The organism is Macrococcus hajekii (assembly GCF_004359505.1).
GTDB classification, from domain to species: domain Bacteria; phylum Bacillota; class Bacilli; order Staphylococcales; family Staphylococcaceae; genus Macrococcus; species Macrococcus hajekii.
The window spans coordinates 114,184-344,869 of record NZ_SCWE01000001.1; the positions used below are offsets into that span (position 1 = coordinate 114,184).

The following is a 230,686-nucleotide window of genomic DNA, read 5'->3' on the forward strand; positions in this document are numbered from 1 at the left end:
GGATATTAAGGATCTGCAGGCGATAGGTATCGGACAATATGAACTGAACCGCAAGCATATTCACTCACCAGGAACACGCAAAGTCTTTTTTGCAGATACAGACGTTATGACTACAAAGCTGTATTCTAAAATTTATCTATCTGATGAAGAATACGCGCATATTGCACCCGTTTTTGATTTTTATATTTCACAGCAGACGTGGGCACTGATCCTTCTGTTGCCGCCAACCACGAACTATGTGGATGACGGCTTCCGGGATATGTCACAGGCTGATATGGATTCACGTAACAAAATGCATCAGATGTTCCTGGATGAATTGGAGCAGCATGGACTTATGGAACAGACGGTTATTCTAAAAGGTGAGAGTTTCCAGGATAAATATGAGGAAGCCCATCGTTTAGTTGACGAACTCCTGGCAGAAGGGAAGGATAACTAATGTTTCTGATTAAAGATTTTAAAGGATTTACAGTCTATGAGAAAGTGATGTTCGCACTATTTCTAATCATTCAAATTGCTGTATTCATTTATTTCTGGAAGAAAGACGGGAGTGCGGACTGGTTAAATATCGTAGCGGGTCTCTCCGGGGTTCTATGTGTCATTATGTCGGCGAAAGGCAGGCTCAGTACGTTCTTCTACGGTCTGATTCAAGTGGCCTCATATGGCTATATCAGTTTTGAACATAAGTATTACGGTGAAGTCGGCTTACAGGTTGTCTTCGGGATATTTCAGTTTGTCGGCCTTTATTTCTGGATTAAAAATATGCATAGCGATCATTTGACGGAAGATCCTAATGTACAGGAGGTCGATTCACGTAGTCTCAACGTTACAGGATGGGGACTGACAGCGGCTATCACTGCAATCATCTATGCGATTGTTGTCTATATCCTGATTTCACGGACAGATGCCAAGCAGCCATGGGTCGACGGAGTAGCGACCAGTCTGAGTCTTGTGGGTCAGACTTTGATGACACTTCGATATAAAGAGCAGTGGCTCTTCTGGATTGTGATTAATATGGTCTCTATCTTTTTATGGGCAAGAGGGATGTTCCAAAACGGTGGTGTAGATGCAGCAGGCATTTCTATGGTTACGATGTGGGTGGCCTTCCTGATTAATAGTGTCTATGGTTACTACTACTGGAAAAAGCTTCAACATGTGCAGGTCAATGAGAAATATTAATTTTTTGTAAAGAGGGCGTGTCATTCTTTAAAAAATCTTAATAATTATTCAGATAGTAGAATGATAGAATAAAACTATATTTATGAATAATTTAAAGAGGTGTATCTATGTTTAAAGATATGGCATTCTATTTGTTCGGTCATGAGATTGATCCATTTTTCCAGCTTTTTATTTTTGAACCCATTATTATTACAATCATTGCAGTGCTTGTGGCTATGGTGACAAAAAAGGCCTGGACAATGGCGCTCGTCATTATTTTACTGAATATTATCGACAACGTTATTGATGTCAACTTTTTGTTCGGAGATCAAGGTATAGGAACGATTATTACACAGAATATTGCTTTTTTCTTCTCTAACTTCTTCTCTATGTTCTATGAGTTTGTCTTTAGTTTCTTACTGGCAGGACTGCCATTCATGCATAAAAAATTCGGTATCGCTTAAGCGATACCGAATTTTTTTATTGATGCTCTTTTTTATAGAGTTGCGCTTTTTCAGCATATTCAGTGACGATACGTGTCATATCCTCATAGTCGGCATCCGTTAATTCACGTACCACTTTGGCAGGACGACCGAATGCGAGTGTGCGAGGTGGAATCTTCGTGCCAGGTGTGACAAGTGAACCTGCGCCGATAAAAGCATATTCACCGATTTCAGCACCGTCAAGTATAGTGGAGTCCATACCGACCAGTGCATGATGGCGGATAACAGCTGAATGAAGGGTGACGCGATGTCCGACTGTCACGTAGTCTTCGATGATGAGAGGTTTATCAGGTGACTGATGAAGGCAGCATAGATCCTGTATATTGCTTTCTTTACCGATTGTAACCGGACTGACGTCACCTCTAATCACGGCGTTGTACCAGACAGAAGCACCTTCAGCGATTTTGACATCACCTGTGATGACTGCATTCGGCGCAATAAAAGCAGTATCATGAATTTCCGGAAATTGATTGTGATAGTTGACAAGCATAATGAATCTCCCTTTCTTTTTTTGTTATAATTAAGCATATCATGAAACATGAAGAGAGGCAGAATTATGTGGAAGTGGGAAACAGATAAAACAGCAAAAGGCGTTGTCGTCATCGTGCATAATATTTTAGAGCATCATGGCCGCTATGCCTGGTTGATTATGCAACTGAGACGACGAGGCTACCATGTCATCATGGGTGATCTACCTGGACAGGGACAGACGTCGCGCGTCAACAGAGGACACATCAATTCTTTCGGGGATTACCGTGAAGCTGTTCTTGACTGGATCGATGTGGCGGAGGAATATTATCTGCCGGTTTTTGTGGTAGGTGTGGGTCTGGGTGGCTTGATTATAACCAATCTGCTCGAGCATGTGACACTTCGAGTAGAAGGTGTTATTTTAATATCTCCTTTATTCGGTTTTCAGCATACAACGACAACTCGCAAAAATTTCTTTGCGTCCAGTTTCGGCGGGACTTCAAAAGATGCCAAGTTTGATCTGGGTATTGATTATGCGACTCTCACTCGCAATGAAGAAGCGGTAGCTGAGATTGAAAATGATTCGCTTGTACTGAAACAAGTGAGTTTCCACTGGTATCGTTCGATCATTGAGACAATGAAGGAGACGATGGAGCATCTGGAACGGATTGAACCTCTTGCGATGCAGCTGCATTATGGCACCGAAGATCAATTAATCGATCTCGACCAGATTAAAATCTTTGAGCGTGAAATGGCGTGTGAAGCGATGGAGTGGGAAGGCTATTATCATGAATTGCATCATGAGCCTGAGAATGATAAGGTGCTGCGGGAGATGGTTCGATTTATGGATAAGAGAATCGAACATATAGGGTTGATAGTTAAATAAAAGGGTAAAGTGAGTCTTATAGACATGACTGACGGGAGGCTGAAAAGATGTCAGGTCAAAAACATGAAATAAGTGATATGGTAGCACTTAACGAACTGCAGAAGGAGATAGATACTATTTTCGATGTTATTTCCGAGCGCTTCGATTTATCTAAGGAAGAGTATCTAGCCATGGTCGCATTATGGGATAATGGCTCCATGTCTCTGAAGGAACTGGATCAGTATGTAGACATTAAGCCTTATAAACGAACGCGTTTCTTTAATAATCTAGTCGCTAAAGGCTGGATCTATAAGGAGCGTCCACAAAATGACGAGCGTACGGTGATCATTCATTACAACAAGGATAAAGCAGCAGATAAGGATGAGATTGTCCGCGTTGCCTGTTCTGCCATTAAGAACAATATGACAGACTTCAAAAAATACTTCCAGCAGGTTCTCGATATATGCAAATAAAAAACGGTAAGCGTCCGCTTACCGTTTTTCTATGGCACAAATGAAGGGGGGATTGTTTTTCTGGTTGATAAATTCATATTTAAGGATATGAGCTTGTTCTTGGTCGTAATGCTGAAGGAAGTTTAACACAGCTTCTTTTTCCAGCTGACCTTCTGCATGACCGTGATAAATAACCAGGATGATGATGCCCCCGGATTTCAACTGCTCAAACAGTACATTGACTGCTTGAATCGTTGTGTCGGGCAGCGTTACGATTGATTTATCTCCTCGTGGTAAATAGCCAAGGTTAAAAATCGCACAGCTGATTGCCTCATTGATATACTGGCCGGCATGCTGATGACCGTCGTTGATAAAAGTAATGTGGTCATAGGCAGCCGTTTTTAACTTCGTATTGCTGATAGCTGTCTCCTGTATATCAAATGCATAGACATGTCCAGCGGCTGTTACACGTTCGGCAAGATATAATGTATCATGACCGTTACCGCATGTAGCATCTACAACGCTATCCCCGGCCGTCACAAATGTATCAATCAGCGATTTTGAGAAAGGAAGAATACCTTTAAGCTTCATAACGCTTTCCCTGCCAGCTGTCACGTCGGATAAGTTCCTGGTCAATTGCGTTCAGGACCTCCCATTTGTTGACGCTCCACATCGGACCGATCATCAGTTCAATAGGACCGTCACCTGTGATTCGATGGATGATCATTTCAGGTGGCAGGATTTCCAGTTGATCGGCCACTAGACTGACATAATCTTCTTTAGTCATAAACTCAAGTTTTCCTTTTTCGTACTGCTTGATCATTGGAGTGCCTTTTAAGAGATGCAGCAGATGGATCTTTATACCCTGCACATCCATATCGGCAACAGCTTGAGCCGTCTCCATCATCATGTCATAGTTTTCACCCGGCAGACCGTTGATAATATGAGAACAGATATTGATGTTATGTTTGCGCAGTTTTGCGATACCTTCGTAGTAGCACTGCATGTCGTGTGCCCGGTTGATTAAGTCTGACGTTTCCTGATGAACTGTCTGCAGACCGAGTTCCACCCAGAGATAGGTACGTTCGTTCAGCTCTGCGAGGTATTCGACGACATCATCCGGCAGACAGTCAGGACGTGTTGCAATGGAGAGACCAACGACGCCTTCCTGAGCCAGTGCCGCTTCATATTTCTCTTTAAGGACGTGAAGTGGGGCATGCGTATTTGTATAGGCCTGAAAATAGGCAATATACTGTCCGTCTTTCCATTTCTCATGTGTGCGGTTCTTGATTTTCTCGAACTGAACAGGAATAGGGTCCACACGCTCACCGGCGAAGTCACCGGATCCCGCAACTGAACAGAATGTGCAGCCACCGTGTGCCACCGTACCATCACGATTCGGACAGTCGAAGCCACCTTCCAGGGCAACTTTGAAAATTTTCTGACCGAATTTCTGACGGAGGTGGTAGTTCCATGTATGATAACGTTTATTATCAAGTGCATATTTAAATTGATTCATGATAGACTCACCTTTCTTATTGTAGGATTTTAACACAAAATATTGTCTTGTGCCGTAAAAAAAGTTAGTCTAGGGAAGAAGAGGTGAAAAAAATGAAAATGCCGCGTTTAGTCTGGCTCCTGATCATTGGAATGGCAGTCAATGTTACAGGTGCTAGTTTTATTTGGCCGCTGAATACAATCTATATCCATAATGAACTTGGGAAGAGCCTGAGTGTGGCCGGAATAGTGCTGATGTTAAATTCAGGTGCTTCTGTTGCAGGGAACCTGATGGGCGGTAAGATGTTTGACCGTTTTGGTGGTTATTTAACCGTCATGACCGGGATTCTTCTGGCAATGATCAGTTTAGTAGGTATGGTACTTATCCATACCTGGCCGTGGTATCCAGTGTGGCTGATTCTGGTCGGCTTTGGTTCCGGTATCGTCTTCCCTGCTATCTATGCGATGGCTGGTGTTGCATGGCCGGAAGGAGGAAGACGAACATTCAACGCTATCTACCTTGCCCAGAATCTAGGTGTAGCCATCGGAGCAGCTGCAGGTGGCTTTATGGCTGATATTAGTTTTAATCTTATATTTATTGCCAACCTTCTGCTGTTCGTTGTGTTCTTCTTCATTGCTATTTTCGGTTACCGTGAAGCCGGGAATCTGCATAAGGCACGCAAGGTTGCTGAAGTAAAGGATATAGTGGATAAGAGTCGTTTTCATGCGCTGCTGCTGATCTGTACAGCATATTGTCTCTGCTGGATTGGTTATGTACAGTGGCAGACTACCATCTCCAGCTATACACAGACAATCGGTATTTCTCTGCAGCAGTATAGTCTGTTATGGGCATTGAATGGAATTCTGATTATTGTCGGTCAACCTTTGATTCGTCCCTTTATACGTTTGATAGAAGACAAAATTAAGACTCAGATTGCGGTAGGTATCGGTATATTTATCATATCTTTCGTTGTGACCAGCTTCGCAGAGAATTTCATGATGTTTGTCGTCGGCATGGTCATACTGACGTTAGGTGAAATGTTTGTCTGGCCGGCCGTACCTACCATTGCGAACATGCTTGCACCAGAAGGACGGGTAGGGACATATCAAGGTATCGTTAATTCAACTGCTACACTAGGCCGTGCGATCGGACCTGTAGCTGGTGGTGTCATCGTTGATCTATTTGATATGCAGATGATGTTTTACGCGATGATTGCACTGTTAATCCTGAGCTTTGTATTTGTAAAAATATATGACCGAAAACTGACATAAATATCGAGAAGGTATGGAAGAAGACTCGCTGGAAGCGGGTCTTTTACTTTACATCTCCTTTATCTATGCTGATAGGTAAATAGATTTACTGAAAACAAGTAGATGTTTTTAAATTTTAGTTATTCAGACAGTCAAATCATCCATAATTTTTTTAACTCATAAAAACTTCTTGCACAAATTCCGCAATCATTTTATAGTAGTTATTAACTGGAGTAGTAACTTCGAATCATTTGTAGAGAGTCAGTGATGGTGAAAACTGATAGTGGTGAAGGGTGAACTTGCCGGTGTGATGAAATCAATAATCAAAGCTGCACTTAACGGTGAATTGCGGGTGGTACCGCGGTTGTCTATAGAAGACAGTCGTCCCTCTTATAGGGATGACTGTCTTTATTTTTATTTACAGGAGGAATGATCATGAATTTTAATCATCAGGAAATTGAAAAGAAATGGCAGCAATACTGGGCCGAAAATAAAACATTTAAAACTGAAGAGCACTCAGATAAACCTAAGTTTTATGCGCTGGATATGTTCCCGTATCCATCAGGTGCCGGTCTTCATGTCGGGCATCCAGAAGGCTATACGGCGACTGACATTATGTCTCGTTTTCGACGTATGCAGGGGTATAATGTACTGCATCCAATGGGCTGGGATGCGTTTGGTTTACCAGCTGAGCAGTATGCGATTGATACAGGGAATGATCCGGCTGAATTCACGCTGACGAACATCCAGACATTTAAACGTCAGATTCAGGAACTGGGTTTCAGCTACGACTGGGACCGTGAAGTGAATACAACAGATCCGAACTACTATAAATGGACGCAGTGGATCTTCATTCAGCTTTATAACAAAGGACTCGCATACGTGGATGAAGTTGCGGTGAACTGGTGTCCGGCGCTGGGTACTGTTCTCTCAAATGAAGAAGTGATCGACGGTAAATCTGAGCGTGGCGGCCATCCGGTTATCCGTAAGCCGATGCGACAATGGGTGCTGAAGATTACTGAATATGCCGACCGTCTGCTTGAAGACCTGGACGATCTCGATTGGTCTGAATCACTTAAAGATATGCAGCGTAACTGGATTGGTCGTTCTGAAGGAGCAGAAGTTACTTTTAAAGTGAAAGAACATGGGGCGTCATTTGATGTTTTCACAACTCGTCCAGATACAATTTTCGGTGCAACATATGCTGTACTGTCGCCTGAACATGCACTCGTTGAAAAAATTACAACTGACGAACAGCTTCAGGCAGTGAAAGATTATCAGGAACAGGCCTCACGTAAGTCTGACCTCGAGCGTACAGACCTTGCGAAAGATAAATCAGGTGTCTTCACAGGTGCGTATGCTATCAATCCCTTTACAAATGCTGAAATGCCGATTTGGATTTCTGACTATGTACTGGCATCATATGGTACAGGTGCGATCATGGCTGTACCTGCACATGATGAACGTGATTATGATTTCGCGAAGCAGTTTGATCTGCCGATTATTCAAGTACTTGAAGGCGGTGATATCTCGTCTGAAGCCTTTACGGGCGACGGAGTGCATATCAATTCCGGCGAACTGAATGGTCTGAATAAAGAAGACGGTATCCAAAAAGCGATCGATATGCTGGAAGCACAAAATATCGGTCAGAAGAAGACGAGCTATAAACTTCGCGACTGGTTGTTCTCACGTCAGCGTTACTGGGGTGAACCGATTCCTGTGATCACATGGGAAGATGGAACGATGACGACGGTACCAGAGGAAGAACTGCCGCTTATGCTGCCTGTAACAGAACATATTAAACCATCAGGCACTGGGGAATCACCGCTTGCGAATATTGATGAATTCGTTAATGTCGTTGATCCGAAGACGGGTATGAAAGGTCGCCGCGAGACGAATACAATGCCGCAATGGGCAGGTAGCTGCTGGTATTACTTACGCTACATCGATCCACATAATGATGAAGCACTTGCTGATCCTGAAAAATTAAAAGAATGGCTGCCAGTCGATCTGTATATCGGGGGAGCAGAGCATGCAGTGCTCCATCTGCTGTACGCACGTTTCTGGCATAAAGTACTGTATGATATCGGTGTTGTGCCGACGAAGGAACCATTCCAGAAACTCGTTAACCAGGGAATGATTCTTGGTGAAGGTAACGAAAAAATGAGTAAATCAAAAGGCAATGTCGTCAATCCGGATGATATCGTTGAATCTCATGGTGCTGACACGTTACGTCTCTATGAAATGTTTATGGGACCTCTGGAAGCTTCAATCGCATGGAGTACAAATGGACTGGACGGAGCCCGTCGTTTCCTCGACCGTATTTATCGCCTGTTTATTACAGAGCACGGTACATTGACAGAGAAAATAACGGAAGAAGCAACACCTGCTATGGAAAAGGTTTATCACCAGACTGTGAAAAAAGTGACGGAAGACTTCGATACACTTGGCTTCAACACAGCGATTTCTCAGATGATGGTCTTCATCAATGAAGGTTATAAACAGGATAAGATCAATAAGTCTTATGTTGAAGCCTTCGTTAAGATGCTGTCACCTATCGCACCGCATATCGCTGAAGAATTATGGCAGAAGCTGGGTCATACTGAAACGATTACTTACGAAGCATGGCCGACATTTGATGCGTCAAAACTGATTGATGATGAAGTGGAAATCGTCATTCAGATCAATGGCAAGCTGAAGAAAAAGGCAAAGATTGCAAAAGATATGCCGAAAGAAGAACTTGAAGCCTTTGCTCTTGCTGAAGAAGAGATCAAGGCAGCTATTGACGGTAAAACAATCCGTAAAGTGATTGCTGTGCCGAATAAACTTGTCAACATTGTGGCGAATTAGGAGGTATTTATGAATTACGACATCACACCTCAAGAATTAACGTCTAAAATGGATCATGGAGAACCCATCCATATTATTGATATACGTGAAGATTATGAAGTGCAGACCGGCATGTTAAAAGGGGCTGAACATATTCCGATGAATACAATTCCTGACCATATGCATACTTTTAAGCAAGGGGAACCTTATTATATTGTATGCGCACACGGCGTCCGCAGTGAGAAAGTGACTGATTATTTACGTGAACATGATTTTGATGCTTATAATGTGACAGGTGGCATGGCTGCATTCTAACAAAAGACGACTTCTCTTAATGAGAAGTCGTCTTTTGTGCATTGAGGCCGGCGACGTAACCTGTCACGAGTGCACTCGTAATATTATAGCCGCCGGTATAGCCATGTATATCCAGTACTTCACCGCAGAAGAAGAGGTTGTCGTGTAGCTTGGATTGCATCGTAGCAGGATGAATCTCTTTGACGCTGACACCACCTCCTGTGACAAAGGCTTTTTCAATGGAGAGTGTACCGTTAACGGTCAGTGAGAATTGCTTCAGTGAAGTAATGAACTCAGTGAGTTGCTCTTTTTTTAGATGGTGACCGCTAGTCGTCTCATCAATACCTGCCTGTTGGAGGAGAAACAGGAGATAGCGTTCATGGACAAGTCCTTTTAAACTGTTCTTGATAGCTTTGTCCGGCTGATCTTTCAGCAGTCGGTTTACACGTGCAGTCAACTCATGCAATGATTCTTCAGGAAAGCAGTCAATCATCATCAGCACGTCCTGTTTTTTCTGACGTTGCTGTTCCTTATAGACGAACTGAGAACATCTTAACGCTGCTGGACCTGATAGTCCGAAGTGAGTGAAGAGCATATCCATCTGATGCGTGATAGCAGGCTTGCCATTCTTACGCAGTACACTAAGTGCCACGTTCTGCAGGCTCAGACCTTGCAGTACCTTTGATTTAATAAAAGGTTCATTTGAAGTGATCGGAACTTCAGTCGGAAAGAGTTCAGTGATTGTATGGCCTGCCTGCATTGCAAAACGATAACCGTCACCCGTCGAGCCTGTCTGCGGGACACTTTTACCGCCGGTCGCAATAATGATGCTTTCAGCCTGGAAAATCCCGCGGTCTGTATCGACGCCTGTAATCTTCTCCTCGGTCAGTAAGAGCTGATTCACAGTCAGATTAGTTTTGATTTCAACTTGGTTATGTTCAAGATGTTTGAGCAATGTAGTGACAACATCTTTGGCATTGTTCGATACAGGGAACATACGTCCATTATCTTCTTCCTTTAACTTAACGCCTTTAGATTCGAAGTACTGGATGATACTTTCATTATCAAAAGTATTGAAGGCACTGTATAGGAATTTACCGTTACCTGGAATGTTCTTGATGATTTCTTCGTAGGGCAGACGGTTGGTGACATTGCATCTGCCACCGCCAGAAATCTGGAGTTTACGACCGAGCTGATCTTTTTTATCGATCAGTAGTACTTTCCCGCCTTGTTCACTAGCACTGATGGCAGCCATCAGCCCGCTTGGACCGCCACCAATGACGATTGTCTGATACATGAGTAGCCTCCTTTTTTTGTTCAATAATAATATCATACTTGATATAAATGTAGTTAACCGCAACTAAAGATGATAATATATGAATAGTTTAAAACTAGATAGTTAGGGATGAAGATATGTCAGAAAGTAATACATTAGTCAGAAGTACCTTTATATTAACCGCCAGTATATTTATCACGAAAATACTGGGGATACTTTATGTAATCCCCTTTTATGCCATTATCGGTGGCGAAAGAAATTTGGCACCTTATACTTATGCATATCAGCCTTATGTCGTTATGCTGACGATAGCAGGTGCGGGTGTGCCACTCGCTGTTGCTAAATACGTCTCTAAATATAACGCGCTGGGTGCTTACAGGGTCAGTGAAAAGTTGTATAAATCCAGCCTGCTCGTAATGAGTTTATCTGGTCTGCTTGGCTTTATTATATTATATCTGCTGTCGCCGATGATAGCAGAAGCAACGCTTGCAGGGGAGGGAAGTAAAGGTTCGTGGAGTGTTGATGATATCACACATATTATGCGTGTCATTTCATTTGCCGTTATATTTATTCCGTTCCTGGCGACATGGCGCGGGATTTTCCAGGGTTATGATTCAATGGGACCTACAGCGGTATCGACTGTAATCGAACAGGTCGCACGTATTCTGTTCTTGCTTGTAGGTGCATATCTTGTTCTTCATGTGTTTGACAAAGGGTTACTGCTTGCAAATGAAGTGGCAACATTTGCAGCCGCAATCGGTGCGATTTTTGCACTTCTGACCTTGTGGTATTATTGGCGGAAACGTAAGCCGTTTATAGATAAGATGATTCGTTCAGATAAAACGAATATCGATGTTGATTATCGTTCGATGTATAAGGAAATTCTTCTATATAGTATTCCGTTTGTTATTGTCAGTCTCTGTGTCCCTCTTTATATTATGATTGACCAATTTACACATAACAAAGGTCTTGCTATGGCAGGGGTACCCTCTTCTATGCATGATTCACTGCTGACCATGCTGAATTTAACGACGAATAAACTAGTGATGATTCCTACTTCACTGGCGGGCGGTTTTGCAATCAGTGTCGTACCATCGATTACGCGTACATTTGCTTCAGGACGCACACGTGAAATGCATCAGCAGATCAGAACAGCGCTCGGTGTACTGATGTATTTAACAGTACCAGCATCACTTGGTATTATGATTCTTGCTGCGCCGCTTTATACTGTTTTCTATAGCTATGATGCAACAGCGACTCAGATGCTGATGTTTTACGCACCCGTCGGTATTCTATTATCACTGATGTCTGTGACAGCAGCTATTCTACAAGGGATTGATAGACAGTCTATGACTGTGTGGATTATTCTGGGCTCTATTGTATTGAAAGCCGTGCTGAATTTACCGCTGATTATTCTATTTAAAACAAATGGAGCAATTCTTGCTACTGCTATTGCATTATTGTTTGCGATTATCTGCAATATGACGGTCATCCGTAAATATGCACATTTTCCGCTTCGCTCTACCGTGAAGGAAATGATTCAGATCTTTACCTTTACAGCAATTATGCTTGTGACAGTCGGTATCTCGTACTGGCTGTTGACTCATTTCCTCAGTGTAGAAGTGAAGGCACAATCTTTACTTATCCTCATTATCTGCGGTGTAATCGGTATGATAGTCTATGCTGTCATTACATTGAAAACGGGTCATGCTGAACGCTACTTAGGACAGCGTGTCGGTAAACTTGCAAGAAAGCTTCATCTGTCATGAGGCTGGATAAGTTTTTAGCTAATCATGGTATCGGTACGCGTACCGAAGTCAAACAACTGATAAAAAAAGGGGCTGTCACTGTCAATGATGACATCGTCAAAAAACCTGAATACAAAGTGAATGAAGCAAGTGATGTTATTAAGTGTAACGGTACTACGATTGAATATGAAAAAGAACTGTATATTATTCTGAACAAACCACAGGGCGTGATCAGTGCAACTGAGGATAATCTTCATACGACTGTGGTTGACCTGATGCCTGAATTCAGCCATTTCAATATACACCCGGTCGGTCGCCTTGATAAAGACACTGAAGGCCTTCTGATATTGACGACGGATGGACAGTTCAGCCATCGAGTACTTAGTCCAAGCAAACATGTTAATAAAACATACAGGGCGAAGCTGGACGGGGAAGTGGATGTTGAGGCGGTGAACCTCTTCAAGATGGGTATTACCCTAGAAGACGGCTATCGGTGCATGCCGGCGCAGCTTAACATTTTGTCACCAGATAACATTGAAGTTACTATTCAGGAAGGTAAATTTCATCAGGTGAAAAGAATGTTTCAAGCTATCGGATTGAATGTCATCTATCTTAAACGTATGAGAATGGGGAACTTAGACTTACCAGCCGATCTTGATACAGGCCAGTATCGAAAAATGACTATAGAAGAAATAAATTTAGTACAACATGTTTAAGCTTAGAAGCAATGGGTATATTTAGAATACAAATCTTACAATAGAGGTGGATGAAGATGAATAACAAACCAAGTTTATTACGTACAGCTTTAGTTCTTGGAGGTACTGCAGTTGCAGCAGTTCTTTCTAAAAAAGAAAACCGTGACCTTCTGATGAACGAATTCAACAAAGCAAAACAAGACCCAAATGCATATAAAGCGAACTTATCAGAAAAAGCAAGCAACTTAACACAAGTTGCTAAAGATGAAGTAGCAAAAGCAAAAGAAGATCCAAATGCATACAAAGCAACTTTAACTGATAAAGTAAAAGAAAAAGCAGCTCCAGTTGTTGATAAAGTGAAGGGTAACGAAGGCGACTTCCCTAAAAACCAAGCCAACGACCAAGAACAAGTAACAACTTTCGATGATGAAGGTGGCACAAGCAATATTCATATCGTGACTGATCACAGCAATGTAACTGCCAACAATCCAACTGCTGTAGATAAAAATAAATTAAAATAATAATTGTATTGAGAAGCTGTCCTATCGGGCGGCTTTTTTTGTTATTTTTAATTTCGGGGGTTTTCATGTAAGATAATAATATTGATAATAGGAGGAATGTAAACATGTGGAGAGAGAAAGTTGCACAATATGAAGAACAGATCATTGAAGACTTGAAGGGGTTACTGGCAATTGAAAGTGTACGTGATGATAGTCTGATGTCCAAAGAGACACCTGTTGGACCAGGACCGCGTGAAGCACTGGAATATATGTATCAGATGGCAGAACGCGATGGTTTTAAATCTGTTGACATCGATCACGTGGCAGGACGTATTGAAATGGGACAGGGAGACGATCTATTCGGTATCCTATGTCACGTGGATGTCGTGCCTGCGGGCAGTGGCTGGGACACGAATCCTTTTGAACCTGTCGTGACTGATGACCGAATCATCGCACGTGGTACACTGGATGATAAAGGTCCTACTATTGCGGCATATTATGCTGTTAAAATTCTGAATGATATGGGCGTAGACTTCAAAAAGCGCATTCATATGATTATTGGTACTGACGAGGAGTCAGGCTGGATGTGTACAGACCGTTATTTCCAGACGGAAGAAATGCCTGACCTGGGTATAGCACCGGATGCAGACTTTCCGCTTATTCACGGTGAGAAAGGCATTACAACATTCGATATCATTCAGACTGGTTCCCCGCAAGGTGAAACGCCTGAAGTAGAACTGAAGGCGCTGAATGCAGGAGAACGTTATAATATGGTGCCGGATTTTGCAGAAGCAAAACTCGAAGTCAGAGAAAAGATGGATTATATCATCCAGTCATTTGAAAACTATTTAAAAGAACACGACCTAACAGGACAATCTTCTGTTGATAACGGCAGCTTACTTCTTCAGGTGGAAGGTAAATCTGTACATGGTATGGATCCATCAATCGGTATTAACGCAGGCCTTTACCTTGTTCACTTCTTAAATACATTGAAGCTGGATGCAAAAGCAGCGCAATTCGTTGAGCTTGGAGATACGTATCTCTTTGACTCTCATTTCGGTGAGAAACTGAATATGGCATATGAGACTGAGGAAATGGGTCGATTGACAACAAATATTGGTGTCATCAGCTATACAGATGTTGACGGGGGCCATTACGGTGTGAACTTACGTTACCCGACAGGCTTTGATTTCAATGCTCAGATTGCTGATTTCACTGAGCGCATCAAAGATAGTTTTGAAATTGATGTCAATACGCATCAAGTACCTCACTATGTAGATAAGAATGATCCATTCGTTCAGAAGCTGCTGACAGCTTATCGTAATCAAACAGGTGATATGACAGAGCCTTATACAATTGGTGGCGGTACTTATGCGCGTAACCTTGAAAAGGGTGTGGCATTCGGTGCGATGTTCAAAGACTCAGTTGACTTGATGCACCAGAAGAATGAGTATATTACGAAGAAACAACTGTTTGATGCAACGGCGATTTATTTAGAAGCGATCCATGCAGTCTGTGTGGAGGACTAATATGAGTGTGAAGTATTTTAACGGTGAATTCGTGAAGGATTCAATTTCAATTGACCCTAATGACCGGGGCTATCAGTTCGGTGATGGAATTTATGAAGTCATCCGTGTGTATGACGGTAAATTATTCACAGGCATTGAACATTTTGAGCGTCTGCTCAGAAGTGCAGCGGAGATTCAGATTAAGCTTGAACAGACTGTCGATGATTATATGGCCATCTGTGAGCGCCTAGTTGCAGAAAATTATATTCAAAATGGCAATATCTATGTTCAAGTCACACGTGGTGCAGCCGTGCGCAATCATCTGTTTCCTGAATCAAGTGAGCCGGTGACGTTCATCTATACTTATGATTCAGAGCGACCTGTGCAGGGTATGAAAGAAGGAGTAAAAGTTATCACAACCGATGATATCCGCTGGTTACGCTGTGATATCAAGAGTCTGAATCTGCTCGGCAATGTGCTGAATAAACAGAAGGCTAAAGAAGCAGGCGGTACAGAAGCTATTCAGCTGCGGGAGGGTATTGTCACTGAAGGGACTTCGAGTAATGCATATATCGTTAAAGAGGGTGCTATTTATACTCACCCTGCAAATAATTTAATATTAAATGGAATTACACGGCAGGTTATTAAGACCTGTGCTGCGGAGATGGGTATTCCTTTTATTGAACAATCTTTCGATAAGGATGCACTTTTTGCTGCTGATGAGATCTTTATATCGAGTACATCTATTGAAGTGACGCCTGTTAATCAAGTGGATGACCAGCCTTTTGCTGTCGGTCCTGTCACACAGAAACTACAGCAGGCATTTGAACAGAAAATCAGTGCATTATAAGGTCAACATTATTTTTCCCTTGAATTAATGGCGCAAAGGATATAAAATTTAAGCAAGTCGCTTTTTTGCACGATTATTACTTAGATAAGGCTCTGGATTCTATCTCGAGCCTTTTCTTTTTTCTGAATGGAGGTGAACACGTTGGAACATTTCTATCAACTGGGCTGGACACTCGACTCTGCGGGTGGTGCATCGGGTGAAGCTTACATGGCTGAACAGGATGGTCATAAGCTGTTCCTGAAAAGAAATTCCAGTCCTTTCCTAGCCGCGCTTTCCGCTGAAGGTATTGTGCCGAAACTGGTCTGGACGAAACGTATTGAAACAGGTGAAGTGGTAACGGCGCAACATTGGAAGAATGGTAGAGCTTTGGAACAGGATGAAATGAAATCCCAGCGTGTTGCACTTCTACTCCGGAAGATACATGGTTCAAAGCAGTTGCTCAATATGCTGAAGAAGCTGGAAATGAAACCTATGTATCCTTCCATGCTGCTGACTAAGATCAATGCATCATTATCAAGGCATATACTGTCCCACAGTGTGATACGTAAAGCGCTGACTTATCTGGAGGAGCATATGCCTGTACTGGACAAATCGTTTTATACGGTCTGTCATGGTGACGTCAACCATAATAACTGGCTGCTGTCAGAGCAGGATGAACTTTTCCTTGTGGACTGGGAAGGTGCAATGATTGCAGATCCTGCCATTGATATCGGTATGATTCTGTATACCTACATTAAGCCGGAAGACTGGCCGCACTGGCTGGGTCAATACGGCATCGATGATTCCCTGGAATTACGTAAACGTATGAAATGGTATACAATCATTCAGGCGATTGCAATGGTCGAATGGTACGAGGAGAAAAATCGTTACCAGGATATGAATCACTGGCTCATCTTTTTAGATGAAGTGCTGAAGAGAAACCGTTTTATATAAGGAGAAACGAACATGAGAATGAGACACAAACCATGGGCTGAAGACTTTCTGCTTGCTCACGCTGAAATTGTCAGTGTTGACGATGCGAGAAAAGGTCAGATGCGTGAATGGTTCAATAATGATCAACCCATTCATATAGAAGTGGGTAGTGGAATGGGCCGATTTATCACAGAGATGGCTAAAGCCCATCCTGATATCAACTATATCGGTATAGAGCGAGATAAGAATGTGATGATTCGTATCGTTGAGAAAGCAGTAGAACAGAATATTCGTAATTTAAGACTGCTGACGCTGGATGCTGAACATCTGGCGGACTTCTTTTCACCCGGTGAAGTGGACCGCGTTTATCTTAATTTTTCAGATCCATGGCCGAAGACCCGTCATGCTAAAAGACGTCTGACACATGAAAATTTTCTGAAACATTATGAGAAGATACTGAAAAAAGATGGAGAGGTACATTTTAAGACAGATAACCAGCATCTCTTCGAATTTTCTATTGAAAGTATGAGCCAATACGGTATGAAGCTGAAGAACATCAATCTTGATTTACATACAGATGAACCGGAAGATAATATCAGAACCGAGTATGAAGGTAAATTCTCAAGCAAAGGATTTCGTATCAATCGACTGGAAGCTGTTTTTTAATGCTGAACAGCAGTCTTTGTCTGTATATCAAGAGCAGATCCTAATAAAAGTCACGATTCTTAACTTGAATCGTGACTTTTTATTTACATTTCTTTTGTATCAAGCAGTTCTCCAGTGTAAGCATTAGCGATAAACTCATAGCTGCCTTCAGGCGTGCTGATGCCGCCTTTATAGATCAATGTTTCTAGTCCGAGCTTTTTATAGTTCTCAGGATGATAATTAATATAAGAGGCTTCTACATCATGATAGAGCTGCTTGATTCCTGTCAGAACCTTATCAGGACTTTTAAGCTGATAGCGTTGTGCAAATAAATATCCAGTCAGTAGTGTGAGGGTGATGCTCGCGATAACGGATTTTATCTTCATATTCAACCTCCTTTAGTCTATTATCATCTTTCGCTGAAAAAATTCAAGTTTATCTATCAAACCAGAATCTTTTAGTTGACTTAAATGTACAATCGACTAAAATGAATTATATTCCGAGTAATTTAATAAGAATAGGAGAGAATAGAATGAAGAAGTTTTTGATAATGTTAGTTGCGGTTCTTGTTTTTCTGGCAGCATGTGGGCAATCTGAGGATACAAAGGATTCAAAAGAAGCGAAGACAGAAGATAAAGTCTTAACGGTAGGTACTGAAGGGACTTATGCACCTTTTACGTTTCATGATAAAGATGGAAAGCTGACTGGTTTTGATGTAGAAATCTCAAAAGCTGTTGCTGACAAAATGGGCTATAAAGTTAAGTTTGTAGAGACTCAGTGGGATTCTATGTTCGCAGGTCTTAACTCAGGTCGTTTTGACACTGTAGCGAATCAGGTCGGTATCAATGAAGAACGTAAAGCAAAATATCAGTTCTCAAAACCTTATACTTACACAAGTGCTGTTCTCGTAACGCGCAGCAATAGTGACATCAAGTCATTTGATGATGTTAAAGGAAGAAAACTGGCTCAGACTTTAACGTCTAACTACGGTAAACTCGCTAAAGATAAAGGTGCCCAGATTACACAGGTTGAAGGATTCAATCAGTCAATGGAACTCGTTCTGTCCAATCGTGTTGAAGGGACTTTCAACGAGAAGTTATCAGTGCTTGATTACATGAAGCAGAAGAAAAATGCAGATGTAAAAGTAATTGAAGGCGATGCTGAAAAAAGTCAATCAGCATTCGTATTCACTAAAAAGGCGGATAAAGCTTTAGTAGATAAAGTCAATAAAGCATTAGATGAACTACAAAAAGAGGGCGAGCTCAAAAAAATAAGCGAAAAATGGTTCGGCGAAGATGTTACTCAACCTTAATGCCGAGCAGCAGCACGCTTTAGACGCCGCTCAGCAAGCGTTTATACCGATGTTGAAGGGATTGATCACTTGGTCAATCCCTATTGCTATCATCACCTTTATTTTAGGTCTGATTATTGCGCTTGCTACAGCACTCAGTCGAATTTCGGATAACCGGTTCTTAAGTACCCTTGCACGTATATATGTCTCGATCATCCGAGGTACACCTATGATTGTGCAACTGTTCATTATTTTCTACGGGATTCCCGAAATCGGCAGACTGTTATCAGGAGATCCCGATAAACAGCTGACACTCGCTCCTGTCACGGCTGCAATTATTGGGCTGAGTCTGAATGTCGGTGCCTATGCATCAGAAGTTATTCGTGGAGGTATCATCTCTATTCCGAAAGGACAGAGAGAAGCGGCTTACTCAATCGGTATGTCAGAATGGATGACCATGAGACGAATCGTGTTGCCCCAGGCACTTCGCGTTTCTATTCCTGCACTAGGTAATACGTTTCTTAGTTTAATTAAGGATACATCGCTCCTAGGTTTCATTCTTGTTGCTGAGATGTTCCGTAAAGCACAGGAAGTTGCAGCGACTAGCTATGAGTTCTTATCCATCTATACACTTGTTGCATTGATGTACTGGGTGATCTGTTTTATTATTTCAGTCGTACAAAGTCAATATGAACGTCGTATTGAAAGGAAGTATAGCGCATGATAGAAATGAGAGATATTCGTAAGAGTTTCGGTGATAAAGAAGTTATTAAAGGAATTGATTTAGATGTTGGTGACGGCGAAGTGGTCGTTCTGATCGGGCGAAGTGGTTCAGGAAAAACAACATTACTGCGTATGATGAATGCACTCGAACTTCCAACAGTGGGTACTGTGACCGTGGATGGCATCAGCTATACGAACAACAGTAAGAAGAGCCAGATCGCCGTGCGCAGAAAATCCGGGATGGTCTTTCAGAACTATCAATTGTTCCCTCATATGACAGCACTTGAGAATGTCATGGAAGGTTTGACAATGGTTAAAAAGATGCCCAAGCAGGAGGCGAGAGCAGTGGCTGAAGAACTGCTCCGTAAAGTAGGACTGGAACAAGCAGCCGACCAATATCCGGCAGGCCTCTCAGGTGGTCAGCAGCAGCGTGTCGGTATTGCACGTGCACTTGCGATGAACCCGAAAGTAATGCTGTTTGATGAACCGACTTCAGCACTTGATCCTGAGCTGGTGAATGATGTACTGAATGTGATGATTGACCTCGCAAAGGAGGGGATGACAATGGTGATAGTCACGCATGAGATGAATTTTGCTAAAAATGTAGCAAGTCGAATCGCATTTATTCATGAAGGACAGATCGCTGAAACGGGTACACCTCAAGAAATATTCAATCATCCACAGACTGAACCGTTAAAACGATTCTTCAATATCATAGAAAAAAATTAAGAGACTCAGGTTGCCTGAGTCTTTTTTTCGCATACACATCTTTCCACTTTTATTATATACTGAACGAGAGGTGAAGGGATGAAACTATATTTGAAGAGATGGTTCATAGATGGGATGAGCTATCTGGCACTGGGTCTATTCAGTTCGTTGATTATTGGTCTTATTATTGAGACGATCGGTACACAGTTAAAACCTTATTTTGATACTTCGTTATTGATTACAATCGGACAGATGGCAAAGACTTATACAGGGGCAGCAGTCGGGGTCAGCGTTGCATACGGACTCGGTGCATCACCTCTGATTATCTTTTCAAGTGTCATTACAGGGATGTACGGTTATGAGTTGGGGGGTGCAGCAGGAACTTATGTTGTTGCACTTGTGACTGCTGAAATAGGTCGACTTTACAGTGGACGCACAAAAATCGATATTTTGCTCACGCCGCTTCTGACGTTACTGATAGGGGCTGTTATTGCGAAATTAATAGGTCCGTTCATTGCTAGACTTATGACAGCGCTTGGTGATTTCATCACTTTTTCGACGGATCAGCAACCGCTCCTGATGGGGATACTGGTATCACTTGTGTTCGGTATGACATTATCCAGTCCAATATCAAGCGCTGCACTTGCCTTGATGCTTGGTATTGAAGGGACTGCCGCTGCCGCTGCAACAATCGGCTGCTGCTGTCATATGATTGGTTTTGCCGTGACCAGTTACGGTGATAATGGTGTTCAGGGAATCATTGCAAATGGAATCGGAACGAGTAAAATCCAGATACCGAATTACTTGCGGAATCCTTTTATTCTGGTGCCGCCAGTTATTGCAAGCATCATCACGGCACCTATTATGACTTTGTTCTGGCCGATGCAGAATGTAGCTGCAGGAGCAGGAATGGGTACAAGTGGATTTGTCGGACAGATTATGACGATTAGAACAATGGGTGCTTCTGTTGAAACATGGCTTCAAATATTAATTTTTCATTTTATATTACCGGCAGTTATCAGTTATATTGTCTATAGACTGATGAAAAATGCACATATCATCAAGCCGGGTGATCAGCAAATTATGATAGGAGAGAAAACATGAAAACAATAACAAGCGTAGATCATTTTAAAGAAGTGATGCAGAAACCGACAATTGCAATGTTTACAGCGGGATGGTGTCCTGACTGTCATTTTATCGCACCAGTTCTTCCTGAGATTGAAGCAGCACATCCGGACTATCAGTTTGTATCGATTGACCGCGATGAACTGATGGATCTTGCTATTGAATACGACGTGATGGGTATTCCGAGTTTCGTAGCTTTCAAAGAAGGAAAAGAAATCGGTCGCTTCGTCTCGAAGGATCGTAAAACGAAAGATGAGATTAATGACTTCATAGCTTCACTTGAATCATAGACCACGATGGCTACCGTTCATCGTGGTTTTATTGTACAATGAGAGGTACATGAATTGAGGAGTGTATAGAGATGAATGTCTTCGAAATACGGGACGATATAATAGAAAAACTGGATCAGTCGGAGATGAAGGTCAGCTTTGACCGTAAAGAAGAGACACTTAGAGTCGAACGTACTGATAATCATAAAGGTCTGACTATTAAACTGGCACCTATTGTCGCAAAGTATAAATCACAAGGTGATAAAATAATCGATGAAGTCCTTTATTATATCAATGAAACAATAAAAGCGATGAAGGATGAAAGTGATAAGTCGGTTGATGATATTAAAATCATGCCAGTCATCCGTTCGACCAGCTTTCCTAAGGAATCAGCGGGTAAAGCATTTGTTGTCACTGAACATACAGCGGAAACGAATATTTACTATGCGCTGGACCTTGGTACAACTTATCGGCTCATTGATGAAGCACTACTGAGCGATATGAAGCTGTCAAAGGAACATGTTAAGGAGCAGGCGCTCTTTAATATCCGGAAGCTAAGCAACCCTTATAAAACTGACGAAGTAGCGGGTAATGTATTTTATTTCTTTAATTCGAATGATGGCTATGATGCAAGTCGTGTTCTGAATGAAACCCTTCTTGCTCAGTTTGACCAGAAGAAGGAAGGCGAACTGCTCGTCGCAACGCCTCATGCTGACGTATTGATCATTGCTGATATACGCAATGAGACAGGCTATGACATTATGGCACAGATGATGATGCAGTTTTTCAGCAATGGTCTGGTACCTGTCACATCGCTTTCATTTCAGTATGACAATGGCAAGCTCACACCGGTCTTTATTCTAGGGAAAAACAATGCAAAACGAGATACAGAAGCAATCAAAAGAATCGAAGCAAACCGAAAAAAATTCGAACAGGAAAAAAAGGAGAAATAACATGAATATTTTTTATAATAAGCATATTGGAGATGTCCTTCTGATTACAGTTAAGCCTGCGGAAGAGCCTTTTACTTACGAACGTTCAGGAGATGTTGTGACTATTAAGAAAGATAATGAAATCGTCGGTTACAATGTCTTTAATGTCAGCGAACTGAATATAACGACTGACGGACAAGTGGAACTGGACGCAGCACGTGTTGAAGAAATCAATCAGTTTCTTCAAACAAAAGGACTTGAACCACTTGAAGTTGATCTGTCACCGAAGTTTGTTGTCGGCCATGTAGACACGATGGAAAAACATCCGGATGCCGATAAGCTGAATATCTGTCAGGTCAATGTGGGTGAGGAAGTGCTTCAGATTGTCTGTGGCGCTAAAAATGTAGCAGCCGGTCAGAATGTAGTTGTCGCAAAAGTAGGAGCGGTTATGCCTAGCGGAATGCTCATTAAGGATGCAGAACTGCGCGGTGTTCCTTCCAGTGGCATGATCTGTTCAGAACGAGAACTAGGTCTCACTGATTCTGAGGAGAAGAAAGGGATTCTTGTACTGGATGCAGCACTTGAACCCGGCACAGATTTCTTTAAACAACTATAAAGGTGTGACTGAAGATGAGCTGGTTCGATAATTTATTTGGACAGGATAATAAGGAAACCGAAACACATACACAGACTGAAATCTCTGAGACACCTGATAATCAGCATAGTGATATTTATAGACGGCCACGCGGTAAATTCCGCTTTCCGATTGATTTAGATGACAGCAGCGTTGAACAGAATACAGAAATCAGAACAGAGCAAGTGACTGAAGAACCGGTGACTGAAAAAGCGGTGATTGAAGAGAGAAAGCTGAGTCAGCAGTTCGTGAATGATGACTATTTTGAGAAGCGACGTGCACGGAAAAATCGCAACAGCCAACCACCATATGAAAAGCAATACCAAAAAGTGAAAGAAGAACCACCTCGTAAAGATTATAAGAGAGATCTACCACGTATACCTGATAAGAAGCGGACATTTACAGCAAGTGAAGTCCCTTCTGCTATATTCGGCAGTCGTAAAAACTTACAACCAAGTGATTCCAAAGTAGTGATCACACCGCTGACAGGTAAAAAAGTCGAGAAGAAAAAACCGGAAATACCGACATATCGTCAGAAAGACAATGTAGTCAATGTGGAAAATATTTATGCCTCTCAGATTGTCGCTGAAATCCGCAAAGAACGCGAGAAAAAAATGAATGCTAAAAAAGCATTTGAAGAAGCGAGACGTCAGCAGAAAGAACAGGAAAAACTGGTTGAGATACTGACATCAGAAACTCAGGAAGAACTCGAAATAGAAACGATTGAACTTCAGCAGGAGCAATATGTCCCTATCGAAGTTGAAGAAATTCAACTCGAGAAGGATACACTTGATCAAGCGTCAGAGGAGCTTGTCATTTCTGCTAAAACAACTGAACATACAGAGGAAAATCATGAAGAAGCGTCAGAAGAAGCGCAGGCTGCATCTGATGTTGTGTATACGACAGAGCGTACTGAGGATATAGAAGCAAGGAACGAAGAACAGCCTGAACAAGTACAAGACATAGTGGATGATAACGATGAACAACGTTTAATAGAAGAGCGCACTGATGAAGTAAGTGATGATAGTGAGACGACAGTAGCTGACATATCAGATTCATCTGTCTCGCAGGGTGAAGAAGATACGACAGCGGAAAATATTGAACACTTATATAATGATCAGCAACAAGCTGTACTTGAAGAAAAACCGGCGACTCAAGCTAAGAAAGTATCACCTTTCAATGTATTGATGACACCATCGGATAAAAAACGTCTGATGAATCGACCGATAGAGCCTGTGAAATCTCAAACGGTCCAGCCGGGAGTTGTTAATTCAGAACCTGCTGAAATTGAAGCGGAAAAGGCAAAACGGAAAGGGCCTAAATATCTCCTTCCGCCTGTCAGTCTGCTGACACCAGAAGAGTCGTCACATGAGAATGTAGAGTGGGTTGAGGAACAAAGGCAGCAACTGGATGAAGCTTTCTATCATTTCAATGTCCCTGCCAAAGTGGAAGAAGTGGTGATTGGACCATCCGTCACACGTTATGAACTGTCAGTTGAAAAAGGGGTTAAAGTCAGTCGAATCACTAACCTTCAGGATGATATTAAAATGGCGCTTGCCGCAAAAGAGATTCGTATTGAAGCACCGATTCCAGGAACTTCGCGAGTAGGTGTAGAAGTACCGAATATCAACACAAGAAAAGTGAACTTAAGTGAAGTGATCTTCAGTAAACGTTTCAAGTTTGCCGAGTCAAATCTTGTCGTTGCATTGGGCGCTAAAATCAATAATGAACCGATGCTGATGGATATTGCGAAGATGCCGCACGCCTTGATTGCAGGGGCGACAGGGTCAGGTAAATCGGTCAGTATCAATGCGATTCTTCTCTCTCTTCTGTATCGCAATAATCCGAATGAGCTCAAACTGCTGCTCATCGATCCTAAAATGGTGGAACTTGCGCCTTATAACGATCTGCCGCATTTGATTGCACCAGTCATTACTGATGTCAAAGCAGCGACTGAGAGTCTTAAATGGGTTGTTGAAGAGATGGAGAGACGTTACAAAGTGTTCTCAGATGTTCATGTACGTAATATCACAGCGTATAACCAGAAGTCTCCTTATGACAAGCGCATGCCTAAAATTGTTATTGTCATAGATGAACTTGCTGACTTGATGATGATGGCACCTCAGGATGTTGAACATTCAATCGCACGTATTGCACAGAAAGCACGTGCAGCAGGGATTCATATGATTCTCGCAACGCAGCGTCCATCTGTCAATGTCATAACCGGCCTGATTAAGGCCAATGTGCCAACTCGTATCGCATTTATGGTATCATCATCGATTGATTCTAGAACGATACTCGATAACGGGGGCGCTGAGAAATTACTGGGTAATGGTGATATGCTTTATCAAGGTAATGGCATGAACAAACCGATTCGTATTCAAGGCTGTTACGTCTCCGATGAAGAAATCGATGAAGTTGTTGCCTATATCAAGGAACAGGCAGAACCTAATTATTTATTCCAGGAAAAAGAACTGCTGGATAAAGTTAATGAAGTACCTCAGGATGAGCTATTCGATGAAGTCGTTCAGTTCATGCTTGAGGAAGGGCATATCTCTACTTCACAGTTGCAACGTAGATTCCAGATCGGCTATAACCGTGCAGCTAGAATAATCGACAGTCTTGAAGCGATGGGGTATATTAGTGGAGCAAATGGCTCCAAGCCGAGAACAGTATTAATCAGTGAAAATCAAATATAGGAGTGGAAATATGACTTTATATCATTTTATCGGTATTAAAGGTTCAGGTATGAGTGCACTGGCCCATATTCTTTTTGATATGGATAATGAAGTGCAGGGCTCAGATATCGACAAACATTTTTTTACGGAAGATGCTTTAAGAGATAAAGGAATTAAAATTCTGCCTTTTGATGCAGATAATATTAAGGAAGGGATGACTGTTATTGCCGGCAATGCGTTCGGAGATGATCATCCTGAAGTTGTTCGTGCCAAGGAACTAGGTGGTGAATATTACCGCTATCATGACTTCTTAGGAGAGTTTATGAGTCAGTATACATCGATTGCTGTCACTGGTGCACATGGTAAGACATCGACAACAGGCTTATTATCTCATGTGATGAATGGGGATAAAAAAACTTCTTATCTAATCGGTGATGGAACAGGTATGGGCCAGCTTCAAAGTGAATATTTCGCTTTTGAGGCATGTGAATATCGACGTCATTTTCTGAGCTATACGCCTGATTATGCTATTATCACGAATATTGATTTCGATCATCCTGATTACTTCAGTGGTCTTGAAGATGTATTCAACGCTTTTCAGGAAATGGCACTTAAAGTTAAGAAGGCAGTCATTGCGTGTGGCGATGATGCCATTCTGCATGATATCAAAGTAGATATCCCCGTCTATTACTATGGATTGAATGAAGATAACAGAGTAAGAGCTGAAAACATCAGAACGACTGCTGACGGGACAGTGTTTGATGTTCAGATTGATAATCAGTTATATGGCACATTTAAAACACCCATGTTCGGTAATCACCAAGTGCTGAATGCACTGGCAGTAATTACAGTGTGCTATCTTGAAAAGTTGGATGTCGATAACATCAAAGAAGCACTTGAACTGTTCGGCGGCGTTAAACGTCGTTTCAGTGAGAAAAAAATCAATGATCAGATTCTGATTGATGACTATGCACATCATCCGGCGGAAATTAAAGCGACGATTGAATCGGCAACTAAGAAATACCCGGATAAAAATGTAATCGCTATTTTCCAGCCGCATACGTTCTCCAGAACTGAAAAGTTCCTGCAGGAATTTGCAGATAGCTTAAAGGAAGCAGATCAAGTTTATTTATGTGAGATCTTCGGCTCTGCTCGTGAGCAGTCGGGTAAATTAACGATTCAGGATTTAGCTGACTTAATACCTGATGCCCAAGTCATTATAGAAGAACAAATTGAAAATCTTAAGTCACATGAGAATGCAGTGCTTCTTTTCATGGGTGCAGGAGATATTCAAAAATTCCAGCAAGCTTATGAAAATTTGTTATAATGGTCATTAATATGTTTTAAGCCCTTTGACAAGGGTATTATGAAAGAGTAAATTAAGGATAACCACATTTAGGAGGGACTCAATATGGAATGGATTTTACCTATCGCCGGTATTATCGCTGCAATCGCATTTTTGATTCTGTGTATCGGTATCGTCATCGTATTACTTTCAGTTAAGAAAAATTTAGACCACGTTGCAAAAACGTTGGACGGTGTAGAAGGACAGATTCAAGGTATCACTCGTGAATCAACTGACTTATTACACAAAACAAACCGTCTTGCTGAAGATGTTCAAGACAAATCAGCTCGTCTGAATACAGTAGTGGATGCTGTTCAAGGTATCGGTGGTACTGTGAACAACTTAAACAGCTCTGTAGACCGTGTAACTACATCTATCACACACAATATTGCTAACAACAAAGATCAGATTGCACAAGTTGTACAATGGTCTAACGTAGCGATGGAAGTTGCTGATAAATGGAAGATGAGAAAAGAACGTCGCAATGCTTATGACTTTTCAAATCAAGTTGCTGTTAACGACACAAACCGTGAAGTATTCAACAAAGATACAGCAAATTACCACAATGTAGATGATGACAGAATTAATGCAGGTTTGAATAATAAATAAGTTTAAATAGTTTAATAATGGGAATATACTAGCTAAATAAGTATATTCCTATTTTTTATATCTTAAGGAGGACAATAAACATGGTTAACACTTACAACAGAGAACTTAGAAATGGTAGAAATGATGAATCAGTGACAGTTTACAGATCAAACGGTGAACATTCTTACAATGATAAGAATCATAATTTATATAACCGTGATTTAGAAACTCATACTGTAAAGGAATACGAAGTACAATGTAAAAATACGATGGCACGTGATTTTACATTTGGCCTTACAGCAGGTTTAGCACTTGGTACACTTGCAGGTCTATTATTAGCGCCTAAACCAGGCCGTGATTTAAAAAATGATATCAATAGTAAAGTTATTTCATTAAAAGACAATGCTGCAAATTCAGCAGATAAAGATTCAAATGAGCCTTCAAAAACAGATGAAATTAAAAACAAAGTGACTGAAAAAGTCAGCGAAGTAAAAGATAAAGCACTTGAAATTAAAGAACAAGTTGTGCAAAGAGCAGGCGAAGTAAAAGAGCAGGCTGCTCAAAAAACAGAAGAAGTGAAACAAAAAGCAGGCGAAGTAAAAGAACAGGCTGCTCAAAAAGCGGGCGAAGTGAAAGAACAAGCTCAAGTGAAAAAAGAAGAAGTGAAACAAAAAGCAGACGAAGCAAAAGAGAAAGCTGCACCTAAAGTAGAAGCAGCGAAAGAACAGGCTGCTCAAAAAGCAGGCGAAGTAAAAGAACAAGCTGCTCAAAAAACAGAAGAAGTGAAACAAAAAGCAGACGAAGCAAAAGAGAAAGCTGCACCTAAAGTAGAAGCAGCGAAAGAACAGGCTGCTCAAAAAGCGGACGAAGTGAAAGAAAAAGCGGCACAAAAGGCAGACGAAACAAAAGAAAAAGCGCAAGCTAAAAAAGAAGAAGTAAAACAAAAAGCAGAAGAGAAAAAAGAAGAAAAGAAAAACGAATCAACACAACCTCATTCAAATATTAAAGTGGTTGAAGTAGATGACAAAGATATTGATAATACTGATGTTAAAACAAATAATCAGTCAAAAAATAAGGCAGCAGATCAAGATGCTTTAGCTGCACAACGCCGCGCTATTAAAGAAGAAGTTAATGATGAGACTTTATCTGAACCTTTAGCAGTAGTAGACAAAGATACTGATAGCAATATCAATGACTACAAAGAAAACAATGTGAGCGGCAATGTTAATAAAAAAGGTCAAAATAACAACAATAAAAATAACAATAGCAATAAAAATGGCAATAACAATAATAACAACCGCAAAGGTAAAAACAAATAATAAGTGATTACAGTAATCCTGTGATAAAATAGTAGGGTGATTCTCACCCTGCTATTTTTTGTTGAAATTTTTAATTAAGAGGTGTACAGATGTCTGAACTCAATAACTTAAGAAATAGAATTGAAGAAATCAATTTTTCTATATTAGAACTTCTGTCAGAACGTGGACAGATTGCTAAGAAAATCGGTCAGGAAAAATTAAAATCAGGAACTGATATTTATGATCCGATGCGTGAAAAAGAAATGCTAAATCGACTGCTTGAAACTAATAAAGGCCCTTATGATGACAATGTAATCAAGCAGTTATTCAAAGAAATATTTAAGGCTTCTACTGAACTACAGCAATCAGAGAATGAGAAACATCTGCTTGTATCTAGAAAACTCAAACCTGAAGACACAGTCGTTTCCTTTGATAATGGTGCGAAGATTGGGGATAAAGAAAAAATCTTTGTATTTGGACCTTGTTCAGTTGAATCTTATGATCAAGTAGATGCTGTAGCACAGGACCTGGCTGCTAAAGGGCAGAAATTTATCCGAGGTGGTGCGTTTAAACCTCGTACATCACCTTATGATTTCCAGGGACTTGGTGAAGAAGGCTTAGAAATACTGAAAGAAATGAATAAGAAGTACGGTCTTAATGTTGTTTCTGAAATTGTAAATCCTGCTCATTTTGAAATGGCTGACCTGTACGTGGATGTCTTCCAGATTGGTGCGCGCAATATGCAGAATTTTGAACTGCTGAAAGAAGCAGGGCGTTCGAATAAGCCTGTATTGTTAAAGAGAGGGTTATCTGCGACCATAGAAGAATTTATTTATGCAGCTGAATATATTCACTCAAATGGCAACAGTCAGATTATTCTCTGTGAACGTGGTATTCGTACGTATGAAAAAGCAACTCGTAATACCCTTGATATTTCTGCGGTTCCTATTCTAAAACAAGGGACTCATTTACCTGTACTGGTAGATGTCACTCATTCAACAGGACGTAAGGATATTATGTTACCTGTTGCTAAAGCAGCTCTTGCCGTTGGTGCAGATGGGGTGATGGCTGAAGTACATCCAGATCCTGCCGTCGCTCTTAGCGATGCAGGTCAGCAGATGGACCTTAATGAATTCGATTATTTCTTCAATGAAATTGACAAGACACGTCAGTTGTATTTATAATATAACATTGACTTAAAGCGTGATATAATGAGAAAGAAAACGATTACAGGAGGTCATCATGACAATTACTATCTATGATGTCGCGCGAGAAGCCAAAGTATCGATGGCTACAGTGTCGAGGGTTGTTAATGGCAATCCTAATGTAAAACCTGCTACAAGAGAACGGGTCAATGAAGTCATTAAGCGTCTCAATTATCGGCCAAATGCAGTGGCCCGTGGTCTTGCGAGTAAGAAAACGACTACAGTCGGTGTCATCATTCCAGATATCTCTAATATTTATTATTCAGAGCTTGCCCGTGGATTGGAAGATATTGCGACGATGTATAAGTATCAGACCATCATCTCAAATTCAGATAATGATCCTGTGAAAGAAAATGAGATTTTTAACAATCTTCTTAGTAAACAAGTGGATGGTATTATCTTTTTAGGCGGGACTTTGTCTGCAGATACACTTGCGATGATCCAGTCAACATCAGTTCCTGTTGTTGTTTCAGGCACTAATGATGGAGATGAATCTCTACCTGCTGTCAATATTGACTATGCGCAGGCAAGCACAGAAATTATCGAGCGTCTTCTTGAGCAAGGTGTTAAACGTTTTGCATTTGTTGGTGGCGGCTATTCAGAGAAAGCCCGACAAGATGTTCAAGCAGGAATAGAGCGAGTGCTGAAGGAACATAATCTCGCGCTTGATCCAGCTGCAGTCTACAAAGGTAATGAACAGTATCTGGACGGAGAAAAGGCATTCAATGCATTAAAAGATACTAAACCTGAGGCTATCCTATGCATTAGTGATGAACAGGCGATTGGTATTGTACATGCTGCTCAAGATGCAGGTATTAAGATTCCGGAAGAATTGCAGATTATCAGTTTCAACAACACGCGCCTTGTACAGATGGTTCGTCCTAAGCTATCAAGTGTCATGCAGCCTTTATATGATATCGGAGCAGTAGGGATGCGGTTATTGACTAAATACATGAATGAGGAAGACATTGAAGATAAAAATGTTATCCTGCCTTATAAAATCGATTATAGAGGAACGACGAAATAAAGAATCAACTCAAGTTGATTCTTTATTTTTTTTAGTCAAATAGGTCGACATTGAAACCGCTTTACTTTATCATTAGAGATGGATTAAAAACATTCAAAGGAGAGACAAAAATCATGGTTGAATATTTATCAGATTTAGAAATTGCAAATCGCTCTGAAATTCGTCCGATTCAGGAAATTGCTGAAAAAGCGGGGATCCCTAAAGAATCTGTGGAACCTTATGGCTTCTACAAAGCAAAAATCAACACACAGTTAATCGATGCACCTGTTAAAGGTAAAGTGGTCTTAGTCACTGCGATGAGCCCGACACCAGCAGGTGAAGGTAAATCTACTGTGACAGTCGGATTAAGCGATGCATTCAAAAAAATCGGTGAAAACGTTATGGTTGCTCTTCGTGAACCATCTCTTGGACCTGTCTTCGGTATGAAAGGTGGCGCAACGGGTGGTGGTTATGCTCAAGTATTACCAATGGAAGAGATCAACTTACACTTCAACGGTGACTTACATGCGATCACAACTGCAAACAATGCATTAGCTGCATTTATTGATAACCATATCTATCAAGGAAACCAATTAAATATCGATCCTCGTCGTGTGACTTGGAAACGCGTTATCGATATGAATGACCGTACTTTACGTCAAGTCGTTGTAGGTCTTGGTGGCCCATTCAAAGGTGTTCCGCGTGAAGATGGATTCGATATCACTGTAGCAAGTGAAATCATGGCAGTATTCTGTTTATCTCGTGATATTAAAGACTTAAAAGAAAACATCTCAAAAATCACAATCGGTTTCACTTATGACCGTAAACCCGTCACTGTTAAAGATTTAGGTGTTGAAGGTGCATTAACTTTAATTCTTAAAGATGCTATCAAGCCTAACTTAGTACAGACGATTGAAGGTACACCTGCATTAATCCATGGTGGCCCATTCGCTAACATTGCACATGGTTGTAACTCAATCATCGCAACTAACACTGCACGTCAGTTAGCTGATGTGGTAGTAACTGAGTCTGGATTCGGTTCAGATTTAGGTGCTGAGAAATTCATGGACATTAAAGCGCGTCGTGCAGGCCTTGAGCCAAGCGCAATCGTTGTCGTTGCGACAATCCGTGCGATGAAAATGCATGGTGGCGTAGCGAAAGACGAGCTTAAAGCTGAGAATGTTGAAGCAGTTAAAAAAGGTATCGTTAACTTAGAGAAACACTTAGAAAACTTAAAACAATTCGGTGTAGAACCGGTTGTAGCATTAAACGCATTCGTTACTGATAGCGAAGAAGAAGTAAACTTCGTTAAACAATGGTGTGCAGAGCGCAACATTAAAATCGCACTTACAGAAGTATGGGAAAAAGGCGGAGAAGGCGGCGTAGAGCTTGCTAAACTCGTTAAGGAAGTAATGGATACTGAACAGAACTTCAAACCATTATACGAACTCGAATTACCAGTAGAAGAAAAAATCCGTAAAATCGTTCAAGATATCTACGGTGGTGATGATGTTGTCTTCACTGACAGTGCGAAGAAACAACTTAAAACAATCAAAGACAACGGCTGGGATAACTATCCAGTATGTATGGCTAAAACTCAGTACTCATTCACAGATGATGCTAAGAAGTTAGGTCGTCCAGCTGGCTTTGAAATTACAATTCGTGAATTAATTCCTAAAACAGGCGCTGGATTCATTGTTGCCTTAACAGGTGATATTATGACAATGCCTGGTTTACCAAAACAACCAGCAGCGCTTAACATGGATATTGATGAAAACGGTAATGCTGTAGGATTATTCTAGTCAGCTAAAAAGTGCATCCTTTATGGATGCACTTTTTTTTGTATCTAAAAGACCACGCTAGCGATTGCTAGCGTGGTCTTTATAAGTTATTGAGCGTTCTGCTTATTGTCGGTCTTTTTATTTTGTTCTTTCAGTTCAATGATATTATCTGCAATGTTTTGTTTAGGATTAATTTTAGAACGTGTGCCGCCATCAATATTAATACCTAATCGACCTAGAACACGTGAATCATCGATTGTTTTACTTGATAAATCAGATTGTTTCCATACGAGACTATCTGCAGAAGATTCCCCGCTGCTGCAAGATCCATTACTATTCGTGATTTGACAGATTTTTGTTTTCTGAACACTTGCCGGTTGACTGAATGTCTGATTGACACCCATCTGCCCAGGATTAATTGCTGTGATGCTATTGTTAATATCCCGCCATAATTTAAGCTGATAATGATTCTCTTCATCGAATGGAATCAATTTATCATATCCCATCCAGATACCGAGTGTCACTTTAGGATTATATGCTATAAACAGGCTGTCTGTACCATTTTCGGCAGTACCTGTTTTACCAGCCCAGTCCTGATTGTACTGGAAGGTACCTTTCAGTTGATAGGCACTACCCGTATCGAGTACACCGCGAAGCATATCAGTCATGATATAAGAAGTAGCATCACTGAAAACAGGTTCTGGTTTTGCCTCATGTTTATAGATGACTTCACCATTACTTTTTTTAATACTTTCAATCATATAACTTTCCTGGTAATCACCATTATTTGCGAAAGTTGAAAAGCCATTGACGTTATCTTCAAGCGTCATATCAGTTGCACCAAGCGGCAGTGATAGGTTAGGCTTCTGATTTTCTGGAATATCAATATGCATTTTATCAAGGAATTCCCAAGGTTTTCTATCCTGAATACCTGAGTAAAGTCTTAAGGTACTTAAGTTCAGAGAGTTCATCAGCGCAAGTCGTGTCGTCACCTGGCCGAATTCAGCACGTGCATAGTTCTCCGGTGAATATCCATTAACACTGAAGCGTTTATCAAGCAGCATCGATTCAGGTGTTGTAACACCGTACTCAATAGCAGGTGCATATGCAACTAATGGTTTCATTGTTGAACCGGGTGAGCGTTTTGTCTGAGTCGCGTGGTTATTCTGTGATTTTTCATAATCACGTCCACCGACAAACGCGATGATTTTACCAGTTGTATTTTCTTTAAGCATAACGCCGACTTCCTGCTGTAGATTAGTCATCTGACCATCTACGTCTGCCTGGCGATCATAAGAGTAATAATATGGGTTAGACTTAATCTCATTCATCTTGTCGAAGATCGGCTTATTGATTGTCGTCTGGATAGTATAACCGCTATTTCTAACTTCATCATCAGCCATTGCAGTATATTTCTCGTTTAAGATCGGTGTTTCATCTAATTCTTGTTTAGATACTTTATCTTTTTTTGCAAATTCGTATTTTAGAATTTGAACAGCACGATTTTCAATTTCTTTTGTCAGGAAAGGATATTCAACATCCGGCACACTGACCTTATCAATAAATGACTTTTTGAGATCAAATTTAATCGCTTCATTATATTCTTTTTCTGAGATTTTATTTTCAGCTTTCATACGTTCAAGCACATATTTTTGTCTTGCAAAACCATATTGAAGATCCTCGTCATTTTTAACTTGCCCAGTTATTTTGAACGGTGTATATGTATAAGGATTTTGAGGCATACCAGCTAAGTATGCACTTTGAGCGATGTTAAGGTCTTTTGCTTTTTTGCCGAATACACCTTGTGCAGCAGCTTCGATCCCCGCTATATTTTTACCGTTTGTATTACGACCGAAACTGACGACATTCAGATAAGCTTCAAGAATCTGTTTTTTTGTCAGTGTCTTTTCAACGCGGAATGATAGCAGCATTTCTTTAGCTTTACGTTCAAAAGAAGTCTCATTGGATAAGAGCTGGTTTTTGACGAGCTGCTGTGTTAACGTACTGCCCCCGGATGTAGAGGCACTACCTAGAAATTCCTGAGCACTCGCTCTAATGAAAGCTTTCGGTACAATACCGTTATGATGATAGAAATTCTCATCTTCAGTAGAGATAAGGGCATCTACAACGTGAGGGGAAACTTGATCGTATTTAATGGTAGTACGCTGCACATCTGCATTCAGACTACCGAGCGACTCGCCTGACGCAAAGTAAACCGTTGAACTCTGGTTCATGGAATGAAGTGAATGGGTCAGCTCTTTTTTGGTTGGCACAGGTTCATCTTTGACAAGTGCTGCAAAATAACCCACCCCAAAGCCACCTAATAGTGAAGCTAACAGAACGCCGGCAACCAGCATAATCATGACGATGTTTGCCAGCACTTTATAGATTGAATTAAACAAGACATAGGGCGTCCACTTAACGGACTTGATATGTTGACGTGACTCATTAAATTGATTCTTCCAGCGCGAAGAATTGAAATTAAATTTTGACATTTCTGACCTCCCGAATTATATTCAGTATAGCATAGGAACGACTTGACTTAGAAGCATTCATTCATTAAACTAGTAACATAATTACATATTGCAGATTGAAGGACAAGTAATAAATAGAAATTTCTTGCAGAGAGCCGGTGGTGGTGCAAATCGGTAGAATTTTATTTGTGAATACACCTTTTAGTATAATCTGGCGGCTTCGGTGACCTTTTCACCGACTAAGTGATGAGCAATCATAAGTATGGTGGTACCGTGTATTCAAGCACCCTTACATTTTGTAGGGGTGTTTTTTTTATTTTTAAAGGAGGGTTTAAAATGACTAATGAATTATTAGATGATTTGAAATGGCGCGGATTGATTTACCAGGAGACACATCCAGAAGAAATAGAGGCATTACTCAATAAGGAGAGCGTCAGTATTTACTGTGGTGCCGACCCAACGGCTGATAGCTTACATATCGGGCACTTACTGCCATTCCTGACGCTGCGTCGCTTTCAGGCTCATGGACACCGTCCTGTTGTACTGATTGGTGGTGCCACAGGCATGATTGGCGATCCTTCTGGACGAACAGATGAACGTGTTCTTCAGACACCAGAGATGGTTCAGCATAATGTGGATGGTATCAAAAAACAGATGGAACAGCTCTTTGATTTTAGTGGAGATAATGGTGCTGTTCGAGTTGATAACAAAGACTGGCTCGGACAGATTGATTTACTTTCATTTTTACGTGACTACGGTAAACATGTCGGTGTGAACTACATGCTGGGTAAAGATAGTATTCAGACACGACTTGAGACTGGAATTTCATTTACAGAGTTTACCTATACTATTCTTCAGGCCATCGATTTCGGTCATCTGAACAAAGAGCTGAATGTTAAAATTCAGCTGGGTGGTTCTGATCAGTGGGGTAACATCACGTCAGGACTTGATTTAATGCGTCGTATGTACGGTGAAGTAGAAGCATTCGGTATTACTGTGCCTCTTGTGACGAAGTCTGACGGCAAAAAGTTCGGTAAATCAGAATCTGGTGCTGTCTGGCTGGATCGTACGAAGACTTCTCCTTACGAGTTCTACCAGTTCTGGATCAACACACCTGATGCAGATGCGATTAAATTCCTGAAATACTTTACATTCCTTTCAAAAGAAGAAATTGAAGCACTTGAGCAATCAGTTGAGACAGAACCGCATTTAAGAAAAGCACAGAAAGCATTGGCGGCAGAAGTGACGAAACTGGTACATGATGAGCAGGCACTGAGTGATGCTATCCGCATTACAGATGCCCTCTTCAAAGGTGATCTTGCTGCATTATCAGCAGATGAAATTCGAGAAGGTTTTAAAGATGTGCCGCAGAGTACGGTTACAGATGCTATTAATTTAGTGGATTATTTAGTTGAAGCAGGCGTCTCTCCAAGTAAACGTCAATCACGTGAAGATATCACGAACGGTGCTATTTCCATCAATGGTGAAAAAGTAACGGACACAGCTTATGAGATCAAGGAATCTGACAAAATTGAAGGTGAGTTCACTATCATCAGAAGAGGTAAGAAAAAGTACTTCATGGTTAACTATAAATAACTGAAAGACTGGTTAATACCAGTCTTTTTTGGGTAGAATTAGAATAACTTATAAAAAGGAGATAGAGTATGAAAAAATTATTAATACCAATTATTGCAATTATTGCAGTACTCGCTATTTTAGGTAGTATGGTTATGGGTCCTTATAACAAATTGGTGTCGCTTGAACAGGATGTTAACAATGCAGAATCTAATATCGATACCAATCTTCAACGACGTCTTGATTTAATTCCTAACTTAGTTGAAACAGTTAAAGGTTACGCAAAACACGAATCAGATGTATTCAAGAATGTTGCAGATGCGCGTTCAAAATTAGCAGGGGCAACTGAAAATGGTTCACCAGCTGAAAAAGCAGAAGCCAATGCTGAGATGACGTCAGCACTGGGCCGTTTAATTGCTATTAGTGAAGCTTATCCAGAATTGAAAGCAGATACACAGTTTACAGGTCTCCGTGATGAACTGGCAGGTACTGAGAACCGTATCGCTATTGCCCGTCGTGATTATAATGACAAAGTCTCAGAATACAACAAAGTCGTTAAAAGTTTTCCGATGAACTTATTTGCAGGTATTATAGGTAAACATGAGAAAGAATATTTCAAAGCAGATAGCGCTGCAAAAGACGCTCCATCAGTTGACTTTAATACTGGAGACGATAAATAATGACAAAAAAAATCGCGTTTCTCATCGCGATTTTTGTCTTACTTTGTCCATTCTATGAGGCAAATGCAGCTGAGCCTCTGCCGAAGCTCAAAGAACCTGTCTACACGCAGGATCACCTGAATGTATTTTCACAGTCACAGGTGGATGAAATCAATGAACTCGGTAATCGACTGGAACAAGGGACGACAGCTGAGATAATGGTGATGACCATGCCTACTATCGGACAGGAACCTAGAACAGACTATGCACTTCGCGCAGGACGTGAGTATGGTGTAGGACAGGCAGACAAAGATAATGGCATCGTCATTTTACTCAATCTTGATAATGGCAATGAATTTAGAAATAGAGGTATCACTTTACAGGTCGGATATGGTCTTGAAGGTGTCCTGAATGATGCAAAAGTAGGAGCCCTGATCGATCAGTATGCAATGCCTGATATCCAAAAGGCAGTCGCTATTGACCCTAAAGGACAGAATGCGGAAGCAAAACAACTTTATGCTTCAGGTATGACCAAGTTATACAAAGCAGTCTGGCAGGAAATAGCTGATTCTTATGGCTATGATGGCAGTAAGTTCACCCGTGATGAACCGATTGCTCAGGAAGAGGGAAGCAGTGGCTTCAGTGTTTTTGATATTATACTGACATTATTCTTCCTTTATCTGATATTCTCCATGTTCTTTGGTGGCGGTGGTCGCGGCGGTGGTCCGGGCGGTAGACGTAGAGGCGTTGGACCTGTTATCTTCTTCCCAACTGGCGGCGGTTTCGGCGGCGGCTTCTCATCAGGTGGGGGTAGTTTCGGCGGCGGTGGCTTCGATGGCGGCGGCTTTGGCGGCGGCAGTTTCGGAGGCGGCGGTGCAGACAGAGGTTTCTAGTTTTCTACAAAATAAAGACGATTCACTTTCAAATGAAAGCGAATCGTCTTTTTAGTTTTAGCTGAATGCGTGCTGTGAGCCGAAGATTTTAGCTTTAATCGCTTCACCTGTAGGTGTACCTGCGATACCGCCAAGACCTGTTTCACGTAGTTCACGTGGTAAGTTACGGCCAACTTTATCCATTGCTTCAATGACTTCATCAGCTGGTATTTTACATTCGATACCTGCAAGAGCTAAATCAGCTGAAATTAAAGCGTTACCCGCACCTACTGTATTACGCATCACACAAGGGATCTCGACAAGTCCTGCAACAGGGTCACAGACTAGTCCTAATAAGTTACCGAGGGCAAAAGCGATGGCGTGTGCAGACTGCTCAGGTTTACCGCCGAAGATAGATACAGCAGCGGCAGCAGCGATAGCTGAAGCACTACCTACTTCAGCCTGACATCCGCCCATAGCGCCAGATACACTAGCATTGTTGGCGATAACAAGACCGCAAAGTGCTGATGCAAATAAGAAGTCAACTTGCTGATCATCAGTCAGGTCGAATTTAGCTTCAAGTGATGTCAGAACCCCTGGAATCGTTCCTGAAGAACCAGCAGTAGGTGTCGCGCAGATAAGACCCATCGCTGCATTCACCTCATTTGTTGCGATGGCACCTTGTACAGCAAGGGCAACAGCATCACCTGATAAAGATTGGTTATTATCACGGTATTGCTGCATACGGATTGCATCCTGACCGGTCAGTCCAGTTACAGATTTAACCCCTTCACCTGTAGAACCGCGTTTTACGGCATCTTTCATTACTTGTAAGTTTTTAAGCATTTTGGCACGTACTTCTTCACGTGTCATGTCAGATGTTTCCATTTCCATCTGAATCATAATTTCTGCTAGTGACTGATTAGTCTCATTAGCATGATTGACTACTTCTGCAATCGATTTAAACATGGATGTATCCTCCTAGATAATATTTGCGAATTCGATGTTAGGATATTCTTTTTTGAGTGCTTCGTATGTTTCGAGTTTAATAGGTTTATAAAGTTGAATGGCGATTAAATGATGGTCGTTATAATTGGATTTAATTTCTTCATTTACTTTAACACCGAGGTCAAACATTCTGGCGATACATGAATTAAATTCAGCAATTGGACTGTCGCCATATAAGACGATAAGAGGTAAAGTGTGATTCATCACAACACAAGCGCCGTTAATATGGATACTGCGTAACTTGATTGTCCCTCCACCAATTGAGTTACCTAATACCTCAACGTGTTTATCTCCAGCATCCAGTTTAACTAGAGCAGTGTTTGGGTGATCCCCGATACTTGTACCTGTTTCTTCAACGAATTCAATATCAATGCCTTTTTCTTTCGCGATTTCAATTGATGTTTTAACGCGTGGATCTTCAGGGTCAAAGTCAAGTAAGCCGGCGATAATTGCCAGATCTGTCCCGTGACCAAGGTGTGTTTCTGCAAAAGATTCATAATAAGAAATATGAATCTTTTCTGGTTCAGTACCAAGTACTGTTCGTGCAGCTGAGCCTATTCTGACAGCACCAGCTGTATGTGAACTTGATGGACCTACCATGATCGGCCCGATAACATCGAACGCACTTCTGTAATCTGCTGTTCTTGCCATAATGATGACCTCCGTTAATGTTAAAATGTTTATTCATGCTTACTTATTATACTAGGTTATATACGATTTATTAAATAGTCTGCTTATAAAGCAGAAAACTAACAGGATATCATTTTTTAGCGCTTAATATAAAAGTATGAAAACGAATTCACAAATTCGATATGAACTAAGCATATTTTAAAATACAGATTAAGTCAAACTGAAAATTGTTAACAAATGATGAATATCGACTTATTATTCAATTTATTTAAAAAGACTCACTCAAGTCAGAGGGAGTCAGGTTATTATTTCATGTTTTCATCATCACGTAATATGAGTGAGACGTCTATTTTCTTGTTATCGCGAACAACGGTTAAATTAAGCGTATCGCCTGCTTTTTTATTGCGATATAAATAACTTTTAAGTTCGCTGTCTGATGTGACTTTCTTACCGTCAACAGCAACAATCACATCACCTTTTTTAACCGATTTACCGGCATATTCATCAGTCTGAATAACCACAACACCTGGCTGGTCAGCATTCAGTTCACTTCTGTACTGAGGGGGGATGGCATCAGAAGAAACGAGTGCAAGACCCATGTAAGGGCGGATGACTTTACCATTTTTAACGATTTCGGCAATGACCGTCTGTGCATCATTGGCTGGAATAGCAAAGCCGATACCTTCAACCTCAGCAGCAGCAATTTTCATGGAATTAATACCGATTAACTGGCCAGCAGTGTTGATGAGAGCGCCGCCCGAGTTACCGGGATTGATTGCAGCGTCAGTCTGAATCGCTTTGACAGATGATTCACCTGCTGAAGTAGAGACAGTCATCGAACGTTCTTTAGCGCTGATAATACCTTTTGTTACACTGTTTGATAAGTCGAGCCCGAGTGGATTACCGATGGCATAAACAGAATCACCTGTCCGTACTTTGTTGGAGTCTGCAAATGCTAAAGGTTTGATGTTGAAGTCACCTTTTATTTTTAGTACAGCGATATCAGTCAGTGCATCTGTTCCGAGCAACTCAGCATTTACTCTCTTACCTGTAGAAAGCTGAACTTTGATATCGCTTGCGCCTTCAACGACATGGTTATTAGTAACGATGTAGGAAGACTGATCATCTGCCTGGTAAATAACGCCTGAGCCTGTACCGGCAGCTTCTTCATCATTGGTAAGGTCTGAAGGGAAAATACCATTCGTCTTCTGCATGTTCACTACACCTACAATAGCAGGTGAGACATTTTCCAGCATATCAGATAGTGAAGCACTATCTTTATCATTGATCGCAGCATTTTGTACGACATCAGGTACGGACTCAGTTTTCTGATTAGAATCAATGAAATAATCAGCGCCTAGTGTCAGAGCCGAACCGAGGACACCCGCTAGTAAAAGTGGAATGAATTTAGGCTGTGTTTTCTTCTCTCGAATTAAAGGTCTTTCATCATATTGTTCTTCATGTGAATTCATAGTAGCCTCCTGTTCTATGTTATTATATATTAATAACAGATGTTAATGAAAATTTCATGAAAAAGGGAGATATTGATGTATAAATTATTATCCACGCTGATCTATTTAGTGGTTGTTGTGTTTAGACGAAAACTTAAAGTGGTAGATAAGCAGTATTTACCTAAGAACCCGGGCTATATGGTTACCTGTACCCATCAGAGTATGGTGGAAATCATTGTACTTGCGATGGCAGTGTATCCAGGTACTATTCATTATATGGCGAAAAAAGAACTGTTTAAAACTAAGTTTCTGAACTGGCTTTTCACGAGTGTCGGTGCTTTTCCGGTAAATAGAGAAAATCCAGGCCCGTCCACACTGAAGATTCCAGTAAAGTTGTTAAAGGATAATAAAACAGTCGGAATGTTCCCATCAGGATCCAGAAATGCAGGTGCACCGATTAAAAAGGGTGCAGCCACTATTGCAGTCATGAGTAAAAAGCCTATTATTCCTGCTGTATACGAAGGTCCGTTAACATTTAAAGACCTTCTCTTCAGTAAAGAAAAGGCCTATATTCAGTTTGGTGAAGCAATAGAACCTACCGCATACAAGATGCCGAAAACCGAGGCTATCGCGCAGATTACTGACGATGTAGATCATTGCATGAAGAGAATGAGTGAGCAGCTTAAAAAGAGAATAAAATAAATAAAACGACGAATGACTAAGCGCATTCGTCGTTTTATTCTGCTTTCATGACGATTGTTTCTGTATATTCATCAGGATAGATAAATTCTAATTTGCATATATGAGGTCGATTGTACTGTTTAGCTGCTTCTTTTGAATGTTTTCTGTAGCGATTAATAAATACTTCTTTTTCTGATTCATTTTGAAGAAGTTGAAACTGAGTATCTTTGCTCAGCAGGGTAGGTAATGAAGCTTTAAGTAGTATGGCTGGCATATAGGGGACCTCCTTTTTCGGTTTTTATGGTATTTTACTATAACCGTTATAAGGTAGCGTTAAACTTTTTTATAATATAACATTAAAAAATTAAGAAAGAGACGAGTGCAATTAAGCACTTGTCTCTTTCTTATCTGTGGATGTTGAGAATAAGTCCTCTTCTAACTCAGAGAGTTTAAGGAAGATTGATTCATCTAAAGACTCAATTGACTGAGAGCCATCCATCAATGCTTCTATAATATGAATATCGTTGCCAGTTGCTGTTGCAATCTGGTAAGCAGTTAACTTTCCATTTAAAAGATTAGGAAGGTGTCGCAAATTATATCACCCTTCATGAATGTAGTAGATTCATTATATAGTATTAAGATGATAAAATATACACTTAATTGTTAAATACGTCAAAAATTTCATATTTTATTTTACATATGTTTCGTAATACTTACGTCCTTTTTCATAATCCAGTCTATTTTCCCATTTCGCAATCACGAGTGTTGAGAGCGCGTTACCGACGACATTCACGACAGTACGTGACATATCAAGAATGCGGTCAATACCGATAATAAGTGCCAGTCCTTCAGGATGTAAGCCCATTGCTGTAAGAGTAGTGATCAGTACAACGATCGAAGTTCCAGGTACAGCAGCCATCCCTTTAGAAGTCAGCATTAAAGTCAGCAATAAGATGAGCTGTTCTGTCAGTGATAATTGAACACCATACATTTGTGCGATGAATAGAGCAGCAATTGACTGGTACAGAGCTGAACCATCTAAGTTGAAAGTATAACCGGTCGGTACAACAAATGAGACGATTTCTTTCGGTGCACCAAATTTCTCCATTTTGTTCATAATGCTAGGAAGAACAGTTTCAGAACTTGAAGTTGAGAAGGCGAGCAGCAGCTCATCTTTCAGAATACGAAGTAAATGGAAGATATTAATCTTACAGATTGCTGCAACACCGCCCAGTACTACAAGTATAAAGAAAATCATTGCACCGACTACAACAAGTGTCAGTTTGAGTAATGGAATAAGTGCGCTGACACCAAACGTCATGACTGTAACAGCCATAAAGGCAAAAACGCCGATAGGTGCATATTTCATAATTTGATTAGTCATCCAGAAGATGACATCAAGAACACCCTCGAGTACAAGTTTGACAGGTTCAGCACGTTTGCCAACAGCTGCAATTCCAAGTCCGAAGAATACGGAGAAGAAAATAACCGGCAGCAATTGTCCTTGTGCCATTGAATCAATGATATTCGTTGGAATAATTCCCACAATAGTATCAATCATATGATTGCCATATGTTGATGAAGAAGCAGCTTCAGCATTCGTTGTGTATTTCGATACATCACCTTTAGGCAGCTTCGTAGGATCGATACCAGAGCCTGGTTTAAATACATTAGCGAATATAATTCCAAGACCGATAGCAACAGTAGTGATGACCTCAAAGTAAAGTAATGTTTTCCAGCCATATCGGCCAACCGTTTTCATATCGCCTGCACCTGCAATTGAGATAGCAAGTGAACAGAAGACAATCGGTACCACAATCATTTTAATTAAGTGAAGGAAGACATCACCGAAGGGCTGAATATAATTTTTTAAATCATCTTGACCATAGAGAAGAATCCCGACAACGACACCCAACACTAACGCAAGTAAAATCTGCGTCGGCAGGCTGATGCCTTTTCTCCGTTTTTTGATTGATTCCAAACGAATTCCTCATTTCTATATTATTTCTAAATATTAGTGCTTTTATCCCTTAAAGTCAATGGAATCCTTGTCCGTTTCTTCCATCTGAATGTCAGAAGATATTTATATGGGAAGAAACAGATTCAAGAAGCCTCTTAAAGAATATATATACCACTAGTAATCGCTGTCTTATCAACTTTATGAAAGCGTATACTTTGATAATGATATCATTAAAAAGATGAAAACTAAATGAGTAAATTGATGACAACGAAAAAAAGATCTGTACCTGAGTGGCAAGATCTTTAGTCATTGATATGAATCTCTTTAACAGACACGGTAACATTACCTTTTAAGGCCCGGGTAATCATACAGTTTTCCTCTGCTTTATGAACGAAACGGGAGATGAGCTTATGTTTTGATACAGGTGTATCCGTCTTGATGTGAACGACATAGTCAATAGCTTCATAGTTGAGAATACCATCTGTCTGAGCCACTGTGGCGGTCGAATCAACTGTTAAATCAGTAAGCGGGATATTATTTCTCTCAAATAGAACAGATAATGAAATGATAAAACAAGTCGTCGCTGCACCGAGCAGCATCTCATCAGGATTTGTACCGATTTCTACACCGTTCATAGAAGCGGGGATAGAAATTTGAGTATCCATATTTTTAGTTTTAAGGGTACCGTAATCGTCGTACCCTCCGGTGAAGGTCGCCTGACCCGTAAAATGATGTTTCATATCATCACTCCTTTAAGATAATCAAAACAGAATCAGCACAAAAAAACAACCTTAAGCATTTGCTTAAGGTTGTCAGTGTTATTAACGTGAGTAGTACTCAACGATTAACTGTTCATTGATTTCAGCAGATAATTCTGAACGTTCTGGTGTACGAATGAATGTACCTTCTAATTTGTCAGCGTCAAATGTTAAGTATTCTGGTACGTGGTTAGATAATTCAACTGATTCAGCGATGATATCTAATTTTTGTGATTTTTCACGTACTGAGATAACTTGACCTGCTTTTAAAGTGTAAGATGGGATATCTACACGTTGGCCATCAACTAAGATGTGACCGTGGTTAACTAATTGACGTGCTTGACGACGTGTACGAGCTAAACCTAATTGGTAGACAACTGCATCTAAACGAGATGCTAAGAGTGCCATGAAGTTAGCACCGTGGATACCTTTGATTTTTGCAGCACGGTCAAAGATTGTACGGAATTGACGTTCGTTGATACCGTACATGTAACGTAATTTTTGTTTCTCTTGTAATTGAAGACCATATTCAGACATTTTTTTACGTTGGTTAGGACCATGTTGTCCTGGTGCGTATGGGCGTCTTTCTAATTCTTTACCAGTGCCGCTTAATGAAATACCTAAACGACGAGATTTTTTCCAAGTTGAACCTGTAAATCGAGCCATAAGTTGACTCCTCCTTATTTGTTTTTTTCGCGAAAAACAAAAATATGATAAATGCTTAAGTCGATATAGCATCTTTCCGTGCCTTCGCCTGTTAGCTTTGGTTACACAACACGCCAACTAAGGGGACACCATAGAGCGCCTTAATATTTATCTGCTACTCTCGTTTATTCACATTCACTTATTATATGATTTTATTATTGTAATGTCAACACTCAATCGCCTATTATACAGTGGCGGCTGTCAGGTGCTTTTCAAGTACTTGAACGAATGCTTCAAGTCCCACCTGATCGTCTGCATTGAATCGATTTGTAATGGGTGCATCAATATCTAGGACACCGTATATTTCACCGTTCACTTTAATCGGAACGACGATTTCGGATTTTGAATTTGCATCACAGGCAATATGTCCCGGGAAAGCATGAACATCTGCAACAAGCATAGTCTTCTGCTCACTGACTGCTGTTCCACATACACCGCGACCGACTGGTATGGTCACACATGCAGGTAAGCCTTGAAAAGGACCGAGCTGCAACTGTCCGTTTTTCATCGTATAGAAACCGACCCAGTTAACATCTGTCAGAAAATAGTTGAGCAGACTTGAAGCATTGGCTAAATGACTGACTGAGTCATCCTCACCAGCAAGCAGGTGGTCGAGTGCTGTATTCAGTGCGTGATAATCTTTGATCTGTCCAGGTTGAAACATAAAAAACACCTCATATCTTATAGTGAAAATCAAGTTATGATTTACATTTTAATCATTCGCTCAATTTTTCACAATAAAATAGTTTTTTGCTACTCTTTTTTACGTTATAATGTTGAAGAACAAGTTGGAGGGAAGAACGTTGATCATTTATCTAATCGTATTAATCATCGTACTGATATTAATTGCTGTTGGTGTGATGTTCTATCTGAGAAATCAGAAAAGGACAGCCGTTGAAAAAATAGAACAGCGCAAAGAAGAAATTAAAGCACTGCCGTTTCAGGATGAACTGGTAAAAGTGAAGAATCTCCAGCTTAAGGGTGAAGCGAAAGCGAAGTTTGAAGACTGGAAGTATACGTGGCAGAAACTGCTCAAAGAGGATATAGAGGCAAGTGAAATCCATATCAATGAAGCAGATGAAGCACTCGATCGATTTAAATTCCGTGAAAGCAGTGAACGGATTGAAGAAAGTCACTCAGTTCTGGATTCAGTCGAAAGTAAGTATCACCAGCTTGCAGGTCAGATTGATGATTATGTCAATCGCGCAAAACAAGACCGCATCAAGTATGAAGAATGCCGTACAATCTATAGGGAGGCAAAGCGTGATGTGCTGGCCAACCGCCACCAATATGGTGAGGCAGCCCGCCCGCTTGAAGAGAATATCGAACACTTCCTACCCGCACTTCAGGAGTATGAACAGTTCACTGGAGAAGGGAATTACGAATCTGCTCATTATAAAATCAATGAGGTCCATGATCAGATGACACGACTGAAGTCAGATATGGATGAAATTCCACTCTTGATCCGTGATGTTCAGAAGGAATTACCGGGACAGTTCCAGGAGATTCGTTATGGCTGTCGTGATCTGAAGGTAGAGGGATATAACCTGGATCACGTCAAAGTGGATAGCAATCTTCAGACATTAAAGGGGAAACTGAATCTCGTCGAACCTCTTATCGCAAGACTGCAGCTTGACTCTGCGGAGGAGATTATCGCTGAAATCACAGATACGCTGGATGAAATGCTGGAGTTAGTAGAGATTGAAGTACTCGCAAAAAATAATGTCGAGAAATCGAAGGAACTGATCACAGATGAACTGTTCTATGCGAAAGATATGAACTATACACTTCGCACAGAAATTGAATATGTAAAAGAAAACTATTATATTAATGAAGAAGACATTCAGAAAGTTCGTCAATATGATAATGAAATCCAGAGTCTGATTTCAGTCTATGATGAGATCTTGAATGAAATGGCTAAATCTGCTGTCCGTTATTCAGAAGTAGAGGATAATCTGACCTATATTAAAGATCATGTCGGTGTCATTAATAACAATCAGGAGAAGATACAGCATCACCTCACTTCACTGCGCGATTATGAACGTGAAGCACAATCTTCTACACTGAAAATTCAGAGTCGTAAGGAAGAGATATTCCGCAAGTTGATGGCTTCGAACTTATCAAGTATTCCTGAAAGATTCATTATTATGAAAAATGAAATTGATATTGAGACACGTGAAGCACATGCACTGTTCAATAAACGTCCGATGTATGTTGAACATGTCAGAGATAAAGTCAGAAAAGTCATGGCAATGATGAATACATTTGAACAGGAAGTATTAACGATGCTGGATGATGCTGAACTTGCTGAAGCATTGATACAATACGGTAACCGATATCGTAAAGACTATCCGGACCTTAACAAAGAATTGAATGAAGCAGAAAGACTGTTCAGCAATAATCGCTATAAGCGTGCAGTTGAAATTGCTGAAGCCGCGATTGAACGGGTCAGCCCGGGTGCTGCCAGCCAGATTGAGAAAAGAATGAACCAGATGAATTAATGCGAAAAAAGACTTGCATAAGTCTTTTTTCTTTTTTATGACATAGAGAGGTGACAAGATGATTTATTTTGATAATAGTGCAACAACAAAGCCGGATAAAGAAGTGCTTGAAACATTTGCCAAGGTGAACGAAAATTTTTATTTTAATCCCGCCAGTCCTCATGCTAAAGGTCTTGAAACAGAGAAATTGCTGACATCAGCCCGTGAACAAATTAAAAATTTACTGAAGCTTGAACAGCAATCCATCATTTTTACAAGTGGTGCCACTGAATCCAATAATCTTCTTCTGACAGGGATGGCACGTGCAAAAAAACAGTTTGGCCATACTATTATTACAACTAAACTGGAACATCCTTCTGTACTCGAAACTGTTCGTGCGCTGGAGGATGAAGGTTTTATCATTAAATATATGCGCTTTAAGGAAGATGGGACACTCGATCTGGAGCATTTCAGCTCTATGCTGACGTCAGATGTCATACTGGTTGCGATGATGCATGTTAATAATGTCATGGGTGCTATACTACCGGTCGCAGAGGTGGCAGAGCTGATTAAAGGTTATCCTAAGATTCATTTTCATGTGGATTGTGTACAATCATTTGGTAAGGTGCCTCTTCACCTGGAAGGGGTTCATAGTTTCTGTCTCAGTGGTCATAAATTTAATGGATTGAAGGGACAAGGGCTGCTGGTCTTCAGTCAGTTGAAGACGATTACGCATACAGTGTTCGGTGGCGGACAGGAATTCGGCTTTAGAAGCGGCACTGTGAATGTGGCCTCTAATGTCGCACTCAGTCGTGCAATCAGACTTACGCTTGAAGATTATGAAATGCAGCGTGCACGTCTCTATCAGATGAAAGAGGAGATTGAACGATACGTGAAGCAGTTTCCGGGTATTCGTCTGAACTCTCAGCACAATGGTGCGCCGCATATTGTTAATCTATCGTTTGTCGGCGTCAAAGGAGAGGTTATTGTCAATGCTTTCTCCCGGCGTGATATCATGGTATCAACGACAAGTGCCTGTTCATCAAAACGTGCAAAACTAAATGAGACATTGACAGCACTGCATGTACCAGATCAGGCGATTACTGGCAGTATTAGAATCTCACTATCAAAAAATAACACAGCAGAAGAAGTACATCGTTTCAACGAAGTGTTCAGAGAGATATATCAGGAAGTAGAGGAGTTACTGGAAAAATGAGATATGACCAATTATTAGTTAGATACGGTGAGTTAACACTGAAGAGTGGCAATCGTAATACATTTATCAATCAGTTAAAAGGAAATGTGAAGCATGCACTTATACCGCTTACAGGTTATGAAGTACATGCTAATCGTGATCGTATGTACATCCATCTTGATGAACAGATTGATGTGGAAGAAGTCATCAGACGTGTATCAAAAGTATTCGGCGTACATTCTGTAAGTCCGGTCATGCGAGTGGACAAAGAACTGGAAACAGTAAAAGAAGCCGCTATTAAAGTAGCCGCTGATATAGATGAAGAAGGCAAGACATTTAAAATAGATGTAAAACGATCAGATAAGAGCTATCCAATGGAAACATTTGAGCTACAGCAGGTTTTAGGTGGTGCGGTGCTCAGTCAGGCTGAACATCTGACCGTTAATGTAAAGCAACCTGACTACAAGCTGCAAGTTGAAATCAGAAGAGATGCTGCCTACCTTTACTCACGCGTTATCAAAGGTGCAGGCGGCTTGCCAGTCGGTACTGGGGGTAAAACACTGCTGATGCTTTCTGGTGGTATTGATTCTCCTGTTGCCGGTATAGAAGTGATGCGCAGAGGCGTGACGATTGAAGCGATTCATTTTCACTCTCCGCCATTTACAAGTGATGAAGCAAAACAAAAAGTAATTGACCTGACACACATCATGGCAGAGACTGCCGGAGAAATTAAACTGCACCTTGTACCGTTCACTGAAATTCAGAAGACGATTCATAAGGTAGTTCCTGAAAATATGACGATGACTTCAACACGCCGATTAATGCTTAGAATCGCAGAGCAGCTGGCTGAGCGTATTGGTGCGCAGGCAATTGTAAACGGTGAAAACCTGGGACAAGTGGCTAGTCAGACACTCGGCAGCATGCATGCGATTAATGCCGTGACATCCATGCCGATCCTTCGTCCGCTTCTCACTCTGGATAAGGATGATATCATTCTGAAAGCAAAAGAAATCGGGACGTTTGAAACGTCTATTAAGCCATTTGAAGATTGCTGTACTATTTTCACACCGAAGAATCCGAAGACGAATCCAAAGCTTGAAAAAGTTGAAAAATTCGAAAGTAAATTTAATTTTGATGCACTGATTGAAGAAGTCATTGAACATACTGAAGTGATGACCATCTCAAAAGTACGTGAGACAGCAGATTTCAGTGATCTATTATAATAAGTGAAGTGGAGCAGCTCCGCTTCACTTTTTTGTTATAGCGCTGAAATGCAATAGACAGTGCCCTGTTCTTTCACTATAGTGGAATAAAGGGGGTCATTTCTTGGATATTCAAATGCTAATAATGATTGTTTTTTTCGGATTTTTAGCTGCATTTATTGATGCAGTAGTAGGAGGGGGTGGTCTGATTTCGACACCTGCATTACTTGCAACAGGTATGCCGCCTGCCATTGCACTAGGGACAAATAAGCTGGCGAGTTCATTCGGTTCACTGACTTCAATGATATCATTCATTCGTTCCGGCAAGGTAGACTTCAATGTAGTCGGTAAACTTTTCCCGCTTTCATTTATCGCTTCTATTCTAGGCGCATTAACAGCGACAGTGTTGCCACCAGCATTGCTTAAACCTATTATCATTATCATGTTATCAGTCGTTCTGATTTATACACTCATAAAAAAGGACTGGGGGACAATTACGACCTACAAAAAATTATCACCTGTCAGAATGTTTTTCTTTTGTCTCATTCTTGTATTGATAGGGTTTTATGATGGATTTATAGGGGGAGGTACAGGCAGCTTTCTATTATTTGCGCTCCTATTCGTCGGCTTTGATTTTTTAAGAGCTGCCGGCAATGCTAAATTTCTTAACTTCGCTTCTAATGTGGGGGCCTTACTGCTCTTTATGTACATGGGAAAAGTGGATTATATGGTCGGCCTTGTGATGGGTGCTGCCATGATATTAGGAAGTTATGCAGGCAGTCAGTTTGCCCTTAAAAAAGGTGTTTCATACGTAAAACTGTTATTTGTCACGGTCACTATATTATTGATCGGTAAAAATGCCTATGATTATATCGTCACTCATTTGATGTAAATCATAGTTATCAGTCTTCATTCATGATTATTTCTGGTATATTATAAGAGAATACTAAATGTTGGAAAGGGAGATATGATGAATAAACGGATTATCGCTTTATTGGTTGCAGCTTCACTGCTTATTTTATCAGTGGCTACTTCATTATTTACGACAGATTTTACTGACAGCTTTACAAAAGAGCTGGAAGGACAGCTTGATACAGGCACACTCGATGAAAAATCAATCGAAGGTACTGATATGTCGAATCGAATTGCACGCGTTGAAGTGGACGGTGTTATTCAGGATACGGGGAGTCCGTCTGTATTTGCACAGGAAACTTATAATCATGAGAGCATGATGCAGCAGCTTGAGCAGATTAAAGAGGACAAATCAATTAAAGGTGTCTTAATGGTTGTTAACTCTCCAGGCGGTGGTGTCTATGAGAGTGCAGAAATCTACGATAAAATTAATGAGATTAAAAAATCCGGTAAAAAAGTCTATGTCACTATGAAAAACATGGCAGCATCAGGTGGTTATTATATTTCAGCGCCTGCAGATAAAATCTTTGCCTCAAGAGAGACATTGACAGGTTCACTCGGTGTCATTATGCAATCAATGAACTACAAAGAGCTTGCTGATAAATATGGTGTTAAATTCAATACAATTAAAAGCGGGGCACATAAAGACATTATGAGTCCGACAAAAGAAATGGATGCTGAGGAAAGAAAAATTCTGCAGTCACTGGTCGATGAAAGTTACGATCAATTTGTCAAAGTTATTTCTGATGGCCGTCATATATCACAGCAAGAAGTCAAAAAACTTGCAGATGGTCGTGTTTATTCAGGCCTGCAGGCTCAGAAAAATGGGCTTGTCGATGAAATCGGATTAGAAGAAGATGCTTTAAAAGCATTGAAAAAAGATATTAAATCAAATGATGCAGAAGTGATTGAATTTGCACCAACTGATTCAATTTTTGGTGAAAATCCTTTTGCAGCACAATCATTCGTTAAGAAGATGATGGGTAATGACGATCTTGCAGCAATCAAGGAACTGATGTCTAAACGTCAAGGTACGACACCCATGTATCTTTACGGAGAGTAGGTGCTATGATGAATGAAAAGGTAATCTACCCCTCTTCGTCAGTTGAAGGTTATGAAAGAGATATCGTCAACAGCACACATGCGGGTTTTGGTGTCCGTCTGGTTGCTTACTTAGTGGACGGTATCGTAATCGGCAGTCTTAAAGGCATTATTCTTAATCCACTGGCTAAGCTATCTGACTGGGATCTTAGTGCCTACTATCTGGCGCCCATTTTCAGTATCGCTAACATTACTACTGCACTGATTTACTTTTTGTACTTCATTATGATGACTTGGTTTTTCCGTGCCACACTCGGTAAAATGCTGATGGGTCTAAAAGTCGTTTCGACAAGTGGCAGACATCTGACATTTTTACAGGTCTTTACACGTGAATGGCCGGGGCGATATATTAGTGGATTTTTAGGAAACCTGTTATACCTTGTTGTTCTCTTTAACCCGGCAAAACAAGGTATACATGATATGCTCAGTGATACAGTGGTCATTCATGAACGTCAGGAACGACTGCGTGACCGTCTGACAGCTCCAGTGATGAAACAAAATAGTTCGTTTTAAAGCTGATTCATGATAAATTAGAGAAGAACTAAACATGAGGAGGAATTTTCAATGACACAAGTTACATTTAAGAATTCACCTGTCACTTTACTTGGTGAACAAGTTAAAGAAGGCACAGTTGCACCAGATTTTTCAGTACTGGCAAATGATTTAAGTGTTCGCACATTAGCTGATTTTGAAGGTAAGAAGAAATTAATCAGTGTAGTACCTTCTGTTGATACTGGCGTTTGCAGCCAGCAGACACGTCGCTTTAATGAACAGGCATCAGATGTTGAAAATGCAGTAGTAATTACAATTTCATGTGACCTGCCGTTCGCACAAGCTAAATGGTGTGCAGCTAATGGACTGGAAAACGTTGTGACATTAAGTGACCATAAAGACTTATCATTCGGTACAAGCTACGGTGTTGTAATGGAAGAATTGAGATTGCTCGCTCGTTCAGTATTCGTTCTGGATGATAGTAATAAAGTAGTCTATACGGAAATCGTGTCTGAAGGGACAGATCATCCGGATTATGATAAAGCTGTAGAAGCTTTAAAATCAATTTAACAAACTGACTGCCCTTTTAAGGGGCAGTTTTTATTTGAAAGGAAACTGTATGGAAACGATGATTGAAACATTATTTAAAACTATAGATGAAAAGGCAAAAATATTGCAGCAGGAGAATGGACACAGTTTTATAGAGAACCTAGGTCTCAGTCTTGAAGACATTTATATGAATCAGCGTGATTTACTTGAGAGAAGCACACTGACAGACAGAAGAAAAGCATTTCAGTTTGCTTATCTCAGTATGCTGAAAGAAGAAATGATTCAGCCGAATCATCAGATTACACCTGATAGTATCGGCTATTTTGTCAGCTATATGCTAAAGGCCTTTACAGCAGAGCAGGAAGAGATAACCATTCTGGATATTGCAAGTGGGACAGGGCATCTCACTGCAACGATTAATGAACAGAATCCTGAGAAGGCATTCCACCATCAGCTGGTAGAAGTGGATCCTGTACTCGCACGTGTCAGCGTACATCTCGCTAATTTTCTGGAAGTTCCTTTTGATATTTTCCCGCAAGATGCTCTTATGCCGCTTGCGATGGAAAAAGTGGATGCTGTTGTGGGCGACTTACCAGTAGGTTATTATCCTGTGGATGAACGCAGCCGTGAAATGAAGCTCGGCTTTAAAGAGGGTCATAGTTTTTCACATCATTTGATGATTGAACAGAGCATTGATATTCTAAAAGCAGGTGGATTCGCATTTCTTGTTGTACCGAGTCAATTGTTTGAACAGGAAGTAGGACAGCTTCAGCAATTCATTGCTACAGAGACGTATATGCAGGCCTTTCTGAATCTGCCGAAAAATCTATTCAAAACAGAATCCGCGCAGAAATCAATTTTAATTCTGCAGAAAAAACCAGAGGAGAAAGTGACGCCAGTAGAAGTACTCCTTGCTAATATACCGGACTTCAAAGACAGTAGCGCAATGAAGAAATTCCTCGATGACTTCAATGAATGGTTTGAAATAAACAGAAAAAATAAATAACTGTTATAATCATTGATTAATTGCTGTAATAATGGTTAAATAACTATGTATAACATACCTAGGAGGATACTTATGAAAAAGATTATGGCGATTAATGCCGGAAGCTCTTCTTTGAAATTTCAGCTGTTTGAAATGCCAGAAGAAAAAGTTTTAACTAAAGGTTTAGTAGAAAGAATCGGAATGAAAGATTCTATCTTCACTATTTCAGTGAACGGCGAAAAAGTGACACAAACTTTAGACATTAAAGATCACGAACAAGCGGTTAACATGATGCTTGATGAAATGAAAAAACATGGCATCATCAACGATATCAATGACCTTGATGGAACAGGTCACCGTGTTGTACAAGGTGGGGACTTATTCCCGACATCAGCACTTGTAACTGATGAAGTTGAAAAACAGATCGAAGAATTAATCGAACTTGCGCCACTTCATAATGGTCCAAACTTAATGGGTATTCAAGCATTCCGTAAAATGTTACCGAATATCCCACACGTTGCTGTATTCGATACTTCTTTCCATTCAACTATGCCTGAATCAGCATTCCTTTACAGCACACCTTATGAATACTATACAGATTACGGTATCCGTAAATACGGTGCGCACGGTACAAGCCATAAGTACGTATCACAACGTGCTGCTGAATTAATGGAACGTCCAGCTGAAGAACTTAAAATCATCACATGCCATATCGGTAACGGTGCTTCAATCACAGCTGTTGACGGTGGAAAATCTGTTGATACATCAATGGGCTTCACACCACTTGCAGGTGTAACAATGGGTACACGTACAGGTGACATTGATGCAGCGGTTATTCCATTCGCAATGGAGAAAACAGGTAAATCTGCTGAAGAAATCGTGATGAACGTCTTCAATAAACAATCAGGTATTTTAGGTATCACTGGTCTTTCAAGTGACCTTCGTGATGTTGAAGAAGCAGCTGAAGCAGGTAACGAACGCGCTCAACTTGCACTTGATATTTATGTGGACCGTATCCAGAAATATATCGGTCAATATACAGCAGTCCTTAAAGGATTAGATGCAATCGTCTTCACTGCAGGTGTAGGTGAGAACTCTGATGTTACACGTGCTCAAGTACTTGATAACTTCAAATACTTAGGTGTTGAATATGATCCATCATTAAACGACGGATTACGTGGTAAAGAAGCATTTATCAACACTGAGGACTCTAAAGTAAAAGTTATCGTTATTCCAACTGAAGAAGAAGTCATGATCGCTCGTGACACAATGGAATTCGGTAATATCGAAGCATAATAACTATATTTATTTCAGACACAACTTTTTGAATTTATTCATAAGGTTGTGTCTTTTTTTATGGAAACTTAACTTGTGTAAATGAAGACAAAATAAAAAGCTGATCCACATGGACCAGCTTACTTTTTATTAGAGTTTTTAAAATAGAGAAGTGTCATCGTAATTGAATAAATGAACAGAAAGAGAGTGATAAGCATTTGCATAGATTAATCTCCTTTAGTTATTTTTTTTAATGGTGCCATTATTTTCTTTAATTAATTTTTCCAGCACTTTATCAGCTCGTCCTACAAAGGCTAATTTTTCAGGGAAATCTAATTCAATCGTGATTCTGTCACCTGCTTTAACTGTTTCATTTGAATCGGAATAATTGAATTCTTTTTCAAACGTCATGAGTTCCCTCCCATTATCTTATTTAACTTAATATTACCATAAATAGAAGCTGAACCCTGTTATGCTGTTTTTTCGTTCCAGACCTTAAACTTTACTATTGAAATAAAGTGAGTAAAGTGGGGATGGTATTATTTTCGATGATGATATATAAACCAAGGCCGATGTAGATGATGGCCATAATCCAGCGGCTATATTTCTCTATTAAACTGCCGATGCCTTTGATATTGGCTATTTTTTGAGCGGTCCATACTAAAATAAAGATCATGATAAGGAAGACGAGAAGTGTCAGAAGTAACTGACTGCTGTTTAGACCTACAAAGTAAGGGACGAATAAACCGATATTGTCAGCACCGCAGCTGGCTATTGTGACGAGTGCAACTGTGCCTACGAGTTTAGAGAGTCCTTTTTTATTTAGTTCTTCTTTTGCTCTTCTTTCTCCAGCACAATCATCATATAAAGCGACTTTAATACCGAAGTATAGAGGAATTAGTCCTAATAAGCCTAGAATCCATTTCTCAGGTACGTAGTTAAGGACGTATGCAAAAAATAGACTGGCAATAATTAAAGTGCCTGATCCTATATATTGTCCGATATAAATATCTCTATATTCTTTTCTTGTCGTTGCTCGTGCAAAGAAAATAAGTAAAATGACTAATAAATCCAGCGCAGTGGCTGTATATAAAATAATAGCTGTAATAATTGTCTGTAACATAATACACCTCATTCAAAAATAGTTTGAATAGAGTGTATAGCAATAGTCTGTTTTTGTAAATGAAAGGGAAAGGATGGAGATAAAAAAGAGAGATCAGCTCGGGCTGATCTCTTGTCTGGTTTTACTGATGCGCCTGTTTAAATTCTTCTGTTGCGATTTCAGGCTGGAAGTTCTCAGGCAATGTTTCTGTACGCACAACGAGGACGTCACATTCTGCATGACGAACAATCGCTTCAGAGACAGAACCAATGATGAAGCGTTCTACTGCATTAAGTCCAGTAGAACCACACATGATCAGATCGACTTCCAGTTTATTTGCTAGTTTTTTCGGGATGATTGTTTTAGGTGAACCATATTCCGTGAAAATCTCAACGTGACCGACACCACGGCTTAACGCAGCTTCTTTATAGCCTTCCAGCAGTTTACTGCTGTAGTGAGCTGCACGTTCAGAGATTGAACGGTCATACGCTTCAACACTTGCATAGCTTCTTGTATCGATGACATTGACAATTGAGAGTGTTGCATCATTACGTTTTGCAACTTCTACTGCCTTATTAAAAGCCCATTCTGCTTCACTTGAACCATCGACAGCAATCAGTATATTTTTATAAAACAACATATGAATCCCTCCTGATAATCTTAATTACACCTTTATTATAGCATGACTTTTAATGATAAACAGAAAATGTTTACGTTTTCATTTTAAAGTGTTAGAATGATATCGACAATTCAAATAGGAGGGTTTAATTATGATTATTGGTGTACCTAAAGAGATTAAAAATAACGAAAACCGGGTTGCTTTAACTCCCGCTGGCGTTTATTCATTAGTAGAGTTCGGTCATGAAGTATTGATTGAAACACAGGCGGGTATGGGTTCATACTTTACAGATGAAGATTATACTGAAGCAGGTGGCCGTATTGTCTCTGTTGAAGAAGCATGGAAAGCTGAAATGGTTATGAAGGTTAAAGAACCTCTTGCTTCTGAGTACCAGTATTTCAGAGAAGGACTGATTCTCTTCACATATCTTCACTTAGCACCAGAACCTGAACTGACAAAAGCATTACTTGATAACAAAGTAGTAGGTATTGCATATGAAACAGTTCAAGCAGAAAATGGTTCACTGCCATTACTTTCTCCAATGAGTGAAGTAGCCGGTCGTATGGCGACTCAAATCGGTGCTCAGTACTTACAACGTACAGGCGGCGGTAAAGGCATCTTACTTGCTGGTGTTCCAGGCGTTGAAAAAGGTAAAGTAACAATTATCGGTGGTGGACAAGCCGGAACAAACGCAGCAAAAATGGCAGTAGGTCTTGGTGCTGACGTGACCATTCTTGACTTAAATCCTGCTCGACTTGCACAGCTTGATGATTTATTCGGCAGCAAAGTTCAAACATTGATGTCTACACCATTCAACATTGCTGAAAGTGTTAAAAACAGCGATTTAGTAATCGGTGCAGTTCTGATTCCTGGTGCAAAAGCGCCTAAACTTGTAACTGAAGAAATGATTAAATCAATGAACCCGGGTTCAGTTGTAATTGATATTGCAATTGACCAAGGTGGTATTTTTGAAACAACTGATCGTATTACAACACATGATGATCCAACTTACATTAAACATGATGTTGTTCATTATGCAGTTGCGAATATGCCAGGTGCCGTTCCACGTACTTCAACAATGGCGCTTAACAATGCAACAATTCCATATGCACTTCAGATTGCAAATAGTGGCTATGCTGAAGCCATCAAGAAAAACAAAGCGCTTTATAAAGGTGTTAATACATTAAATGGTCATGTAACATTCAAAGCAGTAGCTGACGATCAAGGTTTAGAATTTAAAGAAGTCAATGATTTATTAGCTGAACTGTAAGAAAAGAAAACAGAGAATCCAATCGGATTCTCTGTTTTTTTGTCTTTATTTTACGTAATGTGTAAGCACTTCATAGCCATCAGCTGTAACGAGAATATCATCCTCAACGCGGACACCGACTTCACCGTTCACATAAATACCAGGTTCAATCGTGAAGACCATCCCTTCTTTTAGCGTATCTTCATTTGAGGAAGAGATGTCCGGGAATTCGTGGACACTGATACCGAGACCATGTCCGAGGCGGTGTGGAAACTCTTCACCGTATCCTGCTTCAGTAATGTAATCGCGAGCTGCTGCATCAATATCTGATATTTTAGCGCCTGGTTTGACGAGGGCAGTGGCACGGCGATTTGCTTCTGTGACGATTGCATGAACTTGGTCATGACGTTCTTGAGTTTCACCGAATGCTACAGTACGAGTGATGTCAGAGCAGTACCCTTTGAAGACGACTCCCAGATCGAAGAGGACATATTCGCCTTGTTTAAGAGTGCGGTTACCTGGTGTACCGTGAGGATTCGCTGCATTATCCCCGAAGAGCACCATCGTATCGAAACTCATGGCGGTAATACCGTCGATGCTGAGCATTTTATTTTCAATGATACGGATGACTTCTGTTTCACTGATCCCTTCTTTTAAGCTGTCGACGCCGATTTTTACTGCATCATCTGCAAATTTAGCTGCTTGTTTTAAAATAGTAATTTCATCGGCTGTTTTAATATTTCGCATTTCTTTCACCGTCTGATCGATAGCGGTCGTCTTCTGAACATCGAAGTATTCTTCCAGTTGTGTCAGTCGTGCCACTGTCAGATGTTCACTTTCGATACCGATAGACTGCAGGTTGAATGATTTAATTAAATACGGGTTCTCAGTGTCAAGATAACCGATAATTTCACCGCTGAACGCTTGTTCGGCAGCTGCCACTTCCATTTTAGGTACAAAAAGTGTGAGCGCGCCTGGCATTACGAGTAAAGCCAGCAGTCTTTCGTGAGGATCGGATAGAAAGCCTGTGAGATAGTAGATATTCTCCGGATTTGAAATCCAGATACCATCCAGCTGTTCTGCTGTAAGAACTTCTCTTAAAGTCTGTAGTTTTTCATGATTCATTTTTATACTCACTCCTTCATATCTCCAATCATATCAAAAGACTGCCTATTGAGGTATAATAATGATATACGATAAGAAGGAGTGAAGAGAGATGGATGTTAGATTTCACGGGCAATCTTGTATTTCTTTTGAGGCTAATGGTAAGAAGGTCATTGTAGATCCTTTTATTACAGGAAATCCATTATCAGATCTGTCAGTTGAGCAGGTAGAAGCAGATTTTATCGTGCTGACACATGGTCACGGTGATCATTTAGGTGATACAGTCGCTATTGCTAAACGCACAGGTGCAACAGTCATTGCTCTGCCTGAAACACTTGATTATTTGTCAACTAAAGGTGTCGAAACAGGTCATCCGATGAACATCGGCGGGAATCGTCAGTTTGATTTTGGACAGGTCAAATTTGTACAGGCCTTCCATAGTAATTCCTTTACTGAAGAAAGTGGGCGCATCATTTATCTCGGTATGCCTTGTGGCCTGATCTTCACGATTGATGGTAAGGTCATCTATCATACAGGAGATACAGGCTTGTTTTCAGATATGAAGCTGATTGCTGAGCGTCATCCTGTGGACCTTTGCTTCATTCCGATCGGTGACAACTTCACGATGGGTATTGATGATGCGAGCTATGCAGTCAATACATTCATCAAACCGAGCGTCACAGTGCCGGTTCATTATAATACATTCGATCTTATTAAACAGGATCCAGAAGAATTTAAAAGTAAAGTGGATGGACGGGTCGAAATTATTAAGCCGGGAGAGGCCATCACACTATAATTGAGGTGTCAGCATGACGAAACATGAGCAAATTATCAACCATATAGAAAGTCTGAAAGTAGGCAGTAAAATTTCTGTCAGACAGATAGCTAAAGATCTATCTGTTTCAGAAGGAACAGCTTACCGGGCGATTAAGGATGCGGAGAATCGAGGCATCGTTTCGACGATGGAACGTATTGGAACCATCCGTATCGAGAAAAAAACACGAGAAGCAATAGAAAATCTGACCTTTGCTGAAATCGTTAAAATTATTGATGGACAAGTTATTGGAGGACGCACGGGCCTTCATAAATCATTGTCACGATTTGCAATCGGAGCGATGGAGAAAGAAGATGTTATTAAATATCTGGGTGAGAACACACTGCTGATAGTGGGTAACAGAGAAGGCATTCAGCAGCTGGCGCTTGAAAGAGGCAGCGCAGTGCTGGTTACAGGTGGTTTTGTTGTCAGTGACTCCATCAGACAGCTGGCCGATGAAAAAGGGCTGCCGATACTGTCGACGAGTCATGATACATTCGCGGTTGCGAATATTATCAACCGCGCCCTGTATGACCAGCTGATTAAACAGGAAGTGCTGACTGTGGCTGAGATTCTGATTCCATCAGATGATACGAGCGTACTCTATGAAAATGATACAGTGCGTGACTGGAAATCATTATCTCAGAGCTCAGGTCATACGCGTTTCCCTGTCCTGGATGATCAGAAGCGAGTATATGGCATCATGACTAATAAGGACATCATCAATCAGGAAAACAGCACTAAAATCAAGAAAGTCATGACAAAAAATCCGATAACCGTCAATATTACGTCAACCATAGCGACATGTGCCCATGTCATGATATGGGAAGGCATCGAACTGCTGCCGGTCGTCAATAAAAATCATCGTCTGATCGGTATTGTAACGCGTGAAGATGTGCTTCGTGCCATGCAGTCGATTGAAAGACAGCCTCAGATTGGTCACACTTTAAATGATCAAGTACTGAAACAGATGCGCTTTGATGATGAGATTACAATTCGTGTTACACCCCAGATGTCCAATCAGCTCGGCACGATGAGTAAGTCTGTCTTTATCGCCGTCATAGAGGAAGCGACGAAGCATCTTCTGAAGCGGGAGCGTCGGGGTGAAGCATTGATTGAAAGTCTGAATATCTACTTCCTGAAGACAGTCCCAATTGATTCAGTACTGACTATTTCATTTGAAATGCTGGACTTAGGCCGTAAGTTTGCCAAAATGGAAGTAACGATTCGATCGGAACAGGAAATTGTCTCAAAGGCAATGCTGATGTGTCAGCTCATAGAATCATAAAAAAAAGAAAAGAAAGCATTATGCTTTCTTTTCTTTCTCAAGTTCTGCCCATGCACGGTCCTCTTCTTCGAAATATTGTTCGAAATAACGTGTTGCCTGGACACCATAGCTGATGTTTGCGACAGCGAAGACGATGAGTACTGCACAGATAAGATAGGCAACGAGTGTTGTGAAGAGCAGCACCTGGTTGAATGCGAATGCGAGGAGGAAGATGCCGAACATCATTCTGCCGCGTGCCCGGTGCCATGCTTTACGCACTTCACGATTCGTTCTGAAGTAACGTGCAATCTGGTAGAGAGTCAGTACGAGTGAGAAAATCATGACTGCTACGGTCAGAGACACGATATAGGGTAATATAGTATTCCACATAATGAATAACCTCCATCTGCATTATAGCAGAGGAACTGCAAAAAGGAGAAACTATGAATAAAAATAGCATTAAACTATTACAAAACTGGCTTAATAATTATGAAACCATCATCTTACACCGTCATGTCAGGCCGGATCCAGATGCACTTGGTTCTCAGCTCGCCTTTAAGACATTACTTAAGAAAATGTATCCGAACAAGAAAGTACTGGCTGCCGGAGAAATGGTCGACAACCTTGCCTTTATAGGTGCAATGGATGACATTGAAGATGCAGATTATGAAAATGCACTCGTTGTGGTACTGGACACTGCCAATGGACCACGCATTGACGATCAGCGTTATAGTATGGGTGATAAGATAGTTAAAATTGATCACCATCCACCTGTTGATCAGTACGGCGATATTAATATTGTAGAGACGCAGTCATCCTCAACGAGTGAAATGATTGCGGAACTGATTATTGATTTTGGATATGGGCAGGATTACTTGAACAATGATATCGCAAAGTGTCTGTATATCGGCATTGTCGGCGATACAGGGCGTTTTCTCTTCAATAATACAAGTGTTCGGACGATGGAGATTGCAGGTCTTCTGCGCGAATATGATTTTGACCATACCGCGATGATTAATCAGATGCAGCAACGGTCCCTTAAAAGCATCCATTTTCAAGGCTATGTCCTGCAGAACTTCAACTATGAAGATCATGTCGGCTCTATTTTCATTACATTAGAAACGCTTGCTCAGTTCGATATCAGTGCAAATGATGCTTCACTTTTCGTCAATAGTATGAGTGATGTCGAAGGAATACAGGCATGGGTTTTTGCAGTGGACGAAGGCGACCAGATTCGTGCCCGTATTCGCAGTAAACGTGTCTCTATCAATGAGCTCGCAGCTCGTTACAACGGCGGCGGACATCCGATGGCCAGTGGTGCAACGGTCTATTCAGAACAGGAACTGAATCAGCTGATTGCAGAGTTGAAATCGATTGTAAATTAATGAGGTGATGAGATGGTCGTTCAGTTAAATATTCATACTGCCTATGATTTACTGGCATCAACTGTCAGAATTGACGACTTGATTGCGGGTGCGGTTGCAGACGGACAGACAGCGCTTGCTATCACTGATACTCATGTCATGTTCGGGGTGCAGGCTTTCTATTCGAAATGTCTTGAAGCAGGTATTAAACCGATTATTGGTATGACGATACTGCTCACTGATGGTATCGAGCAGACCGAGACGGTATTGCTTGCTGAGAATGTGGACGGCTATCATAATCTCATGCGACTTTCCTCCCGTATACAGCTCAAGGAATTGACGGCTGTCCCTGAATATCTGCTCACTCAATATTCACACGGCTTAATCATTATTTTTAAACAGGCGACAGAGCGTCACCTTGAACTGTTCGATAACAGTTTTGGCTGTCATTTGTCTGACATCGCTGAAGAACGAAAAGTTTACCTGTCCGATGTTAAATATATGAAACCTGATGGTCTGACTGATTTGAATATTCTGCAGGCGATTGATAGCAATCAGAAGAGGGTACTGCGCACCGAGACAGGTCCGGATTACTTCAGAACGTCTGCTGAGCTTGATCACATCGACCCTGTATATCTACAGGCTTCCGAGCATATAGCTGACCGGTGCGAAGTCGAAATTCCACGTCTGAAGCACCTGCCGAAGTTTACTACACCGAACGGAGAATCGAGTGATGATTATTTATGGCAGCTGCTGGAAGAAGTCGTTCAGGACTATGGTATGAATTACAGAGAACGCGCTGAAAAGGAATATACGATTATCAAAAAGATGGGCTTCAGTGACTACTTTCTGATAGTCAGTGATCTAATTAAATTTGCCAAAAGTAAAGGGATACTTGTAGGACCGGGTCGTGGTTCATCTGGTGGTTCTCTGGTCAGTTATCTGCTGGATATCACAATGATTGATCCGCTTGAACATCACTTACTGTTCGAGCGTTTTCTTAATCCTGAACGTGTCACAATGCCTGATATTGATATTGATTTCGAGGATACAAGGCGCCATGAAGTCATCGATTACTGTGTACAGAAATATGGTGCGTTCAATGTCAGTGGCATTGTGACATTCGGTCATCTTATGGCCCGGGCAGTGATGCGTGATGTTGGCCGTATTCTTCAGTTCTCAGATGCTGATCTAAAACTTATTTCTCATCTGATTCCCCGCAAGTTAGGCATCACGCTCGATGATGCCTATCAGAATGACGAATTTAGAAACTTTATCTCTAAGGACGACCGACATCAGCAGTGGTTCAATATTGCGAAGAGACTGGAAGGTCTGCCGAGACATACCTCCACGCATGCAGCAGGTATTATTATCCATGATCAGATTCTGACTGATTATGTGCCGCTTATTAAAGGCGATACGCTTAATCTGACACAATGGACGATGACTGAAGTCGAGCATCTAGGGTTATTGAAGATAGACTTTCTTGGACTGCGCAACTTAACGATTATACAGCGGGTGCTGAATCAGACACGTCAGCACTTCACAACAAAGAGTATTGACTATCATGATAAGGAAGTTTTCAAGGCGCTCGGACAAGCTGATACAACAGGTATTTTCCAGCTTGAATCAGCAGGTATCAGGCAAGTGCTCAGGCAGCTCCAGCCACAGCATTTTGAAGATATTGTAGCCGTGCTCAGTTTGTATCGGCCGGGCCCAATGGAACAGATCCCGGTCTATATCGAGCGCCGACATGGTCAGTCATTCGATTATCTGCATCCTGATCTTGAACCGATTCTGCAGTCTACATATGGTGTCATCATCTACCAGGAGCAGATTATGCAGATTGCCAGTCGATTTGCAGGTTTCTCTCTCGGTGAAGCAGACAACCTCAGACGTGCAATGAGTAAGAAGAAGCGAGATGTTCTGGAAGCAGAACGGGAACATTTTATTACGGGCAGTCAGCAAAAAGGATATGACGCCAAGACTGCTGAAGCCATCTATGAGCTGATTATGAAGTTTGCAGACTACGGTTTTCCGCGTGCGCATGCTGTTGCCTATGCACAGATTGCTTATGTGATGCTATTTTTAAAAGTTCATTACCCGACTTATTTTTATGCAGCTACTATGAGCAATGTGATCGGTAGCGAAGATAAGCTCGCAGAAATCATTGCAGAAGTGAAAGAGAAGCAGATTCCTTTTGTGGCGCCTGCTATCAACAGTTCTCACTGGTTTTTTAAGGCTGATGCCGAACAATTGATTTTATCGCTGGGCATGATTAAAGGGGTCGGCTACCGGACAGTAATGGAAATTGTAGAAGAACGGAAAAAAGGACATTTCCAAGATATCTATGATTTTATGCAGCGTATGCCGAAACGTTCAGTTAACCGGTCCGCTCTTGAAGCGATGATTGTTACCGGTGTCTTTGATGAGTTTGGTCAGAATAGAGCAACTCTGCTCGCTTCCCTGGATAGGATAATGGATATGGAAAAAGATCAGGCAGATGATCATTTTCTTGAAGCGCTTGGACTCAATCTGAAAAAAAGTTATGAAGAACGGCCTGAGATGTCAGCTGAAAAACTTACTAACTATGAAGCAGAGTATCTCGGGTTTTACTTATCGCCTCATCCAGTTGAACAGCTGTTTACGAGACATCTCTATTTGCCGCTATTTAAAGTGAAGGACATGATACCGGGTAGCTGGCTTCTCGTGAGTTTGAAGTCAGTTAAAAGGATAAGAACTAAAAAAGGACAGGCCATGGCATTTGCTGAAGCGACAGATGGGCTGACATCTCTTGAACTCGTTATTTTTCCGGATGTATACAGTCGGATAGAGTCACTGTTAAAAGAAGATTATGTGGTTATCCGAGGCAAGATTGATCAACCAGGTAAACTGATTGTAGAAGAGATGAAGCTGTTTGGGACTTTCAAGTCTGATTATATGGCCGGCGTCAAATCGATTTATGTGTTGAAGGAGCCGGAAGATGAACTAGAGGAAGGGTCTATTGATCTCTATCTCTTTAATTACGTAACGAGAGATTCAGTTAAAAGGGGAAGCGTCAACCGTGAAACGATGTATAGACTGATCGAGCAATATCCGCCTGAAATGATCCGTCTTATTTAGACTTTATAATGCTAAATGATTATGATATATTAAACCGTAGTGGTCAGACCACTGCGGTTTTTATTATATTGTAGGAGTATATAAATGGACAGTGTAAAGCAAAAAGGTTTTATTTCTGTTGTTAAAGAGCTGGAGACATATATGATTGAACACGATCTGTCAGCAGGTGATAAATTACCTTCAGAGCGTGATTTAAGTGAAAAAATGAATTTGAGTCGTTCAAGTATCCGTGAGGCACTGCGAGCGATGGAACTGATCGGCATCATCACAACTAAGCGAGGGGAAGGGACCTTTCTCTCTAACGTAGATGATCATCAGCTGTTTGAGGTCATCGGGCGTTTTCTGATTCATTCAGAAAAGCAGAAACGTGAAATTACAGAGTTTAAGGAACTGCTGGAACAGTTTATTGATCAGAATGGTAAGAACAACCGCATTATCTTTAGAGTATATAAGCTGATCACACGTTACGATAAAGTATTCAGTGGGAAGGGGACAAAAAATGTTTAAGGATATTTTTAAACGAAATAATAACAATAAGAAATATGTGGCGGTACCTAAAATCAAGGCAACAGATGTACCAGAGGGCATCATGGTGAAATGTCCAAAATGCGGTAAAATTATGTACACAAAAGAACTGAATAAAAATTTGAATGTCTGTATGGAATGTAACTTCCACCTGACGATGACAGCACCCGACCGCATCAATCATCTTGCTGATAAAAATAGTTTTGTTGAGTTCGACCGCGACATGATTTCTGAGAATATCCTGGACTTCCCTGACTATCTGCCGAAGCTTGAGAAGGACAGACAGAAGACCGAACTGAATGAAGCAGTAGTGACAGGGACTATTCGTATCGACGGCATGCCACTCGGTATCTGTGTAATGGATTCCAGATTTCGTATGGGATCGATGGGCGCAGTAGTAGGTGAGAAAATCTGTCGTGTCATTGATCATTGTACTGAGGAGAAGCTGCCGTTTGTCATTTTCACAGCAAGTGGCGGTGCCCGTATGCAGGAAGGGATCATCTCACTGATGCAGATGGCGAAGACAAGTGTCGCAATAAAACGTCACAGTGATGCAGGACAGCTGTATATCGCCTATTTGACCCATCCGACAACAGGTGGCGTAAGTGCGAGTTTTGCATCGGTCGGGGATATTAATCTGGCAGAGCCCGAAAGTCTGATTGGTTTTGCGGGCAGAAGAATTATCGAGCAGACCATTAACGAGAAGCTGCCGGATGATTTCCAGACGGCTGAATTCCTGTTAGATCATGGCCAACTGGATAAAGTAGTGCACCGAAAAGATATGCGGGCGACACTCAGCAATATATTAATGATGCACGGAGGACAATCAGATGAGACTGGAATTTGAGCAACCCCTGGTGGAAATAGATGAACGTATTAAGGAACTCGAAAAAAAACAGAAGGCTAATGAATTAGCAGTCGTAAAAGAGGAACGTCAGCAATTATACGAACAGATTTACAGCAACCTGGAACCGTGGGACCGGGTTCAGATTGCACGTCTTGGACAACGTCCGACAACACTTGATTATATTTACGCCATTTTTGATGATTTTATTGAGCTGCATGGCGACCGCACTTATGGGGATGATGCGGCTATGGTTGGCGGTCTCGCGATGTTCAATGGCAAGCCGGTCACAGTGATTGGTCATCAGCGCGGAAAAGATACGAAAGACAATATTCATCGTAATTTTGGTATGGCGCATCCAGAAGGATACCGTAAGGCGCTGAGACTGATGAAGCAGGCGGATAAGTTCAGACGACCTGTCATTTGTTTCATCGATACAAAAGGCGCATATCCAGGTAAAGCAGCTGAAGAGCGAGGGCAGAGTGAGTCCATTGCCCGCAATCTAGTAGAGATGGCTGGTTTATCTGTACCTGTTATTTCCATTGTTATTGGTGAAGGTGGAAGTGGTGGTGCACTTGGCATCGGTATTTGTAATCATTTGCTGATGCTTGAGAACTCAACTTATTCCGTGATTTCACCAGAAGGTGCAGCAGCGCTTCTCTGGAAGGATAGTACGCAGGCGAAGCGCGCAGCTGAATCCATGAAAATTACGGCACCTGACTTGCTGGAACTCGGTGTAGCAGATGAAGTCATAAAAGAAGTGATGGGCGGTGCACATCAGGATGTACAAAAACAGAGTGAATGGATTGCAGAAGCAGTTAATCGGTCACTGGAACAGTTGTCAGCCTTAAGTCCGGTAGAAATTGTCAACCAGCGCTATGAGAAGTATCGTCATATTGGTTCCGGACAGTAGAAATTCTACTTTTTTTAAGTGAAACGTTTACATTTGGATATCCATTTGTAATTGATGGCATCCCACTTTTTTTTATGTTACGTTATAGTTAAATAACGATAATGAAGCGAGGAAGCTATTATGAAAAAGATTGCAGTATTGACGAGTGGTGGAGATTCACCAGGAATGAACGCTGCGGTACGTGCAGTGGTCAGAAAAGCGATTTATCATGATATTGAAGTCTATGGTGTCTACCAGGGCTATCAAGGCTTGATCAATAATAATATTAAGGAAATGGACCGAGGATCTGTTGGGGATAAAATACAACGCGGCGGTACATTTCTTCAGTCTGCCCGCTGTCCTGAGTTCAAGGATCCTGAAGTCCGTAAAAAAGGCATCCAGAACCTGCAGCAGATGGGAATTGAAGGATTAGTTGTAGTAGGCGGGGACGGTAGTTACCGCGGTGCACAGCGTCTGAATGAAGAAGGTATTAAAACAATTGGTATCCCGGGTACTATCGATAATGATATCAACGGGACAGATTTTACCATCGGCTTTGATACGGCCCTCAATACAATTATAGAAGTTGTCGATAAAATCAGAGATACAGCATCCAGTCATGAACGGACGTTCATTATTGAAGTAATGGGTCGCGATGCGGGTGATCTGGCATTATGGTCAGCGTTAGCAGGCGGTGCAGAGACTGTTCTGATTCCTGAACATAAAAAAGATGTTCAGGAGATTGCTGATAAGATTCAGCAGGGCATTGAGCGAGGGAAAAAGCACTCCATCATCATTGTCGCTGAAGGGGTCATGTCAGGTGATCACTGCAGTGAAGAACTGAAAAAATATATCAATGTAGATACACGTGTTTCAGTACTAGGACACATGCAGCGGGGCGGTTCTCCTTCTGGAATGGACAGAGTTCTGGCATCTCGATTTGGTGCATACGCAGTCAATCTGCTTATGGCAGGAGAGTCAGGTTATGCAGTCGGAATTCAGAACAATAAGTTGACTAAAACTAAATTCGAGGATATCTTCTCAAGTCATCACGAAATTGATGAAGATATGTATCGTCTGACGAACGAACTATCGATTTAATCATACTTGGAGGGCATATATAATGAGAAAAACTAAAATTGTTTGTACGATCGGACCTGCTTCAGAATCACCAGAGATACTGGAACAGTTAATGAATGCAGGAATGAATGTGGCACGTTTAAACTTCTCTCACGGAAGTCATGAAGAGCATGGTGAGCGAATTGCAAGAATCCGTTCAGTCGCAAAAAAATTAAATAAAACAGTTGCCATTCTGCTTGATACGAAAGGTCCTGAAATTCGTACGCATAATATGGAAAATGACAAAATTGAATTGATCAAAGGCTCGACAGTTGTCATCAATATGCAGGAAGTCACAGGCACAGCGAATGAATTTTCAGTGACTTATCCTGAGCTGATCAATGATATACATGTCGGTTCAACGATTCTACTTGATGATGGTCTGATTGAACTGACAGTTAAAGACTTAAAGCACGATGAAGGCAAAATTGTCTGTGACGTCGTCAACGCCGGTGAACTGAAAAATAAAAAGGGCGTTAACCTGCCGGGCGTTAAAGTAAATCTGCCAGGAATCACTGAAAAAGATGCTGAAGATATTAAGTTCGGTATCGAACAAGATGTAGATTTTATTGCTGCATCATTTGTCAGACGAGCGAGTGACGTGCTTGAAATTCGTAAAATTCTGGAAGATCGTAAATGCACAACAATCCGCATTATTCCTAAAATTGAAAATGAAGAAGGAATCAATAACATCGATCAGATTCTTCAAGTCTCAGATGGATTAATGGTTGCACGTGGAGACATGGGTGTAGAGATTCCGGCAGAACGTGTACCACTTGTTCAGAAAGAACTGATTCGTAAGTGTAATGTGCTCGGTAAACCGGTTATTACAGCAACACAGATGCTGGACTCTATGCAGCGTAATCCTCGTCCAACGCGTGCTGAGGCAAGTGACGTAGCGAATGCAATCTATGATGGAACTGACGCTGTAATGTTATCAGGTGAAACAGCAGCAGGTCAATATCCTGTCGAATCAGTCAAAGTGATGGCGAACATCGCTTATGCAGCTGAAGAAGCACAAGACTATAAACAGCTCCTCAGCAGCCGTACAAAATTGAATGAGACGAACATGGTGAATGCAATTGGTGTATCAGTTGCCCACACTGCGCTGAATCTTGATGTGCAGACGATTGTCGCTGCAACGGAGAGTGGACATACTGCTCAGATCATCTCTAAATATCGTCCGCATGCCCATATTATTGCTATGACACCTTATGAACAGACAGCGCGTCATATGGCACTTGTCTGGGGCGCAGTACCTGTCGTTAAGGAAGGTAAGAAAACTACAGACCAGTTACTTGATCAAGCATCTGAAGCGGCTATTGAGGCAGGTAGCGTCAACAACGGTGATCTGATTATTATTACTGCCGGTATTCCGACTGGAGAAGCAGGTACGACAAACTTCATGAAGATCCAGCTTGTAGGCGATGAACTTGCATCAGGACAAGGAATCGGACGTACATCAGCTGTAGGACGTGTTATCAAAGTGAAAAATGCACAGGAACTTGCTGATAAAGACCTTACAGAAGCGGTTATTGTCACTCAGTCAACTGATGCTGATATGGTACCCTACCTTGAACAGGCAGTAGCGATTGCTACTGAAGAAGGTGGACTGACAAGCCATGCAGCTGTAGTCGGCCTGACACTTGGTAAACCGACTATCGTTGGTATTGATAATATCTATGATAAGTTTGAGCAAGGGACAGTTGTTACAGTAGACGCACAGCATAATAAAGTATATGCTGGTCATGCGAAAGTATAGAAAATCAAAAAAGCTCAGACAAGTTGTCTGAGCTTTTTGTTATGAAGCTTTTCTTGTGTCAAAGCGATACATCAGGAATAAGAGAAAGAACCAGAGCGGTGTCAGCATGACACCGATTCTCGTATCTTCTGCCATGAAAAGCAGACAGAATACAAAGATAAAGAATGCAAGAATAACAACTGCTGTGGTCATGCCACCGGGTGCTTTATAAGTTGATGCACGATGCAAGTCAGGACGTTTTTTCAGATAGACCATATATGAGATGACGATTAATGACCAGACGACTACGAAAAAGACTGTAGCGAGCGTTGTGACAAGTGTAAAGACAGTTGCTGCATTAGGAATGAAGTAGTTCAGAAGAACGGCTACCAGTAATAGAGCACTTGAAAAGATAACTGCATTGGCAGGGACTCCTTCTTTATTTGTCTTCTGGAAGAAACCTGACCCTCTTGAGTAATGCTTACTTAAACCGTATAACATTCGGCTGTTTGAAAAAATACCACTATTACAAGATGATGAAGCTGAAGTGATAACGACAAAGTTGATTAAACTAGCTGCAAAAACGATACCGATTAATTTGAAGAGTTCAACAAACGGGCTCAGTTCAGGATTGATCTGATCCCATGGTGTAATACTCATAATAACGACGAGTGCACCGATATAGAAGAGCAGAATACGGACAGGTACATTGTTGATGGCACGTGGCAATGTCTTCTCAGGATCTTGTGCCTCACCTGCTGTTACACCAATTAACTCAATACCGACGAAACTGAAGACAGCCATCTGGAAGCTGAGTAGGAAACCATTGACGCCGTTTGGAAACCAGCCGCCATGACTCCATAGATGAGAAAGTGATGCGTGACCGAATGGTGTCTCAAATTGAATAATGATCAGGAAGATACCGACAACAATCAGTGCAATAATAGTCACTACTTTAATAATAGAAAACCAGAATTCCAGTTCGCCGAATAATTTGGCAGTCAGTAAATTAAGTGCCATTAACGATAGAATAGTGATCAGTGCTGTCAGCCATGTTGGAAAATCCGGCCACCAGAAGTTAACAAACTGGGCAACAGCCGTCACTTCAGCCATACCTGTTACAATCCAGCAGAACCAGTAGGTCCAGCCGGTGACATAACCGGCGAATTCACCAAGATAATCCTTCGTAATATCGGTAAATGAATGATAGTTCGTATTGGATAAGAGTAATTCACCGAGCGTCCGCATGAAAAGAAACAGCACGATACCGATAATAGCATAGGTAAGTAGAATGGAAGGTCCCGTGAGATGAATAGATTTACCTGACCCCAGGAATAGTCCGGTCCCGATTGCCCCCCCGATCGCAATCAGCTGAATATGCCGGTTGGTTAATGTTCTTTGAAGATTATTGTCATCAAAGTGTTTGTTTGTCATAAATTTTCCCCTTGTCTTGTTTAAAGAATGAAAACGTTTTAAATAAATAAAATCATATAACAGAAAATTCTAAATAGCAATATAATTCAGAAAATATATAATAAGCAAAACTTATCACTTATAATAAAGAATAGCTAAGTAATGAAAACGTTCACAATTTTGTACAAAGTCTGTATAATAAACGATGTAATGTCATTAAAAAAGTAATTATTAATGAGCAAAGGAGATAGTATTATGGCAGAAGTAATCAGAGGTTTAGAAGGCGTCCTCGCTACTGAAACGAAAGTAAGCTCAATTGTAGGTCAGCAGTTAACATATGCCGGTTATGATATCGATGATTTAACAGAGAACGCTCAATTTGAAGAAGTTATTTTCTTATTATGGAATTTTAGACTTCCGACTGAATCAGAGCTTGCAGACTTAAAAGAACAGCTCCTTGAGAATATGGTGCTTAATCCTCGAATCTATGAGCACTTTGAAGATTATGCAGCTGACCGTGTTCATCCGATGACAGGTCTGCGTACATCGCTCAGTTATTTAGCGCACTTTGATCCACGTGCAGAAGAATTTGATGAAGCGGCACATCATAATAAAGCCGTTCGTATACAGGCAAAAGTGGCGTCGCTTGTCGCAGCATTTGCGCGTGTCAGACAAGGAAAAGAACCGCTTAAACCTAAGAAAGAATATAGTTATGCAGCGAACTTCCTGTACATGCTGTTCGGTGAGGAACCGACTGACGTTGAAGTCGATGCCTTCAATAAAGCATTAATTCTTCATGCAGACCATGAACTTAATGCATCCACATTTACTGCTCGTGTATGTGCATCCACATTGACTGATATGTATTCAGGCATCACTGCAGCAGCTGGTGCCCTTAAAGGACCTCTGCATGGCGGCGCGAATGAACAGGTTATGAAGATGCTGAGTGAGATCGGTTCTATGGAAAATGTAGAAGCGTATATTCAGAAGAAAATAGATAATAAAGAAAAAATCATGGGCTTCGGACATCGTGTATATAAAGAAGGAGATCCTAGAGCTAAATATTTAAAAGAGATGTCTCGTCGTATTACAGATGAAACAGGCCAAAAAGAACTGTATGACATGTCTGTGCGTATTGCAGAGATTTTAGAGGAGAAAAAGGGCTTATTACCAAATGTTGATTTCTATTCAGCAACAGTCTATCATTCTATGGGTATTGAGCATGACCTATTCACACCGATTTTTGCTGTATCTCGTGTGTCAGGCTGGCTAGCTCATATTCTGGAGCAATATGAAAATAATCGCATCATCCGTCCACGTGCACAATATGTAGGCGAAGTGGGTCGTCAATATGTCCCTGTTTCAGAGCGATAATCTAATAATTTGATGGAGGTATATCATGGCAGAAAAAATCACTAACTCAAACGGTACACTTAATGTGCCAAATCAACCGGTTGTTCCTTATATTATTGGAGATGGTACAGGTCCTGATATCTGGAATGCTGCAGTCCGAGTTTTAGATGCAGCAGTTGAAAAAGCTTATAAGGGTGAAAAAAAGATTGAGTGGAAAGAAGTGCTGGCAGGACAAAAGGCATTCGATACTACTGGAGAATGGTTACCACAAGAAACGCTTGATACGATTGATGAGTATCTGATTGCAATTAAAGGCCCTCTGACTACACCTATCGGCGGTGGTATTCGTTCATTGAACGTTGCATTACGACAAGAGCTTGATCTCTTTGTGTGCTTACGACCTGTGCGTTATTTTGACGGTGTGCCATCACCTGTAAAACGTCCGGAAGATACAGATATGGTCATCTTCCGTGAGAATACAGAAGATATCTATGCTGGAATCGAGTATAAGGAAGGAACTGATGACGTGAAGAAGGTCATTAACTTCCTGCAGGATGAAATGGGTGCGAAAAATATTCGTTTCCCTGAGACTTCTGGTATTGGTATTAAGCCGGTATCAAAAGAGGGTACTGAACGATTAGTGCGAGCAGCTATCAACTATGCGCTTGAGCAAGATCGTAAATCGCTGACCCTGGTCCATAAAGGAAATATTATGAAGTTCACTGAAGGCGCTTTTAAACAGTGGGGTTACGATCTTGCTGAACGTGAATTCGGCGATAAAGTATTCACATGGGCTCAGTACGACAAGTTAGTAGAAACAGACGGTAAGGAAGCAGCAGAAAAAGCACAGGAGGAAGCAGTGAACAGCGGCAAACTGCTGGTTAAAGATTCGATTGCAGATATCTTCCTACAGCAGATTCTGACGCGTCCAGCTGAGTTTGATGTTGTTGCGACAATGAACTTGAATGGTGATTATATTTCTGATGCACTTGCTGCTCAAGTCGGCGGTATCGGTATTGCACCGGGTGCCAATATCAACTATGAGACAGGACATGCTATTTTTGAGGCCACTCATGGTACAGCACCTAAATATGCAGGTCTCGATAAGGTCAATCCATCGTCTGTTATTTTAAGTGGTGTATTACTGCTTGACCATTTAGGATGGAAAGAAGCAGGAGAATTGATTACGAAGTCAATGGAGAAAACGATTGCTTCTAAAGTAGTAACTTATGACTTTGCCCGTTTAATGGAAGGTGCGACTGAAGTTAAATGTTCTGAGTTCGCCGATGAATTGATTGAAAATATGTAAAATATGGAACTGCAGAGTAATTCTGCAGTTTTTTTATGTTAATTTTCTGTAAATTATGTTACCGGCGTTTGAAGATTATTGATAATTAATAGCCTTAACAAAACATCTTCATATATAATGAAAGAGACATATCATCTGGAGGTAACGAATGGCACAGAAAATTCTTGTGGTTGATGATGAACAATCAATCGTAACGCTGTTGAAATACAATTTACAGCAGGTAGGCTATGAAGTGGAGACTGCTTATGATGGAGAAGAAGGACTTGAAAAGGTATTTACGGAACGTCCTGATCTGATGCTCCTTGACCTCATGCTCCCTAAAATGGACGGTGTTGAGGTCTGTAAAGCTATCCGGAGTGAAAAGAATCAGATTCCGATTCTTATGCTGACTGCAAAGGATGATGAGTTTGATAAAGTGCTGGGCCTTGAACTTGGGGCGGATGACTATATGACGAAACCATTTTCTCCAAGAGAAGTAGTAGCTCGCGTCAAAGCCATTTTGAGACGTACGACCGTAAATGAGCAGCAAATGGATATGAGACAAAGTAAAGAAATTAACTTAGGACGACTTAAAATTTTACCTGAACATTTTGAAGCTTATCGTAACGATGAGCTCCTTGATCTGACACCGAAAGAATTTGAATTACTGATCTATCTCATTGAAAGACAAGGTCGTGTCATTACGCGCGAACACATGCTGAATTCAGTCTGGAACTATGAGTTTGCGGGTGATTCAAGAATTGTCGATGTGCATATCAGTCACTTGCGTGAGAAAATTGAGGAAAATCCGAAGCAACCCCAGTATATTAAAACAGTAAGAGGACTAGGCTATAAACTGGAGAATCCAAGGTCTATATGAGAGGCTTCACGAACAGACTCTTCACTTTTTTAGTGGTACTCATGGTATTAAGTTTTATCCTGATCGGTTTTTTTCTGTCTAATATCGTCACCGAACAGATCACTAAGACGAAGCAGACTGAAATGAAGAAACAGGCTGAGCGTCTGATTGAGATTGCTCAGACACAGCCGCAGTCTAACAATGAAATCAATGATTATGATAAGGTCTCACTGAAACAGATGTGGATTAAGAAAGGTGAACAGACTTTCTATAAAAGTCCTGCTATAAATGAAGAAGGGATCAATAAAGTGATGGAACCTTGGCTTACGACTGGTAAGACGGGTTTCTATAGGTTTACTGAGGAGGAATCACAGGCCGTTCTTGTCTATAGAAAGGAAGGTTATACGGTTTATCTCGTAGACCGGCTGACAGATCTAAAGGGTCTGACGAGGTCAATCTGGGAGTATCTGCTGCTGACGATGATGACAGCTATACCGATTGTCTTCTTTATAGTCCGCTATATTTACCGGAGTTATATCGCGCCTATTAAGGAAGTGACCTATGCGTCCAAGCTGCTGACAGAAGGTAATTATAAAGTGCGTATTCCTGAGAGTACAGTCACGAAACTAAGGAGCTTTATATCAGCACAAATAGACTTGCACGCACGCTCCAGACATTGAATAATGAACAGAAGCTGCAGCGTAACCGTCTTGAGACAACACTTGAGAATATTCCTTCTGCCATTTTAATGGTGGATAAGCAGGGTCGGGTTGTTATTGTCAACGATACGTATAATTCGACCTTTAACCAGGGACAGCAGGTGTTAGAAGGGCACTATGATGAAGTAATCACTTATCCTGCTATAAAGAGAATGATCAAAGATGCGATTTATACGGAAAAAACAATCAATGAAACCATTGATATCATGGTGAATGTACATAAAAAGTATTTTGATGCAGTAGTTGTCCCTGTTCTGTCGAGAAGGCGACGTAAGCTGGAAGGTGTCGTCGTCGTGCTGCATGATATCACCAAGTTGAAGTCACTCGAACAGATGCGTAAAGATTTTGTCGCAAATGTCTCACATGAACTGAAGACACCGATTACGTCTATCAAAGGTTTTTCAGAAACATTGCTCGATGGGGCTAAGAACGATCCAGATACGCTTGAAATGTTTCTGGATATTATACTGAAGGAATCCAATCGTATTCAGGGATTGGTGAGCGAGTTACTCGAACTGTCAAAAATTGAGCAGAGCAGCCATATTGTTCTTGATGAAGTCAATCTCAGCCTGAAGACAGAGAACTCACTTGAAGTGGTACAGCAGCTGGCAGGCAGAAAAAATATTAAAATAGAAACATTAATCGAAGAAGACGTGCTGGTGATGGCAGAAGCAAGTAAACTGAAGCAGGTCATCATCAATCTATTATCGAATGCCATCAACTATTCTCCGGAAGGTGCCGTTATCAGAGTCAATGTCAAGAATGAAGGAGACGGAATTCTTGAAGTGATTGATGAGGGGATCGGTATTGCGAAAGAAGAACAGACACGTATTTTCGAGCGGTTCTATCGTATTGATAAGGCAAGAAGCAGAGAAAGCGGCGGAACTGGGCTTGGACTTGCGATTGTCAAGCATATTGTTGAAGTCTTTGGTGGTACAATCGTCGTTGAAAGTGAAGTAGGAAAAGGCTCGACGTTCAGAGTCTGTCTGAAGAAAGCATAAGCCATGCACAACAGTGCATGGCTTTTTCTGTGCTATGGTAAAATAGAGATATCAACTTAACGGAGGCAAATTATGAGTGAAAAACTAATTTTAATAGATGGTAACAGCCTGGCATTCCGAGCATTTTATGCACTGCCGCTGCTCAATAATCGTTCGGGGATTCATACGAATGCAGTCTATGGTTTTACATTGCTGCTCGACAAAATTATTAAGGACGAGTCGCCGACCCATTTCCTTGTGGCATTCGATGCAGGAAAGACGACGTTCCGTCACTCGACCTTCAGTGAGTATAAGGGTGGCAGACAGAAGACACCGCCGGAATTAAGTGAGCAGTTTCCGCTCATTCGTAAACTAGTTGAAGCTTATCATATTAAACATTATGAGCTTGAGAACTATGAAGCTGATGATATTATCGGGACGCTGGCAAAAGAAGCAGCTGACAAGAAGATGGAGACCATTATCATTACAGGTGACCGGGATTTAACCCAGCTTGTCAATGACTATGTCTCTGTTTATTACACAAAAAAAGGTGTCACAGATATCGATCATTATACACCGGAATTCGTGCAGGACAAGTATGGCTTCGGGCCGGATAAAATAATTGATTTAAAAGGCTTGATGGGCGATAAGTCAGACAACATTCCGGGTGTACCGGGTGTCGGTGAAAAAACGGCTATTAAACTACTTCTCGAATACGGAACAGTTGAGGAAGTCATCAGTCACCTGTCAGATATTAAGGCGAAGAAGCTGAACGAAAACTTAATGAACCATCAGGCTGATGCATTGATGAGTAAACAGCTTGCAACCATTGAAGTAAATGCACCGATTGAAATGAGTCTGGAAGATATAAAGCTCGAGTCCGGTTCAGACGAAGACAAGATAAAACTATTCAAAGAGCTGGAATTCAAGCAGATGCTTGAACAGATGAATACAGCTCCTGTCGTTGAGCAGCAGGATATGAAAATTGTGGATATTAAAAACATCAATCTTGAGGGCACGACTGCTATCTTCATAGATTGCTTTAAGGACAACTATCTTGTTAACGAAGTACTGCCGCTTGCGATTACTGACGGAAGTCAGACAGCAGTAATCAGCAGTGAAGAGTTGACTAAAAATCAAGACCTGAAAAATTATCTTGAAGACGCTACTAAAAATAAGTATGTATTTGATGCGAAGAAAACCGTTATTCTGGCGCGTCGCTCAAGTATTGAAATCAGAGGCATCGATTTTGATGTTATGCTGGCCAGTTATTTACTGGATCCATCAAAAACGATTGTGGATGTTGCTGAAACAGCGAAGCTTCATAGTATCACGATACCGAATAACGAACAGATTTTCGGTAAAGGTGCAAAGATGGCTATTCCTGAGGCAGCAGAACTTAATGAATATTTTGCACGTCAGGCGATGACCATCTATCAGCTTACTGCACAGATGAAATCAGCACTGGAGAACAACGAACAGATGAAGCTGCATGATGAACTTGAGCTGCCGCTTTCTCTTGTACTTGCTGATATGGAATATAGAGGGATAAAGGTCGATAAGCAAGCACTTATCGATATGCAGGAAGAACTGAAAACTCGCATCGATGAACTCGTTGCCACTATTTATCAGCTGGCGGGTCATGAATTTAATATTAACTCACCTAAACAGTTAGGCGTCATCTTATTTGAGGAACTGGGATTACCAGCAGCAAAGAAAACAAAAACAGGTTATTCGACAGCAGTGGATGTGCTTGAAGGTCTAAGAGACCAGCATGAAATTATTGCAGCCATCCTCGATTATCGCCAGCTTGCGAAGTTGCAGTCTACATATGTAGAAGGTCTCCAGAAGATGATTGCAGAAGATGACAAAATCCATACTCGCTTCAATCAGGTGCTTGCCCAGACAGGACGCCTGTCATCAGTAGAACCGAATTTACAGAACATCCCTATTCGTCTGGAAGAAGGACGTAAAATCAGAAAAGCATTTACAGCGTCTAAGCCAGGCTGGGTCATTTTTGCAGCCGATTACTCACAGATTGAGCTGCGTGTGCTGGCACATATCACAGAAGATAAGAGTATGATGGATGCCTTTAATCATGGTATCGATATTCATACAAAGACTGCGATGGAAGTATTTGATGTTGAGAAGGATGAAGTCAATGCAGATATGAGACGTCAGGCAAAAGCAGTTAACTTCGGTATTGTCTATGGCATCAGCGATTACGGTCTCAGTCAGTCACTCGGTATCTCCCGTCCTGCAGCCGCTAAATTTATTGAGGATTATTTGGAGAGTTTCCCGAATGTGAAGCAATATATGGATGATATCATCCAGCAGGCTAAGCAGGACGGCTACGTCTCAACACTGCTCAATAGACGACGCTACATCCCGGATATCACAGCGCGTAATTATAACGTGCGCGGATTTGCTGAACGTACAGCGATGAATACACCGATACAGGGGAGTGCAGCGGATATTATCAAGCTTGCGATGGTCAACTATGCGCAAGAAGTGAAGGGAACAGACTTTAATGCAGAACTACTGCTGCAAGTACACGATGAACTGATATTTGAAGTGCCGGAAGATGAGATTGAGGCATTCAGTCTTTTCGTCAAGAATGTGATGGAGAATGCCCTGGAACTCAGTGTGCCACTTCTCGTTGAATCGAGTTATGGTGCATCATGGTATGAAGCAAAATAGGAGGAGAATATGCCAGAACTACCTGAAGTAGAACATGTCAGACGAGGTCTTGAACCTAAGGTGATAGGTGAAATCATTACAGGGGTCACTTTTTCTGACAAAGTGCATAGCGGTAAACAGAATGGTAAAGAAACGATTATTAAAGGAATCGATCTTCAGACATTTAAAGATCATGTGATGGGCAGTACCATCAGTCAGATTGATAGACGAAGCAAATATCTGATATTTACGATTGAGAACGAAGGGCGCACACAGTTTATCATCAGTCATCTCGGTATGTCAGGTGCTTATTTTGTCGTTGATCATATCGATGACATCGGGATCCCGAACTATATGAACCACTGGCATGTCGAACTGGCACTCCAGTCCGGGAAAAAACTCATTTATAGCGATATCAGACGCTTCGGCGAAATGCGGCTGATCGACCGGCTTGAGGATGCCAGACAAATAATGGCGATTGCGCCCGAACCCTTTAACATAGAGGCTGAAGCGCACTTTCTTGAACAGCTGGACTTAAAGAAATGGCAGAAAAAGCCGATTAAAGAAGCGGTGATGAATCATAGTGTGATCAGTGGCTGCGGTAATATCTATGCCTGTGAGGGTCTGCATGCAGCAGGAATAGACCCGCATCGCCCAGTGTCATCGCTGGATGAGGCATCCAGGAAGCATCTCTTTCAAGCGCTGGTTCATGCTTTGGAAGAAGGAATACTGTACGGTGGGTCCTCCATCTCAAGCTATAGAAATGTAGAAGGTGAAAGTGGACAGATGCAGACCCGCTTCAAAATATACGGCAGAAAAACATGTGGCACGTGTGGATCAGACGTTCAGACTGCAGTCATAGCAGGACGGAATACACACTACTGTACAATATGCCAGAAATAGGTGATATAAATGACAGTTATCGGATTAACGGGCGGTATCGCCAGTGGTAAATCAACAGTTGCCCAGTTACTTCAAGGGCAGGGCTTCGTTATAGTGGATGCAGATATTGCAGCGCGTCAGGCGGTTGCACCCGGTTCAGAAGGGCTCAGACAGGTGGCAGCAGCATTTGGTCCGGATGCCGTACTGAATGGTGAAATGAATCGCGCATATATTGGTCAGCAAATTTTTCATGATGAGGACAAGCGGCATAAATTAAACAGTATTATTCATCCTATTGTGAGGACCATTATGGAAGAGGAGAAAGAGGCTGCTCTCAGTGAAGGCCAAGATGTCATTATGGATATTCCGCTTCTCTATGAAAACAAGCTGGAAGAAACAGTGGACACCGTCTGGGTCGTCTACATACCGGAAAAACTGCAGCTTGAGCGATTGATGAAGCGTAATCAGTTATCAGAAGAAAGTGCACGTGCTCGAATAACATCACAAATCTCAATAGAAGAGAAACGAAAACGTGCCGATATTGTCATTGATAACAGTGGAACATTAGAAGACCTTAAAATAAATGTCGACACAGTCGTGAAAGAATATTACAAATCTCACTAAAAAAATGGAAGCAACCGCTTCCATCTTCTTTTCATTATGTTATACTAATGACATAAAAGTATAGCACAATAAGGAGATATGACATGACGACAAGAGTGGCAATTAATGGTTTAGGCAGAATTGGTAGAATGGTATTCCGTGCAGCAGCACTTAATGATGAGCTGGAGATTGTCGCAATCAATGCGAGCTATCCACCTGAAACATTGGCACATCTAATCAAGTACGATACCACACATGGTAAGTATGAACTTGATGTTGAACCGATTGATAATGGTCTTAAAGTAGGCGGCAAAGAAATCAAACTGGTCGCTGAACGTAATCCTGAATTACTACCTTGGAAAGAACTGAATATCGATATTGTCATCGAAGCAACGGGTAAATTCAATGACGCTGAGAAAGCATCTGCACACTTAAAAGCAGGCGCTAAGAAAGTTCTTCTGACAGCGCCGGGTAAAGGTAATGTACAGACGATTGTGCGCGGTGTAAACTGTGAAGGTCTTGATATTGAGACTTATGAGGTGATTTCTAATGCTTCATGTACAACGAACTGTCTGGCTCCAGTAGCAAAAGTACTGAATGAAAAATTCGGTATCGAGAATGGTCTGATGACGACTGTGCATGCTTATACAAACGATCAGAAAAACTTGGATAACCCACATAAAGACTTACGTCGTGCACGTGCATGTGCGCAGAGTATCATTCCTACTTCAACAGGTGCGGCTAAAGCGTTAGCGCTTGTATTGCCTGAATTAGAAGGTAAACTTCACGGTATGGCATTACGTGTACCGACAACGAATGTTTCACTTGTCGATTTAGTAGTTGACCTGAAGACTGATGTAACAGTTGAAGATGTCAACAACGCCTTCAAAGAAGCATCTGAGGGTGCACTGAAAGGTATTCTTGATATCACCTTTGAACCATTAGTCAGCGTTGACTTTAATACTAATCCAATGTCATCAATCGTCGATGGTCTGTCAACGATTGTGATGGATGGCAATAAAGTGAAAGTCCTTGCCTGGTATGATAATGAGTGGGGCTACTCAACTCGTGTTGTTGAACTTGCTGTATTAATGGGAGAAAAATTAGCTGACTAAGAGATTAATGGAAATGAGCTGCTCAAAAAGAGCAGCTCATTTTTGTTATTTTGTCGTCAATACCTCAATCTGTCTACTGAGGACTGCGGCCATGACATCATAGCCTTTAACGTGTGGATGCAGACCATCCTTCGTCAGCTCAGCATTTAATCGGTTATTGATGGTCATCTCTTTATAGTAGTTGATGAAGGGAATAGCCATATCATCTGCCAGTCGCTCAATCTGACTATTGATTTCGGTGATAGCAGCAGCTCTGACACCTGACTGATCCAGATGAGGACGATTAAGGGAGGTGACCGATGTGACTGCTATCGGAATATGGTGTTCTCTGCTCAGCACTATCATCGCTTTTATATCATTAACCGCCTGATCGATGATAGGACGGGCATCAGTGTCATCTGTCGCTTCACTTAAAGTTTTCGTATTATTGACACCGATTGATAATATGATTAAATCTGGCTTCAGCTGTAAGGCATCTGCCTCGAACCGACGCCTACAGTACATCGTATAGTCATCACTGACACCACGGTTGATGAGTCGTTTATTGTCTTTATGCCGGAAATAACTATCGATATCCCAGTAGGCGGTGATGGAGTCACCGATAAAGACGATGCCGACATCATCATTGTGATAGAGAATCGCTTCATTTCTTCTGTTAAATTTCTCACGCTCTTTATTGACGGGATTACCGTCTTCAAACTCTTCAAGTTCAATCATGCTGTGTCGCCTCCTCAAGTTATCTATCTATACCCCATTCTCTAAAGTCATTAACGGTTTTGATGATTGCTTTAATCATGTATAATGAAGTGATACTAATTAAAGGAAGGCGATAGCATGAAATGTCTGAAATGTGGTTATAATCAGTCAAAAGTTGTCGATTCAAGACATGCAGATGATTTGAATGCCATCAGAAGACGTCGTGAATGTGAACAATGTGGCACGCGTTTTACGACGTTCGAACGCATCGAGTTATCACCGCTCATCGTCGTCAAGAAAGATGGGACACGCGAGGCATTTAATCGGGACAAGGTTCTTCACGGCCTCGTACGTGCGTGTGAGAAAAGACCGGTGGCCTATGACGATCTTGAAAGAATTGCGAATGAAGTGGAATATCAGTTGCGTGAAAGTAGTCAGACAGAAGTATCATCTGTAGATATTGGTGAGCTGGTCATGGAACAGTTAATGGGACTTGATCAAGTATCATATGTCCGATTTGCTTCAGTCTATAAAGAATTTAAGGATATTGATCAGCTGCTGTCTACCATGCAGGGTATGCTGAGTGATAAGAATAAAAAGTAGGTGTGTACATGCATTATTTTTCCGGAATAAGACCTGCTGACCGTTTTGTTGTAACGACCAATTATGTGGCGACCGGCTTAACAGAAGAGGTGCTGAAAAGACTCTATATTCCTTTGATAGGACTGGAAAGCATTGCGGTCTATCAATATATGACACAATTTCTGGACGATACACAAGTATCAGATGAAGTGACGCATTATATTATTATGAATGAACTCAAGATGAATCTCAGTCACTTTGAGAAGCTGCGCTTTCGACTGGAGGGCATCGGTCTGATGAAGACATTTATGAAAATAAATGATGAGTCTCAGCATTTTGTCTATAAACTGATCAGTCCGGTGATGCCAGAACAGTTTTTCAATGATCCCATGCTTTCTGTCTATCTCTATCAGACTGTTGGTAAAGAGCGGTTCAATCAGCTGAAACGTCACTTCAGTACAGCGGGAATTGATCTGACAGATTATAAGGAAGTCTCTAAAAATTATATCGATGTCTATGGTGCGCCGAAATCACCACCAAAAGAAATCTATGACAATAATGATGGTCTGATTAAAACAAGTACATCACTCGGTATACCGGTTCATCAGCAGACATTTGACTTTGATATGCTGGAGATGCTCTTGAAGCAGAATCTGATTACGAGGGAACAGCTGACAAAAGAGGTACGTGAACTGATCGCACAGTTGTCAGTGTTATATGATATTGCACCGACTGATATGCGCCGCATCGTCTTAAAATCCATGACATCTGATCAAGCGATATCACTTGAGGATCTAAGACGTAATGCGCGTGACTTCTATCAGTTTGAGCACGAAGGTAACTTGCCGACATTAACAGTGGCATCCGAACAGACGTCAGTACAGAAAGAAAAAACGCAGCTCAGCTGGTTTGAAATGATGGATACGACGAGTCCAATTGAGATGCTTGCCGCGTTCAGCAAGTCTGAACCGACGATGAAACAGAAACGGATGATAGAAACTATTATTGAACGAGAAAAACTACCTTTTGGTGTGATGAACGTGCTTCTGCAGTACGTCATGCTCTCCAACGGAATGAAGCTGCCGCAGACCTATATAGAAGAAATTGCCTCTAACTGGAAAAAACTGAAGCTGGATACGAGTGAGAAGGCATATCATCATGTCAAGAAAATGCAGCGTGAACAGAAAGAACGTCAGCAGAGACCGGCTAAACAACGTGTAATGAAGTCATATGAGAAGACACCGGAGTGGCTTGAAAAAATGGAGCAGCCCGAGCAGCAGAAAGAACAGAACATGGATCTTGAGGAAGAGAAACGTAAACTGGAAGCAGAACTTCAAAATTTTTGGAAGGAGGGTGAATAATGAAACCATTCAGTGCATTTGTCAAAAATAATCCGGGTATTATGGCCAAGATAGAACAGGTTAAACGTGAGACGATCAATCATCCGGATATCAAACCGTTTATTGAAGAACATAATATAACAGAAGAGATGATTGATAAGGACTTGACGATTCTCCAGGAATATAAGGATCAGTCGAAACTGTGCGAACGATGCGCGAGTTACGGCAAGTGTATCAACTTTGTCAAAGGACATACACCCCGCCTCTATATAGAAGATGAGCGTATTAAAATCACCTATTCTCCTTGTCCGAATAAGAAAATACATGATGAAGAACAGCTGATGAAAGAATATGTCACGGCGATGCATGTGCCTTATGAGACACTGAATGCGAAGATTAAGTCAATTGACCTGGACGGTACGGAACGCATCAATATTGTTAAGCGTGCCGTTGAAATCTGTAACGATATCGCAGCAGGGAAGCAGACGCGAGGCATGTATATTCACGGGAGCTTCGGTACCGGGAAATCTTATATACTGGGTGCGATTGCCAATCAGCTGAAAGAACGTCATATTTATACGACCATATTCTATGTGCCTGAGTTTCTTCGTGAACTGAAATCAGGTTTTAACGACGGTACTTATGAACAAAAACTGGACCGTGTTAAAAATAGTCCGGTTCTGATGCTCGATGATATCGGTTCAGAGGAGATGACGCCCTGGGTTCGGGATGAGGTGCTAGGTCCACTGTTCCATTATCGCATGATGAACCAGCTGCCGACATTCTTCTCGTCCAACTTCAATAAGGATGAACTGAGATTTCATTTTCAGCAGACGAAGAACGGTGAAGAGAAGACGAAAGCCTATCGGATGATGGAACGTATTGAAGCACTGACAGATGCTTATCCGCTGAACGGAAAGAATTATCGTCGCTCTTGATTAATCTGTTGAAGGGTGTATAATATAATCATAATCAAACGATTCAAATAATGATAAAGGATATGAGTCACAGTCTTTGTTACTTAGCGAGTCAGGGTAGGTGTGAGCCTGATTAATAAAATGTGGACTTACTCCCTTTTTAAATTGACATCTAATCCATGTCCGGCTCAAGACCGTTATCTTATGCAGAGTTGCCGTAAGGCGATTAGGGTGGTACCGCGGAATGACTCCGTCCCTTTTGGGATGGGGTCTTTTTGTATTTAAAAATAGAAGGAGTGTTTAATGTGAGTGAGATTAAAATCAAGTTTCCAGATGGTAATGAAAAGAATTTTGATAGGGGTGTAACAACTGAAGAGATTGCTGCTTCAATCAGTCCAGGTCTTAAGAAAAAAGCATTAGCAGGAAAATTCAACGGTCAGATGGTGGATCTGTCAACAGCACTTGAAACAGACGGAGGTATCGAGATCATTACACCTGAATCACCTGAAGGAATCGAGGTGCTGCGTCACTCGACAGCTCACTTAATGGCGCAGGCGCTTAAACGGATATATGGTGATGTTCATTTCGGTGTAGGTCCTGTTATTGAGGAAGGTTTCTATTACGATTTTGATATGGAGGAGAAAGTCTCAGCAGAGGATTTCGAGAATATCGAAAAAGTAATGCGTCAGATTATTGCAGAGAATGATAAGATCGAACGTCGTGTTGTCTCACGTGATGAAGCAAAGGCAGTTTTTAAAGATGATCCATATAAACAGGAACTGATCGATGCCATTCCGGAAGATGAGAATGTAACACTTTATTCTCAAGGTGAATTCACTGACTTATGTCGTGGTGTCCACGTACCGTCGACTGGTAAAATCAAGGAGTTCAAACTGTTATCAGTAGCGGGTGCGTACTGGCGCGGTGACTCAGATAATAAAATGCTGCAACGTATTTACGGTACAGCTTTCTTCGATAAGAAAGAACTTAAAAAACACCTTCAGTTGCTTGAAGAGCGTAAAGAACGCGATCACCGTAAAATCGGTAAAGAGATGGAACTCTTCACTACTAATCCGTTAATTGGGGCAGGACTTCCATTATGGCTGCCAAACGGTGCGACAATCCGTCGTGAACTTGAGCGCTATATCGTCGATAAAGAAGTGGCACTTGGTTATGATCACGTCTATACACCAGTAATGGGTTCATCTGAACTGTATAAGACGTCAGGTCACTGGGATCATTACCAGGATGATATGTTCCCTGTGATGGAGCTTGATAACGAGACATTCGTACTGCGTCCTATGAACTGTCCTCACCATATGATGATCTATAAAAACAGACCACACAGCTACCGTGAATTACCTATTCGTATTGCTGAACTAGGTACAATGCACCGTTACGAAGCAAGTGGTGCTGTATCAGGCTTACAGCGTGTCCGCGGTATGACTTTAAACGATGCGCATATCTTCGTTCGTCCTGATCAAATCAAGGATGAGTTCAAACGAGTCGTTGAGCTTGTCATCGATGTCTACGAAGATTTCAATTTCAAAGACTACAAATTCCGTCTGTCTTACCGTGATCCGGAAGATACTGAGAAATACTTCCAGGATGATGAGATGTGGGAAAAAGCACAGAGCATGCTGAAAGAAGCCGTTGATGAAATGGGTCTTAATTATGAAGAAGCACCAGGCGAAGCGGCATTCTATGGTCCCAAGCTTGATGTTCAGGTTAAAACAGCACTCGGCAAGGAAGAGACATTATCGACTGTTCAGCTCGACTTCCTGTTACCCCAGAAATTTGACTTAACATATATCGGCAGTGATGGTCAGGATCACCGTCCAGTTGTTATTCACCGTGGTGTCATCTCAACGATGGAACGTTTCGTTGCCTTCTTAACTGAAGAATACAAAGGGGCTTATCCAACATGGCTTGCACCAAATCAGCTTGAAATCATTCCGGTTTCAAATGAAGTACATTATGACTATGCACGTGCTTTATATGATGAACTGAAGTCTCAAGGCGTTCGCTGCCATATTGATGACCGTGAAGAGAAGATGGGCTATAAGATCCGTGAAGCACAGATGCATAAAGTCCCTTATCAGGTCGTTGTAGGTGATAAAGAAGTCGAAAATAATGAAGTGAATGTCCGTCGTTACGGTCAGAAAAATTCAGAGACTATGGAGCGCGACGAGTTCATCTGGCAGCTCGTTGACGAAATTCGTCTCAAAAAATAAGGTTGCCTCACAGACTTTAATGCGTTATAGTATAAACAAATAAATATTCCTCAAGAAGAGGTAGAGGTCGCGACAACGATCAGTAGTGCTGCAGATACGGTATCACGTAAGGGAAGCAGTGTGAAAGGCAATGTCGCCGAAGTATCCGGTAAGTGATAACAGCAGGGTACTGGGCTGATATAGAAGATATATCAGACTGTCACATTTGTGATGCGCTACTTAACTGATTTATCAGGCGTGCATCTTTAGATGTGCGCCTTTTCTGATGAAATAGAAGGTGGTTTAATATGAGTGGAAATAATGAAGTACAGCGTCTCCTGAAACCTCGACACATCTCCATGATTGCAATTGGTGGCTGTATCGGTACAGGTTTATTTATGACTTCAGGTGGTGCAATTAGAGATGCAGGGCCAGGCGGTGCCTTACTTGCATTCGCAATCATCGGGATTATGGTTTTCTTCCTGATGACAAGTTTAGGGGAGATGGCAACTTATCTGCCAATCTCTGGCTCTTTTTCAACTTATGCGACTCGATTCGTCGATCCGTCGCTTGGGTTTGCTCTAGGATGGAATTACTGGTTTAACTGGGTTATTACAGTAGCAGCGGACGTCAGTATAGCAGCAAGCGTCATTAAATACTGGGAGCCCCTCAACTTTCTCCCGGGCTGGGCGTGGAGTCTCGCCTTTCTGGCGATTATCTTCCTGCTCAATACATTATCAGTCAGAGTGTATGGTGAAAGTGAATACTGGTTCGCTATCGTCAAGGTTATTACAGTTATCCTATTTTTAATCATCGGTGTCCTGACGATATTTGGTATACTCGGCGGCGAATATATCGGACTTCAGAATTTTACAACTGGTGATGCACCATTCGTCGGTGAAGGTCTGACAGGATCATTCCTGACCATTCTCGGTGTTTTCCTTGTTGCGGGATTCAGCTTCCAGGGAACAGAGCTGGTCGGTATTACAGCAGGGGAATCGGAAGAACCGGAAAAAACGATTCCTAAAGCTATTAAGCAAGTATTCTGGCGTATTCTGATTTTCTATATTCTTTCTATTTTAGTGATTGGATTAATCATTCCTTATACAAACCCGAATCTGATGGGTGGAAACAGTATTTCAAAATCTCCATTCACACTTGTTTTTGAAAATGCAGGACTTGCGTTTGCTGCTTCCTTTATGAACGCTGTTATCCTGACTTCAATTCTGTCAGCAGGTAATTCAGGCATGTATGCCTCTACTCGTATGCTTTATGCAATGGGGAAAGATGGTTTAGCATCGCGTAAGTTCTCAGAAACAAATTCAAAAGGGGTACCTATTCCGAGTCTTCTTGCTACTTTTGTTGTGATTCTCATCATCTTTATGGTAGAGCGTGTAGCAAGTGGTGCTTATGAATATATCGTAGCGGCAAGTGGTCTGACAGGCTTTATCGCATGGCTCGGTATCGCGATCAGTCATTACCGTTTCAGACGTGCCTTCTACAGACAGAACAAAGATTTATCAGTATTGAAATATAAAGCGATGTGGTTCCCGTTCGGTCCGATATTCGCATTTGTACTCTGTCTGTTTGTGATCATTGGTCAGGATACAGATCTGATCCTGCACGGTGATTTTGATATGAATGGTTTCCTGATTACTTACATGGGGATTCCGATCTTCCTGGCATTTTACTTGTATCATAAGTTACGTTATAAAACGAAAAAAATACCGCTGGAAAAAGTCGACCTTTCTCAATCCACTGATATGAGTGAATATGAGAAAATAGATGTTGACATCCCGAACTAATCCTGTTAAGATTAAGTCTGTTGAATACGAAACGAACAAGCAGAAGCATCCCGCTTCTCACCCGAGGAACGCCACGAGCAGTGACCGGGTATATACATGGTTGCCATGTTTATTTTTACGCGGGTGCATTATGCACCCGCTTTTTTTGTTCGTCTAGTAAATCCAATAGGAGGTGTCAATCATAGCTAAAGATCAGACGCAAATCAATGACAAAATCCGTGCAAGAGAATTACGATTAATCGGCCATGATGGTGAACAATTAGGTGTTAAAACAAAGGTCGAAGCAATCGAGATCGCTGAACGTGTCAACCTTGACGTAGTACTCGTTGCACCAACTGCTAAACCACCTGTTGCAAAAATTATGGATTACGGTAAATACAAATTCGAACAACAGAAAAAAGAAAAAGAAGCACGTAAAAATCAGAAGATTGTGGTTGTTAAAGAAATTCGCTTAAGTCCAACGATTGAAGAAAATGACTTTAACACAAAACTGAAAAATGGTCGCAAGTTCCTTGAAAAAGAAGATAAAGTTAAAGTATCTATCCGATTCAGAGGACGTGCAATCACGCACAAAGAATTTGGTCAACGTGTACTTGAGAAATTTGCAGAAGAATGCAAAGATATCGCTACAGTTGAACAAAGACCTAAGATGGATGGTCGCTCAATGTTCTTAATGTTAGCACCAATCGTCGATAAAAAACAAAACTAGGAGGACATCAAAATGCCTAAAATGAAAACTCACCGCGGAGGCGCGAAACGTGTAAAAAGAACAGCTTCAGGTAAATTAAAGCGTTCAAGAGCGTTCACTTCTCACTTATTTGCTAACAAATCAACTAAACAAAAACGCGGACTTCGTAAAGCAGCTTTAGTATCTAAAGGCGATCAAAAGCGCGTTGCTCAAATGTTAACTTACGTAAAATAAAATACAGGATTATCTAAGGAGGAATTATCATGCCACGAGTTAAAGGTGGAACGGTGACGCGTCGTCGTCATAAAAGAACCATTAAATTAGCAAAAGGTTATTTCGGTTCAAAACATACATTATACAAAGTAGCTAAACAACAAGTAATGAAGTCAGGTAACTATGCTTACCGCGACCGTCGTCAGAAAAAACGTGACTTCCGTCAATTATGGATCGCACGTATCAACGCGGCAGCACGTATGCACGACATGAGCTACAGCCGTTTAATGAATGGTCTTAAAGTAGCAGGTATCGACATCAACCGTAAAATGTTATCAGAAGTGGCTATCACTGATGAAAAAGCATTCGGTGAATTAGTTGAAACAGCTAAAAAAGCATTAAATAAATAATACTTTTAATCCAATACTCAAGTGAGTATTGGATTTTTTTGTTGCAATTTTCAGCTATAAGGGAATTCCCTATTTGTGAATAAAGTCACATAAATCGCTACTATTCGAACGCTCAGTACGATAAAATAAAAGTGTATTGAAGAGGGGGGATTGGGTGCAGGGAATTATATATATTGCCCATGGTTCTAAGATGCCAGATAAAAATGAAAAGTTTCGTCAATTTGTTGATTTGATTATAGAAAAAAGACCGGAGCGGATTCAGCGTCTTGCCTTTCTGGAAAAGGACGATGAAAATGTACCACTTGTAGCGAGCGAGATGCTTGAAGCAGGTGTCACTGAATTTCTCGTGATGCCAATGCTGCTGTTTCCAGCCATGCATGCCCAGGAGGATATTCCTGAGCAGCTGGAGTCAGTTCTCGGTGATAAGGCAAGTTATAGAGTTGCTGACTGTTTCGGTGATGAGGAAAGTGTCTGGCGTGTAGCGCTTGATAGAATTGATGAAGCAAGAGGCCATGTATTGATTGTCGCACATGGTAATAAGCGTTTTGATGAACCAGATATGATGCTGACAGAAGTAGTAAGTCAGATGCAGCAGCGGACTGATAAGGAACTTAGTGCTGCGATGTTATACGGCAAACTGAGTTTTGAGGAACGCTTGAAGAATCTGGACGGTGAAGTGACGATTATGCCATATTTTCTGTTTGACGGTCATTTAGTGCGCAAAATCAAACGGCTGAGTGAACCCTTTATCGCTGATGGTATGATGATTCACTTTACTGAGACGCTGGATTTGGATGATTCAATGGCACAGGCTGTACTGAATAAGCTGGAGGCACTCGATGTATCCAGTCATGCTTGATTTGACAGATAAGAAAATAGTCGTGATTGGTGGGGGTCGCATCGCCACTCGTAAAGTCAAAGGACTGAAGGGTGAAGGTGCTGATATCACAGTCATTGCGAATGAAATAACAGATGAAATTAAGACGCTAGATACGATGATTATTGAAGAGTCTTTCCGTCATGATATTTCAGCATTTGATATGGTTTTTATCGCAACAGATGATCCAGCTGTCAATCAAGCAGTTATTGAGCAGATACAACCGCATCAACTCGTTAATGATTGCACGAACAAAGCAAATTCTACATTTTTTAATATGGCAAGTTTCCGTACGGCAGATGCCCGCATCATGATTTCAACAGATGGTAAAAATCCTGAGACAAGTAAAATACTTAAAAATAAACTTCAATCATTTCTAAATGATGATTCGATATAAAAGGAGAGACACCCATGAAAGAAAAATTAGTAATGGTCGGTAATGGTATGGCAGGGGTCAGAACTATTGAGGAGATTTTAGATAGAGATCCTGATAAATTTGAAATTACGATTATCGGGGAGGAACCTTATCCGAACTATAACCGTATTATGCTGTCTAACATTTTACAGAAGAAAATGACAGTAGAAGAAACAATCCTGAATGACTATGCATGGTATAAAGAACATGGGATTACTTTACATAATGATGACCGTGTAGAAGAAATCGACCGTGAAAAACAAACAGTCACCACTAAAGACGGAGCTGTTTATGAATATGACAAATTAATCATGGCGACAGGTTCAACAGCATTCTTACTGCCGATAGATGGTATCAGACTGGACGGCGTTGTCGGCTGGAGAACCATCAAAGATACTGAATATATCATCGAACAGGCAAGACATTATCGTAAGGCTGTGGTCATCGGTGGAGGTCTCCTCGGTCTGGAATGTGCGCGTGGTCTTCTCGATCAAGGCATGGATGTCACAGTTGTCCATTTAGGCGAATGGCTGATGGAAATGCAGCTTGACCGTAAAGCTGGGGACATGCTGAAAGCTGATCTTGAAAAACAAGGGATGAAATTTAAGCTGCAAGGTAATACGCAGGAAATTATCGGTCAGGACCGGGTTGAAGCAGTCCGACTGAGTGATGGAACAGTTATTGAAACAGACTTAGTCGTGATGGCAGTCGGTATTCGTCCAGTTACAAAACAGGCACGTACTGCAGGTCTTGAAATCGGTCGTGGTATCGTCGTTGATGACAACATGATGACAAGTGATCCGAACATTTATGCTGTCGGAGAATGTGCAGAACATAATTCTAAAGTCTACGGTTTAGTCGCGCCATTATACGAGCAAGGTAAAGTGCTGGCAGACCATATCACAGGTCGCCCGACAGATGGCTATCATGGCTCTGCTACATTTACTTCTCTTAAAGTATCCGGCTGTGATCTGTTCAGTGCAGGTAAAATTTACGAAGGTGAAACCATCCGTGGTATCGAAGTCTTCAATGGTGTCGATAATGTCTACAAAAAAGTGTTTGTTGACCAAGGTAAAGTCGTCGGTGCCGTGCTATATGGTGATACTGAAGAAGGTAACCGCTTCTATAACATGATTAAAAAAGGTGAAACAATCGAGGAATTCACACTTGTTTCACTGCTGCATAAAGCAGGTGAAGTCGATGCCATCAGTGTTGCTGAAATGGCAGACGATGAAACCATCTGTGGCTGTAACGGTATTTCTAAAGGACAGATTGTCACTGCAGTACATGAAAAAGGTCTGACAACAGTTGCAGAAGTAACTAAACATACGAAGGCCGGCGGTTCATGTGGTAAATGTAAAGGTCAGATTGCTGACTTACTTGCTCATACGCTAGGTGATTCCTTCAATGCAGGTGGACCAACAGGTATCTGTGAATGTACAGAACTTACACGTGACCAGATTGTGACGCAGATTCGTGCCAAAGGCCTTAAAACATCCAAAGAAGTGCGTAATGTACTGGGCTGGAACAACGAAGGCGGCTGTGCGAAATGTCGTCCAGCGGTCAACTACTACCTCAATATGGTATGGCCCCATGAACATGAAGACGAAAAAGATTCACGTTATGCCAATGAACGTTTCCGTGCCAACATTCAGAAAGATGGTACATTTTCAGTTATCCCGCAGATGCAGGGTGGTATCACAAATCCTGAGCAGCTGATTAAAATCGGTGAAGTGGCGAAGAAATATGAGGTCGATCTGCTGAAAATCACAGGTGCACAGCGTATCGGTCTGTACGGTATCAAAAAAGACGACCTGCCGAAAATCTGGGATGAGCTCGGCATGCGTTCAGCGGCGGCATACGGTAAATCCACACGTTCTGTTAAATCATGTGTCGGTAAAGCATTCTGCCGCTGGGGCACGCAGTACACCTATGACCTCGCTATCCGCCTGGAATCCACATTCGAATATATCGATACACCACACAAATTCAAGATGGGTGTCTCAGGCTGTCCGCGTAGCTGTGTAGAATCTGGTGTTAAAGACTTCGGTGTGATCGGGGTCGAGAACGGCTTCCAGATCTATATCGGTGGTAACGGTGGTACAGAAGTAAAAGCTGCAACACTGTTAACAACAGTACCGACAGAAGATGAAGTCATCGAATTATGCGGCGCAATGATGCAATACTACCGCGAGACAGGTATCTACGGTGAACGTACAGCACCATGGCTCGATCGTCTTGGCTTCGAAAAGGTTCAGGAAGTACTGATGGACGAAGCAAAACGTAAAGAACTTCATGCACGTCTGATGGATGCAAACAAAGATCGTCAGCATGAACCATGGAGCAATGTTATTGAAAATGAAAATGAACGTAAAATCTTCGAAGTGGGGCGCGTATAATATGGAGAAAGTAAAAGTATTTAATCTCTCAGACTTAAAACCACAGATTGGGATGAAATGTTACGTCGGTGGTAAAGAAATCGGTGTCTTCCTACTGGATGACGGTGAAGTAAGAGCAGTCAATAATCTCTGCCCACATCAGCAGGGTCCGTTGAGTGATGGAACAGTATCAGGCCACTTTGTATATTGTTCACTTCATGAACGTAAAATCAGTCTTGAGGATGGTGAAGTACAGCCACCTGATAGTGATGGCTGCGTGGAAACTTATAAGACTGAAGTTGAAAACGGTGAAGTCTTTATATGGGTGTAGGTAAAGTCTGTTTTGTCGGAGCAGGACCGGGAGATCCCGGTCTTCTGACGTTAAAGGCAAGAAGAGTGATTGCACACGCTGACGTGATTATCTATGATAGACTCGTCAATCCATTACTCTTGCAGCTCTCTAAAAATGACTGTGAATTAATCTATGTGGGCAAAAATCCTGATGTGAAATATATGAAACAGGACGCTATCAATGAAGTGATCAACCGCGCGGCATCTCGGGGCAAGATGATTGTCAGACTGAAAGGCGGAGATCCAGCTATATTCGGCAGACTAACTGAAGAAGTGGAAAGTCTGCAAGGGGCTGATTATGAGGTTATTCCAGGGATTACAAGTGCCACAGCCGCAGCGGTATACAGCGGTTTTCCATTGACGGACCGTCAGTATTCACCACATGTCACTTTTGCGACAGGTCACTTGCAGAAAGATAGTGTCAGAGAAATAGATTTTCAGGCCCTTGCAAAAGGGGGAACACTTGCACTTTATATGGGGATGAAGGAACTATCTAATATCGTTGATGTTCTAACTGAAAATATGGGGGAACATCTGCCGGCAGCTGTAGTCGGTCATGCAAGTTATGGTTATCAAAAAACAGTGATTAGTGATATTTCGCATATCGTCAGTGAAGTGGAACGTGCAAGTATAACGCATCCGGCGATGATCTTAGTAGGGGATGTCATCCGCTGTCGTCACGGTGAGTCATGGTTTGAGAAATTACCGGAGTTCGGCGAATGTTATCTGATTGTCAGTGAAGACAAAGTAGATATCGATGAAGTACTTGAGCGTTATGATCAGGGCGGTTACTATTATGTCATTGATGAATTGAGTAATAGTAAGAAGCAGGAGAAGTATCGAATGGTTCACCAGGAAGTGCTGAAACACATTCAATTTAATCATATTGAAGGTGACAATCAGGCTAAGAATATTTTCAAAAATTTATATCAGTAGAGACAGTTCATTGTGAACTGTCTTTTTTAGTTACCTTAAAGTTACCTTAAAAAAGGGTAAAACCTCTATTTTGATTAACTTAATTCATATAAAATAGAAGAAAATGGAGGGTGAAAGATGAATAACTTAAAGAAAAAATCGATTGTGGTCTTTACAGGAATTGTAGCAGCCATCATGTTATGCCTATGTCTGGTTATGCTATTAGTTGAGTTGAAAGTAAACTTTGAATCTAGAATCGGATACAGTCCAGTTGTTAAAGTCAACCATGATCCAGGGTTAAAATATAATTTGAGTAGATGGATAGAAATTGGTGAATAAGTAGATTAACATGACGCGCAAATGGAGTTTCCACGTCATGTGAAGGAGTCAAAGTGTTAAACAAAAACTGACATGACGCGCAAATGGAGTTTCCACGTCATGTGAGAGAAGAAAAAGTAGTAGACTTATTACTATAACTCATTTTATAGTATTTTTTCAGAACTCTTTGAATAGCACGTGGCTTCATGCTGGTCCAATCCTCAATTTCTTTACGAGTAACAGGTGCATTTTTAAGTCTAAGCATCTCATCAATCGTAATTTTAAGCACTTCAGATTTTAAATTGGAATAACCGCATCGGCACTTAACATTTTTCTTTTTTTCTACACCTACCATTCCAACCCATCGACACGAGGGACATCGAATGCCTTTTTTCATATTCTCAAATGGATAATAGGCGATACGTTCATGAGGATTAATCTGCTGATGATGAATAAGGAGGAGGTCCCTCAACCGTATTTCCTCATGTGATGCTGTCCGGTCTTTTTGAAAAAAATCGACAATATTTCTGACTTGATGAGGTAAAACGATTCTAGGATCCTGATTAAAGTTATTGAGTTTTAACGCAGGATTAATGAAAACAATTCGACTGATAACCTCAAATGTAAAACCATTCATCTTAACGAATTTCTTTAAATAATAGTCAGCCCGTTCGAGCTGTGACAGTATATCCTGATTATAATAATCACTTCCAGTCACAAACTTTTGACCCATCATCCGCATTTCACCGCTATAATTCTTAATATCCAGATGATAGACCTTGCCATCATAAATGTAGATAAAATCATACTGGGCGAGTCCCGGATTTTTCAGCGATATATCCCAAAGCTTAATTCCACCACATTGCTGGGCCATCTCAAAATACTTTTTTTCTCCGATAAACCCTTTAAGATAGTTTTTCAATGCCAGTTTATCAGCCATATTTAACTCAATTCGTCCATCAGCTGACTTCAAATATTCAAAGTAAGCTGTTGCTTCGTGTATTTTACTGAACACGCCATCACCTCATCCTCAATATAATGCCTTATCACTACTTTGACAAATCCGCCTTCTATCGCAAAAATGCAGAATATCTTTTTTTTGCTCTGAAATATCATGAAATACTCCTAATCAACCATCAGTTTATGAAAAATAAGGCTTCAATTATAAATTTATTAATCATATACTGAATGTAAGAACGAAAGGGGAATAATGATGGAACAACTGGAATTATTTAAAAGACTGACCGACTGTAATGCAGTATCGGGATTTGAACGTCCGATGACGAACTTAATGAGGGAATACTTAGCACCTATATCTGATGACATCATCACTGATAATACAGGTAGTATTTTCGGTAAGAAAGGGAACAGCAGGCATACATTGATGCTGGCAGGTCATCTCGATGAAATCGGCTTTATGGTGACGCATATCACGGATGACGGATTTATTATGTTCACAAATCTCGGTTACTGGTGGGCGAATGTCATGCTCAGTCAGAAGGTAACGATTACAGGACGTAAAGGGGATATCAGAGGAGTAGTCGGAGGAAAACCACCACATGTCCTCGGTGTTAAAGAAAAAGAACTGGCTGCAGAAGTCAGTCATATGTTTATTGATATTGGTGTCAATTCCAAGGAAGAAGCACTGGAAGCGGGTGTACGTATCGGTGATCCAATCACACCGTACAGTGAATTCGAAGTGATGACCAATCCGAATTATCTGCTTGCAAAAGCCTGGGATAATCGTTTCGGCTGTGCACTTGCAGTGGAAGTGCTCCGTGATAATCCAGACCCTAATATCACCATTGTTTCAGGAGCAGTGACGCAGGAAGAGACATTATCACGTGGTGCGAAGACCGCTGCTCACAAAGTGGAACCATCAATAGCAATCGTGCTTGATGTAGGTATCTGTGCCAAAACACCGAATATGTCAGGTCATGCGAAGATGGGGGAAGGACCGATCATTGTTCTGGTAGATGCATGGCATATCGGCCATCCTACATTCCGTCAGTTCGTGACAGATATTGCAGAGAAGCACGGCATCAATATTCAATTTGACTATCTGACAGGTGGCTATACGGATGCAGGTCACATCGCCCAAAGCTTCGACGGTATTCCGGCTGTCACGATTGGTGTACCGACACGCTATATCCATTCAAATGTATCCATGATGAATCGTCAGGATTACAATCAGGCACTTCAGCTTGTTAATGCAGTAGTCAGTGAATTGACAGACGAGATTATCGATCAGATTATCGACCAGACCTACTAAAAAAAGCTGCCAGCAGGCAGCTTTTTTTATAGTTCCATATCAATACCGAGCATCTGTACCTTCAGTAAATCAAGAATACCACTGGATTCACTTGGGAAGGCGAAGATCATTAAGTTCAGATCTTTAGCCGTCAATTTCTTTTCAACGATAAATGTCATGATGTTAATCAGATCGGCAGCTTGATGTGCATAAATCGCTGCACCTGCAATACGCTTTTTCTTATCCAGTGCGATGACCATCTCAGCATCGGTCTCATTTTTATACTGGAAACGCAGTTGCTTACCGAATTCAATCGTTTTAATATCGTAACCCTTTTTTTCGGCTTCAGCTATCGATAGACCCACTTGCGATAATCGAGGGAGAGTATAGGCTACTGTTGGAATCACTGGATACTTAATCGGTACGAGTTCCAGTGCTTTCAGAGGATTGAGTAGTTTAGCTTCTCTCGCCATAATTTGTAGTGCGATATAATTCGATTCAAATGAAGCGGTTGGAGTAAGCTTTGGAATCTTCTTATCCAGCACATCTCCACTTGCATAAATATTATCGACATTAGTCAGTAACTGTTTATTCACTTTGATGCCTTTGTCACTATATTTAATACCAAGTTCATCCAGTCCCATATTCTCAACATTAGGAATCCGTCCTGTCGCATCAACAATATAATCCGTCTCTAGCGTGAAGCCGGACTGTGCTGTTAACTTAAGACCATTAGGACCTTCTTCTACCTTATTTACATCTTCATTGTAATGGAACGTCACATTTTCTTCTTCCAGTTTTTTGATAAGTTTCTCAACATAAGGCTGATGGAAAGCCTTCAAAATCTGGTCTGAATGACTGATGACATGGACATTGGCACCCAATTTACTCGCAATAGTTGCGAACTCGATACTGATGTAACCGCCTCCGATAAAAGTGATGCGCTCTGGGAAGGTCTCTAAATCCATAAAGTCACGGCTGTCATGAAGGTATTCCTTACCTTCAATATCCAGTACATGACTGCGCTGACCCGTTGCAATAACAATATATTTAGCGCCATAATCTGTGCCATCTACCGTGACTGTATTTTTATCTTTAATCTTACCGAACCCTTTAATAATATCGACACCCATCTGGTTGAAGAGATCACCGAGTGAATCCTTCTGTGGATTGATAACTTCATGCTTATAAGCCATTAAGTTTTCCCAGCTGACATCAGGTTTCTGTTCAAATATAGAATCGAGACGCTCGATATCATCCAGGACTTCAAATGGACTCTCCAGTAAAAACTTCGGATTACAACCGAAATTCGTACAAGTACCTGCCAGTGTATCTTTCTCAATAAGAGCGACCGACATCTTGCGCTGCGTAAGAGCGACAGCTGCATGCCAGGCCGCGTGACCACTTCCTATAAAAATAACATCATATTGCTTCATGATATAGCCTCCAATGGATAATATTGATAAATCACTATTCCCTTTTTCAACTCGTTCACACATGATTTCAAGATAAGGTATAATAAAAGAAAAAAGGAGCCAATCATGGAATTAATCGAATCCGTACAGAATACAAGAATTAAAAATTTCGCAAAACTGCATGCACGTAAAGACCGTAAGAAAGCACAGCAATTTTTAGTGGAAGGCTATCATCTAGTAGAAGAAGCGGTGAAAAGCGGTCTTGAAGTTGAAACTATCTTAAGTGTCAACCCACATGATATATCTGAAGAAATGGTAGCGGGAAGTAAAGAACAATTTCAGATTACTTTTAAAATTGCAGAGAAGTTATCACAGACAGAATCACCGCAAGGTATCTATGCCGTCTGCAATACACCGGAACATGAACTGACAGCATTTAAGCAGCTCATTTACCTTGACCGTATCCAGGATCCAGGCAACGTCGGTACCATTATCAGAACAGCAGATGCAGCAGGCTATGACGGTGTGGTCATTTCAAAAGGCACAGTTGATATCTACAATGATAAAGTCCTACGATCTAGTCAAGGCAGTGTCTTCCATATACCTGTCATCGAAGCAGATTTCAATGACATCCGACAATCATTTACAGGTAAAATATATGGTACGAGCCTGAAAAACGGTAAAAACTATAAAGAAGTCGAACTATCAGATGAATTTATTCTAGTTCTCGGTAACGAAGGACAAGGCGTGGATGAACTCATATTGAATGAAACCGATGAAAATCTATTCGTGCCGATATACGGACAAGCAGAAAGTCTGAACGTCGCTGTCTGTGCAGGTATATTAATGTATCAACTAAAGCAATCTTAAATTTTTCTTAAAAATACAGAAAATGTTATTTAAAACCACCTTTGTCGCTTATACTTAAAGTATGAGGATAGGGGTGGTTTTTATATGGATAAAACGTTGGAAACCGTGAAGTATTATTTTAGTCACCTGCTGGATTTTAAAAGTCAGGATGGATACATCAGTTATAGAAGGCAAAATATGATGACTATCATCATAACAGCTATAGCATTTTTGACACTTATATTTAATTTGATTGATAACCATCCCGGAAGGCCAGTAGGCACGCTTCAACTTTTCATTTAGTGCTGACTGCTATTTTAATCGGCTTTATCCTAGTGAACCTGACGACGGTAGGCAATTACCATAGTAAAAGAGATGAATAAAAGATAGAGTAGTGAAAGTAATATTAAGTGAGGTGAGTAGAATTGAAAAATAAAGTAACATTTAAGATGGCACTGTCAGATTTTTTTGAGAATATATTCAGACCAAAAGCTCCGATTAGTTATGAAATGTATAATAAGGGGAGTGATTTATAGTGGGATGGCATTTACACAGAATAGAGAAGTGAGCTTCTTTCCATTTCTGATATTGATGTGGGTGATTATCTTGATGAGCAATGGGATGTATGTCAAAGATATTATAAAAAAATCTAAAAACCTCCCTTATCAAAAAAGTTAATTCTGAAAAGGATGTTTATAATGGAAAAGAAGATAACATGGAAAGAAGCATGGCACGATTACACAACGAACTTCTTTAGACCGAAAGCACCTATTAGTTATCAAATGTATGACAAGCATAAAATGATTGTTATTCCATTTGCTATTCTGCTTCTATTCTTATGGATCATTTACGCATTTACTAATGAATTATATACTGAAGAATTTTATAAACTACCAATAGATGAGCAACATCGTTTAGAAGTATGGGATTCATTTAAAATGGCTCTTTCTTATTTGGGTATATTCAGTTTATTGATGCTGGCAGGTTTTACGTCTGAGTTACGTATGTTTAATAAAAGGGGTAAAAGTTCATTAGCCTATCTAGTTGCGAGTATTCTCTCAATAGTCGGAGGAATAATATATAGCGTTTTAATGCTTAAATATAATATGAAGATACAGTTTATGATTGTATTGATTCCTATATTAACTTCGTCATTGATGGCGAATACTGATTATGTAAGAAAAATCAAGAAAAAGGGCTGGCAGGAATAAGAATAGATAATAGAGAGGAGAAATTACATGCAATACTTAATTCTTTTTATTATGGTGACTGTTGCAAATTTAATTGGATAGTTTATTGTTTTACTGTTTCTATTCAATGATACTCAAGATCCTGTAATAAAATTCTTTGTGAATTTGATGCTCTCGTTTATTGCTATATTTATATTCTATAAGAAGTTTGATCTTAAGAATAAATATAGAAAATAATTTTATTTATTTGTAAAAATTTAGCCCTTTACTTATATAGTAGAGGGCCTGTTTTGAATCTTCTATATTTGTTAAATATCTTTACTTTTCATCTTATTAAGCTCAGATTTCTGTTTCTGTTCTTTGTTCTTCTGAGCAGTTCTAAATTGACCATATAAAAACAGATACATGACGATTGTTATAAGAACAGCAGTCAGTGGTGATAAAATTTGAGCGTTTACCTGATAGATCATAAAAATTGTAAAAAATACTGGAACAATTAAACTAAGCCATTTATGGCTAGTTAATGATAGGAGGTATTGAGCTGCAAAAACTGCAGCATAGATAAATATATTAGCTAATCCATTCATATAGTTATTCCCCTTTTTCTTCTTTATATAGATTTATTAACTTCTTGGCTTCGTCTAAACTAATAACTTCATCAATTGCTAGCGACTTAATATAGCTGATTAAATGCGAGTGTTCATTTTGATCTGACAGTCTAACTTTGTTAATTAAATTATCGAGTCTTACGCGTACTGTAGGGTATGAAACATCATATAACTTAGCAATACTTTTTAAAGAACCAGATTCTAATAAAAAGTTTTTAATAAATTGTATATCTTCTTTATCCAGAGTGAGTATCCATTCTGGAATTTCGTCTTTATTCATAACCATCCTCCTTGCTTATATATTAATATATTTTAAATAATAATACAAATAATTTTTAATTATATTTATATTTATTTTAATTAAGTTAATATATTAGCGCTAACTATAGTTTTATCAATAGGTGAGAGGTGAAGCATATGTTTCTATTTTCAGGTGGTAGCAGTTCCCAAGACATATTAAAGACCAATGAAAAGTTTGCGGAACTTATTAGTTTTGGAAAAGTACTCTATATTCCTCATGTAGGTGATGAAAACCATCAATCATATGAAAGTAGCTATCATTATGTAAAAGATATGTTTGAACAAGTTGGTATTAAAGAAGTGAGTTTATGTACAGATTTAGCATCATTGACTTTAAATTATTTAGTTTCATTTGATGCCATATATTTCTCTGGAGGTTCTGTAACTAAACTAACGCATGAGATTAAACATGCAAATCTTACCGATATGTTAAAAATATTTGAGCAGAAAAAAGTCATATATGGCCAGAGTGCAGGTGCAATCGTATTTGGTAGTGAAGCGGGTTATGGTGTGGAGGAAGAATATTTATCATTTATTGATTATAGTTTAGTCTGTCATTTTAATGAAGAGAAAGTTGAAGAAATAAAACAGAGTATATATCGTGATGTGATTTGTATAGGTGATGGGCATTCAGTTATCTATGATAAGGGGGAATTTCAGAATCTAGTGGGTCGATCGATGCTTATTAAATATGATTCAACAAAAAAAGGATGATGATATGAAAGAAATATTGAATATATATTCCGATAATTACGTACATAAAGGAACAATGAAAAGAGATGAGGTGCATAAAAAGGGAGAATGGCATGAAACTTTCCAATGTATTTTTATCATGGAAGATTCTTTACTGTTTCAGCTCAGAAGTCAGACTGTAAATGATTATAAAGAATTGCTGGATGTCACGGTAGGTGGTCACCTGTTGAGTACGGAAACTGTTGAAGATGGTATAAGAGAAATCGACATCCATTCCCATTTTTTTATATAACTTTTGAGCCTCGATGTTATCTTCATCTGTCTTAAGACAGACGTATCTGGCATTATTTTCTTTCGCATATCCAAATGTTCGTTTAATCAGTTTTTGACCTGCCCAGATGAACGATGGCTGGAATGAACATAGGGGTCATTCAGAATATAAGCTCTCTGCAAACTGACAGTAGAAAAGACAGGATAAATGTGTACGAATCCAATGATATTATCTTCTCCAACAATGAAGATTTTATATTCCTGATGATTAAATCTGTCTTCCAGAAAATTTTTGCATGACTCAACATCTAATTTTTTTTGATAAAACATACGGTATTCATCTAAAAGAACAGCGACTTCATTTAAATCTCCAATCCTTTATTAGTTTCAAATCATCAACCATATATTTCTCACTATCAGCCCTGCTACAATCAAGATAATGACACTTGATACTTTGTTCAGAATTAATATCATTTTTCCTGATGAATCAAATTTCCCCACTTGTTTGCCTGTAATAGCTAGACTGAAAAACCAGAGCCATGATACGAGTATTGTAGCGAGAGTAAAGGCAATCTTTTCATTACCGCTATAAATGGATGCACTGGTTCCAATGACGCCAATTGTGTCCATGATGGCATGAGGATTAAGGAGTGACACTGATAAAGCGAAGCCGATCTGTTTCTGAGCGGACAAGGGTGGATGCGTTGACTGATCTGCTGGCTTTTCGTGCCATAATGACCATGCCATATAGAGTAGAAATATAAGACCGATGACATAAATAGCCAGCTGAAGCATTGGATATTGATTCAGTAATAATGACACACCTAGAATAGCTAACAATATGAGTAATGTGTCGCATAATCCTGCTGTCATGATAACAGGTAGTGATTTTCTGATGCTTTTATGATTAGCACCCTGATTAAATACGAACACATTTTGCGCACCCAGGGGCAGTATCAAACCAAGCGCGAGTAGGAAACCGTGTAAAAGAGCTTGTAACATGTTGAACACCTCATTTTCAATTCTTATACTAAGTTTAATGATTATACTACAGCTTTTAATCAGCCAGTTTCAAAATAAAGGTCAACCAGATGGGAGATTTACTGTGGATAAGCCGTTATACCAAAAAATTATAGATGATGTCATTCATGATATTAATAATGGAGTATTAGAACCTGGGATGAAAATTCCTTCTCAAAGAAGTCTTGCAGCACATTATCATGTCAATCGAACGACTGTAGTTCATGCAATTGAGCAGTTGAAAAGTGAAGGCATTCTTGAGACGAAAGAGAAGCAGGGCATTTATGTAGCTGATAATAACTGGAGCAAATATATTCATAATAATCTCAATTGGCAGAACTATATCGGAAATAGTTCGTCTGCAAATAATCAATTTTATATTAGAGAGATCAATAGATGTGAATTTCAGAAAGATATTATCAGATTGAGTACAGGAGAACTTTCGCCTTCTCTTATTCCTAATGATCAGTTTAGAGAAATTATTCAGAATGACTGGGATATACAGCTATCCTCTAATTATGAAGAGCCGAAGGGGAATATTCTTTTAAGGAAGCAGATCAAAGCATTGGCAGAGAAGCGGGGCATCAACTGTGAGGTAGAAGAAATATGCATCACTTCAGGAGCTTTGCAAGGCCTTAAATTAATAGCTGATGGACTACTCATCCCGAAATCTAAAATTATTGTCGAAACGCCTTCATATATTAATTCAATCAGAACCTGGCATAATATTCATTCGAAAATTGTTCCATTATCTATCGATTATATCAAAACGAATATCAACTCTATTTTTAGAGAAAATGAAGATTACACTGGTAGCTTATTTTATTGCAATCCCACCCTGCACAATCCAACAACTCATACATACTCTATAGAAGAGAAATATAAGATATTGGATCAATGCAAAAGAAAAGGAATTCCTATTGTAGAAGATGATATTTACAGTGAGTTATGGTTTGATGGACAGATTCCAAAATCGATGAAGGAGCTGGATGATACTAACCAGGTACTGTATCTTGGGAGTCTATCTAAAACAGTAAGTCCAGGATTAAGAATAGGCTGGTTGATAGGTAATGAGCGAGTAATTGATCATCTGGCAGATTTAAAGATGCAAAATGATTACGGAGCAAGCTCGATTTCGCAATTTATCGCTACAAAATGGCTTGAAAATTATCATGAAGAACATATTGAAAAAATTAAAGAAAAATTAAAAAGAAGCAAGCAAATAATGGAACAGGCTTTAACTAAGTATCTGGCAGACTTAGGCTGGTGGAAGCCGGTAGAAGGCTCATTTTATATTTGGTTTCGTTTCAATAAAAGAATAGATTTAAAGAAGCTCTTTCAGATGGCACTTGGTGAACATATATTAATACATCCTGGAGAAATCTATTCAGATAAAGCAAATGATAGTCTGAGATTCTCGTATTCATATATAGATGAAAATGATATAGAAAGCAGCATTAATAAATTAAGAATGATTATTGATAGGAACAAATTAGTTTAGTTTATCTATATCATATGGATAAACTTTTATACTTATTCATCGTTATGCTAAGATTAAATAAATGAATGAATCGAGAGGAGGGTGCTGATGATGGAATGGTTGATGAGTCTGATAGGTGAAGAATTCATGCTGAGTTATATCACTTATTATCTGATTGCTTTTTCATCGTTAATTGTAACTCTCCTTTATATTCTCTTCCATATTAAAGTCACTTTCAATCTTATCTGTCGTTTCAAATTAGAACGTACCGAACCGGTTATTCATCAATGTATCGCAGCCTGGAGGTTCCCGATACTTAGGTGGCGGATTCGGTGTCTGTCCAAGCTATCAGATGAGGAAGACTTAACACCAGTATATTAATCAAACCATTAATTAATATACTGGAGGATAAAAATTGAAAAAATTATTTAGTTTCATATTAGTAGGGTTAGTATTTGTTGTAAGTGGCTGTGCACCACAGAATGATGGCTTGTTTCATCAGTTGTTAGTTGAACCTGTTATTACCTTTATTAAGTTCTTTGCTGAATTTTTTGATGGCAGTTATGGAATGGGAATTATTCTAGTCACGTTATGTGTGAGGATTTTAATGATGCCCCTTATGTTCTATTCATTTAAGAAGCAAAGAAAAGCACAATTTAGAATGAAGAAATTCAAACCTGAAATTGATGCAATTAATAAGAAGATGAAAGAAGCGACGACACCTGAAGAACGTAATATGTATACACAGGAACTTATGGCACTGCATAGAAAGAAGGGGACAAGTCCTATCAACAGCGGGTGTTTACCGATCTTAATTCAGATGCCGATACTGACTGCACTTTACTTTGCTATTTCACATAATGATGAACTGGCTAGTCAAAGTTTCCTATGGTTCAACCTAGGTACGCCTGATATATTGATGGCGCTGATTGCAGCATTTCTCTATTACGTACAGGTCAAGCTATCGATGCAATATATGCCCGAAGATACACCTGCACAAATGAAAATGCTGACTTATATCAGTCCATTGATGATATTAATACCTAGTTTGACATTACCAGCAGCAATGCCATTGTACTGGGCTGCCGGTGCATTTGTAGCGATGTTACAGCAATATTTATCTAATCGTTATTTTGATTATGAAGAAGATGTTCAATGATAATAAAAGAGAAAACTGCTACGGATTGCGTGGCAGTTTTCTGTTTAGAAAATAGGTGATGGTTATGACAGCATTCGGAAAAATAGGTAAACCCGCTACTAGAGCTCTACAAAATCATGGTATTGAATCATTAGAACAAGTATCAAAATTGACAGAGAAAGAGCTTCTTAAAATGCATGGAGTAGGACCGAAAGCAATACGGATTCTGAAAGAAAACCTTGAAGAGGTTGGGTTGAAACTAACAGGAGAAGAGTAGATAGAAAATATTATTAATAATGAAGCGAAGGAGCAAAAGAACATGAAAATTATTGTATACTGTGGTGCGAGTATTGGAAATTCACCAGAGTTTGAAGAAAATGCAATTGAGATTGGAGAATGGATTGCTCATAATGGTCATTCACTAGTCTATGGCGGGGGCAATGTGGGTTTAATGGGCACGCTTGCTAACACTGTACTGGAAAACGGCGGAGAAGTGATTGGTGTCATGCCTAAGTTTTTAGCTGACAGAGAAATCGCTCATCCTAATTTAACTGAATTAATCATTGCAGAAAATATGTCTGAAAGAAAGAATAAAATCCTTTCAAATGGAGATGTCTGTCTGGCTTTACCAGGAGGACCAGGCACGCTTGAAGAGATTGCGGAAGTGATCTCCTGGTCGAGAATCGGACAGAACGATAGACCATGCATTCTCTATAATAGAAGCGGCTACTATGATTTGCTCAGTGGATTTTTTGATAATATGGTAAGCAGCGGTTTTCTTTCTGATGTGGATAGAAAAAATATATGCTTTGCAAAATCAATCAATGAAATACAAGGATTTATTGAAAACTTTAAACCATTGGATATTAGGAAGTATTAAGTTATTAGTAATTTTTTAGCAAAATGATAATGTAATTAAAACTTTGCGATTGTTAAATTCAGATACAAAATGGATCATTATTTTGAAGAAACTGAGCGTCCAATTATGTGGTTGGATAATCAAGTCGTGAGATATCACAGAACAATAGGGACTTTAATAAATACGTTAATAGACAATGTCTTTTCAATTGTGGGATGCCGAGGAAATTCAAAAAGTGAATTATAGACCACCGTTTATTATTCTAAAAGTAACTAAGAAACATAATAATAAATTATAATGCAATGTAATTTTGGAACTAATTATACTGATTAGTTCTTTTTATTTTATCGAATTATTGATTCAGAAATAATCTATTAATAGCATGATGTAATGGTATAATCAGTATAATTTATTCCCATCAAGGAGGTCTTTATATGATTCAATATCCTACATTAGATGAACATGCTGTGATTGGTGTGACTGCACCATCATCTGGATTACCAGAACGTATGCATCACTATTTGGATGATATAAGAAAAAGGTTTGAGGATAGTTATGAAATTATCATTAAGCCGTCTGTGCTGACTCAAGATAAAGTTCGTTCTACTGATTCCAACATTCGAGCAAAAGAGTTAAATGAATTATTTACAGATGATCAAACATCTCTTATTATTCCGCCATTCGGAGGAGAGCTTGCATTAGAAATTATAAATAAAATTGAATATGATCAATTAAAACCAAAGTGGTTGCTTGGCTACTCAGATATCAGTACCGTACTTCTGGCTATTACTCTGAAGACGGGTATTGCTACTGCACATGGAACTAATATTGTCGATTTACGTGGTCGTTATTCTGATGAAACTACGGCTATGTGGTCGAAAGTGCTTAACACTAAAGTTAACGAAGAAGTTGTGCAATATTCATCGGAATTTTATCAGAGTAAATGGAATCATAGTCAGCCATCTGAGAGTATTTTTAACTTGGATACACAGACTGAATGGAAATCTGTTAACGCAGAAGCGGTCACAATAGAGGGTAGACTATTAGGTGGCTGTGTAGATGTCATCAATCATTTGATAGGTACACCATATGGCGATGTGAAAGCATTCAGAGAAAAGTATATTAAAGATGAACCTGTTATATGGTATTTGGAAAATTGTGAAGTGAGCACTGTGGAGTTCAGAAGAATACTGGTACAGATGCAATATGCAGGTTGGTTTGATAACTGTAGTGGTATCTTATTCGGCAGAACGCCAGTAACTACCGATACGAATAGTTATACAATCAAAGATGTATATCAGGATACTGCTGACGACCTTCAGATTCCGATTATCTATGATATTGACTGCGGACACATGCCGCCACAGATTACATTTATAAACGGTGCATATGGCATTGTGGAATATAGTGATGGTAAAGGGAAAGTAACTCAGAAGTTTATTTAGAAGGAGGATGCACTGATGGATTTAAATATAAAACCTTTTTTTACTGAAGATGCATCCGAGGTAGCCCATTTAATTAGAAGAGCTACACTTGAGACAAATATCAATGATTATTCTCAAGAAGATTTGGAAAGAGAGATTTCTAAAATTACGGTAGAATCAATCATTGAAAGAGCCAGTTGGACGCACTTCTATGTATTTCGTGATGCCGATAAAATTATTGCTACAGGCGCCATTGGTCCATACTGGGATAGTTTAACTGAGAGTAGTTTCTTTACTATTTTCGTATTACCAGAATATCAAGGTAAGGGAATAGGCAGATTAATCATTGAAACTTTGGAAAATGATGATTTATATAAACGTGCAGATAGAATAGAAATTCCAGCCTCTATTACAGCGGTACCATTTTACCAGAAATTCGGTTATAACTTAAAGCCAGGTGTAACAACAGCTGATGAAGAAGGAATAATGAGGATGGAGAAATATAAAGATGTAACCGTATAGGAGAAGAAGACAGTCACTAAACACGAGTCCTGACGATAATATCAGCATCCAAGACCCATCGCTATTCTCGGAAGCGATGGGGTCTGGTGTAATGATGTTGTCAAACATATTATTGATTAATCAAAATATCTAATATCTCAGAAGAACCAGGCAGTAACAATAACAGGGAAGCGGCTATCATCAAGACGGAACAAACGATAGAGATTACTTTAACGTTGAGATTCTTTTTATAGGTACAACCGAATATCATCAATCCGATGCCAAGTAATAGTAATATCGCATAGTGGAAACCCATTGTTTATTCCCCTTTTAGTGTTTGATTTGTTATTACAACTTTAACATATTTGTTATAATTTAACTAATCATACAATAATAGTAGGAGTAAAAGGAGATTAAATTTTGAGGAAAAGAAAATATGTAATGGCTGTAGTCATGATAATTATCATGCTTGTTTTTTCATATGTAATATTAATCGGTATTCAGTCATATTTTAATATGAAAGAGATAGATAGTTTGGTTAGTGGAGCGAAAGCACGAAATATGGATTATTCGCTTGAAATTCATAATAAATGGACTCACGACTATTCATTTAAGATTGTTGACTAAGAACATCAATGTATTGATGTCCAATTGATAGGAGCTGTTATGGAAAACTTTAAGACGTTTTTTCTGTGGAAGCAAACAACTGAAAGATTAGATCAGAAAAGTTTAGTAATCGGTCAAGATCCATATGATGTTGAATATGAGGGTTTGGACATTACATTAAACAATCAGCATTTTAAGAGTCGGTTGGCTAAAAAGACACCCGATAAAGTGGGTTACTTCATAGCGGTGTGGAAAAAAGATGACAAAAATAAAAATATACCATTTGAAGTAGTAGATATTGAACAAAACCTGGTTATCAATATTACTGATGGTTCTTTAATGGGACGATTTATATTTGATAAAGAAATCTTAACTGGAAAAATGGCATTTAGAATATATCCGCCATGGGAAAGAGAGCTTAATCAAACAGCTGAGAGGACTTAGAAGTGGCAGATTAATTACTTCTATCATATAGAGAATGGATGTATAGGTGAGGCAGCTATTAAAGTATATGAGGTAAAATAATCATCGCAAAAATAAGGAGAAGTACTTATCTTATCAAGCACTTCTCTTTGTTTATGAAAAAAGTTCATCAACCGTTATATTGAATTCTTTTGCTAATTTAAACGCGAGTGACAAGGTAGGATCATACTTATTATTTTCAATCGCATTAATAGTCTGCCTGGAGACATTTATTTTTTGCTTAAATCTGCTTGAGATATACCTAACTCTTTTCGCAGTTCTCTTATTTTATTTTTCACATATCATCAACCTTTAACACTGTATTTATTTCTAACATAGAAAAGATTAAATAGAAATAAAATACCTATTAGAATTATAAAATAAATTTCTGGATAATGAGGAAACCGCATTTTATCTAAGTTTGATAATCCTACTAATTTACTTAAAATACTAAATAGCAGAGCATATACTATCCACACTAATGTGTTTGAAGCAACTTCTAATAGAATTTTAGTTTCTCTCTCATCAAATTTATTATTATTTCCATCTATCATATCATTAGGAAGAAACTTTTTGGTCAGAAATCCCCATGCACCTGTAAAAATAATAATTGATATAAAACCAAGTGTTTTCATAATATCCCCCTAAAATGTCAAAATTTTTTTACAAACAATGTTAGCATCCTAAATTAATAATGTCAAAAACTTTTGACATTTATATTACAAAAAATTGTTGAAGGATGTGTATAGTATGAATATCGAAGAGAAATTATTTGAAGAAGCCATGTCTTTTATTAAAAAAAGATATCCAGAAGGTTGGGGCGGAGCTGCGGCTATGTTTTCTAAAAAAGGGCAGATTTATATATCGGTGGCACCAGAAGTGATTAATGCTGGAACTGAGTTATGCATAGAGACAGGTGCTATTCTTGAAGCGCATAAAAACGATGATGTTATTACACACAGTATTTGTATCGTTAGAGATGATGAAAACAGTGAGTTTAAAGTTTTGACCCCTTGTGGTATTTGTCAGGAAAGATTATTGTACTGGGGAAATCAGGTGTCGGTAGGAGTGACTACGGGAGAGGGTCATTTGACTTATAAGACACTAGAGGAACTTCAGCCTTATCACTGGACGAATGCTTATAGTGATATTGAATTTGGAAATTAAATTATTTTCTTATTTACGTTGACCTTTACGCTACGTTATACTTTTTTGATAAATTAATGAATAAGATAGCAAGAAAATATTAAAAAATGCCACCCTGTAATATTTTAGGGTGGCATTTTTACCTTTTGAAATAACAGGTGATACTGAACAGTTGATCATCGAGTGTCACTTCAACTTGTCCGCCTTGCTGAGTCATGAGTTCTCTGACGATATAAAGCCCAAGTCCATTATGATTACCTTGACGGCTATTATCCATCATATAGGAGCGTTCAAATAAGCGTTCAGTATCAATGACGTTATGAGTAGAAATATCATTAGAAATGGTGACATTTACTGAATCAGTCGTACAGTCATAATGGATGTTAATTTCTTTCTCAGCGAAACGGATAGCATTCTGCAGGATATTATTCATGACTCTAGTCGTCATCTGTTTATCTATCAGAAGATTGATAGGCATTGTTTCTTCAAGAGTGAGATCAAGTGATTTTAACTGAAGTTCATGATAATGGGAAAGGCAGACATCAGTCATGAGTTCGGTGATATCATGATAGTTCTGATTGATAGTCAGACTCTGTGATTCAATCAGTGAAATATCATAAAATAAATTGATGCTACCGATCAGATTCTCAATTTTTTTGTCGATTACAGTGATATACTGCTGCTTTTCTTCTGCTGTTAAATTATCTGTTTTCAGTAGTTCCATATAACCTTTTAGTGATGTAAGAGGCGTTCTTAAGTCGTGGGAGATATTAGCCCATTCTTCTTTTTGCAGATGAACCTGTTTTTTATAGTACTGTCTCTCAGCCTGTTGCTTTGTTATAAGTTTGTTGATTTCAGTACTAATTTTAGCTGTAGGTTTTAGGTGAGTTGAAGTCCGAATAGTTTCATTCGTCAGTTCCACCTCGTTAATTTCAGATAACTGTTTTTTCATCGATAATAAATCATATCGATAAGAGAGATTCTGAGTCACTAAATAAACACATAGGAGTCCTAGCAGAATCAATAAGACAGTTATCATGAAATCACCTCTATTCTAAAGATTTTTTTTGCGGAAATAATAATAGCTGATAGCAATACTAACTATGGTTAGGATTAAACCTGTAATCCAGTAATCAGCACTAAGTATAACGTGATCATCCATATATTCACTTAAAATTCTATCCATCAAAACTTTTGGACTATAGTCATATAAGAATTTAAATGCATCATGTAACTTATAAAGTACATAAAATAAACTGGAGGACATTAAAAATATAGCGACGAGTAACAATCCTGCCAAATAATCTTTGATCCCTGAAATATTCAGTGCATGAGCTAGTGCAAAGCCACCGATTAGAAGCGGTGCAAGATTAATGAGTGCTAATAAGAAATCAGTGACAGCTGCATCATTTCTGGGCAGTAACCAGTATGACATTAAGATCATCACAACTGTGCCGATTAAGCAGAGGAGCAGAAAGTATAAGAATGTAATGAAGAGTTTGCCGAAATATATATTCGTTCTGGATATACCGAATGAGACAGTTTGTTTTAGCAATTTCTGACTTTCATTGTTTGTCAGCAATGAATTGATGATGGAACCGATAATGATGAGCAATACGCCCATACCTAGAACATTACTGAGATAAAAGTCAGTACGGTAATACGGAAAATAACCTCCTCTATGTGCAGAGAAATTCAAGATAAACGCTGCAGCGATTACTAGGGCGATACAGATTGCATATGTGATATAGAGACCTTTAGATTTAAGCAGTTTATAATTCTCACTTTTAATAAAATTCAACATTATAAACCATCTCCTAATCCTAAGAAATATTCTTCCAGATTAAGTGACTCGACTTTAATCTCGTTAACATTAATATCATGTGACAGCAATACTTTGTTGATTTCACCTATATGATCAATATGACTCATAATTCTTAATTCATTGTCTGGCATCACGCGATAGTCAATCTTATCAAAATTCATCTCTAATACTTGTGCAGCTTTTGCAGCATCAGCGACTATGATTTTTGCATACTTTTTACTTTTCTCATTCAATTGCTGACGACTGATCTGTTCGACGACTTTACCTTTATCAATAAATAGAAAGCTTGTTGCGACTAACTGAAGTTCAGATAAGATATGGCTGGAAATCAGAATAGTTATATCCTGTTCTTTATTTAATTTAAGTAAGAGGTTACGGATATCGGATATCCCTTGTGCATCAAGACCATTCGTCGGCTCATCGAGTACTAAACAATCCGGACTGCTCATTAGAGTCAGTGCGAGACCGAGCCTTTGTCTCATCCCCATAGAATATTCTCGGAATTTCTTTTTAGGGTTTTTAGATAGTCCAACAATGCGAAGTACATCATTGATGCGTTCTTTTTCACTGATACCGCGTTGAATACGGAAGTAGTTCAAGTTTTCATAGGCATTCATATTGCTAAAGAAAGTTGGTTCCTCAATCATAAAACCCATACGTTTTCTGCTGCGGTTGAGAGATACTTCTGTATGATTGGAAAAAAAGGTCATCTCACCACCTGTTTGTTCAATCTGGCCAGATAAAATTTTAAAGAATGTTGACTTACCTGCACCATTTTTACCAATAACAGCACAGATTTCTCCTCTTTTTAGAGAAAAGTCTAAAGGGTGAAGAGCGACAAAATCCTGATAAGACTTCGTTAGATTCCTGACATCAATCACTGTTTCCATCTATATACCTCCTTTATGATTTATATCTTTATTTTAAGAAATAAAATTCTAAAATCCTTTAAGCGAATCATAAAGAAATCATAAAGATTTTAAATCAGCATAAAACCGATACCCCAGATGGTTTTAATATAAGGTTCTTCAGTAATGTCAGCTATCTTTTTTCTTAAGTTTGAAATATGGACACTGACTGTATTGTCATCACCGAGATAGGTCCCATGACCGATAGTTTCATAAATTTTCTTTTTGGATAACGGTGTCTCGGGATGTTGGATAAGAATAGCTAAAATATCAAACTCGGTATTCGTCAGGCTGAGCGTCTGACCTTGAAGCTTAATGATCCTTTTATCAATATCCAGTATAAGTTCTCTATGTATGTATTCATGAGTAGGGGACTGAACGATACTTCGAAGCTGAACAACAACTCTAGCAGCGACTTCTTCCTGATAGAACGGTTTGGTAATATAGTCATCTGCACCCATCTTAAGTAAATCCACTTTATGGTGGATATCCGTTTTAGCACTGATGATAATGACTTTAGATTCAGTACGCTCACGAATATACTGGAGCAATGTTTCACCATCGATCTTAGGAAGCATTAAGTCCAGCAGGATGAGATCATAGCTATTTTCAACAATCAGTGATTTTGCTTCTGCACCGTCATAGGCAATAGAGACTTTGAGGTTCATTTTTGTGAGGATGAGTGATAGTAGGTGAGCAATATCGATATCATCTTCAACAATCAAAATATTATTTTTCATTAAATTCACTCCACTCAAATAGTAAAGGTATATTATTCAATATTATAGTAACAGTTTTTGAAGAAGTTGGTTGGAGTGGATAAAAACTTAATATTTAAAAAAACTGATTCCAATTGAATCAGTTTTTCATTATATTCATCATTGAAGTTAAATATTTTGAAAGTAAAATCGGTTATCAACATCAATTACTGGAAAATCGTCTGGTAAATCAGTTTTTAGAATTTCAGTAAATCCATTATTTGAATAAAAGTATTGAGCGCTTATAAATTTATCAATCGTGCCTAAATAAATTGCTTTAATACCATCTTGTTTTGCTTTCTTAATGACTGTATCTAATAGTTGTTTACCGATTTTTAGATTTCTATAATCGCTATTTACAAACATTTTTTTCAGTGCTGAATTTTCATGAGATAACCGGACTAGGCCAACACAACCGATTATGTCATTAAGCTCATTGACAGCAATCCAGAATTGACCACCTGGATTAATATAATGAGATTTAATATCTTCTAAATCTGATTGAGTTGCTCTACTTATTGCAATGTTAAACTCATTCTGCTGAAATGTTAAACTCATTCTGCTGAAATGTTAAACTCATTCTGCTGAATAGATAATATAAAACTAATCAGTTGTTCTTTATAAATATCTTCAAACGGAACTACTTTATAATTCATTAGATCATCCCCCTTTATTAATTGAATTTTAACAGAATATCAAGTGTAAAAAAGTATTTATTAGAAGTTTAACGAATAATTCCAAAGTATGCTCTTGAATTATATGTAAAACAGTTGTAAAGTAAGGGATGTTATTAAACAAAATATAATTTGGGAGGCTTTTAATCAGATGGATAACTGGTTAATTTTTTTTAACGTCTTAATTCTTAGTGTTCTTATAGGATTACTAATTTTCATGCAGAAGAAACATGTTTCTTTCTCTAAACGCGTTTTCACAGGTATGACGTTAGGTATTATTTTAGGTATTTTACTTCAGGTTCTCTATGGCTCTGATAGTGATATAACGATGGGCACACTCGACTGGTATTCAATTGTCGGCAGTGGCTACGTTCAACTCTTAATGCTGATTGTTGTCCCACTTGTGATGGTGTCGATCATCCGTTCGATTATCAATTTAAATACAGCTGATCAACTCGGCAAAATGGCTTCATGGGTTATTGGTACATTAATTACAACGACACTTATTGCAGCACTTATCGGTATTGGTTCAGCATTACTTTTTGATCTGAATGCTGATCAAATACATATCGGACAGGAACAACAGACACGTGGTGCTGATATCGAGGAAAAATATGACACAATGGAAGAGAAGACGATGCCACAGCGTATCGTCAACTTTATTCCAACGAATATTTTTCAGGACATGACAGGTGAACGTCCGACTTCAGTGATTGCAGTCGTTATCTTCTCATTCTTAGTCGGGATTGCTGTACTTGGTGTTCGTCGTAAGCAGCCGGAACATGCTGAAATGTTCACAAAAATGGTCGACGCTGTATTCTCTGTTGTTATGCGACTCGTTACAATTATTTTACGTCTGACGCCATTCGGTGTCCTTGCGCTGATGGCCAATATGATCGCCAGCACGAACTTCGCTGGCATCATGGAACTTGGTAAATTTGTCTTGGCATCGTATGTCGCACTGATTACCATGTTCCTCATTCACCTTGTCCTGGTTGCACTGTTCGGATTAAACCCAATGACTTATTTGAAAAAAGTCATCCCGACATTAATCTTTGCCTTCACTTCACGTTCAAGTGCAGGAGCTATTCCGCTGAATATCTCCGCACAGAAAAATACGCTAGGTGTAGATGATGCAACAGCGAATATGTCTGCATCATTCGGTGCGACAATGGGGCAGAATGGTTGTGCGGGTATCTATCCGGCGATGCTTGCGGTCATGATTGCACCGACAGTCGGTATCAATCCATTGTCACCTGAGTTCATCTTACAGCTGGCTATTATTACAGCGATTAGCTCATTCGGTGTGGCAGGTGTCGGGGGTGGGGCGACATTCGCCGCTATCATCGTATTGTCGTCCATGGGTTTACCGATTGCACTGGCAGGTGTTCTGATTACAGTAGAACCACTCATTGATATGGGACGTACAGCCTTGAACGTCAACGGCAGCATGTTAAGTGGAACCATCACTTCACGCATGCTCGGCACTTTCAACAAAGGTATCTTCTCAGATAAACATGCAGTTGTAGAACAGACGGAAGCATAAAAATAGAGCAGGACGAGCAATCGTTCTGTTTTTTTGTGTAATTAAATGGGCATCCTTAAGCACTATAAATGATATAATTTAATGATAACTATGAAACGATAAGGAGAATTTTATTATGTATACATCTGACGAAATTAAACGCAAATTGTGGGATGGTGCCAATGATTTACGGGGCTCTATGGATGCAAGTAAATATAAAGATTATATGCTGGGACTGATGTTCTATAAATTTTTAAGTGATAAAACACTTGAGACGTTCAGAAAAGTGGCAGGTATTTCAGATAAAGAAGATTTAATTAATCAATTCAAACAATCATACGAAGAATATGGCGAGGAACTTTTAAAAATGATACAAGACGTTCTGGGCTATTATGTGCTTCCAGAACATCTTTATCAGACTTGGCTTGATGATATTCGAAGCGGAGATTTTGAGTTACAGAAAGTAATCGATAGTCTGAATAATTTCGAACGGACGATTGCAGTAACGGATGAGATGGATGATTTTAAAGGGTTATTCTCAAGTTCAATCATTGACTTAAACAATAGTGCACTTGGTAGTGATTTAAATAAACGGAGTAAAAACGTCAAAGACTTAATATTATTGTTTGCTGACTTCAACATGGTTGATCTCCAGGAAGGGGATATTTTAGGGGATGCCTATGAATATCTGATTGGACAGTTTGCTTCTAATGCAGGAAAAAAAGCAGGAGAGTTCTATACACCACGTCAGATTAGTGAGATTATGGCACAGATTGTCGCGAAGACAACTGATGTTACAACGATATATGACCCTACAGTTGGATCAGGTTCATTATTATTGACAGTAAGGAAACACTTGAGTGAGCAAGCACAGAAAGATTTACATTACTATGGTCAGGAGTATATTACTGAGACCTACAACCTGACAAGAATGAACCTACTTCTCCACGGCGTACGACCAGAAAAGATGAATATTAAGAATGGTAACACATTAGCACAAGATTGGCCGGAAGATCCGGAACGTCCAAGTGAAGGTGTTCAGTTCGATGCGGTCGTTATGAATCCACCATATTCAGATAAACGGTGGAACGACCGAGAAGAGATGCCACTCAAAGTCAGTGATCCTCGTTTTGCTGATTTTGGTGTACTGCCTCCAAGTACTAAAGGGGATTTCGCATACTTAATGCATGGTCTCTTCCATTTAGGACAGAATGGTACAATGGCAATCGTTTTACCTCATGGTGTCTTATTTCGAGGAGCGGCAGAAGGAGAAATTCGTAAGCGACTGATAGAGAAGAACTATATCGATGCTATCATCGGCTTACCAGGGCAGATGTTCACGAATACAGGCATCCCGGTATGTGTACTGATTCTTAAAAAGAACCGTAAGTTAGGTAATCCTGTACTCTTCATTGATTCATCTAATCACTTCACTAAAATCGGTAAACAGAATGTGCTGCAGGAGAAAGATATCGCACGAATCGTCGATACATATATTGAGAAAACTGAACTTGAAGGTTATAGTCATTTAGCAACTAGAGAAGAGATGATTGAAAATGACTATAACTTAAACATCCCGCGTTATGTTGAAAGTATTGATAACGAAATTCCACAGGATGTAGATGGACATTTATACGGTGGTATTCCACAGTCTAATATAAATGATCTTGATATGTTAAATTCAACTGTTGGTGATATTTTAAAGCAGTCACTTGATCCTATCAGATTAGGTTATGTGCAGTTGAATCAATCTATATCAGAAGTGATAGAGAAAGTCATGAAAGATGAACGTGTTGTAGTGAAATCTGAGCAAGTTAAATCAGATATGCAGACATTTATAGACAAATACATGGCGATTATTAGAACAATTGATAAAGAAACTAATTTAGTAGAACTCAAAGAAGCAATGTTGACTGAAGTAAAAGAAATACTCTCTCATTATGACTATGTGGATGAATATTTAGGCTATCAAGTGGTAGCTGAGATATGGAAGAATAGTTTGATGAGTGATGCTGAACTAATTGCAATAAGTGGATTCTATGAAACAGGACGATTACGTGATAAGAACATGGTCACTAAAGGAACAGGCGATAAGAAAAGACAGGAGCAAGATGGCTGGATCGGCGCGATTATCCCGAATGAACTGATAGTGAAGAATTTATATGCTGAAGAACAGACAGCAATCGAAGACTTGAAAATGCGCGTCAGTGAAATAGACAGTGAATTATCAGAGCTTGTTGAATCAGCAAAAGTAGAAGACAGTGATGAATATAATGTACTCTATGAATCAATCAAGAAGAATGATGAAGATGAGCCGCAAGATGCATTTGACGCGAAGAAAGTGAAAGCTGAACTGAAAGAAACGGCAAAAGATAGTAAAGAATATGACATGCTGAAAAAAGTAGATCAGCTGATGAATGAGAAAACGAAGAATAATAAAAAGATAAAAGAAGATGAAAAAGAACTGACGGAAGCGGTTTATGAAAGAATTGAGCAGCTGACAGATGAAGAAATAGATGATCTTACACAACAAAAATGGTTCGGTACCATTCAGCATGACATGATGAAGTTAGTTGAAGCACCTATTCAGAAAGAACTAGCAACATTAGAAATGCTGAATACGAGATATAAAGATACGTTGGAATCGATAGATAAAGAAATAGAAGCGGCAGAAAAATCATTAAAAGAGTTGATGTCGCAGTTAGTGGTGAAATAAATGAGCGAAAAAAACGAAAATATACCAAAAAGACGGTTCAAAGAGTTCGAAAACGCACCCGCTTGGGAACAGCGTGAGTTGGGGAAGATAGGACGTATTAGTACCGGAAATACCCCCTCTACAAAATACGCTGATTATTATTCAGAGGATGGTATGTTATGGATTACGCCAACAGATATAAAGAATAATATAACCACTTCTTCAGAACGAAAGCTAAGTGTTGAAGGGATACAAAAAGCGAGAAAAGCTCCTGGCGGATCTATATTGGTTACTTGTATTGCAAGTATTGGAAAGAATACTTTGATAGAGAAAGAGTGTGGATATAATCAACAAATTAATGCTTTAGCTCCATACAGTAAATATGATTCATACTTTCTTTTAACTCAATCAAAGTTTTGGTCATTAAAGATGAGTAATATTGCTGCTTCAGGTACTATGCAAATAGTAAATAAGAGAGAATTCTCTAAATTAAATTTCTTATTTCCAAATAATGATGAACAAATCAAAATTGGGAAGTTATTTAAAGAACTCGATAACGCCATCACCCTTCATCAGCGTAAATTAAATAAATTAAAGAATACAAAAGAAGCCTACTTAAATGAGTTGTTTCCTGCTGAAGGAGAGCGTAAGCCTAAGAGACGATTCTCTAACTATACAGATGAATGGAAATCTATAAGGTGGTCTGAATCAGTTAATATTTCAACAGAAATGGTTAATCCTCAAGAAATTCAATATCAGTACTTACCTCATGTTGGACCAGGCAATATCGAGAGTTTTACAGGCAGGATATTAAATAATGTAAAATTAGTGAAAGATGAAAATTTAATTAGTGGGAAATTTAGATTTAGGCCAGATGATATAGTATATGGAAAAATCAACCCTCAGCTTGCAAAATATTCTTATGCAACTTTTGATGGTCTGACTAGTGCAGATGCATATGTTTTAAGAAGTAATAGAAAGTTAGATCAATCATTCTTATACTGTATTTTACACACAAAATATTTTTATAATTATTCAGTAAGCGTTTCTAAAAGATCGGGAATGCCTAAAATTAATCGTGCTGAACTAGGAATATATGAATTTTTTGCCCCTTCACTTGAGGAGCAAAGATGTATAGGAAAATTATTTCTAAGGTTAGATAAAACTATAAATAATCAATATAATAAAATTGAAAAGTTGAGAAATTTAAAAAAATCTTATCTCGAAGAACTTTTTGTTTAAATTCAGCGTGAGTAAAGATGAGTTAATAAAATCAGAACTTGGCTTAATAGTTAGGAACTTAAATAGTGAAGGAAGTAAATAAGAGTATTTTTATAATTATATATTAATAAAAATTACTAAATTTAAAGTTTCTTTCTTTAATTTATATTCATTTTACACAATTTATTCTTTTTAGAGGTAAGCTTGGGAACAGCGTAAGGTTGAAGACATGTGTGAAGTCTCGACAGGTAAGGGAAATACAAAAGATAAATCAGTTAACGGAAAATATCCTTTCTACGTCCGTTCAGAGAATATTGAGAAGAGTGATAGTTATCTTTATGATCAAGAAGCTGTCTTAACAGTAGGAGATGGTGTAGGCACTGGAAAAGTTTATCATTATGTAAATGGAAAATATAACCTTCATCAACGAGTATATAGAATGTTTGATTTTAATTTTGATATTTCAGCCAAATACTATTATCTTTATTTCTCTAATAATTTTAAAAAAAGAGTTTTGTCAATGACCGCTAAGACTTCAGTCGATTCTGTTCGTTTAGAAATGATAACAAAAATGAATATTATGTATCCTGGAAAAGAAGAACAAATTAAAATTGTTTCACTTTTTGAAAATCTTGATCAAACCATCACCCTTCATCAGCGTAAGGGTATGTATATTTATACGTTATGTGAGCTCAGATACTTAAAAAGGGGAGAGAAATGGGAATGGTTTCGGGTTTTGATAAGGATTATGCTGAGAATATATTTCAAGATAGATTTGTGAATGAGCTTAAGAAGTATAAGTGGGAGGCACCTGATTTTTTAAATGGTAATAAGCAGAGGGTGACTGTTCAGGATTTGATTGATCACTGGCGTGGTGAGTTGAATCGTCTGAATGCTGACCAGCTTGAGGGTGTTGAACTTACTGATAATGAGTTCAGTCAGGTGATGCACAAGGTGAATCAGATCAGCAATAGCTATGAAGCTGCCAAACTGCTGGCAATTGAGGAGTCTAAGGGTAAAATCGATGGTATTTTCCGTGACCGCCATCCTTCTGTGACGCGTGAACAGGTGACTTTGACGATTTTTAAGAAGGCTGAGGTCAGAGGTGGAGATTCTTCTTATCGTATCGCGAGAGAAGTGGAGACTGATAAGAATAGTCGTTTTGATCTGGTGCTGCTGATTAATGGCCTGCCATTGATTAATATTGAACAGAAGCGTACTGATAAATCCCTTGATGAAGCGTATGGTCAGTTTATCCGCTACTACAAAAAAGGTGAATATATTAATAACTTCATGGCTTTCTCGCAGATGATGGTTATTGTTTCAGAGATTGAAACCAGATACTTTGCAACACCCAAGTCATTGAAAGATTTCAATAAAGCATTTGTGTTTCACTGGTCTGATAAAGATAATAAACCGATGCACGACTGGAAACGTATTGTTGAAAATTTTCTCATGATTCCGATGGCACATCAAATGGTTGGTGATTATCTTGTTATTGATGAAGCACGTGATGAAGAGAATAGAAGACACATGTTGATGCGCCCTTATCAGGTATACGCCTTGCAAGCTGTTGAACGTGCTGTTTTCGGATGGGATAATGAAACGAAGCAGCCACATGGTGGTTATGTCTGGCATACAACGGGTTCAGGTAAAACAATCACAAGTTTTAAAACGGCTTTATTTTTATCAACACGAGCTGGCTTTGATAAAGTCATTTTCTTAGTTGATAGAAGGGAACTTGATAATCGTACATCTGAGAACTTCAAGGCTTATGCAGCATATGAGTCTGTGGATGTTGATGATACAAAAGCGACGTATGTTCTGAAGAAGCAACTAAAGTCTGCTAAATCCGGTATTGTAGTTACGACGACATTCAAACTTCATTCGCTTGTCAAAGATATGATAGAACAGCACGATGAGAGTTTGACTGATAAAAAGTTGATCTTCATTATTGACGAGGCACATCGTACGACAATGGGACAGATGATGGGAACGATTAAGTCATATTTCAGAAAAAATGGACTATTTTATGGCTTCACTGGTACGCCTTTATTTGATGAGAATAACGCTAAAGGCAAGATTAACGAAAAAAGTGAAGTCATCAATACGACTGAGAAGTTATTTGGACCAAAACTTCATCAGTATACAATTGACGAAGCGATAGCGGATGGGAATGTACTCGGTTTTCATGTTGATTATATCAATACAGGTGAGTTCACAGGCTATGATGACTTAAGGGAAAAACTGATAGAAGCCTTTCTTAATGAAAAGCCAGATCAAAATGAAAATCAGTTAGAACGTGAGATCTATAGTTTAACTGAAGCAGAAGTGGAGAAGCTGGCAGTTAAACATAGAGTCTTGATTTATCAAGATGAAACACATATTCCACGCGTAGTGACACGAATTCTTGATAACTGGCAAAATCAATCTAAGAATGGTGAGTTCAATGCTATTTTGACAGTTGCCTATAAAAATAGAGTCATCGCCTATTACAATGAGTTTAAGAGACAGATTGCAGAGCGGAAAGAGAAGCCGAATGTAGCAATGACTTTTAGTTTCGGTAATGAAAATGATCCAGACCAGTATGATATTGATATGATACAATCCATGTTCAAGGATTATGCTGAGTTTACAGGAATAGAATTTTTCGCAGGTAACAAGAAAAAGGGTGAAGAGGCATACTTTGAAGATGTCGTTGAACGCGCGACACGTGGTGGTAGCGGTAGAAATCCTAAAAATATTGATTTTGTTATCGTAGCAGATCAGTTACTGACAGGTTATGACTCCAAAAGATTAAATACGCTCTATGTTGACCGTAGACTCGAGTTACAGGGTCTTATTCAGGCTTATTCCAGAACTAATCGTGTATTTGGAAATGCTAAAGAATTTGGTACTATCATCAACTTCCAGTATCCTCGTCTGACCCAGGAGACTGTTAATGAAGCTCTTGAGCTATATGGCAGCGGAGGAACAAGTAGTCTTGCTTTGGTGGAATTGTACGAAACAGCAGTTGCGATGTTACGTGTCAAAATTGATGAAATGGTAGAAACTTTGACGGATCCAACAGAGTGGGCAATGCTTAAGCGTAACAAAGAAGATATGGAGGCCTTTAAGCAGTCTTATAGACGTGCGGCGATACAGTTAAATCTTGTCAAACAATACTATGAATATGAATGGGATGATATTCAGTTCGGTATGACAGAGCATACATGGTTAAAGTATGTTGGGGCTTACAAAAACTTATTCCCGATTGATGGACAAGATGATGATCCTCCATACATTGTTCCTTTAACTGGCAGAACTAAGCTTGCAGGTTCACAGATTATTGATGCACCTTATATTCTGAGTTTAATCGGTGACAAAATCACTGTAGAAAACGGTGTACAGACTGTCGACGAGGAGACGCTTCGTATAACTTATGAACAGATTCAAGAACTAAGTAATATGGGTGATTATCAGCAAGCACAGTTACTTGAGTCTTTCGTTAAGGAAGAGTTAGTTCCAGGTAATTTGTCATCTGATGTTCATTTTGACTATGCATTTGAAAGATGGAAAGAACAAATTATCCAAGAAGAAGTGAATATCTTTGCGAAGACTTGGGGTGTTGATTCTGATATTCTGTTCCAATCTGTTAAGAGCTATTCCAAGTTGAAGCCTAAAGAAGTTCCATATATTGATGATATTATTTCTGGCAAAAATTTTGCTAGAGCAATAGATCAGTCAGCAGGCAATGCCCTTAAACATAATATGGCATTGCGAAACAAGTTAGCTGAATGGATGAATGAACTCAATATTAAATACTATTGATAATAAGAGCCCTGGCAGTCGCTGAGGCTCTTATTTAATATCATCTAACTTAAGCCAGAAAGCGAACGCATAATGATATCAACGTCCTGATTTTCAAGCTCATGAATGATATGAATATAGGTTTTCTGAGTGGTGGTCATGCTAGAGTGTCCTAAACGTCGAGCCACACTGGCAAGTGAAACACCTGAGAAAAGGAGAAGAGAGGCATGTGTATGACGCAAGCCGTGAATTGAAATTACAGGTATGTTAGATTTCTCGCATAATCGAGCAAGTAGACTGTTAATAGTTGAGTTATATATTTTATCTCCTGGTGTGACAAATATGGGCTGATCTTCAGGCAAGTTTCTAAGCAGTTCGGAAAACTGAATGACGGTCTGCCAGTCGAGCTGGATTTTTCTAACAGAAGACTGGTTTTTCGTAGGCAGGAAACCACCATTCATCTTATAGTCCCATGTTTTGCTAATACTCAAAGACTGATGTGCAAAGTCGAAGTCAGCTGGCGTAAGCGCAAGTGCTTCAGAGAAACGCATACCAGTTTTAGCAACTAGTAAGATAAACCAGTGCCAGTTGATTTGAGGAGATAAATTCAATTGAGTCAGAAGTGTATGCAGTTCAAACTGGTTGAGATATTTTATTTTTTTCACTCTCGGTGTCTTTCCTTTGATGATTGCTTTACGAGTAGGATCTCGCTCTATATAGCCTTCATCTACTGCATCGAGAATAGCACCTTTAAGCTGATGATGGAAATCCATCGTTGTCTGGCGTTCATGTTCTAACGCATAGTCGTTCAGAAGTTGCTGATAAGTGATGCGGGTCATCTCATTTAATCGCAAGTCAGGAATTAATTTAATCAGCCACTGGTGTGTCATTAAATATTTCGACATCGTGACTCTTCTAATAGCACCTTCCTTGTAGATTGTAATCCATTGTTTGTAGTAATCATGGAACAGATCGTCTTTACTAATGTGAGTTAACATATATTAAACCTCCTTAGGAATTAAGAACCATACTGAATAGGGTGATGATCGTTAATATAATGGAGAAAGTGACTCATTTGATTATATTTTAATCTTAATTTTGTAATGATTTGTATTGAAATTTGAACTTTTTAGAAACTTGTTATATTAAAATTTATGTAATTAATCAATTTATAGGTAAAAATGAATTAAAACCTCAAATAAAAAAGAAAACGATTTCTCCACTTTAACGAAGTATTCATACTACCTTATAATGATGAAAGTATTAAATTAATGAAAATTATTAATAAATCAGAGGTTTTATTGGTCTGAACACCCTTGTGCCAGACAACATAATGATTGCGAAAATAAGGGCAACTAATATATTCGGGATACTCATCAAAACTTATAAATGACAGGGGCTATTAATATGTCAGCTATTATGAATGAAATCAGCATCAATCCAGAAGGGGTGACTCCATTTTTTCAAGTTCATTCTGAAAAGAGAGTAAAGTTTTCGTGGGACAAGCTAGATAAAAATATAGTAACGGATTTAATTCATACTATTTTTGGAGAGACACAAATCACGATGACCGTTCTGATAGGCTGTTCTTATGAACTGAATTTTGTTAAAGAGAAAACAGGGATCGGAAAATTTTTTACCATCACTAACTGGAAAGAAACATTTATTGAATCAGAAGACCGTGAATTGCAATTTGCAATAGTTCAGATTGAAAGAATCAAGAGGGATGAAATCATCAACTATTGCATGAAGATAAAAAATGGCCATCCACAAGCATACATTACATTTAAGGATGAGACCTCACTGCTTTACGTGAGTACGGATGTGATGGATATTGTCAGTCAGGATAGAAGTTTGTTTACAGATCTCAAAAAGAAATATCACGACATTGTCGATGTGTATTGGGAAGCGTGAGCGAACATAAATTAAATAGCTATAAGGGGGATTAAGATGATTAAGCACAACTTTTATGATGGAGATGGATTGTTTGAAGAGTTCAGTAAAATCAGAAGTAATGAAGTGAATTTCAATGATCTGGTTGAGACGCCTATTCTACTTAAGATGCTGCCGGACTTAACGGGAAAATCAGTGATTGATATCGGGTGCGGCATGGGACAGCATGCGAAACAATATGCTGAACTGGGCGCAAAATCAGTGCTCGGCATTGATATTTCCTACAAGATGCTGAGTGTCGCTAAAGAGAAGTATTGTTTAGATAATATTGAATATAAGAGACTGGCGATGGAAGATATAAGTGAGATTAATGATACATACGATATTGTGACGAGTTCACTGGTCTTTGATTACGTGAAAGACTTTGATAAACTCATGGCTGATATTTATCAGATCATGCATGAAGGCTCTGAATTTATCTTTAGTACATCGCATCCGATTGTCACTTCCTATGACTAGACATATCCGCGCTGGACGCGTAATAAGAGTGACGACAAAATTTATGCTAATCTCTATCAGTATTTTGTTGAAGGGGAGAAGCAGTTTCCTTGGGGCGGTGATGATATCGTCACCTATCACCGAACAGTAGCTAGTATGATTAACGGAATTATCAAGGCAGGGTTTACGCTCGTTGAATGTCAGGAATCGGTGGCGGATGCAGAACTGCGAGAAAGATATCCTGAAATATTCGCGGGCACGATTCATCGGCCGGATTTTATATTCTTTAAATGCGTGAAAAGTTAGAGAAATACAGTAACAAATTTTTATACAATCATCTAATATTACAATTTGTACTTTTCAATATAATGTTTAGAATTAAGACATCGAGTAATGTTGTCATATTAAGCAGAATCTGGGAGTAGTGAGGGGTTTTTTGCCTATTGGTTTGTGTCGTCCTTATATAAAATTTGGCGATATAATTTTATATTCTTTTTTCCTGTCCTAATTCCTTATCCTCACTTGATTGTCACTCCTCAATCTCCTATAATGAATAGGAAATGAATAATAACCGATAAAAAGACGGGTCATATTGTTTTTGTCTAGAGAGTGGTCGACTGTGGTGCAACGATCATCTTAAGCTGTATGTCTTTTCATCTTTTTGGTTGCTTAATAAGAAGTTAAGCCGGATATGCCCGTTACGCATGAATGAAGTGTATGCTTAGGCATAAATTTGGGTGGTACCGCGGAAGTCTTTCGTCCCTTTTTTGAGGATGATGGGCTATTTTTTTATCTATTTTTGAGGAGGATTATTATGGAGCTTAAAGATAAGTTAAGTGCTTTGCAGCAAGAAGCGCTGTCTAAAGTCAGTGCAGCAAGTGATGCGCAAGGTCTGCAGCAGGTAAAGGTGGAGTATCTCGGTAAGAAAGGGATTATCACTGGATTGATGAAAGAGATGAAGAGTCTGCCAAATGAGGAGAAGCCGAAGTTCGGTCAGCTTGTAAATGAGGCGCGTCAAGCTGTTGAAGCGGCGATGACGGAGAAAGATACGGAGCTGAAAGAGAAGGCGATCAATGAGAAGCTGGCGAATGAAACAATTGATATTTCGCTGCCAGGTCGTTCGTTTAATGTGGGTAGTGCGCACCCTTTGACGAAAATCGTTGAGGAGCTTGAGGATTTATTTATCGGTCTTGGTTATGAGGTTGTGGAAGGTTACGAAGTGGAGACGGATTATTATAACTTCGAGGCGCTGAACTTACCGAAGTCTCACCCGGCGCGCGATATGCAGGATAGTTTCTATATTACTGAAGAGTTGTTAATGCGTACACATACGTCACCAGTGCAGGCACGGACACTTGAGAGCCGTAAAGGTCAAGGTCCTGTTAAAATTATTTGTCCCGGTAAAGTTTATCGTCGTGATAGCGATGACGCGACGCATAGTCATCAGTTCACCCAGATTGAAGGTCTTGTCGTAGACACGAACATCAAGATGAGTGATTTAAAGGGGACACTTGAGCTGTTTGCGAAGAAAATGTTCGGTGCTGAACGTGAAATTCGTCTTCGTCCAAGTTTCTTCCCGTTTACTGAGCCATCTGTTGAAGTTGATATTTCATGTTTTAAATGCGGTGGTGCAGGTTGTAATGTATGTAAAGGAACGGGCTGGATTGAAATTCTCGGTGCAGGCATGGTTCATCCGAATGTACTCGAGATGGCAGGCTTTGATTCAGAGAAATACTCTGGATTTGCCTTTGGTATGGGACCAGACCGTATCGCGATGCTGAAGTACGGTATTGAAGATATTCGTCATTTCTATACGGATGATCTGCGTTTCCTTGAACAGTTCAAAGCAGTAGAAGATGGAGGTAGTGAACATGTTAGTCAGTAAAGAATGGCTGAGTGAATTTGTCCGCGTCAATGTGCCAGTGGTAGAACTGGCTGAGAAAATTACAAGAAGCGGTATTGAAGTAGAAGAGATCACGGATTACACAAAGGATATTAAAAACCTTGTCGTAGGTCACGTACTGACAAAAGAAAAACATCCGGATGCAGATAAACTCAATGTCACGACTGTTGATGTCGGTGAAGAGACCCTACAGATTGTCTGCGGTGCACCGAATGTAGAAGCGGGTCAGTACGTTATCGTCTGTAAACCAGGTGGACGTCTGCCGGGCGGTGTAAAAATTAAACGTGCGAAACTCCGTGGTGTTGAATCTAATGGCATGATCTGTTCACTGGGTGAGCTTGGCATTGCTAAAAATTTAGTGCCGGCACAGTATGAGACAGGTATCTTTAATTTCCCTGAAGAATTAACACCTGGGACTGATGCACTTGAAGCATTATTTTTAGCAGACGGTGTGATGGAGTTCGGTCTGACACCAAACCGTGCTGATGCGATGAGTATGCTGGGTTCTGCTTATGAAGTCAGCGCATTGTATGAAGAAGAGATTGAATTTCCTGAAGCGGATTTAGAAGAATCAGGTAACGCGGCAGATGCGATTGCAGTGAGAATCGAGGATACAGATGCTTCTCCTTATTATGCGGCGCGTGTCGTTCGCGATGTAGTCGTTAAGCCTTCACCGACATGGATGCAGATGCGTCTGATTAAAGCAGGGATTCGTCCGATCAATAATGTGGTCGACATATCGAACTATGTCATGATGGAAATCGGTCAGCCGCTCCATATGTTTGATGCTGATAAAATCGGTTCTAGTGAAATCGTAGTGCGTTATGCGTCTGAAGGTGAGAAGATGACAACGCTTGATGACAAGGAACGTGAACTGACGACTGAAGACATCGTCGTTACAAATGGCAATGAACCGATTGCACTTGCGGGTGTCATGGGCGGTGATTTCTCTGAAGTCACTGAAGAGACGAAAAATGTTGTCATTGAATCTGCGTTGTTCAATGCAATCAATGTTCGTAAAACTTCTCGTCAGACTGGTCTTCGTTCAGAGGCATCAAGTCGTTTTGAAAAAGGTGTAGCACCTGAACGCGTGAATATGGCGCTTGACCGTGCAGCATTTTTATTACAGGAACATGCTGAAGGGAATGTGCTTGCTGGTATCGTATCAGCTGGTGAGCTGCCTGAACTGGAAGTGACGATTCAGATTACGACAGATGAAGTGAATGGACTGGTTGGTTTTGATTTATCAAATACTGAGATTAAGACCATTTTTGAACGTCTTGGTTTTGATAGTCAGGTGGATGGTGACTCATTTAATGTGCATGTACCGACAAGACGCGGTGATATCACGATTAAGGAAGATCTGATCGAAGAAGTGGCACGTATATATGGCTACGATGAACTGCCGTCAACTCTTCCGATGATGAACGCAAGTAAACGTGTCGGTCTAACAGCTTATCAGGCGAAACGTCGCGCAGTGAAACATCTGCTTGAAGGACTCGGTCTGAATCAGGCCATCACATATGCACTCGTATCTGAAGAAAAAGCACAGCAGTTCACAGATCACACGCAGGATACAGTGAAACTGATGATGCCAATGAGTGCAGACCATGCTGTCTTACGTCAAAGTTTATTGCCTCATTTGATTGATGCAGTTCAATATAATAATGCGCGTCAGATGAAAGACGTTGCATTATATGAAATTGGTAATATATTCCATAGTCGTGGCACAGAGCAGCCAGTTGAAATTGAGAATATTGCCGGAATAATTACAGGTCAGTTCAGTGCGACTGAGTGGCAAGATAAAGTAGAACCTGTTGATTTCTATGTCATGAAGGGGATTGTTGAAGCCTTAGCAGCTAAATTAAATGTTGAATTTACTTATGAACGTGCTGAAGTGGAAGAATTGCATCCTGGCCGAAGTGCACGTGTATTACTGAACGGAAAAGTAATCGGTGTAATCGGACAGTTACATCCACTCGTTGAAGCAGCTCATGACTTGAAGGCGACGTATGTCTTTGAACTGAACTTGCAGCATCTATTAGAGGAAACAAGTGCTGTGAAATATCATATGATTCCTAAGTTCCCAGGTATTTCACGTGATATCGCGCTTGAAGTAGAACGCGCGCGTGATACAGGTGAGTTGATTGACATCATTATGAATGCTGATAAGAAATACTTACAGCGTGCAATGGTGTTCGATGTCTACGAAGGTGAACATATCGCTGAAGATAAAAAATCGGTAGCTATTCGTATGGAATTCCTGAATCTTGAAGAAACATTAAAAGATGAGGATATCCAGCCGGTTGTCGACCGAATTCTTGAGAATTTGACTGCAGCTGGTGCAAAATTAAGAGGCTAGATTGAAGAGAGACCTGAGAAGGTCTCTTTTTTGTGCGTTAATAACGATGTGACATGACGTGGAAAAGAGATTTGAGCGTCATGTGATCGGAATAAAAGTGAAAACTCGTGCCGACATGACGCGGAAAAGGGGTTTGAGCGTCACGTGACTGGAGTAAATGTGAAAACTCGTGCTGACATGACGTGGAAAAGAGATTTGAGCGTCATGTGAGGGAGGAATACAAGGAGACACATAAAATTCTATGGTCAAGCAAACGCAGTTTCCTTGGCGATTCATCGTCCATTTCCACAAAAATCAAAACAGAACGTCAAGCAAATACAGTTTGCTTGACGTTCCGTTTCTTCATTCTTCATTAGTATAATTTTTCAGATGCTGAGCTGTATAACTTTCTTTCACATCAAGAAGTCCTTTCGGATGTCCGCTATAAAGAAGCTGTCCTCCATTTTGTCCTGCTTCAGGTCCGATATCAATCATCCAGTCTGCTTCTGTCATCATCGTCAGGTTATGTTCAATTAAAATGACGGTATTACCTCCATCTACGAGCTCATTGAACAATGTGACGGGGACGTGGATATCTTCTTCATGAAGGCCTGTTGTCGGTTCATCGAAGATAAAAATCTGACCAGTGACCCGTTCGATCAAAAATTTACTGAGTTTCACGCGCTGTACTTCACCGCCTGATAATGTATCGAGTGATTGTCCGAGTGTCATATAGCCAAGGCCTGTTGACTGCAATGATTTCAGTGTACTTGTAATCAGGTCATGGGTTTCAAAATAATCCGCACCTTCATCCACCGTCATTCTCAGCACGTCAGCAATAGAATAGCCGTCGACTGCTGCCTCCAGCACTTCTGGTTTATAGCGCGTGCCGTTACAGACTTCACAGATTTGTGTAAAGTCTGCCATATAGGCCAGTTCAGTCTTCAGTACACCTTTCCCTTTACAGTTAGGGCAGGCGCCATCTGAATTGTAGCTGAACAGACTTTTTCTTAGGCCCGTCTCCTTACTGAAAAAGACTCTGACATCATCAAAAATACCGGTATAAGTCAGCAGATTGGAACGACTTGAGGCATGAACCGGTTTCTGATCGATGAATATTACATTCTTTTTATGCTTAAAGCCTGTCTTAATCAATGTACTTTTACCTGAACCTGCGACACCTGTCACTGCTGTTATCACATGCTTCGGAATATCGACAGAGACATCCTTCAGATTATTTTTAGTGATGTGCTGAAGTGAGATAAAATCCTCTGCAGTTCTGGGCACTTTCAACTGATGGTGCTGTCTTAAAGCATGTCCAGTTGCAGTGTCTGACTCGAGCAGTTCGGCATAGCTGCCTTCGAAAGTGACGTTGCCTCCATTTTTACCGGCACCTGGACCGATATCAATGATATGATCAGCCGTCTTGATGATATCCGGATCATGTTCGACGACGAGTACTGTATTGCCTTTATCACGAATTGACTGGATGATCTCATTGATGTTCTTAATATCTTCGGGATGTAGTCCGACACTTGGTTCATCAATGATATAAACCAGGTCCGTCAGCGGGCTGTTTAAATGACGGATTAGCTTGATGCGCTGTGATTCACCGCCTGATAATGTGGGTGTTTCACGGCCCAGCGTCAGATAACCGAGTCCGATTGAAATCAGGGACTGGAGCTGTTCACGCAATGGCTTGATGATATAGGCTGCCTTGTCATCGTGAATATCATCTAGAAACTGAATGGCTTCGTGGATAGTCATATTCGTAAAATCAGCGATATCAAGCCCGTTAATCTTGACACTGAGAATACGCTGACTTAGCCGCTTACCCTGACAGGTCGGACATGGCATCTCAGTGACGACGCGATTGACCTCATCAAGCCATCGCTTTTTCTCAAACCCATCATTAATCAGAAAATTACGTCGGAAACGAGGAATCACACCTTCAAATTTCGCCGTTCTCGGCCATTTCTCAGGCGCATCCTTCAAACGCTTCGGTTCTGTATACAGCAGTATATCCATTTCTTCTTTTGTATAATCTTTTAGTTTTTTGTCATTATCAAAAAAACCAGAGTACGTATAGCGTTTACCTCGCCAGTGTCCCGGACCGAATGTCGGGAAATTAATAGCGTGTTCATTCAGAGATTTATCGTAATCGAGCAGTTCATCCACATCGATATCTTCAACATAACCGAGACCCTGACATGTCTCGCACATGCCCGCTGGATTGTTGAATGAAAATTCATTGGAGTAGGCGACAAACGGCTGCCCGACACGCGACCATAGGAGCCGGACAGCAGAATAGATATCAGAAATGGTGCCGACAGTAGAACGTGAGTTACCACCGAGACGTTTCTGGCTGATGACCATCGACACAGGCAGATTCTGAATCACATCTACGTCAGGTTTTGCGTATTGTGTCAGCTGATACTGAATATAGGAAGAGTAGGTTTCATTCAGCAGACGCTCTGATTCTGCTGCGATCGTACTGAAGACAAGGGATGATTTACCTGAACCAGATCGTCCGGTAAAAACTGTGAGTTTATTTTTGGGAATCTCAATATTGATATTTTTAAGGTTGTTCTGACGAGCCCCTTTAATAATGATGTGATTCATAGAGAAAATCCTTTCATCTGAAATGATTGTGACCGCAGTCACTTTACTTTCTTCTCTTCCCTATTTCCTTCGAGATATACCACAGCAGATAGGCAATAATGCCAAGTCCTGCGCCTAAATAAACAGGTTCCATTAAGATCGCTTCCTTTCAATCAGGTTGAGTGCTTTTGCTCTATTTTTAAAATCTTTTTTAGTGATACTGTCGAGGTAATCGAGTGATTTGCGTTCAATGATTTTTGCAGCCTGTAGATCCACTTTTGCACCTGCCCCTTTATAAATATCAAGGCCTGTCTCTTTCTCGATCCAGTCCATCCGTTTGATGAACGCATAGCGGGCGATAATAGAGCTTGCTGCAATGGCGATAGATTTAGATTCACCTTTTGTCTCGAAGCGTGTTCTTTCGCGTTCCGGTATAGGAGTCAGTGCATAATTTTCATATACCCCCTGGACCGCAAACTGATCGATAACAATATAGTCAGGTCTGTCTTCAATCTTTTCAAGCACATTGATAATCGCCTGATTATGCAGTACGGCCTTCATTTTAACCTGGCTCCATCCACGCATTTTCTGCTGATTATATTTGGGGTTATCGAGCACGAGCAGGGAATGGGGGATAATCGGTATAATCTGTTCTGCTAATTCAATGATTTTAGGATCCTTTAAACTTTTTGAATCCATGACGCCGAGTATTTTCAGAATTTCTGCATTCTTTTTTGAGACGTAGCTGGCAACAACAGTCATCGGACCGAAGTAATCGCCTGACCCTGCCTCATCTGAACCGATACAGCTGTACTGGTCATAGGCGAGGGCGATGGACTTCTTCCTGTCAGCAGGCGCTGTAGCTCCCAGCAGTTCCGCTGCCAGCGACTCAGCCTCCTTACCTTGTATCATCACTTTATTTGATTTGTAGACGGAAAGGGTATGTCCCTTTATTTTAGCTCGTGCTATCATGCCAGCAGGTAAATCCGTTTTGGCATGACTTATTTTTTTAAGTAAATTTTCTATTTCTGTTTTTTCCATGATTTTTACAACTGTACTCACAGCAAATCCCTCATTATAAGCGTATTTTTATTGTCTATTCCTTATAAAAAATGGTAACATATATATTAAATGACGCACAGTGGAGTGAAATCGTATGAGTGAATTTAAAAATAGAATTACTGTCTCTATCTATGATCAGCATTATACGATTGTCGGACAAGATGAACCGAGTCACATCCGCTATGTGGCAGGACTGGTCGATGAACGACTTCGTGAAATTTCACGCTACAACTCAGGTCTAGATACTTCAAGAAAAGCAGTTCTGACAGCGGTCAACATTATGGATGACTATGTCAAGCTGAAAGAAGATTATGAACGCTTATTACATCAATTAGAAGCAGAAGGACAAAAACATGATTGATATTATATTATTATTCTTTTTATTATTAGGTTCTATCATCGGACTAAGAAGAGGGTTTATTCTTCAGTCCATGCATTTAATCGGCACCATCGGCGCACTAGTGATTGCGCGACTGTTTTATCAGCCGCTTGCCGATAAACTACAGCTGATTGTACCTTACCCTTCAGTAGCTGAAACATCTAAAGTGCTGATCAACTGGCAGGATGCAGAACATGCATTTTATAACATTATCAGCTTTATCTTTCTGTTTATGGCCAGTAAAGTGCTGCTGCAGATGGTGGCGACCGTCTTTGATTACATTGCACAGCTGCCGTTACTTAAACAGTTAAACAAAAGTCTGGGTACATTACTTGGTTTTATTGAAAGCTATCTTGTACTCTTCATCGTCTTTTTCTTTATAGCGATGATTCCGGCGCCTGTCATTCAGGGCCGCATTCAATCGAGTCATCTTGCACGGATGATTATTGAATATACCCCTATATTGAGCAATCGTGCCATCGACTGGTTTCAGCACATTGCCTTTATTCATATTTTTTAGAGCATAAGTCATAGGCATAAGTCTATGGCTTTTATTTTGGAGGTCAGGACATGACAAAAAAAGATTATATCAAGTTACTTGAAACAATCGGACTTTATCTGGAGTTAAAAGGAGAGAACACATTTAAGGTTTCTGCGTATCGTAAAGCGGCGGCTGCACTTGAACAATCTCAAGTGCCGATTGAGGAACTGACAGATTTCACGGTTTTACCTGGTATCGGTAAAGGCGTATCAGAAGTTCTTGATGAATTCAGAGCAACAGGTTCATCCAGCCTGCTGGATGAATTAAAAGAAGCGGTGCCTGAAGGTCATATCCAGATGCTGAAAATCCGGAATCTCGGTGCCAAGAAAATCGTTAAACTGCATAAAGAACTGAATATCACAACGATTGATGAACTAAAAGCAGCATGTGAAACTCATCAGGTAAGTACGCTTGCGGGCTTTGGTAAGAAGAGTGAAGAAACCATTCTGCAAGGCATTACGGACCTTGAAACAAAGAAAGACAATATTACGATTAATGAAGCAGTCCGTCTGACAGGTTTTATCAATCAGGCACTGGAAGCATGTCAGCATGTGAAGTCCTTCGCAGTGGCTGGCAGTCACCGTCGTATGAAGGAAGTCAGTAAAGACCTGGATTATATCGTGATGACAGACGATGCGGCCGCTGCAGCACGTGAAATTGAAGGGTTCGATTTCATAGAGCATGTTGAAGTGAGCGGCACGGAAAAAGTCTCTGTCTACATTAAAATTGAGGACTTGGAGACGGGCGTCGACTTCCGTTTTACAGATGATAAAGGTTTCGCGCAGATGCTTAACCATTTCACTGGCAGCAAGGAACACAATGTTAAGATGCGTCAGCTGGCGAAGGCACGAGATGAAAAGGTTAATGAATATGGCATCACATTAGCCGACGGAACACTTAAGCAGTATGCAACAGAGGAAGAAATCTACCAGCACTATGGTCTGCCTTTTATTCCGCCTGCGATGCGCGATGATGTGACTGCATTTGAGGTGGAACAGTCTCAAATCGTCACGCTGTCAGATATTCGTGGTGATCTGCATATGCACACGACAGCGAGTGATGGTGCCTATGAGCTCGAGGAGATGATCGAAGCCTGCATTCAAAAAGGCTATGACTATATGGTCATTACGGATCACTCCAGAAGTCTGCGTGTCGCAAATGGACTGTCAGTAGAGCGTTTACTGGAACAGAGCGATAAAATTAAATCATTAAATGCAGCTTACAGTGAAATTGATATATACAGCGGTGTTGAAATGGATATACTACCTGATGGCACGCTTGATTATGAGGATGATGTACTGAAGGAGCTGGACTATGTGATTGCAGCGATTCACCAGTCATTCACTCAGTCGGAGGAAGTGACGATGCAAAGGCTGGTCAATGCATGTCATAATCCTTATGTCCGACAGATCGCGCATCCGACAGGACGGTTAATCGGACGCCGCTCAGGGTATGCGGTTAATATGGACCAACTGATTCAAGTTGCAGCAGAAACGGGCACTGTGCTGGAAATCAATGCTAATCCCATGCGGCTGGACCTGAATGCTGAAGTCCTGAGGCAGCATCCAGCTATTAAACTTGCAATTAATACAGATGCCCATCATATTCAGCATCTTGAATTTATGAAGTACGGCGTCGGCACCGCAATCAAAGGTCACGTGAAGCGTGAACAGGTGCTGAACAGCCTGAGTCGCCAGGATTTCCGCGACTGGCTTAAGAAAGGGAAGAATTGAATGAATAACAAAGCATTAAATATACTGGAATACACACAAATAAGGGATCAGGTCAGTGAATACAGTCAAAATCCAGTCAGTGCTGCATTGATTCGTGCACTTGAACCGAAGTCGGATATTGAGTGGATTCAAGCAGAACTCGCTAAACTGGACGAGGCACGTGTCATCCACATGCAGGCGAGTGAACCGGGGATGAGTACGCTATCTGAAGTAAAACCTCTGACGAAACGTGCGAGCATCGGGTCAATGCTGAGTGTGCCTGAGCTCAACCGCATTAAAAATAATATTCGCGTGACAAACCGCTATAAAACTTATGTGCTTAATATGACGGAAGATGGAGATGTCAGTTTGCCGCTTCTGCGGTCACGCTTTCTGTCATTACCTGTACTCTCTCATATCAGTGATGAAATCGACGAGAAATGTGATGAGACGACACTCTACGATAATGCCTCCTCTGCACTATATGATATTCGTCAGCAGAAGAAGACCATCAATCGCCGCATAAAGGATAAACTGGATAGTATTGTCCGTTCGAGTGCCAATCAGAAAAAACTGTCCGATGCTATTGTGACGATACGTAATGACCGGCAGGTTATTCCGGTGCGCAGTGAATATAAGCAGGATTTTCCTGGTATTGTGCACGATACCTCTGCATCAGGACAGACTTTCTATATTGAGCCGAACAGCATAGTAGAGCTGAGTGGTCAGCTGAATACAATCAGTGCCCGTGAAAATGAGGAAGTCAGTCGTATTCTCTACGAACTATCCGCACATGTTGCCGAAGTTCAGCATGATATTGACTGGGTCACAACAGTGATGGGAGAGCTGGACTTTCAGCTCGCTAAAGCGAAATATGGACATTCTATTAATGGTGTCATTGCAGAGATAGCAGATGAACGCACGATTGAACTGCCGTTAGCATGGCATCCTCTTCTGGATAAAGAGACGGTCGTCAAAAACTCCATTATATTCGGTGATGATATCGATGCCGTCATTATTACAGGACCTAATACAGGGGGGAAGACGGTCACACTTAAAACAGTGGGCTTACTTATTGCGATGAACCAGTCCGGTATGATGATTCCGGCAGGTGTAGGTTCAAGGCTCAGCATCTTTAAAGAGGTATTCTGTGATATCGGTGATGAGCAATCCATTGAACAGTCATTATCAACGTTCTCAAGTCATATGACGAATATTGTCTCTATTCTGAAATCAATGGATGAACAGAGCCTGGTTCTATTTGATGAACTGGGAGCAGGAACTGATCCTTCTGAAGGAGCGGCACTTGCGATGAGTATTCTCGACCGCTGTCTGGAGGCTAATGTGATGACCATGGCCACCACTCATTACCCTGAACTGAAGGCGTACAGTTATAATCGTGAAGGTGTTATGAATGCCAGTGTAGAGTTTGATGTTCAGACACTCAGTCCGACATATAAGCTGCTGATGGGTGTACCCGGTAAAAGTAATGCATTCGAAATATCCAAGAAGCTTGGACTCGATCTCTCCATCATTAAGAATGCCCGCCAGCTGATTCATATGGATAATATTGAAATCAATGATATGATCTCAGCACTGGAGAAGAATACGAGACAGGCTGAAAATGACCGTGTAGAAATGGCGCGTCTTAAGAAAGAAGCGGCTGAGCTGCATCAGGAACTGGCAGAGCAGTTTGAATCTTATCAGCAGATGAAGTCGACGCTGATTGAAAATGCGAAAGCCAATGCCAACGATATTGTCGCAAAAGCAGAGAAAGATGCAGATGCTATTATCAAGGATCTGAAAAATCTGCGCAGTGAACATCAGACCATTAAAGAAAATGAACTGATTGACCAGAAAGGTAAGTTCAAGGACCTCTATAATGAAGGCACTCTTAAAAAACAGGCGAAGCAGCAGGAAGCTGAGAAAATCGAAGCAGGAGATAATGTCAAAGTGCTGTCGTATGGGCAAAAAGGGGTTATCTTGTCAGTTGATAAAGACGAAGCAGTCGTGCAGATGGGTATCATCAAGATGAAATTACCGCTCACAGACTTTAAAAAAGAGAAACCTGAAAAAGAAAAACAGATTCGTGTAGTGCCACGTGCCAATCGCCAGACTATTAAAATGGAACTGGATTTACGAGGAGAACGTTACGAGGATGCATTGCAGCGTCTCGAAAACTATCTTGACCAGGCGATTCTTAGCAACTATAATCAAGTGACTATTATCCATGGTAAAGGGACAGGTGCACTGCAAAAAGGTGTACAAAGTTATCTGAAGCGTGCCAAAGGTGTCGCTTCTTACAGAGGTGGAATGCCATCTGAAGGCGGCTTCGGTGTCACAGTCGTTGAACTGAAATAGGAGGACATTATGTGGAATTTTGATATGTACAAGCTGGCTGCAGTACTCATTGTCTTCTCGATTATTATGCTGCTTGCTGGGATAGGTTATCTCCTGTTCTTCTAGTGAGCAAACAAAATGACGAAGTCGTGCGGCCATGATATAATTTTGAAAAATAGTATTTAAGGAGGAAATCAACATGGCATTAATTACAGCAACTGATGCAAATTTTGAAGAAAATATTAAAGAAGGCGTTACTTTAGTGGATTTCTGGGCACCTTGGTGTGGACCTTGTAAAATGATCGCCCCTGTATTAGAAGACTTAGCTGGAGACGTTGATGGTAAAGCGGACATCGTAAAAGTAAACGTGGACGACAACCAGGCGACAGCTGCTAAATTCGAAGTAATGAGTATCCCGACTTTAATCGTCTTTAAAGATGGTCAAGCAGTGGATAAAGTAGTTGGTTTCCAACCAAAAGAACAATTACAATCAGTTCTTGAAAAACATTTCTAAATTGAACTTGAAAAAAGAGCCTCGGCTCTTTTTTTTTGGAATAGTGGTGATTAAATGGAAGATTATCAATTAAATATTAAACATAAACTGGCTGTTTTACCGATGGAACCTGGCTGCTATCTGATGAAAGACAGACAGAATGAAATTATTTATGTCGGTAAAGCTAAAAATTTAAGAAATCGGGTACGTTCATACTTTACAGGGGCGCATGATGAGAAGACGACTCGACTGGTCGGTGAAATAAGGGATTTTGAATTTATCGTAACCAGTACAGAAATTGAATCGCTGCTGCTCGAGCTGACGCTGATTAAAAAACATTATCCGCGTTACAACATTATGCTGAAAGATGATAAGAGTTACCCGTATATTAAAATTACAAAAGAGAAGCATCCGAGGCTCTTTGTCACGCGCCAGGTCAAGAAGAATACCGGTAAATATTTTGGTCCTTATCCTAATGCCTATGCGGCTCAGGAAACGAAGAAACTGCTGGATCGCATCATTCCGTTCAGAAAATGCAATAAGATGCCTGATAGACTCTGCCTGTATTACCATATCGGGCAATGTCTAGGTCCGTGTGTCTATGATGTCGAGGAACGAGAATATCAGGAGATGATTCAGACGGTCAGTCAGTTCCTGAGCGGAGAAGATACAACGATTGTCGAAGACCTGAAGGCGAAGATGTCAGCAGCGAGTGAGGCACTGAACTTTGAACAGGCGAAGGAATATCGTGACCTGATCAGTCATGTGGAGTCGCTGATGTTCAAACAGAAGATGATGACGGCAGATATGACGGTGCGAGATATTTTCGGTTATAGCGTCGACAAAGGCTGGATGTGCGTACAAGTTTTCTTTATCAGACAAGGTAACCTGATTGAACGTAATGTATCCATGGTTCCGCTGATGGAAGACCCGAAAGATGCATTCTATACGTTCATCGGTCAGTTTTATCAGCTGGACCAGCACCTTCTGCCTGGAGAAGTTCATGTGCAGGCAGGTCTGGATGTTGAAGTGATCAAGTCAGTGGTCGATACAAAGGTTGTTCAGCCGCTCAGAGGAAAGAAGAAGGAAATGGTCGAACTTGCGAAGAAGAATGCGGATATTGCGCTCTCCAATAAATTTGAGATTATTAAGCGTGATGAATCACGAACGATTCACGCCATCGAAGAACTGGGGACGGCGATGGGTATTCCGACGCCCATTCGTATTGATGCCTTTGATAACTCCAATATACAAGGGGTAGATCCGGTTTCTGCTATGATTTCCTTCATTGACGGTAAACCGAGCAAAAAAGATTATCGCAAATATAAAATCAAAACAGTCGTAGGACCTGATGACTATAAATCAATGGCTGAAGTAGTGAGAAGACGTTATACTCGTGTCTTGAGAGAAGAGCTGCCACTGCCAGATCTGATCATCATTGACGGGGGCAAGGGACATATGAATATTGTGACCAGTGTGCTGCAGAATGAGCTGGGACTGGATATCCCGGTTGCCGGCCTGAAGAAAAATGCCAAGCACCAGACGGCAGAGCTGTTATACGGAGATGATGCAGATATCATCCCGCTCGATAAAAAAGGACAGGCATTCTATCTGCTGCAGCGAATCCAGGATGAGGTCCATCGCTTTGCGATCACTTTCCATCGTCAGACGAGACAGAAAACGGGCCTTCAGTCACAGCTGGATACGATTCCTGGCATTGGTCCGAAGCGTAAACAGCAGCTGATCAGACATTTTGGTTCAACTAAACGGATCAAGGAAGCACGAAAAGAAGAATTGACGGCACTCGGTATCCCGAAAGGAACAGCCGATCTGATACTTGAAACATTGAATAGTCCTGAAGAAAAACAGTCCTGACCGGGCTGTTTTTTAACATTTAATGAGAATTATTCTCATGAACATATGACAAATTAATAATGTTACAATAGCCCTATAACTTTTTTCACAATCTTAATGGACTAAATGTAATCGGTTTCTTGATTTGCCTGATGTTTAGGCGTACAATAGTTTGTGATGATTTACAAGAAAATATTAAGGGGGACTTCGCTTGGCGAATTCAGAACAATCATTTGCATTACGCAGGCTTCATTCTTTACTTGGTGTCTTACCGATTGGTGTCTTTTTAGTTCAGCATTTATTCATCAATCATTTTGCAATTTACGGGGAGGAAAGTTTCAATAAGGCCTCAGATTTCATGGGTGGACTGCCACTGAAATTAGTGCTTGAAACGGTTATTATCTATATCCCGATTCTGTTCCATGCGATTTACGGTATTTATATTGCATTTACAGCCAAAAATAATATCGGACATTATTCAACGTTCCGTAACTGGATGTTCCTGTTGCAACGCGTAACAGGTGTCTTCACTTTCCTATTTGTTGCGGTCCATGTCTGGCAGACGCGTGTGCAAGTTGCACTGACTGGCGCTCATGTTAACTATGACATGATGCACCAAATACTGTCTAATCCATTATTTATCATCTTCTATGTATTAGGTATTTTGAGCACAGTCTTCCACTTCGCGAATGGTTTATGGTCATTTGCTGTGACGTGGGGTATCACACAAAATGAAAAGTCTCAGCGTATCATGAGCTACGTTTCAATGATCATCTTTGTTCTGATTTCTGGTTTAGGTTTAATGGCATTATTCGCATTTATTTAATTTAGGGGAGTGGCATATATGGCAAACAGTAAGGTTATTGTGGTCGGCGGCGGTTTAGCCGGCCTTATGGCAACCATTAAAGCAGCTGAGCACCACACAAGCGTAGAATTATTTTCTTTAGTACCCGTTAAACGTTCACATTCTGTGTGCGCGCAAGGTGGGATTAATGGAGCTGTCAATACGAAAGGGGAAGGGGATTCACCGTGGATTCACTTCGATGATACAGTGTATGGCGGGGATTTCCTTGCCAATCAACCACCTGTTAAAGCGATGACTGAGGCAGCACCAAGTATTATCCATCTGCTTGACCGTATGGGTGTCATGTTCAACCGTACACCGGAAGGCTTACTTGATTTCCGTCGTTTCGGTGGGACATTACATCACCGTACTGCATTTGCAGGAGCAACAACAGGTCAGCAGTTATTATACGCACTTGATGAACAAGTCCGTCGTCACGAAGTAGACGGCTTAGTGACAAAATACGAAGGCTGGGAGTTCCTGGGCATCGTTAAAGATGATGAAGGTGTTTGCCGCGGTATTGTGGCTCAGAATTTAGTTTCATCTGAGATTCGTTCTTTTGCAGCGGATGCGGTTATTATGGCGACAGGCGGTCCGGGGATCATCTTCGGTAAATCAACAAACTCAATGATCAATACGGGTTCAGCCGCTTCAATCGTATACCAGCAAGGCGCGACTTATGCAAATGGTGAATTTATTCAGATTCACCCGACTGCTATTCCTGGTGATGACAAGTTACGTCTGATGAGTGAATCTGCTCGTGGTGAAGGTGGCCGTGTCTGGACTTATAAAGACGGTAAGCCGTGGTATTTCCTAGAGGAGAAATATCCGGATTACGGTAACCTTGTACCTCGTGATATCGCGACGCGTGAAATCTTTGATGTCTGTGTGAACCAGAAGCTGGGTATTAATGGTGAGAACATGGTCTATCTTGACTTAAGTCACAAAGATCCGCATGAACTGGATGTTAAACTTGGCGGCATCATCGAAATCTATGAGAAGTTCACAGGTGATGATCCACGTAAAGTACCGATGAAAATATTTCCGGCTGTTCACTATTCAATGGGCGGCATCTGGGTAGACTATGATCAGATGACGACTATTCCGGGTCTCTTCGCTGCAGGTGAATGTGATTATTCACAGCACGGCGGTAACCGACTCGGTGCCAATTCCCTGTTGTCTGCTATTTACGGGGGAATGGTTGCTGGACCGAATGCCATCAAATATATCAAGGAACTGGAAACATCTCACGAAGATGTAGCTGAAGAAATCTTTACACGTAAAGTGGAAGAAGAGCAGCGTCGTTTCGAGGCACTGATCAATATGCGTGGCAGTGAAAATGCCTACAAACTGCATAAGGAACTTGGAGAAATTATGACAGCGAATGTAACGGTAGTACGTCATAATGACAAGTTGATTGAGACGGATAAGAAAATCGTCGAACTGATGCAACGTTATCAGGATATTGATATGGAAGATACAGCGACATGGAGCAACCAGGCAGTGTTCTTTACACGTCAGTTATGGAATATGCTTGTCCTGGCTCGTGTGATGACGATTGGTGCTTACAACCGTAATGAATCACGTGGTGCGCACTATAAACCTGAATTCCCGAAACGTAATGACGAAGAATGGCTGAAAACAACAATGGCGACATTCGATGGGGCAATGAATCCACCGATTTTCAATTATGCAGATGTTGATGTCAGCCTGATTCCACCGCGTGTACGTGACTACTCTAAATCAGCAAAAGGGGGTAAACATTAATGGCAGAAAAGACAATCGAACTGGTCATCAGACGTCAGGTCAATCCTGAGTCTGCACCGTATGATGAGACATTCATCATCCCTTACCGTCCGAATATGAATGTTATCGCAGCCCTGATGGAGATTCAGCGTAATCCAGTCAACGCTAAAGGTGAAAAGACAACACCTGTCACTTGGGACATGAACTGTCTTGAAGAAGTATGTGGTGCCTGCTCAATGGTCATCAATGGCAAAGCGCGACAATCATGTTCAGCAATCATCGATACTCTGGAGCAGCCGATTAAACTTGAACCGATGGCTACATTCCCTGTGATGCGTGATTTACAAGTCGACCGTTCTAAAATGTTCGACAACTTGAAACGTGTTAAAGCATGGGTACCTATTGATGGTACATACGACCTTGGACCAGGTCCACGTATGCCTGAGAAACAGCGTCAGACCGCTTATGAATTATCAAAATGTATGACTTGCGGTGTCTGTCTTGAAGTTTGTCCGAACGTCAATAAGAATTCAAACTTCATGGGTGCACAGCCGATTTCCCAAGTCCGCCTGTTCAATCTTCATCCGACAGGAAAGATGAATAAAGATGAACGTCTTCATGCACTGATGGGTGACGGTGGTCTTGCAGAATGTGGGAACTCACAGAACTGTGTTAAAGCATGTCCAAAAGGTATTCCGCTTACAACAAGTATTGCAGCAATGAACCGTCAGACGAACTTCCAGTTATTTAAATCATTCTTTGGCTCAGATTATCAGGTCAATTAATACTTGAGACAGGTGAGAATTCTCGCCTGTCTCTTTTTTTGATATGATAATAATGAATAGGAAGTGAGGAAGTCAGAATGAATAAAGAATTTATTATTCCACTTGAATATCAGTTGCGTAGAATCGCAGATTGTCTCAAGACATACGGAAGAAGACAGCTCCAGACTTACCAGCTGTCAAACACTCAGTTCATTGCTGTGCAGTGGATTTATGAACAGCCGCTGACAGTCGGTCAGCTGGCTGCCAATATGGGTATTGCTGTCTCTACTGCATCAGAGATGGTGGATCAGCTGATCAAAAAGGGATGTGTGCGCCGTGAAAAAGATAGTTCAGATAAGCGTAAAGTTAATCTCTACCCCGAGCAGAAGAGCATCGATATTATAAATGAAGTTATTTCTATGCGTCAGGCGTATCTTGATGAACTGATGGCTGATATACCTGAGGACGAGAAGAAACTGATGGCTGAAGTAGTGACTAAACTCTTCAATAAAATGGAGGGGACGGTATGAAAAGTATTGGTGTGATTGATTCAGGCATGGGCGGTCTGACCGTCGCCAAGGAAATTATGCGTCAGTTACCTAATGAGACCATCAGTTATTTAGGTGATGTAGCGCGCTGCCCGTACGGACCTAGAAGCGGAGCGGAAGTCAGACAGTTTACGATTGAAATGGCACAGTTTTTAATGAAGAAAGAGATTAAAATGCTGGTCATTGCCTGTAACACTGCAACAGCTGTTGCTTTGAAACCACTGCAGGAGATGCTGTCAATCCCGGTGATTGGCGTTATTGAACCCGGTGCCCGCACAGCACTGATGACGACAAGAAATCAACATGTGCTTGTCTTAGGGACTGAAGGTACAGTGAAATCAGATGCTTACCGGAAAACGATTCAGGCTATCAACCCGGAAGTCGATGTTAAAAGCGTTGCCTGTCCTCATTTTGTACCTCTTGTCGAGCAGATACGATACAAGGATCCGGTTGTCACTAATATCATTATTCATCAGACTTTAAAGGCATGGCGTAAGGAGTCAGCTGATACTGTGATTTTAGGATGTACGCACTATCCACTGCTTAAAAACTATATTGAGGATTACTTCAATCACCAGAAAACAGTTATTTCATCTGGACTTGAGACAGCACGTGAAGTGAGTGCGTTACTGACATTCAGCCAGGAGCATGCCCCTTATACGCAGCATAAAAATCACCAGTTCTATGTCAATGGAGATGCCGAGAAATTTACCCGTGTTGCACGGGAATGGCTGGAGGATCCAGAGCTGGTCGTCCAAACGATAAATTTACAGGAGGAATTATTATGAAAGATATTGTTATCGCAACAGGAAATAAAGGAAAGATTAATGATTTCAAACATATCTTCCCGGATTACAATGTCATCGGTATCACAAGTCTGCTGCCTGATTTTGATGTGGAGGAGACAGGTGATACTTTTGAAGACAATGCAGCATTGAAAGCTGAGGCAGCCAGTCATCTGCTGGGTAAGGCAGTTATTGCTGATGATTCAGGACTGGCAGTTGACGCACTGGACGGGGCACCCGGTATTTATTCGGCACGCTATGCTGGTGAGAATAAAGATGATGCTGCGAACATTGATTTACTGCTTAAAAATATGGCCGGACAACAGAACCGCTCAGCTCGCTTTGTCTGCGTCATTGCTCTCAGCGAGCCGGGTCAGGAAACGAAAACGTTCCGCGGGGAAGCTGAAGGTGTCATTGCAGAAGAACGCAGAGGAGAAAATGGGTTTGGTTATGATCCGGTTTTCTATCTACCTGAGCGCCAGCTGATGATGGCAGAACTAACAGCCGACGAGAAAGCTGAAATCAGTCATCGCAGAAAGGCGATAGATCAACTGAAAGAATATTTGAGCAAGGAGTGAAGAGCATGAAATGGGTGATTGTAAGCGATAATCATGGGATGGAGCATATATTGACTGATATTAAGGTGATTCATGAAGATGCAGACTATTTTATTCATTTAGGTGATTCTGAATTCAGTCCGGAGAATCTGGAACTGAAAGACTATATAACAGTTAAAGGGAACTGTGATTACAATGGTTTTGATAATGAGCGAGTGATTGAAGGCGAACTGAATGCTTTTATGACACATGGTCATCTCTATTCAGTTAATACCAGCCGGGAATCACTGTCAGCAGCGGCACGTGCGGCAGGCTGCGTCATTGCTTTATACGGACACACTCATATTCGCAGAGTAGAGGAAATAGACGGCGTTCTATGCATCAATCCAGGAAGTATTGCACAATCGAGAAGTGAAGAACGGGAAACCTATGCTGTATTATCGGATAAAGAACTATTGTTTTATGATCAAAATCACCGAATTTTTGCTAAAGAGCGCCTTAACGTGTAAAAATGCTGCAATAACATTAGAAAAGGTTGTTGACTTTCCAGTTCAAACTTGATTATAATTAATCTTGTCTTGAAATTGAGTCCTGGTAGCTCAGCTGGATAGAGCAACGGCCTTCTAAGCCGTCGGTCGGGGGTTCGAATCCCTCCCAGGACGCTAACAAAAGGAAATGTGAACATTCACATTTCCTTTTTTATTTGTCTGATGACACTATTTCGTTTAAACTTTAATTAACTACCTATAGATAAGGGGCAGAATAATGAACAAATATGATGAAGAAATTATTGTGGTTGACCGGGAAACAATCTTCAGCCATGAGAAAAATGCCTTTAATGGCTTCATTACAATAGAAGATCAGCGCGCACTTGAGATATTTGAAACACTTTCAAGATATGAAGTGAAGCGTCGAGGTGATATGGAAGAAGCACCTGCCTATAAACAGCTGATTTCATATTGTATCCTTGAAAATGAAGAAGATGAAGTGCTCGTCTATAAGCGTCTGACAGGCGGCGGTGAAGAACGTCTTCATGGTTTGAGCTCTATTGGTGTAGGCGGTCATATGAATCAGTCAGACCATGATGATATCGAACGCACACTGATTGAAAATGCACGTCGTGAACTTGCAGAAGAAGTCGGTTTAACGGATATACCGGACAGTGACCTTGAGCTAATCGGCTTTATTAATGATGATGGTGACGAAGTAGGCCGTGTACATATCGGTCTCGTTTTCAGAATCAAAGTAGAGCGAGAGAGTATACGCGCAGTTGAAACCGATACATTATCCATAGAGTGGATTGATAAAAATCGTCTGATGGATATACCAGCATATGAAACATGGAGTCGTCTCATTATAGAGTCGATTTACATGTCTGGACATTAATGTCTGATATCATCCCGTTTCCAGGCCTAGCAGCAGGCCTTAGCCGGCAGCTTGAGCACTTTGTGACTGAACAGGATTATGAGAGTGCTTACGAGACGCTTCTTGAGCTTGAACGCCATGCTGAGCTGTCAGAAAGACAGCAGCTGGTTAAACTCGATGTTCTGCACAAACTCGAATCTTATCTGGAACTGCGCGAAGAAGCGAGTATCATGCTGAATCAAGGTCATCCTAACTATGAAGAAACGGTCTATTACTTTTTACTCAGTCTCTATGAACTGACTCAATATCAGACAGTCATTGAGCTGATAGATGCTCTGCGAAACGAAGACATCAATCATCGGCTGAAAATGAAGCTGCTACCGCTTTATGATCAATCACGGCACCGTAAAAATGAACGAGAGAAAAATGCATCTTCTGAGATTGAGCGTTTCCTTGACTGGCCGGCTGACAGACAGCAGCAGTTCATACTGCAACTGATGAATGAGCACAACCTTATCTATGCATCTACTTTTGCTGAATTGCTGAAATCACCTCTTCATCCAGTCGTTCAGACGTTGCTCATACAATATATTCAGTTAACCGGTCAGCACGAAATTGTTACACTGCATAAACTTGAACAATCCATCAGTTTCAATATCGGTGAAGTGGCTGCCATTGATGAACAGCCTTTATTACATGACGTTATGCCTATCGTTATCGACTGGTTCGATAATAATATGCCTGACGTCACTGCCGCTGTGACAAGTTGGCTGAAGCATCAGGCCATGATCATTTATCCGCTCAGCTTTCATATCGGTATAGAGGAAATACCTGCTCAGAACGTTGCTGAATGCTATATTTATGCCGCTTTATCGATGTTCAGCATGGAAGAGATATATCCGATTGAAAAGAACGAAACACAGCAGCACGTCCTCGGCATGATTCACCGCTCAGTGAAATATGAACTTTAAGGTTCGGTATTGTTGAACAAGGGTAAGATTATGCTATAATAAATGAGTTGAAAAAAATCTGGAGGTTATGACACATGACAGCAAAATGGGAAAAACAAGAAGGGAACGTAGGCGTACTCACGGTTACAGTTCCAACTGAAGAAGTAAATGCAGGACTTGATAAAGCATTTAAAAAAGTAGTTAAACAAGTAAATGTACCTGGTTTCCGTAAAGGGAAAATGCCTCGTCCGTTATTCGAACAACGTTTCGGCGCAGAATCATTATATCAGGATGCACTTGACTTCATCTTACCGGATGCATATGCAAACGCTGTAGAAGAAGCAGGCATCAATCCTGTTGATCGCCCTGAAATCGATATCGAACAAATGGAAAAAGGTAAAGAGCTTATCTTCACAGCTAAAGTAACAGTTGAACCTGAAGTTAAACTTGGAGACTACAAAGGTCTTGAAGTAGAAGCACAGGAATCAGAATTATCTGATGACGAATTCCAAGGTGCATTAGATGCTGAACTTTCTCGTAAAGCTGAACTTTCAGTTAAAGAAGACGGTGAAGTAGCTGAAGGCGACGTTGTTAACTTAGACTTCGATGGCTATGTAAATGACGAGCAGTTTGAAGGCGGAAAAGCTGAAGGATACGACCTTGAAATTGGTTCAGGTCAATTCATTCCTGGTTTTGAAGAGCAGTTAGTAGGTACTAAAACAGGTGAAGAGAAAGACGTTAAAGTCACATTCCCTGAAGAATACCACGCTGAAGAATTAGCAGGTAAAGAAGCAGTATTCAAAGTGAAAATCAACGAAATTAAAACAAAAGAAGTACCTGAACTTGACGATGAGTTAGCTAAAGAACTTGATAACTCAGTTGAATCAGCAGATGCTTATAAAGAAAAATTCCGTAAAGATTTAGCAGAACAGAAAAAAGTTCAAGCTGAGAACGTGACTAAAGAATCACTGATCAACTTAGCGACTGATAACGCTGAAATCGACATTCCTCAGGCAATGGTTGACACAGAACTGGGTCGCATGATGCAGGAATTCGAACAACGTATCGCGCAACAAGGACTTAACTTAGATCTTTACTACCAGTTCTCAGGTCAGACTGAAGAACAATTAAAAGAAAGCATGTCAGCAGATGCAGAAAAACGTGTTAAAACAAACTTAACACTTGCTGCTATCGCAAAAGCTGAAAACATTGAAGTTTCAGATGCAGATGTAGACGCTGAGCTGACTAAGATGAGTGAACAGTTCGGTTTATCAGTAGATGATATCCGTGCCGCTTTAGGTAACGCTGAAGTCCTGAAAGATGACCTTCGCATCCAAAAAGCAATCGATGTATTAGTTTCAGAATCAAAAACGAAATAGGCTTCTGATTAATAGATAATTGAGAAGAGAATCTGCAGCAGACTGCAGATTCTCTTTCAGTTTAATCATTTGCATTAAACGAATGACTTTAGTATATTTTTCATAAGACAGGGGTGTAATTATGTTTAAATTTGACGAAGATGAAAGCAATTTAAAATGTTCTTTCTGTGGTAAAGATCAGGACCAAGTAAAGAAGCTGGTTGCAGGAAGCGGCGTTTATATATGTAATGAATGTATCGAGCTGTGCTCAGAAATCGTTGAAGAAGAGCTGCGCACGACAGATACTGAGGAACTGACTGAAGTTCCAAAACCTAAAGAAATGCTCGATCGTCTGGATGAGTATGTCATCGGACAGACGAAAGCGAAAAAAGCGCTTGCTGTAGCGGTTTACAATCACTATAAACGTATTGTTCAGCCGGCAGCAACTGACGAAGATGCTGTAGAGCTGCAGAAAAGTAATATCGCATTAATCGGTCCGACAGGTAGTGGTAAAACATTACTTGCACAGACACTTGCACGCTCACTCAATGTGCCATTTGCTATCGCAGATGCAACGAGTCTTACAGAAGCGGGTTATGTGGGTGAAGATGTTGAAAACATACTTCTCCGTCTGATTCAGGCAGCTGACTTCGATATAGAACGTGCCGAAAAAGGTATTATTTATGTTGATGAGATCGATAAGATTGCCCGTAAATCAGAGAATACATCTATCACACGAGATGTATCAGGTGAAGGTGTCCAGCAGGCTCTCCTTAAAATTCTTGAAGGAACAGTAGCGTCAGTACCGCCTCAAGGTGGACGTAAGCACCCTAATCAGGAATTTATTCAGATTGATACAACGAATATTCTTTTTATTCTCGGTGGTGCGTTTGACGGCATCGATGAAGTCATCAAGCGTCGCTTAGGTGAGAAAGTGATTGGCTTCACAGGCTCAAAAGAACGTGACTTTAATGAGGCCACTTTATTATCACAAATCAAACCAGAAGATTTACAGGCTTATGGTTTAATTCCAGAGTTTATTGGTCGTATCCCAGTAGTAGCGAATCTTGAGCAGTTGGATATAGATGCGCTGAAAAATATTCTGACAAAGCCGAAGAATGCGCTTGTCAAACAGTTCAAGAAAATGCTTGAGCTAGACGGTGTAGAACTTGAGTTTACAGACGAGGCACTTACTGCAATCAGTGAACTTGCCATCGAACGTAAGACAGGTGCCCGTGGTCTGCGCTCAATCATTGAAGAGAGCATGATGGATATTATGTTTGATATCCCATCTGAAGATAAAGTCAAAAAAGTAGTGATCACAGAAGAGACGATACGTGAATCTCATCAGCCGGAACTTTACGATGAGAACAGCAAACGCATTAAAACAGCTTAATGTATGAGCCTCATAGGTTTAGTCCTATGAGGCTTTTTTAAAGGAGGAGCACTATGAATATTAATCCCAATAATGTAGAAATTATTATCAGCGCAGTTAAACCGGAGCAGTATCCCGATACTGGTCTGAAGGAAGTGGCACTTGCCGGCCGCTCAAATGTCGGTAAATCATCATTCATCAACACCATGATTAAACGTAAGAGCATGGCCAGAATTTCATCTAAACCTGGTAAGACACAGACACTTAACTTTTTTAACATCGATGAGCAGCTTGTCTTCGTCGATGTACCAGGTTACGGGTATGCTAAAGTTTCAAAAACAGAACGTGCACGCTGGGGTAAAATGATTGAGACGTATATTACAACACGTGAAAATCTGGCAGTGGTCATCCAGCTTGTTGATATTCGCCACGAACCGACGCAGGATGATATCCTGATGTATGATTTCCTGAAACATTATGATATTCCGACGATTATTGTCGCAACAAAGGAAGATAAGATTCCTAAAGGTAAAATCCAGAAACATCTTAAAGTGATTCGTCAGACACTTGATATAGATAGTGATGATACATTGATCAGCTACTCCTCTTTATCTAAAGAAAAAAACCCGTTAATATGGAATGCAATTGCCTCATATTTGTAAACACATTTTATTACAGCCGGTTCGTTTAATGTTATAATAGGAGTAATGGCTATATTTTTGGGGGCGACAAATATGCATATTGTTGTAGTGAGTGTCAATCACAGAACAGCAGATGTCAGCTTAAGAGAACAGCTGACTTTTTCAGAAACAAATAATGAGAAGGCACTCTCAGCACTGATCAATCAGAAGTCAGTACTGGAGGGTGTCATTGTGTCGACCTGTAACCGTACTGAAATTTATGCGGTCGTTGATCAGGTCCATACAGGCCGTTATTACGTCAAGTCCTTCCTTGCAGACTGGTTTGATGTACCACTCGAAACAGTAAAAGGTGTGACGACTGTCAAAGTAGATGATGAAGCAGTTCGACACTTATACAAAGTGACTTCAGGGCTTGACTCCATCGTCTTAGGTGAAACGCAGATTCTCGGACAGATCCGGGATAGTTTCATGCATGCACAGAGCGAGGGCACGACAGGTACTATATTCAATAAATTATTTAAAGAAGCTATTACACTGGCAAAACGTGCACATTCAGAGACGGATATTTCATCAAAGGCAGTGTCTGTCTCTTATGCAGCAGTAGAACTATCGAAGAAAATACTCGGTTCATTGCAAGATAAACGTATTCTGATTATCGGTGCAGGCGAAATGGCGGAACTTGCGCTTGAAAACTTGGCAGGTAGTGGTGCTGAGGATATCACGGTGATGAACCGTACCGCTGAAAAAGCGCAGACGCTCGCAGATCGTTTCGGTGGGCGACATGTTCTGATGGAAGAACTACAGTGCGCACTCGTTGATCATGATATCGTTATTTCATCTACAAGTGCCCGAGATTATATCATCACAAAAGAGATGATGGAGCAGGTGATGAATATGCGTCCTGCACATCCGCTTGTACTGATAGATATCGCAGTGCCGCGTGATGTAGATCCAGCAGCAGGAGATATTGACTTTGTCTTTAATTATGATGTCGATGATTTAAAAGGTCTGGTTGATGCGAACCTAGCTGAGCGTGAGAAAGCGGCAGATAAAATCACGCTGATGATTGAACAGGCGATTGTTCAGTTTCTTGACTGGGTCAATATGCTGGGCGTAGTCCCTGTCATTACAGCACTGCGCGAAAAAGCGCTGCGCATCCAGGAGACAACAATGGAAAGTATCGACCGTAAAATACCGGATTTATCTGAGCGTGACCGAAAAGTCATCTCTAAGCATATGAAGAGTATTATCAATCAAATGCTGAAAGATCCGATTCACCAGGCGAAAGAACTGAGTGGTAGTCCGAACAGAGCTGAAGAACTTCAGTTCTTCCAGGATATTTTCAATATTTCTAATGAAGTGGAGACATTGAAATTAACGGACGACAGACCGATGCAAGGACAGCTTGAACCAAGAAATGGGTGAGTAGATGTCTGAATTACTGACAGTCCGCATTAACGAGGCAATACTTTTCATTTATATGTTAAGTATTGCCTGTTATTTCTTAGACTTTATCGATAAGAACAATCGCATTAAGAAAATAGGATTTATGATTCTGATTGTCGTACTCATTCTTCAGACGGCGATGATCGCACAGTTTTATTTTACAGCAGGCAGATTTCCTGTTCAGACGGTAACAGAAGGTTTTTATTTCTTTACGTGGCTGATCATCATCACTTCGATTGTTATGTCTCAGATCGCTAGAATGGAATTTCTGGCTTTTATGATGAATTTAATTGGTTTTATCTTTATGGCGATTCATACATTTCAGCCGGTTGAATACCAGTCGCACACGACAGTATCACATATGATGAATGAGCTCCTGATGGTCCATGTGACGCTCGCAATCACAGCTTATGTGGCCTTTTTAATTGCTGCTATACAGGCAATGCTCTACTTATATCAGATGCGTAATCTAAAAAAGAAGAAGTTCACCCAGAAATTTTTCCGTATGAGTGATCTTGCTTCAATCAGCCGCTCCGTCAGTCATTTTACGATGACCGGTTTTGTATTATTGTTCATTTCACTGGTGTTAGGTGTCCAGTGGGGCCTAATTCTAATCGGACCTTCCATCTGGTGGGATAGTAAGGTGATTGGCTCTGCACTGATTCTATTGATTTACGGAATCTATCTCTTTTTATATGCTCAACAAACAAGAAAAATGAATACGTTGATGGAAATCAATATCATCTTTTTCCTGCTCTGCATGATTAATTATTTAATCATCAGCAGATACTCAGAGTTCCATCAGCTGATCAATTAGGAGGATTATTATGACGAAGATTATTGTCGGGACTAGAAGAAGTCAGCTTGCACTTACACAAAGCAAACAGTTTACTGATTCTTTGCAGGCGAAGTTTCCAGATCTTGAGATTGAATTCAAGGAAATCGTAACAAAAGGTGACCAGATTGTTGATGTTCAGCTTTCAAAAGTAGGCGGAAAAGGTCTGTTCGTTAAAGAGATTGAACAGGCACTACTGAATAAAGAGATCGATATCGCTATTCATTCTCTTAAAGATGTTCCAAGTGTTCTGCCTGAAGGGCTGATTCTTGGCTGTATCCCTGACCGCGAAGATCCGCGCGATGCTTTCATTTCGAATAATCACGTTAAACTGAAGGATTTACCTGAGGGCAGTGTAGTTGGTACAAGTTCATTAAGACGAGGTGCGCAACTACTGAACCGTTATCCACATCTGAATATAGAATGGATACGCGGTAATATCGATACGCGTCTTAAAAAGTTAGATAACGAAGCCTATGATGCGATTATTCTCGCTGCAGCCGGTTTGAAGAGAATGGGCTGGAGTGATGATACAGTTACTGAGTATCTGGATGATACGGATATGCTACCTGCTATCGGTCAAGGTGCACTCGGCATTGAATGTCGTGCAGATAATAAAGAGGTGCTTGATATTCTGCAAGCAGTCCACAATGAAGATGTGGCTCGTTGTACAGCTGTGGAACGTGAGTTTCTGAAACGTATGGATGGTAGCTGCCAAGTCCCTATTGCGGGACATGCCGTGATTGATAAAGGTGAAATATACTTCCGCGGCCTCATTATGTCACCTGACGGCAGACAGCGCTATGCCAGTGAAATCAGAGGCACTGAGCCAGAAACAATCGGTGCGGAGGCTGCGCGTGAAATGCAGGAGAACGGTGCACAGGAGATTATAGAAACGCTTAACACAGAAGGAAGTCGATGAAATGAAGCCGGTTGTAGTGATGACAGATAGTGAGAAGACACAGACAGACGAAGTTGAGATTGTCCATATACCCTTGATTGGTATTGAGATGCTCCCCGTTAAAAGTGACTATCTGCATCGTCACTATGACTGGCTTATTTTTACGAGCAAAAATGCTGTTAAACTCTTCTTTAAAGTGTATCCCACTATCACATATGATAAAGTGGCAGCAATCGGCAGTAAGACGGCTGAAGTATTAAATGACTATGGTATTATAATCGACTATATGCCGACTGAATTCAATCAGGAGAAGTTTATTGCTGAAGCGGCTGGACGATTTAAGGGCAGCCGCTGCTGTCTGCCGGTCAGTCAGAAAGCGCGATCGCTTATGTATGACCATCTCGCTGCACAAGGAGAAGTGGATCGGATAGACCTTTATAGACCGATTGCTTCTCGGTCGGCAGCAGACCTTATAAATGCTATGATAGAAGAGGAAAAAGTAGATGTACTGACCTTTATGAGCCCGTCAGCTGTCAAAGCCTATTATTCACACTATAATCCTGTGCGTATACCTGTCATCGCTGTAGGGCCAGTGACAAGGGATGCATTGTTACGCGTTCAACAGACTTGTGTGACACCAGACGGGGCAACGAAGGAACAGATGATTAAAAAAATATTGGAAATGAGGGAACATAATGAATTTTGATCGACACAGACGTTTAAGAAGTTCAGCTGCTATGCGTAATTTGGTGAGAGAAACATCCATCGCGAAGAAAGACTTGATCTATCCGATTTTTGTCATTGAAAAAGATGACATTAAAAATGAGATTTCATCAATGCCAGGCATCTATCAGTTGAGTCTGAACAAACTGCAGGAGGAACTGAAAGAAGCTTATGAAGCGGGTATTCGTGCTGTTATGTTTTTTGGGATTCCAAACGAAAAGGATGAATGCGGAACAGGGGCATTCATTGATGATGGGATTATCCAGCGTGCAACACGTCTATCCAAAGAATTATATCCTGACATGCTAGTATTAGCAGATACTTGCCTCTGTGAATATACTGATCATGGTCACTGTGGTCTGCTCGACGATCATGGTCACGTACTGAATGATGAGACATTGCCTCTGCTTGTTAAAACGGCTGTCTCTCAGGCAAAAGCGGGCGCAGATATCATTGCACCCAGCAATATGATGGACGGTTTTGTACAGGCGATTCGCAGCGGCCTGGATGAAGCCGGATTCCATAACATACCGATTATGAGTTATGGCATTAAATATGCATCAGCGTTCTATGGTCCTTTCCGTGATGCTGCTGAGAGTACGCCAGGACAAGGTGACCGAAAAGGTTATCAGATGGATCCTGCCAATCGTCTTGAAGCGATGCGTGAACTTGAAAGTGACCTTGCTGAAGGCTGTGATATGATGATTGTCAAACCAGCGCTCAGCTACCTTGATATCATCCGCGATGTACGTAACAACTCTAATGTGCCTGTTGTGGCCTATAATGTCAGCGGAGAGTATGCGATGACTAAGGCGGCTGCTCTGAATGGCTGGATTGACGAAGAACGTGTGGTCATGGAGCAGATGATTTCAATGAAACGTGCCGGCGCAGATATGATTATCACTTATTTTGCAAAAGATATCTGTAACTACTTAGATAAAGGAGCTTACTCATGAATCGGTCAGAACAAGCATTTCAGGAAGCAGTCAAGGTGATGCCAGGTGGAGTCAACAGCCCGGTCCGTGCCTTTAAAAGTGTTGATATGGATCCTATTTTTATGGAAAAAGGTAAAGGTTCTAAAATCTACGATATTGATGGCAATGAATATATCGACTACGTTCTAAGCTGGGGTCCTTTAATTCTTGGACATGCTGATGATAAAGTGACAGAAGAGCTGAATAAAGCAATTGTTAAAGGGACAAGTTTCGGAGCACCGACTGAACTGGAAACAAAGATGGCAGAACTGGTGATTGACCGTGTTCCTTCAATTGAGATGGTCCGCATGGTTTCAAGTGGTACAGAAGCTACACTCGCTGCTTTACGACTAGCTCGAGGCTTCACAGGTAAAAATAAAATATTGAAATTCATCGGTTGTTACCACGGTCACAGTGACAGTCTGCTGATTAAAGCGGGTTCAGGTGTAGCGACTTTAGGTCTGCCGGATTCACCAGGGGTACCGAAAGGCACTGCAGAGAATACAATTACAGTTCACTATAATGACTTAGAATCTGTTAAAACTGCATTCGAAAAATTTGGTGATGATATTGCGGCTATTATTGTTGAACCTGTTGCAGGTAACATGGGTGTTGTACCTCCTGCTGAAGGTTTCCTTGAAGGGCTGCGTGCCATCACAACGGAATATGATGCGCTGCTGATCTTTGATGAAGTCATGACGGGCTTCCGTGTCGGCTATAACTGTGCACAAGGTTATTTCAATGTTACACCTGATTTAACATGTCTAGGTAAAGTGATCGGTGGGGGACTGCCAGTCGGTGCATTCGGCGGCCGTAAGGACATTATGGAACGAGTAGCACCCGCTGGCGATATTTATCAGGCAGGTACGCTCAGCGGTAATCCTCTTGCCATGACAGGCGGATATTATACGCTTAGCCAATTGACGCCTGAGCATTACGACTACTTTACACAGCTTGGCGATCAGCTGGAAGCAGGATTGAAAGAAGTATTTGAAGAACATGGTGTGCCGATCACAATAAATCGTGCCGGCAGCATGATTGGTTTCTTCCTGAATGCTGAAGAAGTTACGAATTTTGAGATCGCTTCTAAATCTGATTTGAAATTATTTGGAGCCATGTATAAAGAGATGGCAAAGAACGGTGTCTTCCTTCCACCTTCACAATTCGAGGGAATGTTCCTCTCTACCCAGCATACAAAAGAAGATATTGTAAAAACTTTAGAAGCTTTTGATAAGTCCTTAAAAGCGGTCAAATAAGGCTTTTTAGCTATAAAAGCATAAAAAATCTCTAAAAAAATCATTTTTTTAAAAAAAAATGTTTATTCTTCTGCATACAGGCAATATTATTCATGTAAATAAAATTTACAAAAAATAAAACCCAAGTGGAGGTAATACAGAATGGCTAACAATAACAACAAGAACGACAAAGATGTAATCTACAATTCAGAACGTGACCGTCACGTTACTCACACTGCAGATAACACTAACCGTGTTGCTGGAGATCGTGTAAAAGAAACAACAACTACACGTGAAACTCGCCACGTGGCTCACGAAGAACCTAAAAAGAAAAGCCCATGGCCATGGTTAATTCCATTATTGTTACTTCTTTTAGCTATCCCATTCTTAATGAACATGTGTAACAACGAAGAAAAAGATACTAAAGAAGAAACTACAACTGAAGAAACAACTACTGAAAAAGCAACTACAGAAGAAGCTACAACTGAAGAAGTAACTACAGAAGCAGCGACAACTGAAGAAGCAAACGCTGGTGGTTTTGATTTAGCTTCAATCGTTAACTTTGATTTAGCTGCATAATAGCAGTTTGAACCGTGAACTTATGTTCACGGTTTTTTTTATGCAGTGATTTAAAAAGAAGAGCCAGTCTCTAGAGAGACTGACTTTAAAATTAAAATAATAAATTAAGTAATAATGTTAGGACAACTGACAATATGATTGAGATGATAATTGAAAATAAGCAGCCTGTTGATCCTCCTGCATATCTGATCATAGGTTTTACCTCCTTGAATGATTATAATAAGTTATAACCTTTAAAACAATCTATTAAACAGAGGAGGCGTTTTTTTGACTTTTATAGTTGTTGTAGTCGCTCTTCTATGCGGTTATTTATTTATGAAAATAGGGATATTACTGCCCTGGCTGTTTGGACCGATAGCAGGAGCTGCTGGCGTTAGTAAAATCACACATTCAAATATAAGATGGCCGAAGTTTCTAGCAGATGCAGGTCTTTATATTCTAGGGATGCAGATCGGCTCTACCTTTACAATGACTGTGCTGGAAGATATCCGGTATGACCTCTTTAACATTGTCTGGCTGAATATCGTTATTATTGCTGCTGCTATACTGTTATCGCTGATTTACAGAAAGATAACAGGCTGTACGTATGAAACGGCAGTACTGAGTGCAGTGCCAGATGCTTTGAGTCAGATGATTATCATGGCGGAAGAAAATAAAAGAGCCGATTTACTTGCTGTCACCTTGTCTCAGACTTCACGGCTGCTTTTTGTGGTGATGATTGTCCCTTTTATCGCTTCCCTCAGTTCAAATGGTCAGTCCGGTGCAGTACAGCATGCTGAATCTTTATTTGCAGTGCTGAGCCCTGAAACTATCATCATGATAATAGAATCGATGGTGATAGTTTCTCTTGTATTGAAGCATATTCATTTTCCGGTCCCTCAGTTACTGGGACCTATTCTCGTAGTCACTTGCTGGAACTTGATAACCGATCTTACATTTTCAATTCCTTATGCGCTCATCACTCTTGCCCAGCTTCTTTTTGGCATTAGAATCGGTCTGCAGTTAGTGGAGCTATCAAGCAGTCTATCTATCAGATTGTTCGTCGCGATTGCTATACAGAATACACTGCTTATCGCAATGACTTTTACTCTTACTTTATTGATGGCACATGATAATTTCAATAACCTGTTTCTCAGTCTGGCACCCGGCGGAATGGCTCAGATTGTTATTGTTGCACTGGAGACAGGAAATAATATTGCCATGATTTCAAGCTATCATATTTTTCGTATTTTCTTTATTCTCCTAGTGGCGGCACCGCTTATCCAGTACCTGTTAAAGCGATTTGACAATAGTTCTGAAATTCGATAATATGAAATAAATCAATACGATTTCGGGAAGAGTAAGTATTAAATGACTAATTAGAGAGCATAGGTCTGGTGAAACTATGCAGCATTTAATAGTGAAGGTAGCCCGCATTATGTTCTTCTGATGAAATTAAGTAGTCAGGAGCGTGTCCGAGCGTTAATCGATTAAGTGCAGCTGCGGCTGAATTTAGGTGGTACCACGAGATTATTCCCGTCCTATTTCTATAGGGCGGTTTTTTTATTGAATTTATTGAATGACTGGAGGAAAAGATGATGGATACTAAATATAATCCAAAATTAGTAGAAGAAGGACGCTATAAAAAATGGGTTGAAGCCGATTTATTTAAAGCAGAAGATAATGATGATAAGAAACCGTTCACAGTAGTAATTCCACCACCCAATGTGACAGGTAAACTGCATATCGGGCATGCCTGGGATACAACATTACAGGATATTATCACACGTATGAAACGTATGCAGGGTTATAATACACTCTATCTTCCTGGTATGGACCATGCAGGTATTGCCACTCAGTCGAAAGTTGAAGCTAAACTTCGGACAGAAGGTATTAGCCGTCACGATATCGGCCGTGCAAAATTCCTGGAGCACACGATGGAATGGAAAGAAGAATATGCTGAGACAATCCGTCAGCAGTGGGCGAAGATGGGTCTTGGCCTTGATTACTCACGTGAACGATTCACGCTTGACGAAGGTTTAAGCGATGCAGTTAAACGTGTATTTGTTGATATGTATAATAAGGGACTTATTTATCGCGGAAAACGTATCATCAACTGGGATCCTGCTGCTCGTACAGCGCTGAGTGATATTGAAGTGATTCACGAAGAAGTGGAAGGCGCTTTCTATCACATGAATTATCCACTGACAGATGGTTCAGGTGTCATTGAAATTGCAACAACACGTCCTGAAACGATGCTCGGAGATACAGCGGTTGTCGTTCATCCTGAAGACACTCGTTATAAGGATATGATTGGTAAAACAGTGATGCTGCCGATTATGGAGAGAGAAATACCAATTATCGGTGATGATTATGTTGAGATGGAATTCGGTACAGGTGCAATGAAAGTGACACCTGCACATGATCCGAATGACTTTGAAATCGGTAACCGTCATAATCTACCTCGTATCAATGTGATGAATGAAAACGGAACGATGAATCAGAAGGCAGGTAAATATGATGGCATGGACCGGTTCGATTGTCGTAAACAACTCGTTAAAGATCTCGAAGAAAGTGGAGTACTCGTAAAAGTTGAAAAACACGTGCATCAAGTAGGCCATTCAGAAAGAAGCGGTGCAGTTGTTGAGCCTTATTTATCAACGCAGTGGTTTGTGAAGATGGCGCCACTTGCTGAACAGTCACTTGACAATCAGCAGTCAGATGACCGAATTGACTTTGTACCTGCACGTTTTGAAAATACATTCAATCGCTGGATGGAAGGCATTCATGACTGGTGTATCTCTCGTCAGTTATGGTGGGGACATCAAATACCGGCCTGGTATCATAACGAAACAGGTGAATTGTACGTGGGTGAACAACCGCCAGAAGATGCTGACAACTGGACACAGGATGAAGATGTACTGGATACATGGTTCTCAAGTGCATTGTGGCCATTTTCAACACTTGGCTGGCCTGATACAGATGCGGCTGATTTCAAGCGCTTCTATCCGACTAATGTCCTCGTAACAGGTTATGATATCATCTTCTTCTGGGTTGCTCGTATGATCTTCCAGGGTATTGAATTTACTGACCGTCGTCCATTTAATGAAGTACTGATTCACGGTCTGGTTCGAGCAGAAGATGGACGTAAGATGAGTAAATCACTTGGTAATGGTGTCGACCCGATGGATGTCATTGATGAATACGGTGCAGATGCGCTGCGTTACTTCCTTGCAACAGGCTCAACACCTGGTCAGGATCTGCGCTATTCAACTGAAAAAGTGGAAGCAAACTGGAACTTTATCAATAAAATCTGGAACGCATCACGTTTCAGCCTGATGAATATCGGTGACAACTTCACAGTTCAGGATATTCAGCTTGAAGGTAAGAAATCAGTAGCAGATAAATGGATTCTGACACGATTGAATGAAACCATTGAAGAAGTGACTCGTCTTGCAGATAAGTATGAGTTCGGTGAAGTCGGCCGCAGTCTTTACAACTTTATCTGGGATGACTTCTGTGACTGGTATATCGAGATGAGTAAGATTCCGATGAATAGTGATGACGAGGAAGCAAAACAGATGACGCGCTCTATTCTTGCTTATACACTGGATCAGATCATGCGTATGATGCATCCATTTATGCCGTTTGTAACAGAAGCGATCTGGCAGAACTTACCTCATGAAGGTGACTCTATCGTTCGTGCAAGCTGGCCGGTCGTTCGTCCAGAGCTATCAGATGATGCCTCTAAGCACGAGATGGAGCAGCTGATGGAAATTATTCGTGCGGTACGGACATCACGCAACGAAGTGAATACACCGATGTCAAAACAGATTCCGATGCTCATTAAGGCAAGTAATGAGACACACTTAAGCAATATTGAAAATAACCGTCATTACATCGAGCGTTTCTGTAATCCATCTGAGCTTGAAATCGCTCTGATGCCTGGAATACCTGAGAAAGCGATGACAACAGCGGTATATGGTGCGGAAGTGATCCTACCACTTGAAGGTTTAATTGATATGGATAAGGAACGTGAGCGTCTGACGAAAGAACTGAACAAATGGCAGAAAGAGCTTGACCGTGTAAACGGTAAACTTGCCAATGAAAGATTCGTTTCAAAAGCACCGGAGAAAGTCATTAACGAAGAAAAAGAAAAACAGATTCTTTATATGGAGCGTTATAATGCCGTGAAAGAAAGACTTGAGCAGTTGAAAGTGTAGGGAAGCGTATGGATTATTTAGAAAGCTTATATTGGATACATGAACGAACGAAGTTCGGTATTAAACCAGGCGTAAAACGGATGGAATGGATGCTAGAACGCATCGGTCATCCCGAGGAGCATATTAAAGGCATACATGTAGTAGGAACAAATGGTAAAGGTTCAACAGTCAGCTATCTTAAGAATGCATTGTTGGCTAATGGTTATGAAGTAGGGACATTTACTTCACCTTACATTGAGACGTTCAATGAAAGAATCAGTCTGAATGGTGTACCAGTTACAGACGATGAACTTATTGTGCTAGTTGAAAAAGTAAAGCCTGTCAGTGAAGCATTGGTCGAAGAGACTGATCTTGGACCTGCTACAGAATTTGAAATCATTACGATGATGATGTTTGTCTATTTTGGTGAAGTACATCCGGTTGATTTTGTTGTGATAGAAGCAGGTCTCGGTGCCAAGCATGATTCGACTAATGTCTTTATGCCGATTATGACCATCTTGACGAGTATCGGACTTGATCATACTAATATTATGGGAGACACTTATCTTGATATCGCCCGCGAAAAAGCGGGTGTCATCAAGTCAGGAGTGCCACTTGTCTATGCCGTGAAAAATGAAGACGCCAAGCAATATATCAATTCAGTGGTAGCAGAAGAAGGCGCAAGAGGTATTAAACTAGGGCGTGATATTCAGTGTGTATCATCAGGTGATGAATTTACGTTCCGTTATAAAGACTATGAACTTGAAGATATCCGTCTGAAAATGCTGGGTCATCATCAGCAGGAGAATGCCTCTCTCGCGATTGCTGCACTGATTGATATGTATGAACAAGAGCTGATTCAGCTTGATTTTAATAAGATGATTGCAGCAATAGAGGAGACGACATGGACAGGCCGTATTGAAACGGTACAGACAGAACCGACCATCATATTAGACGGTGCACATAATCGGGAATCTATTGATGTGCTCGTTGATACGATGGAGCAATATTACAATGACAGAAAAATAGATGTTCTGTTTTCAGCCATTGACGGTAAACCACTGGGCAGCATGCTTCATTCTCTTGAGGGTATTGCAGAGCGATTCTATGTCACTGAATTTGATTTCCCAAAAGCATTACCAGTCGATACGATTTATGAGACAGTCGAACATGACAAGAAGATGAAAGTAAAAGACTATGGTGACTTCATCAGAACATATGAAGGAGATCTGCTTCTTGTAACCGGCAGTCTTTACTTTATTAGTGCAGTAAAAGCTTATTTAAAGAAGCTTGATTAAATAGAAGGCGAATATCATAAAGGTATTCGTCTTTTTTGTACATTATTATTTAAATATTCAGAATTAGGGAATTGGAATTATATCAGAATTAAAGGGGGTGTAAGATGGAATGAAAAAAAGTTTAAAGATGCCTCATACATATGCACTGTTACTATTTTTAGTCGCCTTTGCCTGTGTGATGACTTATATGATTCCGGCAGGTGTCTATGATAGGGAGAAAGTGGATGGGAGAGACCAAGTCGTTAATGATTCCTATCACCACGTCGCACAGCAGCCGGTGCATGCCATTGAAATATTCCGTGCTGTACCATCTGGACTGGTTGAAGCAGCTGAAATTGTCTTCTATATATTTATCGTAGGTGGCGCATTTGGAATCATTCATCGCACAGATGCTATCAATGCCGGAGTGAATGCGATGATGGAGAAGACCGGTAAAAAAGGGAATATGCTGATTCCTGTGACCATGATTGTCTTTAGTATACTAGGATTTTCAATCGGCCTAAGTGAGGAAGCCATTGTCTTTGTACCAATCGGCATATTACTTGCGAAAGCACTTGGTTATGATGCGATGGTGGGAACAGCCATGATTATTTTAGGAAGCGGCATCGGTTTCCTTGGCGGCATGATTAATCCATTCACAGTAGGGGTCGCACAGAAAATTGCTGAAATTCCTTTATTCTCAGGTATTTTATTCCGTTCTATCGTTTATGTGCTGATACTTGTGACAGGAATTATGTACGTGCTCCATTACGCTAAGAAAGTGAAACAAGATAAAAACCATAGTCTGATAGAACCGGAGATGCGTGCCTCGAATGATGAAAAATTTAAGGAACAGATTAAAGATATGAGTACATTTACAGTACGCCATGCACTTATTCTGCTATGTTTAGTCATAGCAGTCGTTGTGAATGTATTCGGTATATTTAAATATGACTGGTTCCTGATGCAGATGAGTGCGAACTTCCTGATCATGGGTATTATAGCCGGACTCATCGGCGGACTCGGTGTAAACGGAACATTTGATGCCTTGATAGAGGGCATGCAGGATATATTATACGGCGCGATCATTGTAGGCTTTGCCAGAGCGATTGTGCTTGTACTAGAATCCGGAAAAATTATTGATACTATCGTTTACCATATGACTGCAGTGATTGATCATTTACCCGCAGCATTTTCTGTAGTCACTATGTTTATTACACAGCTATTTTTAAATTTCTTTATACCATCAGGGTCAGGACAGGCGATGACAACGATGCCTATTATGGTCCCGATAGCAGATTTACTCGGTATTAATCGTCAGCTTGCTGTACTGGCATTCCAATATGGTGATGCTATTAGTAACAATATCATACCTACATCAGCATCACTGATGGGCGCTTTGGCAGTTGCACGGATTCCCTATACAACATGGATAAAATTTGTGTGGAAGATTATTCTGCTATGGACCGTAATATGTATGATTTCTATGATTGTTTATATGTATATTTAAGAATGAACCAAAGACTACATAAGGTCTTTGGTTTTTTTTGATGAAGGGAGGACGGGGTGCGACATGTCGCCTGATTGTAAAATATATATGAAGCTATTGAAGCCATGAACATACAGATAAGCCTTTTACCATAATAATAAACTATATTGATATGTTCACTAGTTGATGGTATATTATAGAAGAAGTAGGATATTTTTTTAACTAACTATATCGTTTTATCTAGTAGTTAGAAAGGAGGGTTTAATGAATATCCAATTTAAAAAGGGAATTCTGGAATTAGTAGTGATGCATGAAATTTCATTGAGAGATCAATACGGATACGAATTATCCCAGAATATTTCCGAATTTTTATCGATAGCAGATGGCACGCTTTATCCTATGTTAAGACGTCTAGTAAAAGAAGGATATCTGGATACATACATGGGCAAGAATTCGGGAGGACCTGCACGAAAATATTATGCCATGACGCAGCAGGGATTTTCACATTTAAATGAACTTGAACGAGAATGGAACGCTTTAAAACTATCAGTTGAAGCTTTTCTTCAGAAAGGGGAATAATATGAACCGTAAAGAATTTTTAAACACATTGTATCAGAGTTTGGATGGGCTATCACCGGAAGAGAAACATTCAATCATGCTTGATTATGAGGAATATTTTGAAGATGGTATAGTTGATGGAAAATCGGAACAACAGATTTCAGCAGAACTTGGTCTGCCATCCCGACTTGCAAAAGAACATAAAGCAACTTATACCTATGAACGTGCTCAGCATCATCCAACAACATCTAATGTATTCCAGGCAGTTGTTGCTACCGTTGGACTTAGTGTATTAAATTTTTTTGTGATATCAGTACCGTTTCTTATCTATATTTCAATGGTCGTCAGTATGGCATTTATGACATTGATGTTTATAGCATCGCCATTATTTCTGGGACTTGATTACATTGTTAACGGAGCTACTGCCGTCAGTTGGTTTGAAGGATTTGTAGTGATATTACTTGCAGGCGTCGGACTCATGATGATTGTTATTCTTTACTACATCATTAAATTCGGCAACAAAATTCTTATGAAATACATTAACTGGAATATTAATACTGTCAAAGGGGTGACGCAACGATGAAAATATTGATGTGGCTGAGTTCGGTCCTTATCTTGATGGGTAGCATTGGTATGTTTTTTACCCAACATGAATTGCAGAATGAAACAAACCTACCAGGGAAATTAAGTTATCACTATGATATTAAGGATGATGTTGAAAATATTGATTTAACTGCAGATATGAATGACATCAAGATTATAAAATCAAATGATCAGGATATTCACCTCAATGTATCAAAAGCAAAAAGTGAAGGAGCCGTTCAATATCATGTAGAAAATCAAACCCTCTATATTGATAGCCAGGCAATGAAAAAAAGGCAGCCTGGGCTGTTCAGATTCGACTTTAACACGCAAAACCAAGCGGCAATCGAACTTGCACTTCCTGATCAGCAATATAAAGACATTCGATTACAGGCAGATGTCGGATCGTTTGATATTGATAAAATCAAAAGTCAAAAAGTAGAAATAACGGCTGGTGTAGGAGAAGTGGCAATTAATAAGGTTGAAAGTAGAGAGGCTGCTTTTACTGTTGATACAGGTGAAATTAAAGTCGAGCAGTTAAAAACGGATCACTTAAATTTCAATGTAGATATAGGCTCATTAACACTCGGTAATCTTGAAAAACAGATGAATATTAAAGGTGAAGTAGGGACTGGGGAAGCGTATTTAAACTATAAAGAAGTTCCTGATAATGCTGATATTAATTTATATAGTGAAATGGGCGATATTGAAACGAATGATTTAATGAGAAAACAAGGCATTATAGGTAGTGGCAAAACAAAAATTGATATTCAAGTTGATATAGGTTCACTCGAAATAGATAAAGAGTGATAAAAGCTCATCTTAAGGTGGGTTTTTATCACATTTACTATCTTTTTATAAAAGATAGATTGAATTTGGAGGCACTTGCTGATGGCACTACACGATCAGATAATGAAGGGATTACTGGATGGTGCGATTCTTGGACTGATTTCTCAAGGAGAAACATATGGCTATGAAATTTTAGAACGCTTGATAGACAATGACTTTCCTGAAATCAATGATGGGAGTATTTATCCGGTACTTCTGCGATTGAATAAAAAAGGCTATGTGACAACCCGGATGGTTAAATCGGATAACGGCGGTCCTAAACGAAAATATTATTCAATCACAGATAGTGGAATGACAGAACTCGTAATCTTTAAAAAGAAATGGATTGCACTGAATAATGGAATCAGCAACTTGATGAGGAGTGTAGAAGATGTTAAGTGAGAAATCAGAACAGTTTTTATTAAATATGAGACTTGAGTTACTGAAACGTGGCAAGAAAGAAGATGAAATAGAAGCGATAGAAGAGGAATTACGAGACCATCTGTATGAAGCGGAAAAACGCGGTGAAAGTGTAGATAACGTGACAGGAGGATCAGTCGATGAATATATTAAGACGATTTCTAAAGAGATGGCATTGGATAAGGGAATAATTAAGACCATTCTTGGTGGATTAGTAGCAGTCATTGCATTTTTTCTGATACCGAGAATGATAGCAGATAATTTTGAATTAACATCAGAACGTCTAATATTCTATGGCATTCTTATATTTGTACTAATACCTGCTGAGTTGTGGCTATTAATTGAAATGCTGAAGAAGTATGGACATACGAAAAAAGGTTATCTAGTACCAGTACTTATTGCATTCGGAGGGTTTTTACTGATACTCGGAGGAGAATTTTTCTTGCGATCAAGAGATAGTGAGGCAATCGTTACAATGGATGCAAGTACAAGCTTCTGGTTAGGACTTGCATTAATGATACTATTTATCATAGCTTGTGTATTCTATAAAACCTGGTTTTATATTGGAGTCATTATCTACCTGGTATTACCAGATCTTATCGCACGTATAATGACAGATGCACCGGCAGAAAGTAAAGAATTTATTAATATTTCGACAACAGTATTCCTGATGTTGAGTATCGTAGCCATGATCGGTGCACTTGCATTTATCATGCGCCAAAGAAAAAAGGGGAGAATTTAAATGTATATCATTAAAAAAAGTATGAGTTCAGATATTTTAGAAATAATTTTAAGTAAAAATTCATTCAAACAAAAATGGGATAGAATCATAGAGTTAATGATGAAGTAAAAAGGTTTAACATCCGTCTTAATAGTGAAGGCGGATTTTTTCGATTCGGCGGTCTCCATCATCATCGAAGAAGGTTTGAGATTATTAGATATTCAGGCGCCAAGGGAATTATAAGTTAATCCAGTATTTTAGTTTTTAGCTGTGGGTCAGATAATAAACATGAATTTTTAGATATATAGTGTCTGTTTCGAGCGACGAATTGATAAAGAGTATCACGTATAAATTTCGGAATTCTTTTTAATGGTGTGACTTTAATGCCGACATCAATAAGAATCTCAATTACAGCATCACTATATATGAATATTTGACCATTTTTTCTATAGATGACACTATCGATCTGATTGTAATTATTTTTTAAATAACGATTAGCAGTCTGAGAGTTTAGAGAAGCAAAATAGAGCTGATTTTGATGGTCAATTCGATGTAATAACTGCACGAAGCGATTACATATTAAACATTCATTATCGAAAAAGATGATATTCATAATGACCTCCTATTCTGAAGCATATTGTCTCATTTTATAGTATCTGAATCCATTTGTTTGCAGCACAGTATAAAGTATTTGAAAAGAGGCGTTTTTAATGACTGAAGTGATTGCATATTTAGCGATGAGTATTGACGGATTTATTGCAACGACAGATAATCAAGTTGACTGGCTGGAAGCAGCTGAAGGTAGTGGAGATAATGGATATAGTGAATTTTATAGTTCCATTGGTAAAGTAGTGATGGGACGTCAAACATTCGACTGGATTTTACATCATACGGATGTGTACCCATACTCTGATAAACAAAGTTATATATTGACTCATGAAAATCGTATGGACACTGCAAACATTCATTTTATAAATAAAGATATAAAACTATTAATTAATGAACTTAAATCAAGCGAAGGAAATGTTTGGATAGTGGGTGGCGGTCAGATTGTAACTATGCTTACGCAACTTGGATTAATTGATCGTTATATTTTGACTATTGCACCTATTATTTTGGGTGAAGGAGTGCCTTTATTTATTGATGGTACCTATAGAAAACCATTAGAACTGATTGATTCTAAAGTATACAAACAGTTTGTACAACTCACTTATGTTAAGACAGTTAATAAAGAAGAATAACTGCTAGAACACACTAGTTAAAGAGTAGTCATACGCTCATTTATGATTATCAGGAAGAGGTAGACAACTTGTCTATCTCTTTTGTTATTTTCGGAAAAGGACATGACTTTACTACCGTTTGTCATCAATCAGTTCTTTTTTATGAAAAACTACTGTTACTTCTGCTGGATTTCAGGATTTTCTGCTTTTTTACAAAGTTATTTATTTTTATTATATTAAAGTTATCAGAAGAGGGGTGGACTATGATTGTTGCAATTACAGGGAGTTTTATGGGTTCTTTCATGCTCTGGCTTACTTATCATCAAGATTCATTATTTAGGCGTTCCAGCTGTGAGAGCTGTCAGAACAATCTTACATGGTTTCAGTTAATTCCGATTGTCAGTTTTCTGTTGCAACGAGGTCGCTGTTCTTACTGCGGTTCTATTATTCCTCTCTATCTCTTTTTAACAGAACTGCTCTTTGCATCTTTATTCCTATCTCTGTGTGCTGTAAACCAGGCAATGGTGCTGATTGCCACTCTGATTTCCTTTCTTGTCCCTCTCGCTGTCTACGATATTCACCATTTAAAGGTTCCGAATCATATGCTCATTCTAATGGGTGGTCTGCTACTTCTGATTCAATATCCTCTGTTGTTTGATCTCTCTCATCTACTCGCTTCAGTTTTACTGATTGTGCTGCTTCATCTTTTCTATTTACTCACTCATAGTATTGGTTACGGCGATGTTAAGCTCTTATCTCTGTTCGCATTATTTCTCCCTCTTTATTATTTTCTGCTGATTTTTATGCTTACTTATTTTATCGGTGGTATAGCTGTTATATTCTTTTTGTTTTATAAGCGCAATCTTCACAAAATTCCTTTAGTCCCTTTTATTGCAGTGAGTACTTTTCTAGTGATTAAATTCTATGCTGAACTTTATACTATTTACTTTGGAGGATTTATTTGATGCTTGCCATGTTAAAACAGGATCAACCTCGTGAACGACTGATGACCTATGGCGCTGAACAGCTGACTAATCAGGAACTCCTTGCAATAATCATCAATACAGGCAGTAAAGACGAATCAGTGCTTGAAGTTGCAAATAAACTGCTCGTCTCTATGGGCAATATTCGAGATATGCGTTATCTGACTCTGCAGGAACTTCTTGATATTAAAGGCATCGGTGATAAGAAGGCTGTCACGATGCTCGCTATGATTGAACTTGCTGTCCGCATGCATACTCATTCACTTGAAGACCGGGTCAAAATTAAATCACCGCAGTGCGTCGCTGATCTACTGATGGAACGTATGCGCTATTTCACACAGGAACATTTTGTCGCGCTTTATTTGAATACGAAAAATGTAGTTATCCATGAACAGGTAATATTTAAAGGTTCTCTTAATGCTTCTATTGTGCATCCACGCGAAGTGTTCCGTGAAGCGGTGAGACGTTCAGCAGCAAATATTATTGTCTGTCATAATCATCCGTCAGGTGATCCGACGCCTTCTGTAGAGGATATTGAAGCGACTAAAAGACTGATTAACTGTGGTACGCTTTTCGGTATCGAGATGCTTGACCATATCATTATTGGTGATGGTGTTTTTATCAGTATTAAAGAAAAAGGACTATTGTAAATTTTATGTAAAATAGTTCGGACTACGAAAAAAGTATTGTCAGTATTAATTTTTTGAATTATGATAATATTGAAAATAAGAAAAGGAGGAGATTAATATGCGTAACGATGTTCAACGTCTTTCATTACAAGTTAATTTATCCTCCTTATGTCTGACACATTAAATAGGACGGGGAGGGGTCTCTCTTCCGTTGTAAAGCACATGCTTTCCATTTTAGGGGAGGTATGTGCTTTTTTGTGTTGATATAAGGAGAACAAAGGAGGATTTATATGTTTGATGTATTATTCAAACTCGGGTGGTTTTTTAAGCAGGAGAAGAAACGCTATCTTTTTGCTGTTCTTTTGCTGCTGATGGCTAACGTCACAGAAGTGCTGCCGCCTTGGCTGATCGGGCAGACCATTGATGCCATCACAACTCGGACATTAACACATACTTTATTTTATGAGATACTGGGTGCTTTTGCAGCCTTGATTATTGTAGGTTACTTTATCAATTATATGTGGCGCTATCTGTTGTTCAATGGCTCACAGTTACTTGAGAGTCTTATGAGAAGAAAGTTGATGCGTAAATTTTTAACGATGAGCCCAGGTTATTATGAGAAGAACCGTACAGGCGATCTGATGGCGCGAGCAACTAATGATTTAAGCGCATTGCGTCAGACTGTTGGATTTGGTGTACTGACTTTGATCGACAGTACGACATATCTGATCACCATTATTCTGATGATGGGTTTTCTCGTGTCCTGGAAGCTGACTATTTTAGCGATGTTGCCGCTACCGCTTCTGGCGATTATTGAGCAGCGTCTTGGTAAGATGATTCATAAACGTTACACAGTGAGTCAGGATGCGTTTGGTGAGATGAATGATGACGTTCTTGAATCTATTGAGGGTATTCGTGTGACACGTGCATTTGCACAGGAGGAAAATCTGAATGGACGTTTTACAAAGATGACAACGGATGTCGTAGATAAATTTATGGCGGTCGAGCGTTTGGATGCCCTTTTTAAGCCGTTAACGATTGTTGTGACGATGATCAGCTTTATGATTGCACTCGGCTATGGCAGTGTCCTTGTGAACCGCGGTGAGATTACAATCGGAGAACTGATTGCTTTTAATGTCTACTTGAACATGATGGTCTGGCCGATGTTTGCAATTGGCTTATTATTTAATATTATGCAGCGCGGTAACGCCTCTCTCGACCGGGTTATGGCAGTGCTTGATGCTGAAGATACAATGATGGATTCTGTTGATACGCTCGTTACAGCTGATCATGGTGTTTCATTTGATGCTGTAAACTTTAAATATCCAACGAGTGAGCAAATCAATTTAAAGGCCATCGATATAGAGATTAATGCAGGTGATACGCTGGGTATCGTCGGTCCAACCGGAAGTGGCAAGACGACGCTGATTCGCCAGATATTAAAGGAATATCCTGTCGGTGAAGGGTCTATCACAATCGGTGGCCTGAACATTCAGCAGCTGTCAAAGCAGCAGGTACGTGAGAAGATAGGGTATGTCTCGCAGGAAAATATCTTATTTTCACGCTCTGTTCGTGACAATATTCTATTCGGACGTCCAGATGCGACAGACGCTGAGATTGCAGAAGCGATTGAACTCGCGAGTTTTACTGAAGATGTAAAACGTTTGCCGCAAGGTCTTGATACACTCGTCGGTGAGAAAGGAATCGCTATATCAGGCGGACAGAAGCAGCGAATTTCTATCGCACGCGCCATGATCAAGAATGCGGATATTCTGATCCTTGATGACTCTCTGTCAGCAGTAGATGCTAAGACAGAGACGGCAATTATAGGACATATTCAGAAATCCCGTGAAGGTAGAACGACCATTATCTCCACGCACCGGCTATCAGCTGTGCAGCATGCTGATTTAATCGTTGTTCTCGATAATGGGACTATCATTCAGCAAGGTACGCATGATGAGCTGATTCATCAGAAGGGCTGGTATCTGGAACAGTTCAATCGTCAGCAGCTGACAAAGGAGGAGATGTAATGTCGATTACTCAGCGCTTACTGCAGGAGGCACTGCGGTTCAAAAAACTATTTATAATCGGATTTATCTTTCTTCTGGGTGCAGTCACCGCTGAACTGATAGGTCCCATTATCGCGATGAAAGTCATAGATGACCATGTCAGAGAAGCGAAGGGGACCATTGATATGGCGCCGATTATGCAGTTGCTTGTCATCTATGCTGTAGTAGCACTCTTCAATGCCCTATTCAGTTATTATCAGACGCTTTATTTTCAGAATGCAGGTTCTCATGTCATCATGAATCTGCGCAATAAACTTTTCCGGCATATGCAGCAGCTGCCGATTAAATACTTTGATAATCTGCCTGCCGGTAAAGTGGTCGCACGCATTACAAATGATACACAGACCATACTTGAATTATTCACAGTGCTGTTACCCACTTATTTATCTGGCTTCGTCAACGTTACAGCCATTATCATTGCTATCTTTTTCTTCAACTGGAAAGTGGGAGTCGCTGCATTCATGGTGATTCCATTACTCATCGGTTGGTTAGTGATCTATCGAAAGCTGTCAGATCAGTACAATCATGTCACAAGAGAAAAGAACAGTGATATGAATGCAATGCTGAATGAATCTATCAATGGGATGACCATCATTCAGGCTTTCAATCAGGAGGAGAAGATTCAGCAGGAATTCAATGATTTGAATGATGAATACTTGCGCAATTATTCCCGCATTATTCAGCTTGATTCCTTGACTAGTCACAATCTGATGGGCACTATTCGTTCCATCATCTTTGCAGTGATGATCTATGTCTTCGGTTCAACATATATGAGTAGTGAGGCAACTCTGACAGCAGGTATGATGTATGTGCTAGTTGAATATTTGACTCGTCTTTTTAATCCGATGTATAATCTGGTCAATAACTTGAGTGTACTGGAACAGGCGCGTGTTTCTGCTGTCAGAGTCTATGAGATGCTGGACGAAAAAGCAGAAGTGAAGGAAGACGATGCTGTGATCCGTCTGGCAGGAGATGTTGTATTTGAGGATGTTTCATTTGCCTATAAAGGCAATGAATATGTGCTTGAACATATCAATATTCATGCACGACGAGGTGAGACCGTTGCACTGGTAGGTCATACAGGTTCGGGTAAAAGTTCGATCATGAATCTGCTGTTCAGATTTTATGACCCTTCTAAAGGACGCATATTGATGGACGGAATTGATTCAAAGACCGTCACTAAAACATCGCTGCGTGAACATATGGGCATTGTACTGCAGGACCCTTACCTTTATAGCGGCACAATACTCAGCAATATTACGCTGAATGACCCGAAAATCAGTCGGGAACGAGCGATTGAAGCATTGAATTCAGTAGGAGGCGACCGGGTGCTGGATGGACTTGAACTAGGAATTGATACACCAGTTACTGAAAAAGGAAATACATTCTCAAGTGGACAGCGGCAGTTGATTTCTTTTGCACGTGCACTGGCATTTGACCCTGCTATACTCATCCTGGATGAGGCGACTGCCAGCATTGATTCCGAAACCGAATCGATTATTCAGCGGGCGATGGACGTACTGAAAGAAGGACGGACGACGTTTATTATCGCCCATCGACTTTCTACTATTAAGAATGCCGAACAGATTGTAGTGCTGGATAAAGGACATATAGTAGAACATGGTAATCATCGCACGCTCATTGGCCTCGGCGGTCAGTATGCGAAGATGTACCAGCTACAATCTGCCCAAAATTGATGAAGCATGTTATATTAAAAGTAACCGCCGAATAGGTGGTTACTTTTTTGTGAGGTTAATAAAATGAAAAAACTGTTTTTACTAGGGTGTATCATGCTCGCTGGTTGTCAGCATGCATATGAACCTATAGATAGACCTGTAACATTTAAATATCATAAACTGCCTGAATTTGATGGGACTGGACTTGAAGTCAGTCAGTTGACACTGGAAGAAAAAATCTATCAATCTCTGATTCTGGGATTTGACGGTACAGTTGTGTCTCCGCAACTGAGTGAACGGTTGTCTGACAAGCTAGGAGGCGTCATATTATTTAATCGTAATATCACTTCGGTGGCGCAGGTACAGCAGTTGAATCAGTCCATCAGTACAGTTCAGCAGGAAATCCCTCCGTTTATTGGTGTTGATCAGGAAGGTGGCAGGGTAAACAGGTTGCCTGCTGCTCTAGGAAATAGCCCTTCTGCTTTCACTATGGCCCAGTCCGGTGATAGAGAATATGTTTATGAGCAGGGGAGATGGACAGGCCAGAAGCTCAAACAGCTTCATTTCAATCTTGATTTTTCAACAGTACTCGATATTTGGACGAACCCTGCCAATACAGTGATTGGTGATCGCAGCTTCGGCACGACTGCTGACTCGGTTACGACTTATGCAGGTGCTTTCAATGAAGGGATTCAGCAGGAAGGAATGGTAACAGCGGGTAAACACTTTCCGGGGCACGGTGATACTTTTCTTGATTCTCATCTTGCACTTCCAGTCAGCCAGTCAGATATGAAGCGACTTAATGAAGTTGAACTTGTGCCATTCATCCGACTGAAAAATGATATGGATATGATGATGGTCTCACACATTGTGATGGCGAAGCTTGATAATCAGCCGAGCTCACTTTCTCGTAGAGTCACGACAGAGTTGCTGCAGGACAAACTGGGTTATAAGGGCGTCATCATCACTGACGATATGGCGATGGGGGCTATTGCGAATGGCTACAGTCAGTCTGAAGCGGTCATTCAGGCTTTTAAAGCAGGAAATACTATGATACTGATTGGCTCTGATATTGGAGATGCTGATGTTCTGGTCAATGAAGTAGTAGAAGCCGTCCGACGTGGTGATATTAAAGAGGAACAAATCGATGAAAATGTTCAAAAAATTCTTCGACTGAAAACAAAATATGATATTCTTTAACTATTAGTCTAAAACATGTAATGAGGTGTTAAAGTTGCCCGATTTTTACAAACGCAACAAACTCGTATTCATTTTGTTCGGCATCATCCTTTTTATTATGCTGGTCGGTCTGTCCTTAAAAGAGCGGACAACGTCAGTTCCTGAGCAGATAATAGGTGATTCAACAGCTGCCGGTCAGCGCATCGTCAGCTATCCGATGATGTTTATCGGTCAGAATTTAAGTAATTTAGTGCATATGTGGGATGCTGCTGAGGAGAATAAGGATTTGCGTGCAAAAATCCGTGGATTCAATCAGATGGAAGCGGATAACTATCGTCTTGAAAAAGAGAACGCAGAACTTCGAGAGCTGATGAAGACAGAAAGTATTGCCAGCTATGATCCTGAAATTGCGACGATTATTGCGCGTAATCAAGATGACTGGATGAACACTTTTACCATCAATAAAGGTCATAAATCAGGTGTGAAAGATAATATGGCGGTCATCACGAACGAGGGGCTGGTCGGTCGGATTAAGAAAGCAAATGCGTACTCAAGTCAGGTCGAGCTGATTTCATCGAGCGCAAAAGCAAGCAAAATCAGTGTGACACTGCAGAATCAGGGCAGTGAGGTCTTCGGTATGATTGATCAATATGATGACAGCAAAAATTTACTCATTATCGATAATATTGAGAACAATATTAAACTCAAAGTCGGAACGAATGTGGTGACGAGTGGACTTGGCGGGCAATTTCCTAAAGGCATCGTCATCGGTAAAGTAAAGAAAGTAGAAAATGATGAATTTGGACTCAGTCAGATTGCCTACGTCGAAACTGAAGCCAGCCTGAAAGACTTGACACATGTCTATGTGGCTATGAAGAGCAAAGCAGCAGGTGGTTGGTGATGCAATATTTGATTATTAGCGGTATCGCAGTTATTCTTTTTTATCTGGATACCTTGTTCAATAGTCTGATGCCCATGGGTCCCTTTTATTTTACCTGCCATCTCCTTCTGATTTATTTACTGATTCTCTCGGTATATAAGCATCCAACTATTGCTTATGTAATCGGCATTGTCTTCGGCATTGTATCGGATGTCTATTTTTCAACAATCTATGGTGTCTATACCTTTGGTTATATTGTCTGTATTATGCTGATGAGTCGTCTGTTTAATGTTTTCTATAAGGACACGACAATGATGATCAGTCTGCTGATAGGGTTCGTTCTCTTTTTTGAGGGGCTATTTTATCTCATTTACCGAATCCTTTACTCAACATCCCATGGCATTTTCTATTTTCTGTTTCATCATGGGTTGCCGTCAATGCTGATTAATCTGATTCTAATCTTTGTATTATTCCCGACAGTGCTGAAAATCTTAAATAGAAATAGTTATTAACATTGACTTCGATACTGTGAAATGCTATCATGGTCAAGTTGAGTAGTTTATAGCTACATACAACCGCACGGACATAGGTTGAAGTGCTTCGGCCACCTATTTACGGCGTGACTTAAAAAATATAGGAGGTGCAAGTATGTTTGCTATTATCGAAACTGGTGGAAAACAATTAAAAGTAGAACAAGGTCAAGAAATCTGGGTTGAAAAATTAAACGCAGAAGAAGGCGCTACATTTACTTTTGACAAAGTTCTTATGGTTGGTGGCGAAACAGTTAAAGTAGGTTCACCTGTAGTTGAAGGTGCAACTGTTACAGCGAAAGTTGAAAAACACGGCCGCGGTAAAAAAATCACTGTTTTCAAATATAAGCCTAAAAAGAACTACAAACGTAAACAAGGTCATCGTCAGCCTTACACTAAATTAACAATCGAAGCGATCAACGCTTAATGATTAACGTCACGATTGCTGTTAATGATGACGGTAAAGTCACTGACTTCGAAATGACAGGTCATGCTGACTCAGCCCCACATGGACAGGATTTAGTCTGTGCCGGTGCTTCAGCTGTCGTCTTCGGCAGTATGAACGCGGTTCTCGGATTGACAGATGAAAGACCCGATATTGATTATGCACACGACGGTGGATTTTTTAAAGCGCGTGTGGTAGATTTGAATAACAATGAAGCGCAGCTGATTATCCAGGCAATGATTGTCTCACTTGAGACAATTGAAGCAGAATATGGTCAGTTCATCCAACTAAATTACAAGTGAGGTGTAACTCATGTTAAAATTAAACTTACAATTTTTCGCATCGAAAAAAGGGGTAGGTTCTACACGTAACGGTCGTGACTCAGAATCAAAACGTTTAGGTGCTAAACGTGCTGATGGTCAATTCGTAACAGGTGGTTCAATTTTATACCGTCAACGCGGTACTAAAATCTTCCCGGGTGAAAACGTAGGACGTGGCGGCGATGATACTTTATTCGCTAAAATCGACGGCGTTGTTAAGTTCGAACGTTTCGGACGCGACAAAAAGAAAGTTTCAGTTTACGCTGAAGCAAAATAATAAGAGATGGGCACTAGACACTGATCTAGTGCCTTTCTTTTTTTCTCTCTGTTCGTCTCAGACATACAGACGTGCTATAATAGATTGAGGTGATAGCATGAACGAGCTGGATATTTATTTAAGGGCAAAACATGATATCAGTAATCAGCTGCAGCTGTTAAGTATTTACTGTGAACTCGGAGATTACACGAAAGTGAATAGTATAGTCGATAACTGGAGTGATAAACTGCAGCGCGAGCAGCGATTTATTCAACTTTCATGGAGTAGATTTGTTCAAACAGTGATTCACTATAAGCTGACGACTGAGTTTCGCTTTGATTATCAAATTGAAACTTCAGGCTCGGGTGAAGATGATCATCTGATAACCGAAAAGTTTGTTGAATGGATAAAACAAGTCCAGGGTGAACAGATCCTGATAGAAATAAAAGAAGCGGATGATTATCTATTTAGGTTTGTGATTGACGGTCATCCTACAGAATATAAAATGAGTAAAAAAAGAGGTGTTTAAATGTTTGTCGATCAGGTCAAAATTAATTTAAAAGCGGGGGCCGGCGGGAATGGACTCGTTGCCTACCGCCGCGAGAAATATGTACCGCTCGGTGGTCCGGCAGGTGGAGATGGTGGTAAAGGTGCTTCTGTTATCTTCCAGGTAGATGAAGGATTAAGAACGCTCCTTGACTTCCGTTTTCAGCGTATGTTTAAAGCAGAGCCGGGTGAAAATGGTCAGTCGAGCAATATGCATGGCCGTGGGGCCAAGGATTTGATTCTAAAAGTACCGCCAGGCACGATTGTTAAAAATGCTGAGACAGGCGAAGTGATCGCTGACCTCGTACTCCATGAACAGCAGGCAGTCATTGCAAAAGGAGGTCGAGGAGGCCGAGGCAATTCACGTTTTGCGAGCTCTGCCAACCCGGCACCGGAATTCGCTGAGAACGGTGAACCAGGTGAAGAACTGGAAGTGATTCTCGAACTGAAATTGATGGCGGACGTAGGTCTTGTTGGTTTTCCTAGTGTGGGGAAATCCACTTTACTATCTATCGTTTCAAAAGCGAAACCGAAAATCGGTGCCTATCATTTCACGACTATTAAACCTAATCTAGGTGTCGTTCAGACGAAGGATAACCGCAGCTTTGTTATGGCTGATTTACCCGGTCTGATTGAAGGTGCCTCTGAAGGTGTCGGTCTCGGTCATCAGTTCCTGCGTCACGTCGAGCGTACACGCGTCATTATCCATATGATTGATATGGGACGGACAGATGGACGTGATCCTTATGAGGATTATGTCACAATCAATAATGAACTGAAGAACTATAATGAGAAGCTGGCTAAACGTCCGCAGATTATTGTAGCGAATAAAATGGATATGCTGGGTGCTGAAGATAACCTTGCTTTATTCAGAGAAGAGGCTGGCGAAGACCTTGAAATTATTGAACTGAGTGCTGCAACATATCAAAATATAGATCAGCTGCTCTACCGTGTGGCGGATTTACTTGATGAGACTGAAGGAATGGACTTTGATGGTGATGAAGAAGAAACTGCGGTCCACCGTGTACTCTATAAACATGAAAAATCAGCCGATCACTTCGAGATTACTCGTGATGATGATGGTGCATACGTCGTCAGCGGTAATTCTATTGAACGTATGTTCAAAATGACAGACTTCAATCGTGATGCGGCTGTCAGACGTTTTGCACGTCAGATGCGTTCAATGGGTATCGATGATGCCCTTCGTGCGCGAGGCGCGAAAAATGGTGATATCGTACGTATTTTAGGTGGCGAATTCGAATTCGTAGAGTAGGTGACAACAATGACTGAAGGACAGAAATATTATTTAATCAGAGAAGATGTTCTGCCGGAGTCCGTGAAAAAAACGCTGAAAGTCAAAAAACTGCTGGAGCGTGAGCCGCAGCTGTCTATCTTTGAAGCAGTTAAACAGTACGACCTTTCAAGAAGTGCCTACTATAAGTTCAAGGATACTATTTTTCCGGTAGATGAACAGACAAGTGAGCGTAACCTTACATTGATGCTCCATATTGATGATAATGTCGGATTACTTTATCTTATTCTCGAGGAGATTGCTGCTGAAAAAGGTTCAGTTCTGACAATTCATCAGAGTCTGCCGATTATGGGAAAAGCTTCGATTGTTATTACATTGAACGCAACTGATATCGTACTTACAATCAATGAATTGCTGGAGAAGCTAAAAGCGATTGATGGTGTCAATCAAGTGCAGCTTCTCGGCATGAATATATAGGAGGATATATGTACGCCTATTTACAAGGACAACTGACTCAGATTACACCGACACATGTCGTCATGGATATCGGCGGTATTGGTTATGAATGTCATACCCCTAATCCGTATCGTCTGCAGAAATATCTGAATAAAGAAACTAAACTTTTTACGCAGCTCATTGTCCGTGAGGATGCCCACACTTTATATGGTTTTCCTCATGCCGAAGAAAAAAGTCTTTTTCTTTCTCTCAATAAGGTGACAGGTATTGGGCCTAAATCAGCACTTGCCATTCTTGCTACAAGTACGCCTGATGAAATCAGACGAGCGATTGAAGATGAGAATGAGAGTTATCTTATGAAGTTTCCAGGCATAGGTAAGAAAACAGCTCGCCAGATCATTCTTGATTTAAAAGGAAAACTCGTGATGACAGATGAATCAGCGCTGTTTGAAGAATTTACTGATACAGTTGCTGTAGCTGAAGCACTGCTTGCATTAGAAGCACTCGGTTATTCTAAACGTGAGCTGACGAAAGTTGAAAAAGTGCTTAAAGCAGAAAAAATAGAACAGATTGATGATAATATAAAACGTGGTTTACAGATATTAGTCTCATAAGGAAGTGGCAATATGGATGAACGTATAATCGACGACCACTTGATGGATAGAGAGGAGGCGATGACTGAACTCAGTCTGCGTCCTCTTTATCTGAAACAGTATATTGGTCAGCCAAAATTGAAGAATAATCTCGAAATCTTTATTCAGGCAGCAAAACTGCGTGAAGAAGCGCTGGATCACGTATTATTATATGGTCCGCCGGGTCTAGGTAAAACGACACTGGCTAATATCATCGCCAATGAGATGGATGTCAATATCCGTACAACTTCAGGTCCTTCTATTGAACGTCCAGGTGACCTGGCTGCCATTCTATCTTCCTTGAATGCAGGTGATGTCCTTTTTATTGATGAGATCCACCGCTTATCACGTGTAGTAGAAGAGATATTGTATCCTGCGATGGAAGATTTCTGTCTGGATATAGTAGTGGGTAAAGGCGAGGAAGCGAGAAGTATCCGTATTGATCTGCCTCCATTTACACTCGTCGGTGCGACAACTCGAGCAGGCAGTCTATCAGCACCACTGCGCGACCGCTTCGGTGTACATCTTAGACTTGATTACTACGATGAAACGGATCTGAAAGAAATCATTACACGGACAGCATCCGTCTTCGATAGTGAGATCGATGATGAATCAGCAGCAGAAATTGCGAGCCGTAGTCGTGGTACCCCTCGTATCGCGAATCGCTTATTAAGACGCGTGCGTGATTTTGCACAGGTGCAGGGCGAGGAGATTATACATATCAATACGACACAGAAATCACTGGATATGCTGCAGGTAGATAAGCATGGTCTGGATCATATTGATCACAAGATTATGACGGCGATTATCGAGCGTTATAACGGTGGGCCGGTTGGTCTGGATACCATTGCAGTCAGCATTGGTGAGGAACGTGTCACACTTGAGGATGTATACGAACCTTTTCTGATTCAAAAAGGTTTTCTGGAGCGTACAACACGCGGACGCGCTGCAACCCCTTTTGCTTATGAGCATTTCAACTATCCGTATAGTCATGAAAAGAGGAAATAATGTGAATGTAAATGATTTTGATTTTGAATTACCAGAGGAATTGATTGCGCAGACACCTCTTCTGGACCGTACTTCAAGTCGATTAATGACTTTAAATAAAGAGACAGGTGACATTCATCATGCTCATTTTTCAGATATAGTTGATTATCTTGAAACTGGAGATACACTGGTTCTGAATGATACAAAAGTCATGCCGGCAAGATTATATGGGGTCAAGCAAGAGACAGGCGCAAAAGTAGAGATGCTGCTCCTTAAGCAGCTGGAAGGCAATGACTGGGAAGTGCTGATAAAGCCTGCAAAACGCGTACAGGTAGGGACAGTTGTCAGTTTCGGTGAGGGTAAGTTACAGGCAGATTGCAAAGAATTACTGCCCCAGGGCGGTAGAATCATGACCCTTAAATATACCGGGATTCTGCAGGAACGACTGGAAGAAATGGGTGAAATGCCGCTCCCGCCTTACATTAAAGAGCAGCTGAAAGACCAGTCCCGCTATCAGACGGTATATGCTAAAGCAATGGGTTCAGCTGCTGCACCCACAGCAGGGCTGCATTTTACAGAAGCACTGCTCGAAAAAATTGCTGCTAAAGGTGTGAATATCACTTATATCACCCTGCATGTCGGTCTGGGTACATTCAGACCTGTGAGCGTCGATAATATTGAGGAACACGATATGCATAGTGAATATTATGAGATGTCTCAGCAGACTGCCGATGTATTGAATCAGACTAGAAAAAAAGGTGGGCGTATCATTACAGTAGGTACGACATCGACGCGTACACTCGAAACAATCGCGTCTTTACATGATGACTTTATTGAGACATCAGGCTGGACAGATATTTTTATTTATCCAGGCTATGAATTCAAAGGCATTGATGCGATGATTACAAATTTCCACCTGCCTAAGTCGACACTCATGATGCTGATTTCAAGTCTTGCTTCAAGAGAAAGAGTATTAAATGCGTATGCTGAAGCGGTCAAGGAACGTTATCGTTTCTTCAGTTTCGGTGATGCGATGTTTATTTATTAAAGGAGAGTATTATGCCAGCAGTTACATATGAACATATTAAAACTTGTAAACAATCCGGTGCACGACTCGGTATCGTCCATACACCTCATGGCTCATTCGAGACCCCGATGTTTATGCCCGTCGGTACACAGGCAACGGTCAAGACAGTCAGTCCTGAAGAACTTCATGCGATGAATGCTAAGATTATACTGAGCAATACTTATCATCTCTGGTTAAGACCAGGAAGCGATATTATTCGTGAAGCAGGGGGCTTACACCAGTTCATGAACTGGAATGGTCCCATTCTGACAGATTCAGGTGGTTTCCAGGTCTTCAGTCTGAGTGATATGCGTAAGATTGAAGAAGAAGGTGTCCACTTCAGACACCATCTGAATGGCTCTAAACTTTTCCTGAGTCCGGAAAAAGCGATGCATATTCAGAATGACCTCGGTTCGGATATTATGATGGCATTTGATGAATGTCCGCCGATGCCTGCTGAATATAAGTATGTTAAAGATTCCATCGAAAGAACCTCTCGCTGGGCGGAGCGCTGTCTGAAGGCGCATAATCGTCCGGAAGACCAGGCACTCTTTGGCATTATTCAGGGAGGTGAATATGAGGAACTGCGAACTCAAAGTGCGAAGGACCTTGTATCACTTGATTTTCCTGGCTATGCGATAGGCGGCCTCTCTGTTGGTGAACCTAAACCGATCATGTACCGCATGCTTGAACATACGACACCTCTTATGCCGTTCAATAAACCACGTTATCTGATGGGTGTAGGGTCACCTGACGCCCTGATTGAAGGTGCTATACGGGGTATCGATATGTTTGATTGTGTACTGCCGACCCGTATCGCTCGTAATGGCACATGTATGACGTCGAAAGGCCGGGTGGTTGTTAAAAACGCAAAATACGAAAGAGATTTTACACCCCTAGATGCAAACTGTGACTGCTATACATGTAAAAATTATACGAAAGCTTATATTCGTCACTTAATTAAAGCTGACGAAACATTTGGAATCAGACTGACGTCCATCCATAATCTGCATTTCCTGCTGAATTTAATGGAGCAGGTACGAGAAGCTATCCGTAATGACAGACTGCTCGACTTTAAGGAAGAGTTTTTTGAGAATTATGGACTGAATGTCGAAAACCCTAAAAACTTCTAGGAGGATAAATATGAACGAAAATTTTCAGGCGATATTGCTCAATGTATTACCACTCTTAGCGATTATTGTTATCGCATATTTTGCCATGATTCGTCCTCAGCAAAAGCGCAACCAGAAGCAGAATGCATTGATCAATAATCTTCAGAAAGGTGACCGCGTTATAACTGTCGGTGGAATTCATGGCACTGTGAAATCAACTGGTGCACAGACGATTACTTTGATGGTCGGACGCAATCAGGAACTCACCTTTGATAAGTTAGCTATCCGAGATAAACGTCCGTCGTAAATTATGATATGATGATGACAGTATTCAGTATTGAGTCATTATAATGAGGTGAAAGTGTGAAAAAGAGAAGTAGAATTATCGCTTTTCTGCTGATTGCAGTTCTGTTATTCAGCTTAATCGGTGGCACAGCACAAAAACTGATGAAGGATGTCAATCTTGGTCTGGATTTACAGGGTGGATTCGAAGTTCTATATCAGGTTGCGCCACTCGATAAAGGCGATAAAATTGATGAGGAAGCTGTTAAAGCGACCAGTAAGACATTGGAATCACGTGTGAATGTGCTCGGTGTTTCAGAGCCCAAGATTCAGATTGAAGAAGGAAACCGTATCCGTGTTCAGCTGGCGGGTGTCAAAAATCAGAATGAAGCACGTAAAATACTATCGACTAGTGCTAACTTAACGATTCGTGATGCAAATGACAACTTGCTGTTATCAGGTAAAGATCTGGTTCAGGGAGGCGCTAAACAAGGATTCAAACAAGATTCAAATGAAGCGGCCGTGTCGCTGAAACTCAAATCGGCAAGTAAATTCCGCGATGTGACAGAAAAGGTTTCAAAAATGAATCCGAATGTCATGGTCATCTGGATGGATTTTGAGGAAGGTAAAGACAGCTACAAAAAAGAACAGGAACGTGTTCAGCAAGGTAAAGAACCTAAATATGTCAGCGCAGCATCTGTTGATCAGCCGATTAACTCAGAGAACGTTGAAATTTCAGGTGGTTTTGCAGGACAGGATGGACTTCTACGTGCCAAACAAATTGCTGATCTATTGAATTCAGGTTCGCTGCCTGTCAAACTGAATGAAGTCTATTCGACATCTGTCGGGGCTCAGTTCGGTCAGGATGCACTTCATAAGACTCTCTTTGCCTCAGGTATTGGTGTGGGTCTCATTTTCTTATTCATGCTTTTCTTCTACAGATTACCTGGTTTAATCGCAGTGATTACATTATCAGCTTATATCTATCTGACAATGCTCGCTTTTAACATGATTAATGGTGTACTGACATTGCCAGGAATTGCAGCACTTGTACTGGGTGTCGGTATGGCAGTAGATGCGAATATTATCATGTATGAACGGATTAAGGATGAGCTGAAAATCGGACGTAGTCTGAAGCAGGCTTATCATAAAGGATCACAGTCATCATTCCTGACGATTTTCGATGCAAATATTACAACAGTTCTTGCGGCACTTGTACTCTTCTTCTTCGGTGTCAGCAGCGTTAAAGGTTTTGCGACGATGTTATTACTCGCTATACTCATGAGTTTCATTACATCGGTATTCTTGACGAGAATATTGCTGTCACTCATCGTCCATTCAAACTTCTTCAACCGTCACTTCAGTCTGTTTGGAGTAAGTAAGAAAAAACGTCATGATTTAGCTCAAGGCTATGATATTCATGATCTGCATACACGATGGGATGGTATCAATTTCGTCAAACTTGCTAAACCATTACTGGCCCTTGCACTGGCTTCTATTATTCTAGGTTCTATCTCACTTGCTGTGTTCGGACTCAACCTTGGAATTGATTTCACACAAGGTTCACGTGTAGATGTGAAGAGTGAACAAGTGATTGATGTAGATACATTGAGGAAAGATTTAGAATCGGAGAAGTTGCCGGAAGGAACTATCACATTATCTGGTTCTGATAAGAAGACAGCCGTAGTTCAATATAAGGAACCGCTGTCCAAAAATGAAATCAATGATGTAAAGTCAGCTTTAAGTGATAAATATGGCTATGAGCCGAATGTCAATACGGTTTCACCGGTTATCGGCAAAGAGCTGGCGAAAAATGCGATGCTTGCGACATTGATTGCTTCGCTCGGCATTATTCTTTATGTATCAGTCAGATTTGAGTGGCGTATGGGTCTTACAGCCGTTCTTGCCTTGCTGCATGATGCCTTTTTAATCATCGCTGCATTCAGCTTGATTCGTCTGGAAGTGGATATGACCTTTATCGCAGCTGTTCTGACTATCATTGGTTACTCGATTAACGATACGATTGTAACCTTCGACCGTGTCAGAGAAAATCTGCAGAAGATTAAAGTCATCACTTCACCTGATCAGATTGATGGTATCGTCAACAGTTCTATCAGACAGACTATGACACGCTCAATTAATACAGTAGCAACAGTCATCATCGTTGTAATTGCACTGATACTGTTAGGTGCATCAAGTATCTTCAGCTTCGGCGTTGCCTTATTAATTGGTCTGATCTCAGGTGTGTTCAGTTCAGTATTTATCGCTGTTCCGTTATGGGGCATGCTTAAAAAACGACAACTTAAAGCGAATGGCGGCAAGTTAACTGTCTACACTGAAAAAACCAAAAATGACGAAAAAATTTATGTTTAAACAAGACGGGCCGGATAACGGCCTGTCTTTTTTGTTCATTTTCTTTTTACAGGAGAAATGGGTATAATATAACGGTCAGGAGGATGAGAATGATGGCAAAACAATGGCTGCTGAAACAACAGAATCAGCAACTGGATGCAGCACTGCTCAAAGCATTCAAAATCGGCCCCTTACTCCAGGAAGTTCTTGAAGCGCGAGGTATCACGACGCGAGAAGAACTTGAGAAGTGGTTGATAGAAGAAGATCTGCACGATCCGTTTCTGATGTTTGAGATGGACAAAGCAGTGGCACGTATTCAGGCAGCAGTAGATAATTTTGAACCTATTATCGTTTATGGCGACTATGATGCAGACGGGGTGACGAGTGTCGCTGTCCTGATGGCTGCACTGGAAGAAATCGGTGCGATGGCCGATTTCTATATTCCTAACCGTTTTACTGAAGGATACGGTCCGAATGAAGCGGCATTCCGTTCTTTCGCTGATGACGGTGTTGGACTGATTATCACTGTTGATAATGGTGTTAAAGGTCATCACGAAGTGGAGGTTGCGAAATCACTCGGCATAGACGTCATTATTACAGATCATCATGAAATCGGTGATTCATTACCGGCGGCCTATGCGGTAATTCACCCGGCTCATCCTGAAGGTCAGTATCCATGTCCACATCTCGCCGGCGCAGGTGTCAGTCTTAAACTTGCTTCAGCTTTAACAGGTCGGTTAGACCCTGCACTAACAGGTATCGCTGCTATAGGGACGGTCAGCGATCTTGTGCCGCTTGAAGGTGAGAATCGCTGGCTCGTCAAAAAAGGAATCGATGCATTAAACCAGTCACTGCCTGTCGGTGTTAAAGCTTTACTTACTGTTGCCGGACATCAGGGAGAAGTGACAGAAGAGACCATTGGCTTTATGATTGGTCCGCGATTGAATGCAGTCGGACGATTAAAAGATGCAAGACCTGCCGCTGAACTGCTGATGGAACAGGACGCTGCATACGCCGCTGAACTTGCTGCTGCAGTTGATACTTACAATAATGAGCGAAAGAAAATTGTAGAGACCATTACGGCAGAAGCTGTCGCACAGGCGGAAGAAAAGGTCGCACAGGGAATGAATTTCCTCGTGATAACTGGACGTAACTGGAATGAGGGCGTACTCGGTATCGTTGCCTCTAAGATTGTAGAGCGTTACTACCGGCCGACTATTGTGATGAATCTGGCTGATGACTATGCTAAAGGCTCTGCCAGAAGCATCGATCAGATCTCGATGTTTGATTATCTGACTCAAGAAGCGGATATTCTGACGAAATTTGGAGGACATCATATGGCGGCGGGTCTTACGATGCCGCTGGAAAACATTGAAGTGCTTGAACAACACCTGAATGACAGTATTGAATCAGAAGAGGAATTGCAGCCTATTATTGAGCTGGATGCTGAAGTTGATTTCGAACAGGTGACGACAGAATCGATTAGACAGCTCGACAAATTGCGTCCGTTCGGCAGCGGTAATCCACAGCCGCTCTTCAGATTGAATCAGCTTGATATTACGCAGAATAAGGCCATTGGACAACAGGGTGCACACATGAAGATGGTACTGAATGGACGCCTGACTGCACTGAAATGGTCAGCGGGTCAGCTGGTTCATGATTATCCGGAGGAGACTGTCGTGGATGTATGCGGTAAATTCCAGCTGAATGAATGGAATGGACACGTGACGCCACAGCTATTGCTTGAGGATATCAGAACGGATGAAGTGCGCTATATCGATTATCGCAATCAGCATGCGAGTAAGTTTGCATTTTTAAAGGATGAAGATGTCATCTATTTAATCAATGCAGAACGTAAGCGACAGTCTGATGACTACTATTTATATGGTGATAATATATCAGGTCATGATAAGATTGTACTGAGGGATTTGCCTGCAGATATGGAGGCATTTTTCGAGACGATGAAATCAGCTACTGCCAAACAGATTTTTATTATTTTTCATGAAACAAGGCCTGTCTATTTTGATGGCATGCCAAGCCTGGATAAGTTCAGACAGCTCTATAAGATGATCTATAGTCAGCCTGTTCAGCTGGTGAAAGATGGCTTATCAATCTGTCAGTCCCTTAGTATCACACCGGATATGCTGAAGTTTATGCTTGCTGTGCTGAAAGAACGTCAGCTGCTTGAAGAAAAAGAAGGACTGCTTGCAATCAATAAGCAGGCTGGTAAAGTAGATATGCTTGCATCTCCTATTTATGAAGCACGTCATGCTCAGCTGGAGCGTGAACGGCAACTACTCTATTCATCGTTTGACAGCATCAAAAAACTAATCAATGAAAAAATGTTCTAGTCATAGGAGGCTACCATGGATTTAAAACAGTATATTTCAGAAGTAAAAGATTGGCCGATAGAAGGCGTTAACTTTAAGGATATTACAACAATCATGGATAACGGTGAAGCGTATCGTTATGCAACAGATCAGATTGTTGAATACGCAAAGGATAAAAATGTTGATGTAGTTGTAGGACCTGAAGCACGTGGCTTTATTATTGGATGTCCAGTCAGCTATGCGATGGGAATCGGTTTTGCTCCTGTACGTAAGGAAGGGAAGCTGCCTCGAGAAGTAATCCGCTACGAATACGATCTTGAATATGGTTCAAATGTGCTGACGATGCATAAAGATGCGATCAAGCCGGGTCAACGTGTGCTCATCACAGATGACCTTCTCGCCACGGGTGGAACGATTGAAGCAACGATTAAACTAGTGGAACAACTAGGTGGTGTTGTGGCAGGTATCGCCTTCATCATTGACTTAAAATACTTGAACGGTATGGAGAAATTAGAAGGATATGACGTTCTGTCACTGGTTTCATATGACGAAGAATAGTGCAGCTTAGGCTGTCTATTCTTTTTTCTTTATATTTATTTCTACATAGAATTATAGTATGATAAAAACATTATAAACGGTGAGGTGATAGCATGAACAACGAATATCCATACTCTGCTGATGATGTGCTCGCGATGACGCGCAGCTATCTGTCTGAAGAAGACTATCAGTTTGTCGTCAAAAGCTATCAACTTGCAGAAAAAGCGCATACAGGTCAGTTCCGGAAAAATGGCTTGCCTTATATCATGCATCCGATTCAAGTAGCAGGAATTCTCGCTGAGATGAAACTTGATGCACCAACAATTGTCGCCGGTTTTCTGCATGATGTAGTAGAAGATACTCCTTATACATATGAAGATCTGGTGGAGATGTTCAATAAAGAAGTGGCAACAATCGTTGACGGTGTGACCAAACTTGAAAAAGTAAAATATCGTTCGAAGGCTGAACAGCAGGCTGAAAACCATCGTAAACTGTTTATCGCTATCGCGAAAGATGTACGTGTTATTCTGGTCAAGCTGGCAGACCGCCTGCACAATATGCGTACGCTAAAAGCAATGCCCCATGAAAAACAGGTACGCATTGCTAAAGAAACGCTTGAAATCTATGCACCGCTTGCGCATAGACTGGGTATTAATACGATAAAATGGGAACTGGAAGATATATCACTTCGCTATATCGACAGTGTACAGTACTTCCGTATCGTTCATCTGATGAAGAAAAAGCGGAGTGAGCGTGAGGACTATATCCATAATGCAATCGAGAACATCCAGCATGAAATGGAAATCACAGATATCACAGGTGAGATTACAGGCCGACCGAAACATATTTATAGTATTTACCGCAAGATGGTCAAACAGAAAAAACAATTCGATCAAATTTTTGATTTGCTTGCCATCCGTGTGATTGTGGATTCCATTAAAGACTGTTATGCAGTACTCGGTCTCGTCCATACGTTATGGAAGCCGATGCCCGGCCGTTTTAAGGATTATATTGCGATGCCGAAACCTAATATGTATCAATCATTGCATACGACCGTAGTAGGTCCTAATGGGGACCCGCTTGAGATTCAGATTCGTACTCAGGAGATGCATGAGATTGCAGAGCACGGTGTGGCTGCACACTGGGCCTATAAGGAAGGAAAGCATCTCGTCAATCCCGATGAAGCGAAGTCGCTGAGCAAGATGGACTGGATAGAAGAAATTGAAGAAGCGAATTCTACTTCTCTTGATGCTGAAGCATTTATGGAATCACTTAAATATGATCTTCAGAGCGATAAGGTATATGTCTTTACACCTGAGAGTGATGTAGTGGAACTACCGATCGGTGCAGTGCCGATTGATTTTGCCTATGCAGTTCATAGTGAAGTCGGCAATAAAATGATCGGCGCAAAAGTTAACGGTAAAATTGTGCCGATTGATTATGAGTTGCATACTGGAGATATTATTGAAATCCGGACATCCAAGCATTCATATGGACCGAGTCGGGACTGGCTGAAGATTGTCAAATCTTCAAGTGCCAAAAGTAAAATTCGCAGTTTCTTTAAAAAACAGGACCGCTCAAGCAATATTGAAAAAGGTAAGTTTATGGTCGAAGCGGAGATTAAGGAGCAAGGCTACCGTTTAGATGAGGTCTTGACAGAAGATAACCTCAATACATTGAAAGGTAAATATAATTTCGGACATATTGATGATATGTATGCAGCTGTCGGATTCGGTGGATTGACAGCGAGCAATGTGGTGTCTAAGTTATCAGAGAAAGTTCGGATTAAACTAAAGGAACAGGCACTCAATCAAGTTCAGGAAGTAAATAAATCCTTATCGACTAAATCACATATTCAGACTGAATCCGGTGTCTATGTGGAAGGTATGGATAATATGCTGATTAAACTGTCGAAATGCTGTAATCCCATTCCTGGAGATGATATTGTGGGATACATCACAAAGGGTCACGGTGTCAAAGTCCATCGTACGGAATGTCCGAATATCAAAGATGAGACAGACCGTTTGATCGATGTGAACTGGGTAGCGGCAATCGATCAGAATCAGACTTATCAGGTTGATCTTGAAATAACGGCCTATGATCATAATGGACTGCTGAATGAAGTGCTTCATGCAGTCAACTCGACTAAAGTCTCTCTTGTCCATGTTCATGGACGAGCGGATATCGATAAAAATGTGCGTATTAATATTGGTATTATGGTCAAAAATGTAGCAGAATTACAGAAGGTAGTCGATCGGATTAAACAGCTGAGTGACATTTATACGGTCAGCCGTATTTGGAATTAGAGGTGACTTATGAGAGTAGTAGTCCAACGTGTCAGTCGTGCATCAGTCACAACTGATCAACGATGTGAATCAATAGAACAAGGATTTATGCTTCTAGTAGGTATTGGAGAAGAGACAACTGAAGCAGATTTAAAGGTGATGGCCAAAAAAATATCAGCTGCACGTCTTTTTGAAGACGCTGAAGGTAAGATGAATTTAGCCATCAAGGATATAGAAGGCAGCATTCTGTCTATTTCGCAGTTCACATTATATGGCGATGTAAGAAAAGGGAATAGACCTAGCTTTACAACAGCAAAAGAACCGAAACAGGCAGCCGCTATGTATGAACAGTTTAATACGTTGCTAAGAGAAGAAGGCATTACAGTCAAGACGGGCGTCTTCGGTGCAGATATGGCTGTGGAACTAGTCAATGATGGACCGGTGACACTTGTTTATGATAGTCGGGAAGGCAAGATTCAATGAAGCAGAATCGACTCTATCTGCTGCTAGGATTAGCAGCGGGTATTTTACTGGCTCTGCTGATTTTTGCTGTCATAACGATGGATAAGACAGATCCCACTGTCCTCAAAATGATTGAAGATGGAGAGCTTAGAACAGGACCACAGGCAGCATATCCGGTTGTGTTCAAAGTTGAGAAAGGTGAGCGGCTGGATATTTATAAGCACGACGGTAAGTGGTATTACGTCGGTAATGATAAGAAGAAGGGCTGGATCGCCGGCTGGCATACTGACCTTGATATTGAACCGGATAAACTTGCATCCGCAGAACCTTTTAAAGGTAAAACGATTATATTGGACCCAGGGCATGGTGGATCCGATCAGGGAGCGAGTAGCAGGAAGGGTACGCTTGAAAAAGATATCACGCTTAAAACCGCTCTGATGCTAAGAGATAAACTGAAAAAAGAAGGCGCAAAAGTCATCATGACACGCGATGAGGATCAGTATGTTAAACTAGGGGATCGTAAAGCTGCAGGTGATGTTTTCATTAGTCTGCACAGTGATGCTCTAACTGACACAGCGCCTCATGGTCTGACAGTGTATTACAATCAGGAATCACAGAAAGCACTGGCCGATACACTGCACTTTGCAATCAATAAGAAGACGCTTCTTTCCGATCGTGGAGTGAGACAGGAAAACTATCAGGTCATTCGCCAGACTAAAATGCCGGCAGTTTTACTGGAACTCGGCTATATCAGTAATCCGACTGATGAGCGACTGATGAACGATAAAATTCATCGTCAGACCGTCACGACAGCTATTGTTGATGGTCTTAGGAATTATTTTATCTATTAACTTGACTTTAATGCGGTGACGAAGTACTATGGATTTAATTGAAGATCTATACCGTTCGAGTCTATCAAAGCGACTCTGCTTATTTTTAGAGACATCTATAGTGCTGAAATTAGATGATTAGGCGTTTTGCTGTGAACAATAGACGAGGTAGTTCTATGAAAGTAGAACCGTCAGACAAACGATACTTGTCCTATTGAGAGGATACTTCTGTATCAATTAGGGTGGCAACACGGTCAATTCGTCCCTTATGCGTAATGCATAAGGGGCTTTTTTATATTTTAAGGAGGATTATTATGATAAACATTCCTAAAGGGACTCAGGATATTCTGCCTGAGGAAACACCTAAATGGCAATATATTGAACGTCAGCTGATTGAAATCGCGAAAAGCTACAATTATAAAGAAATCCGTACACCTATATTTGAAAGCACGGATCTATTTGCACGAGGTGTGGGCGATTCAACTGATATCGTCCAGAAAGAAATGTATACATTTATGGATAAAGGTAATCGCAGTATGACACTCCGTCCAGAAGGTACAGCAGCAGTTGTCAGAAGCTATATTGAGAATAAAATGCACGGTGCTGCTAATCAACCGGTCAAATTATTCTATAGTGGACCGATGTTCCGATATGAGCGTAAACAGAAGGGGCGTTACCGTCAGTTTGTACAGTTCGGTGTAGAAGCAATGGGTGCTGAGAATCCGGCTATGGATGCTGAAGTGCTGCACATGCTCTATCATATCTATTCTTCATTCGGACTCAAAACGTTGAAACTTGTCATCAACTCAATTGGTGATATGGAGTCGCGTAAAGAATATAAGGAAGCACTTGTCGAGCACTTCACACCGCACATAGAGGACTTCTGTCAGGACTGTCAGAACCGTCTGCACACGAATCCAATGCGTATCCTGGACTGTAAAGTTGATCGTGATCAGCCGGCTGTGAAATCCGCACCTAAGATTACGGAATATCTGAATGATTATTCCAGGAATTATTATGAAGAAGTTAAACAGCATCTAGATCGTCTTAATATTCCTTATGTTGAAGATGCCAATCTGGTTCGAGGCCTTGACTACTATACACATACGGCTTTTGAGATGATGAGTGAAGCTGAAGGCTTTGGAGCGATTACGACATTGTGTGGTGGGGGTCGCTATAATGGTCTGCTTGAGATGCTGGATGGACCAAGCGAAACAGGCATCGGTTTTGCGCTCAGCATCGAGCGTCTGCTCCTGGCACTTGAAGCAGAAGGCATTGAGCTTGAGACAGATGAGCGTCTTGATCTCTTTATGGTGACGATGCCAGAGACGATGAATGAAGCGGTCAAACTTATTGCTGACCTTCGCGTGCAGGGCGTCAGAGCAGATATGGATTATCTGGACCGTAAGATGAAGGCCCAGATGAAGCAGGCAGACCGAGTGAATGCTGCTTATACTTTTGTACTCGGTGGCAATGAAATAGAATCAGGAACAGTCAAATTGAAAGAAATGACATCAGGTGAAGTCACTGATGTGAAGATAGAAGATATCGCAGCATATTTGAAGGAGAGAGTATAATGGAAAAACGTACGACATACTGTGGTCTTGTCACAGAAGAATATATTGGTCGGGAAGTAGTATTGAAAGGATGGGTACAGAAACGTCGTGACCTCGGCGGTCTTATCTTTATTGATTTACGCGACCGTGAAGGTATCGTACAGATTGTCTTCAACCCTGACTTCTCGCAGCAGGCACTGGAAGTTGCAGAGTCATTGCGCTCTGAATACGTCATTGAAGTGCGCGGTAAAGTAACAGAGCGTGATGCAGCGGTGATCAATCCGAAAATTAAAACCGGTAAAATTGAAGTGCAGGTAGCTGAAGTAAATATCATTAACAAAGCGGAGACACCCCCATTTCAGATTGAGTCAGAAGTAGATGTGGCTGAGGAAGTCCGCCTGAAATATCGTTACCTTGATCTTCGTCGTGAACCTCTGGCACAGACATTCCGTATGCGCCACCAGATTACACGCGCAGTCCGTAATTATTTAGATGAAGCTGGATTTTACGAGGTGGAGACACCTGTACTGACAAAATCAACGCCTGAAGGTGCGCGTGACTATCTCGTACCGTCACGTGTCCATGACGGAGAGTTCTATGCACTGCCGCAGTCTCCACAGATTTTTAAGCAGCTTCTCATGATTGGTGGATTTGATAAGTACTACCAGATTGTTAAATGTTTCCGGGATGAAGATTTACGTGCTGACCGCCAGCCTGAATTCACTCAGATTGACGTTGAGATGAGTTTCGTCGATCAGGAAGATGTTATCGCGATGAATGAAGGGATGATGGCTCGTATTATGAAAGACGTTAAAGGCATTGACGTTAAATTACCATTCCCGCGTATGACATATGAGGAAGCAATGCGCGACTACGGTATCGATAAACCGGATACACGCTTCGATATGAAATTAAAAACGTTGAATGACTTAGCAGGGAAAATGGACTTCAAAGTATTTAAAGATGCAGTAGATAATGGTGGAGCTGTGAAAGCTATCGTGGTTAAAGGTGCGGCTGATCAATACTCACGTAAAGATATTGATGCGCTGCAAGACTTTGCCAAAATCTACGGTGCAAAAGGTCTTGCCTGGGTTAAAGTGACTGATGACAGTCTGAACGGTCCGGTCGCGAAGTTCTTTGATGAAGACATCACTCAGGAGTTACTTGCTGCTACTGAAGCAGCGACAGGTGACCTTGTGCTTTTCGTCGCTGATAAAGCAGACGTAGTGAATGCATCACTTGCTAACCTGCGTAATAAATTAGGTAAAGAGTTAGGTCTGATCGATGAAAACCAATATAATTTCTTATGGGTAACTGACTGGCCGCTCTTTGAATATGATGCTGATGCAGGCCGCTATTTTGCAGCGCATCACCCATTCACTGCGCCGAAAAAAGAACATATCGACATGCTGCTCACTGATAAGGATAAAGTTCAGGCGAATGCCTATGATATCGTGCTGAATGGTTATGAGCTGGGTGGTGGCTCTATCCGTATCCATGATCAGGAGATGCAGGCGAAGATGTTCGAAGCACTCGGTTTCTCAGATGAGGAGGCACAGGAGCAGTTCGGCTTCCTGATGAATGCATTTAAATATGGTGCGCCGCCACATGGAGGTATCGCACTAGGTCTTGACCGTATGGTGATGCTGCTCTCTGACCGCACAAATTTACGTGATGTTATCGCGTTTCCTAAGACGGCATCTGCAACTTGTCTGCTGACTGATGCACCAAGCCCGGTTGATTCAGCACAGTTGGATGAACTCAGCTTAAAATTAAATATTGATGAAGATAAATAAGTTGCATTCTTAATAAAAAGTGCTATTATAGAGTCATAAGATGAATATCTGAAGGGTTCGACATTAGTTTTTCTATTTTGACCTAACACTTTTTGATTAGGGAGCCAGATAGGTTTTCATGCTGAGCACACGCCTCTCCTGGAGGACGTGCAAGGTAAGAAACAGGGCACCCACCTGTTTATAGCAGGCCAAAATAATCAACTTTATCATGACGGCTCAGTCGGATGTTATCGGAATACAGGACTTCGGTCCTGTATTTTTTTATGCATAAATACGAGTGATATGGTAGGATATAAGAACGAATATAGAGGAAAGTGTGTGAGTAGATGAAACATCAATTTTCAAGAAATGAACTTGCCTATGGTAAAGAGGGACTGGATTTACTGAACAGTCAGACTGTTGCTATTCTTGGTGTTGGGGGCGTCGGATCATTTGCCGCAGAAGCACTGGCTCGAACTAATATTGGTCATATTATCCTGATTGATAAGGATGATGTGGATATAACGAATGTCAACAGACAGCTCCATGCATTGACGACGACAATCGGACAGTCAAAAGTAACTTTGATGGAGGAACGTATCAAACTGATCAACCCTGACTGTCGCGTCACACCGATGCATATGTTCTATACAGAAGAAACATATGAAGAACTCTTCAGTTATGACATTGATTATATCGTCGATGCATCGGATACCATCGTCTACAAGATCCACCTGATGAAGGAATGTCTGAAAAGGGACATCAAGATTATTTCGAGCATGGGTGCCGCGAATAAAACGGATCCAACTCGTTTTAAAATAGCAGATATCTCAAAGACCCATACAGATCCGATGGCCAAGGTCATCCGAACGCGCCTGAAAAAAGAGCGCATTGTAAAAGGAATCCCGGTTGTGTTCTCTGACGAGAGCCCGATTGTCATACGTGAGGATGTAAAAGGATATGTGGGTAATCCGGATGCTGCTATTCGTAAAGCACAGATGCCACCTTCTTCAAATGCCTTCGTACCTAGTGTGGTCGGCCTGATCTGCGCGAGCTATGTGGTGAATGATATCTTAAAAGATATTCCGGTCAGACGTGTGAGGGATAAATAAAAAGGAGTGACAGCACGGGCTGTCACTCCTTTTTGATATTATCATAGACTTGTTTAAACTGAGCTTCTGATTTACTGGTGTCTTTAGGAGAATAGTAACGGGCTTTCTGTAGATTGTCAGGGAGATATTGCTGCTTGACATGCCCGCCTGGATAATTGTGCGGATAAAGGTAGCCTGTTGCATTTCCCAGGTCTTTTGCACCCGCATAATGGCCATCTTTTAAATGCTTCGGAATCTCACCTGATCGACCTTTACGCACATCGCTGAGCGCAGCATCGATAGCAGTGATGCCAGAGTTGGATTTTGGACTCAGACAGAGTTCGATCACTGCCTGAGCCAGTGGAATACGTGCCTCAGGGAAACCGAGGCGTTCTGCTGCTTCAATGGCTGTCAGCGTGCGTGAAGCAGCTTGAGGGGAGGCGAGGCCGATATCCTCAAAGCTGATGACGAGGAGTCTGCGTGCAATAGTCGGCAGGTCACCGCCCTCAATCAGTCGTGCTAAGTAATGAAGTGCAGCATCAACGTCACTGCCGCGAATAGATTTCTGAAACGCGCTCATCACATCATAATGAAAATCGCCGTCTTTATCAAAATTGAACGATGATTTTTGAAGACAGTCCTCTGCATCCTGACGTGTGATGTGTACCGGTTCCTCAGCTGATAGAACAGCAAGTTCAAGTGCATTCAAACTGGCCCGGATATCACCACCTGCTGCCTGAACGAAATGTTCCATTGCCTGCTCATCAATATTTATCGCACGGTCGCCGAAGCCATGATCTTTATCATGGATGGCGCGCTCTATTGCCTGTCTGATATCACTGGGCGTAAGCGGCTGTAGTTCAAATATCTGTGTACGTGAACGGATGGCAGGATTAATGGCATGGTACGGATTTGAAGTAGTTGCACCGATCAGTATGATATGGCCATTCTCAAGGTGAGGCAGCAGAAAATCCTGTCTGGCTTTATCGAGACGGTGTATTTCATCCAGCAGCAGAATAACCTGTCCGGACATTTTAGCTTCTTCAGCGACAATCTGCATATCTTTCTTCGTGTTAGTGACTGCGTTCAGTTGTCTGAACTTGGCATCAGTTGAGCCTGCAATGGCTCGTGCGATACTTGTTTTACCTGTACCTGGAGGGCCATAGAGAATCATGGAAGATAATCTTCTGGCATTGACCATGCGTCTGATGATGCCTTTGTCTCCTACTAGGTGATTCTGTCCGATGACATCATCAATCGTCGTCGGACGCATTCGATAAGCTAAAGGTTCCATAATGAGCCTCCTATATTTAAATTTTACCTTATTTTAGCGCAAATTGTGATAGAATTGAAACCAAGAGTAAAGGAGCAAACAGCTATGAAAATTTCAACAAAAGGCCGTTATGGCCTGACATTAATGATTAGTCTGGCAAAGCGCTACGGTGAAGGTGCGATATCCTTAAAGACGATTGCCGAGGAAAATGATCTGAGTGATCTTTATTTGGAGCAGCTCGTCGGTCCTCTGCGCAATGCAGGATTAATTCGCAGCATTCGTGGGGCAAAAGGAGGCTACCAGCTTATGAAAGCCCCCGCTGATATTACAGCAGGTGATATTATTCGATTGCTGGAAGGACCTATTACTTTAGTGGAAGCACTTGAAGATGAGCCCCCTGCACAACAGCAGCTTTGGATTAAAATTCGTGATGCTGTCAAAGAAGTGCTTGATGAGACGACACTTGAAGACTTGATGAACTATCGTCAGGAAGAACTCATTCAAGGTTACATGTACTATATTTAAAAACGGCTCAGACTCTGTAGTGAACCCAAAAAGTTGAACTTTTTATCAGACTAATTTCATCAAGACAAGATTCCTGTATTCGACAGGGGTCTTGTCTTTTATTTTATTTTCTTCTGATGTGGTTGTAATAGTGTATATAATCAGTAATTTCTTTGGCTGATTCATCGAATGAACTATCTCCATAAAACATCTCCTGCTTTAATATAGCAAAGAAATTCTCCATTGGAGAATTGTCTAGACAGTTCCCTTTTCTGGACATACTTTGAAAGATATTATTTTCCGTCAGTCTCTTTATCCACTTTTTATTCTGGTAATGCCAACCCTGGTCAGAATGAATGGTAGTTCTGTAAGGTAATTCTGGTATGGCATCTATTGTCTTATCCAAACTTTCTAGTACGAAATTCATATCTGGACTTTCACTTATAGAGTACGAAATGATTTCTTTGGTACAAACATCCATGACTGTTGACATATATAGCTTTGTTCGTCCATTTAGAATACTGAACTGGGTCACATCAGTAAGCAGTTTCTGATAAGGTCTATCTGAAATAAATCTTCGATTTATCTTATTCTTGGCGATCCTTCCCAACTGTCCTTTATATGATTTATAGGCTCTATTTCTATGTTTAAACTTTACACACAGTAACTTATTTTCTTTCATCAGTCTTAGCACTTTTTTATGATTGACCCTGTATCCCATCAATTTAAGTTCAACTGTTACTCTGCGATAACCCGTTCTACCTTTATGAGTAGTCACGATATTCTTAATTGCTTGAACCAGTTCACTATCCTTCTGATCAGTGGTCTTTAAATGAATCTTCCAGTAATGATAGACGCTCTTAGCGATTTCAGCTGCTTTCAAGATTTCACTTAATTTAAAGTCAGTTTGATTCCTTAGTTCAATTATAGCAGCAACTATTTCCTTGTTTGATTTTCTTGAGCTAAGGATTGTAACTTTTTTTCAAGTGCGATAGCTATTTCAAGTTGCCTGTTCTCAGCGCGTAATCTCTCTAGTTCCTGGCGTTCACTTTCATTCAAAGGCTTATCAGATATATGTCTAGGCTTATTTTTCATAGTCTTAGAGCTACGACCTTTCGGTTTAGATTCTAAACCAAGGATACCATATTCATTATACTTCTTCTGCCACTGAGCAATTAAGGTTGGATTCATTACTCCGAACACTTTAGCAGTCTCTCTGTAGGACAGCTGATGCTTCAGCCTGTATTGAATGATAGTGAATTTTTCCTCCTTACTATAAGATTTCCGTTTCATTCCTGAAATGAGACCATCCAACCCGTATGAGTCATATTGATAAATCCAAGTTCTAATATAAGAATCATCAATATTATATTTTTTAGCTAAAGCTGTTAAACCGAAGGTTCCATTCTTATATTCTTCAATTAGTTTTAGTTTAAAATCAAGATCAAACTTTCTACTCATAACAAAACACCCCTAAAGTTGAATTTTATGGTTCAACTTTAGGGGTACACTACACTCTGAGCCGTTTTTTATGAAGTAATGTCTTTTAAGATTGTGTAGCTGCGTTTCTGTTTGTCGATATCATAGATATAGGAGACCGCAATAATTTCATCGACCTGATATTGATCCTGGAAGTCTTCGAGCTGTGCTTTTACTGAATCAGCTGAACCGAAAAGACCAGTTGCCGTACGTGACGTTGCCATCAGTTTTTCCTGTGGACTCCAGATGGCATCCATATGATCTGTAGGTGGCTGCAGTGGCTGACGAGAGTTGCGAATAATGCTTAAGAACATCATATGCATACTTGTTGCCAGGAACTCCGCTTCCTCATCAGTTTCAGCGGCAATTACATTCATCCCTACCATGACATAAGGTTTATCAAGGTATTCAGATGGAGTGAAAAGATTTCTGTAGATCGTAATGGCTTCCTTCATTTGTTCAGGTGCAAAATGAGAGGCAAAAACATACGGGAGTCCCATACGTGCTGCCAGATGAGCTGAGTCAGTAGAAGATCCGAGTATATAAAGGGGAACATTCGTCTCAGCACCTGGATATGCTCTGACGTAGGACTGTCTATTTTCAGGACCGAAGTACTGCAGAAGAGAAGCGACATCATCCGGGAAAGTATGAACAGAGTCATGCTGACTACGACGAAGCGCACTTGCTGTCATCATATCAGTACCAGGTGCTCTACCAAGACCAAGATTCAAACGGTCAGGAAAAAGAGTGGCCATCGTTCCAAATTGTTCAGCCACAACAAGTGGTGCATGATTCGGCAGCATAATACCCCCGGCACCGACTTGAATAGTTTGAGTATGATTCAGGACTTGATTGATTAAAATAGCAGTCGCAGAACTCGCGAGATTCGGTGTGTTATGATGTTCAGCAATCCAGAAACGGTTGTAACCCAGTTCCTCGACATGTTGTGCAAGACTGACAACATTCTCAATGGCTTGTTTCGCATCTTCACCCGCACGAATAGGCGCAAGGTCAAGAACAGATACAGGAATTTTAATATCAGACATAGTGTTACCTTCTTTCTAAGTAATCGTATCCTTAGTGTATCACTCGGGTAGAGGAGAAGGTATGAAAATGCTTGGTAGAAGGATTGCTTGAGGTTTGATGGTCTTAAAACGCACGAACTCTCCTCGATGATGCGTTTAAACAATTTTAAACGCATTATAACTCTCTGACGACTTTATTAATATTTATAAACCGATATTTTTTTCGGTGCAGTTTTAAGATTATACTTTGTTCAATAAGAGACTGACCCTTTACTTGTAAAGTCCGCAAACTGAAAGTTTTATTCGTAAAATCATGGATATCTTCTAATTTAAATTCATCAGTTTGATTCAAAACACAAAAATAAAGTATATTCATTTCAATTACTTTTAAATTATCATACTTAGGACAATTTAAACCTTTGATATAGTCTTTTATACCAAGAGCAGGTCTATAAAAAGGTGATTCAATAATTGATGCTTGCTCTAATAATTCAGTAATCAGGTGATAAGCGGGTATGGTCTGCTCCTGTATATCTGCTTCTAATTGCATAGGCATCAGAACATGATGGTGAGGTTGCAGTCCTTATAGCTTACTCACTTCATTAGTCCGGACGATATATCCCCAAACTGGAATACAGATATCCTTGCTTTTCAAAAATTTTGCGAGCAGTCCTTTTGCACGGTCTAATTGATGAAAAGGGTTGCTGCCTTTATGACCATTTGAAAAATACCATTCATCATTTTTCAGTTCGTAATTCCGGCAGTGATTTTTGACTTCGAGAATAGCCAACCGGTTAAAATGAACAATTATAAAATCAGATTGTACAAATGTACCTTCAAACTCCCGAAGAATATCAGACAAGGTATATGAAAATTCTACTATCTTCTCTAGCGACTCCTTTACCATCCGTTCTCCTGCATGCCCCTTTCTTTCCTTCGCCAGCTGATTCATACTCACTTCAACTCCTCGTGCATATAACAGTTCCATCTCCAGTAATATATGATCCAAAAAAACACCTCCCTTTAATAATCGAACGGAATCCACATTTTGATTTATAAATTCTGTGCAAAGGTTCATAGTGTGGCAATTTGACTCAAACGATGCTAATATAGAGTATTGAAAAAAGGAGGTCTTCTTGAGATGGAAGTTTATGCAGATTATGCAGCGACGACGCCCGTTGCACCGGAAGTTCGTGATGTGATGATGGATATTTATAGTGAACAGTTTGGCAATCCGTCATCTATTCACCGAACGGGTAGAGCAGCAAGGCAGGTTGTCGACGAGGCACGTCGTCAGATTGCTAAAGTGATCAACGCGTCACCTAAAGATATTTTGTTCACAAGCGGAGCGACGGAATCCAATAATACAGCGATTAAAGGCGCTGCCTATAAACGACAGCATCTCGGAAGACACTTGATTACGACGCAGATTGAACATCATTCAGTCCTTCATGTCTTTGAATATCTTGAGAAACAAGGGTTCGAAGTCACCTACTTAGCCGTCAATCGCTACGGCGAAATCGATCTGAATGACTTAGAGCAGGCCCTGAGACCGGATACGACTCTCGTCTCAATTATGTTCGGTAATAATGAAGTCGGTGCGATTCAGCAGATTGGTGATATTGCAGTTCTCCTGATAGACCATCAGGCTCTCCTTCACACAGATGCAGTGCAGGCTGCAGGTCACATGCCGATCGATGTCAAAGAACTGAATATTGATCTGCTTAGTCTGACTGCTCATAAATTTTATGGTCCAAAAGGAATCGGGCTTCTGTATATTAAGCCGGGAACTGATATCGAGTTCCAGCAGCTTGGCGGTTCACAGGAGACTAAGCGACGTGCAGGTACTGAAAATGTCCCGCTTATTAAAGGGATGGCGACAGCGCTCACGCTTGCGACTGACCAGATGGATGCTCGCAATGTCCGCCTTATGCAGTTGAAGGAGCATTTCCTTAATGCACTTCAGGATCGCAGTATTCCATTTGAGATGAATGGTAATCAGAATATGCAGTTGCCGCATATCATGAATCTGTACTTTCCGTTCAGTGATGTCGAGATTATACTGACACTCCTTGATATGGCAGGGGTCTATGTCTCAAGCGGTTCGGCTTGTACAGCTGGATCGATTGAACCTTCACATGTACTGACAGCGATGTTCGGTACTGACGCACGCACAAAACAGTCAATCCGTTTTAGCTTCAGCTCACATATGGCGGAAGAACAGATTGATTATATCGCTGACCAGCTGCTCAAAATATATGAAATGAATAAAGAAAGAAGCGAATAATATGACAAATGAAAATATAAAAGTCGTCGTCGGTATGTCCGGCGGTGTCGATAGTTCAGTAACGGCACTTCTGCTGAAGCAGCAGGGCTATGATGTTATCGGTATCTTTATGAAGAACTGGGATGACACTGATGAAAACGGGGTCTGCACAGCGACAGAAGATTATGAGGATGTCATCGCTGTCTGTAATCAGATTGGCATCCCTTACTATGCAGTCAACTTTGAAAAAGAATACTGGGATAAAGTATTCACTTATTTCCTGGATGAATACAAAAAAGGCCGGACGCCGAACCCGGACGTCATGTGTAACAAGGAAATTAAATTCAAAGCATTCCTTGAACACGCACTGAAGCTTGGTGCAGACTATGTTGCAACAGGCCACTACGCGCAGATTAGACGTCATGAAGATGGAACGGTCGAGATGCTGCGAGGCAAAGACAATAATAAGGATCAGACTTACTTCCTGAACCAGTTATCTCAGGAACAGCTGCAGCATGTGATGTTCCCGCTTGGTCATCTGGAGAAACCGGAAGTGAGACGTATTGCTGAAGAAAATGGGCTTGCGACGGCTAAAAAGAAAGATTCAACGGGAATCTGTTTTATCGGCGAACGAAACTTTAAAGACTTCCTGGGTCAGTATCTCCCAGCTCAAAGCGGGCGTATGACTACGCTTGATGGTATCGAGATGGGTGAACATGCCGGGCTGATGTACTACACGATCGGACAGCGCCACGGTCTTGGTATTGGAGGAGACGGTGATCCCTGGTTTGTTGCAGGTAAAAATCTAGAGGACAACATCCTTTACGTTGAACAAGGATTCCATCACGATTCACTGTACAGCGATTATCTGGTAGCATCTGATTTCAGCTTCGTTAATCCGGTTGATTTCACGACTCCATTGAACTGTACAGCAAAGTTCAGATATCGTCAGCAGGATACAGCAGTGACTGTTGAAAAAATCTCAGACACTGAGCTGAAAGTAACGTTTGCCGAACCTGTACGCGCGATTACGCCAGGTCAGGCTGTCGTTTTCTATCAGGATGAAGTTTGTCTTGGCGGGGCAACGATTGATAAAGTCTACAAAAATACGCATGAACTCACATATGTTTTATAAAGAAGACGAGAGTCTTCTTTTTTTGTTATAATAGTTGGAAAATGGAGGGTCTTATGGACGACAAACAGTTAGTAGCATTCATTGAGAAAAAACAATTTGATAAAGCACTGGAACTTCTGTTCAGTGCGATTGAATCTGAACCTGAAGAGGCAGCACATTATATTAATGCAGGCACTATACTTGCAGATGCGAATAAGACAGAGGAAGCAGAACGTTTCTTTCAGAAAGCATTAACACTGGATGCGAATCACGGTGGTGCTTATTATGGCCTCGCCAATCTTTATTTTAATCAGGAGTGTTTTCAGGAGGCAGCGACACTTTATCAGAAGGCAGTCGGTGCAGGCCTGAAAGATACTGATACTTTTTATATGCTGGGAATGTGTTTTGTGAATCTGGGAGATTTCAGAACAGCAATGCCTTACTTAATGAGAAGTTATGAAATGCATCCAGACGATCAGGAAGTGGCCTTCCAGTATGGTCTCGTGCTCTGTCACCTCGAGATGTATAAAGAAGCGGTGCAAGTGCTGAACGGTATAGTAACGATAGATGATGAACATACTGATGCGCTGTATAATCTTGCACTTGCTGAATATATGCTCGATTCAGATGTTGATGTTGCTCTGGCTAGGTTCCGCAGCATAGTCGAGATTCAGCCCGATCATCTGCTCGCAGGTCATGCCATTACGATGTTTGAACAACTGAAGGAGGAATAACGGTGGAAAATATGTCTTTATTCGAACAGTCCTATATAAAAGGCACCATCAGCCGCCTCATGTTTCAGAATGCGGATAATTTCTATACTGTGCTGAAAGTAGAGGTATTGGAATCGAATGAGGACTTTGAGGACGAAGCGACAGTCATCGGTTATTTGCCTCAGGTTGCTGAAGGCGATACTTATACATTTACCGGTAAAGTAGTTACGCATGCAAAATATGGCAAGCAGTTATCAGCAGAAAAATTTGAAAAAGATATGCCGCAGACACGGGATGGAATCATTCACTACTTATCCAGTGACCTTTTTAAAGGTATCGGTAAGAAGCTCGCTCAGCAGATTGTGGATACGCTCGGTGAAGATGCTCTGACACTTATTATGAATGACAGGAACGTGCTCAAAAAAGTACCTAAACTCTCTAAGGAAAAGCAGGAGATGATCTATCAGACGGTGAATGAAAACCAGGCCATTGAGAAAACGATGATTCGTCTGAATGAATGGGGCTTTGGTCCTCAGCTCGCTATGAAGATTTTTCAGTTCTATAAAGAAGAGACGTTACCAGTCATCGAGAAATCACCTTATCAGCTTGTCATGGACATTCAGGGCATCGGTTTCAGTAAGGCTGATGAACTAGCCCGTAAGCTAGGGATTGAGGGTAATCACCCTGAGCGTTTGCGCGCTGCGCTTGTTTTTACACTGGAGCAGGCTTGTCTGCAGAATGGCCATACATATATAGAAGAGCAGAGTCTGCTGGAAGCGGCCTATACGATGCTGACCGCTTCAGGTGAACAGGTAGATTCAGGACTTCTCGTCAACAAATTGACTGAACTGAGTGAAGAGAAAGTAGTGGTTAGTGACCGTGAGCGCATCTATATGCCGAGTCTATATTATGCAGAAATCAAGACCGTTCAAGTCCTGCATCGCTTAAAACAGACACAGGACAAAATTAAACAGTTCGAACAGTCAGAGATTATGCTGGCAATCGGAGAGCTTGAGTCGTCATTCGAGGTCACTTATGCTGATAAGCAGAGAGAGGCACTGGAAACTGCTATGAGTGAGAAAATGATGATTTTATCAGGAGGGCCTGGTACAGGTAAGACGACAGTTATCAGAGGCATCGTTAATTTATATGCTGAACTCCATGGCCTGAGTCTCGATTATAAAGATTATGAGGGAACTGATTTTCCGGTAGCGGTAGCTGCACCGACAGGGCGTGCATCTAAACGGCTATCAGAATCAACAGGACTTGAAGCAACGACTATTCATAGATTGATTGGCTGGACTCGTGAAAATAAGCCGGACGATATTCTAGAAAATGATATTGCTGCGAAACTCGTCATCATTGATGAGATGTCGATGGTTGATACGTGGCTGATGTTCCAGCTGATGCGTGCTGTGCCGAATGACTGTCAGATTATATTTGTCGGTGATCAGGATCAGCTGCCGTCAGTAGGACCCGGTCAGGTGTTCCGTGATCTCATTGACTCCGGTATCATGTCGCAAGTTGAGCTTGCAGAAGTCTATAGACAGCAGGAAGGCTCGTCTATTATCGAGCTCGCACATCAGATTAAAAGAGGTCAATCTTTCGATATTGCAGCCCGCTATAACGACCGCTCCTTTCTTCCATGCTCAACGGATCAGATTCCGACTGTCATTAATCAAGTCGTCTCAAAAGCTGTAGATAAGGGCTATGATATGCGAGATATCCAGGTTCTCGCTCCTATCTATAAAGGAAAAGCAGGCATCCGTTTCCTCAACAAGGAACTTCAGCAAATATTGAATCCACAGTCAGATGATAAAAGGGAGCTGGAGTTCGGCGACATCATTTACCGAGATGGCGATAAAGTGCTGCAGCTGGTCAATCGTCCAGAAGATAATGTATTCAATGGCGATATTGGTGAAGTAGTCGGTATTTTTATGGCAGCAGAGAATGCGCTGAACAAGGATGTGGTCATCGTTGACTATGAAGGCAATGAAGTCACTTATACGAAACAGGATCTGACTGAACTGACACACGCATACTGCTGTTCCATTCATAAATCTCAAGGCTCAGAATTTCCGATTGTCATCATGCCGGTAGTAAGAGCCTACTACCGCATGCTTCAGAAAAATATTTTATACACAGGTCTGACACGCGCGAAACAGTCGCTGATTATTTGCGGAGAGCGCTCAGCTTTTGATGATGGAATCAAAAGGATGGGTCTTGAACGTCATACTTCATTTAGAGAACATCTACAGGAATATTTCGGTATGAAGGAAGAAAAACAAGCAGCGACGACCATTGCAATTGGAGAACTGACGGAAGAGAATATGCATCAGATATCACCGATGATCAATATGGAAGGGATTTCTCCATCTGATTACGAAACAGTTGACGACTAGTCCATAAATTCATATAATTTAATTATTCAGTATAAGATGAGTAGGAGCAGAACTGAGAAACTAGAGACATACCGGTCGGTGAGAGGTATGCAGGATGCTTTGAAGGCTACTTGTACAGTGTAGATGAATAAGACTATTGAGTGATGGCTTTTTTGCCGTAACTAGGGTGGTACCGCGAACACGTTCGTCCCTTTTTGAGGGGCGGGCGTTTATTTATTTTAAGGGAGAGATTAGATGAAACGATTAACAGCAGCAGAAATCAGACAGATGTATTTAGACTTTTTTGTAGAAAAAGGCCATATGATTGAACCTTCAGCACCACTTGTGCCGATTGATGATGATTCACTTCTCTGGATCAATTCAGGTGTCGCAACATTAAAGAAATATTTCGACGGACGTGTCATTCCGGCTAATCCGAGAATCACGAATGCGCAGAAATCCATCCGAACGAATGATATCGAGAATGTCGGTTTTACAGCGCGCCATCATACGTTCTTTGAAATGCTGGGGAACTTCTCAATCGGTGATTATTTCAAGAAAGAAGCAGTCGCATTTGCATGGGAATTTCTGACGAGTGGCAAATGGCTTGCCATTGAACCGGAAAAACTGTATGTGACGATTCATCCGGAAGATACAGAAGCTTATGACATCTGGGTAAATGACATCGGACTGACTGATGATCGTATCACTCGTATTGAAGGTAACTTCTGGGATATCGGTGAGGGTCCGTCAGGTCCTAACACAGAAATCTTCTATGACCGCGGTGAAGCTTATGGACAGAATGACCCGGCAGAAGAAATGTATCCAGGCGGTGAGAACGAACGATATCTTGAAATCTGGAACTTAGTGTTCTCGGAATTCAATCATAATCCAGACCATACGTATTCCCCACTACCGAAGCAGAATATTGATACGGGGATGGGCCTTGAACGGATGGCCAGCGTATCACAGAACGTTAGAACTAATTTCGACACTGATTTATTCCTGCCGATCATTCAGGAGACTGAACGTATCTCAGGTGCGAAGTACGGAGAGAATGAAGCAAAAGATGTTGCATTTAAAGTAATCGCTGACCATATCCGTACAGTTGCATTCGCTATCGGTGACGGAGCACTGCCATCCAATGAAGGACGCGGTTATGTCCTGAGACGTCTACTGCGTCGTGCTGTTCGTTTTGCACAGCAGCTAAACATTAATCAACCCTTTATGTACCATTTAGTCGATATCGTTGCAGCGATTATGAAGGCTTACTACCCATCTGTTGAAGAACAGAAGGATTTCATCAAGCGTGTCATTAAATCTGAAGAAGACCGCTTCCATGAAACGCTGGAAGAAGGACTGGTGCATTTTAACCGTCTGAAAGAAACAGCTGATGGTACGTTGAAAGGTGAAGATGTTTTTAAACTGTATGATACATTCGGTTTCCCGGTTGAATTGACAGAGGAACTGGCAGAAGAAAACGGTCTGAAAGTTGATCATGCCGGATTTGAAAAAGCGATGGAAGAGCAGCGTACACGTGCGCGTGAATCCCGTCAGAAAACACAAAGTATGCAAGTTCAGAATGAGACGTTATCAAGCATCCAGACACCAAGCCGCTTCGTAGGTTATGATGTGCTGGAAACGACGACTGAGTTGGAGGATATTCTCGTTGATGGAACTGCTGTTCAGGAGGCTGAGAGCGGTGATGTTATTCAGTTTATCCTGCGCGAAACACCATTCTATGCGGTCAGTGGGGGACAGATTGCAGATACGGGTCTTGTCAGCCATGATGACTTTGAAATTGCAGTGACTGAGGTTATTAAAGCTCCAAATGGTCAGAATCTGCATACGGGAACAGTGAAATTTGGTCGTGTGCATAAAGGTGCAACTGTTTTAGCATGCGTCAATAAAGAATTCCGTAACCATATCATCAAGAATCATAGTGCGACTCACTTGATGCATGCTGCACTTAAGCAAGTGCTAGGTACACACGTCAATCAGGCAGGTTCACTTGTAACACCTGATAGACTTCGCTTTGACTTCTCTCACTTCGGTCCAGTGACACAGGATGAGTTGAAGCAGGTGGAATCGATCGTCAACCAGAAAATATGGGCAAATATTAAAGTGAATATTGAAGAGATGGCAATTGCTGATGCTAAAGAAAAAGGAGCGATGGCACTCTTCGGTGAAAAATATGGTGATATCGTCCGCGTCGTTGAAATGAGTCAGTTCTCTATCGAGTTGTGTGGGGGTGTGCATGTTCAGAATACTTCAGAGATTGGTCTCTTCAAAATTGTTTCTGAATCAGGTACAGGGGCAGGCGTAAGAAGAATTGAAGCTGTGACCGGTCAGGCAGCATTTGAATTCTTGACACATTACGAGCAAATGGCTGAACAACTGATTCACACCCTTAAAGTGAAGAATGCAGGACAGATTGAGGCAAAAGTAGAAGACCTGGTTACCGCTGAAAAAACGCTGACTAAAGAATTATCAGAGGCAAAACGTGAATTGTCGAACTTAAAAGTAGGAGACATTACAACGCTGACTGAGGATATCAATGGTATCCGTGTACTGGCACTCGAAGTAGAAGCAGCTGATGCAAAAGAATTACGCGATATGATGGATGATTACAAATCTAAGCTGCCAGATACGCTGATTTTCCTAGCTGCAGCATCTGATAAATTAAATTATATGGCAACAGTAGCCAAGTCCCTGACTGACCGCGTAAAAGCAGGAGACTTAATCAAAGGTGTCGCAAATGTAACAGATGGAAAAGGTGGCGGTCGCCCCGATTCAGCACAAGGTGGCTCAAATGATACATCTAAAGTGACAGAGGCATTACAGTTTGTTAAAGAACACATTAAATCCCTATAATTTATTATGTATATGCGATATGATACAATGTGAACAAATGGAATGCTAAGGGGTGTAATACAGTGGAAAACTTTGATAAGACAATGAAATTTGATATTGAAGAACTGCCGAAAGAGGAAGTGCGCATCGTTCTTCTGAATGTCTATAACACACTTGAAGAAAAAGGCTATAATCCGATTAATCAGATTGTCGGTTATCTGCTTTCAGGTGATCCTGCTTATATTCCAAGACATAATGATGCTAGAAATCAGATTAGAAGACTGGACAGAGATGATATTATGGAACAGCTTGTTACTCATTATATTGAGTCAGAAAAAGGATTCCATGAATAAAGTAATAGGTCTTGATGTCGGCTCTAAAACTGTAGGTATTGCTCTCAGTGATGCGATGGGCTGGACAGCACAAGGACTCGAAACACTCCGCATTAATGAAGAACAAGGTACATTCGGTATTGAACGTCTCAAAGAAATTATTGAGACTAATGATGTGAAAGTAGCAGTCGTCGGTCTGCCCAAAAATATGAACAATACCATTGGCCCCCGAGGGGAAGCATCCATTCACTATAGTGAACTGCTGAAAGAGGCATGTCCTCATCTTGAAATCGTGATGTGGGATGAACGGCTTTCAACAGTGGGCGCTGAACGCACTTTACTTGAAGCAGATGTATCACGTAAGAAACGCAAGGCTGTAATCGATAAGATGGCCGCAGTCTTTATTCTGCAAGGCTATCTTAATTCTAAATCATAAGGAGAATGAACATGACTGAATTCAACAAAGAAAACGAAGAAGTACAAGGTACACTTGACATCAATAACGAAGAGGAATTACTCACATTATTTGATGAGGATAATAACGAAGTACTTTACCGTAAAATTCTTGAGTTCTACAATCCACAATTTGATAAAAATTATGTGATTTTAGCTGAAGAAGGCGCTTCTCAGGACGATGAAGAGATTGAACTGATTCCAATGATCAATGTACCGAATGAAGATGGAGACGGCGGTCGTTTCCTGCCAGTTGAAACTGATGAAGAATGGGATATGATCGAAGAAATCGTTAACACAGAGATAGACGAAGAAAACATCTAAAGGGATAGGTAGACAATATGACTAAACGAAATAAAGAGATCCGTGATACAGCGACGGTATCGAGATTCGTTTCAGTTATCATCATTGCGCTTTTCCTTATCGGAATGATTATTGCTGGTATAGCTGGACTATACTATTTCACCTCCAGCCAGAAGCCGCTTGATCCTGATAATAAAGCGGTAAAAAAGATTGAGATATTACCTGGAGAGTCTGCAACAGCAATTGGTGAGAAACTAGAAGCAAATCATATTATTAAAAATAGCGATATGTTTAAATATTATTTGAAATTCAATAATATTTCAGATTTTAAGGCAGGTAACTATGAGTTATCTCCTTCAATGACATTCGAACAGATTTCAAAAAGTCTCCAAAAAGGTGAAGTTTACCTACCTGTACTCTTTAGAATGAGTGTCCCGGAAGGTATTACACTGGATGAGATCGGTAAGATTGTAGAAAAGAATACGACTATCAAAGCTTCGGAATTCACGAAACAAGTTGACGATAAAGAATTCATTAAAAAAATGCAGAAGAAACATCCGAAATTGATTACCAATGAAGTCTTCAATAAAGAGGTTAAGCATCCACTGGAAGGCTATCTGTTCCCGGCAACCTATGATTTCACTGAGAAAAATCCGACGACTGAGCAGATGGTTGATAAGATGCTGACAGCAATGGAAGATAATGCATTTCCACTCTGGGATAAATACGGCGGTATCGTCATCAGTGAAGCAGGGAAAGAAAGACGTCTTACATTCCACGAGTTTCTGACGTTCAGTTCATTGATTGAACGTGAAGCAACTGGACTGACAGATCGTGCCAAGATTGCTTCAGTCTTCATCAATCGTATGGCTGAACAACCGGCGATGCCTTTACAGACTGATCCAACTGTCCTCTATGCATTAGGACGTCATAAAGACGTGACCTACCAGGAAGATACGAAAGTAGATGACCCATACAATACGTATCAGAATACAGGTCTTACGCCTGGTCCTATAGCGGCAAGTGGTATTGAGTCCATGGAAAGTGCGCTTAATCCTGCAAAAACTGACTATTTATACTTCTTAGCTGATAAGAACGGCAAAAACTATTTCTCTACTACACTTGAAGAACATAATGAGAAAAAAGCTAAATATATCGGTTTTTAGATTTAGACTTAAAAATAATCACTAAATGTGATACAATACTTTGAATGACTTTTGAATTCTACCAGCCTTCGGGTTGGTAGTTTTTCTGTTAAAGGATTGAATAACTTGGAAAATAGAGACTATATCACACAACTGAATCCAACCAATCAGCTGGATAAATTAAGGATATATGCTGAGGAGCATCAAGTACCTATTATGGATAAAGTGGCACTTGAACTGGTTAAGCAGACGATGAGAATTCATCACGCTGAATCTGTGCTGGAAATCGGTACTGCCATCGCTTATAGCAGTATGCATTTTGCGAGTATCCATGATCATATGCATGTAACGACTATTGAACGTAATGAAGAAATGTATCATCAGGCTGTTAAAAATGTAACTAACTTTGGCTATGATGATCAGCTGCGCCTTATCTTTAAAGATGCTGCTGAAGCATTTGAACAAGTGAATGACCGCGAATATGATATATTGTTTATCGATGCAGCAAAAGCGCAATCAAAGAAATTTTTTGAGTTTTATAGCCCGCTCGTCCGCAAAGGTGGTCTGATTATTACAGATAATATTCTCTATCATGATTTTGTCGGCAATATAGAGATTGTTAGAAATCGTAATATTAAGCAGATGGTCAGAAAAATTGAGAAATATAATGACTGGCTGAAAGAACAGCCGGGTTACACAACGAATTTTATTGATTTAGGAGATGGCATGAGCATCTCAATAAAGGAGATATAATATGACAGAATTACTAGTGACACCTGTTTCGCTTAAACATATAGATGAGCTGATTGCAGCAGGTGCTGATGCATTTGTGATTGGTGAAGCTCAGTTTGGGTTAAGGCTGGCTGGAGAATTTAACAGAGAAGAACTTGTTCAAGCGATAGATAAAATTCACGCAGCTGATAAGAAAGCTTACGTGGCAGTAAACGGACTTTTTCATAATGAACATTTAGATGCTGTAGAAGATTATATTAAATGGCTGCATGAAATCCGACCTGACCGTATCATTTTCGGGGATCCTTCAGTAGTGATGTATGTACGTGCGCAGGAGAATCCTATTCCACTTCACTGGAACCAGGAAGCACTTGTGACAAATCAGTTCCAGTGCAACTACTGGGGAGAGCGAGGAGCCTCCCGCGCTGTCCTTGCTCGTGAACTCAGCATGGAAGAAGTAATTGAAATCAAGGAAAATACTGATGTTGAGGTGGAAGTACAGGTTCATGGTATGACGTGTATGTTCCAGTCGAAACGAAACTTACTCGGTAATTATTTCCTTTACATGGATAAAGCAATGAAGATTGAAAACCGGCAGGACGCACAGAACATGCTGCTCTATGATGAAGAGAGAAACAACAAGTATCCTATTTATGAAGACTATAATGGTACACACATCATGAGTCCGAATGATATTTGTGTCATAGAAGAGCTGGAAGAACTGTTCGAAGCAGACATCGATAGTTTCAAAATTGATGGTGTTCTACAGTCTGAGGATTATATCACTGAAGTAACACGTCAGTATCGTAAAGCGATTGATTTATATAACGAAGATCCAGACCTTTATGAAGATGAGAAATTTGGATTACTGGAAGTCATTGAGGATATTCAGCCCGAACATCGTCCGCTTGATCAAGGCTTCCTCTATAAACAAACTGTATATTAAGGAATGATAATGTGACTAAAACAATATTAAAGAAACCTGAACTATTGGCACCCGCTGGTAACCTTGAAAAGCTGAAAATTGCTGTACATTACGGCGCAGATGCCGTGTTTCTTGGAGGACAGGAATACGGTCTCCGCTCAAATGCGGATAACTTTACGATGGAAGAAATCAAAGAAGGCGTTGAATTCGCTAACAAATATGGCGCCAAAATCTACGTGACGACTAATATTATTGCGCATGATGAGAATATTGACGGTCTTGATAATTACTTGAGACAACTGGAGGCAACAGGTGCTACGGGCATCATTGTAGCTGACCCGTTAATCATTGAAACATGTAAACGTGTCGCACCCAAGCTTGAGATTCACTTAAGTACGCAGCAATCGCTTTCTAACTGGAAAGCAGTTGAATACTGGAAGAATGAAGGTCTGGAGCGTGTCGTACTGGCACGTGAAACAGGGGCAGAAGAAATGCGTCTGATGAAAGAGAAAGTAGATATCGAGATTGAAGCGTTTGTACACGGTGCAATGTGTATCGCTTACTCAGGCCGTTGTACACTTAGTAACCATATGACCGCACGAGACTCTAACCGTGGTGGCTGCTGTCAGAGTTGTCGATGGGACTATGATTTACTCTCTGTTGATAATGATGAGCTTGATGTAGTATACGAAGGCGATGAAGTCACACCGTTCGCGATGAGTCCAAAAGATTTAAAATTGATTGAATCTATTCCGAGTATGATTGATATCGGTATTGATTCGCTTAAAATTGAAGGACGTATGAAGTCAATTCACTATATCGCGACAGTTGTTTCTGTTTACCGGAAAGTAATTGATGCTTACTGTGCAGATCCTGAAAACTTTAAGATTGATCCTGAATGGATCACTGAACTCGGTAAATGTGCGAACCGTGATACTGCACCTGCTTTCTTTGAAGGTGTGCCGGGGTACGAAGAGCAGATGTTCGGCCATGAACAATCAAAGAAAACACCTTTTGATTTCTGTGGCTTAGTGTTAGACTATGATGAAAAGACACAGATGGCAACTGTTCAGCAGCGTAACAATTTCAAACCGGGTATGGAAATTGAATTCTTCGGTCCTGAAATCAGTAATTTCAAACAAGTGATTTCTGAAATCTATGATGAAGAAGGAACATCGCTTGATGCTGCAAGACATCCGCTTCAACTTGTACAGATTAAAGTGGAGCATCCTGTCTTTAAAAATAACATGATGCGGAAGGAAATAAGCTGATGACAACTATCATTGGAATTGCAGGTGGTTCTGGCTCTGGAAAGACGTCTGTCACCTCTAAAATATTGAAGAATCTGGAAGGTTTCAGTGTCGCTTTAATCGAACAGGATTACTATTATAAAGATCAGTCTCATCTAAGTTTTGAAGAACGATTAAAGACTAACTATGATCATCCATTTGCCTTTGATAATGATTTATTGATTCAGAATCTGACTGACTTACGTGATAAAAAGACAGTCAAAGTACCTACGTATGATTACACGATTCATACTAGAAGTGAGAAAACGATTACATTTAAGCCGAAAGATGTTATTATAGTAGAAGGAATTTTCGCGCTTGAAAATAAAGAACTTCGCGATTTGATGGATGTAAAAATATTTGTAGATACTGATGCAGATCTTCGCATTTTAAGAAGAATGATTAGAGATATAGAAGAGCGTGGTCGTACGATGGAGTCAGTGATCGATCAGTATTTGACGGTTGTCCGTCCGATGCACAATCAATTTATTGAACCTACAAAAAAATATGCTGATATCATTATTCCTGAGGGTGGCAGCAATGCTGTCGCTATCGATATTATGACGACTAAAATACAATCATTAATCAGAAACTAGAACTGAGAAAGAAGGATCATGAATGGAAATCCAAAAAGAATATCCAATGACACAAGAAGGTTTTGACAAATTAGAAGATGAACTTGAATACTTAAAGACGGTTAAACGTCCTGAAGTTGTAGAGAAAATCAAAGTTGCGCGTAGCTTCGGGGACTTATCAGAGAACTCAGAGTACGATGCGGCAAAAGATGAACAAGGCTTTGTAGAACAGGAGATCGTTAAGATCGAAATGATGCTTCGTCATGCTAAAATCATTACTGCGGACGGTTCAAAATCTGAAGTACAGATTGGCCGCACGGTGAAATTCGTAGAAATACCGGACGGAGATGAAGAATCATACATGATCGTAGGGTCTGCAGAGGCAGATCCATTTGAAGGCAAAATCTCAAATGAATCACCCATCGCTAAATCGCTGATTGGTAAAAAAGTAAATGATGAAGTGAATGTTCCATTACCAAACGGTAACGAAATGCGTGTTAAAATTGTTGAAATCAGCTAGAAAACCTAAGTAGATTCTTTATGAATCTACTTTTTATTTGAGGAGGAATGGCCATGTTAGGGATTATCGGTGCAATGCAGGAAGAAGTAGAGATTTTAAAGAATGATATTGAACAACTTGAAGTAAAAAAACATGCTCATGTAGAAGTCTACACAGGAAAGCTGTATGGTTATGACATTGTATTAATGCAAAGTGGTATCGGTAAAGTAAATGCAGCCTTGACGACAGCTGTTCTGATGGAACATTATCAGCCGGAAGCCATCATCAATACAGGTTCAGCTGGAGGCCTTGGTCAAGGTCTGCAAGTCGGAGATATTGTCATCAGTCAGGATGTTCTGCACCACGATGTAGATGCAACAGAGTTTGGTTATGAGCTAGGACAAGTACCAGGTATGCCAAAAACATATACGGCTGATCAAGGCTTGATGACATTGACAGAAGAAGCGATTAAACAAAATGATCTTAATGCACATATCGGACTGATTGTATCAGGTGACAGTTTTATCGGTTCTCTCGAGAAAAAAGAAAAAATTATTTCTAATTTCCCTGACGTCCTGGCAGTTGAAATGGAAGCGGCAGCTGTAGCACAAGTATGTCATCAGTATGGTGCCCCATTTATTATTACGCGTGCTGTATCTGACCTTGCCAATGGTGAAGCAGAGATGACATTTGAAGAGTTCCTGAAAGTCGCTTGCGTATCGTCAAGTAAAATTGTAAAATCATTAATAGAGACATTTGCTGCTACTAAGTAGTAAGGAGGCGTTGATATGATCTTCATCATGGCTTTATCAGTGATTGCGACAGCTATTATCGGCTTCATTATCTATAGTGAAACTGAAGTTGAATACGGCGACAAAGAAATCATCGAATAGAACGAACCCCAGTTCCGCGGGAATTGGGGTTTTATTATGACGAAAATAAGGTATGGGAAGGTAAGAGGTGAAACGATGAGTTTATTGAAAAAGTATTTAATGCCTAGTAAATATGTAAAAAATATATTTGAGATTACGCCGCAGGAACTTAAAAAGCAGGGAATTAAAGCGATTATCACTGATCTGGATAATACACTCGTAGGCTGGGATGTTGAACTGGCAACAGAAGAAGTGATTAACTGGTTCAATCAGATGGCAGCAGAGAACATTAAAATCACGATTGTTTCAAATAATAAAGAAGCACGCGTAGCTGCTTTTGCAACACCACTGAAAGTAGATTATATTTTTAATGCCAGAAAGCCGATGGGTCAGGCATTTAAGAAGGCCACAAAGGCGATGAATGTCAGTGCAGCAGAGACAGTCGTCATTGGAGATCAGATGATGACCGATGTGCTCGCTGCAAATACAAACGGCTTCTATTCCATTATGGTCGTACCGGTCAAATCGAACGATGAATGGAAAACTAGAGTCAATCGCATGATGGAACGCCGTTTTCTAGCTTACTTCAAACGTAAAGGCTATATTAGCTGGGAAGAGTAAACCATGACAATTGTCATGGTTTTTTTGGATATATTTAACTCTTTAACTGACTAATGTTATAATAAAGTTAAGCATGGAATGGAGGGATTTTATGCGTTATTTTCTTATCGGTCTGATTATCCTGATTCTGCTCGCCGTTGTTCTTTATTTTGTCTTATCACGTTTTTATGATTATTTATCATATAGAAATGATGTTGAAGAAGAGAAGCGTGAGACACGACTGTATCACTATGAGGAGAATTTAGAACTGATTAAACTAAAAGAACAGCGTGAACGCCTGAAAGTAGCTATACAAGTCAGAAGCCAGCACTTTCAACCGCAGCAGGAAATTAGACAATTAACCGAGGAACTGGAGGAAGTCAATGAACTCATCAGAACAATCGAAAGTGGAAACCGTTAGACCTGCACGTAAGAAACCTGTTAACCGAAAATCATTGATATTAACGACTATTATAGGTGCATTACTGTTACTAGGTGCCCTGATTCTATTCATGTGCATTGAAAAAGTCCCACAAGGTTATCAGGCCGTCATTTATTCCGTTACAGGGGTAAAAGACGAGACAAAACCGGCTGGGTGGCATGTGATTTCACCGCTTGATAAAGCAGTTCATTATCCGATCAGAACACAGACAAAAGAATACAAAAATTTAAATGTGGCAACAGCAGATGGTAAGAATCTGGATATGGACATCAGTATCAACTATCACGTTGATCCAACTAAAGTCGTCAAGATATTCAACAAGTTCGGTAATGCAGATATAGATGGACTTGAAAATGGCTTTTTACGCACCCGTGTGCTGGATGGCCTCAGACAATCTGTTGCCAAATATTCAGTAATCGAGACATTTGGTGTCAAAACAAGTGAGATCAAGAAAGATACACTGGGAGAATTACAGAAGCAGCTGACTGATCAAGGGTTTATCATTGAAGATATTGCTATATCAAGCCCGAAAGCAGATGCGGCAACACAAGCAGCCATTGATGAACGTGTTAAAGCGAACCAGGAGCTGGAACGTGCAAAAACGGACCGTGCTATCGCTGAACAGAATGCAGCGAAGAAAAAAATTGAAGCACAAGGACAGGCAGAAGCCAATGATATCCTTGATAAATCCCTTACTGACAAAATCATCAAAAAACAGATGATTGACAAATGGGAAGGTAAACAGCCTATTACAATAGGTGGCGAAGGCGTTATCGTTGATGTCAATAAATAATGTTTAAAAGTTCAAGCAGAAATCTATTGTGGATTTCTGCTTTCTTATATGAAAAAATAGAAGCAGCTGACTAGAACTCATCATGGAACGTCAAGCAAACGAGGTTTCCTTGACGATAAGCAATATAAAATTTTTAAAATAAGGAGAGATATCGATGGAATTACGAAAAGCGGTGCTTGATGACCTTGAAAGAATCGTCGAAATTTATAATTCAACTATTGCGAGTCGCATGGTAACAGCTGACACAGAGCCTGTCACAATTGAAAGTAGATTGAACTGGTTTAACGAACATGGGCAGAAGAAACCTTTATATGTCATCACAGAAGAAACAGACATAATAGGCTGGATGAGTTTCAGTGATTTCTACTCACGTCCTGCATACGACAAAACTGTAGAGGTAAGTCTCTATATCGATGAGAACTATAGAGGACAGGGCATTGGACAATGGGCCATCAAGCAAATGAAAGAACGAGCAGGAGAGCTTAATTTCAGAACGCTGCTCGCATTTATTTTCAGTCATAATGAACCGTCAATACGTCTGTTTGAAAAGAATGGCTTTGTCACTTACGGTGAACTGCCAGATGTAGCAGAAATGGATGGCCGGCTTTATTCCTTAAGCATATTAGGTTATCCTGTTTAAAAAATATTTTAAAAATACTTGCATTCGCATTTTCTATGTGCTAATATTAATAAAGTATTCTTCAGAAAAGCAATACATATAATAATATGCGGATGTAGTTAAATGCTATAACACCAACCTTCCTGGTTGGAGTCATTGGTTCAATTCCAGTCATCCGCTTATGAAGGTCCCAGGCAGCTGGGACTTTTTTTATGTCATTTTTTCGCTTCATGTTGATGTGTGTTAAAATAAAGAGGGTTAAACATAAGTGTAGGAGGAATCATATTTGTCTAACGAATTAAGATGTATTGGCTGTGGAGCCGTACTTCAAAGTGACAATCCTGACAAGGCGGGTTATGTCCCGCAGTCAAGTTTGAATAAAGAAGATGTCATCTGTAAGCGATGCTTCAGATTAAAACATTATAATGAAATCCAGGACGTCAATATGACAAGTGATGACTTCCTGACGATGCTGAATGCGCTCAGTGATAGAGAGGGTATTATTGTCAATGTCATCGATGTATTTGATTTCCAGGGCTCTTGGATCAATGGCTTAAAGCGCATTGTGGGCAATAAGAAAGTGATTCTTGCGGCTAATAAAGTTGATTTACTACCTAAGCTCATTAATAAAAATCGTGTCGAGAACTGGATTAAACATCTGGCTAAAGAATTAGGCATGAAACCGGATGATGTGATTCTGATTTCAGCAACTAAAAATCAAGGGATTGATGAACTTCTTGATGCGATTGAATCATTGCGAGCAGGTCAGGATGTCTATATTGTAGGGACGACCAATGTCGGTAAATCGACATTGATCAACAAGTTGATCGAGCGCAGCATCGGTGAAAAGGATGTAATTACAACTTCTCATTTCCCTGGTACGACGCTGGATCTGATTGATATTCCGCTTGGTGATGGGACGTTTATTTATGATACGCCAGGTATCATCCAGCCTCATCAGATGACGCATTTCGTAACAGAAGATGAACTGAAGATAATTATGCCAAAAGAGGAAATAAAGCCGCGTAATTTCCAGCTGAATGAAGGGCAGACTTTATTCTTCGGAGGGCTTGTAAGAATTGATTATGTTTCGGGCGGTCGACGAAGCTTGAATTGTTTCGTCTCAAATCGTCTTCATATACACCGCACAAAGACGGTGAACGCAGAGGACCTCTGGCATCGTCAGATTGGAGAACTACTTACGCCTCCAGGGCACAGTGACTTCGATTTCGATGGTTTGAAACGACATACTTTATCTGTAAAAGACCAAAAACAGGATATCATCATTTCGGGTCTAGGATTTATCACAGTTGATGAAGGTGCACTGATTGAAGTCTATGCACCGAAACAAGTGGATGTCTATTTAAGACCGAGTATACTTTAGAGGTGAAGGGATGAAATTTGCAGTAATCGGCCATCCTATCAGTCATTCTTTGTCACCTGTCATGCATCATGCAAACTTTAAAGCACTTGGACGAAATGATAGTTATATTGCACTCGATGTGCATCCTGATCATTTTCATCATATTAGAGATATCATCACTGAATATGAACTTGATGGATTTAATGTGACAATTCCGTTCAAAACAGATATTATGCATTACCTGGACGCAATCGATGATCATGCACTGGCAATTGGTGCAGTAAACACAGTCAAGATTAATGAGGGTAAGTGGACAGGCTATAATACAGACGGTATCGGTTTTCTGGCGAGTCTTCCTTCAATGCCGACAGCAGGAACTCATGTCCTGATTATTGGTGCGGGAGGCGCCGGCAGGGCGATTGCACAGGCTTTTAAACAATACGGGGCTGAGGTAACGGTAGCTAACCGGACAGTTGAAAGGTTGATGAACTGGCCGGATACAGTCACTAAAATAGGACTTGAAGATTTAAGTCATCATGCTCAGCACGCCGATATTATTGTCAATACGACACCACTTGGTATGACAGGCTTTGGTGATACATGCATTTATGATTTTAATACGGCACAAGAAGGCGTCATTGTAGCTGATGTCATCTATACGCCGAGTATGACACCTTTCTTAACGGCAGCGGCAGATAAACAATTAAAAATTGTGACGGGGCTGGGAATGTTTATTAATCAAGGTGCCGAGAGTTTCGAAATTTGGACAGGTCTGAAAGCAGACCGCGTAGCTATGAAAAAATGTGTAGAACAGTATTTATAGGAGGAAATTATGTTAACAGGTAAACAGAAACGTTATTTACGCGCTGAAGCGCATCGTATTGATCCCATTTTTCAGATCGGAAAAGGGGGCGTGAACGATAATCTTATTGAACAATTAAATGAAGCGCTTGAAAAAAGAGAACTGATTAAAGTCAGCATTCTTCAGAACAATGATGACGATAAAGAATCTCTCGCAGAAGAAGTAGCTCGACGTGTGTACGGAGAACTAGTTCAGCTGATCGGTTCTACAATCATTCTCTATAAACCTTCTAAAAATCATAAGAAGATTGAACTTCCTCGATGATTGTACTTTACGGCGGTACATTTGACCCGTTACATATTGGTCATATGATAGTAGCAAATGAAGTCTATGAAGCTTATTCACCTGACCGCTTTATTTTTATGCCTGCTGCCCATAGTCCGTTGAAAACACGTCATGCAGTAGCGACTGATGAAGAACGTCTGCAGATGCTTTATTTAGGTGTTAAAACGTTAGGTTTTGGTGAAGTGTCTGCCTATGAGCTTGATAAAAAGGGTGACAGTTATACTTACGATACTGTAAAACACCTTCTGTCACAGGACGACGAGGTCTATGTCATCATCGGCACTGATCAGTATCATCAGCTTGATAACTGGTACCGGATAGATGAGCTGCGGGAGATGTGCCGTTTTGTTGTCGTTAACCGAGAAGTGGAGTACAATCAGGGTGATTCAGATGTGATTAATTTCCATATACCGCGTATTGACGTCAGCTCTACGACAATCAGAATGAGGCTCGCTGAGGGTCAGACAGTGAAATTCTGGCTGGATTCTGATATAGAGGCCTTCGTTCGAAAGGAACGTATATATGAAAAAGAAAAAAGCGAACAAAATAGTTGAAGAAAAGTTACCGAAAAAACGTTATGAACATTCAGTAAGAGTAGCTGAAACAGCTGTTAAAATGGCTAAAATATATGGCGGTGATGCAGAGAAAGTTGAGCTTGCGGGCTTATTGCACGACTATGCAAAATATGACGAGCTATCAAAGCTATACCAGATGGTGACGAAATATGAGCTTGATAATGCACTCCTTGCCTACAATTCAGAAATTCTGCACGGTCCTGTCGGCGCTTGTATCATGAAGTATGAATTTGGCGTTGAAGATGAAGAAATCTTTCTTGCGATCCACAACCATACGACAGGACGCGAGCATATGACACTGACTGAAAAGATTATTTTTGTAGCAGATTATATAGAGCCGGGTCGTCAGCAGCCCGGTGTCGATGATATCAGAAAAATGATATTTGAAGAAAAAAAACTGGATAAAGCCATTTATGAGATTTCGAAAAGAACAGTACTTTATTTAATCGAAAAAGATAGTGCTATTTACCCTAAAACAATTGACTGTCTCAATTATTATAACCTCGAAAAATAAGTTAAAAGGATGGATTGAATGGATTCAAAACAATTACTTGAGCTCGCCTTTAAAGCGTGTGATGATAAAAAAGCAGAAGAAATTATCGGTATTGATGTTAAGGAGATCAGCGGTATCACAGATTACTATGTGATCTGCCACGCGAACTCAGACAGACAAGTCCAAGCTATTGCAAGAGAAGTGAAAGAACAGGCTGAAGAGGTCGGTATCGAAGTAGGTAAGCTGGAAGGTTTCAACGAAGCACAGTGGATACTTGTCGATCTGGATGATGTAGTCGTGCATATCTTCCATAGAGAAGAACGTGGATATTATAACCTGGAACGTCTGTACAGAGATGCAGAGTTTATTACTTACGAGCAATGACCTACGAAGCTTTTGCACTTTTATACGATGAATTGATGTATGATCAACCCTACGATAAATGGCTCGCATTGACGGAACCTTATTTGATGGAAGCGTCCTCAGTGCTTGACCTTGGCTGCGGAACAGGTTCTTTTACGGCTCTGCTGCCGAAGAATTTAGAGCGGGTCGGTGTCGATTTAAGTGAAGAGATGCTGACGGTTGCAGCTGCAAAAGATTCATCCATTCAGTGGCTGACACAGGATATCACTGAACTGGCCCTTGACAGGACTTTTGATGTCATCACTTGTTTTTGCGATAGCATGAATTACATTACTGAAGCAGAAGCTCTCGACGTTTTATTTGAGAGAGTTGCTCAGCATTTAACAGATGACGGCATCTTTTTATTTGATGTCCATTCGATCTGGAAGATGGAAAATCTGTTTGACGGGCAGACCTATAGTGACGAGACAGATAGAGTGATGTATATCTGGCAGACCGAGCCGGGAGATGCGCCTTACAGTGTTCATCATGACATGAGTTTTTTTGTAGAAGAAGCTGACGGCAGATATAGTCGCTATGATGAATCTCATTATCAGCGAACTTATCCGCAAGATTTCTATCAGAATCTTATCAGTCGACATCAACTCGTAGTAGAATGTATATTTGCAGATTTTGACGTTAATAAGACAGATTTAGCTGAAGCTGAAAGAATCTTTTATGTTATCCGGAAAAAAACTAAAATTTAATTTTTATTATGTCAAAATAAATAAAAATGAGACATCTCTCCGATTATATAGGGGAGGTGTTTTTTTGATGGATGGATTGAAGGACTTAATTGCTGAACACAAAATAAAGATCGGCATACTGATAGTTATTATGACAGTGGCTCTCATCATGAGTCTGATTACAAAACCATCTGATAGTGCACCACTGGAGCCACTTTCTGAACAGAAGGACAAGTTGGAGATCAGTACAGAAGTCACGACGGAAGTTCCTGCCAAAAAGGAGATGATTGTTGATGTTAAAGGCGCTGTGAAGCATGGAGGTGTCTATAGGACGGATCAGTCCAAAAGGGTAGTGGATATTATAGATTTAGCCGAGCCTCTCAGCAATGCAGATATGGAGGCGGTCAACCTCTCGATGCAAC

232 protein-coding genes, 2 tRNA genes, 1 other RNA gene, 4 pseudogenes, 1 riboswitch and 3 other annotated features (2 of these 243 running past the window's edge) are annotated in these 230,686 nt (G+C 40.6%); of the genes and pseudogenes, 193 read left to right on the forward strand and 46 right to left on the reverse strand.

Translation table 11 applies throughout. The features are described from left to right. The 3 genes from ERX37_RS00710 to ERX37_RS00720 all read left to right on the forward strand — a co-directional run. Positions 1-436 carry the 3' portion of an AAA family ATPase gene (locus ERX37_RS00710; protein WP_133429642.1) on the forward strand. It extends 644 nt beyond the left edge of the window, so the window shows 436 of its 1,080 coding nt (coding positions 645-1,080); its start codon lies off the left edge, out of view; it ends in the stop codon at positions 434-436. Then, entirely contained in the window at positions 436-1,176 is a 741-nt protein-coding gene (gene pnuC, locus ERX37_RS00715) for a nicotinamide riboside transporter PnuC (protein ID WP_133428730.1), read from the forward strand. Before ERX37_RS00710 ends, pnuC begins: the two co-directional genes overlap by 1 nt. Positions 1,177-1,283: 107 nt before the next feature. Next, on the forward strand, positions 1,284-1,619 hold the full coding sequence (locus ERX37_RS00720) for a hypothetical protein (protein ID WP_133428731.1): 336 nt from the start codon (positions 1,284-1,286) through the stop codon (positions 1,617-1,619). Between the two features lie 16 nt (positions 1,620-1,635). Here the strand turns inward: ERX37_RS00720 and ERX37_RS00725 are convergent, their stop codons facing one another. Then, positions 1,636-2,148, reverse strand: coding sequence for a gamma carbonic anhydrase (locus ERX37_RS00725; protein WP_133428732.1), 513 nt, complete (start codon positions 2,146-2,148; stop codon positions 1,636-1,638). A 66-nt stretch (positions 2,149-2,214) separates the two neighbouring features. On the opposite strand from ERX37_RS00725, the gene ERX37_RS00730 reads away from it, so the two are divergent. Both ERX37_RS00730 and ERX37_RS00735 read left to right on the forward strand, forming a co-directional pair. Continuing rightward, complete coding sequence (locus tag ERX37_RS00730; protein WP_133428733.1) at positions 2,215-3,012, forward strand: alpha/beta fold hydrolase; 798 nt, start codon at positions 2,215-2,217, stop codon at positions 3,010-3,012. Between the two features lie 47 nt (positions 3,013-3,059). Continuing rightward, complete coding sequence (locus tag ERX37_RS00735; RefSeq protein WP_133428734.1) at positions 3,060-3,464, forward strand: transcriptional regulator, SarA/Rot family; 405 nt, start codon at positions 3,060-3,062, stop codon at positions 3,462-3,464. Between the two features lie 18 nt (positions 3,465-3,482). On the opposite strand, the gene mnmM is transcribed toward ERX37_RS00735, so the two are convergent. Beyond that, positions 3,483-4,034 (reverse strand): tRNA 5-(aminomethyl)-2-thiouridylate-methyltransferase MnmM, encoded by a 552-nt coding sequence (gene mnmM, locus ERX37_RS00740; RefSeq protein ID WP_133428735.1) that lies wholly within the window; start codon positions 4,032-4,034, stop codon positions 3,483-3,485. Then, complete coding sequence (gene mnmL / locus ERX37_RS00745) at positions 4,024-4,965, reverse strand: tRNA modification radical SAM protein MnmL/YtqA (RefSeq protein ID WP_133429643.1); 942 nt, start codon at positions 4,963-4,965, stop codon at positions 4,024-4,026. The genes mnmM and mnmL overlap by 11 nt, the downstream gene beginning before the upstream one ends. Positions 4,966-5,054: 89 nt before the next feature. On the opposite strand from mnmL, the gene ERX37_RS00750 reads away from it, so the two are divergent. The 3 genes from ERX37_RS00750 (at position 5,055) to ERX37_RS00760 (ending at position 9,335) form a co-directional block, all read left to right on the forward strand. Beyond that, complete coding sequence (locus ERX37_RS00750) at positions 5,055-6,212, forward strand: MDR family MFS transporter (protein ID WP_133428736.1); 1,158 nt, start codon at positions 5,055-5,057, stop codon at positions 6,210-6,212. 411 nt (positions 6,213-6,623) lie between these two features. After that, on the forward strand, positions 6,624-9,041 hold the full coding sequence (gene leuS, locus ERX37_RS00755; RefSeq protein WP_279523282.1) for a leucine--tRNA ligase: 2,418 nt from the start codon (positions 6,624-6,626) through the stop codon (positions 9,039-9,041). A 9-nt stretch (positions 9,042-9,050) separates the two neighbouring features. Continuing rightward, the gene (locus tag ERX37_RS00760; protein ID WP_133428738.1) at positions 9,051-9,335 is read left to right on the forward strand and encodes a rhodanese-like domain-containing protein; all 285 of its coding nucleotides are present in this window, start codon (positions 9,051-9,053) and stop codon (positions 9,333-9,335) included. A gap of 16 nt (positions 9,336-9,351) precedes the next feature. Here ERX37_RS00760 and ERX37_RS00765 read toward each other — a convergent pair whose 3' ends face one another. Next, complete coding sequence (locus ERX37_RS00765; protein ID WP_133428739.1) at positions 9,352-10,611, reverse strand: BaiN/RdsA family NAD(P)/FAD-dependent oxidoreductase; 1,260 nt, start codon at positions 10,609-10,611, stop codon at positions 9,352-9,354. A 116-nt stretch (positions 10,612-10,727) separates the two neighbouring features. Between ERX37_RS00765 and ERX37_RS00770 the strand changes: the two genes are divergently transcribed. From ERX37_RS00770 to trmB, 7 genes are all read left to right on the forward strand, one after another. After that, positions 10,728-12,359, forward strand: coding sequence for a putative polysaccharide biosynthesis protein (locus ERX37_RS00770; protein WP_133428740.1), 1,632 nt, complete (start codon positions 10,728-10,730; stop codon positions 12,357-12,359). Next, positions 12,356-13,054 (forward strand): pseudouridine synthase, encoded by a 699-nt coding sequence (locus ERX37_RS00775; RefSeq protein WP_133428741.1) that lies wholly within the window; start codon positions 12,356-12,358, stop codon positions 13,052-13,054. Before ERX37_RS00770 ends, ERX37_RS00775 begins: the two co-directional genes overlap by 4 nt. A gap of 56 nt (positions 13,055-13,110) precedes the next feature. Continuing rightward, a complete protein-coding gene (locus tag ERX37_RS00780) occupies positions 13,111-13,554 on the forward strand; it encodes a YtxH domain-containing protein (protein ID WP_133428742.1) in 444 nt (147 codons plus the stop codon). A gap of 104 nt (positions 13,555-13,658) precedes the next feature. Continuing rightward, positions 13,659-15,062 carry a dipeptidase PepV gene (gene pepV, locus ERX37_RS00785; protein WP_133428743.1) on the forward strand — a complete coding sequence of 468 codons (1,404 nt, stop codon included), beginning with the start codon at positions 13,659-13,661 and terminating at the stop codon, positions 15,060-15,062. Position 15,063: 1 nt separating this feature from the next. Continuing rightward, positions 15,064-15,891, forward strand: a complete 828-nt coding sequence (gene dat / locus ERX37_RS00790; RefSeq protein ID WP_133428744.1) for a D-amino-acid transaminase — start codon at positions 15,064-15,066, stop codon at positions 15,889-15,891. 141 nt (positions 15,892-16,032) lie between these two features. Beyond that, the gene (locus tag ERX37_RS00795; protein WP_133428745.1) at positions 16,033-16,824 is read left to right on the forward strand and encodes a phosphotransferase family protein; all 792 of its coding nucleotides are present in this window, start codon (positions 16,033-16,035) and stop codon (positions 16,822-16,824) included. Between the two features lie 12 nt (positions 16,825-16,836). Next, the gene (gene trmB, locus ERX37_RS00800) at positions 16,837-17,469 is read left to right on the forward strand and encodes a tRNA (guanosine(46)-N7)-methyltransferase TrmB (RefSeq protein ID WP_133428746.1); all 633 of its coding nucleotides are present in this window, start codon (positions 16,837-16,839) and stop codon (positions 17,467-17,469) included. Between the two features lie 83 nt (positions 17,470-17,552). On the opposite strand, the gene ERX37_RS00805 is transcribed toward trmB, so the two are convergent. Then, positions 17,553-17,834: a hypothetical protein gene (locus tag ERX37_RS00805; RefSeq protein ID WP_133428747.1), complete on the reverse strand. Its 282-nt coding sequence runs from the start codon at positions 17,832-17,834 to the stop codon at positions 17,553-17,555. A gap of 146 nt (positions 17,835-17,980) precedes the next feature. On the opposite strand from ERX37_RS00805, the gene ERX37_RS00810 reads away from it, so the two are divergent. The 14 genes from ERX37_RS00810 (at position 17,981) to ERX37_RS00875 (ending at position 33,052) form a co-directional block, all read left to right on the forward strand. Further along, the gene (locus ERX37_RS00810) at positions 17,981-18,760 is read left to right on the forward strand and encodes an amino acid ABC transporter substrate-binding protein (protein WP_133428748.1); all 780 of its coding nucleotides are present in this window, start codon (positions 17,981-17,983) and stop codon (positions 18,758-18,760) included. Then, positions 18,744-19,463 (forward strand): amino acid ABC transporter permease, encoded by a 720-nt coding sequence (locus ERX37_RS00815; RefSeq protein WP_133428749.1) that lies wholly within the window; start codon positions 18,744-18,746, stop codon positions 19,461-19,463. Before ERX37_RS00810 ends, ERX37_RS00815 begins: the two co-directional genes overlap by 17 nt. Continuing rightward, positions 19,460-20,191 carry an amino acid ABC transporter ATP-binding protein gene (locus tag ERX37_RS00820; RefSeq protein WP_133428750.1) on the forward strand — a complete coding sequence of 244 codons (732 nt, stop codon included), beginning with the start codon at positions 19,460-19,462 and terminating at the stop codon, positions 20,189-20,191. The genes ERX37_RS00815 and ERX37_RS00820 overlap by 4 nt, the downstream gene beginning before the upstream one ends. A gap of 78 nt (positions 20,192-20,269) precedes the next feature. After that, positions 20,270-21,274 carry a PTS sugar transporter subunit IIC gene (locus ERX37_RS00825; RefSeq protein ID WP_133428751.1) on the forward strand — a complete coding sequence of 335 codons (1,005 nt, stop codon included), beginning with the start codon at positions 20,270-20,272 and terminating at the stop codon, positions 21,272-21,274. Then, positions 21,271-21,585, forward strand: coding sequence for a thioredoxin family protein (locus tag ERX37_RS00830; RefSeq protein ID WP_133428752.1), 315 nt, complete (start codon positions 21,271-21,273; stop codon positions 21,583-21,585). Before ERX37_RS00825 ends, ERX37_RS00830 begins: the two co-directional genes overlap by 4 nt. A 71-nt stretch (positions 21,586-21,656) precedes the next feature. After that, positions 21,657-22,517, forward strand: coding sequence for a DUF1444 domain-containing protein (locus ERX37_RS00835; RefSeq protein WP_133428753.1), 861 nt, complete (start codon positions 21,657-21,659; stop codon positions 22,515-22,517). A gap of 1 nt (position 22,518) precedes the next feature. Next, positions 22,519-23,112 (forward strand): YtpR family tRNA-binding protein, encoded by a 594-nt coding sequence (gene ytpR / locus ERX37_RS00840; RefSeq protein ID WP_133428754.1) that lies wholly within the window; start codon positions 22,519-22,521, stop codon positions 23,110-23,112. 14 nt (positions 23,113-23,126) lie between these two features. Further along, entirely contained in the window at positions 23,127-25,829 is a 2,703-nt protein-coding gene (locus tag ERX37_RS00845; RefSeq protein ID WP_133428755.1) for a DNA translocase FtsK, read from the forward strand. 10 nt (positions 25,830-25,839) lie between these two features. Continuing rightward, a complete protein-coding gene (gene murC / locus ERX37_RS00850; protein ID WP_133428756.1) occupies positions 25,840-27,135 on the forward strand; it encodes a UDP-N-acetylmuramate--L-alanine ligase in 1,296 nt (431 codons plus the stop codon). An 84-nt stretch (positions 27,136-27,219) separates the two neighbouring features. Beyond that, on the forward strand, positions 27,220-27,762 hold the full coding sequence (locus ERX37_RS00855; RefSeq protein WP_133428757.1) for a DUF948 domain-containing protein: 543 nt from the start codon (positions 27,220-27,222) through the stop codon (positions 27,760-27,762). 80 nt (positions 27,763-27,842) lie between these two features. Continuing rightward, positions 27,843-29,060 carry a YtxH domain-containing protein gene (locus ERX37_RS00860; protein ID WP_133428758.1) on the forward strand — a complete coding sequence of 406 codons (1,218 nt, stop codon included), beginning with the start codon at positions 27,843-27,845 and terminating at the stop codon, positions 29,058-29,060. Positions 29,061-29,149: 89 nt separating this feature from the next. Further along, entirely contained in the window at positions 29,150-30,223 is a 1,074-nt protein-coding gene (locus ERX37_RS00865; RefSeq protein ID WP_133428759.1) for a bifunctional 3-deoxy-7-phosphoheptulonate synthase/chorismate mutase, read from the forward strand. A 58-nt stretch (positions 30,224-30,281) separates the two neighbouring features. After that, on the forward strand, positions 30,282-31,271 hold the full coding sequence (ccpA, locus tag ERX37_RS00870) for a catabolite control protein A (protein ID WP_133428760.1): 990 nt from the start codon (positions 30,282-30,284) through the stop codon (positions 31,269-31,271). A 113-nt stretch (positions 31,272-31,384) separates the two neighbouring features. Further along, positions 31,385-33,052, forward strand: a complete 1,668-nt coding sequence (locus ERX37_RS00875; protein WP_133428761.1) for a formate--tetrahydrofolate ligase — start codon at positions 31,385-31,387, stop codon at positions 33,050-33,052. A gap of 86 nt (positions 33,053-33,138) precedes the next feature. Here ERX37_RS00875 and ERX37_RS00880 read toward each other — a convergent pair whose 3' ends face one another. After that, a complete protein-coding gene (locus ERX37_RS00880) occupies positions 33,139-35,526 on the reverse strand; it encodes a transglycosylase domain-containing protein (RefSeq protein WP_133428762.1) in 2,388 nt (795 codons plus the stop codon). Positions 35,527-35,841: 315 nt separating this feature from the next. On the opposite strand from ERX37_RS00880, the gene tyrS reads away from it, so the two are divergent. From tyrS to ERX37_RS11695, 3 genes are all read left to right on the forward strand, one after another. Beyond that, positions 35,842-37,101, forward strand: a complete 1,260-nt coding sequence (gene tyrS / locus ERX37_RS00885; protein WP_133428763.1) for a tyrosine--tRNA ligase — start codon at positions 35,842-35,844, stop codon at positions 37,099-37,101. 68 nt (positions 37,102-37,169) lie between these two features. Then, entirely contained in the window at positions 37,170-37,760 is a 591-nt protein-coding gene (locus tag ERX37_RS00890; RefSeq protein ID WP_133428764.1) for a LemA family protein, read from the forward strand. Then, positions 37,760-38,632 carry a TPM domain-containing protein gene (locus tag ERX37_RS11695; protein WP_133428765.1) on the forward strand — a complete coding sequence of 291 codons (873 nt, stop codon included), beginning with the start codon at positions 37,760-37,762 and terminating at the stop codon, positions 38,630-38,632. The genes ERX37_RS00890 and ERX37_RS11695 overlap by 1 nt, the downstream gene beginning before the upstream one ends. Positions 38,633-38,689: 57 nt before the next feature. On the opposite strand, the gene sdaAA is transcribed toward ERX37_RS11695, so the two are convergent. From sdaAA to ERX37_RS00910, 3 genes are all read right to left on the reverse strand, one after another. Next, positions 38,690-39,580: an L-serine ammonia-lyase, iron-sulfur-dependent, subunit alpha gene (gene sdaAA, locus ERX37_RS00900; RefSeq protein ID WP_133428766.1), complete on the reverse strand. Its 891-nt coding sequence runs from the start codon at positions 39,578-39,580 to the stop codon at positions 38,690-38,692. A gap of 12 nt (positions 39,581-39,592) precedes the next feature. Beyond that, positions 39,593-40,270, reverse strand: coding sequence for an L-serine ammonia-lyase, iron-sulfur-dependent subunit beta (sdaAB, locus tag ERX37_RS00905; RefSeq protein ID WP_133428767.1), 678 nt, complete (start codon positions 40,268-40,270; stop codon positions 39,593-39,595). 284 nt (positions 40,271-40,554) lie between these two features. After that, on the reverse strand, positions 40,555-41,721 hold the full coding sequence (locus ERX37_RS00910) for a S1C family serine protease (protein WP_133428768.1): 1,167 nt from the start codon (positions 41,719-41,721) through the stop codon (positions 40,555-40,557). A gap of 75 nt (positions 41,722-41,796) precedes the next feature. Between ERX37_RS00910 and ERX37_RS00915 the strand changes: the two genes are divergently transcribed. After that, positions 41,797-42,402 carry a lysophospholipid acyltransferase family protein gene (locus ERX37_RS00915; RefSeq protein WP_133428769.1) on the forward strand — a complete coding sequence of 202 codons (606 nt, stop codon included), beginning with the start codon at positions 41,797-41,799 and terminating at the stop codon, positions 42,400-42,402. Between the two features lie 34 nt (positions 42,403-42,436). On the opposite strand, the gene ERX37_RS00920 is transcribed toward ERX37_RS00915, so the two are convergent. The 6 genes from ERX37_RS00920 to ERX37_RS00945 form a co-directional block, all read right to left on the reverse strand. Next, entirely contained in the window at positions 42,437-42,655 is a 219-nt protein-coding gene (locus ERX37_RS00920) for a hypothetical protein (protein WP_133428770.1), read from the reverse strand. 111 nt (positions 42,656-42,766) lie between these two features. After that, a complete protein-coding gene (locus ERX37_RS00925; protein WP_133428771.1) occupies positions 42,767-42,973 on the reverse strand; it encodes a hypothetical protein in 207 nt (68 codons plus the stop codon). A gap of 96 nt (positions 42,974-43,069) precedes the next feature. Continuing rightward, positions 43,070-44,353 carry a cation:dicarboxylate symporter family transporter gene (locus tag ERX37_RS00930; RefSeq protein WP_373282942.1) on the reverse strand — a complete coding sequence of 428 codons (1,284 nt, stop codon included), beginning with the start codon at positions 44,351-44,353 and terminating at the stop codon, positions 43,070-43,072. A 290-nt stretch (positions 44,354-44,643) separates the two neighbouring features. Then, positions 44,644-45,081 carry an OsmC family protein gene (locus tag ERX37_RS00935; protein WP_133428773.1) on the reverse strand — a complete coding sequence of 146 codons (438 nt, stop codon included), beginning with the start codon at positions 45,079-45,081 and terminating at the stop codon, positions 44,644-44,646. A gap of 81 nt (positions 45,082-45,162) precedes the next feature. After that, positions 45,163-45,765: a 30S ribosomal protein S4 gene (gene rpsD / locus ERX37_RS00940; protein WP_133428774.1), complete on the reverse strand. Its 603-nt coding sequence runs from the start codon at positions 45,763-45,765 to the stop codon at positions 45,163-45,165. A gap of 223 nt (positions 45,766-45,988) precedes the next feature. After that, positions 45,989-46,468: a GAF domain-containing protein gene (locus ERX37_RS00945; RefSeq protein ID WP_133428775.1), complete on the reverse strand. Its 480-nt coding sequence runs from the start codon at positions 46,466-46,468 to the stop codon at positions 45,989-45,991. 139 nt (positions 46,469-46,607) lie between these two features. Here ERX37_RS00945 and ERX37_RS00950 point away from each other — a divergent pair, with 139 nt between their 5' ends. From ERX37_RS00950 to ERX37_RS00990, 9 genes are all read left to right on the forward strand, one after another. Then, positions 46,608-48,305 carry a septation ring formation regulator EzrA gene (locus ERX37_RS00950; protein ID WP_133428776.1) on the forward strand — a complete coding sequence of 566 codons (1,698 nt, stop codon included), beginning with the start codon at positions 46,608-46,610 and terminating at the stop codon, positions 48,303-48,305. Between the two features lie 58 nt (positions 48,306-48,363). Beyond that, positions 48,364-49,500, forward strand: coding sequence for a cysteine desulfurase family protein (locus tag ERX37_RS00955; protein WP_133428777.1), 1,137 nt, complete (start codon positions 48,364-48,366; stop codon positions 49,498-49,500). Continuing rightward, the gene (gene thiI, locus ERX37_RS00960; RefSeq protein ID WP_133428778.1) at positions 49,497-50,702 is read left to right on the forward strand and encodes a tRNA uracil 4-sulfurtransferase ThiI; all 1,206 of its coding nucleotides are present in this window, start codon (positions 49,497-49,499) and stop codon (positions 50,700-50,702) included. The genes ERX37_RS00955 and thiI overlap by 4 nt, the downstream gene beginning before the upstream one ends. 115 nt (positions 50,703-50,817) lie before the next feature. Next, positions 50,818-51,573, forward strand: a complete 756-nt coding sequence (locus ERX37_RS00965) for a TSUP family transporter (protein ID WP_133429644.1) — start codon at positions 50,818-50,820, stop codon at positions 51,571-51,573. Between the two features lie 75 nt (positions 51,574-51,648). Continuing rightward, positions 51,649-52,656, forward strand: coding sequence for a signal peptide peptidase SppA (sppA, locus tag ERX37_RS00970; protein ID WP_373282937.1), 1,008 nt, complete (start codon positions 51,649-51,651; stop codon positions 52,654-52,656). A gap of 8 nt (positions 52,657-52,664) precedes the next feature. Then, the gene (locus ERX37_RS00975) at positions 52,665-53,207 is read left to right on the forward strand and encodes an RDD family protein (RefSeq protein WP_165981931.1); all 543 of its coding nucleotides are present in this window, start codon (positions 52,665-52,667) and stop codon (positions 53,205-53,207) included. A 51-nt stretch (positions 53,208-53,258) separates the two neighbouring features. Beyond that, the gene (gene tpx / locus ERX37_RS00980; RefSeq protein WP_133428781.1) at positions 53,259-53,756 is read left to right on the forward strand and encodes a thiol peroxidase; all 498 of its coding nucleotides are present in this window, start codon (positions 53,259-53,261) and stop codon (positions 53,754-53,756) included. A gap of 49 nt (positions 53,757-53,805) precedes the next feature. Next, positions 53,806-54,741 (forward strand): class I SAM-dependent methyltransferase, encoded by a 936-nt coding sequence (locus ERX37_RS00985; RefSeq protein WP_133428782.1) that lies wholly within the window; start codon positions 53,806-53,808, stop codon positions 54,739-54,741. A gap of 72 nt (positions 54,742-54,813) precedes the next feature. Next, positions 54,814-56,016, forward strand: a complete 1,203-nt coding sequence (locus ERX37_RS00990) for an acetate kinase (RefSeq protein WP_133428783.1) — start codon at positions 54,814-54,816, stop codon at positions 56,014-56,016. A 216-nt stretch (positions 56,017-56,232) separates the two neighbouring features. Here ERX37_RS00990 and ERX37_RS11380 read toward each other — a convergent pair whose 3' ends face one another. The 3 genes from ERX37_RS11380 to ERX37_RS01000 all read right to left on the reverse strand — a co-directional run bounded on the left by ERX37_RS11380 (position 56,233) and on the right by ERX37_RS01000 (position 57,737). Continuing rightward, complete coding sequence (locus ERX37_RS11380; RefSeq protein WP_165981932.1) at positions 56,233-56,406, reverse strand: hypothetical protein; 174 nt, start codon at positions 56,404-56,406, stop codon at positions 56,233-56,235. A 94-nt stretch (positions 56,407-56,500) separates the two neighbouring features. Then, a complete protein-coding gene (locus ERX37_RS00995) occupies positions 56,501-57,118 on the reverse strand; it encodes a CadD family cadmium resistance transporter (protein ID WP_133428784.1) in 618 nt (205 codons plus the stop codon). A gap of 121 nt (positions 57,119-57,239) precedes the next feature. Then, positions 57,240-57,737 carry a universal stress protein gene (locus ERX37_RS01000; RefSeq protein ID WP_133428785.1) on the reverse strand — a complete coding sequence of 166 codons (498 nt, stop codon included), beginning with the start codon at positions 57,735-57,737 and terminating at the stop codon, positions 57,240-57,242. Between the two features lie 130 nt (positions 57,738-57,867). Here ERX37_RS01000 and ald point away from each other — a divergent pair, with 130 nt between their 5' ends. Next, the gene (ald, locus tag ERX37_RS01005) at positions 57,868-58,986 is read left to right on the forward strand and encodes an alanine dehydrogenase (RefSeq protein ID WP_133428786.1); all 1,119 of its coding nucleotides are present in this window, start codon (positions 57,868-57,870) and stop codon (positions 58,984-58,986) included. 45 nt (positions 58,987-59,031) lie between these two features. Here ald and ERX37_RS01010 read toward each other — a convergent pair whose 3' ends face one another. Further along, complete coding sequence (locus tag ERX37_RS01010) at positions 59,032-60,090, reverse strand: M24 family metallopeptidase (RefSeq protein WP_133428787.1); 1,059 nt, start codon at positions 60,088-60,090, stop codon at positions 59,032-59,034. 91 nt (positions 60,091-60,181) lie between these two features. Here ERX37_RS01010 and ERX37_RS01015 point away from each other — a divergent pair, with 91 nt between their 5' ends. After that, on the forward strand, positions 60,182-60,865 hold the full coding sequence (locus ERX37_RS01015; RefSeq protein WP_133428788.1) for a metal-dependent hydrolase: 684 nt from the start codon (positions 60,182-60,184) through the stop codon (positions 60,863-60,865). A 13-nt stretch (positions 60,866-60,878) separates the two neighbouring features. Further along, the gene (locus ERX37_RS01020; RefSeq protein WP_133428789.1) at positions 60,879-62,171 is read left to right on the forward strand and encodes a DRTGG domain-containing protein; all 1,293 of its coding nucleotides are present in this window, start codon (positions 60,879-60,881) and stop codon (positions 62,169-62,171) included. 18 nt (positions 62,172-62,189) lie between these two features. Here ERX37_RS01020 and ERX37_RS01025 read toward each other — a convergent pair whose 3' ends face one another. Continuing rightward, a complete protein-coding gene (locus tag ERX37_RS01025; protein WP_133428790.1) occupies positions 62,190-62,540 on the reverse strand; it encodes a YtpI family protein in 351 nt (116 codons plus the stop codon). Positions 62,541-62,593: 53 nt separating this feature from the next. On the opposite strand from ERX37_RS01025, the gene ERX37_RS01030 reads away from it, so the two are divergent. The 7 genes from ERX37_RS01030 (at position 62,594) to pyk (ending at position 71,779) form a co-directional block, all read left to right on the forward strand. Continuing rightward, the gene (locus tag ERX37_RS01030) at positions 62,594-63,535 is read left to right on the forward strand and encodes a DHH family phosphoesterase (RefSeq protein WP_133428791.1); all 942 of its coding nucleotides are present in this window, start codon (positions 62,594-62,596) and stop codon (positions 63,533-63,535) included. A gap of 12 nt (positions 63,536-63,547) precedes the next feature. Next, entirely contained in the window at positions 63,548-66,637 is a 3,090-nt protein-coding gene (locus ERX37_RS01035; RefSeq protein ID WP_133428792.1) for a DNA polymerase III subunit alpha, read from the forward strand. Between the two features lie 84 nt (positions 66,638-66,721). After that, entirely contained in the window at positions 66,722-67,144 is a 423-nt protein-coding gene (locus ERX37_RS01040) for a FadR/GntR family transcriptional regulator (protein WP_133428793.1), read from the forward strand. Continuing rightward, positions 67,137-68,009 (forward strand): acetyl-CoA carboxylase, carboxyltransferase subunit beta, encoded by an 873-nt coding sequence (gene accD, locus ERX37_RS01045; RefSeq protein WP_133428794.1) that lies wholly within the window; start codon positions 67,137-67,139, stop codon positions 68,007-68,009. The genes ERX37_RS01040 and accD overlap by 8 nt, the downstream gene beginning before the upstream one ends. Next, positions 67,993-68,919: an acetyl-CoA carboxylase carboxyltransferase subunit alpha gene (locus ERX37_RS01050; RefSeq protein WP_133428795.1), complete on the forward strand. Its 927-nt coding sequence runs from the start codon at positions 67,993-67,995 to the stop codon at positions 68,917-68,919. The genes accD and ERX37_RS01050 overlap by 17 nt, the downstream gene beginning before the upstream one ends. 120 nt (positions 68,920-69,039) lie before the next feature. Further along, complete coding sequence (gene pfkA / locus ERX37_RS01055; protein WP_133428796.1) at positions 69,040-69,999, forward strand: 6-phosphofructokinase; 960 nt, start codon at positions 69,040-69,042, stop codon at positions 69,997-69,999. Positions 70,000-70,021: 22 nt separating this feature from the next. After that, complete coding sequence (gene pyk / locus ERX37_RS01060) at positions 70,022-71,779, forward strand: pyruvate kinase (protein WP_133428797.1); 1,758 nt, start codon at positions 70,022-70,024, stop codon at positions 71,777-71,779. A gap of 39 nt (positions 71,780-71,818) precedes the next feature. Here the strand turns inward: pyk and ERX37_RS01065 are convergent, their stop codons facing one another. Continuing rightward, positions 71,819-73,192 (reverse strand): amino acid permease, encoded by a 1,374-nt coding sequence (locus ERX37_RS01065; RefSeq protein ID WP_133428798.1) that lies wholly within the window; start codon positions 73,190-73,192, stop codon positions 71,819-71,821. Between the two features lie 234 nt (positions 73,193-73,426). Between ERX37_RS01065 and ERX37_RS01070 the strand changes: the two genes are divergently transcribed. The 9 genes from ERX37_RS01070 (at position 73,427) to ERX37_RS01105 (ending at position 83,649) form a co-directional block, all read left to right on the forward strand. After that, positions 73,427-74,545 (forward strand): citrate synthase, encoded by a 1,119-nt coding sequence (locus ERX37_RS01070; protein ID WP_133428799.1) that lies wholly within the window; start codon positions 73,427-73,429, stop codon positions 74,543-74,545. A gap of 25 nt (positions 74,546-74,570) precedes the next feature. After that, complete coding sequence (gene icd / locus ERX37_RS01075; protein ID WP_188352340.1) at positions 74,571-75,833, forward strand: NADP-dependent isocitrate dehydrogenase; 1,263 nt, start codon at positions 74,571-74,573, stop codon at positions 75,831-75,833. A gap of 148 nt (positions 75,834-75,981) precedes the next feature. Then, positions 75,982-76,692 (forward strand): response regulator transcription factor, encoded by a 711-nt coding sequence (locus tag ERX37_RS01080; RefSeq protein WP_133428801.1) that lies wholly within the window; start codon positions 75,982-75,984, stop codon positions 76,690-76,692. 41 nt (positions 76,693-76,733) lie between these two features. Then, positions 76,734-77,351: a hypothetical protein gene (locus ERX37_RS11580; protein ID WP_229713134.1), complete on the forward strand. Its 618-nt coding sequence runs from the start codon at positions 76,734-76,736 to the stop codon at positions 77,349-77,351. After that, entirely contained in the window at positions 77,348-78,391 is a 1,044-nt protein-coding gene (gene pnpS / locus ERX37_RS11585) for a two-component system histidine kinase PnpS (RefSeq protein ID WP_229713136.1), read from the forward strand. The genes ERX37_RS11580 and pnpS overlap by 4 nt, the downstream gene beginning before the upstream one ends. A 72-nt stretch (positions 78,392-78,463) precedes the next feature. Further along, positions 78,464-81,070, forward strand: coding sequence for a DNA polymerase I (gene polA, locus ERX37_RS01090; RefSeq protein WP_133428802.1), 2,607 nt, complete (start codon positions 78,464-78,466; stop codon positions 81,068-81,070). 9 nt (positions 81,071-81,079) lie between these two features. Further along, a complete protein-coding gene (gene mutM / locus ERX37_RS01095) occupies positions 81,080-81,952 on the forward strand; it encodes a bifunctional DNA-formamidopyrimidine glycosylase/DNA-(apurinic or apyrimidinic site) lyase (protein ID WP_133428803.1) in 873 nt (290 codons plus the stop codon). A gap of 9 nt (positions 81,953-81,961) precedes the next feature. Beyond that, the gene (gene coaE / locus ERX37_RS01100; RefSeq protein ID WP_133428804.1) at positions 81,962-82,555 is read left to right on the forward strand and encodes a dephospho-CoA kinase; all 594 of its coding nucleotides are present in this window, start codon (positions 81,962-81,964) and stop codon (positions 82,553-82,555) included. An 83-nt stretch (positions 82,556-82,638) separates the two neighbouring features. Beyond that, positions 82,639-83,649, forward strand: coding sequence for a glyceraldehyde-3-phosphate dehydrogenase (locus tag ERX37_RS01105; RefSeq protein WP_133428805.1), 1,011 nt, complete (start codon positions 82,639-82,641; stop codon positions 83,647-83,649). A 45-nt stretch (positions 83,650-83,694) separates the two neighbouring features. On the opposite strand, the gene ERX37_RS01110 is transcribed toward ERX37_RS01105, so the two are convergent. Next, positions 83,695-84,366, reverse strand: a complete 672-nt coding sequence (locus ERX37_RS01110; protein ID WP_133428806.1) for an SGNH/GDSL hydrolase family protein — start codon at positions 84,364-84,366, stop codon at positions 83,695-83,697. 117 nt (positions 84,367-84,483) lie between these two features. Between ERX37_RS01110 and nrdR the strand changes: the two genes are divergently transcribed. The 14 genes from nrdR (at position 84,484) to ERX37_RS01180 (ending at position 97,788) form a co-directional block, all read left to right on the forward strand. Continuing rightward, positions 84,484-84,948, forward strand: coding sequence for a transcriptional regulator NrdR (nrdR, locus tag ERX37_RS01115; protein ID WP_133428807.1), 465 nt, complete (start codon positions 84,484-84,486; stop codon positions 84,946-84,948). An 8-nt stretch (positions 84,949-84,956) separates the two neighbouring features. Next, complete coding sequence (locus ERX37_RS01120; RefSeq protein WP_133428808.1) at positions 84,957-86,288, forward strand: replicative helicase loading/DNA remodeling protein DnaB; 1,332 nt, start codon at positions 84,957-84,959, stop codon at positions 86,286-86,288. Beyond that, positions 86,288-87,205, forward strand: a complete 918-nt coding sequence (dnaI, locus tag ERX37_RS01125) for a primosomal protein DnaI (RefSeq protein ID WP_133428809.1) — start codon at positions 86,288-86,290, stop codon at positions 87,203-87,205. The genes ERX37_RS01120 and dnaI overlap by 1 nt, the downstream gene beginning before the upstream one ends. Positions 87,206-87,489: 284 nt before the next feature. Beyond that, complete coding sequence (thrS, locus tag ERX37_RS01130; protein WP_133428810.1) at positions 87,490-89,418, forward strand: threonine--tRNA ligase; 1,929 nt, start codon at positions 87,490-87,492, stop codon at positions 89,416-89,418. Between the two features lie 53 nt (positions 89,419-89,471). After that, a riboswitch (Lysine riboswitch) is annotated at positions 89,472-89,644 on the forward strand. A 61-nt stretch (positions 89,645-89,705) separates the two neighbouring features. Beyond that, positions 89,706-91,202, forward strand: a complete 1,497-nt coding sequence (locus tag ERX37_RS01135; RefSeq protein WP_133428811.1) for an amino acid permease — start codon at positions 89,706-89,708, stop codon at positions 91,200-91,202. A 31-nt stretch (positions 91,203-91,233) separates the two neighbouring features. After that, positions 91,234-91,356 (forward strand) — a sequence feature (ribosomal protein L20 leader region). 18 nt (positions 91,357-91,374) lie between these two features. Beyond that, positions 91,375-91,911, forward strand: a complete 537-nt coding sequence (gene infC, locus ERX37_RS01140; RefSeq protein ID WP_133428812.1) for a translation initiation factor IF-3 — start codon at positions 91,375-91,377, stop codon at positions 91,909-91,911. Between the two features lie 12 nt (positions 91,912-91,923). After that, complete coding sequence (gene rpmI, locus ERX37_RS01145) at positions 91,924-92,124, forward strand: 50S ribosomal protein L35 (RefSeq protein WP_133428813.1); 201 nt, start codon at positions 91,924-91,926, stop codon at positions 92,122-92,124. A 29-nt stretch (positions 92,125-92,153) separates the two neighbouring features. Next, positions 92,154-92,513 (forward strand): 50S ribosomal protein L20, encoded by a 360-nt coding sequence (rplT, locus tag ERX37_RS01150; protein ID WP_133428814.1) that lies wholly within the window; start codon positions 92,154-92,156, stop codon positions 92,511-92,513. Positions 92,514-92,667: 154 nt separating this feature from the next. Continuing rightward, positions 92,668-93,372, forward strand: a complete 705-nt coding sequence (locus ERX37_RS01155; protein ID WP_133428815.1) for a sirohydrochlorin chelatase — start codon at positions 92,668-92,670, stop codon at positions 93,370-93,372. Further along, a complete protein-coding gene (locus tag ERX37_RS01160) occupies positions 93,353-93,787 on the forward strand; it encodes a precorrin-2 dehydrogenase/sirohydrochlorin ferrochelatase family protein (protein ID WP_133428816.1) in 435 nt (144 codons plus the stop codon). Before ERX37_RS01155 ends, ERX37_RS01160 begins: the two co-directional genes overlap by 20 nt. A 14-nt stretch (positions 93,788-93,801) precedes the next feature. Beyond that, on the forward strand, positions 93,802-96,204 hold the full coding sequence (gene nirB, locus ERX37_RS01165; protein WP_133428817.1) for a nitrite reductase large subunit NirB: 2,403 nt from the start codon (positions 93,802-93,804) through the stop codon (positions 96,202-96,204). A gap of 1 nt (position 96,205) precedes the next feature. Further along, complete coding sequence (locus ERX37_RS01170) at positions 96,206-96,514, forward strand: nitrite reductase (NAD(P)H) small subunit (protein WP_133429645.1); 309 nt, start codon at positions 96,206-96,208, stop codon at positions 96,512-96,514. Next, positions 96,505-97,470, forward strand: a complete 966-nt coding sequence (cobA, locus tag ERX37_RS01175; RefSeq protein WP_133428818.1) for a uroporphyrinogen-III C-methyltransferase — start codon at positions 96,505-96,507, stop codon at positions 97,468-97,470. Before ERX37_RS01170 ends, cobA begins: the two co-directional genes overlap by 10 nt. A gap of 117 nt (positions 97,471-97,587) precedes the next feature. Continuing rightward, positions 97,588-97,788, forward strand: a complete 201-nt coding sequence (locus ERX37_RS01180; RefSeq protein WP_133428819.1) for a hypothetical protein — start codon at positions 97,588-97,590, stop codon at positions 97,786-97,788. A 97-nt stretch (positions 97,789-97,885) separates the two neighbouring features. On the opposite strand, the gene ERX37_RS01185 is transcribed toward ERX37_RS01180, so the two are convergent. Further along, on the reverse strand, positions 97,886-98,782 hold the full coding sequence (locus tag ERX37_RS01185; protein ID WP_133428820.1) for a nuclease-related domain-containing protein: 897 nt from the start codon (positions 98,780-98,782) through the stop codon (positions 97,886-97,888). A gap of 195 nt (positions 98,783-98,977) precedes the next feature. Here ERX37_RS01185 and ERX37_RS01190 point away from each other — a divergent pair, with 195 nt between their 5' ends. Next, positions 98,978-100,039 carry a M42 family metallopeptidase gene (locus ERX37_RS01190; protein WP_133428821.1) on the forward strand — a complete coding sequence of 354 codons (1,062 nt, stop codon included), beginning with the start codon at positions 98,978-98,980 and terminating at the stop codon, positions 100,037-100,039. A gap of 26 nt (positions 100,040-100,065) precedes the next feature. Here ERX37_RS01190 and ERX37_RS01195 read toward each other — a convergent pair whose 3' ends face one another. Then, positions 100,066-101,454, reverse strand: coding sequence for a dihydrolipoyl dehydrogenase family protein (locus ERX37_RS01195; protein ID WP_133428822.1), 1,389 nt, complete (start codon positions 101,452-101,454; stop codon positions 100,066-100,068). Between the two features lie 105 nt (positions 101,455-101,559). On the opposite strand from ERX37_RS01195, the gene ERX37_RS01200 reads away from it, so the two are divergent. The 3 genes from ERX37_RS01200 (at position 101,560) to ERX37_RS01210 (ending at position 103,493) form a co-directional block, all read left to right on the forward strand. Further along, on the forward strand, positions 101,560-102,303 hold the full coding sequence (locus ERX37_RS01200; RefSeq protein WP_133428823.1) for a TrmH family RNA methyltransferase: 744 nt from the start codon (positions 101,560-101,562) through the stop codon (positions 102,301-102,303). Positions 102,304-102,387: 84 nt separating this feature from the next. Then, positions 102,388-102,585 carry a hypothetical protein gene (locus ERX37_RS01205; protein ID WP_133428824.1) on the forward strand — a complete coding sequence of 66 codons (198 nt, stop codon included), beginning with the start codon at positions 102,388-102,390 and terminating at the stop codon, positions 102,583-102,585. A gap of 395 nt (positions 102,586-102,980) precedes the next feature. Continuing rightward, positions 102,981-103,493: a hypothetical protein gene (locus tag ERX37_RS01210; RefSeq protein ID WP_133428825.1), complete on the forward strand. Its 513-nt coding sequence runs from the start codon at positions 102,981-102,983 to the stop codon at positions 103,491-103,493. Between the two features lie 287 nt (positions 103,494-103,780). Here the strand turns inward: ERX37_RS01210 and ERX37_RS01215 are convergent, their stop codons facing one another. Together ERX37_RS01215 and ERX37_RS01220 are read right to left on the reverse strand one after the other, a co-directional pair. Then, positions 103,781-104,059 (reverse strand): hypothetical protein, encoded by a 279-nt coding sequence (locus ERX37_RS01215; RefSeq protein ID WP_133428826.1) that lies wholly within the window; start codon positions 104,057-104,059, stop codon positions 103,781-103,783. A gap of 4 nt (positions 104,060-104,063) precedes the next feature. Further along, entirely contained in the window at positions 104,064-104,360 is a 297-nt protein-coding gene (locus ERX37_RS01220; protein WP_133428827.1) for a DUF2089 family protein, read from the reverse strand. A gap of 137 nt (positions 104,361-104,497) precedes the next feature. On the opposite strand from ERX37_RS01220, the gene ERX37_RS01225 reads away from it, so the two are divergent. Next, positions 104,498-105,094 (forward strand): Type 1 glutamine amidotransferase-like domain-containing protein, encoded by a 597-nt coding sequence (locus tag ERX37_RS01225; protein WP_133428828.1) that lies wholly within the window; start codon positions 104,498-104,500, stop codon positions 105,092-105,094. Positions 105,095-105,098: 4 nt separating this feature from the next. Beyond that, the gene (locus ERX37_RS01230) at positions 105,099-105,365 is read left to right on the forward strand and encodes an NUDIX hydrolase (RefSeq protein ID WP_165981933.1); all 267 of its coding nucleotides are present in this window, start codon (positions 105,099-105,101) and stop codon (positions 105,363-105,365) included. A gap of 36 nt (positions 105,366-105,401) precedes the next feature. Here the strand turns inward: ERX37_RS01230 and ERX37_RS11755 are convergent. After that, a pseudogene (locus ERX37_RS11755) lies at positions 105,402-105,473 on the reverse strand (hypothetical protein); the annotation flags it as partial. 257 nt (positions 105,474-105,730) lie between these two features. Further along, positions 105,731-106,345 (reverse strand): LysE/ArgO family amino acid transporter, encoded by a 615-nt coding sequence (locus ERX37_RS01235; protein ID WP_133428830.1) that lies wholly within the window; start codon positions 106,343-106,345, stop codon positions 105,731-105,733. Between the two features lie 103 nt (positions 106,346-106,448). Between ERX37_RS01235 and ERX37_RS01240 the strand changes: the two genes are divergently transcribed. The 7 genes and pseudogenes from ERX37_RS01240 to ERX37_RS01270 all read left to right on the forward strand — a co-directional run bounded on the left by ERX37_RS01240 (position 106,449) and on the right by ERX37_RS01270 (position 111,786). Next, positions 106,449-107,864: an aminotransferase-like domain-containing protein gene (locus ERX37_RS01240; protein ID WP_165981934.1), complete on the forward strand. Its 1,416-nt coding sequence runs from the start codon at positions 106,449-106,451 to the stop codon at positions 107,862-107,864. Between the two features lie 87 nt (positions 107,865-107,951). Then, complete coding sequence (locus ERX37_RS01245) at positions 107,952-108,224, forward strand: hypothetical protein (RefSeq protein WP_133428832.1); 273 nt, start codon at positions 107,952-107,954, stop codon at positions 108,222-108,224. 34 nt (positions 108,225-108,258) lie between these two features. Then, entirely contained in the window at positions 108,259-109,002 is a 744-nt protein-coding gene (gene yidC / locus ERX37_RS01250) for a membrane protein insertase YidC (RefSeq protein WP_133428833.1), read from the forward strand. Between the two features lie 64 nt (positions 109,003-109,066). Next, positions 109,067-109,222, forward strand: a pseudogene (locus ERX37_RS01255) (helix-hairpin-helix domain-containing protein); the annotation flags it as partial. Between the two features lie 78 nt (positions 109,223-109,300). Beyond that, positions 109,301-109,861 carry an LOG family protein gene (locus ERX37_RS01260; RefSeq protein ID WP_133428835.1) on the forward strand — a complete coding sequence of 187 codons (561 nt, stop codon included), beginning with the start codon at positions 109,301-109,303 and terminating at the stop codon, positions 109,859-109,861. A gap of 413 nt (positions 109,862-110,274) precedes the next feature. Next, complete coding sequence (locus ERX37_RS01265) at positions 110,275-111,285, forward strand: S66 family peptidase (protein WP_133428836.1); 1,011 nt, start codon at positions 110,275-110,277, stop codon at positions 111,283-111,285. A 15-nt stretch (positions 111,286-111,300) separates the two neighbouring features. Next, positions 111,301-111,786: a GNAT family N-acetyltransferase gene (locus tag ERX37_RS01270; RefSeq protein ID WP_133428837.1), complete on the forward strand. Its 486-nt coding sequence runs from the start codon at positions 111,301-111,303 to the stop codon at positions 111,784-111,786. A gap of 109 nt (positions 111,787-111,895) precedes the next feature. Here ERX37_RS01270 and ERX37_RS01275 read toward each other — a convergent pair whose 3' ends face one another. Then, complete coding sequence (locus ERX37_RS01275; RefSeq protein ID WP_133428838.1) at positions 111,896-112,081, reverse strand: hypothetical protein; 186 nt, start codon at positions 112,079-112,081, stop codon at positions 111,896-111,898. Between the two features lie 350 nt (positions 112,082-112,431). Here ERX37_RS01275 and ERX37_RS01280 point away from each other — a divergent pair, with 350 nt between their 5' ends. After that, positions 112,432-112,815 (forward strand): MepB family protein, encoded by a 384-nt coding sequence (locus ERX37_RS01280; RefSeq protein ID WP_133428839.1) that lies wholly within the window; start codon positions 112,432-112,434, stop codon positions 112,813-112,815. A gap of 132 nt (positions 112,816-112,947) precedes the next feature. Here the strand turns inward: ERX37_RS01280 and ERX37_RS01285 are convergent. After that, positions 112,948-113,132, reverse strand: a pseudogene (locus ERX37_RS01285) (helix-turn-helix transcriptional regulator). Positions 113,133-113,138: 6 nt separating this feature from the next. Next, positions 113,139-113,468 (reverse strand): hypothetical protein, encoded by a 330-nt coding sequence (locus tag ERX37_RS01290; protein ID WP_133428840.1) that lies wholly within the window; start codon positions 113,466-113,468, stop codon positions 113,139-113,141. A gap of 115 nt (positions 113,469-113,583) precedes the next feature. Between ERX37_RS01290 and ERX37_RS01295 the strand changes: the two genes are divergently transcribed. After that, positions 113,584-114,000 carry a cytidine deaminase gene (locus ERX37_RS01295; RefSeq protein WP_133428841.1) on the forward strand — a complete coding sequence of 139 codons (417 nt, stop codon included), beginning with the start codon at positions 113,584-113,586 and terminating at the stop codon, positions 113,998-114,000. A gap of 118 nt (positions 114,001-114,118) precedes the next feature. Here the strand turns inward: ERX37_RS01295 and ERX37_RS01300 are convergent, their stop codons facing one another. From ERX37_RS01300 to ERX37_RS01320, 5 genes are all read right to left on the reverse strand, one after another. Next, positions 114,119-115,018: a sensor histidine kinase gene (locus ERX37_RS01300; RefSeq protein ID WP_133428842.1), complete on the reverse strand. Its 900-nt coding sequence runs from the start codon at positions 115,016-115,018 to the stop codon at positions 114,119-114,121. Between the two features lie 15 nt (positions 115,019-115,033). Next, a complete protein-coding gene (locus tag ERX37_RS01305; RefSeq protein WP_133428843.1) occupies positions 115,034-115,783 on the reverse strand; it encodes an ABC transporter permease in 750 nt (249 codons plus the stop codon). Beyond that, positions 115,783-116,694 (reverse strand): ABC transporter ATP-binding protein, encoded by a 912-nt coding sequence (locus tag ERX37_RS01310; protein WP_133428844.1) that lies wholly within the window; start codon positions 116,692-116,694, stop codon positions 115,783-115,785. The genes ERX37_RS01305 and ERX37_RS01310 overlap by 1 nt, the downstream gene beginning before the upstream one ends. Before the next feature lie 89 nt (positions 116,695-116,783). Beyond that, on the reverse strand, positions 116,784-117,452 hold the full coding sequence (locus ERX37_RS01315) for a response regulator transcription factor (protein ID WP_133428845.1): 669 nt from the start codon (positions 117,450-117,452) through the stop codon (positions 116,784-116,786). A 147-nt stretch (positions 117,453-117,599) separates the two neighbouring features. Next, positions 117,600-118,028, reverse strand: coding sequence for a GNAT family N-acetyltransferase (locus ERX37_RS01320; protein WP_229713139.1), 429 nt, complete (start codon positions 118,026-118,028; stop codon positions 117,600-117,602). Between the two features lie 267 nt (positions 118,029-118,295). On the opposite strand from ERX37_RS01320, the gene ERX37_RS01325 reads away from it, so the two are divergent. The 5 genes and pseudogenes from ERX37_RS01325 (at position 118,296) to ERX37_RS01345 (ending at position 127,395) form a co-directional block, all read left to right on the forward strand. After that, positions 118,296-119,690: an L-cystine transporter gene (locus ERX37_RS01325; protein ID WP_133428846.1), complete on the forward strand. Its 1,395-nt coding sequence runs from the start codon at positions 118,296-118,298 to the stop codon at positions 119,688-119,690. 115 nt (positions 119,691-119,805) lie between these two features. Beyond that, positions 119,806-122,385, forward strand: a complete 2,580-nt coding sequence (locus tag ERX37_RS01330) for a type I restriction-modification system subunit M (protein WP_133428847.1) — start codon at positions 119,806-119,808, stop codon at positions 122,383-122,385. After that, entirely contained in the window at positions 122,386-123,606 is a 1,221-nt protein-coding gene (locus tag ERX37_RS01335) for a restriction endonuclease subunit S (RefSeq protein ID WP_133428848.1), read from the forward strand. It begins immediately after the preceding gene. 196 nt (positions 123,607-123,802) lie between these two features. After that, positions 123,803-124,366, forward strand: a pseudogene (locus tag ERX37_RS01340) (restriction endonuclease subunit S); the annotation flags it as partial. Next, a complete protein-coding gene (locus ERX37_RS01345; RefSeq protein ID WP_229713140.1) occupies positions 124,303-127,395 on the forward strand; it encodes a type I restriction endonuclease subunit R, EcoR124 family in 3,093 nt (1,030 codons plus the stop codon). The pseudogene ERX37_RS01340 and the gene ERX37_RS01345, both read left to right, overlap by 64 nt. Positions 127,396-127,439: 44 nt before the next feature. On the opposite strand, the gene ERX37_RS01350 is transcribed toward ERX37_RS01345, so the two are convergent. Next, positions 127,440-128,372 (reverse strand): site-specific integrase, encoded by a 933-nt coding sequence (locus ERX37_RS01350; RefSeq protein WP_133428850.1) that lies wholly within the window; start codon positions 128,370-128,372, stop codon positions 127,440-127,442. Positions 128,373-128,781: 409 nt separating this feature from the next. On the opposite strand from ERX37_RS01350, the gene ERX37_RS01355 reads away from it, so the two are divergent. From ERX37_RS01355 to pheT, 5 genes are all read left to right on the forward strand, one after another. Continuing rightward, positions 128,782-129,288, forward strand: coding sequence for a hypothetical protein (locus ERX37_RS01355; RefSeq protein WP_133428851.1), 507 nt, complete (start codon positions 128,782-128,784; stop codon positions 129,286-129,288). A gap of 36 nt (positions 129,289-129,324) precedes the next feature. Beyond that, positions 129,325-129,786, forward strand: a complete 462-nt coding sequence (locus ERX37_RS01360; protein WP_133428852.1) for a class I SAM-dependent methyltransferase — start codon at positions 129,325-129,327, stop codon at positions 129,784-129,786. 135 nt (positions 129,787-129,921) lie between these two features. After that, positions 129,922-130,071 (forward strand): hypothetical protein, encoded by a 150-nt coding sequence (locus ERX37_RS11385; RefSeq protein ID WP_165981935.1) that lies wholly within the window; start codon positions 129,922-129,924, stop codon positions 130,069-130,071. Between the two features lie 508 nt (positions 130,072-130,579). Beyond that, complete coding sequence (gene pheS / locus ERX37_RS01365; protein ID WP_133428853.1) at positions 130,580-131,650, forward strand: phenylalanine--tRNA ligase subunit alpha; 1,071 nt, start codon at positions 130,580-130,582, stop codon at positions 131,648-131,650. Further along, complete coding sequence (gene pheT, locus ERX37_RS01370) at positions 131,637-134,030, forward strand: phenylalanine--tRNA ligase subunit beta (protein WP_133428854.1); 2,394 nt, start codon at positions 131,637-131,639, stop codon at positions 134,028-134,030. Before pheS ends, pheT begins: the two co-directional genes overlap by 14 nt. A gap of 342 nt (positions 134,031-134,372) precedes the next feature. On the opposite strand, the gene ERX37_RS01375 is transcribed toward pheT, so the two are convergent. Both ERX37_RS01375 and rnhC read right to left on the reverse strand, forming a co-directional pair. Next, on the reverse strand, positions 134,373-136,631 hold the full coding sequence (locus ERX37_RS01375) for an ATP-binding cassette domain-containing protein (RefSeq protein ID WP_133428855.1): 2,259 nt from the start codon (positions 136,629-136,631) through the stop codon (positions 134,373-134,375). Between the two features lie 132 nt (positions 136,632-136,763). Further along, positions 136,764-137,672 carry a ribonuclease HIII gene (gene rnhC, locus ERX37_RS01380; protein WP_133428856.1) on the reverse strand — a complete coding sequence of 303 codons (909 nt, stop codon included), beginning with the start codon at positions 137,670-137,672 and terminating at the stop codon, positions 136,764-136,766. Positions 137,673-137,766: 94 nt separating this feature from the next. Here rnhC and zapA point away from each other — a divergent pair, with 94 nt between their 5' ends. The 35 genes from zapA to ERX37_RS01555 all read left to right on the forward strand — a co-directional run bounded on the left by zapA (position 137,767) and on the right by ERX37_RS01555 (position 172,694). Further along, a complete protein-coding gene (gene zapA / locus ERX37_RS01385) occupies positions 137,767-138,033 on the forward strand; it encodes a cell division protein ZapA (protein ID WP_133428857.1) in 267 nt (88 codons plus the stop codon). Then, positions 138,026-138,571 carry a CvpA family protein gene (locus ERX37_RS01390; protein ID WP_133428858.1) on the forward strand — a complete coding sequence of 182 codons (546 nt, stop codon included), beginning with the start codon at positions 138,026-138,028 and terminating at the stop codon, positions 138,569-138,571. The genes zapA and ERX37_RS01390 overlap by 8 nt, the downstream gene beginning before the upstream one ends. A gap of 50 nt (positions 138,572-138,621) precedes the next feature. Continuing rightward, positions 138,622-140,325, forward strand: a complete 1,704-nt coding sequence (gene polX, locus ERX37_RS01395; RefSeq protein WP_133428859.1) for a DNA polymerase/3'-5' exonuclease PolX — start codon at positions 138,622-138,624, stop codon at positions 140,323-140,325. Next, positions 140,326-142,665 carry an endonuclease MutS2 gene (locus tag ERX37_RS01400; protein WP_133428860.1) on the forward strand — a complete coding sequence of 780 codons (2,340 nt, stop codon included), beginning with the start codon at positions 140,326-140,328 and terminating at the stop codon, positions 142,663-142,665. It abuts the gene before it with no gap. A gap of 178 nt (positions 142,666-142,843) precedes the next feature. Further along, positions 142,844-143,158, forward strand: a complete 315-nt coding sequence (gene trxA / locus ERX37_RS01405; protein ID WP_133428861.1) for a thioredoxin — start codon at positions 142,844-142,846, stop codon at positions 143,156-143,158. Positions 143,159-143,212: 54 nt separating this feature from the next. Continuing rightward, a complete protein-coding gene (uvrC, locus tag ERX37_RS01410) occupies positions 143,213-145,012 on the forward strand; it encodes an excinuclease ABC subunit UvrC (RefSeq protein WP_133428862.1) in 1,800 nt (599 codons plus the stop codon). Positions 145,013-145,202: 190 nt separating this feature from the next. Continuing rightward, the gene (locus ERX37_RS01415) at positions 145,203-145,817 is read left to right on the forward strand and encodes a succinate dehydrogenase cytochrome b558 subunit (protein WP_133428863.1); all 615 of its coding nucleotides are present in this window, start codon (positions 145,203-145,205) and stop codon (positions 145,815-145,817) included. Between the two features lie 18 nt (positions 145,818-145,835). Further along, positions 145,836-147,602, forward strand: coding sequence for a succinate dehydrogenase flavoprotein subunit (sdhA, locus tag ERX37_RS01420; RefSeq protein ID WP_133428864.1), 1,767 nt, complete (start codon positions 145,836-145,838; stop codon positions 147,600-147,602). After that, positions 147,602-148,366, forward strand: coding sequence for a succinate dehydrogenase iron-sulfur subunit (gene sdhB, locus ERX37_RS01425; RefSeq protein ID WP_133428865.1), 765 nt, complete (start codon positions 147,602-147,604; stop codon positions 148,364-148,366). Before sdhA ends, sdhB begins: the two co-directional genes overlap by 1 nt. Before the next feature lie 77 nt (positions 148,367-148,443). Next, a complete protein-coding gene (locus tag ERX37_RS01430; protein WP_133428866.1) occupies positions 148,444-148,875 on the forward strand; it encodes a MarR family winged helix-turn-helix transcriptional regulator in 432 nt (143 codons plus the stop codon). Next, complete coding sequence (gene racE, locus ERX37_RS01435; RefSeq protein WP_133428867.1) at positions 148,872-149,681, forward strand: glutamate racemase; 810 nt, start codon at positions 148,872-148,874, stop codon at positions 149,679-149,681. Before ERX37_RS01430 ends, racE begins: the two co-directional genes overlap by 4 nt. Beyond that, entirely contained in the window at positions 149,678-150,256 is a 579-nt protein-coding gene (locus ERX37_RS01440; protein WP_133428868.1) for an XTP/dITP diphosphatase, read from the forward strand. Before racE ends, ERX37_RS01440 begins: the two co-directional genes overlap by 4 nt. Positions 150,257-150,261: 5 nt before the next feature. Continuing rightward, the gene (locus ERX37_RS01445; protein WP_133428869.1) at positions 150,262-150,744 is read left to right on the forward strand and encodes a YfcE family phosphodiesterase; all 483 of its coding nucleotides are present in this window, start codon (positions 150,262-150,264) and stop codon (positions 150,742-150,744) included. 79 nt (positions 150,745-150,823) lie between these two features. Then, positions 150,824-150,897 (forward strand) — tRNA-Arg (locus tag ERX37_RS01450). Positions 150,898-151,000: 103 nt separating this feature from the next. Beyond that, the gene (locus tag ERX37_RS01455) at positions 151,001-151,621 is read left to right on the forward strand and encodes an NUDIX domain-containing protein (protein ID WP_133428870.1); all 621 of its coding nucleotides are present in this window, start codon (positions 151,001-151,003) and stop codon (positions 151,619-151,621) included. Then, the gene (locus ERX37_RS01460; RefSeq protein WP_133428871.1) at positions 151,621-152,571 is read left to right on the forward strand and encodes a hypothetical protein; all 951 of its coding nucleotides are present in this window, start codon (positions 151,621-151,623) and stop codon (positions 152,569-152,571) included. Before ERX37_RS01455 ends, ERX37_RS01460 begins: the two co-directional genes overlap by 1 nt. A 74-nt stretch (positions 152,572-152,645) precedes the next feature. After that, positions 152,646-153,929 carry a trigger factor gene (gene tig / locus ERX37_RS01465; RefSeq protein ID WP_133428872.1) on the forward strand — a complete coding sequence of 428 codons (1,284 nt, stop codon included), beginning with the start codon at positions 152,646-152,648 and terminating at the stop codon, positions 153,927-153,929. A gap of 121 nt (positions 153,930-154,050) precedes the next feature. After that, positions 154,051-155,304: an ATP-dependent Clp protease ATP-binding subunit ClpX gene (gene clpX / locus ERX37_RS01470; RefSeq protein ID WP_133428873.1), complete on the forward strand. Its 1,254-nt coding sequence runs from the start codon at positions 154,051-154,053 to the stop codon at positions 155,302-155,304. Between the two features lie 53 nt (positions 155,305-155,357). After that, positions 155,358-155,945 (forward strand): ribosome biogenesis GTP-binding protein YihA/YsxC, encoded by a 588-nt coding sequence (gene yihA, locus ERX37_RS01475; protein WP_133428874.1) that lies wholly within the window; start codon positions 155,358-155,360, stop codon positions 155,943-155,945. A gap of 72 nt (positions 155,946-156,017) precedes the next feature. Then, on the forward strand, positions 156,018-157,349 hold the full coding sequence (gene hemA / locus ERX37_RS01480) for a glutamyl-tRNA reductase (RefSeq protein WP_133429647.1): 1,332 nt from the start codon (positions 156,018-156,020) through the stop codon (positions 157,347-157,349). Between the two features lie 4 nt (positions 157,350-157,353). Beyond that, a complete protein-coding gene (gene ccsA, locus ERX37_RS01485; protein ID WP_133428875.1) occupies positions 157,354-158,187 on the forward strand; it encodes a cytochrome c biogenesis protein CcsA in 834 nt (277 codons plus the stop codon). Between the two features lie 10 nt (positions 158,188-158,197). Next, positions 158,198-159,127, forward strand: a complete 930-nt coding sequence (gene hemC / locus ERX37_RS01490) for a hydroxymethylbilane synthase (protein ID WP_133428876.1) — start codon at positions 158,198-158,200, stop codon at positions 159,125-159,127. A gap of 1 nt (position 159,128) precedes the next feature. Then, entirely contained in the window at positions 159,129-159,812 is a 684-nt protein-coding gene (locus ERX37_RS01495) for a uroporphyrinogen-III synthase (RefSeq protein ID WP_133428877.1), read from the forward strand. After that, complete coding sequence (gene hemB, locus ERX37_RS01500; protein ID WP_133428878.1) at positions 159,802-160,785, forward strand: porphobilinogen synthase; 984 nt, start codon at positions 159,802-159,804, stop codon at positions 160,783-160,785. Before ERX37_RS01495 ends, hemB begins: the two co-directional genes overlap by 11 nt. Beyond that, complete coding sequence (hemL, locus tag ERX37_RS01505; RefSeq protein ID WP_133428879.1) at positions 160,782-162,059, forward strand: glutamate-1-semialdehyde 2,1-aminomutase; 1,278 nt, start codon at positions 160,782-160,784, stop codon at positions 162,057-162,059. The genes hemB and hemL overlap by 4 nt, the downstream gene beginning before the upstream one ends. A gap of 141 nt (positions 162,060-162,200) precedes the next feature. Further along, the gene (locus ERX37_RS01510; RefSeq protein ID WP_133428880.1) at positions 162,201-162,617 is read left to right on the forward strand and encodes a hypothetical protein; all 417 of its coding nucleotides are present in this window, start codon (positions 162,201-162,203) and stop codon (positions 162,615-162,617) included. 267 nt (positions 162,618-162,884) lie between these two features. Beyond that, positions 162,885-163,925, forward strand: a complete 1,041-nt coding sequence (locus ERX37_RS01515) for an AbrB family transcriptional regulator (RefSeq protein ID WP_229713142.1) — start codon at positions 162,885-162,887, stop codon at positions 163,923-163,925. 10 nt (positions 163,926-163,935) lie between these two features. Then, positions 163,936-164,143, forward strand: a binding site (T-box leader). Between the two features lie 51 nt (positions 164,144-164,194). Further along, positions 164,195-166,819: a valine--tRNA ligase gene (locus ERX37_RS01520; protein WP_133428881.1), complete on the forward strand. Its 2,625-nt coding sequence runs from the start codon at positions 164,195-164,197 to the stop codon at positions 166,817-166,819. Positions 166,820-166,827: 8 nt separating this feature from the next. Continuing rightward, positions 166,828-168,096, forward strand: coding sequence for a bifunctional folylpolyglutamate synthase/dihydrofolate synthase (locus ERX37_RS01525; RefSeq protein ID WP_133428882.1), 1,269 nt, complete (start codon positions 166,828-166,830; stop codon positions 168,094-168,096). A gap of 109 nt (positions 168,097-168,205) precedes the next feature. Next, positions 168,206-169,585 (forward strand): YfcC family protein, encoded by a 1,380-nt coding sequence (locus ERX37_RS01530; protein WP_133428883.1) that lies wholly within the window; start codon positions 168,206-168,208, stop codon positions 169,583-169,585. Positions 169,586-169,828: 243 nt separating this feature from the next. Further along, the gene (locus ERX37_RS01535) at positions 169,829-170,143 is read left to right on the forward strand and encodes a PadR family transcriptional regulator (RefSeq protein ID WP_133428884.1); all 315 of its coding nucleotides are present in this window, start codon (positions 169,829-169,831) and stop codon (positions 170,141-170,143) included. A 1-nt stretch (position 170,144) separates the two neighbouring features. Further along, positions 170,145-170,705: an HAAS signaling domain-containing protein gene (locus tag ERX37_RS01540; RefSeq protein WP_133428885.1), complete on the forward strand. Its 561-nt coding sequence runs from the start codon at positions 170,145-170,147 to the stop codon at positions 170,703-170,705. Beyond that, entirely contained in the window at positions 170,702-171,514 is an 813-nt protein-coding gene (locus tag ERX37_RS01545; protein ID WP_133428886.1) for a DUF4097 family beta strand repeat-containing protein, read from the forward strand. The genes ERX37_RS01540 and ERX37_RS01545 overlap by 4 nt, the downstream gene beginning before the upstream one ends. Positions 171,515-171,595: 81 nt before the next feature. After that, positions 171,596-171,934: a PadR family transcriptional regulator gene (locus tag ERX37_RS01550; protein ID WP_133428887.1), complete on the forward strand. Its 339-nt coding sequence runs from the start codon at positions 171,596-171,598 to the stop codon at positions 171,932-171,934. Beyond that, complete coding sequence (locus ERX37_RS01555; protein WP_133428888.1) at positions 171,924-172,694, forward strand: hypothetical protein; 771 nt, start codon at positions 171,924-171,926, stop codon at positions 172,692-172,694. Before ERX37_RS01550 ends, ERX37_RS01555 begins: the two co-directional genes overlap by 11 nt. Before the next feature lie 223 nt (positions 172,695-172,917). Here the strand turns inward: ERX37_RS01555 and ERX37_RS11760 are convergent, their stop codons facing one another. Next, the gene (locus tag ERX37_RS11760) at positions 172,918-173,286 is read right to left on the reverse strand and encodes a thiol-disulfide oxidoreductase DCC family protein (RefSeq protein ID WP_133428889.1); all 369 of its coding nucleotides are present in this window, start codon (positions 173,284-173,286) and stop codon (positions 172,918-172,920) included. Between the two features lie 97 nt (positions 173,287-173,383). Between ERX37_RS11760 and ERX37_RS01565 the strand changes: the two genes are divergently transcribed. The 29 genes from ERX37_RS01565 (at position 173,384) to ERX37_RS01705 (ending at position 202,432) form a co-directional block, all read left to right on the forward strand. After that, positions 173,384-173,914, forward strand: a complete 531-nt coding sequence (locus tag ERX37_RS01565) for a dihydrofolate reductase family protein (protein ID WP_133428890.1) — start codon at positions 173,384-173,386, stop codon at positions 173,912-173,914. Positions 173,915-174,156: 242 nt separating this feature from the next. Then, entirely contained in the window at positions 174,157-174,858 is a 702-nt protein-coding gene (locus tag ERX37_RS01570; protein WP_133428891.1) for a prepilin peptidase, read from the forward strand. After that, complete coding sequence (gene radC / locus ERX37_RS01575) at positions 174,858-175,526, forward strand: RadC family protein (RefSeq protein ID WP_133428892.1); 669 nt, start codon at positions 174,858-174,860, stop codon at positions 175,524-175,526. Before ERX37_RS01570 ends, radC begins: the two co-directional genes overlap by 1 nt. Before the next feature lie 269 nt (positions 175,527-175,795). Then, the gene (locus tag ERX37_RS01580) at positions 175,796-177,535 is read left to right on the forward strand and encodes an ABC transporter ATP-binding protein (RefSeq protein ID WP_133428893.1); all 1,740 of its coding nucleotides are present in this window, start codon (positions 175,796-175,798) and stop codon (positions 177,533-177,535) included. Beyond that, positions 177,535-179,271, forward strand: coding sequence for an ABC transporter ATP-binding protein (locus ERX37_RS01585; protein WP_133428894.1), 1,737 nt, complete (start codon positions 177,535-177,537; stop codon positions 179,269-179,271). Before ERX37_RS01580 ends, ERX37_RS01585 begins: the two co-directional genes overlap by 1 nt. Before the next feature lie 63 nt (positions 179,272-179,334). Further along, positions 179,335-180,450: a glycoside hydrolase family 3 N-terminal domain-containing protein gene (locus ERX37_RS01590; protein ID WP_133428895.1), complete on the forward strand. Its 1,116-nt coding sequence runs from the start codon at positions 179,335-179,337 to the stop codon at positions 180,448-180,450. Between the two features lie 34 nt (positions 180,451-180,484). Next, positions 180,485-181,330: a rod shape-determining protein MreC gene (mreC, locus tag ERX37_RS01595; RefSeq protein ID WP_133428896.1), complete on the forward strand. Its 846-nt coding sequence runs from the start codon at positions 180,485-180,487 to the stop codon at positions 181,328-181,330. Then, the gene (gene mreD / locus ERX37_RS01600) at positions 181,330-181,821 is read left to right on the forward strand and encodes a rod shape-determining protein MreD (RefSeq protein WP_133428897.1); all 492 of its coding nucleotides are present in this window, start codon (positions 181,330-181,332) and stop codon (positions 181,819-181,821) included. Before mreC ends, mreD begins: the two co-directional genes overlap by 1 nt. A 51-nt stretch (positions 181,822-181,872) precedes the next feature. Next, positions 181,873-181,944 (forward strand) — a sequence feature (ribosomal protein L21 leader region). A gap of 13 nt (positions 181,945-181,957) precedes the next feature. After that, positions 181,958-182,266 (forward strand): 50S ribosomal protein L21, encoded by a 309-nt coding sequence (gene rplU / locus ERX37_RS01605; protein ID WP_133428898.1) that lies wholly within the window; start codon positions 181,958-181,960, stop codon positions 182,264-182,266. After that, the gene (locus tag ERX37_RS01610; protein WP_133428899.1) at positions 182,266-182,586 is read left to right on the forward strand and encodes a ribosomal-processing cysteine protease Prp; all 321 of its coding nucleotides are present in this window, start codon (positions 182,266-182,268) and stop codon (positions 182,584-182,586) included. Before rplU ends, ERX37_RS01610 begins: the two co-directional genes overlap by 1 nt. Positions 182,587-182,596: 10 nt before the next feature. Then, entirely contained in the window at positions 182,597-182,881 is a 285-nt protein-coding gene (rpmA, locus tag ERX37_RS01615) for a 50S ribosomal protein L27 (protein ID WP_133417306.1), read from the forward strand. Between the two features lie 97 nt (positions 182,882-182,978). After that, the gene (locus ERX37_RS01620; RefSeq protein ID WP_133428900.1) at positions 182,979-183,389 is read left to right on the forward strand and encodes a Spo0B domain-containing protein; all 411 of its coding nucleotides are present in this window, start codon (positions 182,979-182,981) and stop codon (positions 183,387-183,389) included. Beyond that, positions 183,390-184,679, forward strand: coding sequence for a GTPase ObgE (gene obgE, locus ERX37_RS01625; protein ID WP_133428901.1), 1,290 nt, complete (start codon positions 183,390-183,392; stop codon positions 184,677-184,679). A gap of 9 nt (positions 184,680-184,688) precedes the next feature. Beyond that, entirely contained in the window at positions 184,689-185,135 is a 447-nt protein-coding gene (locus ERX37_RS01630; protein ID WP_133428902.1) for an ACT domain-containing protein, read from the forward strand. Between the two features lie 8 nt (positions 185,136-185,143). Continuing rightward, positions 185,144-185,728, forward strand: a complete 585-nt coding sequence (ruvA, locus tag ERX37_RS01635; RefSeq protein ID WP_133428903.1) for a Holliday junction branch migration protein RuvA — start codon at positions 185,144-185,146, stop codon at positions 185,726-185,728. 12 nt (positions 185,729-185,740) lie between these two features. Next, the gene (ruvB, locus tag ERX37_RS01640) at positions 185,741-186,754 is read left to right on the forward strand and encodes a Holliday junction branch migration DNA helicase RuvB (RefSeq protein WP_133428904.1); all 1,014 of its coding nucleotides are present in this window, start codon (positions 185,741-185,743) and stop codon (positions 186,752-186,754) included. A gap of 1 nt (position 186,755) precedes the next feature. Beyond that, complete coding sequence (gene queA, locus ERX37_RS01645) at positions 186,756-187,781, forward strand: tRNA preQ1(34) S-adenosylmethionine ribosyltransferase-isomerase QueA (protein WP_133428905.1); 1,026 nt, start codon at positions 186,756-186,758, stop codon at positions 187,779-187,781. Between the two features lie 11 nt (positions 187,782-187,792). Continuing rightward, positions 187,793-188,932, forward strand: a complete 1,140-nt coding sequence (gene tgt, locus ERX37_RS01650; RefSeq protein WP_133428906.1) for a tRNA guanosine(34) transglycosylase Tgt — start codon at positions 187,793-187,795, stop codon at positions 188,930-188,932. Between the two features lie 10 nt (positions 188,933-188,942). After that, the gene (gene yajC / locus ERX37_RS01655) at positions 188,943-189,218 is read left to right on the forward strand and encodes a preprotein translocase subunit YajC (RefSeq protein WP_133428907.1); all 276 of its coding nucleotides are present in this window, start codon (positions 188,943-188,945) and stop codon (positions 189,216-189,218) included. A 56-nt stretch (positions 189,219-189,274) separates the two neighbouring features. Beyond that, positions 189,275-191,566 carry a protein translocase subunit SecDF gene (secDF, locus tag ERX37_RS01660; RefSeq protein ID WP_133428908.1) on the forward strand — a complete coding sequence of 764 codons (2,292 nt, stop codon included), beginning with the start codon at positions 189,275-189,277 and terminating at the stop codon, positions 191,564-191,566. Positions 191,567-191,655: 89 nt separating this feature from the next. After that, positions 191,656-193,896 (forward strand): single-stranded-DNA-specific exonuclease RecJ, encoded by a 2,241-nt coding sequence (gene recJ, locus ERX37_RS01665; protein WP_133428909.1) that lies wholly within the window; start codon positions 191,656-191,658, stop codon positions 193,894-193,896. Positions 193,897-193,911: 15 nt separating this feature from the next. Then, entirely contained in the window at positions 193,912-194,433 is a 522-nt protein-coding gene (locus tag ERX37_RS01670) for an adenine phosphoribosyltransferase (RefSeq protein WP_133428910.1), read from the forward strand. Between the two features lie 92 nt (positions 194,434-194,525). Continuing rightward, positions 194,526-196,718, forward strand: a complete 2,193-nt coding sequence (locus ERX37_RS01675) for a RelA/SpoT family protein (protein WP_133428911.1) — start codon at positions 194,526-194,528, stop codon at positions 196,716-196,718. Between the two features lie 9 nt (positions 196,719-196,727). Beyond that, entirely contained in the window at positions 196,728-197,180 is a 453-nt protein-coding gene (gene dtd, locus ERX37_RS01680; protein WP_133428912.1) for a D-aminoacyl-tRNA deacylase, read from the forward strand. Continuing rightward, positions 197,177-198,010, forward strand: a complete 834-nt coding sequence (locus ERX37_RS01685) for an N-acetylmuramoyl-L-alanine amidase family protein (RefSeq protein WP_133428913.1) — start codon at positions 197,177-197,179, stop codon at positions 198,008-198,010. Before dtd ends, ERX37_RS01685 begins: the two co-directional genes overlap by 4 nt. Before the next feature lie 293 nt (positions 198,011-198,303). Further along, on the forward strand, positions 198,304-199,566 hold the full coding sequence (hisS, locus tag ERX37_RS01690; protein WP_133428914.1) for a histidine--tRNA ligase: 1,263 nt from the start codon (positions 198,304-198,306) through the stop codon (positions 199,564-199,566). Then, entirely contained in the window at positions 199,566-201,341 is a 1,776-nt protein-coding gene (gene aspS, locus ERX37_RS01695; protein ID WP_133428915.1) for an aspartate--tRNA ligase, read from the forward strand. The genes hisS and aspS overlap by 1 nt, the downstream gene beginning before the upstream one ends. A 42-nt stretch (positions 201,342-201,383) precedes the next feature. Next, positions 201,384-201,572: non-coding RNA, 6S RNA (gene ssrS / locus ERX37_RS01700), on the forward strand. Positions 201,573-201,667: 95 nt separating this feature from the next. After that, positions 201,668-202,432 carry a tRNA threonylcarbamoyladenosine dehydratase gene (locus ERX37_RS01705; protein ID WP_133428916.1) on the forward strand — a complete coding sequence of 255 codons (765 nt, stop codon included), beginning with the start codon at positions 201,668-201,670 and terminating at the stop codon, positions 202,430-202,432. Between the two features lie 22 nt (positions 202,433-202,454). Here the strand turns inward: ERX37_RS01705 and ERX37_RS01710 are convergent, their stop codons facing one another. Further along, complete coding sequence (locus ERX37_RS01710) at positions 202,455-203,705, reverse strand: replication-associated recombination protein A (RefSeq protein WP_133428917.1); 1,251 nt, start codon at positions 203,703-203,705, stop codon at positions 202,455-202,457. Positions 203,706-203,789: 84 nt separating this feature from the next. Here ERX37_RS01710 and cymR point away from each other — a divergent pair, with 84 nt between their 5' ends. Continuing rightward, on the forward strand, positions 203,790-204,209 hold the full coding sequence (cymR, locus tag ERX37_RS01715; RefSeq protein WP_133428918.1) for a cysteine metabolism transcriptional regulator CymR: 420 nt from the start codon (positions 203,790-203,792) through the stop codon (positions 204,207-204,209). Between the two features lie 103 nt (positions 204,210-204,312). Here cymR and ERX37_RS01720 read toward each other — a convergent pair whose 3' ends face one another. From ERX37_RS01720 to ERX37_RS01740, 5 genes are all read right to left on the reverse strand, one after another. After that, positions 204,313-205,158: an IS3 family transposase gene (locus ERX37_RS01720; RefSeq protein WP_133428919.1), complete on the reverse strand. Its 846-nt coding sequence runs from the start codon at positions 205,156-205,158 to the stop codon at positions 204,313-204,315. Further along, complete coding sequence (locus tag ERX37_RS01725) at positions 205,125-205,649, reverse strand: helix-turn-helix domain-containing protein (protein WP_133428920.1); 525 nt, start codon at positions 205,647-205,649, stop codon at positions 205,125-205,127. Before ERX37_RS01725 ends, ERX37_RS01720 begins: the two co-directional genes overlap by 34 nt. 68 nt (positions 205,650-205,717) lie before the next feature. Beyond that, positions 205,718-206,713 (reverse strand): LLM class flavin-dependent oxidoreductase, encoded by a 996-nt coding sequence (locus ERX37_RS01730; RefSeq protein WP_133428921.1) that lies wholly within the window; start codon positions 206,711-206,713, stop codon positions 205,718-205,720. 154 nt (positions 206,714-206,867) lie between these two features. Continuing rightward, complete coding sequence (locus ERX37_RS01735) at positions 206,868-207,248, reverse strand: hypothetical protein (RefSeq protein ID WP_165981936.1); 381 nt, start codon at positions 207,246-207,248, stop codon at positions 206,868-206,870. A gap of 27 nt (positions 207,249-207,275) precedes the next feature. After that, a complete protein-coding gene (locus ERX37_RS01740) occupies positions 207,276-207,701 on the reverse strand; it encodes a nuclease-related domain-containing protein (RefSeq protein ID WP_165981937.1) in 426 nt (141 codons plus the stop codon). A gap of 132 nt (positions 207,702-207,833) precedes the next feature. On the opposite strand from ERX37_RS01740, the gene ERX37_RS01745 reads away from it, so the two are divergent. From ERX37_RS01745 to ERX37_RS01880, 28 genes are all read left to right on the forward strand, one after another. Beyond that, complete coding sequence (locus tag ERX37_RS01745) at positions 207,834-208,979, forward strand: cysteine desulfurase family protein (RefSeq protein WP_133428924.1); 1,146 nt, start codon at positions 207,834-207,836, stop codon at positions 208,977-208,979. A 1-nt stretch (position 208,980) separates the two neighbouring features. Then, the gene (gene mnmA / locus ERX37_RS01750) at positions 208,981-210,093 is read left to right on the forward strand and encodes a tRNA 2-thiouridine(34) synthase MnmA (protein WP_133428925.1); all 1,113 of its coding nucleotides are present in this window, start codon (positions 208,981-208,983) and stop codon (positions 210,091-210,093) included. Positions 210,094-210,146: 53 nt separating this feature from the next. Further along, positions 210,147-210,806 (forward strand): tetratricopeptide repeat protein, encoded by a 660-nt coding sequence (locus tag ERX37_RS01755; RefSeq protein ID WP_133428926.1) that lies wholly within the window; start codon positions 210,147-210,149, stop codon positions 210,804-210,806. Between the two features lie 2 nt (positions 210,807-210,808). Continuing rightward, complete coding sequence (gene recD2, locus ERX37_RS01760; RefSeq protein ID WP_133428927.1) at positions 210,809-213,187, forward strand: SF1B family DNA helicase RecD2; 2,379 nt, start codon at positions 210,809-210,811, stop codon at positions 213,185-213,187. A gap of 234 nt (positions 213,188-213,421) precedes the next feature. Then, positions 213,422-216,040 carry an alanine--tRNA ligase gene (gene alaS, locus ERX37_RS01765; RefSeq protein ID WP_133428928.1) on the forward strand — a complete coding sequence of 873 codons (2,619 nt, stop codon included), beginning with the start codon at positions 213,422-213,424 and terminating at the stop codon, positions 216,038-216,040. A gap of 62 nt (positions 216,041-216,102) precedes the next feature. Continuing rightward, complete coding sequence (locus ERX37_RS01770; protein WP_133428929.1) at positions 216,103-216,372, forward strand: IreB family regulatory phosphoprotein; 270 nt, start codon at positions 216,103-216,105, stop codon at positions 216,370-216,372. After that, a complete protein-coding gene (ruvX, locus tag ERX37_RS01775) occupies positions 216,365-216,787 on the forward strand; it encodes a Holliday junction resolvase RuvX (protein WP_133428930.1) in 423 nt (140 codons plus the stop codon). The genes ERX37_RS01770 and ruvX overlap by 8 nt, the downstream gene beginning before the upstream one ends. 11 nt (positions 216,788-216,798) lie before the next feature. Further along, positions 216,799-217,128, forward strand: a complete 330-nt coding sequence (locus ERX37_RS01780; protein WP_133428931.1) for a DUF1292 domain-containing protein — start codon at positions 216,799-216,801, stop codon at positions 217,126-217,128. A 17-nt stretch (positions 217,129-217,145) separates the two neighbouring features. Next, the gene (gene mltG / locus ERX37_RS01785; protein WP_133428932.1) at positions 217,146-218,273 is read left to right on the forward strand and encodes an endolytic transglycosylase MltG; all 1,128 of its coding nucleotides are present in this window, start codon (positions 217,146-217,148) and stop codon (positions 218,271-218,273) included. 105 nt (positions 218,274-218,378) lie between these two features. Then, the gene (locus ERX37_RS01790) at positions 218,379-219,005 is read left to right on the forward strand and encodes an O-methyltransferase (protein WP_229713146.1); all 627 of its coding nucleotides are present in this window, start codon (positions 218,379-218,381) and stop codon (positions 219,003-219,005) included. 1 nt (position 219,006) lies between these two features. Beyond that, positions 219,007-219,930, forward strand: coding sequence for a peptidase U32 family protein (locus tag ERX37_RS01795; protein WP_133428933.1), 924 nt, complete (start codon positions 219,007-219,009; stop codon positions 219,928-219,930). Between the two features lie 11 nt (positions 219,931-219,941). Further along, positions 219,942-221,180, forward strand: coding sequence for a peptidase U32 family protein (locus ERX37_RS01800; RefSeq protein WP_229713148.1), 1,239 nt, complete (start codon positions 219,942-219,944; stop codon positions 221,178-221,180). After that, positions 221,180-221,794: a uridine kinase gene (gene udk / locus ERX37_RS01805; protein ID WP_133428935.1), complete on the forward strand. Its 615-nt coding sequence runs from the start codon at positions 221,180-221,182 to the stop codon at positions 221,792-221,794. The genes ERX37_RS01800 and udk overlap by 1 nt, the downstream gene beginning before the upstream one ends. Positions 221,795-221,816: 22 nt before the next feature. Next, on the forward strand, positions 221,817-222,293 hold the full coding sequence (gene greA / locus ERX37_RS01810) for a transcription elongation factor GreA (protein WP_133428936.1): 477 nt from the start codon (positions 221,817-221,819) through the stop codon (positions 222,291-222,293). A gap of 53 nt (positions 222,294-222,346) precedes the next feature. Then, positions 222,347-223,045: a 5'-methylthioadenosine/adenosylhomocysteine nucleosidase gene (locus tag ERX37_RS01815; RefSeq protein WP_133428937.1), complete on the forward strand. Its 699-nt coding sequence runs from the start codon at positions 222,347-222,349 to the stop codon at positions 223,043-223,045. A 195-nt stretch (positions 223,046-223,240) separates the two neighbouring features. Continuing rightward, positions 223,241-223,765: a YqeG family HAD IIIA-type phosphatase gene (locus ERX37_RS01820; protein ID WP_133428938.1), complete on the forward strand. Its 525-nt coding sequence runs from the start codon at positions 223,241-223,243 to the stop codon at positions 223,763-223,765. A gap of 91 nt (positions 223,766-223,856) precedes the next feature. Further along, positions 223,857-224,165, forward strand: a complete 309-nt coding sequence (locus ERX37_RS01825) for a hypothetical protein (RefSeq protein WP_133428939.1) — start codon at positions 223,857-223,859, stop codon at positions 224,163-224,165. Further along, positions 224,128-224,979, forward strand: a complete 852-nt coding sequence (locus tag ERX37_RS01830; RefSeq protein ID WP_133428940.1) for a prohibitin family protein — start codon at positions 224,128-224,130, stop codon at positions 224,977-224,979. The genes ERX37_RS01825 and ERX37_RS01830 overlap by 38 nt, the downstream gene beginning before the upstream one ends. A 148-nt stretch (positions 224,980-225,127) precedes the next feature. After that, positions 225,128-225,619, forward strand: coding sequence for a GNAT family N-acetyltransferase (locus ERX37_RS01835; protein ID WP_188352350.1), 492 nt, complete (start codon positions 225,128-225,130; stop codon positions 225,617-225,619). An 88-nt stretch (positions 225,620-225,707) separates the two neighbouring features. Next, positions 225,708-225,778, forward strand: a tRNA-Gly gene (locus tag ERX37_RS01840). Between the two features lie 106 nt (positions 225,779-225,884). Then, positions 225,885-226,982, forward strand: a complete 1,098-nt coding sequence (yqeH, locus tag ERX37_RS01845; protein WP_133428942.1) for a ribosome biogenesis GTPase YqeH — start codon at positions 225,885-225,887, stop codon at positions 226,980-226,982. Between the two features lie 10 nt (positions 226,983-226,992). Then, positions 226,993-227,784 (forward strand): shikimate dehydrogenase, encoded by a 792-nt coding sequence (gene aroE, locus ERX37_RS01850; RefSeq protein WP_133428943.1) that lies wholly within the window; start codon positions 226,993-226,995, stop codon positions 227,782-227,784. Positions 227,785-227,793: 9 nt separating this feature from the next. After that, complete coding sequence (gene yhbY / locus ERX37_RS01855; RefSeq protein ID WP_133428944.1) at positions 227,794-228,087, forward strand: ribosome assembly RNA-binding protein YhbY; 294 nt, start codon at positions 227,794-227,796, stop codon at positions 228,085-228,087. After that, a complete protein-coding gene (nadD, locus tag ERX37_RS01860; RefSeq protein WP_133428945.1) occupies positions 228,084-228,662 on the forward strand; it encodes a nicotinate-nucleotide adenylyltransferase in 579 nt (192 codons plus the stop codon). Before yhbY ends, nadD begins: the two co-directional genes overlap by 4 nt. Then, positions 228,631-229,197 carry a bis(5'-nucleosyl)-tetraphosphatase (symmetrical) YqeK gene (gene yqeK / locus ERX37_RS01865; protein WP_133428946.1) on the forward strand — a complete coding sequence of 189 codons (567 nt, stop codon included), beginning with the start codon at positions 228,631-228,633 and terminating at the stop codon, positions 229,195-229,197. Before nadD ends, yqeK begins: the two co-directional genes overlap by 32 nt. An 18-nt stretch (positions 229,198-229,215) precedes the next feature. Then, a complete protein-coding gene (rsfS, locus tag ERX37_RS01870) occupies positions 229,216-229,560 on the forward strand; it encodes a ribosome silencing factor (protein ID WP_133428947.1) in 345 nt (114 codons plus the stop codon). Further along, entirely contained in the window at positions 229,557-230,285 is a 729-nt protein-coding gene (locus ERX37_RS01875) for a class I SAM-dependent DNA methyltransferase (RefSeq protein ID WP_133428948.1), read from the forward strand. Before rsfS ends, ERX37_RS01875 begins: the two co-directional genes overlap by 4 nt. A 67-nt stretch (positions 230,286-230,352) precedes the next feature. Next, positions 230,353-230,686, forward strand: the 5' portion of a protein-coding gene (locus tag ERX37_RS01880) for a helix-hairpin-helix domain-containing protein (protein ID WP_229713161.1). Its footprint extends 293 nt past the window's final position; the window shows 334 of its 627 coding nt (coding positions 1-334); the start codon lies at positions 230,353-230,355; its stop codon lies off the right edge, out of view.

Bases quoted from the DNA above. Each gene is read 5' to 3' on its own strand.
- pnuC (WP_133428730.1), top strand. From the start codon at position 436: ATGTTTCTGATTAAAGATTTTAAAGGATTTACAGTCTATGAGAAAGTG.
- ERX37_RS00720 (WP_133428731.1), top strand. From the start codon at position 1,284: ATGTTTAAAGATATGGCATTCTATTTGTTCGGTCATGAGATTGATCCA.
- ERX37_RS00725 (WP_133428732.1), bottom strand. From the start codon at position 2,148: ATGCTTGTCAACTATCACAATCAATTTCCGGAAATTCATGATACTGCT.
- ERX37_RS00730 (WP_133428733.1), top strand. From the start codon at position 2,215: ATGTGGAAGTGGGAAACAGATAAAACAGCAAAAGGCGTTGTCGTCATC.
- ERX37_RS00735 (WP_133428734.1), top strand. From the start codon at position 3,060: ATGTCAGGTCAAAAACATGAAATAAGTGATATGGTAGCACTTAACGAA.
- mnmM (WP_133428735.1), bottom strand. From the start codon at position 4,034: ATGAAGCTTAAAGGTATTCTTCCTTTCTCAAAATCGCTGATTGATACA.
- ERX37_RS00750 (WP_133428736.1), top strand. From the start codon at position 5,055: ATGAAAATGCCGCGTTTAGTCTGGCTCCTGATCATTGGAATGGCAGTC.
- ERX37_RS00760 (WP_133428738.1), top strand. From the start codon at position 9,051: ATGAATTACGACATCACACCTCAAGAATTAACGTCTAAAATGGATCAT.
- ERX37_RS00765 (WP_133428739.1), bottom strand. From the start codon at position 10,611: ATGTATCAGACAATCGTCATTGGTGGCGGTCCAAGCGGGCTGATGGCT.
- ERX37_RS00770 (WP_133428740.1), top strand. From the start codon at position 10,728: ATGTCAGAAAGTAATACATTAGTCAGAAGTACCTTTATATTAACCGCC.
- ERX37_RS00775 (WP_133428741.1), top strand. From the start codon at position 12,356: ATGAGGCTGGATAAGTTTTTAGCTAATCATGGTATCGGTACGCGTACC.
- ERX37_RS00780 (WP_133428742.1), top strand. From the start codon at position 13,111: ATGAATAACAAACCAAGTTTATTACGTACAGCTTTAGTTCTTGGAGGT.
- pepV (WP_133428743.1), top strand. From the start codon at position 13,659: ATGTGGAGAGAGAAAGTTGCACAATATGAAGAACAGATCATTGAAGAC.
- dat (WP_133428744.1), top strand. From the start codon at position 15,064: ATGAGTGTGAAGTATTTTAACGGTGAATTCGTGAAGGATTCAATTTCA.
- trmB (WP_133428746.1), top strand. From the start codon at position 16,837: ATGAGAATGAGACACAAACCATGGGCTGAAGACTTTCTGCTTGCTCAC.
- ERX37_RS00805 (WP_133428747.1), bottom strand. From the start codon at position 17,834: ATGAAGATAAAATCCGTTATCGCGAGCATCACCCTCACACTACTGACT.
- ERX37_RS00810 (WP_133428748.1), top strand. From the start codon at position 17,981: ATGAAGAAGTTTTTGATAATGTTAGTTGCGGTTCTTGTTTTTCTGGCA.
- ERX37_RS00815 (WP_133428749.1), top strand. From the start codon at position 18,744: ATGTTACTCAACCTTAATGCCGAGCAGCAGCACGCTTTAGACGCCGCT.
- ERX37_RS00820 (WP_133428750.1), top strand. From the start codon at position 19,460: ATGATAGAAATGAGAGATATTCGTAAGAGTTTCGGTGATAAAGAAGTT.
- ERX37_RS00825 (WP_133428751.1), top strand. From the start codon at position 20,270: ATGAAACTATATTTGAAGAGATGGTTCATAGATGGGATGAGCTATCTG.
- ERX37_RS00830 (WP_133428752.1), top strand. From the start codon at position 21,271: ATGAAAACAATAACAAGCGTAGATCATTTTAAAGAAGTGATGCAGAAA.
- ERX37_RS00835 (WP_133428753.1), top strand. From the start codon at position 21,657: ATGAATGTCTTCGAAATACGGGACGATATAATAGAAAAACTGGATCAG.
- ytpR (WP_133428754.1), top strand. From the start codon at position 22,519: ATGAATATTTTTTATAATAAGCATATTGGAGATGTCCTTCTGATTACA.
- ERX37_RS00845 (WP_133428755.1), top strand. From the start codon at position 23,127: ATGAGCTGGTTCGATAATTTATTTGGACAGGATAATAAGGAAACCGAA.
- murC (WP_133428756.1), top strand. From the start codon at position 25,840: ATGACTTTATATCATTTTATCGGTATTAAAGGTTCAGGTATGAGTGCA.
- ERX37_RS00855 (WP_133428757.1), top strand. From the start codon at position 27,220: ATGGAATGGATTTTACCTATCGCCGGTATTATCGCTGCAATCGCATTT.
- ERX37_RS00860 (WP_133428758.1), top strand. From the start codon at position 27,843: ATGGTTAACACTTACAACAGAGAACTTAGAAATGGTAGAAATGATGAA.
- ERX37_RS00865 (WP_133428759.1), top strand. From the start codon at position 29,150: ATGTCTGAACTCAATAACTTAAGAAATAGAATTGAAGAAATCAATTTT.
- ccpA (WP_133428760.1), top strand. From the start codon at position 30,282: ATGACAATTACTATCTATGATGTCGCGCGAGAAGCCAAAGTATCGATG.
- ERX37_RS00875 (WP_133428761.1), top strand. From the start codon at position 31,385: ATGGTTGAATATTTATCAGATTTAGAAATTGCAAATCGCTCTGAAATT.
- ERX37_RS00880 (WP_133428762.1), bottom strand. From the start codon at position 35,526: ATGTCAAAATTTAATTTCAATTCTTCGCGCTGGAAGAATCAATTTAAT.
- tyrS (WP_133428763.1), top strand. From the start codon at position 35,842: ATGACTAATGAATTATTAGATGATTTGAAATGGCGCGGATTGATTTAC.
- ERX37_RS00890 (WP_133428764.1), top strand. From the start codon at position 37,170: ATGAAAAAATTATTAATACCAATTATTGCAATTATTGCAGTACTCGCT.
- ERX37_RS11695 (WP_133428765.1), top strand. From the start codon at position 37,760: ATGACAAAAAAAATCGCGTTTCTCATCGCGATTTTTGTCTTACTTTGT.
- sdaAA (WP_133428766.1), bottom strand. From the start codon at position 39,580: ATGTTTAAATCGATTGCAGAAGTAGTCAATCATGCTAATGAGACTAAT.
- sdaAB (WP_133428767.1), bottom strand. From the start codon at position 40,270: ATGGCAAGAACAGCAGATTACAGAAGTGCGTTCGATGTTATCGGGCCG.
- ERX37_RS00910 (WP_133428768.1), bottom strand. From the start codon at position 41,721: ATGAATTCACATGAAGAACAATATGATGAAAGACCTTTAATTCGAGAG.
- ERX37_RS00915 (WP_133428769.1), top strand. From the start codon at position 41,797: ATGTATAAATTATTATCCACGCTGATCTATTTAGTGGTTGTTGTGTTT.
- ERX37_RS00920 (WP_133428770.1), bottom strand. From the start codon at position 42,655: ATGCCAGCCATACTACTTAAAGCTTCATTACCTACCCTGCTGAGCAAA.
- ERX37_RS00935 (WP_133428773.1), bottom strand. From the start codon at position 45,081: ATGAAACATCATTTTACGGGTCAGGCGACCTTCACCGGAGGGTACGAC.
- rpsD (WP_133428774.1), bottom strand. From the start codon at position 45,765: ATGGCTCGATTTACAGGTTCAACTTGGAAAAAATCTCGTCGTTTAGGT.
- ERX37_RS00945 (WP_133428775.1), bottom strand. From the start codon at position 46,468: ATGTTTCAACCTGGACAGATCAAAGATTATCACGCACTGAATACAGCA.
- ERX37_RS00955 (WP_133428777.1), top strand. From the start codon at position 48,364: ATGATTTATTTTGATAATAGTGCAACAACAAAGCCGGATAAAGAAGTG.
- thiI (WP_133428778.1), top strand. From the start codon at position 49,497: ATGAGATATGACCAATTATTAGTTAGATACGGTGAGTTAACACTGAAG.
- ERX37_RS00965 (WP_133429644.1), top strand. From the start codon at position 50,818: ATGCTAATAATGATTGTTTTTTTCGGATTTTTAGCTGCATTTATTGAT.
- sppA (WP_373282937.1), top strand. From the start codon at position 51,649: ATGATGAATAAACGGATTATCGCTTTATTGGTTGCAGCTTCACTGCTT.
- ERX37_RS00975 (WP_165981931.1), top strand. From the start codon at position 52,665: ATGAATGAAAAGGTAATCTACCCCTCTTCGTCAGTTGAAGGTTATGAA.
- tpx (WP_133428781.1), top strand. From the start codon at position 53,259: ATGACACAAGTTACATTTAAGAATTCACCTGTCACTTTACTTGGTGAA.
- ERX37_RS00985 (WP_133428782.1), top strand. From the start codon at position 53,806: ATGGAAACGATGATTGAAACATTATTTAAAACTATAGATGAAAAGGCA.
- ERX37_RS00990 (WP_133428783.1), top strand. From the start codon at position 54,814: ATGAAAAAGATTATGGCGATTAATGCCGGAAGCTCTTCTTTGAAATTT.
- ERX37_RS11380 (WP_165981932.1), bottom strand. From the start codon at position 56,406: ATGACGTTTGAAAAAGAATTCAATTATTCCGATTCAAATGAAACAGTT.
- ERX37_RS00995 (WP_133428784.1), bottom strand. From the start codon at position 57,118: ATGTTACAGACAATTATTACAGCTATTATTTTATATACAGCCACTGCG.
- ERX37_RS01000 (WP_133428785.1), bottom strand. From the start codon at position 57,737: ATGTTGTTTTATAAAAATATACTGATTGCTGTCGATGGTTCAAGTGAA.
- ald (WP_133428786.1), top strand. From the start codon at position 57,868: ATGATTATTGGTGTACCTAAAGAGATTAAAAATAACGAAAACCGGGTT.
- ERX37_RS01010 (WP_133428787.1), bottom strand. From the start codon at position 60,090: ATGAATCATGAAAAACTACAGACTTTAAGAGAAGTTCTTACAGCAGAA.
- ERX37_RS01015 (WP_133428788.1), top strand. From the start codon at position 60,182: ATGGATGTTAGATTTCACGGGCAATCTTGTATTTCTTTTGAGGCTAAT.
- ERX37_RS01020 (WP_133428789.1), top strand. From the start codon at position 60,879: ATGACGAAACATGAGCAAATTATCAACCATATAGAAAGTCTGAAAGTA.
- ERX37_RS01025 (WP_133428790.1), bottom strand. From the start codon at position 62,540: ATGTGGAATACTATATTACCCTATATCGTGTCTCTGACCGTAGCAGTC.
- ERX37_RS01030 (WP_133428791.1), top strand. From the start codon at position 62,594: ATGAATAAAAATAGCATTAAACTATTACAAAACTGGCTTAATAATTAT.
- ERX37_RS01035 (WP_133428792.1), top strand. From the start codon at position 63,548: ATGGTCGTTCAGTTAAATATTCATACTGCCTATGATTTACTGGCATCA.
- ERX37_RS01040 (WP_133428793.1), top strand. From the start codon at position 66,722: ATGGACAGTGTAAAGCAAAAAGGTTTTATTTCTGTTGTTAAAGAGCTG.
- accD (WP_133428794.1), top strand. From the start codon at position 67,137: ATGTTTAAGGATATTTTTAAACGAAATAATAACAATAAGAAATATGTG.
- ERX37_RS01050 (WP_133428795.1), top strand. From the start codon at position 67,993: ATGAGACTGGAATTTGAGCAACCCCTGGTGGAAATAGATGAACGTATT.
- pfkA (WP_133428796.1), top strand. From the start codon at position 69,040: ATGAAAAAGATTGCAGTATTGACGAGTGGTGGAGATTCACCAGGAATG.
- pyk (WP_133428797.1), top strand. From the start codon at position 70,022: ATGAGAAAAACTAAAATTGTTTGTACGATCGGACCTGCTTCAGAATCA.
- ERX37_RS01065 (WP_133428798.1), bottom strand. From the start codon at position 73,192: ATGACAAACAAACACTTTGATGACAATAATCTTCAAAGAACATTAACC.
- ERX37_RS01070 (WP_133428799.1), top strand. From the start codon at position 73,427: ATGGCAGAAGTAATCAGAGGTTTAGAAGGCGTCCTCGCTACTGAAACG.
- icd (WP_188352340.1), top strand. From the start codon at position 74,571: ATGGCAGAAAAAATCACTAACTCAAACGGTACACTTAATGTGCCAAAT.
- ERX37_RS01080 (WP_133428801.1), top strand. From the start codon at position 75,982: ATGGCACAGAAAATTCTTGTGGTTGATGATGAACAATCAATCGTAACG.
- ERX37_RS11580 (WP_229713134.1), top strand. From the start codon at position 76,734: ATGGTATTAAGTTTTATCCTGATCGGTTTTTTTCTGTCTAATATCGTC.
- polA (WP_133428802.1), top strand. From the start codon at position 78,464: ATGAGTGAAAAACTAATTTTAATAGATGGTAACAGCCTGGCATTCCGA.
- mutM (WP_133428803.1), top strand. From the start codon at position 81,080: ATGCCAGAACTACCTGAAGTAGAACATGTCAGACGAGGTCTTGAACCT.
- coaE (WP_133428804.1), top strand. From the start codon at position 81,962: ATGACAGTTATCGGATTAACGGGCGGTATCGCCAGTGGTAAATCAACA.
- ERX37_RS01105 (WP_133428805.1), top strand. From the start codon at position 82,639: ATGACGACAAGAGTGGCAATTAATGGTTTAGGCAGAATTGGTAGAATG.
- ERX37_RS01110 (WP_133428806.1), bottom strand. From the start codon at position 84,366: ATGATTGAACTTGAAGAGTTTGAAGACGGTAATCCCGTCAATAAAGAG.
- nrdR (WP_133428807.1), top strand. From the start codon at position 84,484: ATGAAATGTCTGAAATGTGGTTATAATCAGTCAAAAGTTGTCGATTCA.
- ERX37_RS01120 (WP_133428808.1), top strand. From the start codon at position 84,957: ATGCATTATTTTTCCGGAATAAGACCTGCTGACCGTTTTGTTGTAACG.
- dnaI (WP_133428809.1), top strand. From the start codon at position 86,288: ATGAAACCATTCAGTGCATTTGTCAAAAATAATCCGGGTATTATGGCC.
- ERX37_RS01135 (WP_133428811.1), top strand. From the start codon at position 89,706: ATGAGTGGAAATAATGAAGTACAGCGTCTCCTGAAACCTCGACACATC.
- rpmI (WP_133428813.1), top strand. From the start codon at position 91,924: ATGCCTAAAATGAAAACTCACCGCGGAGGCGCGAAACGTGTAAAAAGA.
- rplT (WP_133428814.1), top strand. From the start codon at position 92,154: ATGCCACGAGTTAAAGGTGGAACGGTGACGCGTCGTCGTCATAAAAGA.
- ERX37_RS01160 (WP_133428816.1), top strand. From the start codon at position 93,353: ATGTATCCAGTCATGCTTGATTTGACAGATAAGAAAATAGTCGTGATT.
- nirB (WP_133428817.1), top strand. From the start codon at position 93,802: ATGAAAGAAAAATTAGTAATGGTCGGTAATGGTATGGCAGGGGTCAGA.
- ERX37_RS01170 (WP_133429645.1), top strand. From the start codon at position 96,206: ATGGAGAAAGTAAAAGTATTTAATCTCTCAGACTTAAAACCACAGATT.
- cobA (WP_133428818.1), top strand. From the start codon at position 96,505: ATGGGTGTAGGTAAAGTCTGTTTTGTCGGAGCAGGACCGGGAGATCCC.
- ERX37_RS01180 (WP_133428819.1), top strand. From the start codon at position 97,588: ATGAATAACTTAAAGAAAAAATCGATTGTGGTCTTTACAGGAATTGTA.
- ERX37_RS01190 (WP_133428821.1), top strand. From the start codon at position 98,978: ATGATGGAACAACTGGAATTATTTAAAAGACTGACCGACTGTAATGCA.
- ERX37_RS01195 (WP_133428822.1), bottom strand. From the start codon at position 101,454: ATGAAGCAATATGATGTTATTTTTATAGGAAGTGGTCACGCGGCCTGG.
- ERX37_RS01200 (WP_133428823.1), top strand. From the start codon at position 101,560: ATGGAATTAATCGAATCCGTACAGAATACAAGAATTAAAAATTTCGCA.
- ERX37_RS01205 (WP_133428824.1), top strand. From the start codon at position 102,388: ATGGATAAAACGTTGGAAACCGTGAAGTATTATTTTAGTCACCTGCTG.
- ERX37_RS01210 (WP_133428825.1), top strand. From the start codon at position 102,981: ATGGAAAAGAAGATAACATGGAAAGAAGCATGGCACGATTACACAACG.
- ERX37_RS01215 (WP_133428826.1), bottom strand. From the start codon at position 104,059: ATGAATGGATTAGCTAATATATTTATCTATGCTGCAGTTTTTGCAGCT.
- ERX37_RS01220 (WP_133428827.1), bottom strand. From the start codon at position 104,360: ATGAATAAAGACGAAATTCCAGAATGGATACTCACTCTGGATAAAGAA.
- ERX37_RS01225 (WP_133428828.1), top strand. From the start codon at position 104,498: ATGTTTCTATTTTCAGGTGGTAGCAGTTCCCAAGACATATTAAAGACC.
- ERX37_RS01230 (WP_165981933.1), top strand. From the start codon at position 105,099: ATGAAAGAAATATTGAATATATATTCCGATAATTACGTACATAAAGGA.
- ERX37_RS01235 (WP_133428830.1), bottom strand. From the start codon at position 106,345: ATGTTACAAGCTCTTTTACACGGTTTCCTACTCGCGCTTGGTTTGATA.
- ERX37_RS01245 (WP_133428832.1), top strand. From the start codon at position 107,952: ATGATGGAATGGTTGATGAGTCTGATAGGTGAAGAATTCATGCTGAGT.
- ERX37_RS01260 (WP_133428835.1), top strand. From the start codon at position 109,301: ATGAAAATTATTGTATACTGTGGTGCGAGTATTGGAAATTCACCAGAG.
- ERX37_RS01265 (WP_133428836.1), top strand. From the start codon at position 110,275: ATGATTCAATATCCTACATTAGATGAACATGCTGTGATTGGTGTGACT.
- ERX37_RS01270 (WP_133428837.1), top strand. From the start codon at position 111,301: ATGGATTTAAATATAAAACCTTTTTTTACTGAAGATGCATCCGAGGTA.
- ERX37_RS01275 (WP_133428838.1), bottom strand. From the start codon at position 112,081: ATGGGTTTCCACTATGCGATATTACTATTACTTGGCATCGGATTGATG.
- ERX37_RS01280 (WP_133428839.1), top strand. From the start codon at position 112,432: ATGGAAAACTTTAAGACGTTTTTTCTGTGGAAGCAAACAACTGAAAGA.
- ERX37_RS01290 (WP_133428840.1), bottom strand. From the start codon at position 113,468: ATGAAAACACTTGGTTTTATATCAATTATTATTTTTACAGGTGCATGG.
- ERX37_RS01295 (WP_133428841.1), top strand. From the start codon at position 113,584: ATGAATATCGAAGAGAAATTATTTGAAGAAGCCATGTCTTTTATTAAA.
- ERX37_RS01300 (WP_133428842.1), bottom strand. From the start codon at position 115,018: ATGATAACTGTCTTATTGATTCTGCTAGGACTCCTATGTGTTTATTTA.
- ERX37_RS01305 (WP_133428843.1), bottom strand. From the start codon at position 115,783: ATGTTGAATTTTATTAAAAGTGAGAATTATAAACTGCTTAAATCTAAA.
- ERX37_RS01310 (WP_133428844.1), bottom strand. From the start codon at position 116,694: ATGGAAACAGTGATTGATGTCAGGAATCTAACGAAGTCTTATCAGGAT.
- ERX37_RS01315 (WP_133428845.1), bottom strand. From the start codon at position 117,452: ATGAAAAATAATATTTTGATTGTTGAAGATGATATCGATATTGCTCAC.
- ERX37_RS01320 (WP_229713139.1), bottom strand. From the start codon at position 118,028: ATGAGTTTAACATTTCAGCAGAATGAGTTTAACATTGCAATAAGTAGA.
- ERX37_RS01325 (WP_133428846.1), top strand. From the start codon at position 118,296: ATGGATAACTGGTTAATTTTTTTTAACGTCTTAATTCTTAGTGTTCTT.
- ERX37_RS01330 (WP_133428847.1), top strand. From the start codon at position 119,806: ATGTATACATCTGACGAAATTAAACGCAAATTGTGGGATGGTGCCAAT.
- ERX37_RS01335 (WP_133428848.1), top strand. From the start codon at position 122,386: ATGAGCGAAAAAAACGAAAATATACCAAAAAGACGGTTCAAAGAGTTC.
- ERX37_RS01345 (WP_229713140.1), top strand. From the start codon at position 124,303: ATGGGAATGGTTTCGGGTTTTGATAAGGATTATGCTGAGAATATATTT.
- ERX37_RS01350 (WP_133428850.1), bottom strand. From the start codon at position 128,372: ATGTTAACTCACATTAGTAAAGACGATCTGTTCCATGATTACTACAAA.
- ERX37_RS01355 (WP_133428851.1), top strand. From the start codon at position 128,782: ATGTCAGCTATTATGAATGAAATCAGCATCAATCCAGAAGGGGTGACT.
- ERX37_RS01360 (WP_133428852.1), top strand. From the start codon at position 129,325: ATGATTAAGCACAACTTTTATGATGGAGATGGATTGTTTGAAGAGTTC.
- ERX37_RS11385 (WP_165981935.1), top strand. From the start codon at position 129,922: ATGATTAACGGAATTATCAAGGCAGGGTTTACGCTCGTTGAATGTCAG.
- pheS (WP_133428853.1), top strand. From the start codon at position 130,580: ATGGAGCTTAAAGATAAGTTAAGTGCTTTGCAGCAAGAAGCGCTGTCT.
- pheT (WP_133428854.1), top strand. From the start codon at position 131,637: ATGTTAGTCAGTAAAGAATGGCTGAGTGAATTTGTCCGCGTCAATGTG.
- ERX37_RS01375 (WP_133428855.1), bottom strand. From the start codon at position 136,631: ATGAATCACATCATTATTAAAGGGGCTCGTCAGAACAACCTTAAAAAT.
- zapA (WP_133428857.1), top strand. From the start codon at position 137,767: ATGAGTGAATTTAAAAATAGAATTACTGTCTCTATCTATGATCAGCAT.
- ERX37_RS01390 (WP_133428858.1), top strand. From the start codon at position 138,026: ATGATTGATATTATATTATTATTCTTTTTATTATTAGGTTCTATCATC.
- polX (WP_133428859.1), top strand. From the start codon at position 138,622: ATGACAAAAAAAGATTATATCAAGTTACTTGAAACAATCGGACTTTAT.
- ERX37_RS01400 (WP_133428860.1), top strand. From the start codon at position 140,326: ATGAATAACAAAGCATTAAATATACTGGAATACACACAAATAAGGGAT.
- trxA (WP_133428861.1), top strand. From the start codon at position 142,844: ATGGCATTAATTACAGCAACTGATGCAAATTTTGAAGAAAATATTAAA.
- uvrC (WP_133428862.1), top strand. From the start codon at position 143,213: ATGGAAGATTATCAATTAAATATTAAACATAAACTGGCTGTTTTACCG.
- sdhA (WP_133428864.1), top strand. From the start codon at position 145,836: ATGGCAAACAGTAAGGTTATTGTGGTCGGCGGCGGTTTAGCCGGCCTT.
- sdhB (WP_133428865.1), top strand. From the start codon at position 147,602: ATGGCAGAAAAGACAATCGAACTGGTCATCAGACGTCAGGTCAATCCT.
- ERX37_RS01430 (WP_133428866.1), top strand. From the start codon at position 148,444: ATGAATAAAGAATTTATTATTCCACTTGAATATCAGTTGCGTAGAATC.
- racE (WP_133428867.1), top strand. From the start codon at position 148,872: ATGAAAAGTATTGGTGTGATTGATTCAGGCATGGGCGGTCTGACCGTC.
- ERX37_RS01440 (WP_133428868.1), top strand. From the start codon at position 149,678: ATGAAAGATATTGTTATCGCAACAGGAAATAAAGGAAAGATTAATGAT.
- ERX37_RS01445 (WP_133428869.1), top strand. From the start codon at position 150,262: ATGAAATGGGTGATTGTAAGCGATAATCATGGGATGGAGCATATATTG.
- ERX37_RS01455 (WP_133428870.1), top strand. From the start codon at position 151,001: ATGAACAAATATGATGAAGAAATTATTGTGGTTGACCGGGAAACAATC.
- ERX37_RS01460 (WP_133428871.1), top strand. From the start codon at position 151,621: ATGTCTGATATCATCCCGTTTCCAGGCCTAGCAGCAGGCCTTAGCCGG.
- tig (WP_133428872.1), top strand. From the start codon at position 152,646: ATGACAGCAAAATGGGAAAAACAAGAAGGGAACGTAGGCGTACTCACG.
- clpX (WP_133428873.1), top strand. From the start codon at position 154,051: ATGTTTAAATTTGACGAAGATGAAAGCAATTTAAAATGTTCTTTCTGT.
- yihA (WP_133428874.1), top strand. From the start codon at position 155,358: ATGAATATTAATCCCAATAATGTAGAAATTATTATCAGCGCAGTTAAA.
- hemA (WP_133429647.1), top strand. From the start codon at position 156,018: ATGCATATTGTTGTAGTGAGTGTCAATCACAGAACAGCAGATGTCAGC.
- ccsA (WP_133428875.1), top strand. From the start codon at position 157,354: ATGTCTGAATTACTGACAGTCCGCATTAACGAGGCAATACTTTTCATT.
- hemC (WP_133428876.1), top strand. From the start codon at position 158,198: ATGACGAAGATTATTGTCGGGACTAGAAGAAGTCAGCTTGCACTTACA.
- ERX37_RS01495 (WP_133428877.1), top strand. From the start codon at position 159,129: ATGAAGCCGGTTGTAGTGATGACAGATAGTGAGAAGACACAGACAGAC.
- hemB (WP_133428878.1), top strand. From the start codon at position 159,802: ATGAATTTTGATCGACACAGACGTTTAAGAAGTTCAGCTGCTATGCGT.
- hemL (WP_133428879.1), top strand. From the start codon at position 160,782: ATGAATCGGTCAGAACAAGCATTTCAGGAAGCAGTCAAGGTGATGCCA.
- ERX37_RS01510 (WP_133428880.1), top strand. From the start codon at position 162,201: ATGGCTAACAATAACAACAAGAACGACAAAGATGTAATCTACAATTCA.
- ERX37_RS01520 (WP_133428881.1), top strand. From the start codon at position 164,195: ATGGATACTAAATATAATCCAAAATTAGTAGAAGAAGGACGCTATAAA.
- ERX37_RS01525 (WP_133428882.1), top strand. From the start codon at position 166,828: ATGGATTATTTAGAAAGCTTATATTGGATACATGAACGAACGAAGTTC.
- ERX37_RS01530 (WP_133428883.1), top strand. From the start codon at position 168,206: ATGAAAAAAAGTTTAAAGATGCCTCATACATATGCACTGTTACTATTT.
- ERX37_RS01535 (WP_133428884.1), top strand. From the start codon at position 169,829: ATGAATATCCAATTTAAAAAGGGAATTCTGGAATTAGTAGTGATGCAT.
- ERX37_RS01540 (WP_133428885.1), top strand. From the start codon at position 170,145: ATGAACCGTAAAGAATTTTTAAACACATTGTATCAGAGTTTGGATGGG.
- ERX37_RS01545 (WP_133428886.1), top strand. From the start codon at position 170,702: ATGAAAATATTGATGTGGCTGAGTTCGGTCCTTATCTTGATGGGTAGC.
- ERX37_RS01550 (WP_133428887.1), top strand. From the start codon at position 171,596: ATGGCACTACACGATCAGATAATGAAGGGATTACTGGATGGTGCGATT.
- ERX37_RS01555 (WP_133428888.1), top strand. From the start codon at position 171,924: ATGTTAAGTGAGAAATCAGAACAGTTTTTATTAAATATGAGACTTGAG.
- ERX37_RS11760 (WP_133428889.1), bottom strand. From the start codon at position 173,286: ATGAATATCATCTTTTTCGATAATGAATGTTTAATATGTAATCGCTTC.
- ERX37_RS01565 (WP_133428890.1), top strand. From the start codon at position 173,384: ATGACTGAAGTGATTGCATATTTAGCGATGAGTATTGACGGATTTATT.
- ERX37_RS01570 (WP_133428891.1), top strand. From the start codon at position 174,157: ATGATTGTTGCAATTACAGGGAGTTTTATGGGTTCTTTCATGCTCTGG.
- radC (WP_133428892.1), top strand. From the start codon at position 174,858: ATGCTTGCCATGTTAAAACAGGATCAACCTCGTGAACGACTGATGACC.
- ERX37_RS01580 (WP_133428893.1), top strand. From the start codon at position 175,796: ATGTTTGATGTATTATTCAAACTCGGGTGGTTTTTTAAGCAGGAGAAG.
- ERX37_RS01585 (WP_133428894.1), top strand. From the start codon at position 177,535: ATGTCGATTACTCAGCGCTTACTGCAGGAGGCACTGCGGTTCAAAAAA.
- ERX37_RS01590 (WP_133428895.1), top strand. From the start codon at position 179,335: ATGAAAAAACTGTTTTTACTAGGGTGTATCATGCTCGCTGGTTGTCAG.
- mreD (WP_133428897.1), top strand. From the start codon at position 181,330: ATGCAATATTTGATTATTAGCGGTATCGCAGTTATTCTTTTTTATCTG.
- rplU (WP_133428898.1), top strand. From the start codon at position 181,958: ATGTTTGCTATTATCGAAACTGGTGGAAAACAATTAAAAGTAGAACAA.
- ERX37_RS01610 (WP_133428899.1), top strand. From the start codon at position 182,266: ATGATTAACGTCACGATTGCTGTTAATGATGACGGTAAAGTCACTGAC.
- rpmA (WP_133417306.1), top strand. From the start codon at position 182,597: ATGTTAAAATTAAACTTACAATTTTTCGCATCGAAAAAAGGGGTAGGT.
- ERX37_RS01620 (WP_133428900.1), top strand. From the start codon at position 182,979: ATGAACGAGCTGGATATTTATTTAAGGGCAAAACATGATATCAGTAAT.
- obgE (WP_133428901.1), top strand. From the start codon at position 183,390: ATGTTTGTCGATCAGGTCAAAATTAATTTAAAAGCGGGGGCCGGCGGG.
- ERX37_RS01630 (WP_133428902.1), top strand. From the start codon at position 184,689: ATGACTGAAGGACAGAAATATTATTTAATCAGAGAAGATGTTCTGCCG.
- ruvA (WP_133428903.1), top strand. From the start codon at position 185,144: ATGTACGCCTATTTACAAGGACAACTGACTCAGATTACACCGACACAT.
- ruvB (WP_133428904.1), top strand. From the start codon at position 185,741: ATGGATGAACGTATAATCGACGACCACTTGATGGATAGAGAGGAGGCG.
- tgt (WP_133428906.1), top strand. From the start codon at position 187,793: ATGCCAGCAGTTACATATGAACATATTAAAACTTGTAAACAATCCGGT.
- yajC (WP_133428907.1), top strand. From the start codon at position 188,943: ATGAACGAAAATTTTCAGGCGATATTGCTCAATGTATTACCACTCTTA.
- recJ (WP_133428909.1), top strand. From the start codon at position 191,656: ATGATGGCAAAACAATGGCTGCTGAAACAACAGAATCAGCAACTGGAT.
- ERX37_RS01670 (WP_133428910.1), top strand. From the start codon at position 193,912: ATGGATTTAAAACAGTATATTTCAGAAGTAAAAGATTGGCCGATAGAA.
- ERX37_RS01675 (WP_133428911.1), top strand. From the start codon at position 194,526: ATGAACAACGAATATCCATACTCTGCTGATGATGTGCTCGCGATGACG.
- dtd (WP_133428912.1), top strand. From the start codon at position 196,728: ATGAGAGTAGTAGTCCAACGTGTCAGTCGTGCATCAGTCACAACTGAT.
- ERX37_RS01685 (WP_133428913.1), top strand. From the start codon at position 197,177: ATGAAGCAGAATCGACTCTATCTGCTGCTAGGATTAGCAGCGGGTATT.
- hisS (WP_133428914.1), top strand. From the start codon at position 198,304: ATGATAAACATTCCTAAAGGGACTCAGGATATTCTGCCTGAGGAAACA.
- aspS (WP_133428915.1), top strand. From the start codon at position 199,566: ATGGAAAAACGTACGACATACTGTGGTCTTGTCACAGAAGAATATATT.
- ERX37_RS01705 (WP_133428916.1), top strand. From the start codon at position 201,668: ATGAAACATCAATTTTCAAGAAATGAACTTGCCTATGGTAAAGAGGGA.
- ERX37_RS01710 (WP_133428917.1), bottom strand. From the start codon at position 203,705: ATGGAACCTTTAGCTTATCGAATGCGTCCGACGACGATTGATGATGTC.
- cymR (WP_133428918.1), top strand. From the start codon at position 203,790: ATGAAAATTTCAACAAAAGGCCGTTATGGCCTGACATTAATGATTAGT.
- ERX37_RS01725 (WP_133428920.1), bottom strand. From the start codon at position 205,649: ATGAGTAGAAAGTTTGATCTTGATTTTAAACTAAAACTAATTGAAGAA.
- ERX37_RS01730 (WP_133428921.1), bottom strand. From the start codon at position 206,713: ATGTCTGATATTAAAATTCCTGTATCTGTTCTTGACCTTGCGCCTATT.
- ERX37_RS01735 (WP_165981936.1), bottom strand. From the start codon at position 207,248: ATGCCTATGCAATTAGAAGCAGATATACAGGAGCAGACCATACCCGCT.
- ERX37_RS01745 (WP_133428924.1), top strand. From the start codon at position 207,834: ATGGAAGTTTATGCAGATTATGCAGCGACGACGCCCGTTGCACCGGAA.
- mnmA (WP_133428925.1), top strand. From the start codon at position 208,981: ATGACAAATGAAAATATAAAAGTCGTCGTCGGTATGTCCGGCGGTGTC.
- ERX37_RS01755 (WP_133428926.1), top strand. From the start codon at position 210,147: ATGGACGACAAACAGTTAGTAGCATTCATTGAGAAAAAACAATTTGAT.
- alaS (WP_133428928.1), top strand. From the start codon at position 213,422: ATGAAACGATTAACAGCAGCAGAAATCAGACAGATGTATTTAGACTTT.
- ruvX (WP_133428930.1), top strand. From the start codon at position 216,365: ATGAATAAAGTAATAGGTCTTGATGTCGGCTCTAAAACTGTAGGTATT.
- ERX37_RS01780 (WP_133428931.1), top strand. From the start codon at position 216,799: ATGACTGAATTCAACAAAGAAAACGAAGAAGTACAAGGTACACTTGAC.
- mltG (WP_133428932.1), top strand. From the start codon at position 217,146: ATGACTAAACGAAATAAAGAGATCCGTGATACAGCGACGGTATCGAGA.
- ERX37_RS01795 (WP_133428933.1), top strand. From the start codon at position 219,007: ATGACAGAATTACTAGTGACACCTGTTTCGCTTAAACATATAGATGAG.
- udk (WP_133428935.1), top strand. From the start codon at position 221,180: ATGACAACTATCATTGGAATTGCAGGTGGTTCTGGCTCTGGAAAGACG.
- greA (WP_133428936.1), top strand. From the start codon at position 221,817: ATGGAAATCCAAAAAGAATATCCAATGACACAAGAAGGTTTTGACAAA.
- ERX37_RS01815 (WP_133428937.1), top strand. From the start codon at position 222,347: ATGTTAGGGATTATCGGTGCAATGCAGGAAGAAGTAGAGATTTTAAAG.
- ERX37_RS01820 (WP_133428938.1), top strand. From the start codon at position 223,241: ATGAGTTTATTGAAAAAGTATTTAATGCCTAGTAAATATGTAAAAAAT.
- ERX37_RS01825 (WP_133428939.1), top strand. From the start codon at position 223,857: ATGCGTTATTTTCTTATCGGTCTGATTATCCTGATTCTGCTCGCCGTT.
- ERX37_RS01830 (WP_133428940.1), top strand. From the start codon at position 224,128: ATGAACTCATCAGAACAATCGAAAGTGGAAACCGTTAGACCTGCACGT.
- aroE (WP_133428943.1), top strand. From the start codon at position 226,993: ATGAAATTTGCAGTAATCGGCCATCCTATCAGTCATTCTTTGTCACCT.
- yhbY (WP_133428944.1), top strand. From the start codon at position 227,794: ATGTTAACAGGTAAACAGAAACGTTATTTACGCGCTGAAGCGCATCGT.
- nadD (WP_133428945.1), top strand. From the start codon at position 228,084: ATGATTGTACTTTACGGCGGTACATTTGACCCGTTACATATTGGTCAT.
- yqeK (WP_133428946.1), top strand. From the start codon at position 228,631: ATGAAAAAGAAAAAAGCGAACAAAATAGTTGAAGAAAAGTTACCGAAA.
- rsfS (WP_133428947.1), top strand. From the start codon at position 229,216: ATGGATTCAAAACAATTACTTGAGCTCGCCTTTAAAGCGTGTGATGAT.
- ERX37_RS01875 (WP_133428948.1), top strand. From the start codon at position 229,557: ATGACCTACGAAGCTTTTGCACTTTTATACGATGAATTGATGTATGAT.